Origin of the sequence: Methylobacterium sp. PvP105, from assembly GCF_017876975.1 — a bacterium.
Taxonomy (GTDB): Bacteria; Pseudomonadota; Alphaproteobacteria; order Rhizobiales; family Beijerinckiaceae; genus Methylobacterium; species Methylobacterium radiotolerans.
In genome coordinates this window covers 221,399-441,594 of record NZ_JAGIPA010000001.1, presented here as the reverse complement: position 1 = coordinate 441,594, position 220,196 = coordinate 221,399, and the positions used below count along the sequence as shown (strand labels likewise).

The 220,196-nt window shown below is 71.7% G+C and carries 209 protein-coding genes, 1 tRNA gene and 1 other RNA gene (2 of these 211 running past the window's edge); 111 read left to right on the top strand and 100 right to left on the bottom strand.

All coding sequences use genetic code 11. The annotated features are described in order from the left end of the window. The 3 genes in view from J3A75_RS02160 to J3A75_RS02150 are tightly spaced (each overlapping or abutting the next) and all read left to right on the top strand, a layout consistent with a single transcriptional unit that may run on beyond the window. A protein-coding gene (locus J3A75_RS02160; protein ID WP_024828026.1) for a TadE/TadG family type IV pilus assembly protein crosses the window boundary here: on the top strand, positions 1 to 548 show its 3' portion. Its footprint begins 7 nt before the window's first position; 548 of the gene's 555 nt are visible here — the last part of the coding sequence; the start codon falls outside the window, past its left edge; its stop codon occupies positions 546 to 548. Next, on the top strand, positions 527 to 1,186 hold the full coding sequence (locus tag J3A75_RS02155; protein ID WP_024828027.1) for a TadE/TadG family type IV pilus assembly protein: 660 nt from the start codon (positions 527 to 529) through the stop codon (positions 1,184 to 1,186). The genes J3A75_RS02160 and J3A75_RS02155 overlap by 22 nt, the downstream gene beginning before the upstream one ends. Continuing rightward, on the top strand, positions 1,164 to 2,870 hold the full coding sequence (locus J3A75_RS02150) for a TadE/TadG family type IV pilus assembly protein (protein ID WP_012322445.1): 1,707 nt from the start codon (positions 1,164 to 1,166) through the stop codon (positions 2,868 to 2,870). Before J3A75_RS02155 ends, J3A75_RS02150 begins: the two co-directional genes overlap by 23 nt. 45 nt (positions 2,871 to 2,915) lie before the next feature. Here J3A75_RS02150 and dksA read toward each other — a convergent pair whose 3' ends face one another. From dksA to J3A75_RS02130, 4 genes are all read right to left on the bottom strand, one after another. Beyond that, complete coding sequence (gene dksA, locus J3A75_RS02145) at positions 2,916 to 3,335, bottom strand: RNA polymerase-binding protein DksA (protein WP_012322444.1); 420 nt, start codon at positions 3,333 to 3,335, stop codon at positions 2,916 to 2,918. A gap of 182 nt (positions 3,336 to 3,517) precedes the next feature. After that, positions 3,518 to 4,525 (bottom strand): hypothetical protein, encoded by a 1,008-nt coding sequence (locus J3A75_RS02140; RefSeq protein WP_058607457.1) that lies wholly within the window; start codon positions 4,523 to 4,525, stop codon positions 3,518 to 3,520. Between the two features lie 2 nt (positions 4,526 to 4,527). Further along, a complete protein-coding gene (locus J3A75_RS02135) occupies positions 4,528 to 5,901 on the bottom strand; it encodes an MBOAT family O-acyltransferase (RefSeq protein WP_071000593.1) in 1,374 nt (457 codons plus the stop codon). Between the two features lie 188 nt (positions 5,902 to 6,089). Then, positions 6,090 to 7,337 carry an Hsp70 family protein gene (locus J3A75_RS02130; protein WP_012322441.1) on the bottom strand — a complete coding sequence of 416 codons (1,248 nt, stop codon included), beginning with the start codon at positions 7,335 to 7,337 and terminating at the stop codon, positions 6,090 to 6,092. Between the two features lie 245 nt (positions 7,338 to 7,582). Here J3A75_RS02130 and J3A75_RS02125 point away from each other — a divergent pair, with 245 nt between their 5' ends. Beyond that, the gene (locus J3A75_RS02125) at positions 7,583 to 9,079 is read left to right on the top strand and encodes an ATP-binding protein (protein ID WP_209649660.1); all 1,497 of its coding nucleotides are present in this window, start codon (positions 7,583 to 7,585) and stop codon (positions 9,077 to 9,079) included. A 62-nt stretch (positions 9,080 to 9,141) separates the two neighbouring features. Here J3A75_RS02125 and J3A75_RS02120 read toward each other — a convergent pair whose 3' ends face one another. After that, on the bottom strand, positions 9,142 to 9,570 hold the full coding sequence (locus tag J3A75_RS02120) for a flagellar assembly protein FliX (protein ID WP_012322439.1): 429 nt from the start codon (positions 9,568 to 9,570) through the stop codon (positions 9,142 to 9,144). 241 nt (positions 9,571 to 9,811) lie between these two features. On the opposite strand from J3A75_RS02120, the gene J3A75_RS02115 reads away from it, so the two are divergent. Genes J3A75_RS02115 through J3A75_RS02105 form a run of 3 tightly spaced genes read left to right on the top strand, consistent with a single transcriptional unit; the run spans position 9,812 to position 11,793 of the window. Continuing rightward, positions 9,812 to 10,948: a flagellar basal body P-ring protein FlgI gene (locus J3A75_RS02115; RefSeq protein ID WP_012322438.1), complete on the top strand. Its 1,137-nt coding sequence runs from the start codon at positions 9,812 to 9,814 to the stop codon at positions 10,946 to 10,948. Between the two features lie 25 nt (positions 10,949 to 10,973). Continuing rightward, positions 10,974 to 11,333: a rod-binding protein gene (locus tag J3A75_RS02110; RefSeq protein ID WP_012322437.1), complete on the top strand. Its 360-nt coding sequence runs from the start codon at positions 10,974 to 10,976 to the stop codon at positions 11,331 to 11,333. Further along, a complete protein-coding gene (locus J3A75_RS02105) occupies positions 11,320 to 11,793 on the top strand; it encodes a hypothetical protein (protein ID WP_024828031.1) in 474 nt (157 codons plus the stop codon). The genes J3A75_RS02110 and J3A75_RS02105 overlap by 14 nt, the downstream gene beginning before the upstream one ends. Here the strand turns inward: J3A75_RS02105 and J3A75_RS02100 are convergent. The 5 genes from J3A75_RS02100 to J3A75_RS02080 form a co-directional block, all read right to left on the bottom strand. Beyond that, entirely contained in the window at positions 11,790 to 12,125 is a 336-nt protein-coding gene (locus J3A75_RS02100; RefSeq protein WP_043075088.1) for a porin, read from the bottom strand. The genes J3A75_RS02105 and J3A75_RS02100 overlap by 4 nt on opposite strands. Position 12,126: 1 nt before the next feature. Continuing rightward, positions 12,127 to 12,387 (bottom strand): hypothetical protein, encoded by a 261-nt coding sequence (locus J3A75_RS02095; protein ID WP_012322434.1) that lies wholly within the window; start codon positions 12,385 to 12,387, stop codon positions 12,127 to 12,129. A gap of 147 nt (positions 12,388 to 12,534) precedes the next feature. Next, positions 12,535 to 14,133 carry a hypothetical protein gene (locus tag J3A75_RS02090; protein WP_029359726.1) on the bottom strand — a complete coding sequence of 533 codons (1,599 nt, stop codon included), beginning with the start codon at positions 14,131 to 14,133 and terminating at the stop codon, positions 12,535 to 12,537. Between the two features lie 2 nt (positions 14,134 to 14,135). Further along, a complete protein-coding gene (gene flgK / locus J3A75_RS02085) occupies positions 14,136 to 16,019 on the bottom strand; it encodes a flagellar hook-associated protein FlgK (protein WP_071000592.1) in 1,884 nt (627 codons plus the stop codon). Between the two features lie 34 nt (positions 16,020 to 16,053). Further along, positions 16,054 to 17,439, bottom strand: a complete 1,386-nt coding sequence (locus J3A75_RS02080) for a flagellar hook protein FlgE (RefSeq protein WP_024828033.1) — start codon at positions 17,437 to 17,439, stop codon at positions 16,054 to 16,056. 310 nt (positions 17,440 to 17,749) lie between these two features. Here J3A75_RS02080 and J3A75_RS02075 point away from each other — a divergent pair, with 310 nt between their 5' ends. Beyond that, on the top strand, positions 17,750 to 18,217 hold the full coding sequence (locus tag J3A75_RS02075) for a BLUF domain-containing protein (protein ID WP_012322430.1): 468 nt from the start codon (positions 17,750 to 17,752) through the stop codon (positions 18,215 to 18,217). Between the two features lie 7 nt (positions 18,218 to 18,224). After that, the gene (locus tag J3A75_RS02070; protein ID WP_012322429.1) at positions 18,225 to 18,683 is read left to right on the top strand and encodes a response regulator; all 459 of its coding nucleotides are present in this window, start codon (positions 18,225 to 18,227) and stop codon (positions 18,681 to 18,683) included. A 118-nt stretch (positions 18,684 to 18,801) separates the two neighbouring features. Here J3A75_RS02070 and J3A75_RS02065 read toward each other — a convergent pair whose 3' ends face one another. After that, positions 18,802 to 20,415, bottom strand: coding sequence for a peptide chain release factor 3 (locus J3A75_RS02065; RefSeq protein WP_071000591.1), 1,614 nt, complete (start codon positions 20,413 to 20,415; stop codon positions 18,802 to 18,804). Between the two features lie 185 nt (positions 20,416 to 20,600). On the opposite strand from J3A75_RS02065, the gene J3A75_RS02060 reads away from it, so the two are divergent. Both J3A75_RS02060 and J3A75_RS02055 read left to right on the top strand, forming a co-directional pair. Continuing rightward, complete coding sequence (locus J3A75_RS02060) at positions 20,601 to 22,127, top strand: DUF1800 domain-containing protein (RefSeq protein ID WP_071000590.1); 1,527 nt, start codon at positions 20,601 to 20,603, stop codon at positions 22,125 to 22,127. Beyond that, entirely contained in the window at positions 22,124 to 23,311 is a 1,188-nt protein-coding gene (locus tag J3A75_RS02055; protein WP_029359720.1) for a DUF1501 domain-containing protein, read from the top strand. The genes J3A75_RS02060 and J3A75_RS02055 overlap by 4 nt, the downstream gene beginning before the upstream one ends. Before the next feature lie 167 nt (positions 23,312 to 23,478). Here J3A75_RS02055 and J3A75_RS02050 read toward each other — a convergent pair whose 3' ends face one another. Beyond that, positions 23,479 to 24,525 (bottom strand): threonine aldolase family protein, encoded by a 1,047-nt coding sequence (locus tag J3A75_RS02050; RefSeq protein ID WP_012322425.1) that lies wholly within the window; start codon positions 24,523 to 24,525, stop codon positions 23,479 to 23,481. A 222-nt stretch (positions 24,526 to 24,747) separates the two neighbouring features. Between J3A75_RS02050 and rpsU the strand changes: the two genes are divergently transcribed. Beyond that, a complete protein-coding gene (gene rpsU, locus J3A75_RS02045) occupies positions 24,748 to 25,083 on the top strand; it encodes a 30S ribosomal protein S21 (RefSeq protein ID WP_012322424.1) in 336 nt (111 codons plus the stop codon). Positions 25,084 to 25,405: 322 nt separating this feature from the next. Here the strand turns inward: rpsU and J3A75_RS02040 are convergent, their stop codons facing one another. Further along, a complete protein-coding gene (locus J3A75_RS02040; protein WP_012322423.1) occupies positions 25,406 to 25,798 on the bottom strand; it encodes a response regulator in 393 nt (130 codons plus the stop codon). Positions 25,799 to 26,119: 321 nt separating this feature from the next. Between J3A75_RS02040 and J3A75_RS02035 the strand changes: the two genes are divergently transcribed. Together J3A75_RS02035 and J3A75_RS02030 are read left to right on the top strand one after the other, a co-directional pair. Further along, complete coding sequence (locus J3A75_RS02035; protein WP_012322422.1) at positions 26,120 to 26,905, top strand: class II glutamine amidotransferase; 786 nt, start codon at positions 26,120 to 26,122, stop codon at positions 26,903 to 26,905. Between the two features lie 101 nt (positions 26,906 to 27,006). Beyond that, positions 27,007 to 28,440, top strand: a complete 1,434-nt coding sequence (locus J3A75_RS02030) for an NAD-dependent succinate-semialdehyde dehydrogenase (RefSeq protein WP_209649658.1) — start codon at positions 27,007 to 27,009, stop codon at positions 28,438 to 28,440. Positions 28,441 to 28,479: 39 nt separating this feature from the next. Here J3A75_RS02030 and J3A75_RS02025 read toward each other — a convergent pair whose 3' ends face one another. Beyond that, a complete protein-coding gene (locus J3A75_RS02025) occupies positions 28,480 to 28,686 on the bottom strand; it encodes a SlyX family protein (protein ID WP_012322420.1) in 207 nt (68 codons plus the stop codon). 367 nt (positions 28,687 to 29,053) lie between these two features. On the opposite strand from J3A75_RS02025, the gene J3A75_RS02020 reads away from it, so the two are divergent. Then, a complete protein-coding gene (locus J3A75_RS02020) occupies positions 29,054 to 30,529 on the top strand; it encodes a PAS domain S-box protein (RefSeq protein WP_071000588.1) in 1,476 nt (491 codons plus the stop codon). Between the two features lie 16 nt (positions 30,530 to 30,545). On the opposite strand, the gene J3A75_RS02015 is transcribed toward J3A75_RS02020, so the two are convergent. The 3 genes from J3A75_RS02015 to J3A75_RS02005 all read right to left on the bottom strand — a co-directional run bounded on the left by J3A75_RS02015 (position 30,546) and on the right by J3A75_RS02005 (position 36,837). Continuing rightward, entirely contained in the window at positions 30,546 to 31,700 is a 1,155-nt protein-coding gene (locus J3A75_RS02015) for a sensor domain-containing diguanylate cyclase (RefSeq protein WP_024828037.1), read from the bottom strand. A 367-nt stretch (positions 31,701 to 32,067) separates the two neighbouring features. Then, a complete protein-coding gene (locus J3A75_RS02010; RefSeq protein ID WP_071000587.1) occupies positions 32,068 to 36,138 on the bottom strand; it encodes a Pls/PosA family non-ribosomal peptide synthetase in 4,071 nt (1,356 codons plus the stop codon). A gap of 111 nt (positions 36,139 to 36,249) precedes the next feature. Continuing rightward, the gene (locus J3A75_RS02005) at positions 36,250 to 36,837 is read right to left on the bottom strand and encodes a histidine phosphatase family protein (protein WP_012322416.1); all 588 of its coding nucleotides are present in this window, start codon (positions 36,835 to 36,837) and stop codon (positions 36,250 to 36,252) included. A gap of 95 nt (positions 36,838 to 36,932) precedes the next feature. Here J3A75_RS02005 and J3A75_RS02000 point away from each other — a divergent pair, with 95 nt between their 5' ends. Together J3A75_RS02000 and J3A75_RS01995 are read left to right on the top strand one after the other, a co-directional pair. Beyond that, on the top strand, positions 36,933 to 37,925 hold the full coding sequence (locus J3A75_RS02000; RefSeq protein WP_024828040.1) for a polyphosphate kinase 2 family protein: 993 nt from the start codon (positions 36,933 to 36,935) through the stop codon (positions 37,923 to 37,925). 16 nt (positions 37,926 to 37,941) lie between these two features. Further along, complete coding sequence (locus tag J3A75_RS01995; protein ID WP_059409450.1) at positions 37,942 to 39,096, top strand: AAA family ATPase; 1,155 nt, start codon at positions 37,942 to 37,944, stop codon at positions 39,094 to 39,096. Between the two features lie 116 nt (positions 39,097 to 39,212). Here J3A75_RS01995 and fabI read toward each other — a convergent pair whose 3' ends face one another. Then, the gene (fabI, locus tag J3A75_RS01990; RefSeq protein ID WP_012322413.1) at positions 39,213 to 40,037 is read right to left on the bottom strand and encodes an enoyl-ACP reductase FabI; all 825 of its coding nucleotides are present in this window, start codon (positions 40,035 to 40,037) and stop codon (positions 39,213 to 39,215) included. A 127-nt stretch (positions 40,038 to 40,164) separates the two neighbouring features. Further along, positions 40,165 to 41,091: a DnaJ C-terminal domain-containing protein gene (locus J3A75_RS01985; RefSeq protein ID WP_209649656.1), complete on the bottom strand. Its 927-nt coding sequence runs from the start codon at positions 41,089 to 41,091 to the stop codon at positions 40,165 to 40,167. Between the two features lie 240 nt (positions 41,092 to 41,331). Here J3A75_RS01985 and J3A75_RS01980 point away from each other — a divergent pair, with 240 nt between their 5' ends. Genes J3A75_RS01980 through J3A75_RS01965 form a run of 4 tightly spaced genes read left to right on the top strand, consistent with a single transcriptional unit; the run spans position 41,332 to position 44,634 of the window. Then, positions 41,332 to 41,715 (top strand): VOC family protein, encoded by a 384-nt coding sequence (locus J3A75_RS01980; protein ID WP_012322411.1) that lies wholly within the window; start codon positions 41,332 to 41,334, stop codon positions 41,713 to 41,715. Then, a complete protein-coding gene (locus J3A75_RS01975; protein WP_024828042.1) occupies positions 41,715 to 42,800 on the top strand; it encodes an ABC transporter substrate-binding protein in 1,086 nt (361 codons plus the stop codon). Before J3A75_RS01980 ends, J3A75_RS01975 begins: the two co-directional genes overlap by 1 nt. A gap of 23 nt (positions 42,801 to 42,823) precedes the next feature. Further along, positions 42,824 to 43,849, top strand: a complete 1,026-nt coding sequence (locus tag J3A75_RS01970) for a FecCD family ABC transporter permease (RefSeq protein WP_012322409.1) — start codon at positions 42,824 to 42,826, stop codon at positions 43,847 to 43,849. Continuing rightward, positions 43,849 to 44,634: an ABC transporter ATP-binding protein gene (locus tag J3A75_RS01965; RefSeq protein ID WP_024828044.1), complete on the top strand. Its 786-nt coding sequence runs from the start codon at positions 43,849 to 43,851 to the stop codon at positions 44,632 to 44,634. Before J3A75_RS01970 ends, J3A75_RS01965 begins: the two co-directional genes overlap by 1 nt. Positions 44,635 to 44,649: 15 nt before the next feature. On the opposite strand, the gene J3A75_RS01960 is transcribed toward J3A75_RS01965, so the two are convergent. Both J3A75_RS01960 and J3A75_RS01955 read right to left on the bottom strand, forming a co-directional pair. After that, entirely contained in the window at positions 44,650 to 45,423 is a 774-nt protein-coding gene (locus J3A75_RS01960; RefSeq protein WP_053621308.1) for a Crp/Fnr family transcriptional regulator, read from the bottom strand. Between the two features lie 135 nt (positions 45,424 to 45,558). After that, positions 45,559 to 46,443, bottom strand: coding sequence for a GH25 family lysozyme (locus tag J3A75_RS01955; RefSeq protein ID WP_012322406.1), 885 nt, complete (start codon positions 46,441 to 46,443; stop codon positions 45,559 to 45,561). Positions 46,444 to 46,645: 202 nt separating this feature from the next. Between J3A75_RS01955 and J3A75_RS01950 the strand changes: the two genes are divergently transcribed. Beyond that, complete coding sequence (locus tag J3A75_RS01950; RefSeq protein WP_029361377.1) at positions 46,646 to 47,089, top strand: DUF488 family protein; 444 nt, start codon at positions 46,646 to 46,648, stop codon at positions 47,087 to 47,089. Between the two features lie 7 nt (positions 47,090 to 47,096). On the opposite strand, the gene J3A75_RS01945 is transcribed toward J3A75_RS01950, so the two are convergent. The 4 genes from J3A75_RS01945 to J3A75_RS01930 all read right to left on the bottom strand — a co-directional run bounded on the left by J3A75_RS01945 (position 47,097) and on the right by J3A75_RS01930 (position 52,185). Continuing rightward, a complete protein-coding gene (locus J3A75_RS01945) occupies positions 47,097 to 47,474 on the bottom strand; it encodes a DUF6894 family protein (protein ID WP_012322404.1) in 378 nt (125 codons plus the stop codon). Positions 47,475 to 47,520: 46 nt separating this feature from the next. Continuing rightward, positions 47,521 to 47,757 (bottom strand): hypothetical protein, encoded by a 237-nt coding sequence (locus tag J3A75_RS01940; RefSeq protein WP_012322403.1) that lies wholly within the window; start codon positions 47,755 to 47,757, stop codon positions 47,521 to 47,523. A 143-nt stretch (positions 47,758 to 47,900) separates the two neighbouring features. Then, on the bottom strand, positions 47,901 to 48,818 hold the full coding sequence (locus J3A75_RS01935) for a DNA-binding response regulator (RefSeq protein ID WP_029361375.1): 918 nt from the start codon (positions 48,816 to 48,818) through the stop codon (positions 47,901 to 47,903). After that, complete coding sequence (locus tag J3A75_RS01930) at positions 48,811 to 52,185, bottom strand: ATP-binding protein (RefSeq protein ID WP_012322401.1); 3,375 nt, start codon at positions 52,183 to 52,185, stop codon at positions 48,811 to 48,813. Before J3A75_RS01930 ends, J3A75_RS01935 begins: the two co-directional genes overlap by 8 nt. Before the next feature lie 274 nt (positions 52,186 to 52,459). On the opposite strand from J3A75_RS01930, the gene urtA reads away from it, so the two are divergent. From urtA to J3A75_RS01880, 10 genes are all read left to right on the top strand, one after another. Next, on the top strand, positions 52,460 to 53,728 hold the full coding sequence (gene urtA, locus J3A75_RS01925) for an urea ABC transporter substrate-binding protein (RefSeq protein WP_012322400.1): 1,269 nt from the start codon (positions 52,460 to 52,462) through the stop codon (positions 53,726 to 53,728). 219 nt (positions 53,729 to 53,947) lie between these two features. Next, positions 53,948 to 54,874, top strand: coding sequence for an urea ABC transporter permease subunit UrtB (gene urtB, locus J3A75_RS01920; protein ID WP_012322399.1), 927 nt, complete (start codon positions 53,948 to 53,950; stop codon positions 54,872 to 54,874). 13 nt (positions 54,875 to 54,887) lie between these two features. Further along, a complete protein-coding gene (gene urtC / locus J3A75_RS01915; protein ID WP_012322398.1) occupies positions 54,888 to 56,060 on the top strand; it encodes an urea ABC transporter permease subunit UrtC in 1,173 nt (390 codons plus the stop codon). A gap of 7 nt (positions 56,061 to 56,067) precedes the next feature. After that, positions 56,068 to 56,853, top strand: coding sequence for an urea ABC transporter ATP-binding protein UrtD (gene urtD / locus J3A75_RS01910; RefSeq protein ID WP_012322397.1), 786 nt, complete (start codon positions 56,068 to 56,070; stop codon positions 56,851 to 56,853). Positions 56,854 to 56,909: 56 nt separating this feature from the next. Then, a complete protein-coding gene (urtE, locus tag J3A75_RS01905; protein WP_041372884.1) occupies positions 56,910 to 57,620 on the top strand; it encodes an urea ABC transporter ATP-binding subunit UrtE in 711 nt (236 codons plus the stop codon). A 10-nt stretch (positions 57,621 to 57,630) separates the two neighbouring features. Next, positions 57,631 to 58,650: an alpha/beta fold hydrolase gene (locus J3A75_RS01900; protein ID WP_043075077.1), complete on the top strand. Its 1,020-nt coding sequence runs from the start codon at positions 57,631 to 57,633 to the stop codon at positions 58,648 to 58,650. A 62-nt stretch (positions 58,651 to 58,712) separates the two neighbouring features. Further along, positions 58,713 to 59,942: a formamidase gene (gene fmdA / locus J3A75_RS01895; protein ID WP_012322394.1), complete on the top strand. Its 1,230-nt coding sequence runs from the start codon at positions 58,713 to 58,715 to the stop codon at positions 59,940 to 59,942. A gap of 173 nt (positions 59,943 to 60,115) precedes the next feature. After that, on the top strand, positions 60,116 to 60,433 hold the full coding sequence (locus J3A75_RS01890) for an FmdB family zinc ribbon protein (RefSeq protein ID WP_012322393.1): 318 nt from the start codon (positions 60,116 to 60,118) through the stop codon (positions 60,431 to 60,433). 46 nt (positions 60,434 to 60,479) lie between these two features. After that, positions 60,480 to 61,535 carry an aliphatic amidase gene (locus tag J3A75_RS01885; protein ID WP_012322392.1) on the top strand — a complete coding sequence of 352 codons (1,056 nt, stop codon included), beginning with the start codon at positions 60,480 to 60,482 and terminating at the stop codon, positions 61,533 to 61,535. Positions 61,536 to 61,592: 57 nt separating this feature from the next. After that, entirely contained in the window at positions 61,593 to 62,162 is a 570-nt protein-coding gene (locus J3A75_RS01880; protein WP_024828051.1) for a ClpP family protease, read from the top strand. Positions 62,163 to 62,264: 102 nt separating this feature from the next. Here J3A75_RS01880 and J3A75_RS01875 read toward each other — a convergent pair whose 3' ends face one another. The 3 genes from J3A75_RS01875 to J3A75_RS01865 all read right to left on the bottom strand — a co-directional run bounded on the left by J3A75_RS01875 (position 62,265) and on the right by J3A75_RS01865 (position 65,989). Next, positions 62,265 to 63,113 (bottom strand): oxidoreductase, encoded by an 849-nt coding sequence (locus J3A75_RS01875; RefSeq protein WP_043075074.1) that lies wholly within the window; start codon positions 63,111 to 63,113, stop codon positions 62,265 to 62,267. Between the two features lie 27 nt (positions 63,114 to 63,140). Further along, positions 63,141 to 65,102 (bottom strand): cytochrome C oxidase Cbb3, encoded by a 1,962-nt coding sequence (locus tag J3A75_RS01870; protein WP_071000585.1) that lies wholly within the window; start codon positions 65,100 to 65,102, stop codon positions 63,141 to 63,143. A gap of 134 nt (positions 65,103 to 65,236) precedes the next feature. Continuing rightward, positions 65,237 to 65,989 carry an SDR family NAD(P)-dependent oxidoreductase gene (locus J3A75_RS01865; RefSeq protein ID WP_071000584.1) on the bottom strand — a complete coding sequence of 251 codons (753 nt, stop codon included), beginning with the start codon at positions 65,987 to 65,989 and terminating at the stop codon, positions 65,237 to 65,239. Between the two features lie 111 nt (positions 65,990 to 66,100). On the opposite strand from J3A75_RS01865, the gene J3A75_RS01860 reads away from it, so the two are divergent. Then, on the top strand, positions 66,101 to 66,994 hold the full coding sequence (locus tag J3A75_RS01860; protein ID WP_012322387.1) for a LysR substrate-binding domain-containing protein: 894 nt from the start codon (positions 66,101 to 66,103) through the stop codon (positions 66,992 to 66,994). Positions 66,995 to 67,004: 10 nt separating this feature from the next. Here the strand turns inward: J3A75_RS01860 and J3A75_RS01855 are convergent, their stop codons facing one another. Continuing rightward, positions 67,005 to 67,946, bottom strand: coding sequence for a 2-hydroxyacid dehydrogenase (locus J3A75_RS01855; protein ID WP_071000583.1), 942 nt, complete (start codon positions 67,944 to 67,946; stop codon positions 67,005 to 67,007). 104 nt (positions 67,947 to 68,050) lie between these two features. Then, positions 68,051 to 68,278 (bottom strand): hypothetical protein, encoded by a 228-nt coding sequence (locus J3A75_RS01850; RefSeq protein ID WP_012322385.1) that lies wholly within the window; start codon positions 68,276 to 68,278, stop codon positions 68,051 to 68,053. A 219-nt stretch (positions 68,279 to 68,497) separates the two neighbouring features. Here J3A75_RS01850 and J3A75_RS01845 point away from each other — a divergent pair, with 219 nt between their 5' ends. After that, on the top strand, positions 68,498 to 69,970 hold the full coding sequence (locus J3A75_RS01845; RefSeq protein ID WP_024828057.1) for an MFS transporter: 1,473 nt from the start codon (positions 68,498 to 68,500) through the stop codon (positions 69,968 to 69,970). Between the two features lie 85 nt (positions 69,971 to 70,055). Here J3A75_RS01845 and J3A75_RS01840 read toward each other — a convergent pair whose 3' ends face one another. From J3A75_RS01840 to otsB, 3 genes are all read right to left on the bottom strand, one after another. Further along, positions 70,056 to 71,057 (bottom strand): glucokinase, encoded by a 1,002-nt coding sequence (locus tag J3A75_RS01840; RefSeq protein ID WP_043075067.1) that lies wholly within the window; start codon positions 71,055 to 71,057, stop codon positions 70,056 to 70,058. A gap of 119 nt (positions 71,058 to 71,176) precedes the next feature. Continuing rightward, complete coding sequence (locus tag J3A75_RS01835; RefSeq protein ID WP_029358053.1) at positions 71,177 to 71,581, bottom strand: DUF4260 domain-containing protein; 405 nt, start codon at positions 71,579 to 71,581, stop codon at positions 71,177 to 71,179. A 28-nt stretch (positions 71,582 to 71,609) separates the two neighbouring features. Next, positions 71,610 to 72,353, bottom strand: coding sequence for a trehalose-phosphatase (otsB, locus tag J3A75_RS01830; RefSeq protein WP_071000582.1), 744 nt, complete (start codon positions 72,351 to 72,353; stop codon positions 71,610 to 71,612). 114 nt (positions 72,354 to 72,467) lie between these two features. On the opposite strand from otsB, the gene J3A75_RS01825 reads away from it, so the two are divergent. Continuing rightward, positions 72,468 to 72,977, top strand: coding sequence for a DUF427 domain-containing protein (locus J3A75_RS01825; RefSeq protein ID WP_012322380.1), 510 nt, complete (start codon positions 72,468 to 72,470; stop codon positions 72,975 to 72,977). A gap of 52 nt (positions 72,978 to 73,029) precedes the next feature. Beyond that, positions 73,030 to 74,253 carry a serine hydrolase domain-containing protein gene (locus J3A75_RS01820; protein ID WP_071000581.1) on the top strand — a complete coding sequence of 408 codons (1,224 nt, stop codon included), beginning with the start codon at positions 73,030 to 73,032 and terminating at the stop codon, positions 74,251 to 74,253. Positions 74,254 to 74,281: 28 nt separating this feature from the next. On the opposite strand, the gene J3A75_RS01815 is transcribed toward J3A75_RS01820, so the two are convergent. From J3A75_RS01815 to J3A75_RS01795, 5 genes are all read right to left on the bottom strand, one after another. Next, positions 74,282 to 74,896 (bottom strand): DUF2147 domain-containing protein, encoded by a 615-nt coding sequence (locus tag J3A75_RS01815; protein WP_012322378.1) that lies wholly within the window; start codon positions 74,894 to 74,896, stop codon positions 74,282 to 74,284. A 243-nt stretch (positions 74,897 to 75,139) separates the two neighbouring features. Then, positions 75,140 to 75,670, bottom strand: coding sequence for a GNAT family N-acetyltransferase (locus tag J3A75_RS01810; protein WP_012322377.1), 531 nt, complete (start codon positions 75,668 to 75,670; stop codon positions 75,140 to 75,142). A 142-nt stretch (positions 75,671 to 75,812) separates the two neighbouring features. After that, the gene (locus tag J3A75_RS01805; RefSeq protein WP_012322376.1) at positions 75,813 to 76,022 is read right to left on the bottom strand and encodes a hypothetical protein; all 210 of its coding nucleotides are present in this window, start codon (positions 76,020 to 76,022) and stop codon (positions 75,813 to 75,815) included. Between the two features lie 408 nt (positions 76,023 to 76,430). Continuing rightward, positions 76,431 to 76,631, bottom strand: coding sequence for a hypothetical protein (locus J3A75_RS01800; RefSeq protein WP_012322375.1), 201 nt, complete (start codon positions 76,629 to 76,631; stop codon positions 76,431 to 76,433). 98 nt (positions 76,632 to 76,729) lie between these two features. Further along, positions 76,730 to 77,833, bottom strand: coding sequence for a helix-turn-helix transcriptional regulator (locus tag J3A75_RS01795; RefSeq protein WP_012322374.1), 1,104 nt, complete (start codon positions 77,831 to 77,833; stop codon positions 76,730 to 76,732). A 467-nt stretch (positions 77,834 to 78,300) separates the two neighbouring features. Here J3A75_RS01795 and J3A75_RS01790 point away from each other — a divergent pair, with 467 nt between their 5' ends. Genes J3A75_RS01790 through J3A75_RS01770 form a run of 5 tightly spaced genes read left to right on the top strand, consistent with a single transcriptional unit; the run spans position 78,301 to position 84,164 of the window. Next, positions 78,301 to 79,443: a polysaccharide biosynthesis/export family protein gene (locus tag J3A75_RS01790; RefSeq protein ID WP_234741142.1), complete on the top strand. Its 1,143-nt coding sequence runs from the start codon at positions 78,301 to 78,303 to the stop codon at positions 79,441 to 79,443. Beyond that, complete coding sequence (locus J3A75_RS01785) at positions 79,440 to 80,972, top strand: GumC family protein (protein WP_012322372.1); 1,533 nt, start codon at positions 79,440 to 79,442, stop codon at positions 80,970 to 80,972. The genes J3A75_RS01790 and J3A75_RS01785 overlap by 4 nt, the downstream gene beginning before the upstream one ends. After that, the gene (locus J3A75_RS01780) at positions 80,969 to 81,610 is read left to right on the top strand and encodes a CpsD/CapB family tyrosine-protein kinase (protein ID WP_029358045.1); all 642 of its coding nucleotides are present in this window, start codon (positions 80,969 to 80,971) and stop codon (positions 81,608 to 81,610) included. The genes J3A75_RS01785 and J3A75_RS01780 overlap by 4 nt, the downstream gene beginning before the upstream one ends. Next, positions 81,598 to 83,235 carry an O-antigen ligase family protein gene (locus J3A75_RS01775; RefSeq protein ID WP_071000579.1) on the top strand — a complete coding sequence of 546 codons (1,638 nt, stop codon included), beginning with the start codon at positions 81,598 to 81,600 and terminating at the stop codon, positions 83,233 to 83,235. The genes J3A75_RS01780 and J3A75_RS01775 overlap by 13 nt, the downstream gene beginning before the upstream one ends. Further along, positions 83,232 to 84,164, top strand: a complete 933-nt coding sequence (locus J3A75_RS01770) for a glycosyltransferase family 2 protein (protein ID WP_071000578.1) — start codon at positions 83,232 to 83,234, stop codon at positions 84,162 to 84,164. The genes J3A75_RS01775 and J3A75_RS01770 overlap by 4 nt, the downstream gene beginning before the upstream one ends. Positions 84,165 to 84,176: 12 nt before the next feature. Here the strand turns inward: J3A75_RS01770 and J3A75_RS01765 are convergent, their stop codons facing one another. Further along, complete coding sequence (locus tag J3A75_RS01765) at positions 84,177 to 84,914, bottom strand: class I SAM-dependent methyltransferase (protein WP_012322368.1); 738 nt, start codon at positions 84,912 to 84,914, stop codon at positions 84,177 to 84,179. A 72-nt stretch (positions 84,915 to 84,986) separates the two neighbouring features. On the opposite strand from J3A75_RS01765, the gene J3A75_RS01760 reads away from it, so the two are divergent. Further along, positions 84,987 to 86,129, top strand: coding sequence for a DUF1972 domain-containing protein (locus J3A75_RS01760; protein ID WP_012322367.1), 1,143 nt, complete (start codon positions 84,987 to 84,989; stop codon positions 86,127 to 86,129). Positions 86,130 to 86,157: 28 nt separating this feature from the next. Here the strand turns inward: J3A75_RS01760 and J3A75_RS01755 are convergent, their stop codons facing one another. After that, positions 86,158 to 86,748: a serine O-acetyltransferase gene (locus J3A75_RS01755; RefSeq protein ID WP_012322366.1), complete on the bottom strand. Its 591-nt coding sequence runs from the start codon at positions 86,746 to 86,748 to the stop codon at positions 86,158 to 86,160. A gap of 8 nt (positions 86,749 to 86,756) precedes the next feature. Further along, entirely contained in the window at positions 86,757 to 87,359 is a 603-nt protein-coding gene (locus tag J3A75_RS01750; protein ID WP_012322365.1) for a serine acetyltransferase, read from the bottom strand. Between the two features lie 149 nt (positions 87,360 to 87,508). Here J3A75_RS01750 and J3A75_RS01745 point away from each other — a divergent pair, with 149 nt between their 5' ends. Genes J3A75_RS01745 through J3A75_RS01730 form a run of 4 tightly spaced genes read left to right on the top strand, consistent with a single transcriptional unit; the run spans position 87,509 to position 92,412 of the window. Further along, positions 87,509 to 88,966, top strand: coding sequence for a lipopolysaccharide biosynthesis protein (locus J3A75_RS01745; RefSeq protein ID WP_245295870.1), 1,458 nt, complete (start codon positions 87,509 to 87,511; stop codon positions 88,964 to 88,966). Beyond that, positions 88,963 to 89,904 carry a glycosyltransferase family 2 protein gene (locus J3A75_RS01740; RefSeq protein ID WP_071000576.1) on the top strand — a complete coding sequence of 314 codons (942 nt, stop codon included), beginning with the start codon at positions 88,963 to 88,965 and terminating at the stop codon, positions 89,902 to 89,904. Before J3A75_RS01745 ends, J3A75_RS01740 begins: the two co-directional genes overlap by 4 nt. Continuing rightward, positions 89,901 to 91,283, top strand: a complete 1,383-nt coding sequence (locus J3A75_RS01735) for a right-handed parallel beta-helix repeat-containing protein (RefSeq protein ID WP_071000575.1) — start codon at positions 89,901 to 89,903, stop codon at positions 91,281 to 91,283. Before J3A75_RS01740 ends, J3A75_RS01735 begins: the two co-directional genes overlap by 4 nt. 1 nt (position 91,284) lies before the next feature. Next, positions 91,285 to 92,412: a glycosyltransferase family 4 protein gene (locus J3A75_RS01730; RefSeq protein WP_012322361.1), complete on the top strand. Its 1,128-nt coding sequence runs from the start codon at positions 91,285 to 91,287 to the stop codon at positions 92,410 to 92,412. A gap of 38 nt (positions 92,413 to 92,450) precedes the next feature. Here J3A75_RS01730 and J3A75_RS01725 read toward each other — a convergent pair whose 3' ends face one another. After that, positions 92,451 to 93,764: an MFS transporter gene (locus tag J3A75_RS01725; protein ID WP_012322360.1), complete on the bottom strand. Its 1,314-nt coding sequence runs from the start codon at positions 93,762 to 93,764 to the stop codon at positions 92,451 to 92,453. A 179-nt stretch (positions 93,765 to 93,943) separates the two neighbouring features. Between J3A75_RS01725 and J3A75_RS01720 the strand changes: the two genes are divergently transcribed. Then, a complete protein-coding gene (locus J3A75_RS01720; protein ID WP_024828072.1) occupies positions 93,944 to 95,095 on the top strand; it encodes a hypothetical protein in 1,152 nt (383 codons plus the stop codon). Between the two features lie 39 nt (positions 95,096 to 95,134). On the opposite strand, the gene lptB is transcribed toward J3A75_RS01720, so the two are convergent. The 9 genes from lptB to J3A75_RS01675 form a co-directional block, all read right to left on the bottom strand. Next, the gene (gene lptB, locus J3A75_RS01715; RefSeq protein ID WP_012322358.1) at positions 95,135 to 95,986 is read right to left on the bottom strand and encodes an LPS export ABC transporter ATP-binding protein; all 852 of its coding nucleotides are present in this window, start codon (positions 95,984 to 95,986) and stop codon (positions 95,135 to 95,137) included. 8 nt (positions 95,987 to 95,994) lie between these two features. Further along, the gene (locus tag J3A75_RS01710; protein ID WP_209649654.1) at positions 95,995 to 96,666 is read right to left on the bottom strand and encodes an LptA/OstA family protein; all 672 of its coding nucleotides are present in this window, start codon (positions 96,664 to 96,666) and stop codon (positions 95,995 to 95,997) included. Next, positions 96,663 to 97,382: an LPS export ABC transporter periplasmic protein LptC gene (lptC, locus tag J3A75_RS01705; RefSeq protein WP_209649651.1), complete on the bottom strand. Its 720-nt coding sequence runs from the start codon at positions 97,380 to 97,382 to the stop codon at positions 96,663 to 96,665. The genes J3A75_RS01710 and lptC overlap by 4 nt, the downstream gene beginning before the upstream one ends. Positions 97,383 to 97,611: 229 nt before the next feature. After that, entirely contained in the window at positions 97,612 to 99,444 is a 1,833-nt protein-coding gene (htpG, locus tag J3A75_RS01700) for a molecular chaperone HtpG (protein ID WP_059409830.1), read from the bottom strand. A gap of 123 nt (positions 99,445 to 99,567) precedes the next feature. Next, the gene (locus J3A75_RS01695; RefSeq protein WP_107645328.1) at positions 99,568 to 101,556 is read right to left on the bottom strand and encodes a KUP/HAK/KT family potassium transporter; all 1,989 of its coding nucleotides are present in this window, start codon (positions 101,554 to 101,556) and stop codon (positions 99,568 to 99,570) included. A gap of 174 nt (positions 101,557 to 101,730) precedes the next feature. Continuing rightward, on the bottom strand, positions 101,731 to 102,603 hold the full coding sequence (gene nadC, locus J3A75_RS01690) for a carboxylating nicotinate-nucleotide diphosphorylase (protein WP_012322353.1): 873 nt from the start codon (positions 102,601 to 102,603) through the stop codon (positions 101,731 to 101,733). Next, entirely contained in the window at positions 102,600 to 104,123 is a 1,524-nt protein-coding gene (locus J3A75_RS01685; protein WP_071000570.1) for an L-aspartate oxidase, read from the bottom strand. The genes nadC and J3A75_RS01685 overlap by 4 nt, the downstream gene beginning before the upstream one ends. Further along, complete coding sequence (gene nadA, locus J3A75_RS01680) at positions 104,120 to 105,136, bottom strand: quinolinate synthase NadA (protein ID WP_071000797.1); 1,017 nt, start codon at positions 105,134 to 105,136, stop codon at positions 104,120 to 104,122. The genes J3A75_RS01685 and nadA overlap by 4 nt, the downstream gene beginning before the upstream one ends. A 138-nt stretch (positions 105,137 to 105,274) precedes the next feature. After that, on the bottom strand, positions 105,275 to 106,105 hold the full coding sequence (locus tag J3A75_RS01675) for an aldo/keto reductase (protein WP_071000569.1): 831 nt from the start codon (positions 106,103 to 106,105) through the stop codon (positions 105,275 to 105,277). Positions 106,106 to 106,405: 300 nt separating this feature from the next. Here J3A75_RS01675 and paoA point away from each other — a divergent pair, with 300 nt between their 5' ends. The 4 genes from paoA (at position 106,406) to J3A75_RS01655 (ending at position 111,976) form a co-directional block, all read left to right on the top strand. Beyond that, positions 106,406 to 107,062, top strand: coding sequence for an aldehyde dehydrogenase iron-sulfur subunit PaoA (paoA, locus tag J3A75_RS01670; protein ID WP_012322349.1), 657 nt, complete (start codon positions 106,406 to 106,408; stop codon positions 107,060 to 107,062). Between the two features lie 10 nt (positions 107,063 to 107,072). Next, positions 107,073 to 108,047 (top strand): FAD binding domain-containing protein, encoded by a 975-nt coding sequence (locus J3A75_RS01665; protein ID WP_058607429.1) that lies wholly within the window; start codon positions 107,073 to 107,075, stop codon positions 108,045 to 108,047. Positions 108,048 to 108,068: 21 nt separating this feature from the next. Continuing rightward, on the top strand, positions 108,069 to 110,291 hold the full coding sequence (locus J3A75_RS01660; RefSeq protein WP_071000568.1) for a xanthine dehydrogenase family protein molybdopterin-binding subunit: 2,223 nt from the start codon (positions 108,069 to 108,071) through the stop codon (positions 110,289 to 110,291). Positions 110,292 to 110,434: 143 nt separating this feature from the next. Beyond that, positions 110,435 to 111,976 carry an acyl-CoA synthetase gene (locus J3A75_RS01655; protein WP_012322346.1) on the top strand — a complete coding sequence of 514 codons (1,542 nt, stop codon included), beginning with the start codon at positions 110,435 to 110,437 and terminating at the stop codon, positions 111,974 to 111,976. A gap of 128 nt (positions 111,977 to 112,104) precedes the next feature. Here the strand turns inward: J3A75_RS01655 and mgtE are convergent, their stop codons facing one another. Next, positions 112,105 to 113,517, bottom strand: coding sequence for a magnesium transporter (gene mgtE, locus J3A75_RS01650; protein ID WP_409518653.1), 1,413 nt, complete (start codon positions 113,515 to 113,517; stop codon positions 112,105 to 112,107). Between the two features lie 393 nt (positions 113,518 to 113,910). Between mgtE and pqqA (J3A75_RS01645) the strand changes: the two genes are divergently transcribed. From pqqA (J3A75_RS01645) to J3A75_RS01635, 3 genes are all read left to right on the top strand, one after another. Next, positions 113,911 to 114,000, top strand: a complete 90-nt coding sequence (pqqA, locus tag J3A75_RS01645; protein WP_041372433.1) for a pyrroloquinoline quinone precursor peptide PqqA — start codon at positions 113,911 to 113,913, stop codon at positions 113,998 to 114,000. A gap of 78 nt (positions 114,001 to 114,078) precedes the next feature. Then, positions 114,079 to 114,168, top strand: coding sequence for a pyrroloquinoline quinone precursor peptide PqqA (gene pqqA / locus J3A75_RS01640; protein ID WP_020090597.1), 90 nt, complete (start codon positions 114,079 to 114,081; stop codon positions 114,166 to 114,168). A gap of 160 nt (positions 114,169 to 114,328) precedes the next feature. Continuing rightward, entirely contained in the window at positions 114,329 to 115,282 is a 954-nt protein-coding gene (locus J3A75_RS01635; RefSeq protein ID WP_053621634.1) for a class I SAM-dependent methyltransferase, read from the top strand. Positions 115,283 to 115,286: 4 nt separating this feature from the next. Here J3A75_RS01635 and J3A75_RS01630 read toward each other — a convergent pair whose 3' ends face one another. Both J3A75_RS01630 and J3A75_RS01625 read right to left on the bottom strand, forming a co-directional pair. Further along, on the bottom strand, positions 115,287 to 116,534 hold the full coding sequence (locus J3A75_RS01630; RefSeq protein ID WP_012322343.1) for a NupC/NupG family nucleoside CNT transporter: 1,248 nt from the start codon (positions 116,532 to 116,534) through the stop codon (positions 115,287 to 115,289). A gap of 57 nt (positions 116,535 to 116,591) precedes the next feature. Further along, positions 116,592 to 117,281 (bottom strand): TetR/AcrR family transcriptional regulator, encoded by a 690-nt coding sequence (locus J3A75_RS01625; protein WP_234741133.1) that lies wholly within the window; start codon positions 117,279 to 117,281, stop codon positions 116,592 to 116,594. Between the two features lie 74 nt (positions 117,282 to 117,355). Between J3A75_RS01625 and J3A75_RS01620 the strand changes: the two genes are divergently transcribed. Genes J3A75_RS01620 through J3A75_RS01610 form a run of 3 tightly spaced genes read left to right on the top strand, consistent with a single transcriptional unit; the run spans position 117,356 to position 120,568 of the window. Next, a complete protein-coding gene (locus tag J3A75_RS01620; protein WP_012322341.1) occupies positions 117,356 to 118,201 on the top strand; it encodes an SDR family NAD(P)-dependent oxidoreductase in 846 nt (281 codons plus the stop codon). Position 118,202: 1 nt separating this feature from the next. Continuing rightward, the gene (locus J3A75_RS01615) at positions 118,203 to 119,105 is read left to right on the top strand and encodes an alpha/beta hydrolase (protein ID WP_012322340.1); all 903 of its coding nucleotides are present in this window, start codon (positions 118,203 to 118,205) and stop codon (positions 119,103 to 119,105) included. Continuing rightward, positions 119,102 to 120,568: a flavin-containing monooxygenase gene (locus J3A75_RS01610; RefSeq protein WP_058607425.1), complete on the top strand. Its 1,467-nt coding sequence runs from the start codon at positions 119,102 to 119,104 to the stop codon at positions 120,566 to 120,568. The genes J3A75_RS01615 and J3A75_RS01610 overlap by 4 nt, the downstream gene beginning before the upstream one ends. A gap of 34 nt (positions 120,569 to 120,602) precedes the next feature. On the opposite strand, the gene J3A75_RS01605 is transcribed toward J3A75_RS01610, so the two are convergent. After that, positions 120,603 to 121,256 carry a protein-L-isoaspartate O-methyltransferase family protein gene (locus J3A75_RS01605; protein WP_012322338.1) on the bottom strand — a complete coding sequence of 218 codons (654 nt, stop codon included), beginning with the start codon at positions 121,254 to 121,256 and terminating at the stop codon, positions 120,603 to 120,605. A 317-nt stretch (positions 121,257 to 121,573) separates the two neighbouring features. Here J3A75_RS01605 and J3A75_RS01600 point away from each other — a divergent pair, with 317 nt between their 5' ends. Both J3A75_RS01600 and J3A75_RS01595 read left to right on the top strand, forming a co-directional pair. Continuing rightward, positions 121,574 to 122,848, top strand: coding sequence for a PQQ-dependent sugar dehydrogenase (locus tag J3A75_RS01600; protein ID WP_199825821.1), 1,275 nt, complete (start codon positions 121,574 to 121,576; stop codon positions 122,846 to 122,848). After that, positions 122,848 to 123,438, top strand: a complete 591-nt coding sequence (locus J3A75_RS01595) for a c-type cytochrome (protein WP_012322336.1) — start codon at positions 122,848 to 122,850, stop codon at positions 123,436 to 123,438. Before J3A75_RS01600 ends, J3A75_RS01595 begins: the two co-directional genes overlap by 1 nt. A 54-nt stretch (positions 123,439 to 123,492) precedes the next feature. Here J3A75_RS01595 and J3A75_RS01590 read toward each other — a convergent pair whose 3' ends face one another. Next, complete coding sequence (locus J3A75_RS01590) at positions 123,493 to 124,263, bottom strand: MOSC domain-containing protein (protein ID WP_053621640.1); 771 nt, start codon at positions 124,261 to 124,263, stop codon at positions 123,493 to 123,495. Between the two features lie 199 nt (positions 124,264 to 124,462). Between J3A75_RS01590 and clpB the strand changes: the two genes are divergently transcribed. Both clpB and J3A75_RS01580 read left to right on the top strand, forming a co-directional pair. After that, positions 124,463 to 127,087, top strand: a complete 2,625-nt coding sequence (clpB, locus tag J3A75_RS01585; RefSeq protein ID WP_012322334.1) for an ATP-dependent chaperone ClpB — start codon at positions 124,463 to 124,465, stop codon at positions 127,085 to 127,087. A gap of 378 nt (positions 127,088 to 127,465) precedes the next feature. Next, on the top strand, positions 127,466 to 129,448 hold the full coding sequence (locus tag J3A75_RS01580; protein WP_245295868.1) for a DUF4139 domain-containing protein: 1,983 nt from the start codon (positions 127,466 to 127,468) through the stop codon (positions 129,446 to 129,448). Between the two features lie 85 nt (positions 129,449 to 129,533). Here J3A75_RS01580 and J3A75_RS01575 read toward each other — a convergent pair whose 3' ends face one another. The 4 genes from J3A75_RS01575 to J3A75_RS01560 form a co-directional block, all read right to left on the bottom strand. Then, the gene (locus J3A75_RS01575; RefSeq protein ID WP_071000563.1) at positions 129,534 to 130,430 is read right to left on the bottom strand and encodes an inositol monophosphatase family protein; all 897 of its coding nucleotides are present in this window, start codon (positions 130,428 to 130,430) and stop codon (positions 129,534 to 129,536) included. Then, positions 130,427 to 131,002: an NUDIX domain-containing protein gene (locus J3A75_RS01570; RefSeq protein ID WP_012322331.1), complete on the bottom strand. Its 576-nt coding sequence runs from the start codon at positions 131,000 to 131,002 to the stop codon at positions 130,427 to 130,429. Before J3A75_RS01570 ends, J3A75_RS01575 begins: the two co-directional genes overlap by 4 nt. 7 nt (positions 131,003 to 131,009) lie before the next feature. Then, a complete protein-coding gene (locus J3A75_RS01565; protein ID WP_071000562.1) occupies positions 131,010 to 131,717 on the bottom strand; it encodes a glutathione S-transferase N-terminal domain-containing protein in 708 nt (235 codons plus the stop codon). A gap of 103 nt (positions 131,718 to 131,820) precedes the next feature. Beyond that, the gene (locus J3A75_RS01560; RefSeq protein ID WP_071000795.1) at positions 131,821 to 132,771 is read right to left on the bottom strand and encodes an SMP-30/gluconolactonase/LRE family protein; all 951 of its coding nucleotides are present in this window, start codon (positions 132,769 to 132,771) and stop codon (positions 131,821 to 131,823) included. A gap of 334 nt (positions 132,772 to 133,105) precedes the next feature. Here J3A75_RS01560 and J3A75_RS01555 point away from each other — a divergent pair. Further along, positions 133,106 to 133,182: transfer RNA gene (locus J3A75_RS01555), tRNA-Pro, on the top strand. A gap of 25 nt (positions 133,183 to 133,207) precedes the next feature. Then, on the top strand, positions 133,208 to 133,519 hold the full coding sequence (locus tag J3A75_RS01550; protein WP_012322328.1) for an ETC complex I subunit: 312 nt from the start codon (positions 133,208 to 133,210) through the stop codon (positions 133,517 to 133,519). Positions 133,520 to 133,535: 16 nt separating this feature from the next. On the opposite strand, the gene J3A75_RS01545 is transcribed toward J3A75_RS01550, so the two are convergent. Both J3A75_RS01545 and J3A75_RS01540 read right to left on the bottom strand, forming a co-directional pair. After that, positions 133,536 to 133,994, bottom strand: coding sequence for a nucleoside deaminase (locus tag J3A75_RS01545; protein WP_024828093.1), 459 nt, complete (start codon positions 133,992 to 133,994; stop codon positions 133,536 to 133,538). Between the two features lie 63 nt (positions 133,995 to 134,057). Then, the gene (locus J3A75_RS01540) at positions 134,058 to 135,125 is read right to left on the bottom strand and encodes a spore photoproduct lyase family protein (RefSeq protein WP_024828094.1); all 1,068 of its coding nucleotides are present in this window, start codon (positions 135,123 to 135,125) and stop codon (positions 134,058 to 134,060) included. Between the two features lie 306 nt (positions 135,126 to 135,431). Here J3A75_RS01540 and J3A75_RS01535 point away from each other — a divergent pair, with 306 nt between their 5' ends. Further along, positions 135,432 to 137,345: a putative bifunctional diguanylate cyclase/phosphodiesterase gene (locus J3A75_RS01535; RefSeq protein WP_245295867.1), complete on the top strand. Its 1,914-nt coding sequence runs from the start codon at positions 135,432 to 135,434 to the stop codon at positions 137,343 to 137,345. Between the two features lie 42 nt (positions 137,346 to 137,387). Here the strand turns inward: J3A75_RS01535 and J3A75_RS01530 are convergent, their stop codons facing one another. Then, positions 137,388 to 137,612 carry a hypothetical protein gene (locus J3A75_RS01530; protein ID WP_012322324.1) on the bottom strand — a complete coding sequence of 75 codons (225 nt, stop codon included), beginning with the start codon at positions 137,610 to 137,612 and terminating at the stop codon, positions 137,388 to 137,390. 279 nt (positions 137,613 to 137,891) lie between these two features. On the opposite strand from J3A75_RS01530, the gene J3A75_RS01525 reads away from it, so the two are divergent. The 4 genes from J3A75_RS01525 (at position 137,892) to J3A75_RS01510 (ending at position 144,245) form a co-directional block, all read left to right on the top strand. Continuing rightward, a complete protein-coding gene (locus J3A75_RS01525; RefSeq protein ID WP_245295866.1) occupies positions 137,892 to 138,638 on the top strand; it encodes a collagen-like protein in 747 nt (248 codons plus the stop codon). Between the two features lie 413 nt (positions 138,639 to 139,051). Beyond that, positions 139,052 to 140,665 carry a TolC family outer membrane protein gene (locus J3A75_RS01520; protein WP_043075051.1) on the top strand — a complete coding sequence of 538 codons (1,614 nt, stop codon included), beginning with the start codon at positions 139,052 to 139,054 and terminating at the stop codon, positions 140,663 to 140,665. Positions 140,666 to 140,862: 197 nt separating this feature from the next. Beyond that, complete coding sequence (locus tag J3A75_RS01515; protein WP_071000560.1) at positions 140,863 to 141,414, top strand: PopZ family protein; 552 nt, start codon at positions 140,863 to 140,865, stop codon at positions 141,412 to 141,414. Positions 141,415 to 141,527: 113 nt separating this feature from the next. Then, positions 141,528 to 144,245: a valine--tRNA ligase gene (locus J3A75_RS01510; RefSeq protein ID WP_071000559.1), complete on the top strand. Its 2,718-nt coding sequence runs from the start codon at positions 141,528 to 141,530 to the stop codon at positions 144,243 to 144,245. 70 nt (positions 144,246 to 144,315) lie between these two features. On the opposite strand, the gene J3A75_RS01505 is transcribed toward J3A75_RS01510, so the two are convergent. Further along, the gene (locus J3A75_RS01505; RefSeq protein ID WP_071000558.1) at positions 144,316 to 144,681 is read right to left on the bottom strand and encodes a hypothetical protein; all 366 of its coding nucleotides are present in this window, start codon (positions 144,679 to 144,681) and stop codon (positions 144,316 to 144,318) included. A gap of 326 nt (positions 144,682 to 145,007) precedes the next feature. On the opposite strand from J3A75_RS01505, the gene J3A75_RS01500 reads away from it, so the two are divergent. Beyond that, a complete protein-coding gene (locus tag J3A75_RS01500) occupies positions 145,008 to 146,534 on the top strand; it encodes a Do family serine endopeptidase (RefSeq protein WP_012322318.1) in 1,527 nt (508 codons plus the stop codon). A 116-nt stretch (positions 146,535 to 146,650) separates the two neighbouring features. On the opposite strand, the gene J3A75_RS01495 is transcribed toward J3A75_RS01500, so the two are convergent. From J3A75_RS01495 to hpnA, 6 genes are all read right to left on the bottom strand, one after another. Next, on the bottom strand, positions 146,651 to 147,349 hold the full coding sequence (locus tag J3A75_RS01495) for a phosphorylase (protein WP_071000794.1): 699 nt from the start codon (positions 147,347 to 147,349) through the stop codon (positions 146,651 to 146,653). A gap of 233 nt (positions 147,350 to 147,582) precedes the next feature. Next, positions 147,583 to 149,580 (bottom strand): squalene--hopene cyclase, encoded by a 1,998-nt coding sequence (gene shc, locus J3A75_RS01490; RefSeq protein ID WP_012322316.1) that lies wholly within the window; start codon positions 149,578 to 149,580, stop codon positions 147,583 to 147,585. A 42-nt stretch (positions 149,581 to 149,622) separates the two neighbouring features. Then, a complete protein-coding gene (gene hpnE / locus J3A75_RS01485) occupies positions 149,623 to 150,924 on the bottom strand; it encodes a hydroxysqualene dehydroxylase HpnE (protein ID WP_012322315.1) in 1,302 nt (433 codons plus the stop codon). After that, complete coding sequence (gene hpnD / locus J3A75_RS01480) at positions 150,924 to 151,775, bottom strand: presqualene diphosphate synthase HpnD (RefSeq protein ID WP_012322314.1); 852 nt, start codon at positions 151,773 to 151,775, stop codon at positions 150,924 to 150,926. Before hpnD ends, hpnE begins: the two co-directional genes overlap by 1 nt. After that, the gene (gene hpnC, locus J3A75_RS01475; RefSeq protein ID WP_071000557.1) at positions 151,772 to 152,668 is read right to left on the bottom strand and encodes a squalene synthase HpnC; all 897 of its coding nucleotides are present in this window, start codon (positions 152,666 to 152,668) and stop codon (positions 151,772 to 151,774) included. Before hpnC ends, hpnD begins: the two co-directional genes overlap by 4 nt. Beyond that, a complete protein-coding gene (hpnA, locus tag J3A75_RS01470) occupies positions 152,665 to 153,693 on the bottom strand; it encodes a hopanoid-associated sugar epimerase (protein ID WP_029357992.1) in 1,029 nt (342 codons plus the stop codon). The genes hpnC and hpnA overlap by 4 nt, the downstream gene beginning before the upstream one ends. A gap of 564 nt (positions 153,694 to 154,257) precedes the next feature. Between hpnA and rpsF the strand changes: the two genes are divergently transcribed. The 10 genes from rpsF (at position 154,258) to J3A75_RS01420 (ending at position 163,117) form a co-directional block, all read left to right on the top strand. Next, the gene (gene rpsF / locus J3A75_RS01465) at positions 154,258 to 154,722 is read left to right on the top strand and encodes a 30S ribosomal protein S6 (RefSeq protein ID WP_012322311.1); all 465 of its coding nucleotides are present in this window, start codon (positions 154,258 to 154,260) and stop codon (positions 154,720 to 154,722) included. 3 nt (positions 154,723 to 154,725) lie between these two features. Then, entirely contained in the window at positions 154,726 to 154,977 is a 252-nt protein-coding gene (gene rpsR, locus J3A75_RS01460; protein WP_007561044.1) for a 30S ribosomal protein S18, read from the top strand. Positions 154,978 to 155,105: 128 nt separating this feature from the next. Then, positions 155,106 to 156,155, top strand: a complete 1,050-nt coding sequence (locus J3A75_RS01455; protein WP_024828103.1) for a DUF2232 domain-containing protein — start codon at positions 155,106 to 155,108, stop codon at positions 156,153 to 156,155. A 41-nt stretch (positions 156,156 to 156,196) separates the two neighbouring features. After that, a complete protein-coding gene (gene rplI, locus J3A75_RS01450; RefSeq protein ID WP_012322309.1) occupies positions 156,197 to 156,769 on the top strand; it encodes a 50S ribosomal protein L9 in 573 nt (190 codons plus the stop codon). Positions 156,770 to 157,058: 289 nt separating this feature from the next. After that, a complete protein-coding gene (locus J3A75_RS01445) occupies positions 157,059 to 158,546 on the top strand; it encodes a replicative DNA helicase (protein ID WP_012322308.1) in 1,488 nt (495 codons plus the stop codon). 227 nt (positions 158,547 to 158,773) lie between these two features. Continuing rightward, positions 158,774 to 159,223, top strand: a complete 450-nt coding sequence (locus J3A75_RS01440) for a cupin (RefSeq protein ID WP_012322307.1) — start codon at positions 158,774 to 158,776, stop codon at positions 159,221 to 159,223. 10 nt (positions 159,224 to 159,233) lie between these two features. Further along, a complete protein-coding gene (locus J3A75_RS01435) occupies positions 159,234 to 160,136 on the top strand; it encodes an SMP-30/gluconolactonase/LRE family protein (RefSeq protein WP_071000556.1) in 903 nt (300 codons plus the stop codon). A gap of 41 nt (positions 160,137 to 160,177) precedes the next feature. Then, on the top strand, positions 160,178 to 161,065 hold the full coding sequence (locus J3A75_RS01430) for a VOC family protein (protein WP_245295865.1): 888 nt from the start codon (positions 160,178 to 160,180) through the stop codon (positions 161,063 to 161,065). 82 nt (positions 161,066 to 161,147) lie between these two features. Next, positions 161,148 to 162,050, top strand: a complete 903-nt coding sequence (lgt, locus tag J3A75_RS01425; RefSeq protein WP_071000554.1) for a prolipoprotein diacylglyceryl transferase — start codon at positions 161,148 to 161,150, stop codon at positions 162,048 to 162,050. Then, positions 162,047 to 163,117 carry a class I SAM-dependent methyltransferase gene (locus J3A75_RS01420; RefSeq protein WP_071000553.1) on the top strand — a complete coding sequence of 357 codons (1,071 nt, stop codon included), beginning with the start codon at positions 162,047 to 162,049 and terminating at the stop codon, positions 163,115 to 163,117. The genes lgt and J3A75_RS01420 overlap by 4 nt, the downstream gene beginning before the upstream one ends. A gap of 42 nt (positions 163,118 to 163,159) precedes the next feature. Here J3A75_RS01420 and J3A75_RS01415 read toward each other — a convergent pair whose 3' ends face one another. Next, positions 163,160 to 163,351 carry a hypothetical protein gene (locus J3A75_RS01415; RefSeq protein ID WP_012322302.1) on the bottom strand — a complete coding sequence of 64 codons (192 nt, stop codon included), beginning with the start codon at positions 163,349 to 163,351 and terminating at the stop codon, positions 163,160 to 163,162. A 144-nt stretch (positions 163,352 to 163,495) separates the two neighbouring features. Here J3A75_RS01415 and pgeF point away from each other — a divergent pair, with 144 nt between their 5' ends. The 3 genes from pgeF to J3A75_RS01400 all read left to right on the top strand — a co-directional run bounded on the left by pgeF (position 163,496) and on the right by J3A75_RS01400 (position 166,321). Beyond that, on the top strand, positions 163,496 to 164,263 hold the full coding sequence (pgeF, locus tag J3A75_RS01410) for a peptidoglycan editing factor PgeF (RefSeq protein WP_024828108.1): 768 nt from the start codon (positions 163,496 to 163,498) through the stop codon (positions 164,261 to 164,263). A 265-nt stretch (positions 164,264 to 164,528) separates the two neighbouring features. Continuing rightward, positions 164,529 to 165,368, top strand: coding sequence for an outer membrane protein (locus J3A75_RS01405; protein ID WP_209649649.1), 840 nt, complete (start codon positions 164,529 to 164,531; stop codon positions 165,366 to 165,368). Positions 165,369 to 165,559: 191 nt separating this feature from the next. Then, positions 165,560 to 166,321: a DUF2076 domain-containing protein gene (locus J3A75_RS01400; RefSeq protein ID WP_012322299.1), complete on the top strand. Its 762-nt coding sequence runs from the start codon at positions 165,560 to 165,562 to the stop codon at positions 166,319 to 166,321. A gap of 99 nt (positions 166,322 to 166,420) precedes the next feature. Here J3A75_RS01400 and J3A75_RS01395 read toward each other — a convergent pair whose 3' ends face one another. Continuing rightward, positions 166,421 to 167,254 (bottom strand): L,D-transpeptidase, encoded by an 834-nt coding sequence (locus J3A75_RS01395; protein WP_071000551.1) that lies wholly within the window; start codon positions 167,252 to 167,254, stop codon positions 166,421 to 166,423. 277 nt (positions 167,255 to 167,531) lie between these two features. Here J3A75_RS01395 and J3A75_RS01390 point away from each other — a divergent pair, with 277 nt between their 5' ends. The 5 genes from J3A75_RS01390 to J3A75_RS01370 all read left to right on the top strand — a co-directional run bounded on the left by J3A75_RS01390 (position 167,532) and on the right by J3A75_RS01370 (position 171,814). Next, complete coding sequence (locus J3A75_RS01390) at positions 167,532 to 168,248, top strand: protein phosphatase CheZ (RefSeq protein ID WP_012322297.1); 717 nt, start codon at positions 167,532 to 167,534, stop codon at positions 168,246 to 168,248. Between the two features lie 74 nt (positions 168,249 to 168,322). Beyond that, entirely contained in the window at positions 168,323 to 170,389 is a 2,067-nt protein-coding gene (uvrC, locus tag J3A75_RS01385) for an excinuclease ABC subunit UvrC (protein WP_071000550.1), read from the top strand. Between the two features lie 73 nt (positions 170,390 to 170,462). Continuing rightward, positions 170,463 to 171,062 (top strand): CDP-diacylglycerol--glycerol-3-phosphate 3-phosphatidyltransferase, encoded by a 600-nt coding sequence (pgsA, locus tag J3A75_RS01380; RefSeq protein ID WP_012322295.1) that lies wholly within the window; start codon positions 170,463 to 170,465, stop codon positions 171,060 to 171,062. Positions 171,063 to 171,116: 54 nt separating this feature from the next. Beyond that, a complete protein-coding gene (gene moaD / locus J3A75_RS01375) occupies positions 171,117 to 171,368 on the top strand; it encodes a molybdopterin converting factor subunit 1 (RefSeq protein ID WP_029357972.1) in 252 nt (83 codons plus the stop codon). A gap of 215 nt (positions 171,369 to 171,583) precedes the next feature. Further along, positions 171,584 to 171,814 carry a hypothetical protein gene (locus J3A75_RS01370; RefSeq protein ID WP_012322293.1) on the top strand — a complete coding sequence of 77 codons (231 nt, stop codon included), beginning with the start codon at positions 171,584 to 171,586 and terminating at the stop codon, positions 171,812 to 171,814. A 72-nt stretch (positions 171,815 to 171,886) separates the two neighbouring features. Here J3A75_RS01370 and J3A75_RS01365 read toward each other — a convergent pair whose 3' ends face one another. Next, a complete protein-coding gene (locus J3A75_RS01365; protein ID WP_071000549.1) occupies positions 171,887 to 172,663 on the bottom strand; it encodes an SDR family NAD(P)-dependent oxidoreductase in 777 nt (258 codons plus the stop codon). A gap of 150 nt (positions 172,664 to 172,813) precedes the next feature. Between J3A75_RS01365 and J3A75_RS01360 the strand changes: the two genes are divergently transcribed. Continuing rightward, the gene (locus tag J3A75_RS01360; protein ID WP_012322291.1) at positions 172,814 to 173,227 is read left to right on the top strand and encodes a flagellar biosynthesis repressor FlbT; all 414 of its coding nucleotides are present in this window, start codon (positions 172,814 to 172,816) and stop codon (positions 173,225 to 173,227) included. A 15-nt stretch (positions 173,228 to 173,242) separates the two neighbouring features. Here J3A75_RS01360 and flaF read toward each other — a convergent pair whose 3' ends face one another. Beyond that, positions 173,243 to 173,614 carry a flagellar biosynthesis regulator FlaF gene (gene flaF / locus J3A75_RS01355; RefSeq protein WP_012322290.1) on the bottom strand — a complete coding sequence of 124 codons (372 nt, stop codon included), beginning with the start codon at positions 173,612 to 173,614 and terminating at the stop codon, positions 173,243 to 173,245. 168 nt (positions 173,615 to 173,782) lie between these two features. Here flaF and J3A75_RS01350 point away from each other — a divergent pair, with 168 nt between their 5' ends. Next, positions 173,783 to 174,025 carry a hypothetical protein gene (locus J3A75_RS01350; protein ID WP_024828112.1) on the top strand — a complete coding sequence of 81 codons (243 nt, stop codon included), beginning with the start codon at positions 173,783 to 173,785 and terminating at the stop codon, positions 174,023 to 174,025. On the opposite strand, the gene J3A75_RS01345 is transcribed toward J3A75_RS01350, so the two are convergent. The 3 genes from J3A75_RS01345 to J3A75_RS01335 all read right to left on the bottom strand — a co-directional run bounded on the left by J3A75_RS01345 (position 174,026) and on the right by J3A75_RS01335 (position 175,214). After that, positions 174,026 to 174,163, bottom strand: coding sequence for a hypothetical protein (locus tag J3A75_RS01345; RefSeq protein ID WP_012322288.1), 138 nt, complete (start codon positions 174,161 to 174,163; stop codon positions 174,026 to 174,028). 88 nt (positions 174,164 to 174,251) lie between these two features. After that, positions 174,252 to 174,575: a hypothetical protein gene (locus tag J3A75_RS01340; RefSeq protein WP_012322287.1), complete on the bottom strand. Its 324-nt coding sequence runs from the start codon at positions 174,573 to 174,575 to the stop codon at positions 174,252 to 174,254. A gap of 129 nt (positions 174,576 to 174,704) precedes the next feature. Beyond that, positions 174,705 to 175,214 (bottom strand): metallophosphoesterase, encoded by a 510-nt coding sequence (locus J3A75_RS01335; protein WP_012322286.1) that lies wholly within the window; start codon positions 175,212 to 175,214, stop codon positions 174,705 to 174,707. A gap of 224 nt (positions 175,215 to 175,438) precedes the next feature. Here J3A75_RS01335 and J3A75_RS01330 point away from each other — a divergent pair, with 224 nt between their 5' ends. From J3A75_RS01330 to J3A75_RS01305, 6 genes are all read left to right on the top strand, one after another. Next, complete coding sequence (locus J3A75_RS01330) at positions 175,439 to 176,158, top strand: cytochrome c biogenesis CcdA family protein (RefSeq protein WP_029357966.1); 720 nt, start codon at positions 175,439 to 175,441, stop codon at positions 176,156 to 176,158. A 40-nt stretch (positions 176,159 to 176,198) separates the two neighbouring features. Further along, positions 176,199 to 177,245, top strand: a complete 1,047-nt coding sequence (gene selD, locus J3A75_RS01325) for a selenide, water dikinase SelD (RefSeq protein WP_012322284.1) — start codon at positions 176,199 to 176,201, stop codon at positions 177,243 to 177,245. A 104-nt stretch (positions 177,246 to 177,349) separates the two neighbouring features. After that, the gene (locus tag J3A75_RS01320) at positions 177,350 to 179,338 is read left to right on the top strand and encodes a glycosyltransferase (RefSeq protein WP_071000548.1); all 1,989 of its coding nucleotides are present in this window, start codon (positions 177,350 to 177,352) and stop codon (positions 179,336 to 179,338) included. Next, on the top strand, positions 179,335 to 180,462 hold the full coding sequence (locus J3A75_RS01315; protein ID WP_012322282.1) for a glycosyltransferase: 1,128 nt from the start codon (positions 179,335 to 179,337) through the stop codon (positions 180,460 to 180,462). Before J3A75_RS01320 ends, J3A75_RS01315 begins: the two co-directional genes overlap by 4 nt. Positions 180,463 to 180,742: 280 nt before the next feature. Continuing rightward, positions 180,743 to 182,218, top strand: coding sequence for a GumC family protein (locus J3A75_RS01310; RefSeq protein WP_012322281.1), 1,476 nt, complete (start codon positions 180,743 to 180,745; stop codon positions 182,216 to 182,218). Next, complete coding sequence (locus J3A75_RS01305) at positions 182,211 to 183,074, top strand: WecB/TagA/CpsF family glycosyltransferase (protein WP_012322280.1); 864 nt, start codon at positions 182,211 to 182,213, stop codon at positions 183,072 to 183,074. Before J3A75_RS01310 ends, J3A75_RS01305 begins: the two co-directional genes overlap by 8 nt. Before the next feature lie 2 nt (positions 183,075 to 183,076). Here the strand turns inward: J3A75_RS01305 and J3A75_RS01300 are convergent, their stop codons facing one another. The 5 genes from J3A75_RS01300 to J3A75_RS01280 all read right to left on the bottom strand — a co-directional run bounded on the left by J3A75_RS01300 (position 183,077) and on the right by J3A75_RS01280 (position 186,899). Then, positions 183,077 to 183,652, bottom strand: a complete 576-nt coding sequence (locus J3A75_RS01300; protein ID WP_012322279.1) for an NUDIX domain-containing protein — start codon at positions 183,650 to 183,652, stop codon at positions 183,077 to 183,079. A gap of 38 nt (positions 183,653 to 183,690) precedes the next feature. Then, positions 183,691 to 183,960 (bottom strand): sulfurtransferase TusA family protein, encoded by a 270-nt coding sequence (locus J3A75_RS01295; RefSeq protein ID WP_012322278.1) that lies wholly within the window; start codon positions 183,958 to 183,960, stop codon positions 183,691 to 183,693. A 79-nt stretch (positions 183,961 to 184,039) separates the two neighbouring features. After that, positions 184,040 to 184,387 carry a hypothetical protein gene (locus tag J3A75_RS01290; RefSeq protein ID WP_012322277.1) on the bottom strand — a complete coding sequence of 116 codons (348 nt, stop codon included), beginning with the start codon at positions 184,385 to 184,387 and terminating at the stop codon, positions 184,040 to 184,042. 98 nt (positions 184,388 to 184,485) lie between these two features. Continuing rightward, positions 184,486 to 185,853, bottom strand: coding sequence for a glutamate--cysteine ligase (locus tag J3A75_RS01285; RefSeq protein WP_012322276.1), 1,368 nt, complete (start codon positions 185,851 to 185,853; stop codon positions 184,486 to 184,488). 293 nt (positions 185,854 to 186,146) lie between these two features. Beyond that, entirely contained in the window at positions 186,147 to 186,899 is a 753-nt protein-coding gene (locus tag J3A75_RS01280; protein ID WP_071000546.1) for a 16S rRNA (uracil(1498)-N(3))-methyltransferase, read from the bottom strand. A 220-nt stretch (positions 186,900 to 187,119) separates the two neighbouring features. Here J3A75_RS01280 and J3A75_RS01275 point away from each other — a divergent pair, with 220 nt between their 5' ends. Together J3A75_RS01275 and ubiA are read left to right on the top strand one after the other, a co-directional pair. Beyond that, positions 187,120 to 187,599 carry a hypothetical protein gene (locus J3A75_RS01275; protein ID WP_012322274.1) on the top strand — a complete coding sequence of 160 codons (480 nt, stop codon included), beginning with the start codon at positions 187,120 to 187,122 and terminating at the stop codon, positions 187,597 to 187,599. A gap of 87 nt (positions 187,600 to 187,686) precedes the next feature. Continuing rightward, a complete protein-coding gene (gene ubiA, locus J3A75_RS01270; RefSeq protein ID WP_012322273.1) occupies positions 187,687 to 188,634 on the top strand; it encodes a 4-hydroxybenzoate octaprenyltransferase in 948 nt (315 codons plus the stop codon). A 15-nt stretch (positions 188,635 to 188,649) separates the two neighbouring features. Here the strand turns inward: ubiA and J3A75_RS01265 are convergent, their stop codons facing one another. After that, entirely contained in the window at positions 188,650 to 189,105 is a 456-nt protein-coding gene (locus tag J3A75_RS01265) for a DUF6101 family protein (protein ID WP_029360358.1), read from the bottom strand. A gap of 421 nt (positions 189,106 to 189,526) precedes the next feature. On the opposite strand from J3A75_RS01265, the gene J3A75_RS01260 reads away from it, so the two are divergent. Next, positions 189,527 to 190,342, top strand: a complete 816-nt coding sequence (locus tag J3A75_RS01260) for an inositol monophosphatase family protein (protein ID WP_012322271.1) — start codon at positions 189,527 to 189,529, stop codon at positions 190,340 to 190,342. Between the two features lie 44 nt (positions 190,343 to 190,386). Here J3A75_RS01260 and J3A75_RS01255 read toward each other — a convergent pair whose 3' ends face one another. Together J3A75_RS01255 and J3A75_RS01250 are read right to left on the bottom strand one after the other, a co-directional pair. Then, entirely contained in the window at positions 190,387 to 190,623 is a 237-nt protein-coding gene (locus J3A75_RS01255) for a hypothetical protein (protein WP_024828118.1), read from the bottom strand. Positions 190,624 to 190,839: 216 nt separating this feature from the next. Next, complete coding sequence (locus J3A75_RS01250) at positions 190,840 to 191,049, bottom strand: cold-shock protein (RefSeq protein WP_012322269.1); 210 nt, start codon at positions 191,047 to 191,049, stop codon at positions 190,840 to 190,842. Positions 191,050 to 191,366: 317 nt separating this feature from the next. On the opposite strand from J3A75_RS01250, the gene J3A75_RS01245 reads away from it, so the two are divergent. Continuing rightward, positions 191,367 to 191,756: a hypothetical protein gene (locus tag J3A75_RS01245; protein WP_012322268.1), complete on the top strand. Its 390-nt coding sequence runs from the start codon at positions 191,367 to 191,369 to the stop codon at positions 191,754 to 191,756. Positions 191,757 to 191,792: 36 nt separating this feature from the next. Here J3A75_RS01245 and J3A75_RS01240 read toward each other — a convergent pair whose 3' ends face one another. Further along, positions 191,793 to 191,996 carry a hypothetical protein gene (locus tag J3A75_RS01240; protein WP_012322267.1) on the bottom strand — a complete coding sequence of 68 codons (204 nt, stop codon included), beginning with the start codon at positions 191,994 to 191,996 and terminating at the stop codon, positions 191,793 to 191,795. Between the two features lie 166 nt (positions 191,997 to 192,162). Here J3A75_RS01240 and J3A75_RS01235 point away from each other — a divergent pair, with 166 nt between their 5' ends. Continuing rightward, entirely contained in the window at positions 192,163 to 192,741 is a 579-nt protein-coding gene (locus J3A75_RS01235) for a type 1 glutamine amidotransferase domain-containing protein (protein ID WP_071000545.1), read from the top strand. 34 nt (positions 192,742 to 192,775) lie between these two features. Here J3A75_RS01235 and J3A75_RS01230 read toward each other — a convergent pair whose 3' ends face one another. Both J3A75_RS01230 and J3A75_RS01225 read right to left on the bottom strand, forming a co-directional pair. Then, positions 192,776 to 194,440 (bottom strand): calcineurin-like phosphoesterase C-terminal domain-containing protein, encoded by a 1,665-nt coding sequence (locus tag J3A75_RS01230; protein ID WP_071000544.1) that lies wholly within the window; start codon positions 194,438 to 194,440, stop codon positions 192,776 to 192,778. A gap of 215 nt (positions 194,441 to 194,655) precedes the next feature. Beyond that, positions 194,656 to 195,954: a murein L,D-transpeptidase gene (locus tag J3A75_RS01225; protein ID WP_012322264.1), complete on the bottom strand. Its 1,299-nt coding sequence runs from the start codon at positions 195,952 to 195,954 to the stop codon at positions 194,656 to 194,658. 229 nt (positions 195,955 to 196,183) lie between these two features. Between J3A75_RS01225 and J3A75_RS01220 the strand changes: the two genes are divergently transcribed. From J3A75_RS01220 to J3A75_RS01210, 3 genes are all read left to right on the top strand, one after another. Continuing rightward, positions 196,184 to 196,561: a hypothetical protein gene (locus tag J3A75_RS01220; protein ID WP_071000543.1), complete on the top strand. Its 378-nt coding sequence runs from the start codon at positions 196,184 to 196,186 to the stop codon at positions 196,559 to 196,561. A gap of 42 nt (positions 196,562 to 196,603) precedes the next feature. Further along, positions 196,604 to 197,578, top strand: a complete 975-nt coding sequence (locus J3A75_RS01215; RefSeq protein ID WP_209649647.1) for a DUF1775 domain-containing protein — start codon at positions 196,604 to 196,606, stop codon at positions 197,576 to 197,578. Between the two features lie 437 nt (positions 197,579 to 198,015). Further along, complete coding sequence (locus J3A75_RS01210; protein ID WP_012322261.1) at positions 198,016 to 198,546, top strand: DUF1465 family protein; 531 nt, start codon at positions 198,016 to 198,018, stop codon at positions 198,544 to 198,546. A 66-nt stretch (positions 198,547 to 198,612) separates the two neighbouring features. Here the strand turns inward: J3A75_RS01210 and J3A75_RS01205 are convergent, their stop codons facing one another. Together J3A75_RS01205 and rpmE are read right to left on the bottom strand one after the other, a co-directional pair. After that, complete coding sequence (locus J3A75_RS01205) at positions 198,613 to 199,395, bottom strand: MetQ/NlpA family ABC transporter substrate-binding protein (RefSeq protein ID WP_012322260.1); 783 nt, start codon at positions 199,393 to 199,395, stop codon at positions 198,613 to 198,615. Between the two features lie 375 nt (positions 199,396 to 199,770). Then, a complete protein-coding gene (gene rpmE, locus J3A75_RS01200; protein ID WP_012322259.1) occupies positions 199,771 to 200,019 on the bottom strand; it encodes a 50S ribosomal protein L31 in 249 nt (82 codons plus the stop codon). A 241-nt stretch (positions 200,020 to 200,260) separates the two neighbouring features. Between rpmE and J3A75_RS01195 the strand changes: the two genes are divergently transcribed. Further along, the gene (locus J3A75_RS01195) at positions 200,261 to 202,105 is read left to right on the top strand and encodes an ABC transporter transmembrane domain-containing protein (RefSeq protein WP_012322258.1); all 1,845 of its coding nucleotides are present in this window, start codon (positions 200,261 to 200,263) and stop codon (positions 202,103 to 202,105) included. An 82-nt stretch (positions 202,106 to 202,187) separates the two neighbouring features. Here J3A75_RS01195 and J3A75_RS36950 read toward each other — a convergent pair whose 3' ends face one another. Both J3A75_RS36950 and J3A75_RS01185 read right to left on the bottom strand, forming a co-directional pair. Next, positions 202,188 to 202,622 (bottom strand): methyl-accepting chemotaxis protein, encoded by a 435-nt coding sequence (locus J3A75_RS36950; RefSeq protein ID WP_209649646.1) that lies wholly within the window; start codon positions 202,620 to 202,622, stop codon positions 202,188 to 202,190. Between the two features lie 281 nt (positions 202,623 to 202,903). Beyond that, entirely contained in the window at positions 202,904 to 203,917 is a 1,014-nt protein-coding gene (locus tag J3A75_RS01185) for a peptidoglycan -binding protein (protein ID WP_024828124.1), read from the bottom strand. A gap of 104 nt (positions 203,918 to 204,021) precedes the next feature. Between J3A75_RS01185 and J3A75_RS37340 the strand changes: the two genes are divergently transcribed. After that, the gene (locus J3A75_RS37340; RefSeq protein WP_354405059.1) at positions 204,022 to 204,915 is read left to right on the top strand and encodes a hypothetical protein; all 894 of its coding nucleotides are present in this window, start codon (positions 204,022 to 204,024) and stop codon (positions 204,913 to 204,915) included. 194 nt (positions 204,916 to 205,109) lie between these two features. Here J3A75_RS37340 and J3A75_RS01175 read toward each other — a convergent pair whose 3' ends face one another. The 4 genes from J3A75_RS01175 to J3A75_RS01160 all read right to left on the bottom strand — a co-directional run bounded on the left by J3A75_RS01175 (position 205,110) and on the right by J3A75_RS01160 (position 207,009). Then, entirely contained in the window at positions 205,110 to 205,928 is an 819-nt protein-coding gene (locus J3A75_RS01175) for a TIGR00282 family metallophosphoesterase (protein WP_012322254.1), read from the bottom strand. Positions 205,929 to 205,931: 3 nt separating this feature from the next. Next, positions 205,932 to 206,549 (bottom strand): 5-formyltetrahydrofolate cyclo-ligase, encoded by a 618-nt coding sequence (locus tag J3A75_RS01170; RefSeq protein WP_012322253.1) that lies wholly within the window; start codon positions 206,547 to 206,549, stop codon positions 205,932 to 205,934. Beyond that, positions 206,539 to 206,695: non-coding RNA, 6S RNA (gene ssrS, locus J3A75_RS01165), on the bottom strand. The genes J3A75_RS01170 and ssrS overlap by 11 nt, the downstream gene beginning before the upstream one ends. Before the next feature lie 68 nt (positions 206,696 to 206,763). Further along, entirely contained in the window at positions 206,764 to 207,009 is a 246-nt protein-coding gene (locus J3A75_RS01160) for a hypothetical protein (RefSeq protein ID WP_012322252.1), read from the bottom strand. A gap of 418 nt (positions 207,010 to 207,427) precedes the next feature. On the opposite strand from J3A75_RS01160, the gene J3A75_RS01155 reads away from it, so the two are divergent. Both J3A75_RS01155 and J3A75_RS01150 read left to right on the top strand, forming a co-directional pair. Next, entirely contained in the window at positions 207,428 to 209,533 is a 2,106-nt protein-coding gene (locus J3A75_RS01155; protein WP_209649644.1) for a GumC family protein, read from the top strand. Beyond that, a complete protein-coding gene (locus J3A75_RS01150; RefSeq protein ID WP_127991975.1) occupies positions 209,530 to 210,834 on the top strand; it encodes a VpsF family polysaccharide biosynthesis protein in 1,305 nt (434 codons plus the stop codon). The genes J3A75_RS01155 and J3A75_RS01150 overlap by 4 nt, the downstream gene beginning before the upstream one ends. Before the next feature lie 34 nt (positions 210,835 to 210,868). On the opposite strand, the gene J3A75_RS01145 is transcribed toward J3A75_RS01150, so the two are convergent. Together J3A75_RS01145 and J3A75_RS01140 are read right to left on the bottom strand one after the other, a co-directional pair. Continuing rightward, positions 210,869 to 212,113 carry a glycoside hydrolase family 5 protein gene (locus J3A75_RS01145; RefSeq protein WP_071000539.1) on the bottom strand — a complete coding sequence of 415 codons (1,245 nt, stop codon included), beginning with the start codon at positions 212,111 to 212,113 and terminating at the stop codon, positions 210,869 to 210,871. Next, positions 212,107 to 213,291, bottom strand: a complete 1,185-nt coding sequence (locus J3A75_RS01140) for a DUF1972 domain-containing protein (RefSeq protein WP_024828131.1) — start codon at positions 213,289 to 213,291, stop codon at positions 212,107 to 212,109. The genes J3A75_RS01145 and J3A75_RS01140 overlap by 7 nt, the downstream gene beginning before the upstream one ends. A gap of 106 nt (positions 213,292 to 213,397) precedes the next feature. On the opposite strand from J3A75_RS01140, the gene J3A75_RS01135 reads away from it, so the two are divergent. Then, a complete protein-coding gene (locus tag J3A75_RS01135; protein WP_209649642.1) occupies positions 213,398 to 214,654 on the top strand; it encodes a glycosyltransferase family 4 protein in 1,257 nt (418 codons plus the stop codon). A 359-nt stretch (positions 214,655 to 215,013) separates the two neighbouring features. Then, positions 215,014 to 216,012 (top strand): lipid II:glycine glycyltransferase FemX, encoded by a 999-nt coding sequence (locus tag J3A75_RS01130; protein ID WP_071000537.1) that lies wholly within the window; start codon positions 215,014 to 215,016, stop codon positions 216,010 to 216,012. Between the two features lie 16 nt (positions 216,013 to 216,028). Here the strand turns inward: J3A75_RS01130 and J3A75_RS01125 are convergent, their stop codons facing one another. Further along, a complete protein-coding gene (locus J3A75_RS01125) occupies positions 216,029 to 217,366 on the bottom strand; it encodes a hypothetical protein (protein ID WP_245372125.1) in 1,338 nt (445 codons plus the stop codon). A 129-nt stretch (positions 217,367 to 217,495) separates the two neighbouring features. Further along, positions 217,496 to 218,638, bottom strand: a complete 1,143-nt coding sequence (locus tag J3A75_RS01120; RefSeq protein ID WP_071000536.1) for an aminotransferase class V-fold PLP-dependent enzyme — start codon at positions 218,636 to 218,638, stop codon at positions 217,496 to 217,498. A gap of 141 nt (positions 218,639 to 218,779) precedes the next feature. Here J3A75_RS01120 and glp point away from each other — a divergent pair, with 141 nt between their 5' ends. Both glp and J3A75_RS01110 read left to right on the top strand, forming a co-directional pair. Continuing rightward, on the top strand, positions 218,780 to 220,027 hold the full coding sequence (gene glp, locus J3A75_RS01115) for a gephyrin-like molybdotransferase Glp (RefSeq protein ID WP_058607204.1): 1,248 nt from the start codon (positions 218,780 to 218,782) through the stop codon (positions 220,025 to 220,027). A gap of 66 nt (positions 220,028 to 220,093) precedes the next feature. Then, positions 220,094 to 220,196, top strand: partial view of a 4-(cytidine 5'-diphospho)-2-C-methyl-D-erythritol kinase gene (locus tag J3A75_RS01110; protein ID WP_058607203.1) — the beginning only. 770 nt of this gene lie beyond the right edge of the window; only the first 103 of its 873 coding nucleotides appear in the window; it begins with the start codon at positions 220,094 to 220,096; its stop codon lies beyond the right edge, outside the window.

The window sequence follows — 220,196 nt, the reverse complement described above, 5'->3', positions numbered from 1 at the left end:
TCGCCCTCGTGGCCCTGCCGTTCCTGGCGCTGTGCGGCGCGATCCTCCAGATCATGTTTCAGATGTGGGCGACGCAAAATTTCGATCGCGCCCTCCAGAACGCGGTCCGGACGATCTTCACCGGCCAGTTCCAGCTCGACACCGCGGGTCAGACCAATCCCGCGACCGTGCTCGCGACCCTCAAGACACGGATGTGCGGACCGAGCAGCAGCCCCGTCCCCACCGTGTTCAACTGTCAGAACGTCAAGATCGACGTCTCGACCTCGAGCAGCTTCGCGAGCGCGACCGCGGCCAAGCCGATCGACACGGCCACAGGCACGTGGAGCACGAGTTTCGGCTCCAACTACAAATGCGCCTCGCCCGGGACGATCGTGATCGTCACGGCGGCGGTGCCGTTCCCGACCTTCTTCAACCTGATGGGCCTGAACACGAAGCAGTTCACCAGCGGGCCCGCGGAGGGATCGAGCCTGCTGACGTCCACCGCGGTGTTCCGCACCGAGCCCTATCAGATCGTCGGAGCGAGCCCGTGCCCGTCCTCGCCGTCCTGACCCGGCGGGCGGCCCGGCTCGGGCAGGATCGGCGGGGCGGCGCGGCGGTCGAGTTCGCCGTCATCCTGCCGATCCTGCTCGCGATCTGGGCCGGGATGACCGAGGTGGGGCACGCCATCGACGAGTGGCGCAAGCTGACCCAGCTCGGCCGGACCGTGGCGGACCTGACGGCGCAGGGCGACACGCAGAACCCGATCAGCCGCACCGTGATGAACGACATCCTCGCCTCCGCCACGGCGGTGATGCGCCCGTTCGACACGTCGAAGGTCAAGATCGTGGTCAGCGCCATGGGCATCGACGCGAAGAACCCGGTCGGTCCCCCGGTGGTCTGCTCCAGCGTCGCCAACGCGAACGGGACCGCGCGGAGCCTGGGATCCGCGGCCGGCCTGACCGTGCCGGACGGCTACCGGATGCCGGGCATGCGGTACGTCCTGGCGGAAGTCAGCATCAGCTACACCCCGATGATCGGGAGCGCCCTGGTGAAGCTCGCCAAGGGCGTGAGCAACACGATCACGTTCACCAGCAGCGCGCCGTGGCCGACCCGCGGCGGCCAGGCCTACGGCACCAGCACCTACACGGAAGTCGTCCTGCCGGACGACGAACACGCGAACTGCGATGGCACGAAGATCGACCGCTAGTCCTGACGACCGCCCCGAGCGGCGCCGCGGCCTCCTGCGCGACCGCGGCGGCAACGTCGCCCTGCTGTTCGCGTTCCTGAGCGTGCCGATGGTGATGATCGGCGGCGCGGCGATCGATTACGGCTTCGCTACGCGGCTGGAGACGAAGCTCCAGACCGCGACCGACGCCACGGCGCTGCTGCTCTGCCAGACGCCGCTGACGACGTCGGAGGCCGAACTCAACACCCTCGCCCAGACGACGATGACCGGCGCCATGGGTGCCGCGAACCTCGTGGTCGACCGGCTGGCGATCACCAGCAGCCCGCGCAAGATCACGCTGACCGCGCACAAGCAGTCCACGACCTTCTTCGGGGGGCTGACCGGCACCCAGCGCATCAACCCGGGCGCCGTCTCGCAATGCGCCACGCCGCTGCCCAAGACCTTCGAGATCGCGCTGGTCCTCGACAACACGGGCTCGATGGCCGCGTCGAGCGGGGGACAGTCGAAGCTTCGGGCCGTCCAGACGGCCGCGACCGATTTCGTCAACTACGTCTACACGAGCCCGGCCTTCTCCAGCGCGACCAAGGTCGCGATCGTTCCCTTCGCCGCCGCCGTGGCGGTCGACCCGTCCGCGTACCGCTACGCGAGTTGGATCGATCAGAACGGCCTCTCCAGCTACCACTGGACGAACATCGTCCAGTCGAATCCGGCACCGTTCAAGAACCGCTTCGAGGTCTTCGCGAAGCTGCAGGCGGCGAACCGGAACTGGGGCTGGGCCGGGTGCCTCGAGTCGCTTCCCTACCCGTTCAACGTCCAGGACGGCGCGCCCACGACCAAGGATTCCTTCTACGTGCCGCTGCTCGCGCCCGACGAGCCAGGCGACGGGACGTCGGGCGGCGCGTCCTTCCCGGTCGGCAACCAGAGGTCGACGGCCTACAGCTACAACAGCTATATCGACGACGAGACCGGCCCCGACTGCCGGAACAGCAACACCTACAACACCGCGCTCGGCCAGGCCTGCAAGTACGTCAATCCGAAGGATCCGGCGTCCGGCTCGCCCCTCGGGATCCCGAACGGTCCGAATTTCGGCTGCACCACCCAGCCGCTTCAGCGGCTGACCAACAACACGAACGCGCTGAAGACCCTGATCAACAACATGGCGCCTTCCGGATCGACCAACATCCACGAGGGATTCATGTGGGGTTGGCGCACCCTCTCGCCGAACAGCGTCTTCGCGGACGGTCAACCCTACGCGTCCAGCGCGAACAGCTCGAACGCCACGAACATCAACAAGATCATCATCCTGATGACCGACGGCACGAACAGTTGGGGCACCAATTCGAGCGCGCCGACCGGCTCGCTCTACTTCGCGGCCGGCTATTTCCGGAACGCCAACGGCACGACGCCGAACCCGCGCCTGACGACGGCGTACCAGAACACCAACATCGCCGACGGCAACACCGCGCGGAAGGCGCTCGACGCGCTCACCGCCGAGGCGTGCGCCAACACGAAGGCGGTCAACATCTCGATCTACACGATCGGCTTCAGCGTCCCGACGGATCCGATCGATTCGGCGGGGCAGACGCTGCTGCGGAACTGCGCCTCGTCGCCCGACCAGTTCTACCTCGCCAACTCGTCCGACGACCTGATCAAGGCGTTCAAGTCGATCCAGGCGAGCATCGGCGCGCTGCGGCTCACGCAGTAGTCGCGCCGGGTCGGCCGCCGGATCCGGCGCGCGGCCGGATCCGGATCAGTCGTCGCGGTAGACGCGCTCGCGGCGCTCGTGCCGCTCCTGGGCCTCGAGCGACAGGGTCGCGATCGGCCGTGCGTCGAGGCGGCGGAGGGAGATCGGCTCGCCGGTCTCCTCGCAGAACCCGTAGGACCCGTCCTCGATCCGGGCCAGCGCCGCGTCGATCTTGCCCGTCAGCTTGCGCTGGCGGTCCCGGGCCCGCAGCTCGATCGCCCGGTCCGTCTCGGACGACGCGCGGTCGGCGAGGTCGGGATGATTCTCGTTCTCGCTCTGCAGCGCCACCAGCGTATCCTGCGCCTCGCGCAGGATGTCGTTCTTCCAGCTCAGCAGCTTGCGCCGGAAATATTCGCGCTGCCGGTCATTCATGAAGGGCTCGTCGTCGGACGGGACGTAGCCGTCCTCCAGCTGCACCTTCGCCATGCGTCACCCTCGCTGGATGGTAAACCGCCCACCAGGGGATGGCCGGTGTGCGGCGATAACGTGAGGTGCCGTATAGTCGAGGTGCCTCAGCGCCACAACGCACACGGATGCAGGGGCTGTAACTGGCTGTCACTGCATCGCCGCGTGCGGCAAACAGGCCACGGTACAGATGTTTTACGCTGTCATCTGGTCCGCAACCGTACGATCGCCTCGGCGATCTCGGTTGTCAGACTTCGGGCGATCGGCAGCCTGTAGTGGGTCTGGTCGAAGAACTGGTCGGGATCGGCCGCCGCGGGACGGCCGTCGCGCCAGTCGACCACCGTGCTCAGGGCGTGAGTCGCCAGCACGGCGCGCACCTCGGCCCGGCAGGTCGCCTCGGCCCGCGCCCGGGGGCTGCCGGGCGGCGGCTCGCCGCGGGCGTAGACCGGCGGGAAGACCACCACGACCGGGGTCCCCGCCGGGATCCGGGTCAGCTCGGCGCGCAGGCGCGCCGCGATCGGGAACGGGCCGCCGTGACGCGCCTCCGGCTCGGGCCCGACCGGCTTCTCCAGGGCCGCCTTCTTGGCGGGATCGACGCCGAAGCCCTGGCTCAGGTAGTTGCGCTCGTAGTCCCACCAGCCGTCGGCCGCGGCGGTCTTGCGGCGCGGGTTCAGGAGCCAGCCGAGGCGGTTGACCGTCTCCTGGGCGGCCGAGAAGCGGATCAGCCCCCGCAGGTAGGCGGGCCAGTCACCGACGAGCCAGTAGGGAAAGCCGTGCTCGCTCGGGAAGGCGGGGTCGTCGGCGCACCAGAACGCGTCGGCCGAGAGCACGATCGCGGCGGGGCGGGCATGGTGCTGCAGGTACCAGCCGAGCAGGGCGAACTGCTCGGAAGGGCCGGTGGCCGGCACGGAGAGCTGGAGGAAGGGGATGCCGGTGAGCCGCGTCAGGGCCGCCGGCTCGATGAGCTGGATGTGCGAGTTGCCGATCACCACGCCCGCGTAGGCCGGGTCGCGGCCGCGGACGGCCGAGGCGGTGCGGGGTCCCTGCGGCCGCACCGCGCCCCGGGACAGCAGCGTCGAGCGGCCGGTATCGTAGGGATCGATCAGCACGGCGAGCGCCACGTAGCCCGCGAACAGGGCGACCATCGACAGGAACAGGGTGCGGGCGAAGCCGCGCCAGTCTCGATCGGTCGTGCGGGGTGCGGGCGCCATCCTCAGAACTGGAAGTAGATGAACTCGTAGTTCGCATCGTCGCCGATCTTGAGCAGGACGAGCACGAACAGCAGCGCGAAGCCGAAGGCGAGGAGCCGCCGGGGCGGCAGGCGGTGCACCGCGTTCCACGCGGTGGGCCCGACCGTCGCGACCAGGGCGGCGATGGCGATGGTGCGCCACTTGAAGCCGGAGCCCCTGGGCGCCAGCCCGAACAGGCCCTTGAAGATCACGAGGGCCGCCTCGAAGCTCGTCGCCCGGAACAGCACCCAGGTCAGCACGACGAACAGGCTGGTCAGCGCCCAGCCGAGGGGCGCGGGCACCACGATCCGGGCACGGCGCGCCAGGACCCCGGCGCCGAGGCCGATCCCGTGGAGCGCGCCCCAGGCGAGGAAGGTCAGGCCCGCCCCGTGCCAGAGGCCGCCGAGCGTCATCGTCGCGACGAGCGCCCCGACCTGCCGCGGCAGCCCGCGGCGGTTACCGCCCATCGGGACGTAGAGGTAGTCGCGCAGGAAGCGCGACAGGGTCATGTGCCAGCGCCGCCAGAACTCGCGCAGGGAGGTGGCGCGGTACGGCACGTCGAAGTTCTGCGGCAGGACGAGGCCGAACAGCAGCGCGATGCCCAGCGCCATGTCGGTGTAGCCGGAGAAGTCGAAGTAGATCTGGAAGGTGAAGCCGAGCGTCGCCTGCCACGCCTCCACCACCGTGACGGCCTTGCCGGCGGCGGCGGCCTGGAACACCGGGTTCACGTACTCGGCGAGCGGGTCGCCGAGGAACACCTTCTTGGCGAGGCCGACGGTGAGCAGCATCAGCCCGCGGGCGAAGCGCTCGGCGGCGTCGGGCCGCGCGTAGGGCGACTCGTCGAACTGGTGCATGATCTCGCTCCAGCGCACGAGCGGGCCGGCGAGAACCTGCGGGAAGAAGGCGATGTAGAGGGCGTATTTCACGAGCCCGAAGCCCGGCGCCCGGCCGGCCCGCAGGTCGGCGAGATACATGATGTGGTGGAAGGTGAAGAACGAGATGCCGAGCGGCAGGGCGAGGCCGAGGCGCTGCGCTTCCAGGCCGGGGATCAGGTTGGCGAGGTCGGCCGCGAAGTCGAGGTACTTGAACACGCCGAGCAGCGCGAGGTTGGCGGCGATCGCCGCCGGGATCAGCCAGCGGCCCGGCCAGAGGCGATAGGCCCGGGCCACGCACCAGTTCGCGAGGATCGACCCGGCCAGCAGCGGCACGAACCGGATGTCCCACCAGCCGTAGAACACGAAGGACAGGGCGACGAGGAGCGGCAACCGCCACGCGGGCGCGGCGCGCGCCACCAGCCCGTGCAGGATCAGCGCGGTCGGCAGGAAGGCGAGGAGGAAGACGAAGGAGTTGAACAGCATCGGGCGGGGCGGCGCGGAGGAGCCCGGATGGGCCGCCGTAGTCTCCGAGCGGGAGGGACGGCCTTGTCGGGGATCGGGGCCGGCCCGTCAATCGGCGCTCGGCGTGCGGGGCGCTTCCGCGGCGGCCCCGGAGGGCTCCGCGGCGCCCGCGACGAAGCGGGCGCGGGAACGCCCGACTGGCGGCGGGCTCAGGCCCCGCGCCGGACCGCCTCGATGGTCAGGCCCAGCCCGACCGAGCCGAACGTGTCGCCCTCCACCACCCGGGCGGCGGGCAGCGCGGCCGTCAGCGCGGCGCGCAGGTGCGGCAGGCCGGTGGAACCGCCGGTGAGGAACAGGGCGTCGACCCGGTCGGCCGTCAGTTCCGCCTGCGCGAGGCAGCGCGCGATCCGCGCCGCGACGGCGCGGGCGAGGTCGCCGGTCTGGGCGGACAGGGTCGCGCGATCCACCGGCACCGCGAGCCCCGGCTCCAGGAGGCCGAGATCGAGCACGGTCGCGTCCCGCTCGGAGGCCGCGATCTTGGCGCCCTCCACCGCCCCGGCCAGGGCGTGCCCGCGCTCGCCCTCCACGGCCTCGCGCAGCCGCGCGAGCAGGTCGGGCCGGGCGCCGTCGCGGATGACCTCGTCGATCTCGCGCAGGGTCTTCGGGTTGTAGAGGCGGTTGATCGCCGACCACGTAGCGAGATCGTGATAGTAGGCGTTCGGCACCGCGAGGTCGCCGCGACGCATCGGGCTTCCGAGGCCCAGGAGCGGCATCACCGTGCCGAGGCTGAGCTGGCGGTCGAAATCGGTGCCGCCGATCCGCACGCCGTCGTTGGCCAGGATGTCGCCGGCGCGGTCCGGCCGCCCCCGGCGCTCGGGCGCGAGGCGCACGATCGAGAAATCCGAGGTGCCGCCGCCGATATCGGCGACGAGGGCGATCTCCTCCGCGCGGACCTGCCGCTCGTAGTCGAGCGCCGCGGCGATCGGCTCGTACTGGAACGAGACCTCCCGGAAGCCGACGTCGCGGGCGATGTCGCGCAGCGTGTCCTCCGCGCGGCGGTCCGCCTCCGGGTCGCCGTCGACGAAGTGGACGGGGCGGCCGTGGACCACGCTGTCGAGGCTCTGGCCGCTGGCGGCCTCGGCCCGCGCCTTCACGGCGGTGAGGTAGCGGGCGATGACGTCGCGCAGGCGCAGCCGCTGGCGCCCGACCGGGGTCGCCTCCTCCATGAGCGGCGTGCCAAGGACCGATTTCAGCCCCCGCATCAGCCGGCCGGACCGGCCCTCGACGTAGGCCGCCGTGGCGGCCCGGCCGATGATCGGCTCCCGGCCGAGCTCGAAGAAGATCGCGCTCGGGATCGTCCGGTGCGCGCCCTCCAGGGGCAGCAGCGTCGGACCGTCCGGGCCGTCATGCCCGAGGGTGGTGTTCGACGTGCCGAAATCGAGGCCGCAGGCCGCCATCGTGTCGTGGGTCCGGGAGTTGGGAGAAGGGCCGTGGGCCTACAGGGCCGACAGGCCGGGGTCCAGGCCGGAGGAGCGGGGCCCGGGGAGCCCGGGCGGGGGTTGACGGCGCGACCGCGCAGCGGCGGCGTCGCGGGACGGCGCGGGGCGATGCGACAGTCCACCGCCCGGGCGTTCCCATGCGGGAAGCGTGGACAGCGCGCCGGCGGCACACCCGGACCGGCCGGGCCGTGCTATGAGGCGCCATGCGTTCCGACATCGATCTCGGCCTGACGGGCGAGCGCCCCGCGCTCCTCGACCTCACCGAACTGCTCGCCACGCGGCTCTTGGTCCAGGGCAATTCCGGGTCCGGCAAATCGCACCTGCTGCGGCGGCTGCTCGAGCAGAGCGCCGGCCTCGTGCAGCAGGCGATCATCGACCCGGAGGGCGACTTCGCCAGCCTCGCCGACCGCTACGGCCACGTCGTGGTCGAGGCCGACGGCGACGACGTCGCCCTGCAGCGCATCGCCGCAAGGGTGCGGACGCACCGGGTCTCGGTGGTGCTGTCGCTGGAGAACCTCGACGCCGACGGCCAGATGCGGGCCGCCGCGGCCTTCCTGGGCGGTTTGTTCGACGCCGACCGCGACCACTGGTACCCGATGCTGGTGGCGGTGGACGAGGCGCAGCTCTTCGCGCCGGCTGCCGCCGGCGAGGTCTCGGACGAGGCCAGGCGCCTGTCGCTCGGCGCGATGACCAACCTCATGTGCCGCGGCCGCAAGCGCGGGCTCGCCGGCATCATCGCGACGCAGCGCCTCGCCAAGCTCGCCAAGAACGTCGCGGCCGAGGCCTCGAACTTCCTGATGGGCCGGACCTTCCTCGACATCGACATGGCGCGCGCCGCCGACCTCCTCGGGCTGGAACGCCGGCAGGCCGAGACGTTCCGCGACCTGCCGCGCGGGCATTTCGTGGCCCTGGGGCCGGCCCTGTCCCGGCGCCCGCTCACCATCGCGGTCGGGCCGACCCAGACCGTGAGCCGGAGTTCCTCGCCGGTCCTCGTTCCGCTGCCCGACGCCCTGGAGGATGCCCGCGCGCTGATCCTCACGGCGAGCCCCGCGGAGACCGTCGCGCCGCTGGCGCCGCGGCCGAAGCCGCGCCCGACCCGGGCACCCGACGTGCTCGTCCAGCTCGCCAATTACCGCCCGCCGGCGCCGGCCGAGGAGCCGGAGGAGGAGCCGATGGACCCGGAGGCCCGCGAGGCGGCGCTCGCCGAGGTCCTGGCCTCCGTGCTGGCGGATGCCGACGCCGCCGCCTGCACCCCCGCGACGCTCTACCAGGACTTCACGGTCCGCTGCCGCATCCGGCGCCTGCGCGGCGACACGATGGGCCTGCCCGAGTTCAAGCGGCGGCTCGCGGTCGCGCGGGCCGAGGCCGGGGGCGCGGTCGCGGACAATTCCGGCTGGGAGCAGGCCCAGGCCATCGCGGCCGGCCTGCCGGACGACCTCGCTGGGCTCTTCCTCGTGGTCGCGCGGGCCGCCATCGAGGGCGCCCCCTGCCCGACCGACACCATGCTGGCCGAGGCCTACGGCACCAGCTCGGGCGGCCGGGCGCGGCGGATGCTGGCCTATCTCGAGGAGCGCGGCGCCATCGTCACCCGCAAGGACCTGCGCGGCGCGCCGATCATCGCGGTGCCGGATCTCGGCGTCGAGACCGGACCGGGCGAGCCGCAGATGCTGCCGACCGGGCCGAAGCGGCGGGTCGTGTAACCGGATCGGGCGCCGGTCCGTCCAGGCGCTGGGAATCGCCCAGGCTCGGTCGCGGCTGCCCGTCAGACGCGCCGGGCCATCTCCAGCTTGGCGAGCTCCACCGCGGCCCGCAGCTCGATCTCGGCCATCAGACCGTCGAGCCGCGGATCTCCCGAGAGGCCGGCGCGCTCGTTCAGGCGACCGGCGATGGCGCGCAGATCCTGCGGCGCGACGCGGCCGCCGAGCAGCGCCGCCTTCAGCCGGTCGAGGCCGTCGAGAAGGTCCTGGCCGCGCTGGGCGGAGCGCCGGCGCCGCTCCTGGGGCGTGTCGGCCTCGGCCTGGAGAAGCAGGACCGCGTCGAGCCCGGCGAGGGTCGCGGCGGCGGCCGGCGCGCCGGCCGACGTCGGCGACGACGGGGTCGCGCCGAGGCTGAAGGCCGCGCCGCCCTCGGGCTTCCGGGCGGACGCGACACCGCCGGCGCTCTGGATCGGCTGGCGAGTCTCGACACGCATGATCCGGTTCGCGTTGCTCCAAGCGCCCCCGCGCAGACCCGGAAATTCGGCCGCCAGGGTTAAGCGCGGGTAAACAAGCCGGCAGAAGCTGCCGGGTCGGCAGGTTCGGTGCCGGTGCCGCGGGACGCGGACGCGGAGTGGGCGGAAGAAAACCCCCTCTTTTTCAACGCCTTGCGCGAAGCCGGCGGCTGGCACGACCCTGGCAGGATGGCGTCAGGTCCGTCACGGTCGAAAACACGGCATGCGCCCGCGTCACGCGTTCAGTCCTCTCCGGTCTCTCCTGGCGGCCCTCGCGGGCGCCCTGCTGCTCGCCGCCCTGTCCGTGCCGGCGCTCGCCCTGTCGCGCGTCAAGGATCTCGCTTCCATCGAGGGTGTCCGCCAGAACCAGCTCGTCGGCTACGGCATCGTGGTCGGCCTCAACGGCACCGGCGACACGCTGAACAACATCCCGTTCACCAAGCAGTCCCTCCAGGCCATGCTGGAGCGCCTCGGCGTCAACACCCGCGGCGCCACGATGCGCACGCAGAACCTCGCGGCCGTGATGGTGACCGCGAGCCTGCCGCCCTTCGCCGCGCAGGGCACCCGGATCGACGTCACGGTCTCGTCGCTGGGCGACGCCAAGTCCCTCCAGGGCGGCACCCTGCTGGTGACGCCGCTGCTGGGCGCCGACGGCGAGGTCTACGCCCTGGCACAGGGTTCGGTGGCGATCGCCGGCTTCGCCGCCGAGGGCGACGCCGCCAAGATCACCCGGGGCGTGCCGACCAACGGCCGGATCTCCAACGGCGCCAACATCGAGCGCGAGATCGCCTTCAAGCTGAACGACGCGCGCTCGCTCCGGCTGTCGCTGCGCAACCCGGACTTCACCACCTCGAAGCGGATCGCCGCCGCGATCAACGACTTCATGGGCGCCGACACCGCCGAGCCCACCGACCCGGCCACCGTCACGATCCAGATCCCGGCCCGCTACAACGGCAACATGATCCGCCTCATCACCGAGGTTGAGCAGCTGAAGGTGGAGCCCGACCAGACCGCCCGGGTCGTGGTCGACGAGCGCTCCGGCATCATCGTCATGGGCCGGGACGTGCGCGTGTCGACGGTGGCGATCGCGCAGGGCAACCTCACCGTGACCATCACCGAGCAGCCGCAGGTCAGCCAGCCGGCGCCGCTCTCCAACGGGCGCACCGTCGTGGTTCCGCGCACCGGGGTGAAGGTCGATACCGGCGACGGCAACAAGCTCGCCCTGGTGAAGGAGGGCGTCAGCCTGCGCGAGCTGGTCGACGGCCTCAACGCGCTGGGCGTCGGCCCGCGGGACCTCATCTCGATCCTCCAGGCGATCAAGGCCGCGGGCGCGCTCCAGGCCGATATCGAGCTGATGTGACCGAGCGGACGCGAAGGAACGATCCATGCTGCAACTCGCCAGTCTCGCGGCCAGCGCCGCCGCCAGCGTCGGGACCTCGGTGGCCGGGAGCGCCGTCGACGGGATCATCAAGACCGCCAACAAGGCCAAGGCCCTGAAGACGGCGACCGAGTTCGAATCGATGTTCCTGGAGAACAGCCTCGATCGGCTGACCCAGTCGGAGGGCACCGACGGACCGCTGGGCGAGAACGGCACCGGCGGCGGCGTCTACCGCTCGATGCTGACCAAGGAATACGCGAAGCAGATCGTGAAGAGCGGCGGCGTCGGCATCGCCGACTCGGTCTTCCGTGAGATCATGAAGATGCAGGGTGCGGCGAGCGATGGAGCGATCGATGCAAAGGGCTGAACCGCTGCGCGTCGGGGACCGGGTCACCGCCGAGGCGCTGGTGGCGGGCGTGCTCGGCAACATGGCCGCCCTTGAGGCCGTCCTCGCCGAGGAGGCGGCCTACGTCCGGGAAGGGCGGCTGCAGGAGGGCGTCGCCGCGGCCGAGCCGAAGGCCGCACTGGCGGCCGCCTACATGCAGGGGCTCGAGGTCGCGAAGGCGAACGCCGTCGCGCTGAAGCGCTTCCATCCCGAGGGAGTCGAGGCCCTGCGCACGGCGCACCGGCGGTTCACCGCGGCCGTGGAGGCGAACCAGACGGTGCTCGCCAGCGCCAGGACCGTCTCGGAGGGCTTGATCAAGACCCTGGCGGAGGAGATCGGCAAGGCGCAGCTCCCCTCCGGCTACGGGCGGCAGGCGCCGGCGCCCTCCCCGTACGGCCGCGGCGTGCGCAGCGGGCCGCTGGTCCTGTCGCGCAACCTCTAGGGCCCGCCCGGTCGGCGACCGGCGCCGATCCGGACGTAGGTGCGCACCTCGCCGAGATCGGTGTCGGCGCGGTTGTCGACCGCGATGCGTCCGGCGACGGCCGGCGACGCCGCGACGCCGCGGCCCGCCGCGAGATCCGCCCCCGCGACGACGCGGCCCGAGACGCGGATGCAGCTGTCGCTCCCCGGCAGGCGCACGAAGCCCTGGCCCTTGGACGGGCACGGCACCGGCCCCGGGATCGCCGGCAGATCCCGCAGGTCGAGGGCCGCGACCGGTCCCGCGCAGGTCAGGATCGCCGCGAGGGCGGCGCAGCTCCGGAGCCGGCCGCGCATCTCAGGCGGCTCGGCGGGCGAGATCCCGGTGAAGGAGGTCGATGTAGAGCTCGACCTCGCCGATGAACCCGTCGAGATCGGGCTCGTGGATGCGCAGGCGGGCGAGGTCGCGCAGCAGGATGTCGAGGGCGATCGCCCGCTCGTCGGGATGCGCGTAGCCGGCGAGATAGGTGTCGACGGCCTGCTCCACCAGCACGATCGCGCCGATGCGCGGGGCAATTCCCAGGCGGAGAACGAGTTCGATGGGTCCGGACAGCGCCATGCCGACCTCTCCTCAATCGAAGGACGGCGCGTGGGCGCGGCCGCAGGCTGCGCTTCATTCCCGGAAAGCGGCAAGACTATGGTGAACGAGACACGTCTCGTCATTTTTCGACCGTCAGGCGCTCGCTGACCGGTCCCGGCGATCAACTCAGCTGATGTAGTTCACCAGGGAGAGCTTCGAGAGCGTCGCGGTGACCTGATAGCTGGCCTGGAGCCGGTTCTGCACGTCGAGGAGCTTGGTGATGACCTCCTCGGGGGAGATCTGCTCGATCCCGTCCAGGGTGTTCTGGACGGTGTTCTGCAGAGCCTTGTTGGTCGTGCCGGCATTCGAGAGCCGCGTCGACGCGATGGTCAGCTGCGTGACGGTGTCCTGGACGCTGGGTGTCTGGTTGGCGGAAGAGAGGAGGTTGCCGGCCTTCGTCGCCACCGTCTGGTAGGTGTTGTACGTGTTGGCGTCGTTCGTGGTGGGGAGGCCGAAGGCCATCGTCGCCAGGCCGGCGAGCACGTTCTGGACCGTGGGGTCGTTGGCGCGGGCGCCGGTACCGACGCTCCCGGTCGCGCTCACCTGGACGGACTGCGTGTCGATCGCCGGGGTCGGCTTCCCGGTCGCGGGATCGTAGCTGTTCTCGCCCTGGTACCACAGCACCGTGTTCTGGGCCGTTGCCGGCGTGTAGCCGATCGGGTTCTTGTTCCCGTCATACGCGATGCGCTGCGGCATCACGCCGGTCCCCGACGGACCACCATTCGCCGCGCCCGAGAAGAAGTTCGACGCGGTCGCCGCGGTGGCGTTCACCGCCAGCGTGCTGTTGGCCGCGCCGGTCAGCGCGTTGCTCAGCGTCGTCGACAGGTTCGCCATCGTCTGGGCGGGCGTCGAGCCGATGGCGAAGCTGGTGATCGATTTCGGGTCCGCGCTCGTCGCGGCCGTGAGGGTGATCGTCGTGGAGGTGCCGTCCGCCATCTTCAGCGCGAACGACACGGTGTCGCCGGCACTCGGCTGCGTCGTCATACTGAGGGTGAAGTTGCCCGGGCTCGTGGCCGTGCCCGCCGCGTAGGTCGCGCCGATCGCCGTGCCGGTCGTGGTCGGCGCGCCCGCCAGGGTGAAGCCGAACTTCCCGCGCGTCGCGTCGTTCGTCTCCTCGGTGATCTGCACGGACGTGGTCGGATTGGCCGGCGTCTGCGTCAGGCGGCCGTTGCCCCCTGCGCCCAGCTCGGCGGTCACCCGCTGCGAGATCAGGGTCGAGAGTCCGTCGAGCTTGTTGCCGCTCGCGTCGGTCGTGCCGTCGAGGATCTTGCTCGAGTCGACCACGGGCTGGGTCGTGGTGTTGCTGCCGCCGAACAGGTAGTTGCCCGCCGCCGATTCGTTGAGCGTGTCGAGCGCCGTCTGCAGGTTGGCCAGCGCCGTCGACCGGCCGGAGACCGAGTTCGCCGCCACGCTCTGCAGGCCGTTCTGCAGCATCGTCCCGGTGGAGGTCCCGAGGGTCGCCACCTGCGTCAGGCTCGTTACCGCGAGGTTGGTCCGGGTCTGCGCGGCGGTGATGCCGGCGGCGTAGCCGGTGAGCGCGCTCAGGGTGGCCTGCGCGGACAGGGCCGTCGACCGGCCGGAGCCGAGGCCGCCGTAGGTCTGCGAGACCTGACCGCTGGAGAGCTGGTTGGTCAGGTCGTTGAGCTGGCCCTTCAGCGCCTGGAGCTGCGAGGCGTTGCGGGTGGTCAGGTACGAGCCGGCCGCGAAGGGGGTGATCGTCGTCATGATCAGATCTGCAGCAGCTGGGTGAGCATGTCGCGGGCCGCGGTGAGCACCCGGGCGTTGGCGCCGTACGCGGTCTGCAGGGCGATCAGGTTCGACATCTCCTGGTCGATGTTGACGCCCGCCCCGGCGGAGAACCGGCTCTGCGCGGTGGAGAGCGCCGTCTGCTGCGTGGCGTCGAGCGCCGACGCGTTCGACGCGTTGGCGCCCTGCGTGGAGACGATGTCCTGCGCGAAGCCGATCACGGACGTGCTGTAGGGCGCCGAGACGCCGCCGATGCCGCTCGACGACGAGAAGGTCTGCGGGGTCGCGGTCAGCGCCGTGAACAGCTTCTGGGCGCGGGCGCCGGACGCGCTCGTGTCCGTGGCGCTCGTCGCCGTCAGCGCGGCGGTATTGCCCGACAGGGCGCCGTTGACCGTGATGCGCTGGGCGAAGCCGGTGAGCTGCGAGCCGCCGTCGAACGAGCCGGTGTAGAGCTTGTTGCCCGAGCCGTCGACGAACATCGCCAGCGACGGGTTGCCGGTGTTCAGGTCCGACGCCGAGACGGCCGAGACGCTGGCGCTCGCCGCGCCCGCGACCTTGCCGGCCGCACCCAGCGTCAGCGTCGCGCTGGTGCCGGTCGAGGAGACGGGGGTCGCCGACAGGGTCGGCAATTTGTAGGCGCTGCCGGACGCGTTGAACGTGCTGAACGCCGACTGGATCGCCGCCGCGTAGGTGCTGGGACCGCCGCTGGCGTTGAAGGTCAGGGTGAGGCCGCTCGAATCCGTGGTCTGCGCGGCGGGCACGATCGTGCCGCTGGAGGTCGCCGACGCCACGAGCGTCACGTTGCGCACCGCACCGGTGTTGTCGGTGACCGGGAAGGTGATGGTGTTGCCGGGCTTCATGGTCGACACGCTGATCTGCGTATCGGTCCCGCTATACGTCCCGGTGGTCGCGGTGTTCGTGAGCGCGGTCGAGAGGCCGGCCGCGAGGTCGTCGAGCTGGCGCTGCGCCTGCGGCAGGGTCTGGTCGCGCATCTCGATCTCGGCGGCCAGGCTGCCGGACCGCAGCACGCCGGGAGCTCCGAGGTCGATCTTGCCGCCGCCCGGCAGCGTCGCCGTGATGGTCCCGACCGTCCGCTGCGCCGGATCGGTCGAGTAGGTCGCGTTGGGGCCGAGCACGCCGCGGCCGTCGAAGCTCAGGGTCGCGGCGTTCCCGCGATCCACCAGCGTCACGCCCGACTGGGTCATGACCGAGACCGTCCCGTCGCGCTGCGGGACCGTCTGAACGTCCATGTAGCTCGACAGGCTGTTGATCGCCTGGTCGCGCTGGTCCTGAAGGTCGGTCAGCGCGGTGCTGTCGGTGGTGTTCTGGATCTTGCCGTTGAGCGTCGCGATGTTGGACAGGATCGTGCTGGCCGCGCTCGTGTCGGTGCCCAGCTGCGCCTCGAGGCCGGTGCGCAAGTTCTGAACCGTGCCGGCGGCGCTGTTGATGAGGCTCGCGACGGCCGAGGCATTGCCCAGCACCGTCGTGCGGGCGGCCGCCGAGGTCGGGTTCGCGGCGAGCTCCTGGAGAGATTCGGTGAAGGTGTTCAGCGTCCCGTCGAGGGACGTGGAACTCCCGGGCACGCCGTAGAGGGCGTCGAGCTGGGTGGCGATGCCGGACTTGGTGCTCGTGTAGGCGGCGCCCGAGGTCTCCAGCCGGAGCTGGTTCAGCGCCGCGGCGTCGAAGCTGCGGGTGATCTGCCCGATGGCGACACCGGAATTGTTCGGGCCGTTGGCGACCGTCGAGAGCGTGCGCTTGACGTAGCCGGCCGTGCCCGCATTGGCGACGTTCTGCGAGACGATGTTGATCGCCGCCTGCGTGGCGGCGAGGCCTGCGGCCGAGGTGGAGATCGCATTCAGCGACATGTCACGGCCTCCGCGGCTCGATTCGCACCCTCACTCAGCGGATCACGTTCAGCAGATCAGACATCATCGTCTGGGCCGTCGACATGACGCGCGTGTTCGCAGAGTAAGCCTGCTGGGTTACGATCATCTTAGAGAATTCCGACGCAATGTCGGTGTTCGATTGCTCGTTGCTGGCACCCGAGATCGTGCTGCCGTTGAGCCCCGAGAGCGGCGGCCCCGAATCGACGGTCTGAAGATAGTTCCCGTTCGTATCGGCCTTCAGCCCGTCCGCATTGGCGAACTGGACCACACCGACCGAGGCGAGTGCCACGACCGAACCGTTGGAGAAGGTGCCGTTGACCTTGCCGTCCGGACCGACGGCCACGCTCGTCAGCGTGCCGGAGCTGTTGCCGTTCTGCGTCAGCGCGTTGGTCGTCGCCGCGCCGGTGGTGTCGGCGTACTGCGTCAGGCCGGACGAGCCGAGATTCATGGTGAGGCTGGGGAACGTGTAGTCGCCCATGGTGACGGGCCCGAGCGCGATCGGGTTCGTCGAGGGCGAGGTGAGCTTGCCGGTCGAGTCGAAGGTGAAGGCCGTGCCCACGTTGTTCCAGTCGGACGTGCTGAGCGCGCTCGGATTCGTGGAGTAGTAGAGGTTCCACACGGCCGGCTGAGCCGGCGTCGTCGTCGCGTCCTGGACCTTGGCCCAGCGGGTCGTCAGCGTGAGCGGCGCGCCGGTCGACGTGTAGACCGGCAGCGACGGGCCGGCGATGCTGTTGCTCATGAAGGTCGAGACCGCGCCGGTCTGGGTCGAGTCGACCTTGACGCCGGTCTGCCCCGATCCGGAGGTCACGACGGCCGCGGTGTTCTGATTGTAGAGATCGGAGCCCGACGTCGCCGACGCCGACGTGCTCGGTGTCGAGGGCAGGTTGGCGGCGTAGGTGATCGTCGTGGTGGCCTGCGCCGGCAGCGTCGCGTTGCCGATCTTGATCGGACCGATGCTGGTCGTCTGTCCGGTGATGGGATCGAGGTTGGAGCCGGTCAGGTATCCGCCTGCGCCGTTGACGAGGTAGCCGTCCTTGTCCTGGGCAAAATCGCCCCGGCGCGTGTACAGGTCCGTGCCGCCGAAGGTCGTGGCGCCGTTCGCGTCGCCGGTCTTCTGCACGACGGTGAAGAAACCCTGGCCGTTGATCGCCATGTTGGTGGGCACGCTCGACGAGACGATGTTGCCGGCCAGCGTGTTGGTGAGCTGCGACTTGGCCAACACCGAACCCGCGATTTCCCGGTCGGGCGTCTTCTCGGACATCAGGTCGACGAAGCTGGTGTCGATGCGCTTGTAGCCGGTCGTCTGCGAGTTCGCGATGTTCCCGGAGATGTTGCTGATGGCGTAGGACTGCGACTGGAGTCCGGAGACCGAGGTCTGCAGCGCGGAGAAAAGATCCATGGCGAACGATCCCGATGCGCGCCGCTTCGGCCCGCAGGCCGGGGCTGCCGCAACCGGCGTGCCAGGGCTAAGCCTTTGATAGATCGAGCGTGTGCTGCCGCCGGCCCGGCAGGGTTCGCCGGTCTCGACGGCGCGCCCGGCAGATCCTGCCGGGTCACGTCCACACCCCGTGCGATCCCGCCCGGCAGATCCGCCCGTCGCGTTTACGCGGTGTTATTCGGCGCGCGCGATGATGCCGCCGGGCCGGGGCCACGCGCGGTGAGTCCTGTCCGGAAGCGCTGAACGGGTACGGATTTCGGATCTCGGGATCATGCGGGCGAAACGGACGAGCCTCGTCCACATCATCTACTTCTCGCGCCTTAACCTGTCGTCGGACGCGGCGAAGCGGTCCGAGCAGATCAGCGAGATCGGACGCACCGCCCAGAAGAAGAACGAGTTCGCGGTGATCACGAGCTTCCTGGTCATCGAGGGCAACTTCGCCTGCCAAGTGATCGAGGGCGAGCGCACGTCGGTGCACGAGACCTTCGATCGCGTGAGCGCTGACAGCCGCCACCGCGACGTCCAGATCAGCGAGTGGCGGGAGATCGCCAAGCGCGAGTTCGTCCACTCGTTCAAGAGCGCGCAGCGCACGGTCGGGAACGACACGCTGTTCGCCAAGGCCAACCTTCTCCCGATGCTCCAGCGCGGAACGCCGAAGGCGTCCGCGATCCACGGGCTGTGCCTGTCGCTCCAATCCGACGCGATGTCCCGTCAGGGCATCGACCACCTCTTCATCTGAGCCGCCGATGTCCGAGAGCGATACGCCCCCGATTCTCATCGTCGACGATCAGGAGAAGCTCCTGCGGCTGATCGTGATGCTGATGACCCGCATCGGCTTCCCGGATGTCGAGGGCGTCACCAGCGCCCCCGAGGCGCTGGAGCGGATGCGGCAGCGCCGCTACGCCCTGGTGATCTCCGATCTGGACATGGAGCCGATGGACGGGATCAGCCTGCTGCGCGAGATCCGCGCCGACGACACGCTGATGAACACGCCCTTCATGCTCACCGAGTCGTCCTTCGACTTCGAGGACATCAACCTCGCCCACCAGGCGGGCGCGGACGCCTTCATCCTCAAGCCGTTCGACATGGCGGTGCTGAAGACCAAGCTGAAGCAGGTGCTCAACCGCAAGCCGCGCAAGCGCGAGGCGCCGATCGCGTCCGAATCGACCCTGAGCGTCGAATTTCCGATGCTCGGGAAGTTCTGAGGCCGCGCCGCCCCCGCGAGGGCCGCGAAGAGACCCAGGGCGGCGGGGCCTCACCGAAGGTCGGGATCCCCCGGATCGCTACGCGGCGCCCGCGAAGACGAGCCGGCGCCGCAACGCGTCACCCCGCCCGCTTCTGGTAATCCTTCACGTCGGTGAAGCGCACGGCCGGGTAGCGCTCCTCCTCGTAGCGGAGCGAGAAGGCCGTGGTCGCCATGAAGACCGGGGCGCCGTCGAGGTCCTTGGCCATGGCCGAGCCGTGCGAGTCGATGAACTTGTCGAGCTCGGCCTCTGAATCGGACGACACCCAGCGGCAGACCGAGAAGCGCGAGGTCTCGTAATCGACCGGCAGGCCGTACTCGGCCTGGAGACGCTCCTTCAGCACGTCGAGCTGCAGAGCGCCGACAACGCCGACGATCGCCTGGCTGCCGTCCTGCGGCACGAAGACCTGGACGACGCCCTCCTCGCCCATCTGCTGGAGCGCCTCGCGCAGCTTCTTGGCCTTCATGGCGTCGGTGAGCTTGATCCGGCGCAGGATCTCCGGCGCGAAGCTCGGCACACCGCGGAACACGATGTCCTCGCCCTCGGTGAGCGTGTCGCCGATGCGCAAGGTACCGTGGTTCGGGATGCCGACCACGTCGCCGGCATAGGCCTCGTCGGCGATGGCCCTGTCCTGCGCGAAGAAGAACTGCGGCGCCGAGAGCGAGATCGGCTTGCCGGTGCGCACCAGCCGGGCCTTCATGCCCCGGTTGAGCTTGCCCGAGCAGACCCGCATGAAGGCGATGCGGTCCCGGTGGTTCGGGTCCATGTTCGCCTGGATCTTGAACACGAAGCCGGTCATGCGCGGCTCGGTCGGCTCGACGAGCCGCTTGTCCGCGTCCTGGCCGCGGGGCGGCGGCGCAACCTTGGCGAGACCGTCGATCAGGTCGCGCACGCCGAAATTGCGCAGTGCCGAGCCGAAAAAGACCGGCGTCAGGTGACCCTCGCGGAACGCGTCGAGGTCGAACGGCTTCAGCCCGCCCTCGGCGAGTTCCACCTCTCCGCGCCACGCGTCGGCCGCGCCGTCCTCGGTGAGCAGTTCGTCGAACAGCGTGTCGCCGGGGCCCGAGACCGGGACCATCCCGGCATCCTCGGCCGCGTCGAGCCGGCGCACGCGGTTGCCGCCGAGCTCGTAGGTCCCGGAGAAGTTGCGACCGGTACCGATCGGCCACGTGACCGGGGCGACGTCGAGCGCCAGCGTATTCTCGATCTCGTCGAGCAGCTCGAACGGGTCGCGGGCCTCGCGGTCGAGCTTGTTGATGAAGGTGACGATCGGGATGTCGCGCAGGCGGCAGACCTCGAACAGTTTCCGCGTGCGCGCCTCGATGCCCTTCGCGGCGTCGATGACCATGACGGCCGAATCGACCGCCGTCAGCGTCCGGTAGGTGTCCTCCGAGAAATCCTCGTGGCCGGGCGTGTCGAGCAGGTTGAAGACGCAGTCGCCGTACTCGAAGGTCATCACCGAGGTGACCACCGAGATGCCGCGCTCCTTCTCGATGCCCATCCAGTCGGAGCGGGTCGAGACCCGGTTGCGCTTGGCCTTCACCTCGCCGGCGAGCTGGATCGCGCCCCCGAACAGCAGCAGCTTCTCGGTGAGCGTGGTCTTGCCCGCGTCGGGGTGGGAGATGATCGCGAAGGTGCGCCGCCGCGACACCGGATCGGCCGGCCTCGCCTCGGTCTTGGTCTGCATCAGCATGGAGCGAACGCCCTGGGTCGGCGGAACGTGGTGGTGCGCGGCGCGGCACTCGCGCGGTCTCAGGATCGTGTAGCGGCAAGCCCCGATATTGGCAAAGACGGCGGCAGAATCGGGCCGCCTTTCAGGCACCGTACAGGGGGGCGGCACCACGCTTCCCCGGCCGATCCCCGCTCCGCGAGGCCCCGATGTCGCGCGCCGCACCACGCTGCTGTCTGGTCACCGCCCTGCTGCTCGCCGCGGCGGGCCCTGCGCCCCGCGCGGCCGAGGCGCCGCAGCGCGCCGCGGCCGACGCCGCCTTCCTGGATGCCCTGACCTGGGGCGCCACGCCGTCGGCCTTCGCGCGGCTCACCGCGGAGGGGCGGGCCCGCTGGCTCACCGCGCAGCTCCACCCGCCGGCCGAATCGCGCCTGCCGCCCGCCGCCCAGGCGCAGGTCGACGCGCTGACCCCGCCGGGGAGCCTGTTCGAGCGGGCCCAGGCCCTCAACGCGCAGGCCAAGGCCGCCAAGGACATCGCCGATCCCGAGGCCAGGAAGGCCGCGCAGCAGGCTTTCCAGGCGGCGCTCAACACGGCCGCGCGGAACGCCGCCTCCGTCTGGGTGCTGCGGGCGCTCTACAGCCCCGACCAGTTGCGCGAGCGGCTGACGTGGTTCTGGTTCAACCGGTTCAACGTTCACCAGGGGAAGTCGACCCTGCGTGCCGCCGTGGGCGACTACCTCGACACGGCGATCCGCCCGCACGTGCTCGGGCACTTCCGCGACCTGCTGATGGCGAGCCTGCGCCACCCGGCGATGCTCCGCTACCTCGACAACGACTCCAACGCGGCGGGCCGCCCGAACGAGAACTACGCCCGGGAGATCATGGAGCTGCACACGATGGGCGTGGGCTCCGGCTACACGCAGGGCGACGTCGAGGCGCTGGCGCGGATCCTGAGCGGCGTCGGCCTCGACATGAAGCCCGAGACCCCGAAGCTCCGCCCCGAGCACGCCGCCGATTTCCGCCGGGACGGCCTGTTCGCGTTCAACCCGGACCGGCACGATTACGGCGACAAGGTCTTCCTCGGCACGCGCATCCGGGGCCGCGGCTGGGCCGAGGTCGAGGAGGCGGTCGACCTGATCGCCCGCAACCCCGCCACCGCGACCAACGTCTCCCGGGCGCTGGCGACCTACTTCCTCGGTCAGCCGCCCGACGACGCGCTCGTCGCCCGGCTCGCCGCCGTCTTCACGCGGACCGACGGCGACATCGCCGCCGTGATGGAGGCGCTGGTGCGCGAGCCGGCCCTCGCGGCCGGGCGCGCCGGCGCCTTCAAGGACCCGGTCCGCTACGTCTTCTCGGCCCTGCGCATGGCCTACGACGAGCGCGTCATCCGCAACGCCGGCCCGGTGCTCGGCTGGCTGAACCGCCTCGGCGAGGGCCTGTTCAACCGCTCAACGCCGGACGGCTACCCCCTCGATGCGGCCGCCTGGACCGGGCCGGGACAGCTCGCGACGCGGTTCGAGGTCGCCCGGCAGATCGGGTCCGGCTCGGCCGGCCTGTTCAAGCCGGCGCTGCCCGATCAGCCCGAGGAGCCGGCCTTCCCGGTGCTCGCGAACGGGCTCTACTTCGCGGCGTTGTCCGGCACCCTGTCGGCGGCGACGCGGGCGGCCCTCGCACAGGCCGTCTCGCCGCAGGACTGGAACACCCTCTACCTCGCCTCGCCGGAGTTCATGCGATGACCCGTCGCGACCTGATCCGCGCCGCCGCGGCCCTCGGCCTGTCGACGGTGGCCGGCCGCGTCTGGGCCGCCCCGAAGGCCGACGCGCGCCTCCTCGTGGTGTTCCTGCGCGGCGCCTACGACGCCGCCAACGTGGTGATCCCGACCGGCAGCGACTTCTACTACCGGTCGCGGCCGAACCTCGCGATCGCCAAGCCCGACGCGTCGGACCCGAGGGCGGCGCTGGCGCTCGACGCCGACTGGAGCCTGCACCCGGCGCTGCGCGAGACGCTCCTGCCGCTCTACGCCAGGGGCCAGGCCGCCTTCGTGCCGTTCGCCGGCACCGACGACCTGACCCGGAGCCATTTCGAGACGCAGGACACGATCGAGATGGGCCAGACGGTCGGGGCCGCCCGCGACTACAATTCCGGCTTCATGGCCCGGCTCGCCGCGGAGCTGACGCGGGTCCGGCCGATCGCCTTCACCGACCAGATGCCGCTGATCTTCCGGGGCGGCGAGACGGTGCCCAACATCGCCATCAACGGCGTCGGCAAGCCCGGCATCGACGACCGGCAGGCCCGCCTGATCGCCGCCATGTACAGCGACACCAAGCTGGCCGCCGCCGTGACCGAGGGGTTCCGGGTGCGCGACGCGGTCTACCACACGATCTCGGACCATGCCGGCCAGGCCGACCGCGGGGCGGTCTCGCCCAAGGGCTTCGAGCTGTCGGCCCGGCGGATCGGCCGCCTGATGCGCGAGAATTTCAACCTCGGCTTCGTGGATGTCGGCGGCTGGGACACCCACGTGAACCAGGGCGCCGGCACCGGCTACCTCGCCGACCGGCTCGGCGAGCTGGGGCGCGGCCTCGCGGGCTTCGCCGAGGAGATCGGGCCGGGCTGGTCCGACACGGTGGTGGTCGTGCTGTCGGAGTTCGGGCGCACCTTCCGGGAGAACGGCAGCCGCGGCACCGACCACGGGCACGGCAGCGTCTACTGGATCCTCGGCGGCGGGGTGCGCGGCGGCCGGATCGCGGGGCCGCAGGTGCGGACCGACGAGGCGCACCTGTTCCAGAACCGGGACTATCCCGTACTCACCGACTATCGCGGGCTGCTGGGCGGCCTGATCCGGCGGCTCTACGGGCTCGACCCGGCGAGCCTGCGGCGGGTCTTCCCGAGCGCGGACCCGGCGGATCTGGCGCTGCTGTAGGGGGCGAACCGCGGCCTCGCGCGGTTCCATTCCTCTCGAGCCCGGGTTTCCGATCCCTCCGTCATCGCGAGCGCACGTCGCGCCAGCGTACTCACACCGCTGAGGGAAACCCGGCACCGGCGCGCGAAACACCTCCGGTGCGGCTCCGAACCGCTGTGTCCAGCGGCTCAGGCCGCCGCGGCCGCCAGCGCGCGCAGGTCGCCGACCAGCTCGTCGACCCGCTCGGGCCGGGCATCCCAGGCGAACATGAAGCGCGCGCCTCCGCCGATGAAGGTGTAGAATCGCCAGCCCCGGGCGCGCAGGCCCTCCATCGTGGCCGCGGGCATCGTCAGGAAGACCGCGTTCGCCTCGACGGGAAACAGCGCCCGCACGCCCGGCAGCCCGGCGACCGCCTCGGCGAAGCGCCGGGCGCAGGCGTTGCCGTGGGCCGCGTTCCTGAGCCACGCGCCGCTCTCCAGCATGCCGACCCAGGGCGCCGCGAGGAAGCGCATCTTCGAGGCCAGCTGTCCGGCCTGCTTGCAGCGGTAGCCGAAATCCTCGGCGAGCGCGGCGTCGAAGAACACCACCGCCTCGCCGGCATGCATGCCGTTCTTGGTCCCGCCGAAGCACAGCACGTCGATGCCCGACCGCCACGTCATGTCGGCCGGGCTGCAGCCGAGACTCGCGCAGGCGTTGGCGAAGCGCGACCCGTCCATGTGCAGGGCGAGGCCCAGCTCCCGGCAGGTCGCCGACAGGGCCCGCAGCTCGGCGAGGCTGTAGACCTGCCCGGTCTCGGTGGGCTGCGTGATCGTCACCACGCGCGGCCGCGGGAAGTGGATGTCGCTGCGGTTCTGGGCGAGCCCGCGGATCGCCTCCGGCGTGAGCTTGCCGCCCTCCGTCCGGACGGTCAGCAGCTTCGAGCCGTTCGAGAAGAATTCCGGCGCGCCGCACTCGTCGGTCTCGACATGGGCCGAGTCGGCGCAGATCACGCTGTGGTAGGACTGGCACAACGCCGCCAGGGCCAGCGCGTTGGCGGCCGTGCCGTTGAAGGCGAAGAACACCTCGCACGGGGTCTCGAACAGGTCCCGGAACGCGTCGGCCGCCCGGGCAGTCCAGGCGTCCTCGCCGTAGGCCGGGGCGTGGCCGCGATTGGCCGCCTCCATCGCCGTCCAGGCCTCCGGGCAGATGCCGGAATAGTTGTCGCTGGCGAATTGCTGCGAGTCGTCGTGTCTCATCCGCGCAACCTAGCACGGCGCAGGCGCAGATGGATCGCGCGGACAGGTTGGAACTGGTGCGCGCTTGGTGTAATAGCCCCGTCAAGGCGTGAGCTCCACGCCGATTCGGAAACCGACGTTCCCGTCCCTCCCGGGTTCTCACCGGGCGAGGGACGTTGCCGGTTTCCAGATCGGCGGCGGGCCACGTGAACCCAGATATCCAGGTCCAGAGGATCAAGTCCGTTGCAGGTACTCGTTCGCGACAACAACGTCGATCAAGCGCTCCGCGTCCTCAAGAAGAAGATGCAGCGCGAGGGCATCTTCCGCGAGATGAAGCAGCGCAAGGCTTATGAGAAGCCGTCCGTGCGCAAGGCTCGCGAGAAGGCCGAGGCCGTCCGCCGCGCCCGCAAGCAGGCCCGCAAGACCGCGATCCGCGAGGGCCTGATCGCCGCGCCGAAGCCGAAGCCCCGCTTCCCCGCCGGCGGCCGCCGTCCCGGCTTCCCGTCGCCGTCCGCCGCGCAGGGCCAGGGTGGCAACGCCGCCGGCCAGACCCCGGTCAGCCCGGCCCCCGCCGCCTGAGCGACATCTCTCCGGTCACGAGAAAGCCCGGCCTGCGCGCGCAGGCCGGGCTTTTTCTTTGGGTTGCGTCGCGGCCGGATGGAGGCGCCCGGTCACGCGAGCCGCGTGTGGCGCGGGGTCCCCTCTCCCGCACGGGAGAGGGGGCATGGCGCGGCTGTCTCGAACCGGGTCACCCTTCCGACCCGCGGCGACACGAGCCGGAACAGCTCGAGGTCCCGGCGCCGCAGCCGGGCGGCGATCGGGTCGCAGCGCTCGCGATGACGTGAAGGGGGTCGGCCGGCGCGCGCTCGGGCCGCCAGCTCAGGCCGCCTTGGCCGCCAGCTCAGGCCGCCTTGGCCGCCATGGTGGCGTGCTCGGCCTGGACCAGCACGTCGAGGGCCCGCCAGGGCTTCTGCATGTAGACCGCCTGGTCCGGGAGCCGCGCGTCCCGGCTCGCGCCGGAGGTGACGACCACGCGCACGTCCGGCCAGCGCCGCTTCACCGCCTGGGCGAGCGACACTCCGTCCATGGCACCGGGCAGGCGCACGTCGGCGAAGAGAAGCGCCACCGTCACGTCCGCGCGCTCCAGCACCGAGAGCGCCGCCTCCGCGCTCTCGCAGGCGATCACGCCGAGGTCGGTCTCCTCGAGCACCGCCGTCGCGAGATCGCGCACAGCCGCGTCGTCCTCCACGACGAGCGCCACGGGGGCGGAACTATCGGGCGTTGCGCGATCCATTAAAGTCTCCTGATGCCGGTGCCTTGCCCCGCGTCGGGCGGTCGCCTGTAGGGCGAACTTCTGATTCCCCGATTCGGCCATGCTGATCCTTCATGAGGCGGCTCACAAGAGTCGCCTCGCTCGGACGGCGAATGCCTGCCCTGCGGACAGACGGCCCCAATTTCATGCGGAACGCACGAAAATGGCGCAGTTTCCGGGCGGTTAAGAAACTGTTCACCGGAGTGGACCGACTGTTAACGTCCTGCGACCGAACGTCCCCACCCGCGCGGGGGCGTCTCGCCGGACCGAACGCGGCCCAGAGCTGAAGGATCATCGTCCGACATGTGCCGTTTCCTCGCCTACAGCGGTGAGCCGGTCTTCCTCTCCGACCTCGTCTGCGCGCCGACCCACTCGCTGGTGCACCAGTCGCTGCACGCCGACGAAGGGAAGACCGAGACCAACGGCGACGGCTTCGGCATCGGATGGTACGCGGAGCGGCCCGAGCCGGGTGTCTATCGCGATATCTCCCCGGCCTGGTCCGACGAGAACTTGGTGAACCTCTGCGGGCAGGTGCGGGCGCGGACCTTCTTCGCCCACGTGCGCGCCTCGACCGGGACGGCCACCGCCCGGGCCAACTGCCATCCCTTCGTGTACGGACGCCACCTGTTCATGCACAACGGCCAGATCGGCGGCTACCACCGGATCAAGCGGCGCCTGGAGGCGCTGATCCCGGATTCCTACTACGACCACCGCCGCGGCAGCACCGACTCGGAGGCGATCTTCCTCCTGGCCCTCGCCAACGGCCTGGAGGCGGATCCCGTCGGCGCGATGGCGCGGACGCTGAAGACCGTCCGTGAGCTGATGGAGGCGGCGAATGTCTGCGAGCCGCTGCGCTTCACCGCGCTGCTCACGGACGGCGAGACGCTGACCGCCTATCGCTGGGCCTGCGACGGCCGTCCGCCGAGCCTGTACTACCGCGAGGGGCCGGGCGGCATCGTGGTGGTCTCGGAGCCGATCGACGGCTGCCGCGAGGGCTGGCGGGTGGTCCCCAAGGGCGCGACCCTGCGCGCCCGCCACGGCACCGCGACCCTCGTCGAGGCGCCGGAGCCCGCCCGCGCCGCCGCCTGAATACAGTCGGCGCCAGCCATGCCGCCGCGGGGATTGCCGGGGCGCGCCACATCGCCACATTCCGCCTGCGGCCGATGGTGCGGCCGAGCGGGAATCGACCGATGTATCCGGATACCGAGCTTCACATCGCCGGGCGCTGGCGCGCGGGTGCCGACCGGGACACCCTGGGGGTCCTGAACCCCGCCACGGGCGAGACGATCGGCCAGTGCGCGGTCGCCACCACGGCGGATCTCGACGAGGCCCTGGCGGCGGCCGCACGCGCCTTCCCGGCCTGGCGCAAAGTCGCCCCCTTCGAGCGCGCCAAGGTGATGCGCAAGGCGGCCGACCTGCTGCGCGCCCGCGTCGAGGAGATCGCCCGGATCATGACCCTGGAACAGGGCAAGCCCCTGGCCGAGTCGCGGATCGAGACCCTGGCCGCGGCGGACATCATCGACTGGTTCGCCGAGGAGGGTAAGCGCGCCTACGGCCGCGTCATCCCGGGCCGCGCCGACGGCGTGCTGCAGGCCGTGGTGCGCGAGGCGGTCGGCCCCGTGGCCTGCTTCACGCCCTGGAACTTCCCGATCAATCAGGCGGTCCGCAAGATCTCGGCGGCGCTCTGCACCGGCTGCACGGTGATCCTGAAGGGTCCCGAGGACACGCCGGCGAGCTGCGCTGCCCTGGTCCGCGCCTTCCTGGATGCCGGCATTCCGGGCGACGCGCTCTCGCTGGTCTACGGGGATCCCGAGGCCATCTCGACCTACCTGATCCCGCACCCGGTGATCCGGAAGATCTCGTTCACCGGCTCGACGGTCGTCGGCAAGAAGCTCGCGGCGCTCGCGGGCGAGCACATGAAGCGCGCCACGATGGAGCTCGGCGGCCACGCCCCCGCGATCGTGTTCGGCGACGCCGATGTGGAGAAGGCGGTGGCCGTCCTGGCCCCCTCGAAGTTCCGCAATGCCGGCCAGGTCTGCGTCTCGCCGACCCGGTTCCTCGTGCACGACTCGGTCTTCGACCGCTTCGTCGAGGGCTTCACCACCTTCGCCAAGTCGGTGAAGGTCGGCGACGGGCTCGATCCCGAGACCAAGATGGGCCCGCTGGTCCATGGGCGGCGCCTCGACGCCGTCACGGCGCTGGCGGCGGACGCCGAGTCGAGCGGCGCGACGCTGCGCGCCGGCGGCAAGCGCATCGGCAACCAGGGCAACTTCTTCGAGCCGACGGTCTTCACCGAGGTGCCGCTGACCGCCCGGATCATGAACGAGGAGCCCTTCGGTCCCCTGGCGATGATCAACCGGTTCTCCGACGACGAGGAGGCGCTCACCGAGGCGAACCGCCTGCCCTACGGGCTCGCGGCCTACGCCTACACCCGGTCCGCCGAGCGGGCGGCGCGGGTGTCGAACGCGGTCGAGAGCGGCATGATCTCGATCAACCACCACGGCCTCGCCCTGCCGGAGACCCCGTTCGGCGGCGTCAAGGATTCGGGCTACGGCAGCGAGGGCGGCCCGGAGGCCCTCGACGCCTACCTGGTCACCAAGTTCGTCACGCAGGCGAATTTCTGACGTCTCGGCCGGTGCGCCGCGGCGCACCGGCCCCTCCCCTCAGTAGTGCGGCGGCGGCGGCTCCGGCCCCCGCGGCGCCGCCCGGGCAGCCGCCTCCTCCACCTGCTCCCGCAGCAGGTCCAGCTGCCGGACGAGCCGGTCGATCACGCGCCACTGCTCGGTCACGGTCCGGTTCAGATCCTCGATCGTCGCGTCCTGCTCGGTGAGGCGCATCTCCAGACGATCGATCCGTGTGGCCTCGTCCATGTCGGGTCTCCCGTCAGTGCCGTGCCGCGAATCGGCCTCGATCGCGTCGTGCCGCCGGCTCTCGGCCCCCTCCTAGCGCAGGCCGCGAGCCGGGCAACCGGGGCGGCAGCGCCCAGGCATGACCGGCCGCACAATCCCGGCCACGCGACAGAGAGCTGCAATATCCCGCGATCGACCGGGCATGATATATACGTCGACACGGATCGACGCCCGCGAAAATACATTTCTCTACAATCGATATAGGCTAGACAGACTTCCACGGTCGCGCGACCGCTCGCACCCCGGCGAGAACATGCCATTGACGGATTTTTAAGCGCGTCCCCCTATGATCGTCACCACTCTACAGATCAGGCGGGCACAGGCTCCGATGGCGATGTTTGGTTCACGCGACGACGCCCTGCTCGCGGCGATCGACCGGACGATGGCGCGGGTCGAGTTCGACCTCGACGGCACCGTCACCGACGCGAACGCGCTGTTCCTCGACCTTCTGGGCTACACGCTCGACGAGGTGCGCGGCCAGCACCACCGGGTGTTCGTTCCGGAGGACGACCGCGCGGGCCAGGACTACGCCGCGTTCTGGGACCGGCTGCGCGCCGGCCAGCACGAGGCCCGCGCCTTCCGCCGCGTCGCGAAGTCCGGCGAGGTCGTCTGGATCCAGGGCTCGTACAACCCGATCCTCGACCGGCGCGGCCGGCCGACCAAGGTCGTCAAGCTCGCCACCGACATCACCGAGGAGCGCGCCCGCAACGCCCGCCACGCCGGTCAGATCGCGGCGCTCGACCGCTCACAGGCGGTGATCACCTTCGCCCTCGACGGGACGATCACGGACGCCAACGCCAACTTCCTGTCCACCATGGGTTACACCCTCGAGGAGATCTGCGGGCGGCATCACCGGATGTTCCTGCCGCAGGCCGAGGCGGCGAGCGCCGGCTACGCGGCGTTCTGGGCCGCCCTCGGCAACGGCGAGTATCAGGCCGGCGAGTTCCGGCGGATCGGGAAGGGCGGCCGCACCGTCTGGATCTTCGGCGCCTACAACCCGATCCTCGACGCCGACGGCAGGCCCTGCGCCGTCGTCAAGTTCGCCACCGACGTCACCCGTCAGGTCGAGGATCGGCAGCGCCGGGCCGAGGGCCAGCGCGCCATCGACGCCGACATCGCGGCGATCCGCGACTCGATGAGCCGGGTTGTCAGGCAGGCCGACGACACCGCCGAGTCTTCGAGCCAGACCGCGCGGAACGTCGAGGCGGTCGCCGCCGGCTCCGAGGAATTCGCCGCCTCCATCGAGGAGCTGAGCCGCCACGCCCTGCAGGCGAAATCGTCGGTGGACCTCGTCGTCACCCGCGCCGAGGAGGCGGGGGCGATCGTCGTGGGCCTGACCGGTGCCGCCGACCGGATCGGGGCGGCGGTGAGCCTGATCCGCTCCATCGCCGACCAGACGAATCTCCTCGCGCTGAACGCCACCATCGAGGCGGCCCGCGCCGGGGTCGCCGGCAAGGGCTTCGCCGTCGTCGCCGCCGAGGTGAAGGCGCTCGCCGAGCAGACCGCCAAGGCGACCGGCGAGATCGGCACCCAGATCGCCGCCGTGCAGGCCGAGACCTCCCGGGCCGTGGCGGCGATCGACGGGATCGGCGCCACGATCGAGCAGCTCAGCGCGATCTCCCTGAGCGTGTCGTCCGCCGTCACCGAGCAGGCCGCGGTGACCCGCGACATGACCGAGAACATGCAGTCCGCCGCGCAGAGCGTCGCCGCCGTCCACGCCGCCATGGCGGAGATCGCGGCCTCGGCGGGCGTGGTCGACGCCTCGGTCCGCAAGGTCTCGGAAGCCGCCCGCGCCCTCGCGTGAGCGGCCCGCGCCCGCCTCAGGCGGCGCGGGTCGCGGCGGGCTCCGCCACGGCGACCCGGTCGCGCCCGCCGTTCTTGGCGACGTAGAGGGCGGTGTCGGCCCGCCGCATCAGCGCGTCGAACGCGATGCCGGCGCGGGCCTGCGCGATCCCGATGCTGACGCTGACGCGCAGAGCCGGAAGCTCGGGGATGCTGAGCTGCGCGAAGGTCTGGCGCAGCTCCTCGGCCCGGGCCAGGGCCTCGGCGGGCGACACGTCCGGCAGCAGGCAGGCGAATTCCTCCCCGCCCAGGCGGCCCAGCAGAGCCTCGCGGGGCAGCAGGGTCATCGCCATGGTGCAGAAGCCGACGAGGACCGCGTCGCCGACCCCGTGACCGAAGCGGTCGTTGACGGCCTTGAACCGGTCGAGATCGAACAGCAGCAGGGCGGCGTCGCCGTGCCGCGCGATCGCGGCCTCGGCGGCCTGCGCGAAGGCCCGGCGGTTGCGCACGCCCGTGAGCGCGTCCGTGGAGGCGGCGATGCGCTGCTCGCGCTCGGCCCGCTCCTTGACCAGCGCCATGAAGGTGAAGGCCGAGGCGATCGAGAACATGAGGGTGACGAAGCACAGGATCGCCACCCAGGGCGACGCGAGCGGGCTGAGACCCGGCTGCGGCGGCGCCACCAGCGTCGCGGGGATCCGCACGACGTAGAAGGTGCCGTGCAGCCCCAGGATGGCGGCGGCGGCGAACCGGGAGGCGAGCCGCTCGGCGCGACCGCGCCAGATCTCCGCGGTCGCCGCGCAGCAGTAGAGCGCCGCCACCGCCGAGGCGTAGATGATGCGGGCCTCGATCGACGCGTAGAAGGTCGGGATCAGGCACAGGACGCACCAGCCCAGGGCGCCGGCCGTCGCGATACCCAGCCGCGGCTCGCGGTGCTCGAACGAGCGGACGCCGCTCCAGATGAGACCGTAGGCAGCGAGCACCACGGCGTTGGCCAAGCCCACAGAGATCAGGTCGGGGATCTGATTGCGCAGCGCGAGGCCGGCCGATCCGGCCGCGCCCACGAGATGCGCCGCACCCCAGTAGGCGAGCACGCGCGACTCGGGCGCCTGCCGCCACGAGGCCATGAACAGCGTGCCGACCAGGAAGGTCGTCGCCGCGCTGACGACCAGCAGGGTGGCGGGATCAAGCTGCACGGACGACTGTCAATCCTCGACCCGGACGTCGGCGCCGTCCCCGCCCCGCATCGCAGTCTGGCCGAGCAACGATCCGGGCCTCGGCACGATAACACTCTATCCAAGAGGAAGCCACAATAAGCTAGATTAGAATTCCAACACGGGACAAAGGTGCTAGTACACCGGCATATTCGTCCCAGAGTCTAGCGGGGCTCTTGCGCAGATTTCGGCGACGCCGCCCGGCTCTGACCTTGGCCTGCCCCCTCCCCGCACGGTCCTGAGACGCCGGGGTCGGACAGGCCATCACCGTGCCGGCGTCTCCCGCAGATCGAGCCGCGGCGCTCCGACACGCCGCCAGCGAGCCGGAACCTTAGACGTGTTCCGTCGGTCAGGCGCGGTGGACCACCGGGACCGCGGGCGCGCCCTCCCACTCGGTGTTGGCGGGGATCGACTCGCCCTTCATGACGATGGTGAGCGGCCGCAGGCGGGCGTAATCCCCGACCTTCGTGTCGTACAGCACGGTCGAGAACGCGCCGACCGAGACGCCGCGCCCGACGACGACGCGGCCGATCTTCATGATCCGGTCCTCGTAGAGGTGGGTCTGCAGCGCGGAGACGCGGTTGATCGTGGCGTAGTCGCCGATGGTGACGCAGTCGAACTCGGTGATGTCGGTCGTGAGCATGCACACGCCCTTGCCGACCTTCACGCCGAACAGCCGCAGCACCCAGGGGAGGAAGGGCGTGCCCTGGAGGTGTTCGAGCAGCACCTTGCCGGCGAGGCCCCAGTAGGCCACCGCGATCGCCTCGGTGCGCATCGCCCACCACGACCACATCGGCTGCATGCCGGGCTTGTAGACGCCCATCAGCAGCCACTTCATGGCGATGACCGCCGAGGACTGGATCAGCGCGATGGCGACGCTCGCCCCGACGAAGCTGTAGGCCAGCCCCCACCAGTCCTGCTCCAGGATGGCCGGGTAGAAATACCAGTCGATCGCCGTGATCGCGAGGGTGATGTAGAGCATCGGCGAGAACGAGGTCGCGAAGGCCTCGAAGACGCCGCGCCGGATCTTCGGCCACGCGCCGGGCTCGTAGGTCTGGGCAGTCGAGCCGAGATCGACCTTCTGGCGGGCCGGCAGCCGGATCGGCGGCGAGCCGAACCACGTCTCGCCCGGGCTCATCGCGGCGTTCTCGGGCGGCTTCGACTTGATCCCGATGAGCACGTCGTCGGGGATGACGGCGCCCGGCGGCACCACCGCGTCGTTGCCGACGAAGACCCGCGCCCCGGTGCGGGTCGGCTCCAGGTGCATCCAGCCGCGCCGGATCTCCTCCTCGCCGTACACCACCTCGTCGGCGACGAAGTTCTTCGCGCCGACCTCGGCGAGGTCGTAGCGGCCCGCGAGGTTGGTCGAGATCTCGGCACCGTGGCCCATATTGGCGCCCATCAGCCGGTACCACGCCCGCATGTAGACGGTCGCGAACAGCGACGAGAGCGTCTCCAGCGTCACCTCGACCGCGAGGGCCAGCGACCATTTCCGCAGGTAGAACAGCGAGTGGACCGAGTAGGTGCCGGACCGCGTCCGCGGCAGCACGATCCAGCGGATGCCGGCGATCAGCAGCACCGTGCCGGCGGTCATCAGCATGGCGGTGGGCCACGTGAGGATCGGCAGGTACCAGTGGTAGTCGACGTCGGTGATGTCGGAGAGCGAGTCCGAGATCTGGTCGAAGATGAAGAAGGCCGGGAAGATCGGCAGCAGGCCGACCGCCGGGATGGCGCCGAGCAGCACGACGTAGGCCGCCAGGAAGGCCGCGCGGCGCGCGAAAGACGCCTCGGCGGGCGCGGGCAGGTCCGACGGCTCGGCCATGCCGACCTTGCGGCCGGGCGAGCCGTCCCAGCGCTCGGCCGCGCCGACCCGCGAGCCCGCCGGGATCGTGGTCAGGTCGGCGATCTCCGCCTGCGGGCCGATCACCGTGTCGTGGCTGATCACGCAGGAGGTCCCGACCGCCGCGTCCGCGCCGATCTCGGCCGTGCCGATGACCAGCTCGTTGCCGACGATCTCGGCGTTGGCGATGACGAGGCGGCCGCCCAGGGACGCGCCGTCGCCGATGGTCAGGAGGTCGGGCGCGCCGATCTCGATGTCGGAGATCAGGGTGTCGCGGCCGACATTGGCGCCCATGAGCCGCAGGTAGATCGCGATGGCCGGCGAGCCCTGCAGCCACTTCACGTGGACGAGGGGCGCCAGCCGCTGCGCGAGCCACCAGCGGTAGTAGTAGGTGCCCCAGAGCGGGTAACGGCCCGGCCTGGTCCGGCCGAGGATCAGCCACTTGCCGGCCACCGCCGCCACCGCGGTCACGCCGTTGATCGCCACGTAGACGAGGAGAAGCACCCCGAGCTCGGCGAAGAAGCTCAATCCCCCGCCGGTGAGCAGCAGGTAGGTCACGAACATGCCGAGCCACTGCGCGGTGGCCAGCGCGATCACGAAGGGTAGCGCGACGAGCTGCGCGAGGCCGCAGAGCGCCCGGCGCAGCAGCGGCGGCGGCTCGAAACTCAGGTCGCGCGTCGCGGCCCCGGCCCCCATCCCGCCCGTGCGGGCGATGAGCGCGTCGGCCATCGCCCGCACGGTGCGCAGGGCGTAGACGTCGGGCAGGGTGATACCGGCGAGCGGCGGATTCTCGCGCACCGCCGAGACGAAGCGGGCGGCCAGGAGCGAGTGGCCGCCGAGATCGGAGAAGAAGTCGCCCTCGAGAGCGATCGGCTGGTTGCCGAAGATCTGCTTGGCGGCCGCGACGAGGGCCGCCTCGGTCTCGTTGGCGGGCGGCTCCTGCTCGCCGTCCGCGGCGACCACGGTGAGCGGGGCGATCTTCAGCGCCTTGCGGTCGACCTTGCCGGAGGTCAGGCGCGGGAGCGTCTCGGCCACCTCGAAATGGCCGGGCACCATGTAGGGCGGCATCTGCCCGGCGAGCGTCCGGCGCAGGGCGGCGGCGTCGATGGACCGGCCCCGCTCCGGGATCAGGAAGGCCACGAGGCGGTCGACGCCGTCGTCCTGCCGGAGCACGACGGCGGCCTGGTTGATGTCGGGCACCGCGCGGATCCGGGACTCGATCTCGCCCAGCTCCACGCGGAAGCCGCGGATCTTCACCTGGTCGTCGATCCGGCCGTGGAACACGATCCGGCCCGCGGCATCGAGGGAGACCGCGTCGCCCGAACGGTACAGGACGGGGTCGGTCCCGTCCGACGCGAAGGGGTTGGCGATGAACTTCTCCGCCGTCAGCTCGGGACGGGCGAGGTAGCCCCGCGCGACGCCGGGACCGCCGATCAGCAGCTCGCCCTGCTGGTCGCGGCCGAGCAGGGAAAGGTCCTCGCCGGCGACGTAGACGGAGTAGTTCGGGATCGGGCCGCCGATCGTCACCGGCTCGCCGGGGCGCATCTCGGCCGCGGTCGCCACCACGGTGGCCTCCGTGGGCCCGTAGGTGTTGAACAGCTGGCGCCCGCCCGTCGCCCAGCGGGCGATCAGCGGCTCGGGCAGCGCCTCGCCGCCGAGCAGGACGAGGCGGACCCGCGGCAGGTCGCCGGAGATCATCGCCAGCAGCGTCGGGACGGTGTCGAGCACCGTGATGCCCTCGGCCTCCAGGATGCCGGGGAGCGATTCCAGGTCGCCCATCATGGCGGGACTCGCGACGAACAGGGTCGCGCCCACGAGGTACGGGACCCAGATCTCCTCCATCGAGAGGTCGAACGCCACCGAGGCGCCCTGGAAGACCACGTCGTCGGCGCGCATCCCGTAGAGGGCGTTCCCCGACCTCAGGAAGTGGCAGATGTTGGCGTGGCTGATGACGATGCCTTTGGGCACGCCGGTCGAGCCGGAGGTGTAGATCAGGTAGGCGGGGTGCTCGGGCGTCAGCCCGGCCGCGCGCGGGTCCGGCACCGGCGCGTCGGCGGGCGTTCCGGCGTCGAGGTCGGCGGGCGTCAACGCGGGCGCGGCGTCCGGCGCCGCGGCGGCGAGCGCCGGGGAGACGAGCAGCGCCTTCGCGCCCGCGTCGGTGAGGCAAACGCCTACCCGGTCGGCCGGCGCCTCGGCATCGAAGGGCAGCCACGCCGCCCCCGACATCGTGATCCCGATCTGCGCGACGAGGAGGTCCGGGCCGCGGGCCATCCACAGGCCGACGACGTCGCCGGGACCGATGCCGCGATGGACGAGGCCGGCGGCGATCCGGCCGGCCCGGGCGGCGACGTCCGCGTAGGTCAGGTGCGGGTGGACGCCCCCAGCCTCGACCCGGGCGCCGTCGACGAGGCAGGGATGGCCGGGCCGGGTCGCGGCCGAGTGCAGGAAGATCTCGGCCAGGACTTCGTCGCGGATCAGGTCGGGCCGGTGGTCGCCGCGCAGGATCGCCGCCGCGTTCCCGAGAGGCGCGGGCTCCCCGGCCGCCGGGCCGGGCCGGGTCTTCTCGGCGACGTCGCTCATCCGCTGCTCCGCTGGCCGGCCGCTCGAGCCGGCGCCTGTCCTGGCCGCCGCCCTATAGCCTGCCGATCATGCCGTTATCGAGGCGGCTTTGCACTGCGCCGGCGCACAGGATCAAGCCCAGCGCCAGCCACCGGGCTCGAGGATCAGGACCTCGCCCTGGCGGATGCCGAGGCGGGGCGCGGCGTAGATGTCGAGGTGGCCGAGGGCCACCAGGGCGGCCCGCGCGACGCCGCCATGGGCGACGATCACCGTGTCCCGCTCCAGGGCCGCGATCATCGGGCCGACGCGCTCGACGAGGCCGGCGTAGCTCTCGGCGCCGAGGCCGGGCGGGCGGTAGTGCCAGCGGTCGCGGTCGCGGCCGGCAGCCCCGGCCGGGTCGCGGCGCCGGATCTCCGCCCAGGTTGAGCCCTCCCAGCTGCCGAAGCCGATCTCCCGCAAGCGCGGATCGGTGCGGTACGCCTCCGGCGGCAGGCCGAGGGTCGCCCTGAGGATCTCCATGGTGCGCCGGGTGCGCTTGAGCGGGCTCGCGACGAACTCGGCCGCCGCCAGCGCCGGACCCGCCGCGGCGGCGAGGCGCTCCGCCACGGCGGCGGCCTGCGCCTCGCCCTGGGCGTTGAGGTCGGTGTCGCGCCCACCCTGGAGGCGTCCCTCGGCGTTCCAGGCGGTCTGGCCGTGCCGGATGAAGTAGATCGTACCCAACCTCTCAACCCCGTCCTGCACAGGCGTTCGGAACAGCCTGGATTACCGGCCGTTCTCGCCGTCGGTCGGCAATATCCGGAAACAGGTCCTGCCCCATGTCCAAGAAGCACGGCAAGCATCATCGCGGCCACAAACGCGATGACGGCATGACAGGTGAGGCCGATCTGCATGGCCCCACCGTGGATCACCGCCCGTCGACGGCCCGCTGGGCCGGCAGCGTCGACGCCGTGGCCGAGTCCGTCCCGGCGGCGCTCGGCCAGCACGGGCCGGTGCCGATCCGCCCCGCGCCGGGCATCGTGGCGGTGGAGCCGGGCGCGCCCGTCGATCTCGGCACGGTCGATCCCGACGATGTCGGCGGCCTCGACAAGGACTGGGCCAAGGACGCCCTCGCCACGGAGCGCGAGCGCATCGTCGCCCTCCAGGAACGCCTCTACGCCGAGCGCGCCCGGAGCCTGCTGCTGGTTTTCCAGGCGATCGACACCGGCGGCAAGGACGGCACGATCCGGTCGGTGCTCAAGGGGGTGAACCCGCAGGGCTGCGCCGTGGCCTCGTTCAAGGTGCCCTCGAGCGAGGAACTCGATCACGATTTCCTGTGGCGCTACCACGCCCGCGTGCCGGGGCGCGGCATGATCGGGGTGTTCAACCGCAGCCACTACGAGGACGTGCTCGTGGTGCGGGTAAAGGGCCTCGTGCCGGACGCCGTCTGGCAGAGCCGCTACGGCCGGATCAACGATTTCGAGCGCCTGCTCGTCGAATCGGGGACGACGGTCCTCAAGTTCTTCCTGCACATCTCCAAGGCGGAGCAGAAGAAGCGCCTGGAGGCCCGGATCGCCGACCCCGAGAAGCACTGGAAGTTCGACCCGGCCGACCTGGTCGAGCGGAAGTCCTGGGACGCCTACCAGCAGGCCTTCGCGGACGCCCTCGGCCGCTGCTCGACGGCCCGGGCGCCGTGGCTGGTGGTGCCGGCCAACCACAAGTGGTTCCGCAACTACGTGATTGCCCGGACCGTGGCGGATACGCTGGAGGCCATGGACCCGCGATTCCCCGAGGCCGCCAAGGGCATCGCGGATCTGACGGTTCCGGACTGAGGCGGGAGAGCCCGGGATGCTGGTGGTTCGGGAGGTCGCGGTCTCGGGCTACCGCTCGCTGCGGCGGATCAGCTTCCCGGTCGACGCGCTGTCGGTCTTCGTCGGGGGCAACGGCACCGGCAAGACCAACCTCTACCGGGCCCTGGAGCTTCTGCAGGCCGCCGCCCGGGGAACCCTGACCCGCGACCTCGCCGCCGAGGGCGGCATGGATTCGGCCCTCTGGGCCGGCCGCCGGCGGCAGGGCGAGGCCGCGCGGATCTGCCTGTCGGCGACCCTCCGCCACGACACGATCGCGCAGGATTTCGTCTACGCGGTCGAGATCGGGCTGGTGCAGCAGGTCGGCGGAACCACCTTCGGCGCCGCCTTCCGGAAGGAGCCGCAGGTCAAGACCGAGCGCCTGACGGTCCGCACCCGCGGCCGCACGGCCGTGATCCTCGATCGCGACGGGCGAAGCGGGTTCGTCCGCGACGCGGAGGGCCGGAAGCGCGCCCTCGGCGGGGACCTGCTGCCCACCGAGACCGCCCTCGGGAGCCTCCTCGACGCCACCGGCCATCCGGAGATCGCCGCGGTCCGCCTCGCCCTGACGGGGTGGCGCTTCCACCACGATTTCCGGACGGATGCCGAGTCGCCCCTGCGTCGCCCCTGCCTCGCGGTGACGACGCCGACGCTCGCGTCCGACGGCGCGGACCTCGCCGCCGTCTTCGCCACCCTGGCGCATATCCGGCAGGACACGACCGAGATCGACGCGGCCGTCGACGGAGCCTTCCCGGGCGCGGCGCTCGTCCTCCCGGAGCCCGGCCGTCACGCGAGCTTCGGCCTGCGCTTCCCCGACTTCCCCGCCCGGACCTTCGATCCGCCGGAACTGTCGGACGGCACCCTGCGCTACCTCGCCCTGACCGGAGCGCTGCTCGGCTACCGGCTGCCGCCGTTCATCGCGCTGAACGAGCCCGAGACCAGCCTGCATCCCGATCTCATGGATCCCCTGGCGCGGCTGATCGCGCGGGCCGCGGAGCGGACGCAGGTCTGGCTCGTGACGCATTCGCAGCGGCTGGCGGCGGGGATCGCGCAGCACGGCAACGTCCGGCCGCGCACCGTCATCAAGCGCGACGGCGAGACCTGGATCGACGGCCTCAAGCTCTCGGGGGAGTTCGACGAGGCGGACGAGGCGTGACGATGGTCAGCCTGGTCGCGCCGCCTTCCCCACGGGCGCGGCCGAGAGACCCGGGCGGAGGCGCCACGCAGGCCGTCGCGCCGTCGCAGATCACGGCGCCCCGGACGACCGAGGCCTCAATCCTTGTCGAGGGTGAGGTCCGGCGCCTCGGGGTTCTTCATGCCGACCACGTGGTAGCCGGCATCCACGTGGAGGATCTCGCCGGTCATCCCGGCCGCCATGTCGGAGACGAGGTAGGACGCGGTCTCGCCGACCTCGCCGATCGTCACGGTCCGGCGCAGGGGCGCGTTGTACTCGTTCCACTTCAGGATGTAGCGGAAATCGCCGATGCCCGAGGCGGCGAGGGTCTTGATCGGGCCGGCCGAGATCGCGTTGACCCGGATGTTCTTCGGTCCGAGATCGGCCGCGAGGTAGCGCACCGACGCCTCCAGCGCCGCCTTGGCGACGCCCATGACGTTGTAGTGCGGCATCCACTTCTCGGCGCCGTAATAGGTCAGCGTCACCAGTGAGCCGCCCGGGCGCATGATCTTCTCGGCGCGCTGGGCCACCGCGGTGAACGAGTAGCACGAGACCAGGAGCGACTTGGTAAAGTTGTCCTCGGAGGTCTCGATGTAGCGGCCCGTCAGCTCGTCCTTGTCGGAGAAGGCGACGCAGTGAACGACGAAGTCGATGCCGTCGGGGAAGACCTTCGCGGCCTCCGCGAAGACCGCGTCGATCGTGGCCGATTCGGTGACGTCGCAGTGCCCGATCACGTGGGCGTCGAGTTCCTTGGCGAGGGGCTCCACGCGCTTGCGCAGGGCGTCGCCCTGGTAGGTGAAGGCCAGTTCGGCCCCGTGGGCGCGGGCGCTGCGGGCGATGCCCCAGGCGATCGAGCGGTTGTTGGCGACCCCGAGGACGATGCCCCGCTTGCCCGCCAGAAGGCCCTGCCCGTGTTCCGCCATGATCGATCCCGAAGCCGCGCGACCCCTCTCGGGGCCGGGGGGCCTCCTTAGCGGAGGCGGCCCGGCGACGGAAGTCCGGGACGCCACCGAGCGCGGTCAGGCGCGCCCCGAAGGCTGTTCCCGCCCGTCAGGCCGCATTGGTGGCCCGGCGGCCGCGGGCGAATTCGGTCAGGGCCGCGTCCTCGCCCTCCGGCAGGACGATCGCCGTGGTGGCGAACAGGTCCCCGCGGGTGCCGTCCTTCTTCGGCAGCCCCTTGCCGCGGAGGCGGAAGGTCCGGCCGGAACTCGTCATTGCCGGAATCTTCATCTCGACGGCACCGGTGAGCGTCGGCACGCGGATCGTGCCGCCGAGCACGGCATCCTCCAGCGGAACGTCGACGCCGGTGCGCAGGTCGGCCCCCTCGACGGTGAACCGCGGGTGCGGCCGGATCCGGATGGTCAGCAGGGCGTCGCCCGGTTCGGCCCGGGGCCCGCCGCTCTGGCCGAGGCCGCGCAGCCGGATGGTCTGGCCGTCGACCACGCCGCGGGGAATGACGACGTCGACCTCACGGCCCGTGGGCAGAGCGAGACGCAGCTTCTCCTCGCTGGCGACCTGCTCCAGCGTCACCAGCAGCTCCGCGGCGACGTCCTCGCCCTTGGCCGCCTGGCGCTGGCCGCCCGGACCGGCGCCGCCGGCGCGGAACGCCTCGCCGAAGATGTGCGAGAAGATGTCCTCGCCCATGCCGCCGCCTATGCCGCCGCCGCGCTGGGCGCGCGCCATGTTCTCGAAGTCGAAATTGCCCCCGCGTCCGCCGCCGAAGCCTCCGAATCCCTCGAAGCCGGTCGCGCGCGGCTTGCCCTCGGCGTCGATCTCGCCGCGGTCGAACTGCTTGCGCTTCTCGGCGTCGCCCAGGATCTCGTAGGCCGAGTTCGCCTCGGCGAACCGGTCCTTGGCCTTCGCGTCGTTCTTGTTGCGGTCGGGGTGGAAGTCCTTGGCGAGCTTGCGATAGGCCTTCTTGATCTCGGCCTCGCTCGCCCCCTTGGCCACGCCCAGCACGTCGTAGGGATTGCGCATGGATCTCTTGGCTGTGCGGTTGGCTGTGCGATGTGGGTTCGCGACCGGGATGTGGGATGGATGTTGCATCCCTGCAACGGTCCTGGCGGCGAAAGTCTGCGGGTTCGTGCCGAACGTCAAGCGGCCGGTCTCGCCGCGGCTCCGCGCCGGCCCTATCGTCGGACCCGGCGCGCAGCGGCGCCTCCGGCGCGACGGCACCGGGGGCCGCACCCGCCCATGTCATCCGGGGCCGGAGAGCCGATGCACTACGCCTGCGACCACCTCCACCTGCGCAGCCGCGATGCCGTCGCGGCCGCTTCCTTCTACGTCGAGACGTTCGGGGCCCGGGAGGTGAAGCGCGTCGGCGCGGACCCCGTGCAGCGGGTCGTGCTCGACCTCGGCGGCCTCGCCGTCTTCATCGAGCAGGCCCCGGATGAGATCGCGCCGGCGACCGCCACGCCCTGTCTCGGGATCGAGCATGTCGGGCTGCGCGTCGCCGACATCGAGGCCGCGATGGCCGATCTCATCGCCCGGGGCGTGACGGTGCGGACCGGCATCACGGCGCGCGGTCCCGACCTGCGGATCGCTTTCGTGGAGGGACCCGACGGCGCGCTGATCGAGATCCTGGAGCGGAAGCCCGCCTGATGGCGCCGAGAGCCGGCCGCCGCCGCGCCCTGGCCGCGGCGCTGATCGCGTTGCTGGCGGCGTCCGGCGGGGCGGCGGCGCGCCCGTTCACGGACGCGGCCGGCCGCACGGTCGAGCTCCCCGAGCGGGTCGGGCGGGTGCTCGCCGCGGGACCGCCCGCCGCGGTGCTGCTCTACACCCTGGCGCCCGACCTGATGGCCGGATGGGTGAGCGCCCCGCATCCCGCGGCGATGCCCTTCCTCGAGCCCCGGACCCGCGCGCTCCCCGCCTACGGCCGCCTCACCGGGCGCGGCGGGACCGCGAATGTCGAGGCGGTGCTCGCCGCCAAGCCCGACCTGATCGTGGATTCGGGCAGCCTCGGGCCGACCTACGCGTCGCTCGCCGACCGGGTCCAGGCCCAGACCGGGATCCCCTACATCCTGCTGGACGGCAGCCTCGCGAAGACCCCGGAAGCCTATCGGCAGCTCGGCGCGGCCCTGGGCCGTCAGTCCGACGCGGACGCCCTGGCGGCGGAGGCCCAGCGTCTCGCCGACACGGTGGAGCGCGCCGTCGCGGCGGTCCCGGAGGAGAAGCGGCCCCGGGTCTACTACGCGCGCGGGCCGCGCGGGCTGGAGACGGGGTTCGCCGGATCGATCAACACCGAGCTGGTCGAGGTCGCCGGCGGCCGCAACGTCGCGCAGGACGGTGGCGGCCGCCTCGGCAACGTCTCGCCCGAGCAGGTTCTCGCCTGGAATCCGGACGTGATCGTCACCCTCGATCCGGCCTTCGCGGCCGGGCTGAGCGCCGACCCGCTGTGGCGGGACGTCCGGGCCGTACGGAGCGGGCGGGTCTACGTGGCGCCGCTCCAGCCGTTCCCGTGGTTCGACGCGCCGCCGGGGGTCAACCGGCTGATCGGCCTGCGCTGGCTCGCGGCCCGGCTCCATCCGGACCTGTTCCCGCAGCCGATGCCCGACGTGGCGCGCGCCTTCTACAGTCGCTTCTACCACGTCGACCTTGATGCCGGTCAGGTCGCCGCTCTCCTCGCCCCGACGCCGGGCGCTCGGCCGAGCTCGACACCGGGCTCGTCCCCGGGCCCGGCCCGGTGAGCCGCGTCCCGGCCGCCGCCGTGATGATCCGGGCGCGCGCCCGACGCCGCCTGCCCGCTGCGCTGTTGTCCGGGCTCGCCCTGCTGGCGCTGACCGCCCTCGCGCTGGCTGTCGGCAAGTACCCGGTCGCGCCCGCGGACCTCGCCGCCATCCTCGGGAACCGGCTGCTCGGGCTGCCGGCCCGGGCCCCGGCGACGGCGGAGACGGTCGTGATGCAGGTGCGCCTGCCGCGGGTGATCGCCGCGCTGGTCGTGGGCGCGGCCCTCTCGGCGGCGGGGGCGACCTACCAGGGCCTGTTCCGCAACCCGCTGGTCTCGCCCGACATCCTCGGCGTCTCGGCCGGCGCCGGGCTCGGGGCCGTGCTCGGGATCTATCTCGGCCTGCCGGTGGCCCCGATCCAGGCCCTGGCCTTCCTGGGCGGGCTCGGCGCCGTCGCGGCGGTCTACGGCGTCGGCCTCGCCGTGCGGCGGCACGATCCGGTCCTGACCCTGGTCCTGGCCGGGGTCGCGGTGGGGGCGGTGCTCGGAGCTGGCATCTCGCTCCTCAAGGTCCTGGCCGATCCCTACAACCAGCTGCCGGCGATCACGTTCTGGCTCCTCGGCAGCCTATCCTCGGTCACCCTCGGCGACGTCGCCGCCACCCTGCCGATGATGCTGCTCGGCCTCGTGCCCCTGGTGCTCCTGCGCTGGCGCATGAACCTGATGAGTCTCGGCGACGCGGAGGCGCGGGCCCTCGGTGTGGAAACTCGGTTGCTCCGTCCCGTCCTGATCGCCGGCGCGACCCTGATCACGGCGGCGGCCGTGGCGATGACCGGGGTCATCGGCTGGATCGGGCTGATCGTGCCGCACGTCGCTCGGCTCCTGGTCGGGCCGGATTACCGCCGCCTGCTGCCGGCCTCGCTGGTGCTCGGCGCGGGCTACCTGGTGCTGGTCGACCTGATCGCGCGGAATCTGGGCACCGTCGAGGTGCCCCTCGGCATCCTGACGGCGCTCGTGGGGGCGCCGTTCTTCCTCTGGCTGCTGGCGTCCGGGCGCCGGGGCTTCAGCTGATGCTGCTCCAGGTCCGGGACCTCGCCGTCGGGTACGGCGGCCGCACGGCCGGCCGCACCGTCGCCCAGGGCGTGTCTTTCGACCTCACCGCGGGCGAGGTGATGTGCCTCGTCGGGCCGAACGGCGGCGGCAAGACCACGCTGTTCCAGACGCTGCTCGGCCTGCTGCCGGCCCGCGCCGGGCGGGTGATCCTCGACGGCGCCGATCTGTCGCGGCTGTCGCGGGTCGCCGTGGCCCGCGCGATCGCCGCCGTGCCCCAGGCGCACGCGGCGTTCTTCCCGTTCACGGTGCGCGAGGTCGTCGTGATGGGCCGGGCGAGCCGGCTCGGCCCGTTCGCCGCCCCCGGTCGCGCCGACGTCGCGGCCGCCGAGCGGGCTCTGGCCGCCCTGGGAATCGGGCACCTCGCCGATCAGGTCTACACCGAGATCAGCGGTGGCGAGCGGCAGCTCGCGCTGATCGCGCGGGCTCTCAGCGGCGAGCCGCGGCTCCTCGTCATGGACGAGCCGACCGCCAGCCTCGATTTCGGCAATCAGGCCCGCGTCCTCGGGCAGATCCGCCGCCTCGCCGAGGCCGGCATCGCCGTGCTGTTCTCGACGCACGATCCCGGCCACGCCCTGCTCTGCGCCGATCGACTCATCGCCCTGCACGCGGGCCGCCTCGTCGCCGACGGGCCCGCCGCCGCGACGGTCACGCCGGACCTGCTGCGCCTGATCTACGGGATCGACGTGGTGGTGGCGCCGGTGCCGGGTCTCGCGGCGCCGGTCTGCGTGCCGGTCGTCGACTGACCGCGCGCCGGTCCCTCACCGGAGTCGCGAGAGCGTCTCGGCCGGCTCGGTCCGGCGGTTCGTGTCGGCCCCGTAGGCCGCGCCGAGCACCGCCTCGCACTGGATCCGCACGCGGGCGTGGCACTCGCAGGCGGCGTTGGAGACCGCCCGGCGGTCGAGGATCGTGATGCGCCCGCGGCCGACCCGGACGAGGCCCTGCTCCTGCAGCACCCGCAGGATCCGGGTGAGGTAGGTGCGCTGGACCCCGAGCATGGAGGCCAGCAACTCGTGGGTGATCGGGAGGGTGTCGCCGCCGGTCCGGTCCTGCAGCGACAGCAGCCAGCGGAGGCAGCGCTGCTCGATCGGGTGCAGGGCGTTGCAGGCCGCGATCTGGAACAGCTGGGCCAGGAAGCAGTCGGCGTAGCGCGCGAACAGGTCGCGGAGCGTCTCGGATCCGAGCGCAGCCTGCCGGAGACGCTCCGCGTCGAGGCGCAGCGCAGCCCCGCCGACCTGCACCAACCCGCTGACCGCGGCCGGCAGCCGGCCCTCTCCGATGATCCCGCCGATCGCACCCTCGTGCCCGACGCTCGCGATCTCGGCCGTCCTGCCGTCCCGCGTGGCGACGATCAGCGCCACGACAGTCTGGACGTGGGGGAAGATCACGTGGCTCGCCGCGACGGCCGCCGAGAGCGCCGTGTCGCCCTTGGCGAAGGTCACCGGCTCCAGATGGGGCGCGATCAGGGCCCGGTCCGAACCAGACAGCGCGTCGAGGAGCAGGTTGCCGGTGGAGGCGGCAGAGTCGATCGGCATGGGGGACGGAGAGGTGCGGGAGGAGAGTTTCCCGTCAGGATCCTCTCGAGGCTCGCCCGCCGGTGCGCGGGCCCGTCAGCCATACCCCGCGCTCTGCGCCCCTGAACTAACCTAGGTTTTGCCGAAGGCTTTCATCTACTTATCCGTGCAGAGACCCTGCTCCGAGAGCCGCTTGTGCTCGCGCGGGTCGCAGTCGGTGGCCAGGAACGAGGCCCACTCGGACGGCGTGCCGTAGAAGGCGTTGCGGTCGACGTCGCCGCGCACGCCCGGGACCCGGCCCGTGGAGGTGAACTGCCACAGCATCCACTTGCGGTTGACGAAGCGCTGCTCGGGCTCGGCCGCGGTGGAGCGCAGCCAGTGCGGGTAGTCGGGGAGCTCGCCCTCCAGGACGTCCTTGTGGAAGGTGATGTCGGTGTAGATGATCGGGCGCTTGCCGGTGTAGCGCTCCATCTCCTCGAGCATCTCGGTGACCATCGCCAGGGCCTGGGCCTTGGGCAGCTTCTTCGGGCAGGTCTGCGAGTGGCCGTTCCACTCGACGTCGAGGACCGGCGGGAGCGCGGTGGGGTCGTTCGGGACGTTCTTCTTGAACCAGTCCATCTGCTCCCTGGCGGAGCGGCACCAGAACACGAAGTGGTAGGCCCCGCGCGGCACGCCGGCCCGGGCGGCGGCGTCCCAGTTGGTCCGGAAGCGCTCGTCGACGTGGTCGCCGCCCTCGGTGGCCTTGATGAAGGCGAACTGGGTGCCGGCGGCCCGGACCGAGGCCCAGTCGACGTTGCCCTGCCACTTCGAGATGTCGATGCCCTGGATCGGGTGAAGCTTGGCCTTGGCCACGCCCGGATGGGGCTTCACGTCGCCCTTGGTCGGATAGAAGTCGTTGTTCGACGCGCAGGCCGCGAGCCCGGCCAGGATGGCGGCGGCGGCGAACCGGCCGGCGAGGCGACGGGCCGGCCTCAGGCGTTCGCTCAAGTTCCGAGCGACTTCCCCGAACGGCGACCGCGAAAGCTCTAAAATCCGCGACATCAGTGTTTAGCCCGCCACCGAAGAAGCGCCACAGACAGGCGTATTCGATGGCCCCGGCGCGGTTAACGGAGCTTTGCGATCATTGCGGCGGAATTCCGGGACGCGTTGCATCCCCGCGACATACGGCGCCGATCCCCGGCTGGTTCACAGGCCCGCATCCGGCTAAGTCGCGGTTCCGCAACGCGAGTCCGGACGGGACACCGTGAGTAAGCAACTCTTTACCATAGGCTACGAAGGCCTCGACCCGGAGCGCCTCGTCGGCGTCCTGCGCTCGGCCGGCGTCGCGGTGCTGGCGGATGTCCGGGCAGTGGCGAATTCGCGCAAGCGCGGCTTCTCGAAGGGCGCGCTCGGCACGTCCCTGCACGAGGCCGGGCTCGGCTACGCGCATCTGCGCAGCCTCGGCACCCCGAAATCCGGCCGGCAGGCGGCGCGGGCCGGGGACGCGGGGCTGATGCGCCGGATCTACTGCGAGGAGGTGCTGGATACCGCCGCCGGGATCGCGGCGCTGGACGAGCTCGCCGCGCTCGCCGAGGCGTCGCCGATCTGCCTGCTCTGCTTCGAGCGCGATCCGGCCGGCTGCCACCGGCGCGTGCTGGCCGAGCGCCTCGCGCCGCGCGGCTTCGTGGTCGGCGATCTCTACGGCTGAGCGGGCCTCACCGCCCGGACAGGGGCTGCTGCGCGCGCATGCCGAGCGCGCCGGCGAGGCGCCGGACGGGCCCGAGGGCGGCGGTCAGTCCCCGCGGCGCGGCCCTGCGCGGCGCGCGCGGCCGGCGCCGGTCGGCGTCCGGGACCGGCTCGACCGGCAGGTAGAGCGTGTCGAAGAAGGACATCTCCAGGAGAACGGCGCCGTCGTCGTCGGTGATCACCATCGCGGCCTCCATGAGGCGCGGGTCACCGCCGTGCTGACGCATCAGCCCCTGCACGATCGTGCGCGCGGTCGACCGGGCGGCCTCGGCATCCTCGACCCACTGGGCCGCCGAGGCCGGGAGCGAGGCGTTGCCGAGGCGGATGGTGAAATGGGCGCGGACCATGGAGCGCTCCTCGGAGGGGCCGGCGGGACACCGCCGGCAACGGGTGTCAGGCGGCCTGAGCGTCGTCCAGCGGATCGCCGGCGGTATCGGCGGCGGGCTCGGACCTGTCGGCCGCGGATTTCGGATCGAAGGCGTCCGCGAGCAGGCCGAGGCGCCGCGCCATGTCCCGCACCTCGTTGAGGGCGATCGACTTCTGGCCTTCCTTCACCGCCCGCGTGATGTCGCTGACCTGTGTGGTGGCGATCCGCTTCAGTTCGTCGGCGAGCTGCTGGCTGGTCATCATCGCATCCGGACTCGGCTTGTCGGGCTGAGCTGGGACCGTGAGGCGGCGGGGCTTACCAAGGCGTTTCCCCGAGCACCCGGGCCTGTGGACAAGCTTGGGGATCCGCGGCCACCGCAACCCTGCCGACCGGTTCGCGAGCGGGCTCAATCCTGCAGGTGCCGCGCCGCGATGATCGAGGCGGCCGTGCGGTTCTCCACACCGAGCTTCGCGTAGATGCCCTCGAGGTGCTTCGTCACGGTCCGGTGGCTGAGCCCGAGGATCTCGCCGATGTCGCGGCTCGACTTGCCCCGGGACAGCCAGAGGAGAACCTCCGCCTCGCGCCCGGTGACCGGCAGGCGCGCCCGCAGCCGCTCGACCCCCGCCGACAGCGCGTCGCGTGACAGGCGGAGCAGGATCTCGTCCGGGGTGCGGCCGATGAAGCTCAGGGCGTAGGCGACGCCGTCGCGATCGGTCAGCGCGAGCGGCTGGGCGGCGCCGGCGAGGCAGCCACGCAGCCAGTCGCGGGCGCCGGCGGGCAGCGCGCGGGCGCCGGACGGATCCGCGCCGAGTCCGGCGAGCAGACGCCCGGCCTGCGGCGTCGACCACAGGACCGTGCCGTCCTCGGCGACCGCGAACAGCGTCCTCCCGGCGGTGTCGAGGGCGGCCCGGGCGCTCTGCGCGGCGCGGGCGCTCGCCAGATGCACGCGGATCCGGGCCAGGATCTCGTCCGGGGCGATGGGCTTCGTGACGTAGTCGACCCCGCCGGCAGAGAGCCCCTTCACGATGTGCTCGGTCTCGCTCAGCCCGGTCATGAAGATCACCGGCACGCCGGCGAGCTGCGGCTTGGCCTTGAGCCGCCGGCAGGTCTCGAACCCGTCGAGGCCCGGCATCACCGCGTCGAGCAGGATCACGTCCGGCGTGATCTCGTCCACCAGGGTCAGGGCGAGATCGCCGCCGACCGCGACCAGCACGGTGGCGCCGGACCGCTCGATCGCCTCGGTGAGGAAGCTCAGCGTATCGGGTGAATCGTCGATCACAAGGACGATGTCCCGGTGCGGCTGAACCGTCGGCGCCTCAGCCATGGCGGGCGAGCTCCTGCAGGACCGAGAGGTAGCGGCGCAGGTCGTACCCCTCGACCAGTCCGCGCATGCGGGCGACGAAGGCGGGCGGCACGGTCGCATCCGCCTCCATCTGAGTCAGCTTGGCCTCGATGGCGCGGATGTGCCCGATCCGGCCGAGGCGCAGGAGTTCGCCGACATGTTCGGGCCCCGGTCCCGGGAGGTCCGCGGCGGCCGGGACGGGCTCGGGCCGCGCCGGCGCGGCGCCCTCGGTCCACTCGAGGTGCAGGAGCTTGCCGATCCGCTCCATCACGTCGCGCAGGTCGAAGGGCTTCGCGAAGATCGCGTCGTGGGGGGCGTCGTCGCCGCGGGTCGGGCTGATCTCGTGGACGTTGGCGGACATCATGGCGATCGGGCCGGTATGACCGGCCTGCCGCAACGCCGCCGCCGCCGCCCAGCCGCTCATCCCGGGCATCGCGATATCGAGGAGGACGAGGTCGACGCCACCCTGCGCGACCATCGCGAGGCACTCGGCTCCCGACCCGGCCTCCCGCACGGCGATGCCCTGCGGCTCGAGAATCGCGCGCATCAGCGCGCGGTGGGCGCTGTCGTCGTCGGCGACCAGGACGGTCCGGCGCGCCCCCGCGTAGGCCCGCTCCGGGGACGCCGTCGGCGCGGGCGGGGCGATCGGCGCGGGCTGGGCCACGGAGGCCAGCATCAGGCGCAGCCGCGCCTGCGTGCCGCCGCCCGGGGCGGCCGTCACGGTGATCTCGCCGCCCAGCAGCTGCGCCAGCAGGTTGGCGATGGTCAGCCCGAGCCCGGTCCCCGGCGTGCTCCGGGCGGCCGGGGTCGAGCCGCGCTCGAAGGGCTCGAAGATCCGCGCGAGATCGGCCTCCGGGATGCCCGGGCCGGTGTCGCGGATCGTGAAGACGGCGATCTGGCTCCGGTAGCTCAGGTCCAGCGAGACGGTGCCGGCTTCGGTGAACTTGATGGCGTTCGACAGGAGGTTGAGCAGCACCTGCCGCAGGCGCTTCTCGTCGGTGGCGACCACCGCCGGCAGGATCTCGGGCCTCGAGAACCGGAACTCCAGTCCGGCCTCCCGCGCCTGGAGACGGACCATGTCGACGAGCTGGTCGAGGAAGTCGGTCAGCCGGACCTCGTCCCGGTGGATCTGGAGGCGTCCCGCCTCCATGCGCGAGATGTCGAGGAGGCCGTCGATCAGGCCGGAGAGGTGCTGGGCGCTGCGCCGGATCACCCGCAGGCCGTTGACGCGGTGCGCCGGGATCGCCGGGTCGGACTCGAGCAGCTGGGCGTAGCCGAGGACGGTGGAGAGCGGCGTGCGCAGCTCGTGGCTGATCCCGACCACGTAGCGGCTCTTGGCCTGGTTGGCGGCCTCGGCCCGCTCCTTGGCCTCCTGCAGCTTGGCGTCGGTGACCTTGTGGGCAGCGATCTCGGCTTGGTAGAGCGCGGTCTGGCGCATCGTCTCGGCCTGGGCGACGCGCCGGCTCTCCTGGGCGAGCACGAACAGCCACGCCACGACGCCGAGGATCACCACCAGCGTGAAGAACACGCTGGTCAGCGCCGTGCGCAGGAACTCGCGATTCTCCGGGTGGGCGATCGTCGCGCCCGCGTGCACGATCCCGAGGATCAGCCCGATCACCGCGCAGAGCGTCAGCATCACCGCGAGGTAGCGGCCGAGCGGCGCGCCGATCCAGGCGGCGGTTCGGCCCGGCAGGATCCGGGCGACGGCGGCCTGCGCCTGCGCTTCCAGGCGTCCATGGGGCTTGCACAGGTCGCCGCAGCGGGCGTCGAGCGAGCAGCAGAGGGAGCAGATCGGCGCGTCGTAGGCCGGGCAATGGGCCATGTCCTCGCCCTCGAAGGGCAGCTCGCAGACCCGGCAGACCACCTCGGCCGCGCCCCAATCCTGCTTCGGCGTCCGGGCGAGATACCAGCGCCCGGCCGTGGCCCAGGCGATCGCCGGGGCCGCACAGAATGCGATGGCGAGAGTCAGCAGCGGCGCGAAGGGCTGCAGGGTCGCGCCGAGCCAGCCGACATAGGCCGCGCCCCCGGCCGCGAGGGCCAGCGCCATGGCCCCGGTGCCGACCGGGTTCACGGCGTAGAGATGGGCGCGCTTGAACTCGATGCCCGGCGGCGAGAGGCCGAGCGGCTTGTTGACCGCGAGGTCGGCGGCGAGGGCCCCGACCCAGGCCGAGACCACGGAGGCGTAGAGCGGCAGCGTGCTCTCGATGGTCTTGTCGATGCCGAGCTCCATCAGGAGCACCGCGATGGCGACGTTGAACACGAGCCAGACCACTCGCCCGGGATGGCTGTGGGTCAGGCGCGAGAAGAAGTTCGACCACGCGATCGAGCCGGCATAGGCGTTGGTCAGGTTGATCTTGAGCTGCGACACGAGGACGAACAGCCCGGTGAGGAGCAGAGCCGCCCGGCTCCCCTCGCCCGTCAGGTAGCCGAAGGCCACCGCGTACATGCGGGTCGGCTCGGCAGCGTGCTCGGCCGGGACGCCGTGGCCCAGCGCCAGGACCGCCAGCGCGGCGCCGAGCAGGATCTTCAGCATCCCGGGCAGGATCCAGCCCGCGCCCCCCGACAGGACGGCCAGCCACCAGCGGCGGTCGCGCGGGCCCTGTGGCTCCGGCACGAAGCGCAAGAAGTCGACCTGCTCGCCGACCTGGGCGAGCAGCGCCAGCAGGACGCCGGTGGCGAGCCCGAACCGGGCGAGATCGAAGTTGGCCCCGCCGCCGTCGAGGCCCGGGAAGCCGGCGAGCGCCCGCAGCGGCCCCGCGCCCTGCGCCGCCACGAAGATCAGCGGCAGCAGGCTCAGGCCGAGCCAGATCGGCTGGCTCCAGATCTGGAACCGGCTGATCAGCCGGATCCCGTAGACGACGAGGGGAATCACCGCCCCCGCGCAGAGCAGGTAGCCGATGCCGAGCGGCAGCCCGAAGCAGAGCTGCAGCGCCAGCGCCATGATCGCCGCCTCGATGGCGAAGAACAGGAAGGTGAAGCTCGCGTAGATCAGCGACGTGACGGTCGAGCCGAGATAGCCGAACCCCGCGCCCCGGGTGAGCAGGTCCATGTCGACGCCGTGCCGGGCGGCGTAGACCGTGATCGGCGCCGCGGTGGCGAAGATGATCAGGCCGACGACCAGCACGGCCGCGACCGTGTTGGGGAAGCCAGCCGTCAGCGCCAGCGTCCCGCCGATCGCCTCCAGCGCCAGGAACGAGATCGAGCCGAGGGCGGTCTGCGCGACCTCGAGGCTCGACCAGCGCCGCGCCTTCTTGGCGGTGAAGCGGAGGGCGTAATCCTCCAGCGTCTCGTCGGCGACGAAGCGGTTGTAGTCCCGGCGGATGGGGATGATGCGCTGCGGACCGCTCATGGGGTCCCGGCCGGGCCGATCCGACCGCCGGTCCCGGGCGGCAGGGCGCGTGGGCGGTCACGCGCGCGCGAAACATCGCGCACCGGCGCAATGCCCACACTATTCGCGCTCTCAGCCACCCCGACCTCAAAGTATTCCGCCGCGATGGTGCGACGCATGCAAGAGCACGGCCATACGCAAAATCGCGTATAGGCCGCACCGCAACCCAGGACCTAGCCTGCGCTCGTCGATCCGGACCGACTCTCAAGGCCCGGACGCGAACAGGGGCAGGCACATGGCAGACGACACCGAGACCGGCGCCGATCACGGCTTGCGCTCCCCGCTGCGGCGCAAACTGCTCATGGGGCTGGCCGGCGCCCCGGCACTGGCGCTGATGCCGCGGTCGGCCTGGGCGGCCCCGCCGACCTCGGCGGTCAACACCACGGGCCTCGCGGTGACCGACAGCGAGGTGACCGTCGGCATCCTGCACTCGATCACCGGCACCATGGCGATCTCCGAGACGGGCGCGCAGGAAGCCGAGAAGCTGGCGATCCAGCAGATCAACGACGCTGGCGGCGTGCTCGGCCGCAAGATCAAGATCATCCAAGAGGACGGCGCCTCCGACTGGCCGACCTTCGCCGAGAAGGCCAAGAAGCTCCTCGTCAACGACCACTGCGCCGCCGTGATGGGCTGCTGGACCTCGGCGTCGCGCAAGGCGGTGCTGCCCGTCTTCGAGCAGTACAACGGCCTCCTCTACTACCCGACCTTCTACGAGGGCCTGGAGCAGTCGAAGAACGTCTTCTACACGGGCCAGGAGGCCACCCAGCAGATCCTCGCCGGGCTCGACTGGGTCCACAAGGAGAAGGGCGGCGACAGCTTCTACTTCATCGGTTCCGACTACATCTGGCCGCGCACCTCCAACAAGATCGCCCGCAAGCACGTCGAGAACGTGCTCAAGGGCAAGGTCGTCGGCGAGGAGTACTTCCCCCTCGGCCACACGCAGTTCAACTCGGTCATCAACAAGATCAAGCTGACCAAGCCGAAGGTGATCTTCGCCGACGTGGTCGGCGGCTCGAACGTGGCGTTCTACAAGCAGCTCAAGGCGGCCGGCATCGACCTGTCGAAGCAGGTGCTGATGACGATCTCGGTCACCGAGGACGAGATCGACGGCATCGGCGGCGAGAACATCGCCGGGGCCTACGCCTGCATGAAGTACTTCGAGTCGATCCAGAACGAGAACAACAAGGCGTTCGTCGCCGCCTTCAAGAAGATGTGGGGCGAGAAGACGGTCATCGGCGACGTGACGCAGGCGGCCTATCTCGGCCCGTTCCTGTGGAAGATGGCCTGCGAGAAGGCCGGCTCGTTCGACGTCGACAAGGTGGTGGCGGCCTCGCCCGGGATCGAGTTCAAGGGCGCGCCCGAAGGCTACGTGAAGATCGACGAGAACCATCACCTCTGGTCGAAGACCCGGGTCGGCCGCGCCAAGCCCGACGGCCAGTTCGAGATCGTCTACACCAGCCCAGACCTGATCAAGCCGGACCCTTTCCCGAAGGGGTACCAGTAGTCGCGCGGTATGCGCGCCTCCAACACGCGACCTCATCCTGAGGTGCAGGGCGATCATCGATCGCCCTGCCTCGAAGGAGCTCTCCAGGACCCGCGCGCGTTCTGGAGCCCTCCTCCGAGGCCTCCGCTGCGCTCCGGCACCTCAGGATGAGGTGATCTGAGCGGGATCACGGGCCTCCGCCGCGGGCGGAGCGCATCTCGGATCGGAGATAACGGGACCATGCTCGGCGACTACTCCCTCGGCGACCTCGGCGCGATCTTCGCCATGCAGGGCTTCGCAGGCCTGATCCTGTTCTCCGTCTACCTGCTGATGGCGCTCGGCCTCGCGATCATCTTCGGCCAGATGGGCGTGATCAACATGGCCCACGGGGAGTTCATGATCCTCGGCGCCTACGTCACCTATCTCTGCTCGACCTTCTTCCAGACCTACCTGCCGGCGCTCTTCCCGATCTACTTCTTCATCGCGATGGGCCTGGCGTTCCTCGCCTCCGGGGCGCTCGGAATGCTGGTGGAATGGGGCCTGATCCGGTTCCTCTACAAGCGCCCGCTCGACACGCTGCTGGCCACCTGGGGCCTGTCGCTGATCCTCCAGCAGGCCTACCGGTCGATCTTCGGTGCCCGCGAGGTCGGCGTCGAGCTGCCGTCCTGGCTGATCGGCTCGGTGCAGGTCACCGACACGATCGAGATCCCGATCAACGGCCTGTTCGTCATGGCCGTCACGATCCTGATCACCGTCAGCGTCGCGCTGCTGATCTTCCGCTCGCGCTTCGGCCAGCAGGTCCGCGCGGTCATGTCGAACCGCGCCATGGCGGGGGCCGTCGGCATCGATACCGAGAAGGTCGACCGCTACACCTTCGGCCTCGGCTGCGGCATCGCGGGGATCGCGGGCTCCGCGTTCACGATGATCGGGTCGACCGGGCCGACCTCCGGCCAGCTCTACATCGTCGACACCTTCCTGATCGTCGTGTTCGGCGGCGCCGCGAGCCTCCTCGGCACCATCGCGTCGGCCTTCTCGATCTCCCAGACGCAGTCGACCCTGGAGTTCTTCCTCTCCGGCTCGATGGCCAAGGTGATCACCCTGCTCGCGGTGGTCGGCATCCTGATGCTGAGGCCCCAGGGCCTCTTCACCCTCAAGGTCCGGCGCTGAGGATTTTTCGACCATGACGAATCCGGTCCAGACCCTCACCAAATCCGTCACCGTCAACGACAACCCGTTCATGAAGCCGGTGGAGTGGCTGAGCCTGCTCCTGCTCGCCGGGGTGATCCTGGTCGTCCTGCCGCTGGTGCTCGACGGCTTCCGCCTCAACCTCGTCGGCAAGTACCTGACCTACGCGTTCGTCGCCCTCGGGCTGGTGATCTGCTGGGGCTACGCGGGGATCCTGTCGCTCGGTCAGGGCGTGTTCTTCGGCCTCGGCGGCTACTGCATGGCGATGTACTTGAAGCTCGAAGCGTCGAGCATCGAGAACACGAAGATCCAGTCCACGCCCGGCATCCCGGACTTCATGGACTGGAACCAGATCACGGCCCTCCCCTGGTTCTGGCAGCCGTTCAAGAGCCTGCCGCTGACGCTGATCCTGGCGGTCGCCGTCCCGGTCCTGTTCGCGATGCTGATCTCCTTCGCGATGTTCAAGCGCCGGGTCGGCGGCACCTACTTCGCGATCATCACCCAGGCGATCGCCGCGATCCTGACCATCCTGATCGTCGGCCAGCAGGGCTATACCGGCGGCATCAACGGCATCACCGACCTGCGCACCCTCCACGGCTGGGACATCCGCACCGACCACGCGAAGGTCATCCTGTACTTCGTCAATGGCGGCCTGCTGATCGCCTGCATCCTGGCGGCGCAGTACGTGAAGAAGTCGAAGCTCGGCCGCATCCTCGTCGCCATGCGCGACAAGGAGGACCGGGTCCGCTTCTCGGGTTACTCGGTCGCCGGATTCAAGGTCTTCGCCTTCTGCTTCGCCGCCGGACTGGCGGCCATCGGCGGCGCGATGTTCACCCTCCAGGTCGGGTTCATGTCGCCCTCCTTCGTGGGCATCGTCCCCTCGATCGAGATGGTGATCTACGCCGCGGTCGGCGGGCGCCTGTCCCTGTTCGGCGCGGTCTGGGGCACGCTGCTCGTCAATTGGGCCAAGACCAGCTTCTCCGAGAGTTTTCCGGATCTCTGGCTGTTCGGCCTCGGCGCCCTGTTCATCGCGGTGGTGCTGGCCTTCCCGAACGGCCTCGCCGGGATCTGGCGCGAGCATATCGAGCCGCGCCTCACCCGCCGGGTGAAGGGCCTGCGCGCCCCGCCGCCCGCCATCGTCCCGCCCCACGGCGCCCCGGCCGAGTGAGTCTCCGATGAACGCCGCGATCCTCTCCTCCCCCGTGGTCGGCGCCGAGGCGGCCCCGCCCGACTACCTCCTCGCCGTCGAGGCGCTCACGGTCTCGTTCGACGGGTTCAAGGCGGTGAACGACGTGTCGTTCTACGTCGATCCGGACGAGATCCGGGTGATCATCGGGCCGAACGGCGCCGGCAAAACCACGGTCCTCGACCTGATCTGCGGGCGCACCCGGGCCAGCGCCGGCTCGATCAAGTACAAGGGCCAGGAGCTGACCAAGCTCTCCGAGAGCGCCATCGTGCAGGCCGGCGTCGGCCGCAAGTTCCAGACGCCGTCGATCTACGACGACCTGACGGTGTTCGAGAACCTGGAGATCTCGTTCCCCCGCGGCCGCTCGGTCTTCGGCGCCCTCACGTTCAAGCGGGACGCGGAGGTCCGCGACCGCATCCACGCCATCGCCGAGACGATCTTCCTGAAGGACCAGCTCCGGGAGCGGGCCGAGTTCCTGAGCCACGGCCAGAAACAGTGGCTGGAGATCGGCATGCTGCTGATCCAGGACCCGGAACTGCTGATGCTCGACGAGCCGGTGGCTGGCATGAGCGTCGGCGAGCGGATCAAGACCGCCGAGCTGCTCAACCAGATCATCAAGGGCCGCTCGGTGCTGGTGATCGAGCACGACATGAAGTTCGTCGAGGACATCGCCCACCGGGTGACCGTCCTGCACCAGGGCAAGGTGCTGTCTGAGGGTTCGATGGAGCGGGTCAAGAACGACCCGAAGGTCATCGAAGTTTATTTGGGACATTGACGATGGCGTCTCTTCAGACCGCGCATCCGCCCCTGGTCCAGGCGCCCCCGCTCGCCATGATCCCATCCGCTACGCCGGCGCTCGCCGTCGAGGACCTGCACGCCGCCTACGGCCAGAGCGAGGTCCTGCACGGGCTGACCTTCTCGGTGGCCCCCGGCGAGATCGTCGCCGTGATGGGCCGCAACGGCATGGGCAAGACCACGCTGATGAAGACCCTGATGGGCCTCGTGCCGGTCAAGGCCGGGTCGATCCAGGTCGAGGGCGCGGACGTGGCCGGGCTCAAGAGCCACGCCCGGGTCGCCAAGGGCCTCGCCTACGTGCCGCAGGGCCGCATGATCTTCTCGACCATGACGGTCCAGGAGAACATCGAGACCGGCCTGACGGTCACCGGCACCCGCAAGGTCCCGCAGGACCTGTACGACATGTTCCCGGTCCTGCTGGAGATGAAGGGACGGCGCGGCGGCAACCTCTCGGGCGGCCAGCAGCAGCAGCTCGCCATCGCCCGGGCGCTGGCGAGCCGGCCGAAGGTCCTGCTCCTCGACGAGCCCACCGAGGGCATCCAGCCCTCGATCATCCGGGAGATGGGCCGGACGCTTAAGAAGATCCGCGACGCGCGCGGCCTCTCCATCGTGGTGTCGGAGCAGGTCCTCAGCTTCGCCCTCGACGTCGCCGACCGGGTGATCGTGCTGGAGAACGGGTCCATCGTCCACGAAGCCCCGCGCGACGGGATCGACGAGGCAGCCGTCGCCCGGTTCCTGTCGGTCTAGGGGCACCCGCATGGCGGATTACGAGATCTTCGAACTCGGCGACTTCGTGCTCCAGTGCGGCAAGACGCTGCGCGCGGCCAAGCTCGCCTTCAAGACCTTCGGGACGCTGAGCCCGGCCAAGGACAACGCCATCGTCTACCCGACCTGGTACTCGGGCCAGCACACCGAGAACGAGTGGTTGATTGGCCCCGGCAAGGCGCTCGACCCGGACAAGTACTTCATCATCATCCCGAACATGTTCGGCAACGGGCTCTCGTCCTCGCCGAGCAACACGCCGGCGCCCTGGAACGGGCCGCGCTTCCCCAACGTCACCGCCTACGACAACGTCCGCGCCCAGCACCGCCTGGTCACCGAGCATTTCGGCATCGAGAAACTCGTGCTCGTCACTGGCTGGTCGATGGGCGCGCTCCAGACCTACCACTGGGCGTCGATGTACCCCGACATGGTGCCGAGGATCCTGCCGTTTCAGGGCTCGGCCAAGTGCTCCCGGCACAATTACGTCTTCCTGGAAGGCGCCAAGGCGGCGCTGCAGGCCGACGCCGCCTGGGCGGAGGGCTGGTACGCGAGCCCGCCGACGCGGGGCCTGCGCGCCTTCGGCCGGGTCTACGCCGGCTGGGGCCTGTCGCAGACCTTCTACCGGCTCGAGGCCGACATCACCCACATGGGCTACGCCTCGCTGGAGGATTTCCTGATCGGGTTCTGGGAAGGCCTGTTCTACGAGCGCGACGCCAACAACCTGCTCGCCATGCTGTGGACGTGGCAGCACGGCGACATCAGCGCCAACGACACCTTCAAGGGCGACTTCAAGGCCGCGCTCGGCGCCATCCGCGCCAAGGCAATCCTGATGCCCGCCTCGACCGACCTGTATTTCCCGCCCGAGGACAACGCCATCGAGGCGGCCGCCATGCCGAATGCGGAGCTGCGCGTGATCGACACGTGGTGGGGCCATTTCGCGGGCGGGCCCGGCACCAGCCCGGACGACATCAAGGTCCTCGACGACGCACTCAAAGAGCTGCTCGCGAGCGGGTGAGAGACGCGCAGCGGCGCGCGGACGGGGCCTGCCCCGGAGAGTCAGGGAGCTGGAGACACGAGATGCCCGAGACGCTGATCAAGGTCGATCTCACGCAATCGGCCTACGACAACGACATGGTGCACAACCGCTGGCACCCCGACATCCCGATGGTCGCCTACGTGAAGCCGGGGGCGGACTTCATCGTCGAGACCTACGACTGGACCGGCGGCTTCATCAAGAACAACGATTCCGCCGACGATGTGCGCGACATCGACCTGTCGATCGTGCACTTCCTCTCGGGTCCGATCGGCGTCGAGGGCGCCGAGCCCGGCGACCTGCTGGTGGTCGACCTCCTCGACATCGGCGCCAAGCCCGAGAGCCAGTGGGGCTTCAACGGCTTCTTCTCCAAGAAGAACGGCGGCGGCTTCCTGACCGAGCACTTCCCGCAGGCCCAGAAGTCGATCTGGGACTTCGAGGGGATGTTCACCAAGTCCCGCCACGTCCCGGGCGTGCGCTTCCCCGGCCTGATCCATCCCGGCCTGATCGGCTGCCTGCCCGATCCGAAGATGCTGGAGACCTGGAACACCCGCGAGAAGGCGCTCTACGACACCGATCCGGAGCGCGTGCCGGCGCTCGCCACCCTCCCCTTCGGCCCGACCGCCCATATGGGCCGCCTGAAGGGCGACGCGAAGGACGCGGCCGCCGCCACCGGTGCCCGCACGGTCCCGCCGCGCGAGCACGGCGGCAATTGCGACATCAAGGACCTGTCGCGCGGCTCGAAGATCTACTTCCCGGTCTATGTCCCCGGCGCCGGCCTCTCGATGGGCGACCTGCACTTCAGCCAGGGCGACGGCGAGATCACCTTCTGCGGCGCCATCGAGATGGCCGGCTGGGTGCATCTCAAGGTTGAGCTGATCAAGGACGGCATGGCCAAGTACGGGATCAAGAACCCGATCTTCAAGCCGTCGCCGATCACGCCGAAATACGACGATCACCTGATCTTCGAGGGCATCTCGGTCGACGAGAGCGGCGGCCAGCACTACCTCGACGTCCACATCGCCTACCGGCAGGCCTGCCTGAACGCGATCGAGTACCTGAAGAAGTTCGGCTACTCGGGCGCGCAGGCCTACTCGATCCTCGGCACCGCGCCGGTCCAGGGGCACATCTCGGGCGTCGTCGACATCCCGAACGCCTGCGCGACGCTCTGGATACCGACCAAGATCTTCGAGTTCGACATCAACCCGGGCGCCGACGGACCGACCAAGTTCCTCGACGGCTCGATCCAGATGCCGCTCTCGCCGGATCTTTGATGCTTCGTTTCCCGGCCGGTCGCGGCTGACGCGACAGGCCCCCTCTCCCGGGCGGGAGAGGGTTGGGGTGAGGGATGCGACCTCTCCGGACAGGTCTCGCCCCTCACCCTGTCCCTCTCCCGAACGGGAGAGGGGACCCGCGCTTAACCCGGCAGCCCTTCTGGAAGCACCCCATGCCCGTCTACGATTACGCCTGCGAGGCCTGCGGCCCCTTCACGGTGATGCGGCCGATGGCGGAGTTCCGCGAGCCGCATGCCTGCCCGGATTGCGGCGGCACGAGCCAGCGCGCCTTCCTCACCGCGCCGCGCATCGCCGGCATGGATGCGGGCCTCAGGACCGCCCACGCCACCAACGAGCGCAGCCGCCACGCGCCCAAGCGCTCGGGCAGTCACGGAGCCGGCTGCGGCTGCTGCTCACCCAAGAAAGCGACCGCCGCCCCGGCCGCCGCCAAGAGCTTCCCGAAGGCGCGGCCCTGGATGATCAGCCACTGAGCCGCGCGCATCCGAGGGACGAACACGGTCAGGAGGACTTCACGCCATGATGCACGGAGACATCTCGTCCAGCCAGGACAGCGTCGGCGTCGCCGTCGTGAACTACAAGATGCCGCGCCTCCACACCCGCGCGGAGGTGCTGGAGAACGCCAAGGCGATCGGGAAGATGATCGTCGGGATGAAGACCGGCCTGCCCGGCCTCGACCTCGTGATCTTCCCGGAATACTCGACCCACGGCATCATGTACGACGCCGCCGAGATGTACGAGACCGCCTCGACGGTCCCGGGCGCGGAGACCGAGATCTTCGCCGCCGCCTGCCGGGAGGCCAAGGTCTGGGGCGTGTTCTCGCTCACCGGCGAGCGCCACGAGGAGCACCCGCACAAGGCGCCCTACAACACCCTGATCCTGATGAACGATCAGGGCGAGATCGTTCAGAAGTACCGCAAGATCATGCCCTGGACGCCGATCGAGGGCTGGTATCCGGGCGACCGCACCTACGTGTCGGACGGGCCGAAGGGGCTGAAGATCAGCCTGATCATCTGCGACGACGGCAATTATCCCGAGATCTGGCGCGACTGCGCTATGCGGGGCGCCGAGCTGATCATCCGCTGCCAGGGCTACATGTACCCGGCCAAGGAGCAGCAGGTCGTCATCTCGAAGGCGATGGCCTTCGCCAACAACACCTACGTGGCGGTGGCCAACGCGGCGGGCTTCGACGGCGTCTACACGTATTTCGGCCACTCGGCGATCATCGGCTTCGACGGCCGCACGCTCGGCGAATGCGGCGAGGAGGAGATGGGCATCCAGTACGCCGCCCTCTCCAAGTTCCTGATCCGGGATTTCCGCGCCCACGGCCAGTCGGAGAACCACCTCTTCAAGCTGCTGCACCGCGGCTACACGGGCATGATCAATTCCAAGGAGAACCGGCACGGGATGTCGGAATGCCCCTACGACTTCTACCGACGCTGGATCGAGGATCCCGACGGAACCCGCGACGCCGTCCGGGCCATTACCCGTCAGAGCGTCGGCACGGAGGAATGCCCGATCGAGGGCATCCCCTTCGTGGGCAAGGGTCAGGGTGCGCCCGACCCGGCGCGCTGATCGCCGGCTGGGCGCCGCGGGGGGCGGCCCTGGGCCGGACCTTGGACCAGGAGAACCATGGACACGACTCCCCTCGGCCCCACCGCCTTCCGGGCCCCCGCGGTGCTGCTCTCCGGCCCGGTCGATTACGACATGTACAAGGACTTCCGGCGCCAGCTCGGTGCGGCGGGGGACCGTGAGATCGTCGTGGTCGAGCTCACGACGCTCGGGGGCGATCCGGAGGTCGCCCGGATGATGGGGGAGGACATCCGCTTCAACACCGCGATGGACCCGAACCGGCGGTTCGTCTTCCTCGGCAAGGCGGCGATCTACTCGGCCGGCACGACCTTCATGAGCTTCTTCGCCCGGCCGAACCGCTACCTGACCTGCGGCACGCGGCTGATGATCCACGAGCGCAAGATGAACAAGCAGCTCCACGTCGAGGGGCCGCTCACCACCTGCATCGCCGCCGTGAAGGCGACGCTCAACGAGATCCTGTGCTCGATCGAGATCCAGAACGAGGGGTTTGCCAACCTCGTTGCGGGCTCGGACGTCACCCTCGACGAGGTGCTCGAGAAGGCGCCGGCCAACTGGTACCTCGAGGCCGAGGAGGCCAAGCGGCGCGGCCTGATCGAGGCGGTCATCTGAGCCGCGTCTTTGCGGATGCCGTGAAGCAACCCAGGGCAGCGCGACACCGGCGCGCGCGGCGCTGCTCGACGGCTTCGCTCCGCTCGCGAAGATGGCCGGGTTTCACGGCTGCGGGTAATCGGCCCCGAGGCTGGTCTCGCGCCATGCCTCGATCTCGGCGAGACGCTGCTTCAGCCGGCTCGTGACTGCGTCGTACCCCCAGGCGCCGAGGACGAGGTGGCGCGGCGGGTTCTCCATCTCGGTCACCCGGATCATCGCCTCGCCGGCCCGAACTGGATCGCCCGCCTGGGTGCCGCTCTTTTCCGAGGTCGCCTTGAGGCGCGCGCCGGCGGTCTCGGCGTAGTCGGGAATCGCGTTCGGCGTCTGGACGAGGGAGCGCCCGGCCCAGTCGGTGCGGAACGGCCCCGGCTCGATACAGGTCACACGGATTCCGAGGGGTCCGGCTTCGGCGGCGAGGGAATCCGAGAACCCTTCGACCGCGTGCTTGGTAGCCGCGTAGTAGCCCGAGGCCGGGAAGCCGACGAAGCCCGCCACCGAGGTGATGTTGAGGATGTGGCCGGAACGCTGCGACCGCATGACCGGCAGCACCGCCCGGGTCAGCGCGAACAGGCCGAAGACGTTGGCATCGAACTGGGCGCGGACCTTGTCCTCCTCGCCCTCCTCGATGGAGGACTGGTAGCCGTAGCCGGCATTGTTCACGAGCACGTCGATCCGCCCGAACGTGTCCGTCGCGGCGCGCACGGATTCGCGGATCTGACCGGCCTCGGTCACATCCAGGGACAGGGCGAGCACCCGGTCCTCGGCGCCCCGCGCGAGGTCGGCGACCTTGGCCCGGTCGCGGGCCGTCACCACCGCCCGCCAGCCGCGCCCGATGATGAGCCGGGCGAGCTCCAGGCCGAAGCCCGTGGAGCAGCCGGTGATGAACCAGACCGGATCGCTGTTCTGCGTCATGGCATGTCCTGAACTCGGGTGGCGGGGTCAGGGCGTCGCGGCCGGCTCCGTCAGGCGATCGACCGAGAGCAGGTAGGCGATCAGCGCCGTCTGCTCCTCCGCCGTCACGCCGGAGCCGGCATCCGCCCAGAAGGCGTGCCCCGTGCCGGTAACGCGGGCGATCCGCGCCGTATCCGAGGCGGCGTTCGCGGCGATCACCTTGGCCCGCAGATCCCGGTCGACCAGGGCGCGCAGACTGTTGGCGGGATCCGGGGCGACGCCCCTGTACAGCGTGCCCGGGACGCCGAGCTGGCCCTCGGCATCGGGGCCGACCGCGACGCCGGAATCGTGCAGGTACGGCGCCGTCCAGGCGAGGCCCACGAGGTTCGGCACCTTGTAGCCGCCCTCAGTGCCCCCCTGCCCCCAGGCGAGCTGCACCTGCGCGAGCGCCGCGCCCGCGAGCGGAACCGGGACGATGACGGGATCGGCCGGGGTCGGGAACGGCGTGTCGGTGGCGAACATCGCCGGCGCCGACAGGCGCGCCTCCATCTTGGCGCCCGCCCGGGCCCGGGTCGGCTCTGTGCCGATCTCGGCCTCCGGGACGACCCGGTGGTTGGTGAGCGCCGGGCCGGAATGGCAGGTGCCGCAGCCGGCCTTCTCGAACACCGCCCGGCCGGCCCGGACCCGGTCCGGATCCTGCCCGGCGGCCGGCGGGTGCAGCAGGTTCTGGAAGGCCGACATGGCGTTGTTGGCGTGGTTGACCGGCTCCCCGGGGACCGAGGTGAACAGGCCGTTGTCGGTGACGTAGTTGGTCGCCGGATAGGTCGGCAGCACCGCGTAGCTGTTCAGGCCCGGCGAGGCCGGGGTCGGATCGACGCTGCGCAGCACCTCCGACGGGCTGCGGCCGCCGCTCGGCTTGTAGCGGAACGCCTCGGTGGCCGCCCCGCGCAGCACGATGCCGAGATACGTCTCCGGATCCATGCCGAACAGCCAGGGCGCGGCGGCGGCGAGCTGGGTCGTGTCGGAATTGGCCGCGTGGACGTTGTTGTTGAGCGAGGACAGGCCGGCGAAGGGTCCGATCGCTTCGCGCCCGCTCCAGCTGTAGGGCTCGCCATAAGCGGAGAAGCTCGACGGGATCGAGGTCGGATTGGTGACCCGGTCGGCGGACGAGTCGAAGCTGCCCGGCGGCCAGCTCGCCACCTGCACCTTGGTGGCCGCCTCCACGGCCGCGGCGTCCGGCAGCGCCGGTCCCGCGTCGGTCGAGCCGGTATGCTGCGGGTCGGCGGAAGGTCGGGCATCGGCCTCTGGCACGCTGGCGTGCATGAAGTAGGCCGAGGAGTTCCTCGCGAGCGCCATCAGCAGCCCGGCATTGAGGTCGGTGTTGGGCGCGCCCTCAACCACCTTGCCGGTGCCGGGATCGACTGCGGCGTGGCACAGGGCGCAGGTGATCCCCATGCGCAGGTGACCGCGGTCGGAGAAGGTCTTGATCCCGATGATGAAGGCGCCGCCCTTCGGCACGTCCAGCCCGGTCGGGACCAGCTCGCCCGTCCGGTAGACGCGGTCGCCGACGCGCACGTCCTTCGCCATGGCGACCTGGAGGTTGGTCGTGCCCTGACCTCCGAGCTTCGCCACCGCCAGCGCGACGGCGCCGGGCGTGAGGCCGCCGTCGAGCATGCCCATGACGTCGGTCAGGAAGACCTCGTTGCCGAACGTCTCCTGATAGAAGGCCTGGCGTCCACGCTCGACCATGGCCGGATCGATCGCGACCGCGCCGCTCCTCGGCGAGAGCGCCTTCCGTCCGTCCTCGGTGGCTTCGAGCCCGTCGGCCTCCGCGCGCGAGACACGGCGGCCGAGAATGTCGAAAGCGGTCTGGATCGGGTATCGGTCCGGATTGAGCAGGTCCGCCCGGTCAGGCATCGGCGCGTAGCTGAAGCGGCCGAGGCTCAGCGTCGCGCCGGCCGCGACGGCCAGGAGCCCGGCGGTGATGAGGATGCGGCGCGGCCAACCCATGAGACCCGATTGTCCTTCCCGGCGCCCGCCCGCGACGAAGCGGGACCGGAGGGCCGGGCCTTTAACCGCCGGCCATTGTTAGGGTTCACCCCGGCGGCCGGGACCGGGTGTCGCGTCCCGGCCGACCCGGATCCTCAGATCTGGACCTGCCCGCCATCGGCGAACAGCTCGACGCCGTTGATGAAGCTCGCCGCGTCCGAGGCGAGGAACAGGACCGCCTGCGCGATCTCCTCGGGCCGGCCGACGCGGCCGGCCGGGATCTGGCCGGCGAGGAAATCCTTGGTGGCCGCCGCCTGATCGCCGCCGCCGAAGAGCTCGTCGAGCCCGGCGGTCTCGGTCACGCCCGGGCTGATCGTGTTCACCCGGATGCGCCGGTCCTTCAGGTCGAGGATCCAGTTCCGGGCGAAGTTTCGCACCGCCGCCTTGGTGGCCGAGTAGACGCTGAAGCCGGGCGTCCCGGAGCTGCCGGCGGTCGAGCCGGTGAGCACGATCGCGGCCCCGTCCCGCAGCAGCGGCAGCGCCTTCTGGACGGTGAAGAGCACGCCCTTCACGTTGGTGTCGAAGATGCTCTGGTAGTGCGCCTCGGTGATCGCGCCCAATGGCGCGAAGGTGCCGCCGCCGGCGTTGGCGAAGATCACGTCGATCTGCGCGTGCCTCTGCTGGACCGCATCGTACAGGCGGTCGATGTCGGCGAGGTTCGCCATGTCGCCGCGCACACCGGTGATCCGGCCGCCGATCTGCTTCAACGCCGCGTCGAGGGTCTCCTGGCGGCGCCCGGTGATGAACACCGAGGCCCCCTCGGCCACGAAGGCCTTGGCGGTGGCGAGGCCGATGCCGCTGGTGCCGCCGGTCACCACCACAACCTTGTCCTGAAACCTGCCAGCCATCGTCGTTCTCCGTGCTGCGGCCCCGTATGCGCCGCTGGCCGGAGAGATGCCGCCGGAACGATGATGCGGGTAGCCCGCGAATGTGGCACCCAGCGTTCCACTGGAGGAACGATGGTCCGCGCCGATCTGAACGACTACGTCTACTTCGCCGAGGTCGTCGCGCACGGCGGCTTCGCCGCGGCGGGCCGGGCGCTGCACCAGCCGAAATCGAAGCTGAGCCGCCGCGTCGCGGCCCTGGAGGCGCGCCTGGGCGCCCGCCTGATCGAGCGGTCGAGCCGGCGCTTCCGCGTGACCGAAGTCGGCCAGGGCTTCTACGAGCGCTGCCGGGCGATGATGCTGGAGGCGGAGCGGGCCGAGGCGCTGGTCGCGGAAGCGCAGACCGAGCCGCACGGGCGGATCCGCATGAGCTGCCCGTCGGGCCTCGCCGACATCGTCGCCGCGCGCGTCCGCGGCTTCCTCGTCCGCTACCCGAAGGTGAGGCTGCAGCTGGTCGTGACCGACCGGCCCGTCGACCTGATCGAGGAGCGGATCGACGTGGCGCTGCGTGTGCGGCGAGACCTGACGAGCGACGCGTCGCTGACCATGCGCACGCTCGGATCCTCGCGCTGGATCCTGGTCGCCGCGCCGCAGGTGGCGCGCGGCCTCGGTCCCGACATCGCCGCGCTCGGCGCTGTCCCGACGCTCGGCACCCGCGACGATCCGGGCGAGGCGGAGTGGCGGCTCGAGCACCGTGACGGCACGGTCGTCACCCTGCGCCACGAGCCGCGCCTGACCTGCGGCGACTTCGCCGCGCTCACCGACGCAGCGGCTGACGGTCTCGGGGTCGCGTTCCTGCCCGACCACGCCTGCACCGACGCCGTCGCGGCGGGTCGGCTCGTGCCCGTCTATCCGGACTGGCAGGGCCAGCCCGGGATCGTGCACATCGTCTTCACGACCCGGCGCGGGCTGCCGCCGGCCGTGCGCGTGCTGATCGACCACCTCGCGGCGACATTCCCGAAGCTGTGACGCGCGCGTCTCAGTACCCCCGCGCCGCGTCGACGCCGTCCGGCACCTGACCGGTCCGCCGATAGGCCCGCAGGTTGGCCGCCACCGTGGCGGCCGCCGAATCCATGTCGGTGGGCCCCGAGACGTGCGGCAGCACCGTCACGCGGGGATGGGACCACAGGGGCGACTCGGTCGGCAGCGGCTCGACCGCGAAGACGTCGAGGACCGTGTGGGCGAGATGGCCGGTGTCCAGAGCGGCGATCAGATCTTCGGTGACGACGATCGGTCCGCGGGCGAAGTTGATCAGCGCGGCGCCGGGCTTCAGGGCGGCGAGGCGCTCGGCGTTCACGAGGCCCCGCGTCTCCGGCGTCAGCGGCACGAGGCAGACGAGGATGTCGCACCGGCCGAGCATCGCCGGGAGGCCGTCGGCGCCGTGGAACGTCTCGAGGTCCGGCACCGCCTTGGGGCTGCGGCTCCAGCCGACGACGCGGAAGCCGGCTCCGGTGAGCCGCTCCGCCGCCGCGGTCCCGAGCGCCCCGAGGCCGAGCAGGCCCACCGTCGTCTCGGACGGCTTGCGGTAGGCGTGCGGGCGCCAGACCCGGTCGCGCTGCTGGCGGGCATAGGCCGGCATGTCGCGCTGGAGATAGTAGGTCCAGGCCAGCACGGCCTCCGCCATGGTGCGGGCCATCTCGCGGTCGACGAGGCGGACGATCGGCAGCGGCCGGTCGAAGGCGCCGACGAGCTTCTCGACCCCGGCCCAGAGGCTCTGCACCCAGACCAGCCCCGGCAGCGCCGCGACCTCGGCCGGATCGGGGTTGGCCACGACGGCGACTCGGGCCGCCGCCCGGGCCGCGTCGTCCATCGTCCGGAACGGGATTAGGCGCTCCTCGGGCATGGCCGCCGACAGGATGCGCAGATACTCCGCCTCCTGATCCGGCCCCTTGCACCCGACCAGGGCGATTGCCTCAGCCATCCGCGTCCTCCGCACCGTACCGTTCCACCCGTCCACGCGCGGGCGAAGCAGGCGCTGTGCCTGACAGGACCCGGATCGTCGAGACGGGCCGGGCGCCGGCGTTCTCAGCGCGCCTCGATCAGCGCCGGGTAGACGAGACGGACGTTGCGACGGTCCTCAGGGATCGCGGTCTCGGCCCGCCGGCGGATGCTGCCGGTCGTCGTCGCGACTGCGGGCTCGGTCGGCCGGAGGCGCCAGCGCTCGGCCGCCTGCATCGCGACGCGGGGCTTGGGCCGCTCGAGGTGCCGGTCCGCTCCCTCTGTGGGCGCGGTGGCGAGTCCGCCGAGCGTCATGGCGGACAGCAGGACGTACCGGGGCCAGGATCGGCGGGAACGGGCAGCACAGGAGGACATGGGAGGAGCACCGCGTGAACCTCCCTGTTCTGCGCGGCGCGCGTGAAGACGAAATCGAACCGAATCGATTTCCAACCCGTTCCCAACACCTGCCTACAGTCGCGGTAAATGCCGGCTGTCTCAGCAGGGTAAACACTTGGACCGGGAGGATACGCGGACATGGCGAGCAAGGTCGAGGGGGGATCCGGGACGCCGGAACGCGCGGAGATCGGCCGCGTGATCGACACCGACATCTCCGCGCGCCTGGACCGGCTGCCCTGGGGCCGCTTCCACGTACTGGTGATCGTGGCGCTCGGCATCACCTGGGTGCTGGACGGCCTCGAAGTGACGCTCGCCGGCTCCCTGGTGGGCGCGCTGCGCCAGCCGCCCATGTCGTTCTCGGAGTTCGACGTCGGGCTCGCCGCCTCCTGCTACCTCGTGGGCGCCGTCACCGGCGCGATCGGCTTCGGCTGGCTCACCGACCGGATCGGCCGCAAGAAGCTGTTCTTCATCACGCTCGCCCTCTACCTCGTCGCCACGGCCGCCACCGGCCTGTCGTGGAACATCTGGAGCTTCTGCTTCTTCCGCTTCCTCACGGGCGCGGGGATCGGCGGCGAGTACACGGCGATCAACTCGACCATCCAGGAGCTGGTCCCGGCCCGGGTCCGCGGGTGGACCAACCTCGTCATCAACGGCTCGTTCTGGATCGGCGCGGCGCTCGGCTCGTTCATGTCGATCGTGCTCCTCAAGCCCGAGGTGATCGACCCGGCCTGGGGCTGGCGCGTCGCCTTCTTCACCGGCGGCGCCATCGGCCTCGTGATCCTCCTCCTGCGCACCTGGATCCCCGAGAGCCCGCGCTGGCTCGCGACCCACGGCTACGCGGCGGAAGCCGACCGGGTCGTCACCGGCATCGAGAAGCGCTTCACCGACGAGGGCGTCACCCTGCCGCCGGTGGACGAGAGCAAGCGCATGAAGGTCCGCACCCGCGACCACACACCGCTCTCCGAGGTGTTCAAGGCGCTGTTCGTGACGAGCCGCAAGGAGACCATGGTCGGTCTCGCACTGATGATCGCGCAGGCCTTCTTCTACAACGCCCTGTTCTTCACGTACGCGCTGGTGCTGGAGCGCTTTTACCAGGTCCCCGGCAACCATGTCGGCTGGTACCTGCTGCCCTTCGCGCTCGGCTCGTTCCTCGGCCCGCTGCTCCTCGGGCGGCTCTTCGACACGATCGGACGGCGCAAGATGATCGCCTTCACGTACGGCATCTCGGCGCTGCTGCTCGCCGGTGTCGGCCTGCTGTTCCGCCTCGACGTGCTCGGGCCGGTCGGCCAGACCGCGGCCTGGATGGTGGTGTTCTTCTTCGCCTCGGCGGCGGCGAGCTCGGCCTATCTCACGGTCTCGGAGACCTTCCCGCTGGAGATCCGGGCCCTGGCGATCGCGGCCTTCTACGCGGTCGGCACCGGTATCGGCGGCGTCTCGGGCCCGCTCCTGTTCGGCACGCTGGTCGAGACCGGCTCGCGCGACTGGGTGCTGTTCGGCTACGGCCTCGGCGCTGTGCTGATGCTCATCGCGGCGGTGGTCGGAGGCATCTGGGGAACGGCCGCGGAGGGCAAGTCCCTGGAGGAGGTGTCGAAGCCGCTGGCAGCGGCCTGAGGGCAGGCCCGCGGCGACAGCCGTCCGCGCGGGCGGAGCGAGGCCGCCGGGCCTCGCTCCGCACAGCGCTCGCCGTCGCGGTCCGTCACGTTTCCCTGCGCCACACCTGCCCGTGGTAGACGAACTTGGCGCCCTCGTTCGCCAGGGCCGCCAGGCCCCGGAAGGCCGGGTCGTGGACGGTGATCACGCTGGTCGGGATCCGGCGCATCATCTCGGCGAAGGGCGCCTTCTTCTCGAAGGCGGTGCGGAAACCGCTCTCCTCGAGCACCTTGAGGATCCGGGGCGCGATGCCCCCGCCGATATAGACGCCGCTCGTCGCCAGGAAGGTCAGCGCGAGGTCGCCGCAGACGCGTCCGAGCACCCGGCCGAACAGCTCGAGCGTCTCGGCGGCGTGCGGATCGGTGGCGCTGAGACCGGCCTCGGTGACCGCGGCCGGCTCGATCTTCTCGTGCGGCTGCCCGGTCCGGACATGGGCGACGGCCGCGTGGAGCCGCGACAGGCCCGGCCCCGACAGCACCGTCTCCACGGTGATCCGGTCCTCGACCCGCTCCAGCGCGTGCCAGACCTTCTCCTCGAAGGCGTCGGCCGGGCCGATATCGGTGTGGCCGACCTCGGTGGACACGATGGCGAGATGCGCCGCGTAGGGGACCAGCGCCGCCGCGCCGAAGCCGGTTCCGGGGCCCAGCACCACGCGGGCGCCGCCGGGCACGGGCGGACAGGGCCCGACCGGCGTGAGGTCGTCGGGCTCGATATCGGCGGCGCCGGCCGCCACCGGCACGTAGTCGTTCACGACCGTCGCGGATGAGAGCCCGAAATCCTCGGCGATGCGCTGGCCCGCGATCTTCCAGTGCGCGTTCGTCAGCTGGATCTCCGGCCCGTCGACCCGGCCGGCGATCGCCAGGATGGCCGCGCGCGGCGCCGGGCCGCCGCCCTTCGCCAGCGACGCCCTGATCGCACTCGAAGGATCGGGATGGTCTGCGGTGGCCTCGTGCGCGAGGAGGCGGGGCTGGTCGCCGGCCTTCTCGATCAGACCGAACCGCGCGTTCGTCCCGCCGATGTCGCCGACCAGAACCGGAAACTCGAACATCGCAACTAGCCCCTGCTCTCTGGCCCGCCGCGACGGGACTCGCGCCCGGCACGGCTCCGGCGATTGATCGGCCCCGCGACCCCGCGCGGGCAAGTCCCATTCGGCGGCGATTGCACCGCTCAGGACGGCGCGATCGTCTTGTCACGCGGCCGGCCGATGACGCCAAGATGCGTATCACCGAATCCGCTGCCGTATTTGAGACCGTAACCGACGGCGCGGTCGAGACCGATATGGGCGAACCAGATCAAGGCCAACCCTACGGCCTCGGGATGGCCGACGGCGATCGCCAGGGGCAGGCCGACGAGCGGCAGCGCGAGCGTGTGCGCCGCATTGTAGAGCGCGGCGCCGACCGCGGGACCGGCCGCGTAGCCCAGCATGCTCAGGTCGGGAACGAAGAGCAGCGCCGCGAAGAGCCACCACGACGGCCCGAGCCAGCCATAGGCGAGCAGGGCGGCGACCAGGATGCAGGCTCCCTCCAGCCGCAGCAGCAGGCGCGGCCAGCCCGTGACGGAACGCCCCGTCATCGCGATCTCCCCTGGACGGCGCGGCGCGTCAGGCCGGCGGCAGCGCGTCCGGGTCGATCGCACCGCCGGCGGCCCAGTTGCTCAGCAGGGCACGGACGGCGGCGGGGTCGGGCAGGCGTCGCCGGGCGACGGTCTCGCCGTCCCCGACGCGCACCGCGACGCCGCCGTCCTCGTTCACCGACGCGAAGGCGATCTCGTCGGTGCGGTCGTCGCCGAAGAAGACGGGAATCCGTCCCGCGTAGGGCGCCTGCGCCATGAAGGCCCGGATCGCGTGGGCTTTGGTGGCCTGCGCGGGGACGATCTCGCCGACCGCCTTGCCGAGCTGGAGGCGATAATCGGCGCCGAGGACCTCCGCCGCGCCCTTCACCAGCGTCTCGGCCCGCAGCGCGTCGTCCGGGCTCGCGAGCCGCCAGTGGACCGCCACTGAGGCGCCCTTGTCCTCGATCAGGACCTGCGCCAGCGCGGCGGTCTCGGCCTGCAGGCGCGCGACCTGCCGGCGGAGGTCGGGGTGATCCTCCGCGCGGCCGCCGGTGAGCGCGCCGTCGACCCGGCGCTCCACGCCGTGAAGACCGGCCGCGTCGAGGCGCGCGGGCGTCAGGAAGCCGTCGATCACCGTGACTGGCCGGCCGGTGACGATGGCGAGGGCGCCGTCGAGGCGTGCCCGGAGACGCTCCAGATCCTCCACCAGACCCGGCTCGACCCGCACGGCATCCGGCCGCGGAGCGATCTCGGCGAGCGTGCCGTCGAAGTCGAGGAAGAGGGCGATGTCCATCGCGGGCGATCCCGGGCTCGAGTGTCGGCGACGGGCTAGCACGGGCGCGCCGGACGACAAACGCCGGCCGCGGCGCCCTATCTGGATCCGCACTGACACAGCACGAGGTTTCCCATGCGCGGATCGCCTTTCCGGCCCGTCCCCGATCCCGTCAGGCCGGGCGAGGAGAGCGTCTGGGACTATCCGCGGCCGCCGCGGCTGGAATCCGTCCCGGACCGGCTGCAGGTCGTGCTCGGCGGCCGCGTCATCGCCGAGACCGGTTCCGGCTTCCGGGTACTCGAGACCTCGCACCCGCCGACCTACTACCTGCCGCCCGCCGACATCGCGGACGGGGCGCTGGTGAACCGGCGGCGCGGCGGGATCTGCGAGTGGAAGGGACAGGCCGTCCTGTTCGACGTGCGCGCCGGCGACCGCCTCGTGCCCGGGGCCGCCTGGGCCTACCCGGACCCGACGCCGGATTTCCGCGCGATCGCCGGCTACGTCGCGTTCTACGCCGGCCCGATGGACGCCTGCTTCGTCGGGGCGGCCCAGGTGACGCCGCAGCCCGGAAACTTCTACGGCGGCTGGATCACGCCCGGCATCGTCGGCCCGTTCAAGGGTGGGGCCGGGACAATGGGCTGGTGATTTCGTTCCCCTCCCCTTCTACGCTTCCGGACCGCCACCACGAGGAGACCGCATGAGCGCGCTGACCGAGACCGATCCGACGGGTGCCGGGTTCAGCCCGGACGGGCTCGCCCGGATCGTGCCGTGGATGGACCGCCTCGTCGGCGACGGTCGGCTGGCCGGCCTGTCGGTCACCGTGGCGCGGCGCGGCCGCATCGCCTTCGCGCGTGCCTGCGGGCAGGCCGACCTCGCCCGGGCGACGCCGTTCACCCTCGACACGGTGACCCGGATCTACTCGATGACCAAGCCGCTGACCTCGGTCGCGGTGATGCAGCTCTACGAGCAGGGCCTGTTCCAGCTCGACGATCCGATCTCGCGGGTCCTGCCCGAGTTCGCCGAGATGCGCGTCGCCGTGGGCGGCAACCGGGCGAAGCTCGAGACCGAGCCCGCGCGCCGGGCGATCACCGTGCGGGACCTGCTGACCCACACGGCCGGGCTGACCTACGGCTTCATGGAAGCGACCCTGGTCGACGCGCAGTACCGCGAGCAGGGTGTCGACTTCCTGGCGCGCGAGGGCACGCTCGCCGAGATGACCGCGCGGGTGGCGAAGCTGCCGCTCCTCGCCCAGCCGGGCAGCGCCTGGAACTACAGCGTCGCCACCGACGTGCTCGGCCAGTACGTGGCGGCGCTCACCGGCCGCCCCTTCGCCGACCACCTCCGCGAGGCGGTGATCGGGCCCCTCGGCATGGTCGATACCGATTTCTACGTGCGGCCCGAGCTGATGCCGCGCTTCTGCGCCACCTACGCGTACGATCGCGCGCGGCAGCTGCGCCTGTTCGACGATTCGGTGGAGACGGCCTTCGCGCGCCCGCCCGCGATCGCGTCGGGCGGCGGCGGCCTCGTCTCGACGGCGGCGGATTACCAGCGCTTCTGCCGGATGATCCTCGACCGGGGCACCCTCGACGGCGCGCGCCTCCTGGGCCGCAAGACGGTCGACCTGATGCTGGCGAATCATCTGCCGGGCGATCTCGCCGCGATGGGCACGCCGCGCTTCGCCGAGACCTCCTACACCGGCATCGGTTTCGGTCTGGGCTTCTCGGTGATGCTCGACCCCGCCCGGGCCCAGATCCTCGGCACGCCGGGCGAGGTCGCCTGGGGCGGCCTCGCCTCGACGGCGTTCTGGATCGACCCGGCCGAGGATCTGTCGGTGGTGCTCATGACGCAGCTCGTGCCGTCCTCGGCCCTGCCGATCCGGCGCGAACTGCGCGTCCTGACCTACGCGGCCCTCGCCGATTGAGGGCCGGCCGCGGGAGGGCTGGCGCCGCTCACTCCTCCTTGGGCGCCTCGGAGGCGGCGGGCTTCTGAGCCGGCTTCGCGCCGGCCTTGGCGGTCGGCTTCGGGGCGGCGGTGGCGTACTCGGGATCGCTGCGCGGGCCGTTCGCGCCGTTGGTCGGGCCGGGAAGCTGGCCCGGCGCGAGATCGGTCACCTTGGTCCAGGTCTGCGACTTGCACAGGAACGCGATCAGGCAGCCGCGCACCGTCAGCTCGCCGGGCGTCTCGGTCCAGATGGTGACGTCGTAGGACTTGCCGTCCTCGGAATTGTAGATCTTGCCCTCGTAATGGGCGTCGGCGTTCGGCTTCAGGCCCATGATGAGCTGGTGCCCGAGGGACGGCCGAGCCTGCTTCTTCGGATCGGGGTTCTTGAAGTCGATCCGCGGCTCGCCCTTGTCGTTCAGCGGAACCTTCAGCCACACCACGTAGCCGCACAGCCGGTCACCCGCGGTCCCGCACTTCTCGAGGCGCACGCGCGCGCGGCCGTCCTCGGTGAGATAGGTTCCGCTGGGATCGGTCGGCGTCTTGGCCTGGGCCGTGCCCGCCAGCGCCGAGAGCGCCAGGATCGCGAGCGGCGCAACCCGGCGACCGATCGATGTAAACCGCATACCCGAACTCCCATCCCTCGCGAGTCGTGATGGAGCCTTGACCGCCCGCCCTCGCGTAAACCGCTTCCGCGCGCGGAAAGATCTCTCCCTCCGCGTCATCGCGCCCGCACCGCACCGAGAACCGGACGGCGTGCGCGTCATGCCCGCCCTCTCCCGCGCGAAGTTGTCCGCATCATGACAACTCAGCCGGGGTTTTGGACCAGAATCGCTCCCGCGATACTGGGACTGGCAAGCGATTGACGGTCAGATCCGCGTCGGCGGGAGGCTGCGGCCGGGTCCGAGGGAACGCTGCATGAGCGTCACGTCGAGCCAGCGCCCGTGCTTGTGGCCGACACCCGCGAGGGTTCCGACGGGCGTGAAGCCGAGGCTGGCGTGCAGCGCGATCGAGGCGGGAGAGCCGCTGTCGGCGATGATGGCGACCAGGGTCCGGCAGTCGATCTGCTCGCTCGCCGCGATCAGGGCCGTGAGCAGGCGCCGGCCGACTCCGCCGCCTCGGGCCGTCCGGGCGACGTAGATCGAATCCTCGAGGGTCGAGCGGTAGGCGGCGCGCTGGTGATAGGGCCCGGCATAGGCGTAGCCGGCGACCGTGCCGTCCCGGTCGGCCACGAGATAGGGAAAGCCGCCCGCGCGCAGCACCTCGAAGCGGCGGGTCATCTCCGCCAGCGTCGGCGGCTCCGTCTCGAAGCTGGCCGTGCTGGTGGTGACGGCGTCACCGTAGATCGTCGCGATGGCGGGGAGGTCGGCCTGCGTGGCCGGGCGTATCACGTCTGTCACGGCCGCAGGTTAAGCGAAGCCGCCTGGCTCCGGCAATGCGCCCCGCGGGGGCCCGGCGGGGCGCGGTCCTGCGGGCGGTCTCGCGGCCGCGGCGGGACCGGCGCCGCGGCGCAGATCCCGCGCGACTGGAGCGGTCGACGTCTTACTCGGCGGCGGACATCTCGGCCGTGAAGTGGCCGCACCAGTCCTTCGAGGCGACGACCGGCCAGAGGCCCTTCGACTCGGGGGCCGGCTGGCTGACCGGAGGATTGAAGCGGCAGAGGCCCTCGTCACCCTTCGCCTGGGCGCCGTTGAGCTTGTGATCGTCGAAGAAGCGGCAGCTTTCGCAGGCGGCGTTCGCGGAACCGGCCATCGGGTCTCTCCATCGGATGTTTCGGGTGGTGGGACCGCGTCGGCGGTGCGCCCTCCACAGTTCTTAATTAGAATAGCTCGAAAGTGAGGTCAACGGCAGGCCTGTGCGGAGCTTGCTCGGCCGGCGGCTCACGCGCGGAGCGGTGCGACGGATGGAGGGGGTGAGCGATCCGAGGTCGATGACGGGAGGTGATCCGGGCCGCTGCCTCCTGCGCCGGCGCTCCCGCCCTCAGGGCGACGACATCGGGCATGCCGCGATGGCGGCCCGGACACGTGCGACCCGGCACGGCTCAGAATGCAGCGAAGCCGGATTCCCGTCGGGAATCCGGCTTCGGAGAAGCGGCGGTGATCCGGTCATCGCCGGAGCGGGTCGATCCGATCGCCGTCGACGCGGACGGCGTCGGATCGGTCAGCCCTGCTTGGCCTTCTTGTTGGCGTTGTGGTGACCGATCGCGCAGCCCGCGGCCGCGCCCATCTTGCCGTGTCCGGCCATGTGCCCGGCGACACCGCCGACCACGGCGCCCTTGAGGCAGCCCTTCGCCTGGGCGGGCGCGCCGGCCAGCAGGCCCGCGACGGCCAGGGCGGAAACGAGTGCGATCCGATTCGTCATCGAGACTTCTCCTGTCGTTGGTGCTGCAACGGGCGGGTGGCCCGAGCCGTTCCCGCGCCGACCCGACAGCTCCGCGCGCCTCTCGGGACCGTGACCCGTCAGCGCGCGAGCCCGGCCACGAGCCGCACGAGGTCCGACTGGCGGCTCGCTCCGGTCTTGGCGAAGATCGCCTTCAGCTGCGAGCGCGCGGTCGCCGCGGTGATCGCGAAGCGCGACGCGGCCTCCGCGAGGGAGGTTCCGCTCGACAGCGCCTGGGCGAGCCGCGCCTCGGCCGGCGTCAGCCGGTAGGCCGCCTGGAGGATCGCGGTCGCGGGCGCGGCCGGGGTCCCGGGAACGCTCCCGAGGAGCAGCGTGCTCGCGCCGGCGAACAGGCCGCGGCTCGGTCCGACCAGCGGCACGACGTGGATCACGATCGGCGGCCCGTCGCGTCGCGCCGCCACGACGGCGGAGATCGGCGGCCGACCGAAGGGCCGCGCGAGCGCTTCGAGCTGCCGCGCGGCGTCCGGATCCTCCGCGGTGAGGCGGCCGCCCGCGAGCTTCAGGTCACGCCCCAGGAGGGCGCCGAACGCGTCGTTCCAGCGGAGCGCCCGCCCCTCGGCGTCGAGGATCAGGGCGGCGCGGTCGATCAGCTCGAAGGCCTGCGTCAGCCCCGCGAGCCGGGCCCGCTCGACCATCGACGTCAGCAGGCCCGCGCGCTGCAGGAGGGGCGACAGGGTCGCGAGGCGCCGCTGCTCGTGCGGCTCGTACGGCCCCTGCTCCACGGTCCGCTGCAGCGAGAGGCACCACAGACGCCCCTTCACGGCGAAGCCGATGCCGGCGAACCAGCGCAGGCCGCGGGAGGCCAGCAGGTCCTGGTAGAAGGGCAGGCGCGCGATCTCTTCCGGCGTGGTGAAGTCCTGATCGACCGCGATCCCGCGCGTCCGCATGAGCGGGATACCGCGGAGGCGATGGTCGTCGCGGTGCCAGCCCTCGTCGAAGTAGCGGCGCGAGGCGTCGGCGAGCGAGGCGGTGCAGAGCGATTCGAGGCCGGTCCGGTCTGAGCGCAGCAGCAGGGCGCCCTCGCTGCCGGATGCTCGCACAACGCGCTCGGCCAGGTCCGGCCAGCGCGCGGGGTCGACCACCGCCTCCTCGAGGTCCTCCCGGAAACCGGACTCAAGGTCATCGTGCAGGCGGGCGAAGAGATCCGGCCTCACGCCCGACATGTCGCGCGCCTCCCCCGTGACGGATACTGCCGCGCGACAGCGGCCCGCCGAACTATCGACCTCGATCCGTACGGCTTCATACCGTCGAACTATAGATCACGTTTCTAAATCCGAGCAAGCACCCCACTATTTACAGCTTTCGGTCGGCAGCGGACGGGCGGACTTCGCCGGCACTCCGCACCGCCGCGTCGAAATCCGCGCATCATTCGCCGGCGGAGGGAGCGACGGCGCCCGTCAGCACGACAGGTCGGCCTGAGCTGGGACCCGGCTTGCCGATCCCGCGCGGCTCTCGGGTCAGCACTCTGCCACGGCTTGCCATTTACAACTTCTGATAGAGTTGCCGTGAGCCGGGTTCAAGCCTCGTTAACCAAGCTTGGCGATTGTATCGCGGTGCGCGGTTCGATCACGAGTTGTGATGGGGCGAGCGCAGTCGAGCAGGATGCGGCTGAAGGTCGATGGCGTTTTCCTTGTCTGCGTTCCTCGGCGCGTCGCACCTGCGTGCCGGCCGACCATCCGGCGCCGCGGGGACCGCGCTCGCGCTCCTCGCCTGCGCGCCGCTGCTCGCCGGCTGCATGTCGGGCCGCCCGCAGAGCGCGTCGCGCTCAGGCCTCGACGTGACGCAGACCGGCTCGGTCACCGAGGGCCTCCCCGCGGCACTGGTCGCGGCCGCCCAGGAGGAGGTCGGGCGGACCATGCGCCTCGGGCTGGCGAACTACCGGCTGAACGTCGGCGACAACCTCGAAGTCTCGTTCCTGATCGATTCCAGCGTCGTCCAGCCGACCTACCGCCTGAACCCGAACGACGAGTTCGACGTCGATTTCCGGACGCACCCGGAATACAACCGTACGGTGATCGTCCGACCGGACGGCCGGATCTCGCTGCCGGGCAAGAACGGCATCAAGGTCGCGGGGCTGTCGCCCGAGGCGGCGGCCGCGCTGATCAAGAGTACCTACGACGACGTGCTGATCGACCCGGTCGTCACGGTCATGCTGCGCCGGTTCCGCACCGTGACCGACGATTTCCGCGACCTCACCCAGCGGGCCGACATGGGCCGCGTGAAGGTTCTGGCGATCGAGCCGGACGGCAAGATCAACCTGCCGATGGTGCCCCCCGTCCAGGCGGCGGGCCGGACCGTGCACGAGGTCATGGGCAGCCTGAACGCCGCCTACAAGCACCAGCTGGCCTCGGTGACGACCAGCGTCCGGCTCGCGAGCCTCGTCCCGGCCAACACCATGGTATTCGGCGAGGTCCGCGCCCCGGGTCCCGTCACCCTGCAGGGACCGCGGACCCTGGCGCAGGTCCTGGGCTCGGCCGGCGGCGTCCTCCCGACGGCGGCCGGCGAGGCCGTACGGATCATCCGCTTCGACGCCGAGGCGGCCGGCAGCGTGCGCATCGTCGACATCAGCCAGCCGGGCCTCGCGGATTCGATCGTGGTGCCGCCCAACGCCACGGTCTACGTGCCGCCCTCGCTGCTGGCCAAGACCGCCCGCGCGGTGGACCTCGTGGTGCGCCAGATCCTGCTCTTCAACGGGACGGGCTTCGGCGTGAACTACATCACCGGCCCGGCCGCCAGCACCTCCACCACCGCCACCGTGAGGTCCGGCACGTGAGGCAGACCGACCTGACCGCCGCCGACGCGGTCGAGGGCCCGGCCTTCGACCTCCGCGACGCCCTCGCGGCCCTGTTCCGGCACATCCGGCCCGCGCTGCTGATCCTGGTCGCGGCGATCCTCGGCGCCGGGATCTACCTCCTGCTGACGCCGGCCGAGTACACGGCCGACGCCAAGCTGATCATCCGTCTCGGCCGCGAGAAGGCGGGCGCCCCGCTCCAGGGCGGCGCGAACCAGAACTACATGTTCTCCGAGCGCGCGCAGAACGTGAACAACGAGATCGAGATCCTGCGCGACCCCAGCATCGTGCGCGACGAGTTCGCGGCGCTGAAGGCGATCACCCCGACCGGCGACCTCGGGCCGCCGCCGGCGGACTGGATCGACTGGCTGATCTACCAGGGCCGTCAGGCCGTGCGCGGGGCCAAGGCGGTCAAAACCTGGATCGTCGACACGGTGCGGATCCCGTTCGAGGCGGTGGGCCTGCTGCGCCACCTCACGCCGGACGAGAAGCTCTACGAGGCCTATCTCGCGGCGTTCAAGGTCGTCTTCGTGAAGGAGACGGACGTGATCCTCACGGGCTTCACCTGGACGGACCCGCACTTCGCCGCCCAGGCGCTGAACCGGCTGCTCGACGCCTACAAGCGTCGCCACGTCGAGGTCTACGCCGACGAGACCCCGGCCTCGTTCTACCAGAGCAAGCTGGACCGCGCCCGGGCCGACCTCGCCGCCATCGACGCGCAGCTCGCGACCTACCTCAAGGGCAACAACACCGCGAGCTTCGAGATCGAGCAGCAGAACGATCTCGGCACCCTGGCCGACCTCGCCAAGCAGAAATCGGCGGCGCAGATCGAGCGCGAGGTGGTCGAGACCCGGCTCAAGCGCACCCGCGAGGCCGGGCCCGACCGCTGGCAGCCGACGCCGCCCGACGCCGATCCGACGGTCACGGCCTTCGACCAGCGCTGGGCGGACCTGCGGACGAAGCGCGCCGAACTGGCGGTGCGGTTCCGGCCGACCGCCCCCGAATTCGTCAGCCTCGATCGGGACCTGGCCGCGCTGGCGCGGCAGAAGTATCAGGCACTCCTCGCCGCCGACACGGCGAAGCTCGCCGTCCTCGCCGAGAAGATCCAGAGCATCACGGGGATCGAGCAGACCCGCCGCCGGGCGGCCATCGGCCAGAGCGACGCGGCGCTGGCCTACGGCCGGCTGACCCAGCAGAAGGGCCTGCTCACCGACGAGATCACCGAGACCCAGAAGCGGATCGACGCGCTGAAGACCGGCACCGGGCTCGACGCGCAGGCCGTCACCTCCTCGGCCCTGGTGGCGCGCGCCGTTCCGCCGCGGCTGCCCTCCGGCCCGAACCGGCCGCTGATCCTCGGCCTCGCGGCCGGTCTCGGGCTGCTCGCCGCCCTGGCCTACGTCGCCCTCGCGGAGATCCTGGCCCAGACCTATCGCAGCGCGTCCGAGGTCGCCCGCTCGCTGCGGGTGCCCGTGCTGGCCGCGGTGCCGCTGCAGACAGGAGCCGCCGGATGATCGCCGCCGCAGCCGCACCCCGCATCGATCCGGCGATCCTCGAACCGGCACTCGTCCAGCTCACCCGGCACGAGGCGCGCGTCCGCCGGGTCGGCGTCACCGCGGTCCAGCCCGGCGAGGGCGTGAGCACCCTCGCCCGCGAACTCGCCGGCGCCTACGCCCGGCGGGGCCGCAGCGCGGTGCTGATCGAGGCGAACTGGTCGCGCCCGTCGCTGGCGGAGGCCTACGGCCTGACCGGCCGGCCGGGCTTCGCCGACATCGTCGCCGGCGCGGTGGCGCCGAGCCGCGGCGTCCACGCGGTTGCCGAGAACCTGAGCGTCGTGCCGGCGGGCAGCGCGTCGGCCATCCGCGAGGCGACCCTCGACGACGGCCGCGTCGAGGATTTCCTCGCGCTGATCGACGACCGCTTCGACCTCGCCATCGTGGATTGCGAGCCGATCACCGAGATCGGCGACGCCGCCGCGCTCTCGCCCTTCGTGGACGGCTTCATCGTGGTGATCGGCGCCGAGCGCACCCGCCGGGCGGTGGCACAGCGCGCCCTGGCCGACCTCAAGGCTGCCGGCGGTGCGCCGCTCGGCGTCGTCCTCAACCGCACCCGGCGACCGATCCCGAAATGGCTCTACCGATGGCTCGGGTGAGCGCGGCCCCCGTCCGCGCGCTGCGGGTCCTGCCGCTGGCCGGGATCGGCTTCGCGGCGGCGGCCGGCGCGATCGCCCTGAGCGCGGCGCCGCTGAAATTCGCCGTCGTCGGCCTCGCGGCGGCCTTCGGCGGGGTCGGCGCCCTGATCGTCGGGCGCCTCTATCGCCTCACACCGCTCCTGCTCGTGGCCCTCGCGGTCGGGCTGACGGTCAAGCTCGACGTCAGCTTCCTCCAGCATTTCGAGGCCGTCGGTCAGTACCTGCCGAGCATCGGCGGCGGGGCCGGCCTGACGGTGAGCGTCGCCCTGCTGGTGGCCGCGGCGCTGATCGTCGCGAAGCTCACGGGCCTCGGGGAGGCTTCTCCGGGCCTGCGCCTCGACCGGCCCCTCGTCCTGACGCAGTTCTGCTTCCTGGTCGCGGGGCTGCTCTCGCTCTCCAACGCCACCGACACGGCCTATCTCTGGTTCGACACGTGGCGCTTCGCCGGCCTGCTCCTGGTCTCGGTCGCGGTCTCGAACCTGTCCGAGTCCGACATCCGGACCCTCGCGCTGGCGATCTGCGCCCTCTGCCTCGTCCAGACCGCGGTGGCGGGCCTGCAATACATCTCGGGCTCGGAACTGGGCCTCTCGGTGCTCGGCGAGGAACAGATCGTCGAGGAGAACATCAACTTCTCGGCCCAGCGCCGCGCCGGCGGACTGAAGGTTCACCCGAATATCCTCGGCTACTACTACGAGTTCGTCTGGCCGCTCGCCCTGGCGCTGGCGCTGTCGCGCGGGCCGCTCCTCCTGCGCCTCGCGGGCGCCGCGGGCGCCGCCTCGGCCCTGGTCGGCGTGGTCCTGACCCTGTCGCGCGCGTCCTGGCTGACCTTCCCGGTCTCGGCCGCCCTCCTGATCCTGCTGGTCTACCGCGACCGCCTGTTCTCCCGGACGAGCCTGATCGTCTTCGGCCTGCTGGCGATCGTCGGCGCCGTCGCGGCGCTCTACGCCGGCCCGCTGATCTGGGAGCGGCTCACCGCCGACGACGGCGGCTCGGCCGCCCAGCGCGGCCCGCTGAACGCGGCGGCCCTGGCGCTGTTCGAGCAGTTCCCGATCTTCGGCGTCGGACTCAACAACTTCGGCAACCAGTTCGCGGTCCTCGATAGGACCGGCCTGTCCCGTCTCGCCGGATTGTTCGACCGGTCGAACCACGTGGTGCACAACCTGCACATCCTGATCCTCACCGAGGTCGGGATCGTCGGCTACGCGGCCTTCGTGCTGGTCTTCGGCACCGGCATCGTCCGGGGCTTCCGCGCCGCCCGCCGCGCGCCGGTGGGCGATCCGCTCGCGGCGATCGCGGCCGCCTGCGCGGTCGGCCTGATCGCGCACCTGCTGCACGGGCTGGTCGATCCGGGCTTCCGCCTGAATCTCGGCATCGCCGAGTTGCTCTACACCGGCCTCGGGCTGATCGCCGGGGTGCGGGCGGCGCAGCGGCGCAGGGCTGTCGAAGCGTCCCGGGCGGTCGCGTCCACCGGCATGATCGGCGCGGCGCGCGCTCGACCGGAGCGGAACCCGGCGCCGCGCAACCCTTCGCGCCCGGCGTCGCCCGGGGGGCGACCAGCCCTGGCAGCGTATGGAGACCGTTCGTGAGCGCCGTCAGCCTCAGCGTCCTGATCGTCACGTACAATGCCGGCCAGGACATCGAGACCTGCCTGGAACGGCTGGCGGAGAGCCGCATCGACCGCCCCTACGAGGTGATCCTCGTCGACAACGCGTCGACCGACGGGACACCGGAGCGGGTCGCGAGGGTCTTTCCCTGGGTCCAGGTGATCGCCGAGCGGACCAATCACGGCTTCGCGGGCGGCAATGCCGTCGCGCTGAAGCACGCGCGCGGCGCGGCGATCCTGCTCCTCAACCCCGACGCGTTCCTGCGCGACCCGGGCGCGCTCTCGGGCTTGCTGGACCATCTCGACGCGCATCCGGAGGTCGGGGCGGTCGGTCCGCGCCTGACCTTCCCGGACGGGACGCACCAGGTCGGTGACGCCGGCTACGAACCGCGCCCGCTCTCGATCCTGGTCCACGCCGCCGGCCTGTCGGGCCGCTTCGGGCTGCGCGGCCTCTACCTCGCCAGTCGCCAGGCCAAGGGCGCGCGGCCCCTCGACGTGGACTGGATCTGCGGGGCCTGCCTGCTCCTGCGCCGCTCGGCGATCGCCGCGATCGGCGGCCTGCAGAGCCCGATGTTCCTCTACGGCGAGGACGTGGATTGGGGCTGCCGCCTGCGCGATGCCGGCTGGCGCGTCGCCTACCGCCCGGACATCGCCGTCACCCACCTCCAGGGCGGCTCCGGCAGCACACGCTCGGCCCGCTGGCTCGATGGGCTGGCCGCCATCTACAGCCTGCGCAATGCCGGCCGGCCCCTGTCGTCGCCCGCCTTCTTCTCGGGGCCGCTCCGGCTCGGCTTCACCCTGCGGGCGCTCGCCTACGGTCTCGCGGCCCGGCTGCGCGGGCAGCCGGACCTCGCCCGCAAAGCCGACGACATGCGCAGGTTCGCCGGCCACCTGCGCAGTCTTCGTCTCTGATCTTATGAACCGTCACGGCCGCTTGCGGATGAACACCATGTGGTAGCCCTTGAACGGGCCCGGCGTGAGCCGGAACAGCAGCTCCCAGAACTTGCCCAGGACGATGTTCTCGCCATGATAGAACGGCTGCCCGTCGAAACTGTAGGTGAAGTGCTCGAACCGGTCAGTTGGGAAAAGCCGCTTCCGCGCCGCCTCCGTGTTCATCGTGTAGAGCGGCACGAACGAGTCGATCTCGACCCGCCGCGGCTCGACGAGGCGCAGCACCCGGGCGTGCAGCCGCTTCGGCACGAGCCGCGCCCCGATCCCGACATAGCCCCAGCGGTTCGGCGTCCAGGCGCAGAGCCAGCCGCCAGGGGCGAGCACCCGGCCGAGCTCCGCCGCGGTGACCTCGGGATGCTCGATATGTTCGAGGACCGAGAAGGCCGAGATCAGGTCGAAGCTCGCGTCCGGGAATGGCAGCACCCCGTCGTGACCGATCAGCCGGACCTCGTCGGCCGACTTGTTGCCGAGGACCGCCTCGTCGACGTCGCAGGCGACGACCTGGGCGCAGCGTCCCCGGAAGTCGCCGAGGTGCCGCCGCAATGGGACCGGGTCATCGCTCCACTTGCCGCGCCCCGCGCCGAACTCCATCACCCGCATGTCCGGCCGGAGCAGCGCGTTGACGCGCACGATGTACTCCATCCGGTGGTCGTGCCGGGAATAGCCCCCGGCTCCCATCTCCCGGAACAGACGCTGTTCGACCGTGACCATGCTTCAGGCTCCTCTGAACGTGCCGCGCCCACGGCGCGTGTGAAAGCGGGGGGATCGGGCGGGCGCCCGGCGGTGGCGATCCTCGGCACCCGCGGGGTGCCGGCGGCGCACGGGGGGTTCGAGACTTTGGCGGAGCGCCTCGCGCTGGAGCTCGTGGCGCGGGGCTGGCGGGTCGAGGTCTACTGTCAGGTGCGCGAGCCGGCGCCGCTGACGGTCTGGCGCGGGATCACACTCATCCCGGTCGCGGTCCGCGGCGACGGCGCCGTCTCGACGATCGTGTTCGACCTGAAATGCACCCTGCGGGCGGCTTTCAGGCCCGCCCTGCCCCTCGTGCTCGGCTACAACACCGCGGCGTTCTCGCTGCTCTACCGGCTGACGGCCAAGCGCAGCGTCATGAACATGGACGGCATCGAGTGGAAGCGGGACCGCTGGTCGAAGCCCGCCAAGGCCTGGTTCTGGCTGAACGAGCGCCTCGGCAGCCTGTTCTCGACCCACCTCGTGGCGGACCACCCGGAGATCGCCAAGCACCTCGCCCGCAGGACCTCCGCCGCACGGATCTCCACCATCGCGTACGGCGCCGACCCGGTGCTTGAGGCCTCGACCGACCCGCTTGCGAAGTTCGGGCTGCGCCCGCGCGATTACGGCCTGCTGATCGCCCGGGTGGTGCCCGAGAACCTCGTGCTCCAGATCGTGCGGGCCTGGAGCGAGGTCCGGCCGGGGCTGCCGCTGCTCGTGCTGGGCAAGCTCGCGGAGTCCGATCCGTATCACCGCGCCGTCCGCGCGGCGGGCGGCCCGGACGTGATCTTCGCCGGCGCGATCTACGAGGCCGAGCGCGTGGCCGCGCTCCGCTTCCACGCCCGCTTCCACATCCACGGCCACACGGTGGGCGGGACCAACCCCTCGCTGGTCGAGGCGCTGGGGGCGGGCTCGCCGATCCTCGCCCACGACAACCCGTTCAACCGCTGGGTGGCGGGGCCGCAGGCGCTGTATTTCGGCGACGAGACGGAGCTGCGGCGGGGTATTCTCGGCCTCGTGCGGGCCGGGCCGCGCCGCCTGGAGGTCATGGGCGAGGCGTCCCGACGCCGCCACGCCGAGGCGTTCACGTGGCGCGGCATCTTCGACGCCTACGAGCGCGTCCTGCGCCGCCAGCTCGCCCCGGAGCGGGAGGGCCGGGGCGCGCAGCGGACGGTGCGCCGGGAGCACGGTCGCGCGTGACACGGGCGCGGGCCGGGCGCGGCCGGTCCTAGCGCCCATGGCCCACCTCCGAGCCGCGCCCGCCGCTGCGGAGCTGCCGCTGGACCACCATCGTGACGGTGCCGGCCGGGACGTCCCGGAGGCTGCAGACCCCGATCCCGACCGTCGCGCCCGCGCCGATGGTCACTGCTCCCTGCACCGCGGCGTGCGCGCCGACCACGGCGCCGTCGCCCAGGCGGGGGCCGTCGGCGGGGAACGGCTGGCTCGGCAGGATCCAGTCCCGCGGCCCGACCAGTGTGCCGGGCAGGAGCGTCAGGTCGGCGCCCCCGGTGCCGCAGAACGCGACCCGCGCCGGGTGCGGCACGAACAGGCCGGGCCCGAGGCGCGAGCCCGGATGCAGGCTGGCGCCTGTGAGCCGCAGGGACAGGTCCGCCACCAGGGCGGCGCAGCGGCGCCAGCCCCGGCCGTGCAGCAGGTGCGCGGTCCGGTGGAGGATCGCCACCTGCATGGCCGGCAGCGTGAGGTGCATCAGGCGCCGGAGCCGCGAGGTCGGCTTCCCGCCCGTGGTCTGGCGCAGGACGCGGGCGAAGTCGGCCGCCAGGAGGCGCCGCAGCCCCGACAGGGTGAGGTGATCCGTCATCGGACCGCTCACGCCGCGACTCCCCGGCCGGGAAGCGGCCGCCAGGGCTGCGGCATGACCTCCTCGTCGGCCTGGACGGGCTTGAGGATAGTGGTCCGCGGACCGATCCGGGCCCGGTCGCCGATCGACACGGCCCCGAGCACGATGGCGCCGGCCTCCAGGACCACGTCGTCGCCCAGCACAGGGAGGCCGGGACCGCCGCCGATGTCCTGATCCGGCTCCTTCAGCAGGCCGCCGATGGAGGCCTGGATCCCGAAGGCGGCGTCGCGGCCCACGGCGCCGGCGATCACGGTTCCGTAGGGCTGCGGCAGGAACAGGCCGCCGGCGATGCGGCTGGAGGGCGGGATGTCGGCGCCCGTCCACCAGCCGTTCACCAGCCACAGCAGCCACGCCGCCATCCGCCAGCCGCGCTCGTGGGCGTAGCGGGACAGGCGGTAGAGCCAGACCGCGTGGTAGCCCCGGCGCAGGCGGGCCGGCCCGCCGCCGCGGCGGCGCCAGTGATCGCGGTCGGCGGACAGGGCAGCCCGCACCTCGACCCACCGGAGACGCCCCGCCTCCGCGTCCGCTCCGCGCGAGAGACGCAGATCCGGTCCAGCGGCTGTCTCGGACATACGCAGTCCTCCGGTTTTTCCCAACGCGACAACTCTGCAACCATAAATTGAGCTTGCGGTTGCAAGCCATACGCAGCCTGCCACGATGCAATCGTAGGTCGCAGTTTTCAGTCAGGCTTCACCGAGAGATGCTCCGCTTGGTAAACCGATTGTCGGGACGGAGGCGCGCCGGCGGGCTGCGCTACGGCGCGAACCTGCTCGGGCAGGCGGCGGGGCGCGGCGTCTACCTCGCGGCCGGCTTCGCGGCCTTCGTGATGGTCGGCCATTTCGCCGGCCCGGCGGCGCTGGGCCGCTACGGCCTCGCCCTGGCGATCCTCGCGGTGGCGCTGATCGCGGCGGATTTCGGCACCACGCTGACATTCGGGGCGCGGCTCGGCGCGGTCAGACCGGAGATGCGGGCGGCCGAGTTCGGCCGGATGCTGTCGGCGCGCCTCGTTCTCGGCCTCGGGACGGGTGCCGCGCTCCTCGGCGTCCTGCCGATGCTGCCGGATTCGATCCGGCCCGCCCTCGCGCTCGCCGCCCTGCTGATGCCGCTCGCGGCCGCCCGCTTCCTCGACGCCCTGTTCCAGGTCTGCGGGCGGCCGGGCTGGTCCGTCTGGCCGTCGCTCGCCAACGCCGCCCTGCTGATCGGCGGGACGGCACTCGCGCTCTGGCTTCAGCTTCCGGAGGCGGCGCTCAGCCTCGTGGCGGTGGCCGCCGGCATCGCGTACGGCGCGGTCGGGCTGGCGCTGGCGCTGCACCTCGTGCCCGCCCGCCCCGCCTCGCTGCCGCACGCGCTCGCGACGATCCGGGCCGCGGCGGGGGTGGGCGTCTCGAACGCCCTCGGCTCGCTCAACGGCCGGATCAGCCTGATGATGCTGGCCGCCTTCGCGGGCGCGGCCGAGCTCGGCCAGTTCACGGCCGGCTTCCGGTTCTTCGAGTTCGGCGCCGCGGTGGCGATCACCCTGTGCGCGCCGCTGGTGCCGGTCTTCGGGCGCGCCGTCGGGCCCCTGGTTGACGGACGGTCGCGCGCCGGCACGACCGCCCTGCGCGCGCGGGTCCGCGGCGCTTTGGTGCCGATCCTCGCCGCGTCCTGCGCCGGAGCGGTGGCGGCCTGCGCCCTCGCGGAGCCCCTGGTACGCCTCGCCTTCGGTCCGGATTTCGGCGGCGCCGTCCCGGTGCTGCGCGTCGCCACCGGGATGAGCGTCCTGCTGATCGCCGCCACGGTCCTGTTCGCGGGCCTCGTCCCGCTGGGCCGGACCGGTTTCGCGGTACGCGGCAGCGCGGCGGCCTGCGTCACCAACCTCATCGCCTGCACGCTGCTGATCCCCTGGGACCCGCTCCTCGGCGCGGGCCTCGCCGCGCTGCTCGCCGAGGCGGCGATGCTCGGCGTCCTGGCTCAGGCCTTCTGGCGGGAGGCCGGACCGCCGCTCGCCCTGGCCGACGTGCCGACCCTCGCCGCGCCGGCCCTCCTCACCGCCCTCGCCTGGGCAGCCGGCCCCGCCGCGCTGGTCCCCGTGACGGTGCCCGCCGTCGCGACCCTCGCGACCGCCGCCGCGGGGTGGCTGTGCCTGCGCCGCAACCCGTCCGATCCCCTCCCCCTCCCGCTTCCGGAAGCCTCGTCATGAGCGATGGACCCGTGCTCTCGGTCATCATCCCGACCTACAACCGCGCCGACACGCTGCGTCTGTGCCTGCGGGCCTTCGACCGGCAGGAGACGGAGGCGCCCTTCGAGATCGTCGTCTGCGACGACGGCTCGACCGATCACACCGGGACAATCGTCAGCCGCGCTGTCGCCACGGGCCGGATCCCCGTGGTGCACCTGCGCCAGGAGAATGCCGGGGCGAACGCCGCCCGCAACCGCGCCATCGCGGCGGCCCGGGGCGAGCGCCTCCTGATCGTCAACGACGACACCATCCCGGTGCCGAGCCTCGTCGAGGCGCACCGGCTCGCCCACACCCGGCGGGGCGGGCGGGAGACCGCGATCCTCGGCCGGATGACCATCGACCCGGCGCTGCCCTTCTCGCCGTTCTCGGCGCTCCACCACGACGCCTCCTACGACGCCCTGGCGGGCCGCGAGGAGGTCGGCTGGGACGCGTTCCTGACCTGCAACGTCAGCGTCGACCGGCACTTCCTGGGGGAAGCCGGGGGCTTCGATCCGAAGCTGTTCTGGCACGAGGACATCGAGCTGGGCGAGCGGCTGGCCCGGCGCGGCATGCGCCTGTTCTACGCCCCCGAGGCGCTGGGCTACCACCACCATCTCCTCGACGAGGCGGCCTATCTGCGCATCGCCGAGCGCGAGGGCGCGGCCCTGGTGCTGTGGTACCGCAAGCGCCCGGACCTCGTGGCCGATCTCGGCCGCCTCGGCCTCGTCGGGCCGCCGCCGCTCGGCGCGGCGGCGCGCCACCGGGTCGCCGACCTCGCGATGCCGCAGGCGCTCCTGCCCGGCTGGCAGATGGCGGCCCGCGCGCTGACGCGGATCAGCCCGGAGGCCGGCCGGACCGTGTGGCGGCGTCTGTTCCAGCGGCGCAAGCGCCTCGCCATCGCCCGGGCCCTCGCGGCATGAGGCGGCCCCGCACGGTCCTCGGCTGCGCCCTGTCGGCGCTGGTGCTGCCTCTCCTGGCCGCCTGCGGGCCGGCCGACGCGCAGGTGCAGCAGAACATCTTGGTCGACCCCGCCGGCGGCACGAAGCCCGGCTACACCACGGTGGCACGGCTCGCCGACGTGCCCTTCGCCGCGCTCGGTCCCGGCTCGAGCGTGCTCGTCCGCGGCGGCAGCTACGGCGACGTCGTGTTCGTCGGGTCGCGCGGGACCGCGGCGGCGCCCGTGACGGTGGCGGCAGAACCCGGCACGCAGCCGCGCCTGTCCAACTCCGTGGTGTTCGAGAACGCCGTCTACGTCACGGTCACAGGCCTCACCGTGCAGGGCGCGGTGAATTCCGGCTTCATCATCCGCCGGGGATCGAGCCACGTCACGGTCGCGGGCTCGACCGTGTCACGCTCCGGCCTGGGGATCTGGATCGGTGACGGTGCCGGGGCGGGTCACCGCATCAGCGGCAACACCCTCGCCGACAACCAGACCCACGGTGTGGCGGTCGACGTGATCAACGCGCCCCGGGAGGACCCGAGCTACATCCTCGACAACACCGTGACCGGCAACGGCATCCACGGGATGGAGATCAACGGCTCCGGCTACGTGGTGGAGGGCAACCGCGTCTCGGGCAACGGCGTGGGGATGTCGGGCACCTCCGGCATCCACGTCTACGCGAAGGACGCCGCCCAGGACGCGGGCGACCGCAACACCATCCGGTACAACATTGTCACCGGCCAGAAGGAGACGACCGGCCAGGACGGCAACGGGATCCAGATCGACCAGTGGTGCGACGGCAACGTCGTCGCGTTCAACGTCGCGGCCGACAATGACGGTGCCGGGATCAACCTGTTCGACGCCGGCTCTAACACGGTGGTGAACAACACGACTTACGGCAACATGCGCGATTCCGGCGGCAAGCACGTCTACCGCGGCGAGATCGTGCTCGCCTCCGACTACACCAAGCAGGTCGACCGCACGTCGAACAACCGGGTCCTCAACAACATCGCCTACGCGACGCGGCCGAACGTCGCCGCGATCGTGGTCGAGGCGACCACCACCGACAACAACAACGCGATCGGGCCGAACTTCCTCGGCAGCGCCGTCGGCGCCCCGCTCTACCGCTGGGACACGCAGGCCACCGGCGACGGGGCGAGCCTGCCGCTCAACGGCCAGGGTCCCGACCTCACCGGCACGCCCGCCTTCCGCGATCCCGCGAACCCCATGACCGGCGGGCTCGCCCTGACGGCGCCCCCGGCCCGCGCCGGCATCCCGCTCGGCGCCACCCGCGACATCGCCGGCCAGGCCTACGCCCCCGGCGAGGCCCCGACCTTCGGCGCCTACAGGAGCCCGTAACATGCTTCGCATCGGCATCGACGCGCACGTGCTCACCGGCAAGCCGCAGGGCAGCCGGACCTGGCTCGTGAACATCATCGGGCGGGCCGCCGCCCGCCACCCGGACGCCACCTACGTAGTCTATTCCGGCGACCCGGAGGCCTGCGCCCGCATCGTCTCGGGCGACAACATCGAGCACCAACGGCTACCGCGCGTGCCCGCGACCGTGCGGCTGACCCTGGTCTGGCCGTGGCTGTTCCTGCGCGACCGGCTGGACACGCTGCTGACTACCTACATCGCCCCGCCGCTGGTGCCGGGCGACCGGCAGGTGGTCGTGGTCCACGACATCCTGTTCGAGACGCATCCCGAATTCTTCCCCTGGTCGATGCGCTGGCGGAACAAGATCCTGACCCGGCTCTCGGCGCGGCGCGCCAAGCTGGTCCTGACCATCTCCGACTACAGCCGCGACTCCATCGCCAACGTCTACGGCATCGCGCGGGAGCGCATCGCCGAGGTGCGCTGCGGCTCCACGCCGCCGCAGGCGGTCACGGAGCGGACGCCGCTCGCCGACGGGCGCCCCTACCTGCTGATGGTCGGCCGGCTGGAGCCGCGGAAGAATCTCGGCCTCGTCCTCGACGCCTTCGCGCGGCTGCCGCAGGGCGCGGCCCGGCTGATCGTCGTCGGCAAGGGCGACGGCGAGCGGCCCGAGACCCTCGACCGCCTCGCCCGGACGCCGGACGCGGTGCACATCGCCGGCATCGACGACCGGGGCCTGTCCGACCTCTACGCCCGGGCCGCCGCCCTGGTCTTCCCGAGCCGCGGCGAGGGCTGGGGCATCCCTGTCCTCGACAGCCTCGCCCGCGGGACGCCGGTGATCGCCTCGAGCCTCACGGCCATCCCGGAGGCCGGCGGCAGCGCGGCGAGCTACTTCGACCCGGACGCCCCCGACCGGGTCGAGCGGCTCACCGAGCTGATGGCGGCGGCGATCGAGGGGCGGCTGCCCTTCGACGCCACCGCCGCGCGCGCCCACGCGGCGCGCCACGACTGGGACGGGCCGGCCGCCACCTTCGTCGACCTGATGCGCCGCAGCTTCACGGCCCGCACGCACCTCCGCGACCTGATCCTCGCCGCGCCGAACCTGCGGGGGTGACACGAGGGGCTGACGCCAAGGAAGCGCGGTCGGCCCGCCTAGCGCGCGGCCCCGAGCGCGCCGACGATCGGGCTCTCCGGTCCCTCGTCGGCGATGGGATCCTGGATCAGCGTCCAGTAGCCCAGGGCCGCCACCAGGGCGATCGCGGCCCCGGTGATGAAGGCCATGGAGAAGTGGCCCGTGCCGCCGACGATGAAGCCCGTCACGGTCGGCGCCAGGGCGCCGCCGATGTAGCCGCCGAAATTCTGCATGGCGCCGAGCGACGCCGTGCAGCTCGCCGGCGCCGCCACGGAGGCCATCGCCCAGGCCGACGACGAGCTCATGTAGACCAGGAACAGCGAGGCCGAGATGCAGGCGATGGCGAGGGTGTCGCTCGGCGTCAGCGCCGCCACCACCGTGAAGGCGGCAGTCGCCACCAGGGAGCCGACCATCGGGATCTTGCGGCTGCGGATCGGGTCGACGCCGCGGCGGACGAGGACATCGACGACGCGGCCGCCCAGGATCCCGCCCAGCACGCCGAAGGCGAAGGGGATCGAGCCGACGAGGCCGGTCTTCTGCAGGGTGAAGTGTCGCTCGATCTCGAGGTAGCTCGGCAGCCACGCGGTGTAGAGCCACGTCATGTAGATGCAGCCGAAATAGCCGACGATCATCCCCCAGCTGGTGCGGAACCCGAAGAGCCGTCGCCACGCGCTCCAGGTGACCGCGCGGCTCGCGTTCGGGGCGTCGCCCTCTTCCAGGAAGGCGCGCTCCCCCGGCGTCAGGTCGGTCTCGCGCGGGTTGCGGAAGACCAGGTAGACGATCGCGGCGAGCACGAGGCCGGCCGCGCCCATGATGACGAACATCGCCCGCCAGCCGAAGCTCACCATGAGGAAGGTGAGCAGCGGCAGGGCCAGGAAGGTCCCGAGCGAGGAGGCGCAGTTCCAGATTCCCGTGGCGGTGCCGCGCTGGCGGATGTTGAACCAGTCCCGGGAGACCCGGGCGCAGGTCGGAAAATGCGGCGCCTCGCCGACACCGAGCACGATCCGCGCGCTCACGAACTGCCAGAACGACGTCACCGCGCCGCCGAGCATCTGGCCGAACGACCAGCAGGTCAGGCCGAGCGTCAGCGTCAGGCGCGGGCCGAGCCGGTCGGCGAGCGCCCCGGCCGGGAGCTGCGCGAAGGCGTAGGCCCAGAGGAAGGCCGAGAGCAGCAATCCCATGTCGGGGATCGAGAGGCCGAGATCCTCGCGGATCAGCGGGTTGGCCACCGCCAGGGTGGCCCGGTCGACGTAGTTGACGACGCCCGCCGTGACGAGCAGGGCGAGCGAGATCGTCTGGATGCGGCGCACGCGCGGCGTTGCGGCCAGGGCCATCGTGTCCTCCCGGTATGACGGGCCCCTTGGGGGTCTCCGTGGCCGGCCGGTCCTTCGCGACTCGCGGCGGCCCGGGACCATTCTGCACCGAATGCCGCCGGACGGAAGGCCCGCCGCCCCTCGCCTCCCGGCGCCGGGCGTCGTAGACGGGCCGCTCCGTCACCCTTCGAGTCCGCCCGTTGCGCCTGATCCAGATCACCCACCACGACCTCGACGGCTACGGCGCCTCCACGGTCGCCGCCGCCTGCGCCACGGTCGAGCGCGTCGTCCACGTGCCGCGCTACAGCGATGTCGGCCCCGTCTTCGAGGACGAGATCAAGCGCCTCGGCCGCGCGGCGGAGCGCGAGATCCTGCTGATGACCGACCTCGGCCTGGAGGAGCAGACCATCGCGGGCCTGAAGAAGTTCGCCGCGATGAACCGGCGACGCGCGGACGGGCAGAAGCACCGGCTCGTGGTCCTCGACCACCACGCCTCCTCCCTCGACCAGCTGCGGCGCCTTGGCCTGGACGCGGCGCCCGACGCCGAGCGGCCGGCGCTCCACCGGATCGACCTGGGCGACCCCGAGATCGCCGTGCTGATCGAGGACGACATCTGCGCCACGCGGATGACCTTCGAGCACCGGGCCCTGTTCGCCGCGCACGAGCCCGCGACCGACCTGTCGAGCCTGCTCACCGCGGTCGATGCCCTCGACCTGTGGCGCAAGGAGAGCCCCGCCTTCCGGGGCGGCCTCGCCCTGGACGAGCTGTTCTGGGAGGTCGTGTCGAGCTACGTGCCGGTCGGGCATCCCTGGCACGACCGCTTCGTGTCCGAGATCCTCCTCGCGGCCGCCGCCGCCCTGCGGGACGGGGCGAGCCCGGCCGATCTGGAGCGCCGCGCCTCGGCGATCCGCGCCGGCGTGGTCGACGCGCTGCTGCGCGACGCGCCGGACGACGACCCCACCCTGACGACGCGCATGCGACTCGCCCGGGCGCTCGCCCGCTCGGACTCCCTGTTCCGACCGCTGAAGGACGGCACGCTCCTGTCCTTCGCCCTCGACTCGGGCACATTCCAGCGGGTCTCCGACCTGATCATGGATGCGGGCCGGGCCAAGCGCGTGGTCAACGTCCAGCGGATGGGCACGCTGTCGTTCCGGTCCAACGACGGCACGGCCCTCGACGGCGCCCGCCTGTTCCGCGGCGGCGGCCACCGCGACGCGGCGGGCGGCCGGCTCCAGAGCGGGTCGGCCTTCTCGATGGCGGACGCGATCGCCCAGGTGGAGCCGGTGCTGAACCCGGAGAAGCCGGCCGGCTCGGACAGCCCGTTCGCGGCGCTGAAGAACTGGAAGGGCTGAACGACCGCCCGCCCTGCCCGTGCGGGTGCGGCGGCCGGCTTAGAGCCGGAAATCCTCGCCGAGATAGAGCCGGCGCGCGTCCGGGTTCGCCACGATCTCCTCGGGCGTGCCCTCCGTGAGGATTCGGCCGGAATGGGCGATGTAGGCGCGGTCGATCAGGCCCAGCGTCTCGCGGACGTTGTGGTCGGTGATCAGCACGCCGATGCCGCGCTGCTTCAGATGCTTCACCAGATCCTGGATGTCGCCGACCGCGATCGGGTCGATGCCCGCGAAGGGCTCGTCCAGCAGCATGAAGGTCGGCGAGGAGGCGAGCGCCCGGGCGATCTCGCAGCGCCGCCGCTCGCCGCCCGAGAGCGCGATCGAGGGCGACTTGCGCAGGCGCGCGATGTCGAATTCCTCGAGCAGGGAATCGAGCTTGCGCGCGCGCGTCTTGCGATCGGGCTCGACCACCTCCAGCACCGCGCGGATGTTGTCCTCCACGGTGAGCCCGCGGAAGATCGAGGCCTCCTGCGGCAGGTAGCCGATCCCGAGCCGCGCCCGCTGGTACATGGGCAGGTGCGTGATCGGCAGGCCGTCCAGGGTGATGTGGCCGCGGTCGGCCGCCACAAGCCCGGTGATCATGTAGAAGATCGTGGTCTTGCCGGCGCCGTTCGGCCCGAGCAGTCCGACGGCTTCGCCGGTGCGCACGGTGAGGCCGGCCTCGTGGACGACCGTGCGGGCGCCGTAGCTCTTGCGCAGGCCGCGCACGCTGAGGATGCCGAGGCCACCCTCATCGGCCGCGGACCAGCCGTCGGACTCGGCGGCCTCGTTCGGCCGCGCGCGCCGGCCGAACAGGCGGCCGAGCCAGCCCGTCCGGCCCGCCGGCTCCTGCGGGCCCGCCTGGAACGCCACGGCGCCGCTCAATCGACCTGCGCCTTCGGCCTGGGCGGCGGCTGGGTGCAGCCCTTCGCCTTGCCGTCCTTGGCGTCGGACTTCTCTCCGGGCACGAACAGGGCCGAGACGCGCCCCCCCGCCACCGGGTCCATGTTCGCGCGCCCGGTGTTCATGTCGTAGACGAGCCGCTGCCCGCGGGTGACGTTCTGGCACTGGCTCAGGACGACGTTGCCGGTCAGCACGATCCGCTTGGCGTCCTGGTCGAACACCGCGTGGTCACCGGTGGCGACCTGATCCTTCTGCACCACCGTCACCGGCCCGGCGCAGTCGACCTTCTGAATCCCGTTCTCGGCGGGGTTCCGCGGCGCCGCGTCGGCGCCCTCGTCCCGCGCTTCAGTCTTGGCGTCGCCCCTGGCGCCCTTGCCGGGGGCGTCCCTGCCGCGCTTGTAGGTCACCGTCATGGTCGAGCAGCGGATGGTGCTGTCGCCCTGCACGGCCACGACGTTGCCGGCGAAGACCGCCTTGTTCTCCCGGTCGAACACGTCGAGCCGGTCGGCGTCGATCTTGATCGGATCCTTGCCGCCGCCGCCGATATTACCGAAGGGCGAGTCCTTGCGCGCCGGCTTCTCGGCCAGCGCCGGGCCGGCGAGAACCAGCCCGGCCGCCAGGGCCGCGCAGAGGAGGCGGGCGGCGCTCATCGGGCACCGTCCGCGGCTTCGGCGTCCGAGGTCAGAATGCGGGCCTGCGGCTTCTCCGCCTGATCCTCGTTCGCGATGACCACGTGGACGTTGCCGATGAAGGAGATCCGCTTGCCATTCTCGACGACGTCGAGGGTGTCGGCCTTCACGTTGGCCCGCGGGCTCGAGACCGTGACGGGCTCCTGCGAGCTGATGGACCCGGTCTTGAACGCGACGGCGGCGGAGCGCAGGCGCGCCTCCTCGCCCTTGTCGGTCCAGATGCGGATGTCGTCCTTCAGGTCGAGCGCCTCGCGGGCGGTGTCGAACAGGCCCGACGTCGCCGCGAGGCGGGCGATGCCGCCCTGATCGTCGGTGGCGATGTGGCCGCGCATCTGCTGCAGCTCGATCTGGCTCGGCTTGCGCACGTCCTGGAGCGCGGCGTCGGCCGTCACCTCGTAGCCGCGGGTGCCCTGGCGGAAGCCCGAGAGCCGCGGATTCTCCATGCGGACCTTCGAACCGGCCAGCGTCACCGGACCGACCGAGACGCCCGGCAACGGTGCCGCGAAGGGGTTGAACAGGTAGGCCAACAGCAGCGCCACCGCGCCGCCGGCGACCACCGGGATCAGCCGGCGCATGGCGCGCACGCGTCCGCTGTGGCGATACGCCCGGGCGTGGGCCCGGGTCCGCGCCGCCGCGACCGCCTGTCCGTTGCCGGCTTCAGCCTCGACCGGGTTCATGCAGCGTCCGTGAGGCGCGCCCGAGGCGCGCGAGAGGGTTCGGCTCAGACGCCTGCGGCCCCCACCGCGCCCGCGCCATCGGCCGGGCAATGATCCCGACCGGTGGCGAAGTTATGGCTTGACCATTTCCGAATGATCAACCGAACCCACAATCATCCCGAACGGAGGTGTGTGGAGACACACGCCGCGCGCGGCCTCCCGGCGGCGCGCGGCGCGGGTCTCCGTAGTCCTACGCGCCCCGCGCGGCCGCGAGGGCCGCCGCCACCGTGCGGGCGAAGGCCGCCGGGTCGCGGGGGCTGTCGCCGTCCTGGATGCGGGCGAGGTCGAGGAGCGTGCCGGCGGCCTGCGGCACCTCCGATTCGGGCGCCGCGGCCAGCGCCCGGATCAGCGGGTGGCGCGGGTTGATCTCCAGAACCGGCTGCCCGGCGCCGGCCCGCCCGGCCCGGCGCATGAGCCGCTGCATCTGCAAGTCGGGCCCGCCGCTGCCGGCCGAGAGAACCACGGCCGAATCCACGAGCCGGTCGGTGGTGCGCACGTCCGAGACCTCGGCGCCCAGGGCCGTCTTCACGGCGGCGACGAAGGCGTCGATGCCCTCGGGCGCCTCCGGCTGCTCGCCCTCGAGCGCGAACTTCGAGAGGTCGAGCCCCCCCTTGGTGATCGAGCGGAGCGGCTTCCCGTCGAAGGTGCCGAGCTGATCGGGCCAGAAGGCGTCGACGTGGTCGGAGAGGAGCAGCACCTCGAGGCCGCGGGCCCGGAAGCCCTCCAGTTGCGGCGACGACTTCAGCGCCTCGGCATCGTCGGCGACGAGGTAGTAGATCGCCTCCTGGCCGTCCTTCATGCGGGACACGTAGTCGGGCAGCGAGGTCCAGCCCTCGACCGCCGAGGAGCGGAAGCGCAGGAGCGGCGCGATCTCGCCCCGACGCTCGAAATCCTCGTAGATGCCCTCCTTGAGGACGGGGCCGAAGTTCTCCCAGAAGGACTGGTAGCCCTCCGCGTCCTTGGCGCGGGTGGTGAGTTCGGAGACGACGCGCCCGGTAACCGCGCGGCGGATCCGGGCGAGCGCCGGGGTCGACTGCAGCATCTCGCGGGAGACGTTCAGCGGCAGGTCCTCGGTGTCGACCACGCCCTGGACGAAGCGCAGCCACGGCGGCAGCAGTTCGGCCTCGTCGGTGATGAACATCCGTCGGACATGGAGCCGGACCTTGCTCTGCCGCTCGTTCTCGAGGGCCTGGAACGGCTTCGAGCCGGGGATGAAGAGCAGGGCGGAGAACTCGAGCTGACCCTCGGCGCGCCAGTGAAGCGTCGCCCACGGCTTGTCGAAGTTCATGCCGATGGAGTGGTAGAATTCCTCGTACTGCTCCTCGGTGACCTCGGACTTCGCCTTGCGCCAGAGCGCGGTGCCCTGGTTGGCCGACTCGTCCTTGCCGTCGCGCACGACGGCGATCGGCACGGTGATGAAGTCGGCCCATTTCCGCACCAGATGGTCGAGGCGGTAGGGCTCGAGGTACTCGTCGGCATCCGCCTTGAGGTGCAGGACGATGTCGGTGCCGGGTTCGGCCCGCGTGGCCGGCTCCAGCGTGTAGCTGCCCTGCCCTTCCGAGGCCCAGGTCCAAGCCTCGTCGCTGCCGGCGCGGCGCGACGTGACGGTGACTCGGTCGGCGACCATGAAGGCCGAGTAGAAGCCGACGCCGAACTGGCCGATCAGGCTCGGTCGGTCCTCGGCCTTGGCGGATTCCAGCGTCTGCGAGAAGGCCCGCGTGCCGGAGCGCGCGATGGTCCCGAGGTTGGTGGCGAGATCCTCCTTGGTCATGCCGATGCCGGCGTCCGAAACGGTCAGGGTCCGCGCCTCCTTGTCGGGCGCGATTCGGACCTTGGCCTCCGGCGGCAGGGCGCTCGCCGCCGAGGTCAGCGCCTCGAATCGCCGCCGGTCCATGGCGTCGGCGGCGTTGGCGACGAGTTCGCGCAGGAAGATCTCGCGGTCGGAGTAGAGCGCGTGCACGACGAGGTCGAGGAGGCGACCCACCTCCGCCCCGAACTCGTGCCGCTCGATCGTCTCGCTCACGGGTGATGCCTCCGCTGTGGGGGAAATTGCGGTGGCGATATGCTGGCGAACGGGGCCGTTTTCAATGCGAAAGACGGCCGGCCTCGGCCTCCGCAGCGTGGCCCCCGCGCGCGCCGCGGCCGGTCAGATCTCGATCTCGGTGCCCACCTCCACGATCTGCCGGGTCGGCAGGCCGAAATGGGCGCCGGTGCGCTCGGCGTTCCGCTTCATGAAGGCGAACAGGCCCTCCCGCCACGGCGCCATGCCGGGATGGGTCGGCGACGGGATCACCACCTCGTGGCCGACGAAGTAGGTCATGTCCTCGAGATATTCCGGCGGCAGCAGCCCGCTCGCCACCGCGCATTGCAGCCCCTCGGGGATCGAGGCAATCTGCATGAAGCCGTAGCGCAGCACGACGCGCTCCATGCCCGGCGTGTACTCGGAGATCGCCCTGCGGATCCCCTGCGCCACCAGGGTGACCTGCGCCCGCTCGCTCGCCGGGATCACCGGCTCCTCCTCGTAGATGACGGTGATCAGCAGGATCCGCTCATGCAGGCAGCGGCTGCGCTCCAGCAGGCGGCCCAGCGCCATCGGGATGCCCTCGGTGGCGGCGGTCAGGAAGGCCGCGGTTCCGGGCAGCGTCACCGGCGGGTGCGAGCTGAGGCTGGACAGGAAGGCCGCCTCGGACATGCGCATGGTCTGCCGGACCGACTCGAGGACGAGGTTGCCCTTCATCCAGGTCAGCATCAGGAAGGCGACCGCGGCGGCGAGCAGCAGCGGAAACCAGCCGCCCTCGAACAGCTTCACGCTGTTGGCGGAGAAGAACACGAGGTCGATGCCGAGGAAGAAGCCGTTGACCGCGAGGACCAGGACCGGGTTGTAGCCCCAGCGGAGCGCGATCAGCGCGGCGAGCAGCGTGGTGATGCCCATGAGTGCCGAGACCGCGATGCCGTAGGCGCCGGCGAGCGCGTCGGAGGAGCCGAACACCACCACGGCCGTCAGGGTCGCCGCGGCGAGCAGCCAGTTCACCGCCGGCACGTAGATCTGGCCGCGCTCGTCCTCGTCGGTGTGCACCACCCGCATCATCGGCATGAAGCCGAGCTGGATCGACTGCTGGGTGAGCGAGTAGACGCCCGAGATCACCGCCTGCGAGGCGATGACGGTCGCCATCGTGGCGAGCGCCACCAGAGGGTAATGCGCCCAGTCCGGCGCGAGCCGGTAGAACGGATTCTCGATCGCGCTCGGGTCGGCGATGATCAGCGCGCCCTGCCCGCAATAGTGGATCAGCAGCGCCGGCAGGACGAGGCCGAACCACGCGATCCGGATCGCCGGGGCGCCGAAATGGCCGAGATCGGCGTACATCGCCTCGCCGCCGGTCACCGCCAGGAACGCCGCGCCCAGCATCAGGAAGCTGACGTGCCAGCCGGCATGGATCAGGAAGTCCACCGCCCGGAACGGGTTGGCCGCCGACAGGATCTCCGGCGCGCGCAGGATGCTCGGGAGAGCGAGCAGGACCAGGACGACGAACCAGACGAGCATGACGGGTCCGAAGACCCGGCCGATGGCGGCCACGCCCTTGTGCTGGACGAGGAACAGCCCGACCAGGATCACCAGGGTGATCGGCACGACGTACGGGCCGAGTGACGGCGCGTCGACCTTCAGCCCCTCGATCGCCGACAGGACCGAGATCGCCGGCGTGATCGCGCCGTCGCCGTAGAGCAGGGCCGCGCCCACCAGCCCGACCACCAGGAGCAGCGCCTTCCACGTGCCCGGCCGGGCCTGACGGGCGCCGAGCAGCGCCAGCATGGCGACGATGCCGCCCTCGCCGCGGTTGTCGGCCCGCAGGATCAGCACCGCGTATTTCAGCGACACGATCAGGATCAGCGCCCACAGGATCAGCGACACCGCGCCCGTGGCGGCTGCCGGCACCGAGGCGCCGCCCGCGGTCGCCGCCTTCACCGCCTCCTTGAACGCGTAGAGCGGGCTCGTGCCGATGTCGCCGTACACGACGCCCAGCGCGCCCAGCATGAGCGCGGCGCCCGGCCCGTGGCGGGTCGCGCCGGGCTTGCGCGCCACCGGCGCCGCCGGAAGATCGACCGCCTGGGCAGCCGCGGAAGGCAGAGCTTGGCTCACGGTCGGGTCCGGTCGATGGCGTCGCTGTGGGGCGAAATCTTAGCGAGTCGCGCGTTCGGCGATAGACTCGGCAGATCTCGCGAGCGACCGCGACGAACACTCGTCACCCGAACGTGATGACAGTCGAAGGCCCGCGGCGGCCCCGCCGCGCCGGTGGCGAGCGGGGCCCGCCGATCAGGCGGCGTCGAGCCCCAGGTCGATGATCGCTGCCGAATGGGTGATCCAGCCGCAGGAGATCAGGTCGACGCCCGAGGCTGCGACGGCGCCCACCGTCTCGCGGGTGATCCGGCCCGACGCCTCGGCGAGGGCGCGACCGTCGATCATCGCCACCGCGCGGGTGAGCCGGTCCGGCCCCATATTGTCGAGGAGCACCGCGTCGACCCCGACCGAGAGGGCCTCCTCCAGCTGCTCCAGGCTGTCGACCTCGCACTCGATCTTCACCAGGTGGCCGGCCCGGGACCGGGCGCGCTCGATCGCCGGGACGATGCCGCCGGCCACCGCCACGTGGTTGTCCTTGATCAGCACCGCGTCGTCGAGGCCGAAGCGGTGGTTCGAGCCGCCGCCGGCGCGGACCGCGTGCTTCTCCAGGGCGCGCAGGCCCGGCGTGGTCTTGCGGGTGCAGACGATCGAGGCCTTGCCGTGCGGGCGCGCGGCCTCGACGAGGCCGTGGGTCGCGGTGGCCACGCCCGACATCCGGCAGAGCAGGTTCAGCGCCACGCGCTCGGCCGTGAGGATCGCCCGCGCCGGGCCTTCGAGACGCAGCACCACGTCGCCCGGCGCCACGCGGGCGCCGTCGCCGCGCTCGACCGTGACGGTGACGGCCGGGTCCACCAGCGCGAAGGCGATGGCGGCGGCGTCGGTGCCCGAGATGACGCCGTCCTGCCGCGAGGCGATCACGCCGCGCATCCGCTCGCCCGGCGGGACGATGGCGTCGGTGGTGATGTCGCCGGCCCGGCCGAGATCCTCCAGCAGGGCGGCGCGCACCACGGGCTCCACGAGGAGCCGCGGCAGGGGAAGGATCTCTTCGGAGAGAACCGACTGAATCATGGCGTCAGCACCTCCTCGGTGGACGGAGCCGCGCGGGGCGCGGCGATCGCGTCAAACAGCGTCGCTTCGGTGTGCGCGGCCGGAGCGAGGTGGGGGAAGTCGCTGCGCCAGTGGGCGCCGCGGCTCTCCCGGCGGGCGAGCGCGCCGCGGGCGATGAGCAGTGCGACGAGGGCGGCGTCGCAGGTCTCCGCCCCGGGCTCCAGGACGGCGACGGCCTCGGCGAGCCCCCCGGCGTCGCGCACGACGCCGACTCTGCTCTCCATCAGCGCGCGGATCGCCGGCAGATCGCCGGCGGCGCGCGCGGACACGGCCTCCGGCACGATGGCGGCGGGCGGCGGCGCGTCGAGACCGTCGGCGATGAAGCGCGCGTAGGCCAAGCCCTCCAGCAGGGAGTTGCTGGCGAGCCGGTTGGCGCCGTGGAGGCCCGTGGAGGAGACCTCGCCGCAGGCGTAGAGGCCCGGCACCGAGGTGGCGCCGTGGGCGTCCACCTTCACGCCGCCCATGTGGTAGTGCGCGGCCGGACGGACGGGAATCGCCTGCACGGCCGGGTCGATGCCGGCGGCGGCGCAGAGCCCCGCCACCGTCGGGAAGCGCGTCGGCATCGCGGCCCCGAGTGCGCCCCGGGCGTCGAGGTACACCGTGCGGCCCCGCTGCAGCGCCTGGAAGATGCCGCGGGCGACCACGTCGCGGGGGGCGAGGTCGCCGCCCGCGATGCCGGCCATCACGGCCGCGCCGGTCTCGTCGATGAGGCGGGCACCCTCGCCGCGCAGGGCCTCGGTGGCGAGCGGCATCGGGTCGGCGCCGGCCGCGATGGCGGTCGGGTGGAACTGGACGAACTCCATGTCGCGCATCACCGCGCCGGCCCGGGCGGCGAGCGCCAGCCCGCGGCCGACGGCGCCCGGCGGGTTCGTCGTCGCGGCATAGAGCGCGCCGACGCCGCCGGTGGCGAGCACCACGGCGCGGGCCGGGATGCGGAACAGCGCGCCGTCGCGCTCGGCGACAACGCCCGCCACCGCCCCATTCGTGTCCCGCAGGAGATCGCACGCTCGCGCGGTGACGATCTCGACGGAGGGCGCCTCCAGCACGGCCCGCACCAGCCCTTCGAGGACGCGGGCGCCGGTGGCGTCGCCGCCGGAGCGGACGATGCGGCGGCGGCCGTGCGCCGCCTCGAGCCCGAGGGCCAGCGCGGCGTCGTCGGTGCGGTCGAACGGGACGCCGATCCGCACCAGCCAGTCGATCAGCGCGGGCCCCTCCCCGGCGACCCGCAGCGCCACGTCGGGCTCGGTCAGCCCGGCGCCGGCGGCCTCCGTGTCGGCGGCGTGGAGCGCCGCCGCGTCGTCGGCGCCGACCGCGGCGGCGATGCCGCCCTGGGCCCACCCGGTGGCGGTGCCGAGGCCGAGCGCCGACGCGGTGACCAGCGTGACCGGGCGGGGCGCGAGGCGCAGCGCGACGCTGAGGCCCGCGACCCCGCCGCCGACCACGACCACGCGGTCGGCGTTGTTGGGAGAGACGGCGTTCATCGCGTGCGCACCTGGAGCATGCGCTCCACCGCGGCCCGGGCGCGGTCGGCCAGCGCCGGATCGACCGTGACCTCGTGGGTCATCGTCTCGAGCGACCGCCGGATGTTGCGCAGGCTCATCCGCTTCATGTGCGGGCACATGTTGCAGGGCTTGATGAATTCGATGTCCGGGTTCTGCGCCGCGATGTTGTCGGCCATCGAGCACTCGGTGACGAGCACCACCTGCTTCGGCCGCTTCTCGACGACGAAGTCCATCATCATCGCGGTGGAGCCGGAGAAGTCCGACTCGGCCACCACCTCCGGCGGGCATTCCGGGTGCGCGATCACCGTGATGCCGGGATAGCTGTCGCGGACGTCGCGGATGTCGGCCGGGGTGAAGCGCTCGTGCACCTCGCAGTGGCCCGCCCAGGTGAGGATCTCGACCTCCGGGATCTCGGCCTGGACGTTCTGCGCGAGGAACTCGTCGGGGATCATCAGAACGCGGGGGGCGTTCAGCGACTTCACCACCGCGACGGCGTTGCCGGAGGTGCAGCACAGGTCGGACTCGGCCTTAACGGCCGCCGAGGTGTTCACGTAGGTCACGATCGGCACGCCCGGGTACTTGGCGCGCAGACCGCGCACGTCCGCGGCGGTGATCGAATCGGCCAGGGAGCAGCCGGCGCCCATGTCGGGGATCAGCACCGTCTTGCTCGGGTTCAGGAGCTTGGCGGTCTCGGCCATGAAGTGGACGCCCGCCAGCACGATCACGTCGGCGTCGACGTTCACGGCCTCGCGGGCCAGCGCGAGGCTGTCGCCGACGATGTCGGCCACCGTGTGGAAGATCTCCGGCGCCTGATAGTTGTGCGCCAGGATGACGGCGTTGCGCTCGCGCTTCAGGCGCAGGATCGCCTCGATGTCGGGGGCGAGCGCCGGCCACTCGATCGCGGGGACGTGCCGGCTGACGCGGGCGTAGAGATCCGGAAGGGGCAGCCCCGGGATCGTCGTGCGGGAGTCGGGTGCAACGGTCGCCGCCATGGCGTCCTCCATTATGCTCAGTTTGAGCATTGCGCCGTCTAACTTATGGGGGCCGCGCGCGCCTGTCCAGATATGCTAGCTGTGAGCATAAATCTTTTGCGGTGCGATGTTACGCTGCGCCGCCGAAGGCCGAAGCGATCAGCAGAAGGTCGCCGGGTCCGGCCCGATGCGGCCGTCCGGCCTGTCGAGACCGGCGATCCGCGCCATCTCGTCGGCGCCGAGCTCAAAATCGAACAGCGCGATGTTCTCGGCGATGCGTCGCGGGGTAGCGGTCTTCGGGATCGCCACGCAGCCGATCTGGATCTGCCAGCGCAGCACCACCTGAGCGGGCGTCTTCCCGTGCGCCTTCGCGATCGCGAGAATGACCGGGTCGTTCAGCTCCTTGCCCCTGCCCAGCGGGCTCCATGACTCGGTCACGATACCGTGACGGGCGTCCTCAACGCGCGGCTCCTCGCGCTGGAAATAGGGGTGCAGCTCGATCTGATTGACGGCCGGAGCCACGCCGGTCTCGCCGATCAGGGTGGCGAGATGCTCGGGCGTGAAGTTCGACACGCCGATGGACTTCGTGCGGCCCTCCTTCCGGAGTTCGATCAGCGTCTTCCAGGTCTCGACGAACAGGCGCCGCTGCGGACACGGCCAATGAATCAGGTACAGGTCGACATATGGGAGACCGAGCTGCCGCAGGCTCTCGTCGAAGGCGCGGCGTGCCTCGTCCCGGCCCTGGCGGTCGTTCCAGAGCTTCGTGGTGAGGAAAATCTCCGCGCGGGGGATCCCCGCGTCCCGGATGCCGCGCCCGACGCCCCCCTCGTTGCCGTACGCGGCGGCCGTGTCGATCAGCCGATAGCCGGCGCGGAGGGCTTGGCCGACCAGGTCCGGAGCCTGCGCGTCCGAGAGCTGCCAGCAGCCGTAGCCGATCTTCGGGATGCGGCGCCCGTCGTTCAGCGCGAGGGTCGGGGCGGTTGCGGCCATGCGGCGTGTCTCCGGTGACGGCTGTCGCTCAACCCAAACGGCGTCGGCGCAACACGTTCCGAAGCGGCACGCCGAAGCGGCACGTCGCTGCGAGCGGAGCGGAGCAATCCAGCGCGGCGCGATGCCTGCGCAGCGTGTCCTGCCCCGGGTGGGTTTGCTCCGCTCCCGATGACGGGACGCTATCCGCCCGCGCTGAACGGGCGCAGTCTGGACCGGATCTAATCGAGGCGGATGCACGTTGGCGCACCAGATTCCAAGCTGCGCGGCGTCCCACGCGCGGTGCACGGGCGGGATGGCAGCATGACAGACGCGACTCCGACGAAGCCGCTCGCCCTGACGCGGCGGGCCGTGGTGGAGGGCTGCGCCGTGGCCGGCGCTCTGGGCGCCCTCGGCTTCCGCCCCGCGCCCGCAGTGGCGGCGTCGGCGCCGGGCGATCCGGCTCCGCAGACCATGCCGGTGCGGCTCACCGTCAACGGCCAGTCGCACGATCTCGTCCTGGACACCCGCACCACGCTCCTCGATGCCCTGCGCGAGCACTTGGCCCTCACCGGAACGAAGAAGGGCTGCGACCACGGCCAGTGCGGGGCCTGCACGGTCCTGGTCGACGGCCGGCGCATCAATTCCTGCCTGACGCTCGCGGCGATGCACGAGGGCGACTCGGTCACCACGATCGAGGGCTTGGCGGACGGTGACAAGCTCCACCCGATGCAGGCGGCGTTCCTGGAGCACGACGGCTTCCAGTGCGGCTACTGCACGCCGGGCCAGATCTGCTCGTCGGTCGGCATGCTGAGCGAGGCGAAGGCGGGGTGGCCGAGCCACGTCACAGAGGATGTCGCGTCCACGCCGACCCTCAGCGACGCGGAGATCCGCGAGCGGATGAGCGGCAACATCTGCCGCTGCAGCGCCTACCCGAACATCGTCGCGGCGATCCGCGACACCGCCGCCAGCAACCTCTGAGGAGGCGCAGATGAAGGCCTTCGCCTACGAGCGCCCCGCCACCGTGCAGGACGCCGCCAAGCTCGCGGCCGAGCGGCCGAACGCCAAGTTCATCGCCGGCGGCACCAACCTCCTCGACCTGATGAAGCTGCAGGTCGAGACGCCCGCCACCCTGATCGACGTCAACCGGCTGCCCTTGGACAAGGTCGAGGCCACGCAGGACGGCGGCCTGCGCGTCGGCGCGCTGGTGCGCAACGCCGACCTCGCCGCCGACCCGCGGGTCCGGAAGGACTACGCCGTGCTGGCGAAGGCGCTGCTCGCCGGTGCGTCGGGCCAGTTGCGCAACAAGGCGACCACGGCCGGCAACCTGCTCCAGCGGACGCGGTGCTACTATTTCTATGACACGGCGATGCCCTGCAACAAGCGCGAGCCCGGCTCGGGGTGCTCGGCGATCGGCGGGTTTAACCGCATCATGGCGGTGGTCGGGGCGAGCGAGGCCTGCATCGCCACCAACCCGTCCGACATGAACGTCGCCCTGCGCGCCCTCGACGCGACGGTCGAGACCGTGAACCCCGACGGGCAGGCGCGCAGCATCCCGATCGCCGATTTCCACCGGCTGCCGGGCGACACGCCGCAGATCGAGACCGATCTGCGCAAAGGCGAGATCATCACGGCCGTGACGCTGCCGAAGCCGGTGGCCGGCACGCACATCTACCGGAAGGTCCGCGACCGCGCATCCTACGCCTTCGCGACCGTGTCGGTGGCCGCCGTGATCGCGGGCGCCGAGGGCGGCAAGCCGCAGGCCGCGCGCCTCGCCTTCGGCGGCCTGGCCCACAAGCCCTGGCGGGTGGCCGAGGCCGAGACGGCCCTGGTGCAGACCGGCTCGGCGGATGCCGCCGCCGACGCGGTGCTCAAGGGCGCCCGCGGCTACGGCAGCAACGACTTCAAGATCCCGCTGACCCGCCGGACCCTGCGCGCCGTCGTGGCGCAGGCGACGCGCGCGTAGCCCTCGCTCAAGGACCGTCCCATGGAGATGAACCAGCCGATCGGCCGGACGCCCCTCGACGACCGGCCTGACGGCCTCGTCGGCAAGCCGCTCGACCGCGTGGAGGGCAAGCTCAAGGTGACGGGCCACGCGCCCTACGCCTACGAGACCCGGGCCCTGGCGAATCCGGCCTACGGGTTCATCGTGCCGGCCACGATCGCGGCCGGCACGATCCGGTCGATCGACGCGGAGGCCGCCCGCAGGGCGCCGGGCGCGATCCTGGTTATGACCCACGAGAACGTGCCCGAGCAGGGCGAGAAGAAGGAGCAGGTCTGGCCCCAGCTCCAGGGAACCGAGGTCAAGTTCTACGGGCAGCCGGTCGCCTTCGTGGTCGCCGAGACCTTCGAGCAGGCCCGCGCCGCCGCCATGCTGGTCAAGGTCCGCTACGACGCGGCCAAGCCCAAGGGTCTGCTCAAGGACAGCCTGGCGGCGGCCTACGAGCCGAAGCCGGTCAACTCGCCGCCGGATTCGAAGCTCGGCGACTTCGACGCCGCCTTCGCGGCCGCGCCGGTAAAGCTCGACGTCGAGTACGTCACACCGAACCAGATCCACGTGCAGATGGAGCCGCACGCCACCATCGCGTCCTGGGAGGGCGACGGGGTGGTGCTCCACACGGCCAACCAGATGCCGAACCGGGGTCAGAAATCCCTCGGTTCGGTCCTCAAGCTGCCGCCCGAGAAGATCCGGATCGTCAGCCCCTACATCGGCGGCGGCTTCGGCTCGAAGCTGCAGGTCCAGCCGGAGGCGACGCTCGCGATCCTGGCCTCGAAGGTGATCCAGCGCCCCGTGAAGGTCGCGCTCACCCGGCAGCAGGAATTCCACGTCGCGACCCACCGGACCGACACGATCCAGCGGATCCGCCTGGGCGCCGACCGGGACGGCCGCCTCTCGGCGATCAGCCACGAATCGTGGTCCGACACCGCCGAGGGCGACGGGTTCTTCGAGACCTCGGCCAACGTCACCCGGTCGCTCTACGCCGCGCAGAACCGCGTGACGCGCCATCGGCTGGTGAACCTCAACATGCCGATCGCCTCGGCGATGCGGGCGCCCGGCGAGGCCGTCGGCCAGCTCGCCTTCGAGTGCGCCATGGACGAGCTCGCCGAGCAGCTGAAGATCGACCCGATCGAGCTCCGGGTGCGCAACGAGCCGGCCGAGGATCCCGAGAAGAAGGTCCCGTTCTCGACCCGCAAGCTCGTGCCCTGCATGCGCGAGGGCGCGCGTCTGTTCGGCTGGGACAAGAGGCAGGCGGCGGGTTCCCGGCGCGAGGGCAACTGGCTCGTCGGCATGGGCATGTCGGCGGCCGCGCGCCTCAACCCGCTGATGCCGTCCTCCGCGAAGGTCCGGCTCGGACCGGACGGCGTGCTCGTGGTGCGGATGGCGATGACCGATCCCGGCACCGGCACCTACACGATCCTCACTCAGATCGCCGGCGAGATGCTGGGGCTGCCGCCCGAGCGCGTGCGGGTCGAGATGGGCGACACCGACTTCCCGTTCGCGGCCGGCTCGGGCGGATCCTTCGGCGCCGGCTCGGCGGGCTCGGCGCTCTACGTCGCCTGCGACAACCTCCGGCAGGCCCTGCTCAAGGCCGGCGACCTCAACCCGGACGGTGCCACGTTCCGCGACGGCGCCGTGACGTCCGGCAACCGCACCGAGTCGCTCACCGACCTCGCCAAGACCGGGCTGGAGGCCTCCGGCGAGATCAAGCCCGGCGAGATGAAGCAGAAGTTCTCGCAGTACTCGTACGGGGCGCACTTCGCCGAGGTCGGCGTCGACGTCGACACCGGCGAGATCCGGCTGCGGCGGATGCTCGGCGTCTTCACCGGCGGCCGCATCCTCAACGCCAAGACCGCGCGCAGTCAGGCGATCGGCGGCATGACCTTCGGCGTCGGCGCGGCGCTGATGGAGGATGCGGTGGTCGATCCGCGCTACAGCTACTTCGTCAACCACGACATGGCCGAGTACCACGTGCCGGTCCACGCCGACCTCCCGGAGATCGACGCGGTGTTCCTGCCGGAGCTCGACGACAAGGCGAACCCGCTGAAGAGCAAGGGGCTCGGCGAGCTCGGCATCTGCGGCGCCGGCGCCTCGCTCGCCAACGCGATCTACAACGCCACCGGGATCCGGGTCCGGGACTACCCGATGACCCTCGACAAGATGCTCAGGGGCTTCGAGGAGCAGGAGGGCCAGACCCAGCGGCGGACGTGAGGGCCTGGTTCCACTGACGCTGCGCGCCCCCCGGCGTCGCGGTCGCCGGCGGGCCTCGCGCCGTGCGCGGCGGCGGCCCCTGTTGACGCAGGCGCGCCCAGGCGGGACACCCGGCGAAAAGCCCGCCCGCGGGGGAGCGCCCGGTGTCCGACAGCCAGCACGATGATCGCCGTCCGCCGGCCCGCTTCAACGCAGCGCGGTACTGCCTCGCCGAGAACGCGCGCCTGCGCCCCGACAAGACCGCCCTGGTGATGGTCGGCGACGGCACCGCGGACCGCCTCAGCTTCGGCGCGGTCGAGCGCGCGGTGCGCGGCATCGCGGCGGGCCTTCTCGGCCTCGGCCTGAAGCCCGGCGACCGGGTGATGATCCGCATGGGCAACGAGGCCGACTACGTCCTCGTCTATTTCGGCGCCCTGGCGGCCGGCCTCGTGGCGCTGCCCTCCTCGCCGCAGCTCACGGAGGGCGAGGCCGCCTTCCTGATGGAGAATTCCGGCGCCGCCGCCGTGGTCGTCGGGAGCGGCTGCACGGTCGCGCCCGAGGCTCTGGGCGGGCGCCTTCTGCTCGACGCCGCGGCGGTCGCCGCCCTGAAGGCGGGCCCGCCCCTGCCCGACTACGCCGACACCGCCGCCGACGACCCGGCGATGCTGATCTACACCTCCGGCACGACGAGCCGGCCGAAGGGCGTGCTGCACGCCCACCGCGCCGCCTACGGCCGCCGCCCGATGCTCGACCACTGGCTCGGGCTCACCGAGTCCGACGTGATGCTCCACGCCGGCACCATGAACTGGACCTACACGCTGGGCGTCGGCCTGAGCGATCCCTGGTCGGTCGGCGCGACCGCGGTGCTCTACAACGGCCCGCGCGATCCCGGGGTGTGGCCGCGCCTGATCGCCGCCTACGGCGCGACCCTGTTCGCCGCCGTCCCGACGCTCTACCGCCAGATCCTCAAGTACGGCGACCTCGGCGCCCACGACCTGTCGAGCCTGCGCCACGGCTGCACGGCCGGCGAGCCCCTCGCGGTGGAGCTTCTGGAGGCCTGGGGTCAGGCCACCGGCAAGCCCCTCTACGAGGCACTCGGGATGAGCGAGATCTCGACCTACATCTCCAGCGGCCCGACCATCCCGGTGCGCCCCGGCTCGCCCGGTAAGCCGCAGCCGGGCCGGCGCGTGGCGATCCTGCCCGTCGCGGGCGAGCCCGTGCCGCTTCCCGCCGGCGAGAGCGGGCTCCTCGCCGTCCACCGGACCGAGCCGGCGCTGATGCTCGGCTACTGGAACCGGCCGGAAGAAGAGGCCGAGGTCATGCGCGGCGACTGGTTCGTCGGCGGCGACCTCGCCCGTCTCGACGCCGACGGCTACCTGTGGTTCGAGGGCCGCAACAACGACCTGATGAAGGCGATGGGCTACCGGGTCTCGCCCAACGAGGTGGAGGCGGTGCTGTCGACCCACCCGTCCGTGGCGGAGGTGGGCGTCGCCGAGCTGCCGGTGCGTGCGGACGTCTCGGTCATCTGCGGCTTCGTGGTACTCCAGCCGGGCGTCGAGCCCGACGCGGAGGGCCTGCTCGCGTGGTGTGCCGAGCGGCTCGCCGCCTACAAGCGCCCGCGCGAGATCCGCTTCCTGGATGCCCTGCCGCGCACCGCGAACGGCAAGGTTCAGCGGAAGCGGCTGGCCGAGGCGGTGGCGGGCTGAAGCAGGCTCGAACGCCATCCGGACGGGAGGCGGGTCCCCGCTCCCGCACGGGATAAGGGGCCGGTCGCTCGCGGTCATCCACGGCATTGGCCGGGCTGCGCAGCGTCCGACCCAGAGGGTCGGCGCGCCTACAGAAGCGTCCCGCGCAGGATCAGCAGCGCCACCGAGAAGTAGATGACGAGGCCAGTGACATCGACCAGCGTCGCCACGAAGGGCGCCGAGGCGGTGGCCGGATCGAAGCCGATGCGCTGGAGCAGGAACGGCAGCATCGAGCCGGCGAGCGATCCGAAGGTCACGATCCCGACGAGCGCCGCACCGACCGTGGCGGCGACCAGCGGCCAGTGCTCGCCGTAGTCGTAGAGGCCGAGCTTCTGCCACGCCACGATCCGGACCACCGCGATCACGCCGAGGATCGCGCCGAGGAAGATCCCGGTCGGCAACTCGCGCAGCGCCACCCGCCACCAGTCGCGCAGGCGGATCTGGTGCAGGGCCAGCGCCCGGATGAGCAGCGAGGTCGCCTGCGAGCCGGAATTGCCGCCGGAGCTCATGATCAGCGGGATGAACAGGGTCAGGACGATCGCCTTCTCCAGCTCACCCTCGAAACCCTGCATGGCCGAGGCGGTGAGCATCTCCGACAGGAACAGCGCGCACAGCCAGCCGGCCCGCTTCCGGATCATCGTGAAGAAGCCGATATCCATGTAGGGCTCGGGCAGAGCCTCCATGCCGCCGAAGCGCTGCACGTCCTGCGTCTGCTTCTCGATCATCGCGTCGATCATGTCGTCGACGGTGACGATGCCGATCACGTGGCCGACCGCGTCGACCACCGGCAGCGCCAGGAGGTCGTACTTGGAGATCAGCCGCGCCGCCTCCTCGCGGCTAGCCGTCGGCGAGACCGCGAGCGGCCGGCGTCCCGGCGCGACGCTGAGGACGTTGTCGCCCGGATCCCCCGAGATCAGGCGTCGCAGCGGCACCGCCTTGGTGAGCGCGCGGGTGCGCGGGTCGAGCACGAAGATCGCGTAGATCGTCTCGCGGGTCTTCTCGACGTGGCGGATGTGCTCCAGCGTCTGGCCCACCGTCCAGGTGCCCGGCACGGTGACGAACTCGGTGGTCATGAGCGAGCCCACGGTCTCCTCGCCGTAGGCCGACAGCCGGTCGACGGCGCCGCGGGTCTCGGCGTCGAGGCGGGCGCGCAGGTCGGAGCGGCCGGGCTCCTCGATCTCGCGGAACACGTCCGTGACCCGGTCGGCCGACATGCCCGACAGGTAGCCCGCGACCCGGTCCCGCGGCAGCATCTCGATGATGTCGGCGGCGCAGTCGAGCTCCGGCTGGTCCAGCACCTCGATGGCCCGCTCCATCGGCAGGCCGAGCAGGATGGCGGCGGCGACCTCGGGGGCCTCGTCGTTGAGGGCCTCGACGATGTCGGGCGCCCGCTCGTCCGACAGGCGTGCGGCCAACACGGAGGGATCGACGCGCGTGTCGAAGGGGGCGATCTCGTTCATGGCCTCGCCTCGTGCATTACGAGGCGACGCGTCGCCGGTCATCCTAGGTCAGGGCCGTGACCGGCCGCCGCGTCGGTCGCCCCGCGGCCAGGCCTCTCAGCGGCTCAGGCGGGACGACGGCACGGGGCCGGGCACGGCAGGCACGATCGGTCGGGCACGTCGCTTCGCGGGTCGCTGCTGGAATGGGAGCGCGACACCGTCGAGGACACCGTCGCGCGGGTGCGTCGTGCGCCCGCGCGCAGAGCCCGTCAAGCCGAAACCGTGCCCATCCGCAGCCGATGCCGAACGGCGCCCCGGCGGGTGGCCGCGCGGCCACGGGACGGTTGCGCGCGGCTCCCGGCCGAGCTCCCTATGAGAAATATAAGTGTTGTGCTCGCTTGTATTGCGTCCAAGATATTGCCTATATGGATCGCACCAACAGCGAGGAGAAACGCCATGGCTTGGTCTGCCCCGATCGTGTCCGAGATCTGCGTCGGCATGGAAGTCACCAGCTACGAGTCGGCCGAGATCGACACCTTCCACTAAGTCGCGCCCGGCCTGGAGCGCGCGTCGCTCCGGCCCCGCGGCCTCTCTATCCACGCACCAATTTACCTGGAGGAAATCATGGCTTGGTCTGCCCCCGTCGTCTCCGAGATCTGCGTCGGCATGGAAGTCACCAGCTACGAGTCGGCTGAGATCGACACCTTCCACTAAGACGTCGCTCCGACGGTCTCGGGCGCCGCTTCATCCGGAGCGGCGCCCTTTTCTTTGGGCGCTCGTGGGAAGTCGCGCCTCGGCTTGACGGGCCACACCAAACCTGTGCCGCTGCGGCGTCCCCGGACCGTCCGGGCCTGCGGAGCGAGCGAGGATCAGTTTGGCGGACAGCGCCCGAGCGGCCGATCAGTCGATCCCCCCCTGCCCGATCACCGGCGCCCCCGCCCTGCGCTGCGTCGAACGCCTGGACGCCGCCTTCCTGACGCTTCTCTGGCACTATTCCGGCGGCGTCGATGTCGGGCCGCTGCTGCGTCCCGCCGGGACGTTCCGCCTCTGGGAATCCCCGACCGGGCTGATCTTCTTCGACCCGCCGGTCGCCGGCGACGCGGCTTTCTACCGGGCGTTCTACGGCCGGATCGCCGCGCACGATAAGCTCGCCGGGCCGGAGACGGAGCGCCTGGAATTCCGCCAAGCGGCCGCGCACGTGTCCGCGGGCGCCCGTGTGCTCGATGTCGGCTGCGGCCACGGCGGGTTCCGCGCCTACGTGCCGGACGCCACCTATACTGGCCTCGACCCGAACTTCTCCGCCGAGGACCCGACCGGCGCGATCCTCGACGAGACCGTGGAGGCGCACGCGGCGCGCGTCGGCCCGGTCTACGACGTCGCCTGCGCGTTCCAGGTGATCGAGCACGTGGCGGACCCGCTGAGTTTCGCCAAGGCGCTCGCGGCCTGCGTCAAGCCGGGCGGCGTGGTCCTGATCGGCACGCCGCTCTGGCCCTCGCCCAACACCACCATCCCGAACTTCGTCATCAACGCGCCGCCCCACCACCTGACGTGGTGGACGCCCACCGCCCTGGAGGCGCTGGCCGGCACGCTCGGCTGCACGCCCGAGGCCGTCCACGCCATCGGCATGGACCGGCACGATTCGCTGATCCACTGGATGGCCAAGGTCAGCCCCGTCCGCTGCCGCGACCGCTTCTTCCGGCGGACGTGGTCCTGGGCGGCGGCGCTCACCTTCGCGTACGGCGTCGGCGCGATCCTCGACCGCGTCCTGCCGGTGCCGAAGCGGACCCGCCCGAACGCGCTGCTGCTCGCGGCGCGCAAGGGCGCCTGATCCGTCACGCCACGAACAGCCCGGCGATCGCCGCGCTCGTGAGGTTCGACAGCGTCCCCGCCAGGATCGCCCGCAGCCCGTACCGGGCGACCTCGGAGCGCCGCTCCGGGACGAGGCTCGAGAAGCTCGCGAGCTGGATCGCGATCGACGCGAAATTGGCGAAGCCGCACAGGGCGAAGCAGACGATCGCCTGCGCCCGCGGCTCGAGGGTGCCGGCCTTCAGGACCGGCGACAGGTTGGCGTAGGCCAGGAACTCGTTGAAGGCGAGCTTCTGGCCGATCGCGCCGCCGACCAGGGTCGCCTGGTCCCAGGGCACGCCGAGGAGCCACGCCAGCGGGGCGAGCGCCCGGCCGAGCACGCCCTCGAACGAGGCGGACGGGTAGCCCATCCAAGCCCCGAGGGTGCCGAACAGGCCGTCCGCCAGGGCGATCAGCCCGACGAAGGCGATCAGCATGGCCCCCACCGAGACCGCCACCGCGAGCCCCTTCTGGGTGCCGTCCGCCGCCGCCTCGATGATGTTGGCCGCCCGTGTCTCGCCGAACTCCACCCGGGTGGTCGCGATCCGGGTCGGCTCCGTGGAGGGCATCAGGATCTTGGCGTAGACGAGCCCTCCCGGGATCGCCATCACGGAGGCCGCGAGCAGGTAGGTCATGGGTACGCCGAGCGCCGCGTAGCCCGCCAGGATCGATCCCGCGGTGGACGCGGCACCGCTCGACATGACGGCGAACAGCTCGGCCCCGGTCAGCAGGGCGAGGAACGGGCGCAGGGCGACGGCGATCTCGCTCTGGCCGATGGCGATCGTGATCACCGCGGAGAACGACTCGATCGGCGACGTGCCCAGGATCCGCCGGAGCACCGCGCCTAGCAAGCGGGCGAGCGCCTGCATCACGCCGAGATGGTAGAGCACGCCGATCAGCGCGGAGACGTAGAGGATCTGCGGCAGGACCCGCAGCGCCAGGATGAAGCCCGAGCCGCCGAACAGCTCGAACATCTTGGGCTCGACGAGCCCGCCGAACAGGAAGGCCGTGCCCCGGTCGCCGTAGGACAGCACGGTGACGACTCCGGCGGCGGCGGCCCGCAGCGCGGCTTGGCCGGCGGGCAGGAACAGGACCAGGGCGCCGAGGCCGACCTGCAGAGCCAGGCCGGTGAGGACCACGCGGGGACTGATCGCCCGCCGGTTCGTCGAGAACAGGAACGCGACGGCGAGCAGCACGAGGAGGCTGAGGCCGGCATGGGTCAGGCGGTCGAGCATCGCGTCCTTCGGGTCCGAGCTTGGCCGGGGCGCATGGAAGGATCGGGCCAGGGGCCGTCAGATGGGACCTTCCGGCACGAGATAGGGCGCGAAGAGGTCGCGCACCTGCGCGAAGCCCCAGTCCCGGTCCGCCTCCGTGAGGGCGGTGCCGCCCTGGAGGCGGTGGCTCATCCAGTGGCTGGACACGATCCAGGCATTGTCGATGAGCCGGCCGAGCGCGTCCGGGGCGACGCGCAGCCGCCCTGCCCGCACGGCCGCCTCGAACACGCCGCGGGCCAGCGCCTGGGTCTCGGCCCGGAGGGTATGGACCCGGGCGCGCAGGGCCGGCGCGATCTCCACCATGGCGATGCCGTCGCGGTAGACGCAGCGGTAGCGCCACATCAGGTCGAACCACGCCCGTTGATAGGCGAGCAGCGCCTCCGGCGCCGCGGGGTCGGCGGGCATCCGACCCGCGACCGCCACGGCCTCGGTCTCGAAGGCCGCGAACAGGGCTTCGACCAGGCCGCGCTTGCGCGGGAAATGGTACTGCAGATTGCCCTCGCGGATCCCCGCCGCGGCCGCGATCTCCGCCGTCGTGACGTGGCCGAGGCCGCGGGCATTGAACAGCGCGAGGCTGACCGCGAGGATCCGGGTGCGCGTATCGGGGGACGCGGCGGCGAGATCGGCCTCCGGATCGACATCCGCCCCGCGCTCACCCCTCCGAACCTCGCCCCGCGACATGATCCCGTCCCCGTCTAGGGTGCTCACCCTAGACAATCCGGCCGGCCGGGCCTATCCCCCGAGAACAGTCGATCCGGATCGACGGCACGGGGAGGCGCGGTTTGGCACAGCGGTTCCAACTCGCGGGCGCGGTGGCCCTGATCACCGGCGCGGCGAGCGGCATCGGCTCGGCACTGGCCGAGGGCCTGGCCGCGAAGGGCTGCACGCTTCTCCTGGTGGACCGGGACGAGACCGGCCTCGCGGCCGTCGCTGCCCAGATCCGCGGGGTCACGGTCGCGACGCGCGTCCTCGACCTCACGGATGCCGAGGGGATCCGCGCGCTGCCCCACTGGGTCGCGGAGCAGTCCGGGCACCTCGACCTGCTGATCAACAATGCCGGCGTCGCCCTCGGAGGCCGGTTCGACGAGACGCATCTCGACGACTTCGAGTGGCTGCTCGACATCAACCTGCGCGCCGTCGTGCGGATGTGTCACGCCTTCCTGCCGATGCTGCGCGCCCGTCCGGCGGCGCAGATCGTCAACCTGTCGAGCCTGTTCGGCCTGATCGCGCCGCCGGGGCAGGTCGCTTACTGCACCAGCAAGTTCGGAGTGCGCGGCTTCTCGGAGGCCCTCCGGCACGAGTTCGACGGCACCGGCCTCGGCGTGACGGTGGTCCATCCGGGCGGCGTCGCCACCGCCATCTCCCGCAACGCCCGCGGCCGGCGGCCGCCCACCGATCCGGAGGCGGCGAAGCGCGCGGCCGTGGAGGACGAGAAGGCCCGGGCGGCGTTCGGCAAGCTCCTGACCCTGGCGCCGGCCGACGCGGCCGCCGCCATCATCCGCGGCATCGAGGCCCGGGCGCCCCGGATCGTCGTCGGCAAGGACGCCAAGAACGCCGCGCTGATCCAGCGCCTGATGCCGGTGGGCTACTGGAAGACGATCGTGCGCCTGTCCGGAGGGACGCTCTGAGATGGCGAGCCTGCGCGCGTATCTCGGCGCCTACATGGTCCGCAGCCGGGTTCGGGGCCCCCTGTCCCGGGCGCGGGACGCGGCCGCGTTCCGCCGGATCTTCGAGGCGCCGACCTTCCCCGACCCCAAGGGCGTCACCTACGAGCCAGGCATCGTCGGCGGCGTGAAGGGCGAGTGGGTTCGGCCGAAGGCCGGGCCCGGCCGGCGGATGCTCTACATCCACGGCGGCGGCTTCATCGCGTGCTCGCCGCGCACGCACCGTCCCATCACCGGCGCGCTGGCGAACCGGGGCTTCACGATCTTCGCGCCCGACTACCGCCTCGCCCCCGAGCACCCGTTCCCCGCGGCGGTCGACGACGTGACCGCCGCCTGGGCGGCGTTCAGCGCCGAGGGCGCCGCCTGCGTGGCGGGCGAGTCGGCCGGCGGCAACCTCGCCCTCGTGCTGATGGGCCAAGCCCGCGCCCGCGGCCTGCCGATGCCCTGGGCGGCGGCCCTGTTCTCGCCGGCCACGGACTTCGTCTCCGAGGACGGGTCGCGGGTGACCAATGCGTGGCGCGACGCCATGTTTGACCCGCAGGCGCTCGCGGCGATCCGGCCGATGTATCTGGGCGCCGCCGATCCGGCCGATCCGCGGGTCTCGCCGCTCTTCGGCGACCCGACCGGCTTCCCGCCGCTGCTGTTCCATGTCGGCGCCCGCGAGGTCCTGCGCGACGACTCCGTGCGCATGGCGGAGCGGGCCCGCGCGGCCGGCGTCGAGACCGAGCTCAAGCTCTTCCCGGTCGTGTCCCACGCCTGGCAGTTCGCCGCCGGCGTGCTGCCCGAGGCGCGAACCTCCCTCGACGAGGCCGCGGCCTTCCTGACGGCGCACGCGCCCCACGCCCCCTTCGGGAGCCCTCAGCGATGACCGAGCCCGCGTCCGAGACCCTGGCCGTCCTGATCGTCGGCGCCGGCTTCTCGGGGCTCGCGATGGCGATCCGCTGCCGGCAGGCGGGAATCGGGCCGCTGCGGGTGATCGAGAAGGCCGACGGGATCGGCGGCACGTGGCACGACAACACCTATCCGGGTGCGGCCTGCGATATCCCCTCGCACCTCTACTCGCTGTCCTTCGCCCCGAAGGCCGACTGGAGCCGGATGTACGCGCCGCAGCCGGAGATCCTGGCCTACCTCCGGGACACCGCCGAGCGGAACGGGTTGATGCCCCTGATCCAGCTCGGGACGACCTTCACCGGAGCCACCTGGGACGCGGAGCGCGCCCTGTGGCACGTGGAGACCGACCGGGAGCGGATCACGGCGCGCGCGATCGTCGCGGGCATGGGCGGGCTCCACCATCCGGCCTTCCCGGACATCCCGGGCCGCGACGCGTTCGCCGGCCCCGCCTTCCACACGGCGGCCTGGGATCACTCCGCGGCGCTGGCCGGCAAGCGCGTCGGGGTGATCGGCACCGGTGCGAGCGCGATCCAGGTGGTGCCGGAACTCGCCGCCGTCGCGTCCCAGCTGACGCTGTTCCAGCGCACCCCGCCCTGGATCATGCCCAAGAACGATCACGCCATCGCGGAGCGTGCCCGGGACCGCTACCGGCGCCTGCCGCTCAGCCGGCGGCTCGAGCGGGCGCGGCTGTTCTGGCTGCACGAGGTGCGGGCGCTGCTCGGCTTCACCAAGGTCTCGAAGCTCACCGGCCAGGCCGAATCCCTCGCGCGGCACCATCTCGCCAAGGCTGTCCCCGACAAGGCCCTGCGGGCGAAGCTGACGCCGAACTACCGGCTCGGCTGCAAGCGGGTGCTGATCTCCGACGACTACTACCCCGCGCTCCAGCGCCCGAACGTCACCCTGGAGACGGACGGCATCGCCCGGATCACCGAGACTGGCGTGACCACCGAGACCGGGCGGCATCACGAGCTCGACGTGATCGTCTACGCCACGGGTTTCGACGTGGCCGCGACCTTCGCGCGGATGCACCTCGTCGGCCGCGACGGCCGGAGCCTGACCGAGGCCTGGGCCGGCGGCGTGGGCGCCTACCAGGGCATCACGGTCGCGGGGTTCCCGAACTTCTTCATGCTGCTCGGGCCCAATACCGGGCTGGGCCACAACTCGGTCGTCTCGATGATCGAGATCCAGGTGCAGCACGTCCTCGACTGTCTGACAGCGCTCGGGCGCGGGACGAAGACCGTCGAGGTCCGGCCGGAGGCTCAGGCCCGGTTCGTCGACCGGCTCCAGAGCCGCATGGCCGACAGCATCTGGCAGGCCGGGGGCTGCCGCAGCTGGTACCTCGACGCGACCGGGCGCAACACGACCCTCTGGCCCGACTCGGTCATGGCCTATCGCCGGAGCGCCCGCCGCGCCCGGCTGGGGGATTACAGGCTCGGCTGATCGGGGCGCACGCGTGCGCCGCCTCGGCGCGGGGTCAGAACGCGAAGCCGGCTTCCGCCGCGAAGGCCTCCAGATTGGGCAGCGACGCGTCGAACAGCGGGCGGGCCCCGAACGCGTCGCCGGCGCGCACGAAGAGGGTGACCTTGGCGTTGCGATGCGGGCCGAACACGCAGATCAGGCGGCCGTCGTCCTTGAGCTGGTTCAGCAGCGCCTGCGGCCGGACCTCGACGCGGCCGTTGATCAGGATGACGTCGAACGGGCCCTGCTCGGGGGCGCCGTCGGCGATCGGGCCCTCGATCACCTGGGCCGAGGCGCCGAGCCGGGTGCGCGCCGCCGCGGCGAGATCGGGCACCGATTCCAGCGCCGTGACCTGCGCGCCGAGCTGCGCCATGATGGCGGCGGCGTAGCCGTAGCCGGTGGCGACGTCGAGGGCGGCGACGCCCGGGCGGACCCGCAGGGCCTGGATCATCCGGGCCACGACCATCGGGGCCGGCATGCAGCGTGTCTCGCCGTCGGCCTCGCCGAGGTTCAGGGTCTGGTCGATATACGCGAAGGGCTCGCGGCCCTTCGGCACGAAGGCCTCGCGCGGCACGGTGTCGAACGCGTCGAGCACTGTGTTGTCGTTCACGTCGAAGGTCCGCAACTGGCAGTCGACCATCATCCGCCGCGCCTGCGCGTAATCGATCATCGATACGTGTCCTCGAACCGGATCGGAACGCCGCGTCGGCCGGGCTCCGGCGGACGGCCGGCATCCCAGGCCAAGCCTAAGCTTCCCGGACGGGGGGCGTTTTCGGAGATCATCGCCCAAAACGCAAGGTGAGCCGACGCGACAGCCGGCGATGGCCCTGGAGGGCGCGGCGGCGCACCTGATCTCGGCCCGCGTTACGGCGGCCGCGGAGTGTCGCCTCCGCGGCGCCCGGCCCGGTCGCGCTCTCCGGCCGACCGTTGAATAAAGAGTGCAGAGCGAGCGGACGGTCCGCGGGGCCGCCCCCACCGGGAGACATCATGACGCCGATCAGCCAGCCGATCCTGACCCGCAGCCTCACCGCCGCCCTCGCCGGACTCGGTCTCGGCCTGATGGGATCCGGCCCGGTCGCCGCGCAGGAGACGCCCGCGACCGCGGCCCCGCCGCCCAGCGTCCAGGTCGATCGCGGCTCGGCCCTCTACGGCCGCCCCGAGGGCGGCGCCGCGGCCAAGCTCGCGCCGGTGGCCGGACCGCCGCTGGCGACCGCGGCCGCCAAGCTGCCGCTCGACAAGCTGACGGTTCCGGACGGCTTCAAGATCGAGGTCTACGCCAGCGGCCTCGCGAATGCCCGCGAAATGACCCAGGCGCCGGACGGCACGCTGTACGTGGGCACCCGGACGGTGGGGAAGGTCTACGCCGTGCTGCCGAAGCCGGACGGCGACGGGAAGCGCGCGGTGAAGACCATCGCGACGGGCCTGCACCGGCCGAACGGCGTCGCGTACCACGACGGCGCGCTCTACGTCGCCGAACTCTCGAAGATCTGGCGCTACGACGACATCGCGAACCATCTCGATGGCGCGGCGAAGCCGACCCTGGTCTACGACGACCTTCCGAAGGACGAGGCCCACGGCTGGAAGTTCATCGCCATCGGCCCGGACAACAAGCTCTACGTCCCGGTCGGCGCGCCGGGCAACATCGTGATGCCGCCGGACACCCACGCGCAGATCCGGCGGATGGACCTCGACGGCAAGAACGCCGAAGTGATCGCCCGCGGCGTGCGCAACACCGTCGGGTTCGACTGGAACCCGAAGACCAAGCAGCTCTGGTTCACCGATAACGGCCGCGACTGGGTCTCGGAGGACATCCCGAACGACGAGCTGAACGTGCTCACGGAGCCGGGCAAGCAGCATTTCGGCTATCCGTACTGCCACCAGGGCACGTTCACGGATCCGGAATACGGCTGGGGCCACGCCTGCTCGGAATTCACCGCGCCGGCGGCGCTCCTCGGCCCGCACACGGCCTCGCTCGGCCTGCGGTTCTACACCGGAACGCAGTTTCCGGAGGCCTACCGGGACGCGATGTTCGTCGCCCGGCACGGCTCGTGGAACCGCACGACCAAGCTCGGCGGCGACGTGGTCGTGGCCAAGCCCGGACCGGACGGCAAGACCGCCGCGGTGGAGCCGTTCCTGACCGGCTTCCTTCAGGACAACAAGTATGTGGGCCGGCCGGTCGACGTGCTGGTCGCCACGGACGGATCGCTGCTCGTTTCCGACGACTACAACGGCGCGATCTACCGCGTCAGCTACGGCCGGTGATGCGCCGCCATCTCCGTTTGATCCGCGGGCTGGTCTATGCCCTCGGCGGGCTGCTGCTCACGGGCGCGACGCGCGCCGCCCCGGACGCGGCGATGCAGGAGCGCCTCGCTCCCTGCATCGGCTGCCACGGGGCCGGCACGTCGGCGACGGAGGGCGTGCCTTCGCTCGGCGGGCAGCTCCCGGACTACGTGGTCACGCAGCTCTTCCAGTTCCGGGAGAAGCAGCGGGAGGCGCCGCCGATGAACGAGGTGGCCGCCGGATTCTCCGACGACGACCTGCGCGGCTACGCCGACGCGGTGGCGACGCTGCCGCCGCCCGCCTGGGCCGGGCCACCGGCCGACGCGGCTCTGGCGGCGCGCGCGCAGGCGCTCGTCGCCAAGCACCAGTGCAATTCCTGCCACGGACCGGACCTCGCGGGCCGCGACGCGATCCCGCGGATCCGCGCGCAGCGGGAGGATTACCTCGCCAAGGCGCTCGCCGCCTACAAGTCGAACGCCCGGCCCGGCTACGATCCCGCCATGAACGAGGTCGCGCAGGGCCTGAGCGAGGCGGACATCAAGGATCTCGCGGCCTACGTGTCGCGGCTCTGACACGACCTCCCTCTGACCGCGACGACGGCAGCACCGGAGGGAAGAGTTAGCTCGTCACCCCACCACGCGCAGCGCGTCACCCTTCGCCAGCGTCCCGCCGGCGATCACCTCCGCGTAGACGCCGAGGTCGCGGTGGCCGAGGCGCGCGTCGAGGGTCCAGGGGATGTCGCAGTCGCGCACGCCGCTGACCGGGTCGACGTTGGTCGCCGCGCACCGCACCGTCCGCTTGGTGATCTTGAGCCGCAGCCCGCTCGGCGCCTCGATCACCCGGCCGACCATCTCCAGCTCGGCGAAGGGTTCGAGCCCCTCGACCAGCAGGTTGCCGCGGAAGCGCAGCGGGTCGACGGGCGCGCCGAGGTAATCCTCCACCGCCGCCACGCTCGCGCGGTTGATCAGCGACACGTAGCCGGTCGGCGAATCCGTGAAGCGGTACTGCGGCGGGGCGGCGAGCACCTTCGGCTCGCCGCGCAGGCTCTCGGGGACGTAGCGCCGCATCAGCTCCGCGAGCCCCTCTCGCCCCGCCTCGGTGTCGAGGCGGAAGGCCCGCGGCTCGCCGTGCCCCTCGACGGTCAGCGTCGCCGTGGCGTCGTCGTAGCGGGTGCGCAGGCGGGCGAGCGCCTCGTCGCGCATGAGCATCAGGTACTTGGTCTTGGGCTGGTGCCGGGGCGCCACTGCGTTGAAACCTGACGGCCCGTTCTCGATGGCGTAGAGCCGGTCGCCCGGGAAGAAACCGCTGGTCTCGAGTTCCGCCCGCGCGACGGGTTCAGGGCTCAGGCCCTTCACCGGATAGCGATACAGGGCGCTGACATGAATCAATGCGGTCATGCGCGGAGCGTGGCCCTGAAATGATCCGGGGCGCAAGAGCTTCGCCGCCCCTTGTGGTGCTGAATTGCAACACCACATCGGGTCTACCGGCGGCCACCAGCGGCGCCGGGGCCCTCGCGCGGCGGATAGCCGGAGGGCGACGTTTCGGTGGCGCCGCGCCTCTCATCGGGCGGCGGATGCCGGTACGGGAGGGTTGTGCATGAACTTCGAAAAGTACACCGAGCGCGCCCGCGGCTTCGTGCAGGCGGCTCAGAACCTCGCGATGCGCGAGGGACATCCCCAGCTTCAGCCGGGCCACCTGCTGAAGGTGCTGCTCGACGATCCGGAAGGCCTCTGCGCCGGTCTGATCGACCGCGCGGGCGGTCAGTCCCGGGTGGCGCTCGCTCAGACCGAGCAGTGGCTCGCCAAGCAGCCGAAGGTCTCCGGCAACGCCGCCGCCCCGCAAGCGACGCGCGAGCTGATGCGCCTGTTCGACACCGCCGAGAAGGCCGCCGAGAAGGCGGGCGATTCCTACGTGACGGTGGAGCGGCTGCTCCTCGCCCTCGCGGTGGAGAAGGATTCCGAGGCCGGCCGCGCGCTGCAGGCGGCGGGCGTCACCCCCGCCTCGCTCAACGCCGCGATCAACGCGCTGCGCAAGGGCCGCACCGCCGACAACGCCTCGGCCGAGAACGCCTACGACGCGCTGAAGAAGTACGCCCGCGACCTCACCGAGGCCGCACGGGACGGCAAGCTCGACCCGGTGATCGGCCGCGACGAGGAGATCCGGCGGACCATCCAGGTCCTGTCCCGGCGCACCAAGAACAACCCGGTCCTCATCGGCGAGCCCGGCGTCGGCAAGACCGCGATCGTCGAGGGGCTGGCGCTGCGCATCGTCAACGGCGACGTGCCCGAGTCCCTGCGGGACAAGAGCCTGCTGGCCCTCGACATGGGCGCGCTGATCGCCGGCGCGAAGTACCGCGGCGAGTTCGAGGAGCGGCTGAAGGGCGTGCTCTCCGAGGTCACGGCGGCCGAGGGCGGCATCATCCTGTTCATCGACGAGATGCACACGCTGGTCGGCGCCGGGAAGGCGGACGGGGCGATGGACGCCTCGAACCTCCTGAAGCCGGCGCTCGCCCGCGGCGAGTTGCACTGCGTCGGCGCGACCACGCTCGACGAGTACCGCAAGCACGTCGAGAAGGACGCGGCGCTGGCGCGGCGCTTCCAGCCGGTCTTCGTGTCGGAGCCGACCGTCGAGGACACGGTCTCGATCCTGCGCGGCTTGAAGGAGAAGTACGAGCAGCACCACGGCGTGCGCATCCAGGATTCCGCCCTGGTCGCGGCCGCGACGCTGTCGAACCGCTACATCACCGACCGCTTCCTGCCCGACAAGGCGATCGACCTCGTCGACGAGGCCGGCTCGCGCCTGCGCATGCAGGTCGACTCGAAGCCCGAGGAGCTCGACAACATCGACCGCGAGATCGTCCGGCTGAAGATCGAGGCCGAGGCGCTCAAGAAGGAGACCGACTCCGCCTCCCGCGACCGGCTGGTCCGGCTCGAGAAGGAGCTCGGCGACCTGGAGGAGCGGTCGGCGGCGATCACCGCGCGCTGGAAGGCCGAGAAGGACAAGCTCGGCACGGCCGCCGGCCTCAAGAAGAAGCTCGACGAGGCCCGCAACGACCTCGCGGCGGCGCAGCGCCAGGGCCAGTACCAGCGCGCGGGTGAGCTCGCCTACGGGGTCATCCCGGGCCTCGAGAAGCAGCTCGCCGAGATCGAGGCCAAGGCGGAGAACGGCCGCGACGCGATGATGGAGGAGGCGGTCACGCCCGCCCACGTCGCCGGGGTCGTCTCCCGCTGGACCGGCGTGCCGGTGGACAAGATGCTGGAGGGCGAGCGCGAGAAGCTGCTGGCCATGGAGGAGGCGCTGTCCAAGCGCGTCGTCGGCCAGCGCGAGGCGGTGGAGGCGGTCTCGACCGCGGTCCGGCGCGCCCGCGCGGGCTTACAGGATCCGAACCGGCCGATCGGCTCGTTCATGTTCCTGGGCCCGACGGGCGTGGGCAAGACCGAGCTGACCAAGGCGCTCGCCGGCTTCCTGTTCGACGACGACACGGCGCTCGTGCGCATCGACATGTCCGAGTACATGGAGAAGCACGCGGTCGCCCGGCTCATCGGCGCGCCTCCGGGCTACGTCGGCTACGAGGAGGGCGGCGCTCTCACCGAGGCCGTGCGGCGCCGGCCCTACCAGGTCGTGCTGTTCGACGAGGTCGAGAAGGCGCATCCGGACGTGTTCAACGTCCTGCTGCAGGTTCTCGACGACGGGCGGCTCACCGACGGTCAGGGGCGGACGGTCGACTTCCGCAACACCCTCTTGATCATGACCTCGAATCTCGGGGCCGAGTACCTGGTGAACCAGCCCGCGGGCCAGGACACCGACGCGGTCCGCGACGAGGTGATGGGCGTGGTGCGCGGTCACTTCCGGCCGGAATTCCTGAACCGGGTCGACGAGATCATCCTGTTCCACCGCCTCGCGCGGTCGGAGATGGGGGCGATCGTCGAGATCCAGCTCGGGCGCCTGCAGAAGCTCCTCGACGACCGCAAGATCGCCCTCGACGTGGATGAGGACGCCAAGAACTGGCTCGCCGACAAGGGCTACGACCCGGCCTACGGGGCGCGGCCGCTGAAGCGGGTGATCCAGAAGAACGTCCAGGATCCGCTGGCCGAGCTGGTGCTCTCCGGCAAGGTCCACGACGGCGAGACGGTGCCGGTCCGCCTGGGGCCCATGGGCCTGATGATCGGCGACGTGACGGTCGGCGCCGAGCGGCGGCCGGTCAACGCGACGCTGAACTGATCGCCCGAGACCCAACACCGAGGCGGCGCGCCACGCGATGGCGCGCCGCCTTCTTTTGCGCCCCGGACGCCAGGCCGACGGCGCCCGGGATCGGGTCCGGAGTTGCGGCACCGCGATGACCTAGTTGGCTGGACAGCGCCGACGGGACGGAGAATCCTGGCGGCACGCGTCGCGCCGTCGCGGTTCCCGGCTTCGCGGTATCACCGGCTGCCGCGGAGACGGGCGATCTGCCGCGCAGGCCGAGGCGCGCGGGCTGCCGGCTCCCCGTCGGCGACCGCGTGGGAGCGGGCGTCACGGTGCCGTGCCAGCGGCTCGAACCCGCCATCACATCCGCGACCGCCGCGGCGGACGGCGCTCGAACGGGAGGCAGGCGATTTGGTGACGTCTCATGTCGTGTGGGCGGGCGTTCTGCTGTGCATGATCGCGGCCGCGCCGCCCCTGAGGGCGGCGTCCCCGGGGCGGATCCGCGCCGTCACCCTGTCGAGCGGCGGCCTCGCGGAAGTCACCCAGGTCCACCCGGTCGACGGCGACGCGACGATCGGGCTCGACGCTCGCTCCGAGCAGATCGACGACATCCTCAAGAGCCTCGTGGTGCGGGATCCCGTCGGCACCGTCGGTGCCCTGCGCCTGGACGGGCTGGATCAGGCCGACGAGACGCTGCGGACGATGCCGTTCACCGCGGACGACTTGTCCGGGCCGGCACGCCTCCTGGGGAAGCTGCAGGGCGTTCCGATCAGGATCCAGAGCGGCGGGCGCACACTCGAGGGGCGAGTGCTCGGCGTGTCCGAGCGGAACGCCGGGACCGAGAGCGGCGAGGTCGCGATCCTGACTGTGCTGACCGGGACGGGCACGCTCGAATCCGTGTCGATCGAGGACGGCGCCGCCGTCACGATCCAGGACTCGGCCATGGCGGCCAAGATCGCCGAGGCGATCGCGGCGGCCGGGACGGCCAAGGTCGGAGACGCCCACCGGGTCGAGGTCGATGTCTCGGGGCGTGGCCAGCGCGAGATCCGGCTGACCTACGTGGTCGCCGCACCGGTCTGGAAGACGAGCTACCGCATCGTCGACGGCGGCGGCGGCCGCGCGAACCTGCAGGCCTGGGCCATCATCGAGAACGCCCTCGGGGCCGACTGGGCAGGCGTCGACGTCACCCTCTCGTCCGGCTCGCCGGTGGCGCTTCTCCAGCGCCTGCACCGGCGCTACTGGCGCAAGAGACCGGAGGCGCCGGTGATGGTCGAGGATGTCGGCATGCCGGACCTCGACCCAGGCACGGTCGCCCCGAGGTCGGTCGCGCGCCTGCGCGCCCCTGCGCCCGCCGCCGCGCCCCTTCCGGCACCGATGGCGCGGATGGACACCCGGGCGGAGTCAGCGGAACCGAGCTACGACGCCGCGGCCGCCACCGCGGGCGCCGCCGCCAGCGAGGGGGATGTGGCGGCGAACTTCACGCTGCCGCATCCGGTCGATCTCCGCGCCGGCAGCACGCTGTCGGTGCCGTTCATCGATACCGAGATCGAGGCCGAGCGGGTCGCCCTCTGGCAGCCGGGCCGAGGGATCCATCCGACCGCGGCCTTCCGGATCCGGAACAGCGCCACCGCGACCCTGCCGGCGGGCCTCATCACCCTCTACGACCGCGAGGCCGGCTACCTGGGAGATGCCCGCCTGCCCGCGACGCCGGTCGGCGAGCAGCGGCTCGCCAGCTTCGCCCTCGACCGCAAGGTCGCCGTCCAGGCGGAGACCGAGCCGAGCCAAGCCCTGACCCAGATCACCGTGGTCGACGGCGTGGCGCGCGCGACGGTGATCGCCCGGGAGGTCACGACCTACACGATCAAGGGCGCGCCGGACGCCGCCCGGTCCGTGATCATCGAGCATCCCCGACGGGAGGGCTGGACCCTCACCGCTTCCGCCCGCGACAGCGAGACCCCCACGGCCTATCGGCTCAAGGTCGCGGTCCCCGCCGGCGGGACGGCCGAGACCCGGGCCGTGCTCGAGCACGTCCAGATCGACGCCTACGATCTCGTCGACGCCGACGAGGCGCTGCTGGTCCGGTGGGCCGCCCTCGCCACCGACCCGGAGCTGGGCGGCAAGCTCAAGACCCTGTCCCGGGCCCGCGCCGAGGTCGCCGCGGCGACCCGGACCGTCGAGGAGATCGCCGAGCGCGAGGCGAAGGTGCAGGCGGAGCAGGAGCGCATCCGCAGCAATCTCGGCGCCGTTCCGAAGGACAGCGAGCTGGCGCGGCGCTACCTTACCCGCATGGGTGGCCAGGAGGACGAGCTGGCGAAGCTCGCCGCCGCCCGGGCCGAGGCCGAGAGCGGGCTCAAGGCGTCGCAGGCGCGGATCCGGACGCTGATCGCGGCGCTCTGAGAGCCGGCCCGGATCCTGTCGCGGTCCGGGAGGACCGCCCGTTCGTCTGGCCCTGCGCCCGGGCGCGGCCCTCACGGGCCCCGTCCTAGGCGCGGCGGATGGCCGTCGCCAGATCGGCGGCCTGGTCGCGGTCCCGGCACACCAGCCAGAGGTCGTCGTGGGCCGACAGCTCCGCGTCGAACAGGTCGACGAAGTCCGCCGGCGGATCTCCGAGGTCCGGCCAGTGGAACAGGCGGAAGCCCAGCGCCTCGAACAGCGGGAGGATCGGACCCAGGTCCCACAATCGGTTGTTGCTGAGGGTCGCGTCGAGGCGCCCGGTCGCCAGGAGCGCGGCGTCCGAGATCGCCCCGCCCTCGCTCCAGGGGAACCAGCCGCGGCCGTAATCCAGGGTGTAGCGCTGCGCCGTGACCGACAGCCAGCCGACATGGCCGGTCCGTCGCGCCGCGCGCTCGAGCGGGCGCAGCGCCGTCGTCATGCGGCCGCCGCGGATCGGTGCCCAGAAGGCGCGGCCCTCGCTCGCCGCCAGCAGGAGCCCCTCCGTAGCCTCCGCCGGAGTGCCTCGGGCCGGTGCCGAGCGGTCCTCGTTCCAGGCCGGCAGGCTCATGACGCAGGCTCGAGGCCAGCCCGCGCGGCAGGCCGCCACCATGACGCCCCAGCCCGACAGGCCGCCCGCGAAAGGCCGGGTCCCGTCGATCGGGTCACCCACGAAGGTCCAGGCGTCGCGGGCGAGCAGCGCCCGGGCCGCCGCCTGCCCGAGATCCTCGGCCGTCTCCTCCTCGATCAGGTCGGGGCCGAACCGCGCGTGCATCAGCTGGCTGACGGCGAGGTCGGCCTCCGTCAGGGCCTGGCCGAGATCGGGGCCCTTGTTGCTCATGGCGAGGCCGCCCGCCCGCATGGCGAGGGCCAGAGGGGCCGCCTCCTCGGCGAAGGCGAGCATCGCCGCGAGGACATCCGGCGCGGGTGCGGTGGGCGAGAGGGTCATGCGGCGAACAGTTCGGGGCTTCGGAGCATCAGGGCCTGGACGAGGGCCAGGGTCTTGAGGTCGGGCAGGCGGCCGGCCCGGGCCTGTTCCGCCAGCGCGGTCAGCGGCATCTCCACGACCATCACCTGCTCGCCCTCCGCGTGCAGCCCACCGCCGGGACCGACCCGGTCGGCGGCGCCGTAGGGCGCGAGGTAGAGCCAGAGGCGCTCGGAAGACACGCTCGGCATGCTGTAGGCGTGCGCGACCGGCTCGAGCCGGGTCAACCGGACGCCCGCCTCCTCCATCGCCTCGCGGATCGCGGTCGCCTCGGGGGCGTCCCCGTCGAGTCCGCCGGCCGGGGCTTCGTCGAACTCGGCCGACTCCCCCCAGAACGCGGGCCCGACCCGCGCCTGCCGGACGAGCAGCGCCACGCGCCGCTCGGGATCGTACGGCAGCACGCAGGCGGCCTGCCCGTGATCCTCCAGCGCCCGCCGCACGGCGCTGCCATCCGGCAGCGTCAGGGTGGCGATGCCGAAGGTGTTCCAGCCGCGGTGGATCACCTCCAGCGGCAGCGCGGGCAGGGTCTCGGTCATGGTCCGGTCAGCGCCTGGTGCTGGAGGCGGTCTGTCCGAACATCACCTTCTTGGCATCCTCGCTCATGGTCTTGCCGAAGTCGGGATTGACCTCCGGGGCGCGGGCATAAGCCGCCTTGGTGGCGGGCCGCTCGGCGATCGCCGTGAACCAGCGCTTGAGGTTCGGGTGCTCGTCGAGGTTCTGACCCTGCTTCTCCCACGGCACGATCCAGGGATAGCAGGCCATGTCGGCGATGGAGTAGTCCGGCCCGGCGACGAAGGCGCGGTCGGCCAGCCGCCGGTCGAGGACGCCGTAGAGCCGGTTGGTCTCGTTGACGTAGCGCTTGATCGCGTAGTCGATCTTCTCCGGCGCGTACTGCGAGAAGTGATGGTTCTGGCCGAGCATCGGGCCGAGGCCGCCCATCTGCCAGAACAACCACTGCAGCACCTCGGCCCGGCCCCGCAGGTCGCCCGGGATGAAGCGCCCGGTCTTCTCGGCGAGGTAGAGCAGGATCGCCCCCGACTCGAACAGCGAGACCGGCGCGCCGCCGCCCGCCGGCTCGTCGTCGACGATCGCCGGCATCCGGTTGTTGGGCGCGATCCTGAGGAAATCGGGATTGAACTGCTCGCCCTTACCAATATTGACTGGGTGAATACGGTAGGGAATGCCCGCCTCTTCGAGAAACATTGTGATCTTATGGCCGTTCGGCGTCGGCCAGTAGTGGAGTTCGATCATCGGTCGGTGTCCCGCTATGCCCCCGGCGGACGGGAAGTGGGTCGGCGCGGCGCTCCGGTCAAGCATGAGCCCGGCGGCGGGCTCGGGCCCCGGTATCGGGGCCTCACCCGCCAGCGCAGCCCTGGACGTCGACGTGGACGGCGTAGAGCGACTGGCTCGCCGCCATGAACAGGCGGTTGCGGTGCCGGCCGCCGAAGCACAGGTTCGCGCAGCGCTCCGGAAGACGGATGCGGCCGATCGGCCGGCCATCGGGGTTGAACACCATGACGCCGTCCAGGGCGTCGTCGCCCATGCCCCAGCCGCACCAGAGATTCCCGTCGACGTCGCAGCGCAGACCGTCCGGCGTGCCGGGCCCGGCGTCGATCAGGACCCGCCGGTCTCCGAGTGCGCGGCCGGCGACCACGTCGTACGCGACGATCCGCCGGGTCGGCCGGCCGCGCGACTCCACGAGGTAGAGCACGCGGCCGTCGGGCGAGAAGCACAGGCCGTTGGGGCCGGCGAGGTCAGTGGCCACCGCCTCCAGCACGCCGGTGACCGGGTCGAGCCGGTAGACGTTCTGCGGAAGCTCGGGCTCGGCGCGGACGCCCTCGTAGAAGCCGCCGATCCCGAAGGGCGGATCGGTGAACCAGACCGCGCCGTCGGCCGCGGTCACCACGTCGTTGGGCGAGTTGAGCCGGCGGCCCTCGAACGTGTCCGCCAGGACGGTGATCGCGCCGTCATGCTCGGTGCGGATGACGCGACGTCCTCCGTGCTCACAGGTGACGAGCCGCCCCTGCCGGTCGCGGGTGTTGCCGTTGGCGAAGCCCGACGGCTTCCGGTAGAGGCCGACGACCCCGCTCTCCTCGTCCCAGCGCAGGATGCGGTCGTTGGGGATGTCGCTCCAGAGCAGGTAGCGACCGTCGCCGAACCAGACCGGCCCCTCGCACCAGCGGAAGCCGGTCGCGAGGCGCTCGACCGCCGCGTTGAACACCCGGTAGCGGGCGAAGGCGGCGTCGAGGATCTCGACCGCCGGGTCGGGGTAGCGCGGGCTCGGTGTCCACACGGTCAAATCCATGTCGCTCGCGGTGATCGTCACCGTTTCCGCGAAGGCCGGCAAGACCCGCCGCGCGGGCGCGGACCTACGCCGCGGCGACGAGGACCGGAACCACCCGGCACGCCGATCCGAGCGCACCATCCTCCACCCCCCAGTGATGGCAGGCGCCGGTTCGACGGCGGGGAGGCCCAGCCCTCGTCCGGGAACCGACGCTAACGCCCTCCCATTTGTCTGACAAGTGAGGCGCCGCGCGATCTCTGCGCGGGGAAGCCGCCGCCGGCACAGGGCGCGCGCACCGCGCCGCGCCTTGCGGGGGAACGGCGGAACCGCTACGGCATTGAGGCCGTGTGGCAGTCGGGGTGTGGCGCAGTCTGGTAGCGCACCTGGTTTGGGACCAGGGGGTCGTAGGTTCGAATCCTATCGCCCCGACCATTCGATCAGGAGCTTGTCGAGTCAGATGCCGAGCGCCCGCATCTTCCGTCCGTCTCGGGATGCCACGCAGTCGGGCCTCGCCCGAACCAAGCAGTGGATCCTGGAGTTCGACCGGACCAGCCCGCGCGAGATCGATCCGCTGATGGGGTGGAACGGGTCCTCCGACATGCTCCAGCAGGTGCGCCTCGAGTTCGACACCGAGGAAGAGGCCGTGGCCTACGCGAAGCGCGAGGGGATCGCGTTCCGCGTCGAGCAGCCGGCCAAGCCGGCCCACCGCAAGGGGCTGTCGTACTCGGACAATTTCAAGTTCAACCGCACGGCCCCCTGGACGCATTGAGCTCCGCGCGGCCGGGTCAGGCCTCCCGGCGCGCCCTCCAGGCCGCGTAAGGCGAATCGCCCGGCGGACGGATCTGGGTGACCCGCATCGGCTGCGCGTCGAGGGGTCGGCACAGCTCGGCGTAGATCGCCGCGCTGCCGGCACCGTAGGTCTCGGCCTCCTCGGCCGAGAAGGCGAAGTAGCCCTCCTTGAAACCCGCGAGCCGCATCGCCGCGTGGCACATCGGGCACGGACGGCCGCTGGCGTACATCACGCAGTCGCCGAGGTCGCGGCGGCCGAGCAGGCGGCTGGCCTCGCGCAGGGCCACCATCTCGGCATGGGCGCTCGGGTCGTTGGTCGCGTGCACGGTGTTCGCCGCGCGGACCAGCACGGCGCCGTCCCGCACGATCACCGCGCCGTAGGGCGCGCCGCCGGCCTCGACATTGGCCGCGGCGAGGGCGACCGCCTCGCGGATATGGTCCTCGTGCGTCGACATGGCTGAGCTTTCCTCCCCTGGCGCGCCAACGCCGCGCATGCCGGGAAGTTCAGCCATCCGCGCTCAGAACGCGTAGCGCACAGTGCAGTAGGGCATCGTCTCGGCGAGCAGGGCCTTGAACCGCGCGAGCCACCGGCCCTTCCAGCCGGCCCGGTAGCGCAGATTGGCGCCGCCACCCTCCGAGACTTTCGCCTCCTGGATGTCCGGCCGCCAGAGCAGGTCCTCGGCCTTCGGGTGCCAGCCGAGATTGACCGCATGCAGATCCGCGTTGTGGGTCAGCATGATGATCTCGCACTTGAGCTGCGCCTTGGCGGCGTCGGACAGCGTCGCGTCGATCTCGGCGAACAGCGCCCGCCAGTCCGCCTCCCAGCCCTCGTAGAGGATCACGGGCGAGAAGTTGGCGTGGACCTCGTAGCCGGCGGCCACGAAGTCGTCGATGGCGGCGATCCGCTCGGGAATCGGGGCGGTGCGCACGTCGACGATCCGGGCGATCCGCGCCGGCATGAGCGAGAAGCGGATGCGCGTCTTGCCCTGCGGATCGTAGGCCAGGAGGTCGCGGTTCACGGCCTTCGTGGCGAAGGAGGCCTTGGCGTTGGGCAGGGTGCGGAACAGCGCGACCAGGGCGCGCGCGCCGTCGCTCACCGCCGCGTCCACCGACAGGTCACCGTTCTCGCCGATATCGTAGACCCAGTACTCCGGATCGATCGGATCCGGCTCCGGGAGGCGCCCCTGGCGCCCGGCGTGGCGGGCGATCGCCGCGCAGGCCTGCTCGACGTTCACGAACAGCGAGATCGGGTTGGAGTAGCCCTTGCGGCGCGGCACGTAGCAGTAGGCGCAGGCCATGGCGCAGCCGTTGGAGGTCGAGGGCGCGATGAAGTGGGCGCTGCGGCCGTTCGGGCGCATCGTGAGGCCCTTCTTAACGCCGAGGACGAGGGTCGAGCGCTTGATCCTTACCCAATCCTCCACCGAGCCCGCGTTGCCGTGGAGTTCCGGAATGTTCCAGTGCGACGGCACGACGATGCGCGCGGCGTCGGGAAAGCGCGCCAGGATCTCCCGGCCCAGCGGGAAGTCGCCCACGGCGGGCTCGTGATAGATCGTCCGGATGTCGAGCAGGTCGCGGGTCAGGGCCATGGACGATCCGGGGCCCGGAAGCGGCCCGGGACCCGATATGGTGCGCGCCGACGCGGCCGGAATGCCTTGCGACCGGTCGTCTCTGTCCCCGCGGCGCGGGAAAGGCGCGGGATCGCGCGCGGCGAACGTTGATCGTTCAACGATATCTTACGATTCGCTGCCATGAGTTCCTCATCTTCGAGTGGACGTGCAATGATCGTTCGGGACCAGGAGAGGTCCGTGCCGGGTTCATCCGGTTCCGGTGATTCTCTCGACCCTGCGGATCCGAGGTGGAACGCGCTGATCCGGCGGGACCAGCTGGACGCGATGCGCGGAAGCGTGCTGGCCGCCATACCGGTCAACATGCTGCTCGGCCTGGCGAGCATTTTGGTCGCCTATCGGAGCGGGCACGGCACCGTGGGGGCCGTCTGGTTCGCGGCCTCGACCAGCGTCAATCTCCTGCGCATCGCCCTCTGCCGGATTCCCTGCCTGGGCCTGGCGCTGACCGCCGACATGACGCCGAGCCTCGCCGCGGCCGCCGCGCGCTCTGTCGACCGGCACCTGCGCGCCTGCACGTTCGCCGCATTCCTCTCCGGACTGGTCTGGGCCTGCCAGCCGCTCCTGTGCGACGGCTACACCACCGCCGAGACCCTGTTCTATCTCACGATCACCTGCGGCGTGACCGCGGGGGCGGTGACGCACGGGACCGCCTACGCGCGCATCCCGCTCGCCTTCATCGCCCTGCCGCTGCTGTCGGTCACGGCCTGCCTCGCCTCTGCCGGCGACTTCGACCGGAACTGCCTCGCCGCCTGTGTGCTGCTCTACTTCCTCGCCCTGACGCACACGGCGTTCCGGAGCGAGGCGGTGTTCCGCGATGCGAGCCGGCTCAAGAACGAGGCCCACGCCCTCGCCCGCTCGCGCGCCGAGGCCCATGCCAGCGCGAGCGCCCTCGTGGACGAGATGCGGTGGCGCGCCACGCACGACGATCTCACCGGCCTGCTGAACCGCGCGGGCTTCCTCCAGGCGACGGAGAACCGGCTCCGCACCGGGACACTCAGCCTGCTGATGCTCGACCTCGACGGGTTCAAGTTCGTCAACGACGTCTACGGCCACAAGGCGGGAGACCGGGTGCTCGTCGAGGTGGCGCGCCGGCTGAACGACGCGCTCCCGGAGAACGGCCTCACGGCCCGGCTGGGCGGCGACGAGTTCGCCGTGCTGTACGATCCCGTGACGTCGGGCGTGCCCGACGCCGTCATGGCGGCGAACCTCATCACCGCGGTGTCGCAGCCGTTCGACGGTTTCGACGCGGGTCGCCTCGGGGTGAGCATCGGCGTCCACGCCAGTCGGGAGCCCAGCCTGACCGAGATGCTGAGCTGCGCCGACGAGGCGCTCTACGCCGCCAAGGCCGCCGGGCGGAACCGCTACCGCGTGTTCGATTCGAGCCTGCGCGAGCGGCTGCAGATGCGGCGGGACCTGGAGCGCGACCTGTCGCAGGCCCTGGTCGAGAACGCCCCGAAGGTCTGGTTCCAGCCGATCTACGCGGGCGACGGCCGGACCTTGGTCGGGCTGGAAGCTCTGATCCGCTGGGAGCATCCGCGACTCGGCTGGATCGCGCCCCCGGACCTGATCGCCGCCGCCGCCATGGCGGGCCTGACAGAGTCGCTGCTCCGCTACATCCTCGAGCAGGTCTGCGCGATGCTGGAGATCCTGCATCGCCGCGGCCTGGGCAGCGTCCGCGTGGCGATGAACGTCTCACCCCGGGAGATGGCACAGGTGCCGGTCGACGAGATCGTCATCGAGCGGCTGAGCCTCCTCGGCCTGCCGCCCACCATGCTGGAGATCGAGATCACCGAGGAGACGGCCCTCGACATCGGCGCGGTGCAGGGGAAGCTGCAGGCGCTGTCCCGCGCCGGCATCCGGGTCGCCCTGGACGATTTCGGGATCGGCTACTCGTCGCTCTCCTCGCTGCGGCAGCTCAAGGCGGACCGGATCAAGATCGACCGGAGCTTCGTCACCGGCCTGGGGGCGAGCGACGACAAGCGCGGGCTCGTCCTCGCCGTCCTCGGCCTCGGCCGGCTGCTCGGCCTCGACGTCGTGGCGGAGGGCGTCGAGTCGGCCGAGGACCTGAACATCCTGCAGGCGATGGGCTGCCCGTTCCTGCAGGGCTACCACCTCGGCCGCCCGATGCCCGTAGCAGACTTGGAAGCCACCCTGCTCGGCACGCGCATCGCCGCCGCCTGACCCGGCGCCGGTGCGCGGAGCGGTCACGGCCGCCGGCCCCCCTCAGAAACGCTCCGCATCCGCGGGATCGCGGGACGGGAGCCGGCGCGCCGCCGCGCGCCACAGGCGGTCCGGCATCCCGTAGAGCCACACGAGCCCCGCGCAGCCGGCGATCGCCAGCAGGAACAGCCAGGCCAGGGCTTCGAGGATGGGCCCCGGCGGCGCCCCGGACTCGGTCCGGTCGTACCAGAGCGGGTCCGTGTCCCAGGGCGGATCGCTGTCGTCCACGGCTGAACCCTCCACCGCGGATCGGACTCGGACCCGGGGCGCTCGCGCGGCGCTGACCGGTGGACCGGGGCACGCCATCCCTCAGCTGGCCCGGTCCGCACGCGCCTGACCCGGTCCAGCGCGGGCACGCTACGGGCCCCGCCGTGCGCCCTGCGAATACCCATTTCGGATTACGGCGTTCGGCCGGTCGCGCTTTTCCACATCCAACTTTCTCCGCAATTTATTGCCTAGTTTGCGGGCTATGGCATTCTGACTGTCGAAAAGACTGTGTGACCTGCCATGAGATCTGCCAGGCGCCTGTGGCGCGAGCGCTGGGCGCTCTGTTCGATGCTGGCCCTGTCGGCCGCCTGCGCGCTGCCGGCGCGGGCGGCGGAGATGCGCATCGAGGCCGCCAAGATCACCGGCGGCGACCTCTGGATCATCGGCTACGCCGACGATCCGGGGGTGGAGATCACGCTCGACGGCCAGTTCCCGCACAGGACCGACAGCCGCGGCTATTTCGAGTTCCGCGTCGTCTACCATCCGGCCACCTGCATCGCGACTCTGCGGACGCCGAAGCAGAGCCGCAGCATCGTAATCGGCGAGTGCGGCCAGCAGGGGCCGCAGGGGCCGCAGGCGCCGGGTCTGGTCGGCCCGCGCGGCGAGGCCGGTCCGCGGGGCGAGGCCGGGCCGCCCGGGGAGCGGGGCGCGATGGGACCGCCCGGACCGCAGGGGCCCGCCGGCGCACAGGGTGTCGCCGGACCGCCGGGTCCGCCGGGCGAGCGCGGCCCCGCCGGAATGGCCGGCGCTCCGGGGCTTATGGGCGCCACGGGTCCGGCCGGCCCGCCCGGGCCGCCCGGCTCCCGCGGACAGCCGGCTTCCCCGAGCGCAGCCCCGAAGCCGAAACCGTCGGAAGCGCTGACAGGGTCGGTGCCCAGACCGCGTCCGCCGGCGCGCGCGCGCCGTGCGCCCGAATCCGACTCAGCCCCCGAGGGCCCGCTGGAGCTGGAGCCCGACGCCGGGGGCGGCGGAATGGACCGGTACTAGGCGGGCGCCGGTGCCGTCGGCGGAGTCGAACGGTCGCGGACGGACCGCCCCCTCCCCTGCCGGCGCTCGGTCAGCTCCGAGTTCTCGCGCCTCCGCATGCCGGCAATAGTCTCTGAAGGGGCGTATTTATGAAACTAAACAGCTCAATACGCGTCCACGCCGCGGTGTGCGTGCGGGGTGTGTCACCTTAATGCCCCAACGCCGCACTTTCCGCCGCGGGACCCACGGCGAGGCGAGCCAAATCGCCCGGTTTGCGCTAAGCGTGACGGTGGGGCGGGCTTGATCGGAGACGAGCGAAACGCCGTACCTTGGCCGTTTTCGTCTCGGACTTCCGGACCGAAAGAGACCGCAAGGGCTTGTTCATCGTGACACGACGTCCACCAGCGAGTTGCCCGACGTTCCGCCTGGCCGGGATGGTGTCCGGACTCGCGATGCTGGCTGCGATGCCGGCATCCGCCGAGACTCTGGAGAGCGCTCTCGCGAAGGCTTATCAGGGCAATCCGAGCCTGAACGCCAGCCGCGCGGGCGTGCGCGCCATCGACGAGAACGTGGCGATCGCGCAGTCGGGCTACCGGCCGACTGTCAACGTCAACGCCGCGATCGGCGTCCAGTACCTTCAGACGCGCTCGTCCAGCTCCGTCGCGTCGGCGGGCACCGCCGGCACGACCGCGACCACCGCCGGAGCGGGCCTCGGAACGACAGGCGGAGGCCTGGGCGGGACGGCCGGCGCCGGGACGACCGGTACCGGGACCACCACGGGGATCGGGACGACGGGGATCGGGACGGCGGGCGGAACCACGGGCATCGGGACCTCAGGGGCCGGGGCGGCAGGATCCGCGACCGGCGGCGAGGGCTTGGCCGGCGGCGCGACGTCCGACATCGCGAGCCAGGTCATCACCTCCCGGCGGACGACGCGCACCACGTACCTTCCGAGTTCCGCCAGCCTGAACGTCACGCAGACGCTCTTCAACGGCTTCCAGACTGACAACACCGTCCGGCGCGCCGAGTCGCAGGTCTACAGCCAGCGCGAGAGCCTGCGCTTCACCGAATTGACCGTCCTGTACAACGCCGTCCAGGCGTACATGAACGTGCTCAGCAACACGGCGACGCTGGAGCTGAACCGGAACAACGTCGAAGTTCTGGAAGAGCAGCTCCGCCAGACCCGGGACCGCTTCAACGTTGGCGAGGTGACCCGGACCGACGTCGCGCAGGCCGAGGCCCGACTGGCCGGCGCGCGGTCGCAGGTCGCCCAAGCCGAATCGACCCTCCGCACGAGCATCGGCGTCTACCGGCAGAACATCGGCGTCGAGCCGCGCCAGCTCGCGCCGGGCCGCCCGCTGGACCGGTTCGTGCCGCGCAGTCTCGATCAGGCGATCGCCGTCGGCCTGCGCGAGCACCCGCAGGTCGTCTCGGCCATCCACAACGTTGACGCGAGCGAGGCCCAGGTGAAGGTCCTGGAAGGCCAGCTCGCCCCGCAGCTCAGCCTGCAGGGCTCGCTCAGCCAGCTCTACGATCAGAACGGGCCGAACCAGAGCTTCTTCGTCGGCTTCGTCGGCGGCCGGCTCTCGATCCCGATCTACGAGGGCGGCCAGACCTACGCGCAGATCCGGCAGGCCAAGGAATCGGTCGGCCAGGCCCGCATCCAGGTCGATCAGATCCGCGATCAGGTCCGCGCCCAGATCGTCGACTTCTGGGGCCGGCTCGAAGCCGCCAAGGCGCAGGTGATCGCCGCCCAGGCCCAGGTCCAGGCCAACGAGGTGGCGCTGAACGGCGTGCGCGAGGAAGCGCGCGTCGGCCAGCGCACGACCCTCGACGTCCTCAACGCGCAGCAGGAACTGCTGAACTCCCGCGTGAACCTCATCGTCGCCCAGCGCGACCGGGTGATCTTCTCCTACGGGGTGGTCCAGGCGATCGGACAGTTGACCGCGCGCTTCACGGCGCTCCCGGTCGAATACTACAGCGCCAAGGTCCACTACGATCAGGTCAAGGATTTGTGGTTCGGCCTGCGCACGCCGGACGGCCGCTGACGGCTTTTCCACGGGGAGTGTGTTGCGGGCGCGCTTGCCGCGACGAAACGGCATGGAATACTGATTGAAGATCGATCCGTTCGGGTCGCTTTCCAGTCTCCCATGCCCGAGTGCGCCTGCCGATGAGTGCAGCAAGCCCCAAGATCCCGGACTCGAAATTCCAGGACAAGGCTGCCGATAAGGCGCACGAGCCTTCCATGGAAGAGATCCTCGCGTCGATCCGAAGGATCATCGCCGACGATCAGGCCGCCAAGCCGGCCGAGGTCCCGGTGACCGCTCCGGAGCCCGACGACGTGCTCGACCTCGCGGAGGTCGCCGAGCCGGTGACGCGCCCGCGCGTGGTCGAGCCGGAGCCGGAACCCGAGCCGGCCCCGGACCTGCTCGACTTCGACGCGATCGACTTCGAGGATCCGGTCACCGCCGCGCCGGAGCCCGAGCCCGAGCCGCTCCCGGAACCCGAACCGGCCCCGGAGCCGCCCCCGCCGCCGCCGCCGCAGCCCGTGCTCCAGGCCGCCCGCGCCCCCGAGCCGGAGCCGGAAGCCCTGGTCTCTCCGGCCACCGATGCCAGCGTCAGCGGCGCGTTCAACCTGTTGGCCCATACGGTGCTGACGCAGAACGCCCGGACCCTGGAGGATCTCGTCAAGGAGATGCTCCGGCCGATGCTGAAATCCTGGCTCGACGACAACCTGCCGGCCGTGGTCGAGCGCCTCGTGCGCGCCGAGATCGAGCGGGTCTCGCGCGGGCGCTGAGCCGGCGGCCTGGCTCTGGTGGCCGCGGGCCACCCTCCGCGTGTTGACGGGAGCGGCGTGACGGTCGAAAGCGGGGCCACCCCCGTTTGGACAAGCGCCGGCCCGTACCCGCGATGATGGACAAGACCTTCGAGCCCACCTCCGTCGAGGCGCGGATCTCCGCTGCCTGGGCCGAGGCGGACGCCTTCCGCGCCGGCCGACCCGAGCGCGCCGGCGCTCCGCCCTACTGCATCGTGATCCCGCCGCCGAACGTGACGGGCTCGCTGCACATGGGTCACGCCCTCAACAACACGCTGCAGGACATCCTCTGCCGCTTCGAGCGCATGCGCGGCAAGGACGTGCTCTGGCAGCCGGGGACGGACCATGCCGGCATCGCCACCCAGATGGTGGTGGAGCGGCGGATGATGGAGCGTCAGGAGCCGGGCCGCCGCGAGATCGGCCGCGCGGCGTTCGTCGAGAAGGTCTGGGCCTGGAAGGCGGAGTCCGGCGGCGCGATCGTCAACCAGCTGAAGCGGCTGGGCGCCTCCTGCGACTGGTCCCGCGAGCGCTTCACCATGGACGAGGGCCTGAGCCGGGCCGTGCTCAAGACCTTCGTCGACCTGCACCGGCAGGGCCTGATCTACCGCGACAAGCGGCTGGTGAACTGGGACCCGAAGTTCCAGACCGCGATCTCGGACCTGGAGGTCCAGCAGATCGAGACCAGAGGCCATCTCTGGCACTTCGACTACCCGGTGGTGGACGAGGCTGGCAACGAGACCGGCGCCGTCATCACGGTGGCCACCACCCGCCCCGAGACGATGCTGGGCGACACCGGCATCGCGGTCCATCCCGAGGACGCGCGCTACACCGCGCTCGTCGGCCAGCGCGTGCGCCTGCCGCTGGTCGGGCGGCTGATCCCGATCGTGGCCGACACCTACTCGGATCCCGAGAAGGGCACGGGCGCGGTCAAGATCACGCCCGCCCACGACTTCAACGACTTCGACGTCGGCCGCCGCCACGGGCTCGGCCTGATCAACGTCCTCGACCCCGAGGGCCGGATGCAGCTCGACGGCAACGCCGACTTCCTCGACGGCGTCGCGCCCGAGCCGGAGGCCCTGGCGCTCCACGGCCTCGACCGGGCGCAGGCCCGCAAGGAGGTGGTGGCGCTGATGGAGGCGCGCGGTCGGCTGCGCGCGATCGAGCCGAACACCCACGCGGTCCCGCACGGCGACCGCTCGGGCGTGGTCATCGAGCCGTACCTGACCGACCAGTGGTACGTGAACGTCAAGCCGCTCGCGGAGCGCGCCCTGCAGGCGGTGCGCGACGGGCAGACCAAGTTCGTGCCCGAGAACTACGAGAAGATCTTCTTCCAGTGGCTCACCAACATCGAGCCGTGGTGCATCTCGCGCCAGCTCTGGTGGGGCCACCAGATCCCGGTCTGGTACGACGACGAAGGCGGTATCTTCGTCGCCGAGAGCGAGGAGGAGGCGCGGGCCGCGGCCGAGGCGCAGCGCGGCCGACCGGTCGCCCTCACCCGCGACGCGGACGTCCTCGACACGTGGTTCTCCTCGGCGCTCTGGCCGTTCTCGACTCTGGGCTGGCCGGACTCGACCCAGGAACTCGCGCGCTACTACCCGACCAACACCCTGGTGACCGGCAAGGACATCCTGTTCTTCTGGGTCGCCCGGATGATGATGATGGGCCTGCACCTCACCGACCGGGCGCCGTTCGAGACGGTCTACCTGCACACCCTGGTGCGGGACGCGTCGGGCGCGAAGATGTCGAAGTCCAAGGGCAACGTCGTCGATCCCCTGGAGCTGATCGATCAGGTCGGCGCCGACGTCCTGCGCTTCACCCTCTGCGCGCTGGCCGTTCAGGGGCGCGACATCAAGCTGTCGACCGACCGGGTCCAGGGCTACCGCAACTTCGCGACCAAGCTCTGGAACGCCGCCCGCTTCGCCGAGCTGAACGGCTGCCGCCTCGACCCGGCCTTCGACCCGCGCTCCGCCACCGGCGCGATCAACCGCTGGGCGCTCACCGAGGCGGCCCGCGCGGTCGACGAGGTCACGGGCGCCCTCGAGGCCTTCCGCTTCAACGACGCGGCGGCGGCGGCCTACCGCTTCGTCTGGAACATCTTCTGCGACTGGTATCTCGAGCTCGCCAAGCCTGTGCTCCAGGGCGAGGGCGTCGATCCCGCGATTCGGGCCGAGACGCAGGCGAGCGTGGCGTTCCTGATCGATCAGGTCGCCAAGCTGCTGCACCCGTTCATGCCGTTCCTCACGGAGGAGCTGTGGGCGATCAAGGGCGCCGACCTAACGGAGCGCGGCCTGCTGACCCTGGCCTCCTGGCCGGACCTCGGCGGGCTCGCCGACGCGGCCGCGGAGGCCGAGGTCGGGTTCGTGGTCGATCTGGTCAGCCAGATCCGCTCGGCGCGGTCCGAGACCAACGTCCCGGCCGGCGCGCAGATCCCCCTGGTCATGGTCGGCGCCGCCCCGGAGGTCCGGGCGCGGGCGGAGGCGTGGCGGGACACGCTCCTGCGCCTCGCCCGGCTGTCGGAGATCACCTTCGCGGAGACGCCGCCGAAGAACTCGGTGCAGCTCCTCGTGCGCGGCAGCGTCGCCGCCCTGCCGCTGGAAGGCGTGGTCGACCTCGCCGCCGAGGTCGCGCGCCTGAGGAAAGAGCAGGGCAAGGCGCAGGGCGAGATCAAGAAGATCGACGCCAAGCTCGGCAACGCCGACTTCGTGGCCCGGGCGCCCGAGGAGATCATCGAGGAGAACCGGGAGCGCCGCGAGAGCGAGTCGGCGCGGCTGGCGAAGATCGAGGAAGCTCTGGTCCGGCTCAGCGGCGACTGAGCGCCCGTCCGGGACGCGCCCCGAACCGTCAGGCCGCGTCCCGGCTTGGCCTCGGCGCCCTGCGCCCGCGTCAGCGGCGGGTGCCGAGCGTGCCGGTGAACGCCCGCGGCCCGCCCCAATTGGCGGCGGACGCGTCGTTCGGGGTCCAGAAGCCGTCCTGCGACGCGCCCCGCGGATGCAGGGAATAGTCCGGCGGAACGTAGCCGCCGGCCTGGTTCCAGTAGCCGGGCCGGAAGTTGGCTCCTGATTTCGCGGTGCGCTCATCGCCGGGGCGGCGCGTATCGACGCCGTATGTCCCGTCGGAAACGCTGCACGGCGCGCGACTTCTGAAGACAGGCTTCGCGTCGAAGTAATCACGGTAATCCGCGTAAGACTCGACCGCCAGCGCGCCGACAGTCGACCCGAAGAACATGGCAGCCGCCAGCAGCGCCTTCATTGTCGATCCCTCCACCTCCACGCTCGGTTCTAGCAGCACCGAGTTTACGCCGGCCTGCCGAATTGAGCGGTAATTTAGATCGACTCCCGGAAACTGCGGTGTCGGACGGCACGGGCCCGGATCCGGCTCGGCCGGCGCCGCGACGTCGGGCCTCCGGTATCGGTCGATCGCCGTGGTCGCGCCGGGGCTTCGCGACCGCTCGGCCACCTGTCCAAACGGTAATTTGATCGCCACGCCCGGGTCAGGCGCCACCCCTTAGACAGATCCCATCGACGGCCGCGACCGCCGGCGTCGTCCCGATCAGTCCCGAGAGGTTGAGACCCCCCATGACCGAGACCCGTCCCACTGGCCGCACCTCGCGCCGCGCCCTCGCCTCCGTGGCGGCCGCCGCGCTGATCGCCGGCGGTGCCGTCGGCAGCGGCTATCTGCCGGCCGCGACCCCGGCCTACGCGCAGGCGCTGCCCAAGTCGCCGATCGAGGCTCCCGAGCACCCGCCGGGCTCGTTCGCCGGCATCGTCAGCAAGGTGAAGCCGGGCGTCGTCTCGGTGAAGGTGAAGCTCGACGACTCGGCGAGCAGCGACGACGACGACGGCCCGAGCCAGGGGCGCAACCTCCAGAACGTGCCGCCGCAGCTGCGCGAGTTCTTCAAGCGCTTCGGCCAGAACGGCCCGGGCGGCATGCAGCCCCAGCATCAGGGCCCGCGCGGCGCGGTCGGCTCCGGCTTCATCATCTCGGCCGACGGCTACGTGGTCACCAACAACCACGTGGTCGACCATGCCAAGACCGTTCAGGTGACGCTGGACGACGGCCGCACCCTCGACGCGAAGGTCATCGGCAAGGATTCCAAGACGGACGTCGCGCTCCTGAAGATCACCGAGGGCTCGAACTTCCCGTACGTGCAGTTCGGCAAGGCCGCTCCGCAGGTCGGCGACTGGGTCGTGGCGATCGGTAACCCGTTCGGTCTCGGCGGCACCGTGACCGCCGGCATCGTCTCGGCCCGGGGCCGCGACATCGGCGCCGGCCCCTACGACGACTTCCTGCAGATCGACGCGCCCATCAACAAGGGCAACTCGGGCGGGCCGACCTTCAACGTCAACGGCGAGGTGGTCGGCATGAACACCGCCATCGCGTCCCCGTCGGGCGGCAGCGTCGGCCTCGCCTTCGCGATTCCCGCCGAGACCGTCCAGGCGGTCGTCGACCAGCTCCGCACCGACGGCAAGGTCGCCCGCGGCTACCTGGGCGTCCAGATCCAGCCCGTGACGCAGGATATCGCCGAGGGTCTGGGCCTCGACAAGGCCAAGGGCGCCCTCGTCGACCACGCCGAGAACGGAACCCCGGCGGCCAAGGCCGGCCTGAAGGCGGGCGACGTGATCGAGAAGGTCAACGGCGACACGGTGGACAGCGCCCGCGAGCTGTCGCGCAAGATCGCCGGCCTGAAGCCGGGCGCCAAGGTCGAGCTGAGCTACCTGCGCGGCGGCAAGACCGACACCGCCACGGTGACGCTGGGCACGATGCCGACCGACGGCACCAAGATGGCGAGCCGCGACGACGACTCGGGCAACGGCCAGCCGCGGCTCGGCCTGCAGCTCGCCCCGGCCGGCGATGTCGGCCTGTCGGATCAGGGCGTCGCGGTGGTCCAGGTCGATCCCGACGGCCCGGCGGCCGCCAAGGGCATCGAGGCCGGCGACGTGATCCTCGACGTCGGTGGCCAGAGCGTGTCCCGCCCGGCGGACGTGGCGACGCAGATCCGGGCGGCCGAGACGAGCGGGCGCAAGGCCGTGCTGATGCGGGTGAAGAGCGGCAAGGGCCAGACCCGGTTCGTGGCGGTCTCGCTCAACAAGAAGGCCGGCTGAGGCCGGTTCCTCCCGGCGCGGGGTCCGCCCCGCGCCGTCTCGTGGTGACCTCCGACTCGCGCCGGCCGTGCAGGCCGGCGCTTTTTTCGTGGCCCCCCTCACCGCGGCTGCGCGTCTCAGCGCTCCGGGGCCGGTATGCCCAGGCCCGGTCCGAGCCGTGTCCGGCACCGTCCCAGCGCCGCGAAGGCGGCGTTCGAGTCCCGAGCGAGGCGCATCAGGTCTCCGAGGCGCGCGCGGCCGCGCGCGAAGGCGAAGAACACGGCGGCGATGTCGGGCTCGCCGTCCGGCGTGAGCGCCGAGGCCGCGAAGGCCGGCAACGCCTGGTCGGCCGGATCGCAGATCACGCGCACGGCCGCGAAGGGCAGGCCGTACCGGCCCGCGAAGGACGCGGCCACGTGCGATTCCATGTCGACGGCCGCGGCGCCGGTGGTGGTCCGCAGGTCGGTCTTGCCGTCGACCGCGAGGACCGCGGTGTCGACGCCCGCCAGATCCGCCGGGATCACCCGCGGCCCGACGCCGGACAGGATGTTGAGCAGCGTGGCCGACAGGTCGAGATCGGCGGCGCGCCGCCCCTCCTCGCTGACCACGCCGGTGCCGACCACGACGTCGCCGGGCCGGAGCGAGGGATCGAGGCCGCCCGCGATGCCGAAGCTGACCACCGCCCGGCAGCCGGGCTGGGTGCGGGCCTCGAGGAGCTGGCGGAGACGGTGGGGATTGCCGCCGGCCCCCACCGCCTCGACCCCCTCCCCCGCCGCCATGCGGCGCTCGCGGGCGAGGCCGGTGACGGCCAGGACGGGTGCGGCGGGATCGATCATGGCGCGCTCGTGGACCAGTCCGGCGAGGTCCGCAAGCAGGCGCGAGCGCCGGGGCGGGGTCCGGGCCGGATCCGGCGCGGGGGGCGGCTCGTCCGGTCCCGCGGGATCGCTGTCAGAGGAGGCCACGTGTCGGGTACCGGGGCTCGCGGATCGGCTGTCGGGACGGTCGAACGCGCTGCGATCCGGCGGAGCGGAGCCGGCCCGCCGGGCCGGCCCCAGGACGTCGGCGGACGTCACATGCCGAACTGGACGCGCCGGCTGTTGCCACGCTTGAGGTTGCGGAAGCGCGCCATCGCCCAGAGCGGGAAGAACTTCGGGTAGCCATGGTACCGCAGGTAGAACACCCGCGGGAAGCCCGTGGCGGTGTAGCGCTCCTCCTTCCAGAATCCGTCCGCGCCCTGCGTGCGGGTCAGGAAGTTGATGCCCCGGGTCACGGCCGGGTCATCGACCGCGCCGGCCGCCATTAGGGCGAGCAGCGCCCAGGCGGTCTGCGAAGCGGTGGACGAGCCGGGCTCGAAGGCCGGGTCGATCTTGTACGAGGAGGCGTCCTCGCCCCAGCCGCCATCCGGGTTCTGGATCCGGATCAGCCAGGACACGGCCTTCTGGATGCGCGGATCGGCCGGGTCCACCCCGGCGGCGTTGAGGGCGCAGAGCACCGACCACGTGCCGTAGATGAAGTTCATGCCCCAGCGGCCGTACCACGAGCCGTCCTCCTCCTGGTCGTTCAGGAGGTAGTTCACGCCGCGGTCGAGGGCGCGGGAGGTCTCCCGGGTCTCGCCGAGCTGGGACAGCATCCCGACCACGCGGGCAGTCACGTCCGCGGTCGGCGGATCGAGCAGCGCGCCGTGATCCGAGAACGGGATGTGGTTGAGGTACATGTGGTTGTTGTCGGCGTCGAACGCCGCCCAGCCACCGTCCTCCGACTGCAGCCCCTCGACCCACTCGCGGGCGCGGGCGATCGAGGCCTTGTAGTCCGGCATGCCGGCGACGAGGCCGTGCTGGTGCATGGCCCGGTCCATCGCCATCACCACCACGGCGGTGTCGTCGAGGTCGGGATAGTGCGCGTTGGCGTACTGGAACGCCCAGCCGCCCGGCCGGACCTTCGGCTTGCGCGCCGCCCAGTCACCGACGATGTCGAGCACCTGGCGCGGCTTCAGCCAGTCCAGACCGGCGCGGGCCTGGGCCTCGGCCTCGGGGCCGCCCGCCTCGAGCAGCGCGTGGCTCGCGAGCGCCGTGTCCCAGACCGGCGAGACGCAGGGCTGGACGTAGGCCTCGTCGGCCTTCTCGACCACGAGCTTCTCGATGGCGTCGCAGGCGACGCGGACCTGCGGGTGATCGGGCCGGTAGCCCATCACCTCGTACATCAGCACCGAGTTGACCATGGCGGGGAAGATGGCGCCCAGGCCGTCCTCGCCGTTGAGGCGCTCGCTCACCCAGGCGCGGGCCATCTCCATGGCGCGCTGCCGGCTCTTGCGCGGCAGGTGATTCTCGACCCGCTGCAGCACCCGGTCGATGAAGCCGAAGATCGGCGTCCACGGCCACGTGGCGTGGGGGGAGCCCGGCCAGGAGCGGACGCTCTCCGGCGGCGTGACGAACAGCTCCTGCACGCTGATGCCGCGCGGGTTGCGCGCCCGGGGCTTGGTCGCCTGGAGCACGAACAGCGGCACCACGGTGGTGCGGGCCCAGTAGCTGATCTTGTCGAGGTGGAACGGGAACCACTTCGGCAGGAACATCACCTCGACGGGCATCACCGGCACGGCGCGCCACGGCACCTCGCCGTAGAGGGCCAGCATGAAGCGGGTGAACACGTTGGCGTTGGCCGCGCCGCCGCGGGACAGGATTCCCTCGCGCGCCCGGCGCATGTGCGGCGCCTCGATATCGTCGCCGATCATCTTGAGGGCGAAGTACGCCTTGACCGTGCAGCTCATGTCGAACGGCCCCTCGTGGACGAGGGCCCATCCGCCGTGCCGCCCCTGGGTGCGGCGGAGGTAATTGCCGATCTTGGCCTCGAGGTCGCCGGGGACCTGCGTGCCGCGGAAATGGTGGAACAGGATGTACTCGGACGGGATCGTGGCATCCGCCTCGAGCTCGAAGCAGATGTGCCCGTCGTCGTGCGCCAGGGCGGTCAGCGCGCGCGTCGCCTGCGCCACGCCGCGCTCGACGTCCTCGAGCGAGATCCCCTGAGTCTTGGAGCGCTGCAGCGCCTCGACTTTGCTTACGGCCTCTCTCATAGTCCTCGCCTCGAACGACCGCCTCGCGGCGGACGCCATGCCTCAAGCTGCGCCGCGCACCTGGGTTCCAGCGCGCACGACAGATCCCGCACGCAAGGAACGTGCGGCCGTCTGGCCCGAGCGGATCGCTCCCTCGATCGTCGACGGCAGGCCGGTGGCGGTCCAATCGCCTGCCAGGACGAGATTGTCGTAGGCGGTTTCGGCCTTCGGGCGCCGCGCGGCCTCCGCCGGCGTCGCCGCGAAGGTCGCACGCTTCTCCTTTACGATCTGCCAGCTGGGCAGGTCCGGTGCAAGGTTGTACAGCTGCGCGATCTCGGCCCAGATCTGCCGCGCGAGGTCTTCGCGAGGCACGTCGAGGAGCCGGTCTGCACCGCTGATCGTGACCGAATACCGGTCCGGATAGGCGAAAAGCCACTCTGTCAGGCTGTTGACGACGCCGAGGACGAGGGGGCTGCCGGGCTTCGGCGCCAGCGCGAAATGCGCGTTCACGATGGAGCGGAATTCCGTCGGGGCGAGGAGACCGGGCAACACCTCCCGGGCCACCCACGGCGGCAGCGCCAGCACGACGCCGTCCTCCGGGCCGAGGCTCTCGGGGCCGTCCGAGAACACGAGTTGCCCGACGCGGCCCTCCGCGCTTTCCAGTCCGCGCAGGCGCCGGCCGAGGCGGATCTCGCAGCCGCGCGCCGTGAGGTAGCGGATCGCCGGATCGACGAAGGCGTAGGACAGGCCCTCGACCGCGACGAGGGGACGGCAGGCCTTGCCGCCCGCGCCCAGGGTCTCGCGCAGGATCCGCGCAGCCAGCCCGACATCGCTGTCGCGGGGCTCGGTGTTGAGGGCCGCGAGCAGCACCGGGTGCCAGAGGCGCCGGTAGAGCGTGCCCTCGCAGGCCATGTGCGCGCCGATGGTTCCGCCCGCGCCCTCCGCCTTGCCGGAGGCCGCGCGCAGGATCCCGAGGGGCGCGAGGTAGTCCCGCGCCCGCGTCCCGGGGACGCGGCGGGCGGGACTCATCACCCACCAGGGCAGCCGCCCCGCGTTGGGCCGCAGCCGCCAGCGCTCGCCGGTCTGCAGGTCGGCGAAGTCGAATTCGGCCACATCCGGGCCGACCAGGGCGTCGGCCGGCGCGCCGACGGTCCGGAGGAAGCCGAGGGAATCGGCGTTGCCGGACAAGAGCAGGTGGTTGCCGTTGTCGATGGTCAGGCCGAGGGCCGGGTCATAGTACGAGCGGCACCGGCCGCCGGCCTGCTTGGCGGCCTCGTGCAGGACCACCCGGGCGCCGGTTTCGGCGAGCGCGACGGCCGCGGAGAGGCCGGCGAGGCCGGCGCCGACGACGTGGACGGTGCCCATCAGATCAGGCCGTGGCGGAGGACGACGCCCAGCAGCGCGAGCTTGCCGGGCTTCACCCGGGCGCGGGGCATCGCCCAGCCGCGCGCGAGGACCGCCTTGAGGTAGAGGTGATAGGCGGCGGCCATCAGCCGGGCGGCCTTGGTCGCCTTGCGGGGGCTGCGCCGGATGATCTCCCAGGTCGCCTGATAATGGTCCTCGGCCTCGCGGGCGAGGGAGACGCAGACCTCGCCGATGCGGGGATGGCTGATCGCCTGGACCGGCGTCGGGTCGGTGAGGCCGATCGCCCGGAGCTTCTCCCGGGGCAGGTAGAGGCGGCCGCGCTCGGCATCCTCGTCGATGTCGCGCAGGATGTTGGTGAGCTGGAGCGCGCGGCCCTGATGCCACGCCAGCCGGATGCCGTCCGCCTCCGGCATGCCGAAGATCCGCACCGACAGCCGGCCGACCGCGCTCGCGACCCGGTCGCAGTAGAGGTCGAGGGTCTCGGCGTCGGGGGCGACGATGTCCTCGACGGCGTCCATCGCCATGCCGTCGATGACCGCCTGGAAATCCTCGCGCTTCAGGCCGAAGCGGCGCACGGGCTCCACGAGGTCGCGCACGCGCGCGGCCGGCCGGCCGGCGTAGAGGGCGTCGATGTCGGCCCGCCAGCGGTCGAGCTCGACCTGCCGGACGGCGCGGGTGCCGCCGTCGTCGGCGACGTCGTCGACGGCGCGGCAGAAGGCGTAGACGGCGTACATCGCCTCCCGCCGCTCCTTCGGCAGCAGGCGCATCGCCGTGTAGAAGGAGGAGCCGGCGGCGGGCAGCGCCGGGGCGGCGCTCTCCGGGTCCTGGGCGGGCGTGGCGGTGGCGGTCACGAGCGGATTCCCTGAGCCGCGGCCCGGACGGTCCGGCCGCGGAAGGGCCGGCGCGCCAGGGTGGCGGCGATGCCGCCCAGCGCCGTCAGCGCGAAGGCGGCCTTGCCGTGATGAACTTTCTCGGAGAGCGGGTCGCGCTCCAGCAGGCCCCGGCTCAGCACGACGGCGAGCCGGTGGATGGCGGCGATCTCCAGTGACAGGCGCAGATCGTCGATCAGGTCCGGCAGGACCGCGCCCTCATCGAGGAGCTCGAGGCATCGCTGCGCGAGCTCGCGGATCGCGGCCCGGAGCTGCGGCGGCGCCTTGGCCTCGCCGAGCATCGCCACGGTGGCGCCGTGACGGTCCAGGCAATCCTGCGGGAGGTAGACCCGGTCGAGTGCGGCGAAGTCCTTGCCGCAATCCTGGAGATGATTGATGACCTGCAGCGCCGCGCAGATGGCGTCGGAGGCTCGGTAGACCCGGGCCGGATCCTCGCCGTGGACGTCGAGCACGAACCGCCCCACCGGCATGGCCGAGTAGCGGCAGTAATGGATCAGCTCGTCCCAGTCGGCGTAGCGGTTCTTGCGCGCGTCCATGCGGAACGCGTCGAGGAGCTCGAGCGCGTGCCGGGGCGGCAGGCCGCGGGCCGCGAGCTCGCGCTTCAGCGGCTCGGCCTCGGGATCGGACGGCCCGGCGCCCGTGAGCGCGTCGGCGAGGCGATCGAGCAGCTCGATCTTGCGCTCGGGCGACAGGGCGGCGTGATCGGCCACGTCGTCGCCGGCGCGGACGAAGTTGTAGAAGGCCAGGATCGCGCCCCGATGGTGGGGATGGATCAGGTGCGAGGCGACGGGGAAATTCTCGTCCCGGTGGCCCTTGCCGGAGCGCGTCGCGGTGGCGGAATCGAGGGTGCTCATGCGAGGTAGCCCGCCTCCCGGAACCACGTGATCGCGTCGGACAGGCCCTCGCGGTAGGGCCGGGCCGTGTAGCCGAGCTCGGCGCGCGCCTTCCGGTCCGAGAAGAACATCCGGTAGCGCGACATGCGGATCCCGTCGATCGTCGCGAAGGGCTGCCTGCCGGTGACCCGGGCGGCGAGCTGCGCGAAGAACGCCACCGGGTACACGGCGGCCCGGGGCAGGTTCACGGTCGGCGGCTTGCGGCCGACCATGCCGGCGATGTCGGCGAGCATCTGCGAGAGGAACACGTCCTCGCCGCCGAGGATGTAGCGCTCGCCGATCCGCCCCCTGCGCAGTGCCAGCAGATGCCCCTGGGCCACGTCGTCCACGTGAGCGAGGTTGAGGCCGGTGTCGACGAAGGCCGGCATCTTGCCGAGCGCCGCCTCCTGGATGATCCGCCCGGTCGGCGTCGGCTTGACGTCGCGGGGACCGATCGGCGTCGACGGGTTGACGATCACCGCCGGCAGGCCCTCCCGGGCGACCATCTCCTCGACCACGCGCTCGGCCACGACCTTGCTGCGCTTGTAGGCGCCGATCGCGGTCTCGGGCGTCAGCGGCATGGTCTCGTCGGAGGGCGTGACGCCGTCGGCCGGCGGTCTGATCGTCGCCACGCTCGACGTATAGACGACCCGCTCCACCCCGGCCTCGAGGGCGGCGCGCATCATGAGGCGCGTGCCGTCGCGGTTGGTCCGGACGATCTCCTCCATGTCCGGCGCCCAGAGCCGGTAATCGGCCGCGGCATGGATGAGGTAGCGCTGGCCGCGCATCGCCGCCGCCACGGCGGCCGGGTCGCGCATGTCGCCCTCGGCGATCTCCACGTCGGTCCAGGTGAGGTTCCGGCGGGGGCTCGAGGCGCGCACGAGGATGCGCACCGGGAAGCCGGCCCGGCGGAACACGTCGACCAGGGCTGAGCCGAGGAAACCGCTCGCGCCGGTGATCAGCACGGGACCGACCTCGGAGGGGCCGGAAGATGGGGCCTCTGCCATCGCGGATCTGGAGGATTACCGAAAAACCAGCGCGGCCGGGGATCCCCAGCCGCGCCGCGCTTGTGTCATCGAACCGCCCGAGCGGCAAGCCGCGGCGGGTCCGGACGGGGCCGCGCAGCGGCGCCGGGGCGCCCACACGCCGCCGCGAGGCATCGCACTGACAGAGGCTCCGGATCGGCATCCGGAATGACGGCGCACGGTCGGGCGAAGCGCCTGACACGGAACGGCCGCGCGCCGAGGGTCGATCCTGGTCGGCGCCGGACAGGGGCGAGGCCGCGCAGAGCCGCATCCGGCTCCGTGATGGGCAAGACGACCTTGCCACGCCCGCAAAAACCGACTATGCGCCGCCCCTCGCGTTCGCTCCGGCCGGGGGCTGAACGGACGGTGCCGCTCGCGGCACAGGGCTCTCCCAGATCCCGTCGTCCGGTGTCTCCGCCTTCGATCAACCGCTCGGGCCTGAAAATCGGCTCGAAGGGCTTGGCGCCGAGCGTAGCGCGAGATGAACCGGCCCGAATCAGCCGCCCTCCGGCGGCCGGGCTCCTTTTGACGATGAAAGGCCCGACGATGCCTCTCTACGAGCATGTGCTCTTGGCCCGCCAGGACGTGACGTCCCAGCAGGTCGAGACGATGATCGACACCTACAAGGGTGTGATCGAGCAGAACGGTGGCCGTCTCGAGAAGATCGAGATGTGGGGTGTGAAGTCCCTCGCCTACCGGATCAAGAAGAACCGCAAGGCGCATTTCGCGCTCCTCAACATCGACGCCCCGCCGGCCGCCATCGCCGAGATGGAGCGCCAGATGCAGATCTCCGAGGACGTGCTGCGCTTCATGACCATCCGGGTCGAGGAGCTCGATTCCGAGCCGTCCGCCATGATGCAGAAGCGCGACCGCGACGACCGCAAGGATCGCGAGCGCGGCCGTCGTCGCGATGACGAGGGCTTCGGTGGCGGTGGCGGCTTCGGCGGCGACCGGGGTGACCGCGGCGATCGCGGTGACCGCGGCGAGCGCAGCTTCGGCGGGGAGGGCTAACCCATGGCATTCGGTGCTGGTGCGGGCGGCGGACGCCGTCCCTTCTTCCGTCGTCGCAAGACCTGCCCGTTCTCCGGCGCGAACGCGCCGAAGATCGACTACAAGGACGTCAAGCTCCTGTCCCGCTACGTGTCCGAGCGCGGCAAGATCGTGCCGTCGCGGATCACCGCGGTCTCGGCCAAGAAGCAGCGCGAGCTCGCCCAGGCGATCAAGCGCGCCCGCTTCCTCGGCCTGCTGCCCTACGTGATCAAGTAGGCCATCGGAACCCGCCGGCCCGGCATCTGCCCGGGCCGGCCCTCTCAGAGGGCGGCTCGCGCCGCCCGATCGTTGGGGCGCGTAGCCGCCTCTAACCCTGCCGCACCGGCAGCGGGACAGCGGACTTCATGGCACAGCACATCGGCATCGGTATCGGCGCGGGCCTCGTCTCCGCACTCCTGTTCGGGGTGCTGCTGAAGGCGACCCCGCTCGCGATCCTGCTCTACCTCGTGGCGCCGCTGCCGATCCTGATCGTCGGCCTGGGCTGGAGCCACAAGGCCGCGCTCGCCGCGGCCGCCGCCGGCAGCCTCGCGCTGGTCCTGGTGATCGCACCCTTCATGGGATTGGCCTTCGCGGCCTACATCGCCCTGCCCGCCTGGTGGCTCGCCTACCTCACGCTCCTCGGGCGCGAGACGCGGGCGGGCCTCGAATGGTACCCGACCGGCCGCCTGCTCGGCTGGATCGCCGCCACGGCCGCCCTCGCCTTCATCGCCATCGCTGTCCTGTCCTCGCCGAACCACGCCACCTTCGACGCGCAGCTGCGCGGCCTCGCCCAGACCCTGGTCCAGACGCGGCTGCCCGCCACCCGCCCGTCCGTCGAGCCCCCGCGCACCGGGACTCCGCGCGCCGACGCGCCCTCGACCGGCAGCGAGGCGGCCGGCAGGGACGGGACGACCGCGTCCGATCCGGCTCCGCAGGCCGATGCCGATCCGGCGGACGTCACGCGGGCCGAGGTGGCGGACGCCCTCGCCCGCGTCGTGCCCGCCTTCGCGGCCAACGGCCTCGCGCTGCTCCTGGCCTTCTATCTCTGGGCCTCGGCCCGGATCGTGAAGATCTCCGGACGCCTGCCGCGGCCCTGGCCTGACATCCCGTCCACCGCCATGCCGCGCAGCACGCTCGTGGCGGTCGCGGCGGCCGTCGCGATGTGCTTCGCGCCCGGCTACGTCGGCGTGTTCGGGGTCGCGCTCCTCGGCGCGTTCAGCGCGGCCTTCGCGCTCCAGGGGCTCGCCGCTTTCCACGACCGCTCGCGCGGCCGGCCGGGGCGCGGGCTCATGCTGTTCGGCATGTACCTGATCCTGTTCGTGACCCAGGGCATCGCTCTGGTCGCCCTCACCCTGTTCGGCCTCGCCGACACAGCCCTCGACCGCCGACGTCCCAAGGGCGATCCGGCGCCGTGAGACCCCGGCCCGCGTGGCCGAACACCTGAAGGAGAAAGACCATGGAAGTGATCCTGCTCGAGCGCGTGGCCAAGCTCGGCCAGATGGGCGAGACCGTGAATGTTCGCCCGGGCTTCGCCCGCAACTTCCTGCTCGCCCGCGGCAAGGCGCTGCGCGCGACGGAAGCCAACAAGAAGCACTTCGAGGCCCAGCGCGCCCAGCTCGAGGCCCGCAACCTCGACCGCAAGAAGGACGCGGAGGTCGTCGCCGAGAAGCTGAACGGCCAGAGCTTCATCCTGATCCGGCAGTCGGGCGAGACCGGCGTGCTCTACGGCTCGGTCTCGACCCGCGACCTCGCCGAGGTCGTCTCGAAGGAGGGCTTCACGGTGGATCGCGGTCAGTTCACCCTGAACCAGCCGATCAAGACGCTCGGCCTGCACACGGTCCCGGTGGTGCTGCACCCCGAGGTCGAGGTCGAGATCACCGTCAACGTCGCCCGCAGCCCCGAGGAGGCCGAGCGCCAGGCCCGCGGTGAGTCGGTCACCGAGCGCGAGGCGTTCAACCTCGACGACCTCGGCCTCGAGGTCGGTCAGGCGCTGGCCGATGCCGGCGAGGGTGCCGACGACCGCGGCTGATCCCGGTTCGAGGTCCCGGCCAGCCAACCGGCCGGCCGGGCGGCGGGGTCCTTGCCCGCCGTGTATACCGGTGAACACTGGGGATGATTGCCCCCGAGGCTTGACACGTTCCAGTTTTGTTCCAGCATGGACGCCCGTCGCTCGCGAGAGTCGGCGGGCGTCCGCTTTTCCGCGCCCCGGCCCGGGAGAACCGGCCGTCGGCTAGGCTTCGGTAACCATACCGGGGTCAAGGTCGTGCGGTGTGATCCTGGCGCGCCCGCCGCGGCGCCTGATACGGAGTCGTCCGCCGATGGCCCTGCCCAATGCGCTCACGGCCAAGCTCGAAGCGGTCCAGGCCGAGTACCGCGTCGCCCCGCACAACATCGACGCGGAGCAGGCGCTGCTGGGCGCGATCCTGGTGAACAACGACGCCTATTACCGGGTGTCGGACTTCCTGCTGGCCGAACACTTCATGGAGGATGCCCACCAGCAGATCTTCACAGTGGCAGCGTCCCTGATCAAGGCCGGCAAGCTCGCCACGCCCATCACCATGAAGACCTATCTGGGCGACGCCGATTTCGGCGGCCAGACGGTCATGCAGTACCTCGCGCGACTGGCCGCCGACGCCACGACGGTGATCAACGCCGGCGAGTACGGCCGCACGATCTACGATCTCGCCATCCGCCGCCGGCTGATCGCCATCGGCGAGGACCTGGTGAACGGCGCCTACGAGGCGCCGGTGGAGGAGTCGCCCCGCGACCAGATCGAGCACACGGAGCGGCGGCTCTACGAGCTCGCCGAGGCCGGACGCTACGACGGCGGCTTCCAGAAATTCTCGGACGCGCTGACCGCCGCGGTCGACATGGCCGCCAAGGCCTACCAGCGCGACGGCAAGCTCTCGGGCATCGCCACGGGCCTGTCCGACCTCGACGCCAAGATGGGCGGCCTGCAGCCCTCCGACCTGATCATCCTCGCGGGCCGCCCGGCCATGGGCAAGACCTCGCTGGTGACCAACATCGCCTTCAACATCGCCAAGGCCTACCGCGGCGAGAAGCAGCCGGACGGCACGACCAAGACCGTGAACGGCGGCATCGTGGGCTTCTTCTCGCTGGAAATGTCGGCGGAGCAGCTCGCCACCCGCATCATCGCCGAGCAGTCGGGCGTGCCGTCCTACAAGATCCGCCGCGGCGACATCCGGCCCGAGGATTTCTACAAGATCACCGACGCCGCCCGGGACATGCAGACGATCCCGTTCTACATCGACCAGACCGGCGGCATCTCGATCGCGCAGCTCGCCGCCCGCGCCCGGCGCCTGAAGCGCCAGAAGGGCCTCGACCTCCTGATCGTCGACTACCTCCAGCTCCTCTCGGGCTCGTCCAAGCGCAGCGACAACCGCGTGCAGGAGATGACCGAGATCACCACCGGCATGAAGGCGCTGGCCAAGGAGCTGGCCGTGCCGATCATCGGCCTGTCCCAGCTCTCCCGTCAGGTGGAGAACCGCGACGACAAGCGGCCGCAGCTCGCCGACCTGCGCGAGTCGGGCTCGATCGAGCAGGACGCCGACGTCGTCATGTTCGTGTTCCGCGAGGAGTACTACGTCGGGAACAAGAAGCCTCGCGAGGGCACGGAGGAGTTCTTCGCCTGGGAGGCCGAGATGCAGCGCGTCCACGGCAAGGCCGAGGTGATCCTCGGCAAGCAGCGTCACGGCCCCACCGGCACCGTGGAACTGCAGTTCGACGCGAACATCACCCGGTTCTCGAACCTCGCGCAGACGGACCGGATCCCCGAGCAGATGTGAGCGTCGCGCCGTCCTCGGGAGCGCAGCACGCGACCCAGGCCAGCGCCCCACGGGGAGGCCACGGCGCGACACGGGCCGGCTTCGCTACGCTCGCACCGTCGCGGAAGCCGTCCGCTCATCCGGCCCCGGAACGACGTCTGGGGCATCCGGGCCTTCGTCGGCAGACGCGAACCATCGCCAAGCCCGGCCGTTGTGGGAGGGTGAGTCCCGCCGCGGCAGGAGCGACGATGAGTGAGCCGACCCCTCCGAAGATGCCGTACTGGCACGTCTACACCGATGCGGAGGGTGTGAGCCGCCAGGAGCTGTTCCACCTCGAGCGGTTCAAGTTCGAGGGGATCAACCCCGAGACCGCGCCCCAGTGGAACGACAAGATGGATCCTGCGCCGTCGGTCGTGACCTTCACGGTCCTGCCGGTCGGCTGGGTCGGCGAGTGGCACGAGAACCCGCGGCCGCAATGGATCGCGATCCTCTCGGGCCGCTGGTTCGTGGAAACGATGGACGGCCACCGGGTCGAGATGGGCCCGGGCGAGCTGATGATGGGCGAGGATCAGAACACCAAGGAACGGGATGGCAAGAAGGGCCACCTCTCCGGCACGGTGGGCGACGAGCCCTGCACGATGATCGTGACCGGGCTCCAGGTTGAGCCGACCGTCAACCAGCCCGGCCGCTTCAAGTAAGGGCGGCCCCATGGACGGCTTCGAACTCACGCAGCCGCGCTTCAAGGCATACATCCTGCCGAACGCCCCGCTGCAGAAGCTCGCCGACGGGTTCCGCTGGACGGAGGGCCCGGTCTGGTTCGGCGACCGCGACGAGCTGCTGTTCTCCGATCTTCCCAACAATCGGGTGATGCGCTGGGCGGAGTACGCCGGCCTGAGCGTCTACCGGGAGGCGGGCGACTTCGAGAACGGCCACGCCCGCGACCGCCAGGGGCGGATGCTGTCCTGCTCGCACCGCGGCCGGCGCATCCATCGGACCGAGCTCGATGGCCGCATCACCAGCCTCGTGGAGCGCTACCGCGGGCGGCAGCTGAACTCGCCCAACGACATCGTCTGCAAGTCGGACGGGACGATCTGGTTCTCGGATCCACCCTACGGCATCCAGACCGACTACGAGGGTGGCAAGCAGGAATCCGAGCTGCCCGCCGCCGTCTACCGCTTCGACCCCCGCGACGGCTCGCTGCGGGTGGTGGCCGACGATTTCCAGGGCCCGAACGGGCTCTGCTTCTCGCCCGACGAGCGGCGGCTCTACATCGTCGAGACCGGGCTGCAGTTCGACACCGACCCGCTGCAGCACGTGCGCGTGTTCGACGTGGCCGAGGACGGCAGCCTGTCGGGCGGCTCGGTGCTCTTCAAGATCGCGCCCGGCAATGCCGATGGGATCCGGTGCGACGAGCACGGCAATGTCTGGTCGAGCGCCGGGGACGGGGTCCACTGCATCGACCCCGGCGGCGAACTGGTCGGCAAGATCCTCGTGCCCGCGACGGTCGCCAACCTCACCTTCGGCGGCCGCAACAACAGCCGCCTGTTCCTCTGCGCCTCGCAGGCACTCTACGCGATCTACGTGAACGTGCGGGGGGCACCGCTCCTGTGAGCGGCATCGCTCCCCCGAGCGGCATCGCTCCCAAGAGCGGCGTGCGCGCCCTCGTCGGCTTCGGCCGCACCGTCGCGGACCTCGCCGTCACCGAAGCCTTCTACCGGGACGGGCTCGGCTTCGCGCGGATCGCTCCACCGGAACCCCTGCCCGGCGCGCAGGCGGAGGCGATGGGCCTCGCGGGCCGGCGCGCCACGCAGCTGCGCATGCGGCTCGGCGGGCAGAGCGTGACATTCATGACGGTGGATCCGCCCGGCGCGCCCTACCCGGCCGATCCAGCGGCGACGGATCCGTTCTTCCAGCACCTAGCGGTCCCGGTCCGCGACATGGGGGCCGCGGCGGCGCAGCTGGCACGGCTCGCACCGATGCCGATCAGCCGCGGCGGGCCGCAGCGTCTGCCGGCCTCCACGGGAGGCGTGACCGCCTACAAGTTCCGCGACCCCGACGGGCATCCCCTGGAGTTGATATACTTTCCCGACGGGCCCGCCGCGACCCGCTGGCGCGACGCGCCGGGCCTGTTCCTGGGAATCGACCACTCGGCGATCACCGTCACCGACCTCGACGCCACCCTGGCCTTCCTGACCGGGTCCCTGGGGCTGTGGGTGGCGGAGCGCGGCCTGAACCGCGGACCGGAGCAGGCGCGCCTCGACGGCGTCGACGATCCGCAGGTCGACGTGATCGCCCTCGAGCCTCCGGAGCCCGCGCCGCACGTGGAGCTCCTGCATTACCGCACGCCCGCGACCGAGCGGCGGCTCGTCTTCGGGCCCGCCGACCGGGCCTCCACCCGCTCCGTGTTCACCGCGGCGGACCCGCAGTCCCTCTCGCACCGCCTGCGCGAGAGCGGACAAACTCCGCTGACCTCCGCCGACGGCGCGGCCGCCTATTGCGCCGGCCCGGACGGACACGGCTTCTTGTTCGTGCGCGGCTGAGGCCGCGCTTTCGGAAGGGGGCCTCCGGGCTTGACGCGTCGCCCCTCCGGCGTCCAAGCCGGCCGCCCCGGAGGTGAGATAGATGCCGCTCCTCGCCCTGCCCTTTCCGGCCATCGATCCGGTGGCGATCGCGATCGGGCCGATCACGATCAAATGGTACGCGCTCGCCTACATCGCCGGCCTGATCGGCGGCTGGTACTACGCGCGCCGCCTCGTCATGGCCGACGGTCTCTGGGGCGTGGTGAAGCGCCCGCAGGTCGCCGACATCGACGACCTCGTCGTCTGGGTGGCGCTCGGCGTCGTGCTCGGCGGGCGGATCGGCTACGTGCTGTTCTACAATCTGCCGATGTACATCTCCGATCCGTGGGAGATCCTGGCGATCCGCAACGGCGGCATGTCGTTCCACGGCGGCTTCATCGGGGCGATCCTGGCCTTCGTGCTGTTCGCCCGCGGCAAGGGCCTCAACGCCTACACGCTCCTCGATATCGGCGCCGTGGTGGTGCCGATCGGCCTGTTCTTCGGCCGGATCGCCAATTTCGTGAACGGCGAGCTCTGGGGCCGGGTCGCGCCGGACTTCCCCTACGCGATCGTGTTCCCGAGCGGCGGGCCGCTGCCGCGCCACCCGAGCCAGCTCTACGAGGCGGCCACCGAGGGCCTGCTGCTGTTCATCGTGATGGCGCTCAGCGTCCGCCGGTTCGGCTTCCGCAAGCCGGGGCTCCTCGGCGGCATCTTCGTCCTCGGCTACGCGCTGGCCCGGACCTTCTGCGAGTTCTTCCGCGAGCCGGATCGCCAGCTCGGCTTCCTGTTCGGCGACCATGTTGGTCCGATGGGCGGCGGCGTGACCATGGGCATGCTGCTGTGCGTGCCGATGATGATCGTCGGCCTCACCTACATCGTGCTGGCCGCGACCGGCCGGACACGTCCCCGCCATCCCGTCGAGGCGCCGGCGGCCGAGGCGGCCCGCAAGGCGGCCGTCGAGGCGTGACACCGCTCGGAGCCGAGATCGCGGCGCTGATCCGCCAGAACGGGCCGATCGGTGTCGACCGCTACATGGCCCTCTGCCTCGGGCACCCGGTCCACGGCTACTACCGCACCCGCGATCCCCTGGGCGCCCAGGGCGACTTCACCACCGCGCCCGAGATCAGCCAGATGTTCGGCGAGCTGCTCGGTGCCTGGACAGCCTACGTCCGCGGCTCGATCGGGGCGCCGGATCCGCTCCTCCTGGTGGAGCTGGGGCCCGGCCGCGGCACGCTGATGGCGGACGCGCTGCGCGCCTTGCGGGCGGCGCTCCCCGGGGTGCGCGTGGCACCGCACCTCGTCGAGACGAGCCCGGTGCTGCGGGCCGCGCAGGCCCGCGCCCTCTCCGGGACCGGCGCCGTGTGGCACGACAGCGTCGAGACGCTGCCCGAGGGGCCCACGATCATCCTGGCCAACGAGTTCTTCGACTGCCTGCCGGTGCGCCAGTTCGAGCGCCGGCCGTCGGGCTGGCACGAGCGGCAGATCGGCCTCGATCCGGCGGGCGGTCTCGCCTTCGGCCTGTCGCCGGAGCCGGTCCCGGGCCTCGTGGCGGACGGCCCGGACGGCGCGCTGATGAGCGTGCCGGCGGCCGGCCTCGCGCTGATCCGCGCGCTGGCCCGACGGCTGATTTCCGGTGGCGGCGCCCTGCTGGTCGTCGATTACGGCCATGTCCGCCCGGGCTTCGGCGACACCCTCCAGGCGCTGGCAGGACATCGTTTCGCCGACCCGCTGGCGGAGCCCGGCGAGGCGGATCTGACGCATCACGTCGATTTCGCCGCCCTCGCCCAGGCGGCCCGGGCCGAGGGCGCAGCGATCCACGGTCCGGTCGATCAGGGTGACTTCCTGGCGGCGCTCGGCCTCGGCGCCCGTGCCGAGCGGCTGAGGGCACGGGCCAATCCGGCGCAGGTCACCGCGATCGATGCGGCCGTCACCCGCCTGACCGATCCGGGCCGGGGCGGCATGGGCAGACTGTTCAAGATGCTGGCGGTGAGCGGCCCGTCCCTCGGGCCGCTCCCGGGATTTCCGGCGCCCTGAGCCGCCGGGAAGGTCCTCGGCCCCGAACGGGGTCGGGATCGCTCAGCCGAAGGAGCCGAAGCCGGAATCGGTCTGGCTGGCGGGCCGCGGCGTCGGCGGCGCGGGCGGGTTGAGGTCGGTCGGGTCGAAGGCGGCGGGCTCTCCCGTGACGGGGTGGGCAGGCGCGCTCGGGATCCGGGGCTCTTCGGCCTCGGGCGTCTCGGGCAGGGCGTCGGTCTCGATCCCTCGTGACATTGCGATCCTTCTCAAGGCGGAGCCGGATCGGCTCCATACTGCAATGCAGCAAGAATCTGACGCTTGAACGACATCGTCAAGGGTCCGCCCTTGCGCTATCGGGGCGCGACAGGGGCAAGCGCGAGGCCGACCGTGACCGCAGGCATGTTCATCGAGGCGCCGGAACTCTCCGCCCACGCGGGCATGCGCCACGCCTTCTTCACCCGCGTCGGCGGGGTCTCGGAGGGCCTGTACGCGTCGCTCAACGGCGGCCTCGGCTCGCAGGACGCGCCGGAGCGCGTCGCCGAGAACCGGGCGCGGATGTGCGCGCGGCTCGGCCTGCCGCCGGACCGGCTGGTGAGCCTGTATCAGGTCCATTCGGCCGAGGTGGTCACCGTCGAGGCGCCCTTCGCGGCGGAGCGGCCGAAGGCCGACGCCATGGTGACGCGGGTACCGGGCCTGGCGCTCGGCATCGCCACCGCGGATTGCGGGCCGATCCTGTTCGCGGACCCCGAGAACGGCGTCGTCGGCGCGGCCCATGCCGGCTGGAAGGGGGCGCTCACCGGCGTGATCGGCGCGACCGTGTCGGCGATGGAGGCGCTCGGGGCGCGGCGGAGCCGGATCGTCGCCGTCCTGGGACCGACGATCGGGCAGGCCTCCTACGAGGTCGGCCCGGACTTCGTCGCGCGGTTCCGGAGCGACGCCCCCGGCATGGAGCGCTTCCTCGGCCCCGGCACGCGGCCCGGACACGCGCAGTTCGACCTCCCGGGCTTCATCCTGGCCCGGCTGGAAGAGGCCGAGATCGGTGAGGCTACCGCCCTGAACCTCTGCACCTACGCGGATCCCGAGCGGTTCTACAGCTACCGGCGGACCACCCATCGCGGCGAGGCGGATTACGGCCGTCTCATCTCCGCGATCGCGCTCGTCCCCTAACCGCGCGGTTCCTCACGATGCGGGGGTGCGACACTTTGTCGACCGCGAGACCGAAAAAAGCGTAGCCGTAAATGAACCTTGGCCATTCGGCCGCGTTCAGGGGTTAAGGTACCGGGGAAAACGGCGGGTTGCCACAAGGGGCCGCGAGAGCGGTCGGCGACACCGCGGAGCGCAAAGCAACCCTGGAACCGCTGGAACGCAGCCAGACCCGGTTCCGCAACCGTTCCCGCGACGGACGGCGCGGACCACCAGTGAGGACCAGATCATGAAATCCATGCTCCGTGTGACCACGGCCCTCGCGGGCGTCGCCTTCGCCGGCTCGGCCTTCGCGGCCGACCTGCCGCGCCGCGCCGCCCCGCCGCCGGTGTTCACCCCCGTCCCGGTCTTCACCTGGACCGGCGCCTACTTCGGTATCAACGCCGGCTACGCCTTCGACGCCAGCGACCGCAACACCGGCAACACCTTCGCGGTGCCCTTCCCCTACGCCGCCCCCGGCACCGTCGCCTCCTTCCGCAACCGCAGCCAGGACGGCTTCTCCGGCGGTGGCCAGATCGGCTACAACTGGCAGCTGACCCCGGGCTCCGGCGTCGTGATCGGCGTCGAGGCCGACGCCCAGTACCTCGACTTCGGCCGCAACCGGAACAACGCCTTCGTCTCCGGCGCCGTCGCCCCCGGCTACTACCTCACCGACCCGCGCGGCCTGTCCAGCCTCGACTTCTTCGGCACCGTGCGCGGCCGCCTCGGCTACGCCTTCGACCGCACCCTCGTGTACGGCACCGGCGGCTTCGCCTACGGCTCGGGCAGCGCCGACCGCTCCTTCGGCGGCTACGCCGGCAACGACAGCTTCCGCACCGGCTGGGCCGCCGGCGGCGGCATCGAGTACGCCCTGCCCACCGACTCGTTCCTGAACTTCTTCCGCTCCTCGGCCGTGACGCTGAAGGTCGAAGGCCTGTACGTGAACCTCGATCGCGGCACCCGCAACCAGGGCGCGTTCGTCATCAACGCCGCCAACAACTTCCCGGTCGTCTACAGCGGCGTCGGTCGCCGCGACGACCAGTTCGCCGTCGTCCGCGCCGGTCTGAACTACAAGTTCGGCACGTTCTAGGATCGCGCGGCCGCGGCCGCGCCCCACCGTCGACATGCGGGAAGCCCGGCCGGCAGGTCGGGCTTCTCGCTTTTCGGGGTCGGCGGATGAAGTTTTCGCAATCCCCCTGACAAAGCGTCGCCGCGCACCCATGTCCTAGCTGCCATGCGGCGCGTTCGGGCCCGCGGGTGAGATTCGAGGAGGACGACTCCATGAACAGCGAAGAACGCGACGTCATTTCGGGAATCTTCCAGCGGCTGGAGCAGGCGCAGACCCAGCCCCGCGACGCGGAGGCGGAGCGCTTCATCGCCGACAAGCTCCGCGCGCAGCCCTACGCACCCTACGCGATGGCGCAGCTGATCTACGTGCAGGAAGAGGCGATCAAGAGCCTGAACCAGCAGCTGGAGCAGGCCCGCAGCCAGGCGGCCTCGGCCCAGCCCTCCGGGGGCGGCGGCTTCCTGTCGAGTATCTTCGGCGGCGGCAGCCAGCAGCGCCAGGAGCCGCAGCCCGGCTACGGGCAGCCGCGTCCGGGTGGCCAGCCCTGGGGCAACCAGGGCGGCGCGCCGCAGGGTTACCCGCAGCAGGGCTACCCGCAGCAGGGCGGCTACCCGCAGCAGCAGGGCGGCCCGTGGGGCGGCCAGCCCCAGGCCCCGGCGCGCGGCGGCGGCTTCATGGCGACGGCGCTGCCCATGGCGGCCGGCGCGGCGGGCGGCATGCTCCTCGGCAGCGCCCTGTCGAACGCCTTCGCGGGCGGCCATTCGAGCCTCGGCAGCGCCGCGGCGGCCGGCCTCGGCGGCGGTGGGGGCGAGACCATCGTCAACAACTACTACGGCGACGGCGGCAACCAGGATCTCGGCTCGGCCCTCGACAACAGCGGCAGCGACCTGGGCGGGTTCCAGGACGCCGGCTACAGCGATCCGGGCGGTGATTTCGGCGGCGACCTCGGCGGCGGCGACGACAGCGACTGGACCTGATCGGCGCTGACATCGAGCGGAAGGCCCGGTCGCGTCAGGCGCGGCCGGGCCTTCTCCGTATCGGCGGGTTCGATCCGCGACGGCGCGCGCGTCGGGCGCTCAGAGCACCTCGACCCGGGTTCCGACCGGCACGCGGTCGTAGAGGTCGATGACGTCGTCGTTCATCATCCGAATGCAGCCCGACGAGACCGACTGCCCGATCGTGTTGGGCTCGTTCGTCCCGTGGATGCGGTAGAGCGACGAGCCGAGGTAGAGGGCGCGGGCGCCCAGCGGGTTCTCCGGGCCGCCGGCCATGTGGCGCGGCAGATCGGGACGACGGGCGAGCATCTCGGCCGGCGGCGTCCAGTCCGGCCACTCCGCCTTGCGGCTGACCGTCTTGAGACCGCTCCAGGCGAAGCCGGGGCGGCCGACGCCGATCCCGTAGCGCAGCGCGCGCTGCCCCGCCTGCACGAGGTAGAGATGCTTGCCGGCGGTGTCGATCACGATCGTGCCGGGCTTCTGCCGCCCCGCGAAGGCGACTTCCTGGCGCTGATACTCGGGCGGGACTGCGCGGCCGATCCGCCCCGGATCCGCCTGGGGCGCACCGGAGGCGGCCGCGGGCGGCGCGCCGTAGGGCTGCGGGGCACCGTAGGGCTGCCCGTAGGACTGGCCGTACGCCTGCCCGTACGCCTGCCCGTACGCCTGCCCGTAAGCTTGGGCAGGCTCCGGCTCGACCGGCACCAGCTCGCCGGAATAGGCGGCGACCCGCTGCTGCGGCGCGGCGCGCTGCGGCCAGCCGCGCCCGGCGCCGCCGGCGCTGCCGGTGACGAGGTACTCGATGAGGCCGCCGCCGTAGCCGCCCTCGGCGTAGCGCGCCTGCTGCGCCCGGGCGGGGCCGCACAGCACGAACGCGGCCGCAGCCACCCCCATTCCCAGACGGACTGAACGCCGCATCGCCGCATGCTCCCGAGCCGGAGCCCCTGCTCCCGGCCCGCGAACGATCCCGTCACATTTTACCGAATCGGGTGAACGAACGTGGTGAATCGTCTCCGCGGCCCGGCCTCTCCCCGGCCCGTCGCCGCCAGCGTGAATCGGCGGTTAAGCTTGGCGGCACCGCCCGGCCTCACCCCGGAGCGGGCGGAGCCCGCCGGAAGAAGCTCGGCAGTCACAGTCCGCTAACCGTTATGGTAGACAGTCTCGGCGACGGAACCCGAACGCTCACGCCCGGACGATGACCCAGAAGCGCTATCGCATCGAAGACAGTCTCGGGCTTCCCGCGGCTCCCCCTCCCGGGCCGGGGGCGTCCGCCTCGAGCGAGCGCCTGGAGGAGATCTTCAACGCCATCCAGGACTTGCGCCGCGTCACGCAGATGAGCGCGAGCGAGACCATCGAGTCGTGCCGGCGCGAGCTGCACGAGGCGCTGGCGATGCGCACCGAACTCGACGTGATGAAGGAGGCGATCACCCGCACCAAGTCGGAGCTGGCGACGCTTCACCGGACCGAGAATACCGGCAAGGGCATGCGCCGGGCGGCCGACGAGCTCGACGCGGTGGTCGACTCCACGGAGCGCGCCACCACGCAGCTCCTCGGCGCGGTCGAGGAGATCGAGAGCCACGCCGGCATGCTCAACGCTGCGACGCTGCCGCCCGGCATGAAGCCGCACGTCGACGTGATCCTCGAGCGCGTGATCACCGCCTACGAGGCCTGCAACTTCCAGGACCTGACCGGCCAGCGGATCACCAAGATCGTCGGCGTGATGAAGTTCATCGAGGAGCATCTCGACCGGCTGATCGCCACGTGGTCGGAGCTCGACAGCTTCAAGGAACTCATCACCGTCATGCCGGTGCCGACCTCCCTGGACGACGAGAGCTCGCTCCTCAACGGGCCGAAGCTCGACCACGACGTCGGTCACGTGGATCAGAGCGACATCGACTCGCTGTTCGACTGATTGATCGGACCGGGCGCGCGATTTTTGTCGCCGCCCCCGTCCCCCTGGCGGTCCGGAGCGCTTAGATCTGCGGTATGAGCCGCAGAGCCCTCTCAGACCTGCCCCCCGACACCTTCGACGACGGCCGCGACGCCGAGCGGGACGAGACCGTCGACGAGCCGGAAGCCGAACTCCCCGACACGGAGACGCCGGAGATCGACTTCGATTTCGAGCCGGGCGCCGTCCAGGCCGGCACGGAGGTGATCCGCCGGTTCTGGTCGACCCTGCCGTCGTCGCCCGGCGTCTACCGGATGTTCGACCATCGCGGCGACGTCCTCTACGTCGGCAAGGCCAAGAACCTGAAAGCGCGGGTCGGCTCGTACGCGCGGGGCCAGGCGCACTCGAACCGCATCGCCCGGATGATCTCGCAGACGGCGGCGATGGAGTTCGTCACCACCGCGACCGAGACCGAGGCGCTCCTCCTCGAGGCTAACCTCATCAAGCAGCTGAAGCCCCGCTTCAACGTGCTGATGCGGGACGACAAGTCGTTCCCCTACATCCTGGTCACCGACGACGGCCCCGCCCCGCAGATCGTCAAGCACCGGGGGGCCCGGCGCCGGAAGGGCAACTATTACGGCCCCTTCGCCAGCGTCTGGGCGGTGAACCGGACGGTGAACGCGCTGCAGCGCGCCTTCCTGCTGCGCACCTGCACCGACAGCTACTACGAGAACCGCACCCGGCCCTGCCTGCTCTACCAGATCAAGCGCTGCTCCGGCCCTTGCACGAACGAGATCGGGCCCGAGGACTACGCCGCGATGGCGGATTCCGCGCGGGCGTTCCTCGCGGGCAAGTCGAACGCCGTGAAGGACCGGATGCGCGCCGAGATGCAGGCGGCGTCCGAGGCGATGGAGTTCGAGCGTGCCGCCCGGTTCCGCGACCGCATCGCAGCCCTGTCGGCGATCCAGGGGGTGCAGGGGGTCAACACCCAGGGTGTGGAAGAGGCGGATGTGTTCGCCCTCGACGAGCAGGCCGGCCAGTTCTGCATCGAGGTGTTCTTCTTCCGGAACTTCCAGAACTGGGGCAACCGCGCCTATTTCCCGAAGGCCGACCGGACCATGACGCCCGACGAGGTGCTGGGCTCGTTCATCGGCCAGTTCTACGACGACAAGCCCGCGCCCCGGACGGTGCTGACGAGCCACGCGATCGAGGACGCGGAGCTGGTGGCGGCGGCCCTGTCGAGCCGGGTGGAGTACCGCGTCGAGATCCACCGGCCGAGCCGCGGCGAGCGGAAGAACCTCGTCGACTACGCCCAGCGCAACGCCAAGGAGGCGCTGGCCCGGCGCCTCGCCGACACGGCCTCGCAGGGCAAGCTGCTCGCGGCGCTCGGCCAGGCCTTCGGGCTCGACGGCGCACCCCGCCGGATCGAGGTCTACGACAACTCGCACATCATGGGCACGAACGCGGTCGGCGGCATGATCGTCGCCGGCCCGACGGGCTTCATGAAGGCGCATTACCGCACGTTCAACATCAAGTCCGAGGATCTCACGCCCGGCGACGATTACGGCATGATGCGCGAGGTGCTGCAGCGGCGCTTCAAGCGGCTCGCGAAAGAGGCGCCGCGCACCGAGCGCGAGGCGGCCGCATCCGCGGGCGAGGGCGAGGTGCCGGAGCCGGTGCCCGCGCCGGCGGAGGAGAGCGATGCGTTCCCGGCCTGGCCGGATCTCGTGCTGATCGACGGCGGCAAGGGCCAGCTCGAGGCCGCGCGGGCGGCGCTGGAGGAGGTCGGCGTGGCGGGCGTTCCCCTGGTCGGCGTCGCCAAGGGCCGCGACCGCGATGCCGGCCGCGAGACGTTTTTCGTGCCCGGCCGCCTCCCCTTCAAGCTTCCGCCGCGCGACCCGACGCTCTACTTCGTGCAGCGGCTCCGCGACGAGGCGCACCGCTTCGCCATCGGCAGCCATCGGGCCAAGCGGAAGCGAGAGATGGTGAAGAATCCCTTGGACGAGATCGCCGGCATCGGCCCGAGCCGCAAGCGCGCGCTCCTGCACCATTTCGGGACCGTGAAGGCGATCCAGCGCGCCGCCTTCGAGGATCTGGCCAGGACCCCGGGCGTGAACGCCGCCACAGCGCGGGCGGTCTACGACTTCTTCCATGCCGGCGCCTGAGAACCCGGCCGCGATGGCCGAGGCAGACTCAGAGGCGTTGACGCCCGGGCCCCGCTCTGATTTCACCCCTGCGATGAACGCCGTCCTTCCCCGACGACGGTCGCCGGCCTGGACGCTCGCGAATTGCCTGACCTACGGGCGCCTCGTTGCCGTGCCGGTGATGGTCGCGCTGCTGTTCTGGCCCGAATCCCACACGGCGCGGTGGACGGCGCTGGGGGTGTTCGTCGCGGCCGCGATCACCGACTACCTCGACGGCTACGTCGCCCGCACCTACCACCAGAGCTCGGCGCTCGGCCGGATGCTCGATCCGATCGCCGACAAGCTCCTCGTCTCGGCCTGCCTGCTGATGCTGGCGGCGGACCACACCATCGTCGGTTCGAACATCTGGGCGGCGATCGTGATCCTGTGCCGCGAGGTGCTGGTCTCCGGCCTGCGCGAGTATCTGGCGGAGCTGAAGGTCGGCGTGCCGGTCAGTCGGATCGCCAAGTGGAAGACCACCGTGCAGCTCCTGGCGCTCGGCTTCCTGGTGGCCGGCCCGGCGGGCGAGACGGTGCTCCCGGGAACCGAGGCGATCGGCCTGACGCTCCTGTGGCTCGCCGCCGCGCTCACGCTGTGGACCGGCTGGGACTACATGCGGGCCGGGATCAAGCACGTCATCGACGATCCGCGCTGACGGATCCGCCTCCGGGACGCGCGGTCCCTGCCCTGTCTCCGGTACGGTGATGCGATGAAGCTCGTCTATTTCGCCTGGGTCCGCGAGCGGATCGGCCGCTCCGAGGAGGAGCTGGCGCCGCCGCCGGAGGTCGCCACCGTCGCCGATCTGGTCGGGTGGCTCCGGGGCCGCGGCGAGGAGTACGCCTACGCCTTCGAGGATCCGGGCGTCGTCCGCGCCGCGATCGACCGGGCCCATGCCAAGCCGGACGCGCCGATCGCGGGTGCCCGCGAGATCGCCTTCTTCCCGCCGATGACGGGCGGCTGAGAACCGGCCGCGCCGCGCACGTAGTCCGCCGGGGTTGCAACGGGTCGGCTTCCGCGGACATTGGCGCCGTCGCTCCGGCTGCCCGTCAGCCGAACGGCGCGCGGGCCGAGCCGAGTTTTTTACGGGTTCGGCCCGCCTCGGGACGCCACAATCCGCGGAACGCCCAAGCTGGCATTGCCGTTACCCGCTACCGAAATCGGTATTGGAGTTTCAGCATGCGCATGACCTTGCTCGCGACCGCCGCCCTGTTGAGCCTCGGCGCCGCCGCGCAGGCCCAGACCACCGTCATCGAGCGCGACCGACCGGCCGTCGTCGTCGATCGCCCGGCGAGCGAGTCGAAGTCCGTGACCGTCCATGACCACGGCGACGGCTGCGTCACCAAGACGGTGCGCAAGGAGAACGACATGGGCGATACGAAGACCGTGAAGAAAGAGAGCTGCGACTGAGGCACGCGAGCGGGTCGGGCCGGAGCGCGGTCCCGCGCGCCCAGCCCGGCCAGGCCCCTGCGCGTCTTCGGTTCAGCGCCAGCCCGCGTCGATGAAGTACGGGTGGCCGGTGCACATGCGCGCGTCGTCCGAGGCCAGGAACAGGACCAGCGCGGCGACGTCGGCCGGCTGGATCCGCCCGTCCAGGCATTGCGCGGCGACGATCTCCGCCTCGCCCTCCGGCGTGTACCATCGCTCCTGGCGGGGCGTCTGAACGTTGCCGGGCACGACCGTCGCCACCCGGATGTTGTCGCGACCGAGGTCGCGGGCCAGGGCGCGTGTCATCCCCTCGATCGCCGCCTTGGCGGTCTGGTAGAGCGGCATCTCCCTGAGCCCGAGATGCCAGCTGATCGATCCGAAGTTGAGGATCACGCCGCCGCCGGCGCGCTGCATGGCCGGGACCGCCGCCTGGGCGGCGAAGAACAGGTGGCGCAGGTTCACCGCCATCCGGTCGTCCCAGTAGGCGGGCGTCACGTCCGCGAGGGCGTGGCGGTCGTCGTTGCCGGCATTGTTGATCAGGACGTCGAGCCCGCCCAGGGCCGCGTCGGCCTCGGCGACCAGCGCGCGGACCGCGTCGACATCGGTCAGGTCGCAGCGCCGGTAGAGCGGGGCGTGCGCGGCGCCGGGCCCGAGACGGGCCACCACGGCGCGGGCCGCATCGTCCGCGATATCGCAGAACAGGACGCGGGCCCCCTGCTCGACGAAGGCCTCGACCAGCCCCGCGCCGATGCCCGAGGCGCCGCCGGTCACGAGGACGCGCTTGCCGGCGAGGCTCGGATACCGCGCGCGCTGATCCGGCTGCGCCGCCATCGGACCTCCTCGAGGTTTTAAGGTAGACCGGAACTTGTCTGAGTTTACCACGGTGGCCGGCCGCCGCAACGGTGGCGGGGCCGCCTGAGATTCGCGAAACGTTAACGGTTCGCGAATGACATCGTCGGGTCTTCTAGAAAGGAACACCCGATGCCCCTGCGCCTGGAACTCAAGCCGTTCGAGCGGCTGATCATCAACGGCGCGCTGCTGCGCAACGGCGACCGCCGCTCGACCTTCCTGATCGAGACGCAGTGCAAGTTCCTGCGCGAGAGCGAGATCATCACGGAGAGCGAGGCCGACACGGCCTGCAAGCGTCTCCACCTGACGCTGACGGTCATCTACCTCGCCGACGACCCCACACAGAGCATCGACCTGTTCTTCCGGCAAGCCACCGACCTGCTCGGGCTGGCGCCGGCCGCGGCCGGGCAGATCGCCGCGATCGCGCAGGCCGTCGAGGCCGGCGAGTATTACCGATCGCTCAAGCTGAGCCGCAAGCTCGTCGAGTGGGAGGCCGCCGGCTCGGCATCGCAGGCCGTCGTGCCGGACCAGGCGGCCGCTCCCTGATGGGAGAGCCCGGCCTCAGCCGGGATTGCCCTGAAGACCGGCGGCGATGTGATTGTTGATCGACACCAGCGTGGCGATCTTCTCGGGCGTCGGCGCGATCATGGTGTCGATGCAGCTCTGGAGCACGAACACGCCCAGGCGGCCGACGCCCTGCTTCACGTCGGCGGGGAGCGGGTTCACGTCGGACGTCGCCTCGGAGGTCAGCAGCGTCCAGACCCGCTGGTTGAACGTCAGGGCCTCGTTGATGCGTCCGGCATCGCCGCTGGCGAGCCCCTGACTGGCGCCGATGAGCTTCTGTGCGGCCTTCAGCAGCACGGCGGATTCGGCCTCGCGGGGCGACAGCGCGCTGTGGGAAGTCTTGGCGTAGGCGTTGGCGGCGTAGTTCATCGGCGGTCCAGCCCCGTCGTCGGGCCTGCCACTGAGGCAAGCTAGCGCGTAGCTGTCGCAGACCAGGAGTTAAAAGCGCGTGAGCACCGCGTCCGCCATGATCCCGCCGGGTTGGTTATCGACGACGCTCTGCGGCCGAAAGAAACCGGCCCCCGGATCCCGACCCCGATGTTGAATTTCGTTCTCGGAACTGTTGCCGGCGGCCTGATCGCCTGCGTGCTGACCATCGCGGCGGCGCGGCAGCCCGAAGTTCAGTCCCGACTCGGTCTGATACCGGCGGCGCCCGCGACGCTGGCGGCCGTCACGAAGCCGGTCGAGCACGATTGCGGACGACGGACGGAGCCGGCCCCGAAGATCGGCTCCCAGGAGATGCTGTTCAACCGCCAGAGGTTTTGGTCGGTCGCGCCGTAATCAGAACGTGCCGATCAGCATCAGCAGCATCGTCGTGGCGACGGTGGTGCTGACGAAGCCGCAGAGGGCGGCCGCGAAGGACGGACCGGTGCGGGTGACGGCGGGCTCGATGTCGTTCGGGAGCGTGGCGGGGGTCATCGGCGCAGAACCTTCTCGGCGACCAGCGTCGCGCGTGTCGCGGTGATGCTTCAGGAACGGGACGTCCGAGGTGCGATCGCGCACCCGGTCAGTCGCAGCGGTTGATTTTCTTGGCGATCCGCAGACCCCGCAGCTCGCTGCGGAGATCGATGGCCACGACACCCTCGCCGCATCGCTCGAACGCGTCGCGGGCATCGTCGTAGCGGTCGCCCACCTCGTCGAGCGTGTCGCAGACGCGGTCGTGGTTGCCCAGGCGGGCTTCCTGACGCGCCTGGAAGCGCAGGGCGTTCGCCTCGTCGACCTTGCGCTGGGCTTCGATGCAGGACGGCAGGGCCGACGCGGCGGAAGTCAGGGCGAGGCCTGCCAGAAGGCTGGCGAGGCAGCGGGTCAGAGTGACCGACTTGGCACTCACGGGAACACTCACACACGGTTTGTGATGGCAGATCCGCGGGCGGACCTGCCGGGTTTCTCGGAGCGGCTCAGATCCACTCCCTCTCTGTCCGCTGAAACAGTGAAGCTGACGTGAAAGTTCCGCCCCGAATCACGCCTTCCGGCGCAGGCGGGAGGTCAGGATTACCGAGAGTTGCACGGGGGCCGCACCCATCGGATCGACGCCGACATCGTACTGCTTCGGCATCGGCTTGAGCTTGCCGTGGCTGTGGCCGTGGAGGTTGAGAGCCCCCCGGCTCATGCCGTTCCAGGTGCGGAACGCGTAGTGGCAGAGCACCACCATCCGACCCTCGACGGCGAGTTCCGCGTAGTGCCGCACCGACGCCCAGCCGGGCGCCGTCAGCGTGTCCGGCCCGTCGTTGTTGCCGACAATCAGGTGCTTCTCGCCGTTCAGTCCGGCGAGGATCGCGCGGATCCGGTCGCCGCTCGGTCCGAGGGCGAAATCGCCGAGGTGCCAGACCGTGTCGTCGGGCGAGACCGTCGCGTTCCAGGCCGCGATCAGCCCGGCATCGTGGGCCTCGAGATCCGGATAGGGCCGGTGATCGAAGCGCAGCGCCCGCGGGTCGCCGAAATGGGTGTCGCCCGTGAAGAAGATGGTCACCGCTCTGCTCCGCCATGCCTCTGCGTCTTGCTTCAGCGTCTCGCCCCGGCGCCTCGCCTCGGCGCCTTGCCTCGGCGCCTTGCCCGGCAACGCCGCCGGATTGCCGCCGAAATCGGCCTGCGGCCGCCTTGTTCCCGCGGACCCGCGTCCGCCTGGCGCGTTGACGGCCCGCGCGGCAGGGTCGAAGCCTCCCCCGGCGAGGCGCCAGCGGGAGGGCACGGGGCATGCTGGGAACGGTGGGATTCGCGTTCCTGGCCGGCCTGCTCTCGGTGCTCTCGCCCTGCGTGCTGCCGCTGATCCCCATCGTGCTCGGGACGGCGGCAGCCGAGCATCGCCTCGGTCCGGTCGCGCTGGCAGCCGGCCTCGCCGTCGCCTTCACCGCCATCGGGCTGTTCGTCGCGACGATCGGCTTCACCGTCGGGCTGGACGGCGACGTGTTCCGGCGCGCCGGCGCGGTGCTCTTGGTGCTCCTGGGCGCGGTGCTGATGCTGCCGCGACTCCAGGCCCGGGTCGCGACGGCGGCCAGCCCGATCGGCGCCTGGGCGGAGGACCGCTTCGGCGGCGCCGGCTCCGGGGGTGTGTCCGGCCAGTTCGCCGTGGGGCTGCTGCTCGGCGCGGCCTGGAGTCCCTGCGTGGGCCCGACCCTGGGCGCGGCCTCGCTGATGGCGGCGCGGGGCGAGCGTCTCGGGGGTGTCGCCCTGACCATGCTGGCCTTCGGGATCGGCGCCGCGGCCCCGCTGATGCTCCTCGGCTTCGTCTCCCGCGAGGCGCTGCTGCGCTGGCGGGGCGGCCTCGCCGCGGCCGGCCGGGCCGCGAAGGCCGCGCTCGGCGCCGTGATGGTCGTGCTCGGCCTGCTGGTGCTGACGGGCCTCGACAAGCGGGTCGAGGCCGCGGCCGTCGCGGCCTCGCCGGACTGGCTCAACGCGCTGACAACGCGCTACTGACCCGGCGAGGCCCCCGGGTTATCCGGAACGGAGTTCAGCCATGAGCGATGCCCCCCGCCTGACCAGTCTCGCCCACGGAGGCGGATGCGGCTGCAAGCTCGACCCGGCCACCCTGCGCCAGCTCCTCGCCCAGCAGCCGGCGGCGGGCCCGTTCGAGCGGCTCCTCGTCGGCAACGAGACCGCGGACGACGCGGCGGTGTGGGAGCTCGAGGACGGCACCTGCCTCATCGCCACCACGGACTTCTTCACCCCGATGGTGGACGACCCCGTCGATTTCGGCCGGATCGCCGCGACGAACGCCATCTCGGACGTCTACGCCATGGGCGGCCGGCCGCTCTTCGCGCTGGCGATCCTCGGGATGCCGCTGGGCAAGATCGACCCGGAGGTGGTCGCGCGGATCCTGCGCGGCGGCGCGGAGCAATGCGCCGAGGCCGGCATCCCGGTCGCGGGCGGCCACTCGATCGACGCGCCGGAGCCGATCTACGGTCTCGCGGTGATCGGAACCTGCCGCCGCGAGGCGGTGCGGCGCAACGCCGACGCGGTGGCCGGCGACGCCGTCCTGCTCACCAAGGCTCTCGGGGTCGGGGTCTACTCGGCGGCGATCAAGCGGGCGACCCTCGACGAGGCCGGCTACCGCGACTTCATCGCGACCACGACGCTGCTCAACCGGATCGGAACCGACCTCGCCGCCGATCCCGCCGTGCACGCCCTCACCGACGTCACCGGCTTCGGCATCCTCGGGCACGGCCTGGAGATCGCCCGCGGCGCCGGCCTCACGCTCGCCCTCGAGGCCGACGCCCTCCCGCTGCTGCCGCAGGCGGAGGCGCTGGCGCGCGCCGGCGCCGTCACCGGCGCCTCGCACCGCAACTGGGCGGCGTTCGGCGAGGCGGTGGACCTGCCCGCCGACCTCCCCGAGTGGCGCCGCCACCTCCTGACCGACCCGCAGACCTCGGGCGGCCTGCTGGTGACCTGCTCGGCCGACCGCGCCGACGCGATCCTGGCGCGCGTCCGGGCGGCCGGTTACCCGGCGGCCGCCCGGATCGGCCGGATCGAGCCCGGCCCGGCACGGATCCGCGTGGCGGCCTGAGGCACCGCCCGATCCGAGAGGCAATCTTCAACCTTCCCGTCCAATCTGCCGCCCCGCACGAGACCCGAGCCGCCGCCAGAGCCGCCTTGACCGACGCCGCAGACATGTCACCGCCCGCCCACGGCGTCGTCGGCTGGCCGCTCGGGCGCCGCGCCCACGCGCCGTCCCGCCCCGGGTCGCTGCCCGACGGGCGTCCGTGGCCGCGGATCCGCGTCGTGACGGTGGCCCGCGCGGATGCCGCCCTGGCCGGGACCGTGGCGTCGGTTCTGCGCCAGGGCTACCCGGAGGTGCGGCACGACGTGCTGGACCCGACGGCCGGCCGCGCGGCCGCGGCGCGGGTTTTGGCGGATCCCGACCCGGAGCTTCTGTTCTGGCTCCGCGCCGGCGACCTGCTCGCGCCGGGCGCGCTGACCGCCCTGGCGCTGGAGGCCGCGCTCACCGGCGCCGACGCGGTGGCGGGGCTGCGCGTCCTGTTCGACGCCGCCGTCCGCGGCCTCGACGGCCCTGGGGTCGCGGAGGACGCGCAAGGTCCGGTGCCGGCGGCAGACGGCATTCTCTGGCGGCGGGGCGCCCTCGCGGCCGGCGCGCCCCTCGATGCCGACGGCATGCTCGACGCCGCCTCCGCCTGGTCGACGATTCCCGAGAACCGGCGCAGTCTGATCGGCCGCCCGGTGCTGCTCCGCAGGCTCGACGCGCCGCTGCCCCCGCCCGCCGCCGGCCTGTCGATCGTGTCGCTGACCGGCACCGGCACCCGGGGGGGCGCGGGCGTGGCCCAGCGCCGCCTGGCCGAAGCGCTGACGCTCGCGGGCCATAGGGTCGCGGAGGTGACGCTGAGCGGGCGCCCCGAGGCCGCCGAATGGAGCGACGAGTTCCCGCGGGCGGAGGCCGCGGTCGCGGCGGCCGACCCCGATCTCGTCCTCGCCGGCAACCTGCACGGCGCCACCCGCAGCCTCGACGTTGTCGGCCGCCTCGCGCGGCGGGTGCCTGTCGGCCTCGTGCTGCACGACCTCTTCCCCCTGACCGGCCGGTGTGCCCACCCCCGCGACTGCGGGCGCGCCGCGTCCGGCTGCGACGCCGCCTGCCCCGGCCCGGACGAGTACCCGGAGCTGGCGCCCGGCCGGATCGCCGGGATGCACGGCCGCAAGCGCGCAGTGCTCGCCGGCGCCTCGCCCGCGTCACCGACCGAGTCCTCCGCGCCCTGGCTGCTGGCCAATTCCGACTGGACGCTGGCGCGGGCCCGCGAACTGGCACCGCCCGGCAGCGTGGTCGAGCCCGTCCGGCTGGCCTTCCCGACCGCCGTGTTCCGGCCGGGCGATCGCGCCGCGCTGCGCCGCACGCTCGACCTGCCGCCCGACGAGGTCCTGATCCTCGTTTCGTCGGTCATCGTCGACGGGCCCGACAAGGGCTTCGCCGACCTCCGGGCCGCGCTTCAGGCCGTCGCGGGGCCCGGCGTCGGCGTGGTGGCGATCGGCCGGCTCGACGACCCGGCCCGGCTCGGCGTCGCGAACCTGTTCGCGCCCGGCCTCATCGCCGACGAGGCGGTCCTGGCCGCGTGGTACGGAGCCTGCGACCTCCACGTCACCGCCAGCCGCCACGAGACCCTCGGGCAGACGCCCATCGAGGCCGGGCTGTGCGGGGTGCCGACGCTCGCCTACCGCACCTCCGGCCTGACCTCCGCGGTGATCGACGGCGTGTCGGGCCGCCTCGTGCCGGTGCGGCCCGGCGCCCTCGCGGAGGCGCTGGCCGCGCTGGTCGGCGACCGCGAGGCCCGCACACGGCTCGGCGCCTTCGCGCGCATCGCCCTGGAGAGCCGCTACAGCCCGGCCGCGTCGGCGCTGTCACTGGACGCCGTCTTCCGGCGTCGGGGTCTGCCGAGCGCCGCGACAGGCCCGCGCTTCGCCCCCGAGATGCTCGGACACTTCCCGTTCGCGGCGGCCCTGCGGCCGGGCGCGGCCGGCACCGTCCCGACCGTCTCGCGCCCGCTCGTGCGCCGGCTGCGGCGGGCCAAGCAGATGGTCTTCGGGCGGCGGATGCCGCTCCTCGTGCGCCGGTGCCTCTACCTCGCCGGCGCGCTGCGCCGGAGCACACCGTGACGGCGAGCGGCGCAGATGCGGGCGGCGCGCGGGCGGCGCCGGGGCGGCGGCGGATCTACCTCGATCAGACCCATCTGCGCGACCACGTGACGGGGATCGAGCGGGTCACCCTCGACCTGTTCGCTCCCGACCGGCTCGCCCCGCACGCGGTGCGGCCGGTGACCGCGGGCTCCCTGCCCGGCATGATCGCCGCGCAGCAGCTCGGACTGCCGGCGCGGGCGCTGACGGATCGGGACGCCCTGTTCCTGTTCCCGGGCTTCCCGCCCGGGCCGCTCTGCGCCGTCGCGGCGTCGCGCTGCCTGCTCTACGTCCACGACACCTTCCTGCTCACGCGGAAGGAGGATCTGAGCCTGCGCAGCCGGCTCTACATGAGCCCGAGCTTCGCCCTGGCCCTGCGCTGGTGCCCGAACCTGTTCGTCAACAGCCGCACCACCGGGGCGGACGTGCGCGCGCTCTGTGCCAGGCGCGCCCGCGTCGCGCTGCTGCGGCCGCCCGTCCGCGACGCCTTCGGCCTGGAGGACCTGCCCGGACCGGCGGCCTACGCGCCGGGCCGGACGCTGCGGATCCTGGCCATCGGCACCATCGAGCCGCGCAAGAACTATCCGGCGACCCTCGCGCTGACGGCGGCGCTGATCCGCGCCGGCATCCCGGCGGAACTCCATCTCGTCGGCCGGGTCGGCTGGGGGCGGCACGCCTTCCTGGAGGCACCGCCGCCGTTCCTGCACCGCCACGGATACCTCACCGACGCCGAACTGCGCGCCCTCGCGGGCTCGTGCCACCTGCTGCTCTCCACCTCCAAGGCGGAGGGGCTCGGCCTGCCGCTGCTGGAGGTGCAGCACGGCGGCCTGCCGGTGGTGGCGCCGGACGACCCGGTCTTCCGCGAGGTGCTGGGCGGGTCGGCCCTGCTGATCCGGCCGGAGCAGCCCGACGCGGCCGCGTGCGCCCTCGCCGGGTGGATCCGCGACGGCGCCCTGGCCCGCGCCGCCGGGATGAGTCGGGCCAACGTCGCGCGCTGGAACGCGGCCGCGGCCGAGGACGGGGCGCGCTTCCAGCGCTTCCTGGCCGGCGATCCCGCGGCCTACGATGCGCTGGAGTCAATTGTCGCACACGAGGGCGATGGCTGACGCGGCTTACGTAGTCCCCAACAAATCGGGAACTTTTCACGCCGGATTGTCGTGACAGTTAGGACTGCATCAGTAAGCGATATCTGCCAGCTTCCTGCTGCAGATGCCGCATCGGAGCGACACTACTGGCCCGGTATGTCGATTGCTGGGCTCCCGGAGAAGGCAGCGCCTCGGACGCGCACCTGTTCCAGACCGGCACGGAGCTGGTCAGAAAGGGAACGGGCGAAGAGGCTGGTGACGGGCGGCGGTCTCCGCCGAGGCAGGTCAGGGAGCGGGGCGTATGTTCGACTTCTCGACACGGATGAGCGGCGAGCAGCCCGTCCGGATGGTGCTGCCGCAGGTCGCGCCGCCGACCGATAGCCGCGTGATCCTGCGGCGCCTGTGGCGCGGCAGCGGCTTCATCGTGCTGGGCGGCCTGTTCATGGTCGCGGTGGCGGTGGCGCTCCTCGGCCTGATCCCGCCGCGCTACACGTCGAGCATCCAGGTCCTGGTCGATCCGAGCGACCTGCGCGTCGTCGAGAACGACGTGAACGCGCGCCAGCCCCAGGCCGACAGCGGCGTGTCGATTGCCGAGAGCCAGGTGCGGGTGATCCAGTCGGACAGCGTCCTGCGCCGGGTGATCGCCAAGCTCCACCTCGACCAGGACGACGAGTTCGTCCTGCCGGACGGCAACAACCCGACGCTGACCTGGATCAAGGGCGCGCTGGGCATGCTGCCCCCGCCGGCGAGTCGCGACCCGGTCATCACCGCCCTCGACACGCTGCAGAACCGCCTCACCGTCCGGCGGGCCGAGCGGACCTTCGTGATCGACGTCTCGGTGCAGTCCCGCGATCCCGAGAAGGCCGCCCGCATCGCCAACGCCGTCGGCGACGCCTACTTCGCCGAGGAGGCCGCGGCCCGGACCGAGACCGCGCGGCGCGCCTCCGACGCCCTGGCGGGGCGGCTCAACAGCCTCAAGCGCGACGTCGAGCAGGCCGAGAGCGCCGTGGTGCGCTACCGCGAGGACCACAAGCTCGTGGCCGCCAGCGGCCGCCTGCTCACCGACCAGCAGCTCGGCGACCTGAACCAGCAGCTCGTCACCGCCTCGATCAAGACCGCCGAGGCCAAGTCGCGCCTCGAGCAGGCGCGCCGGATGCGCTCGTCGGATCCCAGCACCGCCCTGCCGGAGATGCTGCAGAGCCTGGAGATGCAGGCCCTGCGGCAGCAATACGCGACGCTGTCCCGCAACACCGCGGAGCTCGCCACCCGCCTCGGCGAGCGCCACCCGGCCATGGCCGAGCAGTACGCCCAGCAGCGCGACCTCCAGCGCCTGATCCAGCGCGAGAAGGAGCGGATCATCGAGACGACCCAGAAGGATTACGACCGCGCCGCCGCGAGCGAGGCGGCGATCCGGGCCAATCTCGACCGGGTGAAGAACGAGACCGCGTCCAGCGACCGGGCCTATGTCGGCCTGCGCGAGCTGGAGCGGACCCTCGACGCCCGCCGCGGCATCTACGAGGCCTACCTGAAGCGCGCCCGCGAGGCGAGCGAGCAGGAGCGGCTCAACACCACCAACGTCCGGATCATCTCGGCCGCGGTGCCGGCGCGCCAGCGGACCTTCCCGCCCTCGCCCAAGATCGTCCTGCCGGTGGCGCTGGTCCTCGGCCTGCTGCTCGGCGGCGGCATCGCCCTGCTGCTGGGCGCCGACAGCGACCGGCGCCGCAGCCTGCGCGCCGCTACCCGGCCGGCCGCGAGCTTCCGGGCCGCCGATGCGTGACAGCGGTGAGATCAGCCTCTACCTGGGCGCTATGGATCCGGTCCTCAGAGAGGCACACACGGTGAGCGCCCCGGCCTCCGCGGCGTCCGGGTCGCCGCAGACAGGCGCGACCGTCGAACTCTTCGGGCACCGGTTTCACACCGGTCCGGCCGCGGCCCTCGTGGCCGCCGTCGCGGCCCGGCGAGACGGCCGGCCGCGCATGATCGTCACGGCGAACGTCGATCACATCGTCCAGCTCAGCGAGAACGCGCCGTTCCGCGAGGCCTACGCCCGCGCCGCGGCCAGGACCCTCGACGGGATGCCGCTGGTCTGGCTGGCCCGGAAGGCGTGCGGCCGGCCCGTGCACCGGATCACCGGCCACGATCTTCTGGGCTGCGTCCTGGCCGATCCGCCGGCCTTCGCGCAGCGGGTCTTCTTCGTCTCGGCCCGCCAGGATGCGGCGGACGCGCTGGCGACCCGGCTGCAGGCGGCGGGGCTTCCGGCCGGCGCCGTGGCGAGCGCCGTGCCGCCCTTCGGCTTCGAGCACGACGCGGCCTACAGCCGCGCCCTGGCCGAGCGGATCCGCGCCCACGGGACGACGCTGCTGGTGATGGGGGTCGGGGCGCCCAAATCCGAGATCTGGGTGGATCGTCACGGGCAGACGCTCGGCGAGCCGGTGGTCTTCTGCGTCGGCGACGCCCTCAACGTCGCCGCCGGTTTCCTGCCGCGCGCGCCGCGGCTGATGCAGCGCCTCGGCCTCGAGTGGATCTACCGGTTCCTTCAGGCGCCGCGCAGGCTGTTCCGGCGCTACTTCATCAAATCCTGGCGCTTCATCGGCCTCGCCGCGCGGGACCAGCTCCGGCGGCGCCCCGGCTGACCTCAGCGCCGCTCCGCGAACAGGTCCGGCCGCCGCAATTGCAGCGCGAAGAGCAGCGTCAGCGACTTCATGTCGGTGATCGCCCCGCGGCGGCCCATGGCGGCCAGTTCCGGCAGCGGGATCTCGTGGACGGCGACGGCCTCGCCCTCCGCGGCGAGACCGCCGCCGGTGCCGGTCCGGTCGGCCTCGCCGTAGGCGGCGAGGAACAGATCCATGCGCTCCGTGGAGATCCCCGGCATCGACCAGGCGCTGGCGACGAAGTCGAGGGCGCTCAGGCGCAGGCCCGTCTCCTCCATCGCCTCGCGCCGCGCCTCGTCCTCGGACGCGCCCTCGTCGAGGAGCCCGGCCGGCACCTCGATGTGGCTCGGCGGCCCGCCCGAGTAGAGGACCGGCGCCCGGAACTGCGAGACGAGCGTGGCGACCCGACGGTCCGGATCGTAGGGGAGCACCGCGACCGCCCGGCCGTGATCCTCCATCTCCCGCGTGATGCGGCTTCCGTCCTCCTGCATCACCTCGGCGACGAGGTAGCGCGCCCAACCGTCATGTACGAGGCGCACGCCCCCGATCCGCGGTGCCATTCCGATCTCACCTCGCTCCTGGAAGCCCGACGGATCGTTCAGGAATGCGGCGGCCTTGCGGACACGGTGATGCGGAAGCGCAGGCGCACCGCGGGCGGCCCTCCGAGCCGCTCGGCGGCGTCGAGGCGGGCGCCCTCCTCGCGCACGAGGTTCGGGATGTCGAGGGCGGCCAGCGGGTCGGTGCAGGTCACCACCAGCGTCTGGCCGGCAGCGAGGCCGCGCAGCGCCTTGCGGGTGCGCAGAACCGGAAGCGGACATTTCAGGCCGCTCAGGTCGAGGTCGACGCAGTCCGGATCCTCGTCCCGCACACCGGAAGCTCCCGAACCGGCGCGGATGCCGGCCCCGGCGCGTCATAGGCACCGCCGCGCCCCGGCGCCAGCGGCGCCCTCACCACACGTGATAGCCGAAGGCGGGTCCGGAATAGCTGTCCGGCGCCGTCCAGACGTAGCGGGGGCCGTTGTAGCCGTACTCGAAGCCGCGGCTCGGGACGGGCGCGTAGGCGTAGCCGTAGCCGAACGGCGCGGGATAGCCGTACTCGCCGTAATAGCTGTACTCCGGCCGCCCCCGCGCGGCCACGGTGCCGGTGACGCGGCCACCGGCTCCGGTGTGCCAGCGACCCGGTGTCGGCGCCGGACCTGAGCCCTGGAACGGCGCCAGGTCGGCGGCCTGCCCCGTACCGGAGCTCGCCGGCACGGATGCCAGCCCGGCGAGGATGGCGGCGATGATGCGGGTCATGATGCGTCCTCTCCCCGAGCGCGGCGCCCTGTCGGAACGTTCCATTAGCACGTTCCAAGGCCGATTCGCGCGGGCCACGAGCGCCGCTCAGGCGGTCGCTAGAAGACGCACTCGGTGAAGGCCGGACGCACGCAGGCGCCCCAGCGTCCCTCGTAGTCGGCGAGGAGATCCTCGGCCCGGGTGCGCCCGGCCGCGACGATGGCCTCGAGCGGCTGCAGGTAGATCACCTCGTCCCGACCCTCGGCGTCGCGGCGGCCCCGCGCCCGGAGGCCCGCCCGGGCGATCGCCAGGGCCTCGGCGGCGACGGCCCCGAGCGTGGTGTTGGCCACCGGGGTCGCGAGCCCCAGGCGCGGCGCCGTGGCCCGCGCGGCCTCGCGGTTGGCGGGGCTCCACCCCTTCACGAGGTCGAGGGCCGCGTCCAGGGCCGACTCGTCGTAGAGGAGCCCCGCCCAGAAGGCCGCCTGGGCGGCGATCATGCCGGGATCGCCGACATCGGCGCCGCGCATCTCGAGGAAGCGCTTGAGCCGCACCTCCGGGAAGGCCGTTGAGGCGTGGTTGGCCCAGTCCGAGACCGTGGCGAACTCGCCGGGCAGTTGCGGGAGCTTGCCGGCCATCAGGTCGCGGAACGAGGCGCCCGACACGTCGTGGTAGGTGTCGCCCCGCTTGACGAAGTACATCGGCATGTCGAGCAGCCAGTCGACATAGGCCTCGTAACCGAAGCCCGCGTCGAAGGCGAAGGGCAGCATTCCGGTGCGGTGGGCATCCGTGTCGCGCCAGATCTCGGACCGGCGCGACAGGAAGCCGTTCGGCCGGCCGTCGGTGAAGGGCGAGTTGGCGAAGAGCGCGGTCGCGACCGGCTGCAGCGCCAGGGACGCGCGCATCTTGCGCACCATGTCGGCCTCGGAGGCGAAATCGAGATTCACCTGCACGGTGGCGGTGCGCAGCATCATGTCGAGGCCGAGGGACCCGACCTTGGGCATGTAGCCGGCCATGATCCGGTAGCGGCTCTTGGGCATGACCGGGGTCTCGTCGCGCCGCCATCGCGGGCTCATGCCCAGCGTCAGGAAGCCGATGCCGAGGGGATCGGCGACCCGCTTCGTGGCGGCGAGGTGCGTGGCGAGCTCCGCCGCCGTGGCGTGCACGTCGGGGAGCGCCGCGCCGGACAGCTCGAACTGGCCGCCGGGCTCGATCGAGATCGCGCCGCCCGCCTCCGCCGACAGGCCGATGATGTTGCCGAGATCGAGGATCGGCTCCCAGCCGGTCTCGCGGGCGAGCCCCTCCAGGAGCGCCCGGATGCCGCGGTCGCCCTCGTAGGGAACCGGCGTCCGGGTCTCGCGGTAGAACGGGATCTTCTCGTGCTCGGTGCCGATCGCGAAGCGCGCGCGCGGCTTCTCGCCCGCCGCGAACCATTCGATCAGTTCGGCGCGCGTGGTGAGCGGCGTGGTGTCGTTGCTGTCGCGCGCCATGCGCTGCCTGCCCGTGCGTCTGACCTGTGCCTGGGAACGGGCGCGCCGGACTGCTCCGGCGGATCCACCCGGTACGAACCCGCTCTCGCGAGCGGGATCCGGGCGGACACCCGCCCCCGACCCCGATGAGCACGCGGCGCAGGCGGCGTCCGATCCGGGACATAATCGAGCCGCCGTGAACCCACAACGCGGCGGTCTCCACCGGCGCGCCGCTTCACGTCCGATCCAGCGAAACAATCGCCCGGCGCGATCCTACCATGTGCGCGGGCACACATGGAAGGATCGGCCCGCCGTCAGCGCGCGTCGCCGAGCACCGCCTGCACCAGGGTCAGCACGGCGACGGCGGCGGTGTCGGCCCGCAGGATGCGCGGCCCGAGGGAGAGCGCCACGGTGTTCAGCCGAGCCCGGATCAGCGCCCGCTCCTCCTCCGAGAAGCCGCCCTCGGGGCCGACCAGCACGGCGAGCGGGGGCGGCGCCAGCGGGTCGCCGGCCGCCCGCAGGGCCGCGACGGGGTCGCGCACGGGCGCGTCCTCGTCGCAGAACACGAGGAGCCGCCCGGGCGCGAGGCCCGCGAGCGCGGCCGGGAGGCGCTCGGGCTCGGGACATTCGGGAATCGCCAGGATCCCGCACTGCTCGGCGGCCTCGACGGCGTTGGCTCGCAGCCGGTCGATGTTGACGCGGTCGCCCTGCGTGAACCGGGTGATGACCGGACGGATCGTCCCGGCCCCCATCTCCACCGCCTTCTGCGCGAGGTAGTCGAGCCGCGCGCTCTTCAGCGGGGCGAACAGGTAGTGCAGGTCGGCGCGCTCGGTCTGCGGGCGCGTCTGCGCGGCGACGTGGAGGTCGGCGCCCTTGCGCCCGGTCTGGACCAGGTGCGCGCGCCACTCGCCGTGGCGGCCGTTGAACACCAGGACCGGATCGTCCGGCCCGCGGCGCAGCACGTTGAGCAGGTAGTTGGCCTGGGCTCGGTCGAGGGGCAGAATCACCCCCGCGGCGAGATCGGCCGCGACGTGGAGGCGCGGAGCGGTGAAGTCGTAGGCCGGCATGGCGGCGTGGTCGCGCGGGTCGGCGGGCCTGTCAACGCGGGATGCGTTCCCGAAAGTGTTGCCGAATGGTTACGAGCCCCGGTTTTCCGCAGCCAGTCCACCGGCTCATGGCGCAGCCGGTTTGCCGCTCGATTGACGCCACAATCCTATGGCGAACCCAAGGGAACGGAAGAGAGCCGGCCGCTCGCGGAGTCGGCAGGGGCGTCGAGGGAGTCGCGGAATGGCGAAGGGGAGTCTGAAGCTGGGGGCGGCGGTGCTGGTCGGCACCGTCCTGTTCGGCACCGGCGCGTTCGCGCAGAGCGCGGCGCCGGAATGCGGCGCCATCCAGAAGACCCTGGCCGAGCGCAAGGCCCTGGTCGGCCGCGCCAACGCGGCGTCGCAGTCCAAGAAGAAGATGACCCCGCAGGAGGCCTGCGCCCTGTTCGGGAAGCTCCAGGCCAACGGCGCCGAGGGCATCAAGTGGATCGCCGCCAACAAGGAATGGTGCTCGATCCCCGATTCCTTCGCCGAGGGCTTCAAGGCCGACCACATGAAGGTCAGCGGCATCCGCACCAAGATCTGCAGCGTCGCCGCCCAGGCGACCAAGATGGAGGCGCAGGCCCGCGCCCAGGCTCAGGCCCAGGCCGGCGGCGGCGGCGGCGGGCTGCTCGGCGGTCCGGGCTTGACCGGAAGCTTCAAGCTGCCGCAGGGCGCTCTCTGAGATCGTCTGAGAGGATCACGGATCCGGCGCGGGTCCCCCTCTGCAGCGGCGGGGATTTCACGTGCGGGACGACCGGAGATCCGACCGATGAACGGCACGGTGTTTGACGACGGGCGGCCGGCCGATGCCGTCTCCGGGCACTGGGTCGACCGGCGGGCGCCCCGACCCTGGCGCCCGTACCTGCGCCTGGCCCGGATCGACAGGCCGATCGGCTGGTGGCTCCTCCTCCTCCCCTGCTGGTGGTCGGCCGCCCTGGCGGCGATCGCCGCGGACCAGGCCTTTCCCGATCCCTGGCACTGCCTCCTGTTCCTGATCGGCGCGGTCGCGATGCGCGGGGCGGGCTCGACCTACAACGACATCGCCGACCGCGACCTCGACGCGCAGGTCGAGCGCACGCGCCTGCGCCCCCTGCCCTCCGGGCAGGTGCGGCCGCGCCACGCGGCCCTGTTCCTGGTGATCCAGGCCCTGATCGGGCTCGCCGTCCTGCTGCAGTTCAACGCGGAGGCGGTGGTCATCGGCCTGTGCTCGCTGCTGCCGGTGGCGATCTACCCGTTCATGAAACGGGTCATGCCGATGCCGCAGGCCATCTTGGGCCTGGCCTTCGCCTGGGGCGCGCTGATGGGCTGGGCCGCGGTGTTCGCCCGCCTCGACCCGCCGGCGCTCCTGCTCTACGCGGGCGCCCTGTGCTGGGTGATCGGCTACGACACGATCTACGCGGTGCAGGATATCGAGGACGACGAGATCGCGGGGATCCGCTCCTCGGCCCGCCTGTTCGGCCGGCACGTGCGGCTCGCCGTCGGGCTGTGCTACGCGCTGGCGGCGCTGTTCGTAGTGCTGGCGGCGCGCGGGGCCGGAGCGGGGCCCGTCGGGTATCTGGGGATCGCCGCCTTCGCCGGGCATCTCGCCTGGCAGGTCCTGTCGCTGCGCGAGCGCGACGGGCGCGGTGCTCTGACGCTGTTCCGGTCGAACCGGGATGCGGGCCTGATCCTGTTCGTCGGCCTCACCGCCGACGCGCTGCTGCGCAACCTGGCCTAGGCGCGGGCGGCGCCCTCAGGTGCGGGCGATGATCTCGTTCTCGCCGCGGAAGATCTGCGGGCGCGCCGGCAGCCGGCCGGTCTTGCGGCGGGCCAGGAAGCGCGGGCGCCGGCGGCCGAGGCCGGCATGGCGGCGGCGGATGCGGACCTGACCGAGAATCAGCCGGCCGATCTGCTGGGAGACCGGGACGAGGAGGCCGTCCTCGCGGACGATCATCCGCACGAGTCCCGCCCGCGCCGCGATGTCGCGCCACACGGCGACGACGTCGTCCTCCTCGAAGCTGCCGAGGCGCTGCAGCACGTCCCCTTCGGCATCGACCAGGATCAGGCTGAACCGGTCGGCGCCCACGATCTCCGCGTCCTCGGCGGCGTAGGCGAGCGCGATCCCGGCGGCCCGGCGCGCCCCGGAGACGCGGCCGACGACCGGAAGCGGCGAAACGACGAAGCGGGGCGCGGTGTCGGCACCGTGCATCGGGTGTCCTGCGTGGCTTTTGTCCGTGGCCGGGGAAGTGTTCATCGGTCCGAGTCCCTGGAGCAAGTGGCGGCCGCTGTCGGGCCGTCCGTTATGCCAAGCAAAATCGCACCCGAACTCCTCCGCACCGCTTAAGAGCCGTCGTTAAGCGAATCTGGACAGCGCTGTCATTTGCGGAATGCTCAATGCTTCCTTGAATGCTCAACATTTCCTTGCGCAGATCGGTCGTTATCGATCGATCAACCAGCATCCTTGTGGCGCTGCGGGAGGCGCCGTACAACGGGGTGACCGGGCGCGCGATCCTCCGCGCCGGGTCTTCACAGCCCGAGCGGGTGAGCCCAGGCGGGCCCGGACGTCCGCGTCGCCGGACGGGCGGGACGGCGAGGCCCTCGCGGGCCGCACGGATTCCACGCGGAGCGCGATGCCCGAGCCTCTCACCGACGATGCCGTATCCGCCCTGATGCCGGAACTGCGCGCCGTGATGCGCGAGGCCGCCGACATCGCCCGGCCCTTCTTCAGGCTCGGCGGTCAGACCTCGGCCCGGATCTGGTCGAAGTCCGGCGGCTCGCCGGTGACCGAGGCGGACGTCGCGGTCGACGCCTTCCTGAAGGTGCGCCTGAGCGCCCTCGTGCCGCGGGCGGCGTGGCTGTCGGAGGAGACTGCCGACGACCCGGCCCGCCTCGGCCATGACCTCGTCTGGATCGTCGATCCGATCGACGGGACGCGGGCCTTCCTGTCGGGCCATCCGGACTGGTCGATAGCGGTGGCGCTCCTGTCGCGCGGCGAGCCGCTGATCGGCTTCGTCCACGCGCCGGTGGGCGACGCGGATTACGAGGCCGTGCGCGGGCGCGGCGCGACGCGGAACGGCGAACCGATCCGCGTCGATCCCAGGCAGAGCCTGCCGGGCGCCCGCATCACCGGCCCGAAGCCGATGCTCGACCGTCTGGCCCGGGGCGCCGGAGAAGACCCGGACTTCGAGGTGGTCGCGCGGATCCCGTCCCTCGCCCTGCGGCTCGCCCGCGTGGCGGACGGCACGGTCGATATCGGGATGATCTCCGGCAATGCCCGCGACTGGGACTTGGCCGCCGCCGACCTGGTTCTCCGCGAGGCGGGCGGCGTGGTCTGCGATTTCTCCGGCGCGGCGACCCCGTACAATCGCGCCGACCCGGTGCACGGCGAGCTGCTCGCCGCGCCGGTGGGTCTGCGCGACCCGGTCCTCGCCGCCTGGGAGCGCTGAGGCCGAGGCCTCGGACGACTCCTGAGGAAGGAGCCGCGGACGGCTCAGGCCGCCGCGGTCTCGCGGATCCTCACCGCGGCGGGCGCGAGCCCGAGACGCTCGGCGAGATGCCAGTGCAGCTCACGCGGGGAGTGGTAGTTGTAGGACCGGTCGATCAGGTCGCTGAGATCGGCCCCGGTCTGATCCGCGGTCTTGGCCCGCGCCAGCTTGCCCACCCGGAAGGTCGGGGCATCGGTGACGGGGGAACGGACGCCGCGGCGCCGTGTGTACTCGAATAACATCAATGTCTTTTCTTCTCTGGACCGGACGTTGGCTGCGTCCGGCGTCGTTTCTGGGATATTGCCTCCGACGCGACCGGAATCCGGGCAGTCTCGCCCGGGAAGGCAGCGTCGGAAGGGGGAACCGCGTCAGGCGGCCGCTTCATGCGTCCCCACGACCTTCGGTTGCGCGCGCTGGCGCACCGAGAGCCGCGGGAGGCGCTTCAGAACCCGCGACGGTCAGGCCGCCTGCAGGTTGCCGGCGGCGTCCTTGCCGCTGCGCTTGTCCGTGAGGATCTCGTAAGCGATCCGCTGGCCTTCGATCAGGTTGCGCATCCCGGCGCGCTCGACGGCCGAGATGTGGACGAACACGTCCTTGCCGCCATCGTCGGGCTGGATGAAACCGTAGCCCTTGGTCTCATTGAACCACTTCACAGTGCCGGTATTCACGTAGTGTACCTCGTTCGTCCATAGGCCATCCGCGCGGCGCGAGGGCCGCGTGATGCACCACGGTCTTTCTGGATTTGGCCAGTGCGGCGGGGCGCGAGTCGCTGAACCTTAAACAGCGTCAGCCTCGGTGGATGAGCCCCCCGAGGACGTATTTAGGCGCAGGCTGCGGCCGCAACAAGGCATGGACGGCGTATCATCTGCGCCGCAGGCCGGGATCGGGAGGCGACCGTGCGGCGCCGCCCCCTGTGATTCCGGGCATTCACGATGCATATACGGAATGCGCTCAAGCAGTTAAGGCGCGTGGCTCTGGACGATACATGGCAGGCATCTCGGTCTCGCTGGACGGTGCGAACATCCAGCTCTCCTTCCAGAAGGACGATCAGGCGACGGCGGTGGTGATGGATGCCCGCGCCGCCCGGGCGCTGGTGCGCGCCGTCGGGCAACTCCTCACGGCGATCGACGATACGGACGAGCCCGACATGGCCGACGAGATGGGCGACGAGGAGGTCGCCATGCTCGACGTGACGTCGTCCGCCATCGAGATCGGCACCGACGACGAGGGCCAGGCGGTGGTCGCCCTGCAGGCCGGCGCTCTTCCGCCGTTCCAGCTCCGCCTCACGGACGAAGAGGCCCGCCACGTCGTGACGAGCCTCTCCGAGATCCTCAACGCTCCGCGCGACGTGCGGACCTCGCACGGCGGCCACTGACGGCCGGGCGCGCCGCCGTCCGTGGCGCGGACACAGTCACATGCGCGTGCCGGGGTCCGTCGGCGTGCCGGGGAAGATGTCCGGCTCTGAGCCCGGACCACCGGGTTCTCCGATGCCCGGGTCGTTGACCGGGTAGGGCGTGCGCGGGCCGGTCGGGCCGATATCGGGCTCCTCTTCGGGCGTCGGCGGGGGCGGCGGCAGGTCGCCGGGCGTGGGCTCGGGAAGGCCGGGATTGGCCATGACGCGACTCCTGATGGTTGGGATGCGGACCAACGGGCCGTCCTCGCGGGGGTTCCGATCGCCGGACCGGCTTCCGCTCCCGGAGGCGGTCGGGCGGCCGAGGGCCGCGGGAACGGGCGGGACGACCCTCCGTTAGCCGGGCTGATCCCCGAACCGGAGACCCGCCATGCCCGACATCCGCCAAGCCAAGATCCTGATCCTCGCCACCGACGGTTTCGAGGAGAGCGAGCTGACCGTGCCGCAGGCGAAGCTGGCCCAGGCCGGCGCCACCGTGACCGTCGCCGCCCCGCAGTCGCGCCAGAGCAAGGGCACGATCCGCGGCTGGGACAAGACCGACTGGGGCCAGGAGGTCACCGTCGACGCCGACCTGGAGCAGGTCGACCCGGCGTCCTACGATGCCCTCGTCCTTCCGGGCGGCCAGATCAACCCGGACAAGCTCCGGCTCGAGCCGCAGGCACTCGCCGTGATCAAGAGCTTCCTGACGTCCGGCAAGGTCGTGGCCGCGATCTGCCACGCCCCCTGGCTGCTCATCGAGACCGGCGCGGCCAAGGGCCGCGACCTGACCTCGTTCAGCTCGATCCGGACCGACGTGATCAATGCCGGCGGCCGCTGGCACGACAAGGACGTCGTGACCGATCACGGCATCGTCACGAGCCGCAACCCGGGCGACCTCGACGCCTTCTGCGCGAAGATCGTCGAGGAGATCCAGGAGGGTGGCCACGGCACCCGCCAGCTGGCGGCGTGACCCGGGCGGGCGCCGCCGCTCGCGGCGCCCGGCCTCAGCCGCGGCCGCGCTCGCCGGTGACCTCCAGCACCGCGCAGCCGCGGATCGGACGGCCGTACTCGTCCGCGCCCTCCACGGTGACCCGGTGGGCGCCCGGGGCGAGGTCGTCCGGAAGCCGCGCCGTCCAGATATGGGTCGAGGGCATCGCCTTCACCCAGCTCTTCTTGGTCTCGGGGTAGCGCTCGTAAAGTTCCGTGACGAACGGGTCGAGGCGGCGGGTGCGCGCCATCGGCCGGGGCGGCGCGTCCCCGACCCGGAACGCGAGCTGCGTGCGCGGGCCGCCGTCGAACACGTTGACCACCAGGGTGGTGTCGGCGAGCGCGTCCTGCGGCACCGGCGGCCGCAGCCCCTGCACGGGCCGGGTCCAGCGCACCACCTCGGGCGCGCCGGCCCGCAGCTCGCTCTCGAACAGGATCCGCATGGTCTCGTCCGGCTGACCCTGCGCGGCGACGTAGCGCGACGTGTAGGCGGTGCCGCGGATCGACAGGACGTGGAACCCGTTCGGCGTGCCGTCGCGGCTGTCGGCTGAGGGGATGCCGGTCCGGGTGTCGGGGCCGCTCCACCACGAGCCCGAGACGGCCGTCAGCACGTGGTGATGGTGCCCGTCGGCGAGGTAGTGGTGCTCGGTCGTGTGGGTGTGGCCGGCGAGGCTCAGGACCTTGCGGCCTGCGAGCAGCTCGAGGAGCGCGGCGCGGTCGGCGGTGGTGGTGCGGGGATCGTCCGGCGCCGTGTCGGTGTGCAGCGGGATGTGCATGGCCAGCACGATCAGGTCGTCCCGCGGGATCTCGGCCAGGAGGTTGCGCAGGAAGGCCAGACCGCGCTCGCCGATCCGGCCCCGGTAGGTGTTGGCGCCCACCGGCACCGGCGGCCCGAGCCACTCGACGTTGTCGAGCATCACGAACCACGCCCGGCCGTGACGGAACGCGTAGGTCGGCGCGCCGAACACCCGCTTCCAGGTCTCGCGGCTGTAGCGCGCATCCGGCGCCTGCATGTTGAGGTCGTGGTTGCCCGGCAGGTTGTACCAGGGCAGGCCGATCCGCCCGACGATCCGGTTGGACCGGCCGTAGAGCGAGAGATCGTCGAACAGCACGTCGCCGGTGGTCAGGCCGAAGGCCGCCGGGATCGCCATGGCGCGGGCGACCGCGGTGTCCCGCACGTGGTCCAGCTCGAACCGGCTCTCGGGCTGGGGATCGGTGAACAGCACGACGTCGAAGTCGTCCGGCTCGTCCGCCCGGGTCAGCGTGAAGTCGATCGAGGCCGGGAGCGGGCCGGTGGGCGCGAGCCCGCGGTAGCGCAGGCCCAGCTCGGCGGGCGTGCCGCCGGGCTGGTGGATGTAGGAGTGACGCGGCACGTTGTCGGCGTCGCGCGGCAGGGCGTAGCCCGGCGGCTTGATGACGAAGACCGCGCCGTCGCCCGGCATCGGCAGGCGGTAGCGGCCCCGCTCGTCGGTCCGCGCGATCTCGCGACCGTTGGACACCAGCACGCCCGGCAGCGGGACCGGCTCCCCGCCGGCCGCGTCGCGCGCGGAGACGATCCCGGTGGCCTCGGCGGCCTCGGCGGCCTCCTGCGCGCCGGCCCGGCCAACGACGAGGCCGAGGGCGGCGGCCCCCGCCATGGTGCTCCGGCGGGTCAGGCCTCCGGGCTGGGTGTCGCGCGACATCGATGGCTCCTGCACGGCTTCGCGGCGCGGCGTCCCGCGGGAGGCCGGCAGCCGGCATCCGGGACGCTGCCTCCGGGGCCAATCAGACGCGTTTGACCTCCGGATGACAGGCGCGGCCCCGAACGCGCGAGGCCCGCGCCTCGGCAGAGGTGCGGGCCTCGGATCGGGTTCGACGGACGGGCGTCGCCGGGGGCGGCCGGCGCCCGCGGATCCGACTACTCCTCGTCGCCGGGCTCGAAGGTCTGCGGCATCGGCTCGGCGCTGGCGACCGGGGTCGGCGCGCCGATCGTCGAGGGCACGTTCACGCCGTCGCGCTTGTAGATGTCGTCGCGGAACTGGACGATGCCGTCCGGGGTCGACCAGGCGGTGATGTAGGTCCAGTAGACCGGCACGGGCTGGGCGATGTTGGCGTCGATGCGCTTGCCGCTCTCGATCGCCTCCTCGACCTTCTGGCGGTCCCAGCCGGGCGTGTCCTTCAGCAGCCACGTGATGTACTCGCGCACGTTCTGCACGCGCACGCAGCCCGAGGAGATGAAGCGGAAATCGTCGCCGAACACGCCCTTGGTGTTCGTGTCGTGCATGAACACGCCGTAAGGGTTCGGGATGTTGATGCGGACGATGCCCATCGAGTTGAAGTCGGCGCCCGAATCCTGCCGGTAGGTGTAGCGGGTGCCCTCGTCCGAGAACCAGTTCACCGACTTCGGCGAAACCTCGGAGCCGTTCGACAGGATCCGGATCTTGTTGTCCGTGAGGTAGTTCGGATCCTTCTGCATCTTCGGGATCAGGTCCTTCTTCACGATGGAAGCCGGGACCGTCCAGGTCGGGTTGAAATTGATCTGCGTCGCCTTGGTGTTCATGATCGGCGACTGGCGGTCGATCTTGCCCACGCCGGCGGCGTGGAGCGTGACGACCTGACCGTTCTCGACCGTCTCGACGAGCGCGGCCGGGATGTTGGTGATCACGAAGCGCCGGCCGAGATCGCCCGAGTAGGAGCGCAGGCGCACGACGTTGATCTCGAGCTGGCGCAGACGGACATCGGCCGGCACGTTCATGGCCTGCTGGGTGGCCATCGTCATGGCGCCGGTCTGGCTGAGGCCGTGCCGGGCCTGGAACCGCTTCACGCCCGCGGCGACGTAGGAATCGTAGACGCCCGAGCTGCCGGCGGCCGGGTCGAGGTCGCCGGTGACGATCAGGCGCTGGCGGATGGCCGCCACGGCCGGGCCGCGCGAGCCGATCCGCAGGTGGTCGGCGCCGGAGACCTGCCGCCAGCCGCCGCGGGCGACGATATCCTTGTAGCGCTCCACCATCTGCTCGGTGGATGCCACGGTCTGGGGCGAGAGGATCGGCACCGTCTCGCGCTGCACCTGCATGCCGGCGGGCGAGGCGTAGTCCTGCGCCCATTCGGCCTGGGCGTAGTTGCCCTGGTCGCGGGCTTCGGCGGCGCCCATGCCGAGCGCGCCGAGGGCGGCGACGCTCAGGATCGTGGTGAACCGGTTTTGTGCCTTCTTGCGCATCGGTCGCTGGCTCTGGTCCGGGGTTCGTCAGGTCGTGACGGGAGCGGATTGTCTCGGACGCCACGGTGTCGGGATGGCGTTAAGACTCCCTATCGAAGGGGCCGGAATGTGGCGTCGCCGTGCGCCAGCGCACGCCGCGTCCCCGTGCGGCACCCTGGCAACAGCCATCGTCGCGCCGGTGTGGCAGGGATGCCATAGCGGTCCGGCTCGGACGGCGCGCGGGAGCAGCATGGATTCGGGCGAGGCCCTTTCGGATCGCGGTGTCGGGCCGGCCCTGCGGGCCGCCATCGCCGTGCTGGCGCTCTACGCCCTGCTGCTCCAGGCCTTTCTCGGCGGCCTGATGCCGTCGCCGACGACGACCGACGGCCTCTGCGCGCAGCATTCCGACGCGCCCGCTCTGCCGGGCGCGCCCGTCCCCCGCGACCACGGCGAGTGCTGCACGGCCGCCCAGGCCACCGGCCCGGCGCTTCCGCCGCGGCCGGCCGCCGTCGGCGTCCGGTGGGCAGTGGCCGCGAACCGCCACCCGGCCTGGCCCCTTGCCCAGAGGGTCGGCGCCCGCGCGCCGCCGGGCACCATCGCGGCCCCGAGGGGGCCGCCGACCGCCTGAGCGATCACCACCTCTCGGATCCCTCAGGACGGATGTATTCCCATGAAGACCCTTGTCTCGGCCGCCCTCGGCCTCGGGCTGCTCGCCTCCGCGGCGCAGGCCCACGCGGTGCTGGAACGCAAGCAGGCCGCTCCCGGCACCTCGTATCGCGGCGTCGTCCAGATCATGCACGGCTGCAACGGCAAGCCGACGACCCGCGTGAGCGTCACCATCCCGGAAGGCCTGATCGGCGCCAAGCCGATGCCGAAGCCCGGCTGGACGCTGACGACGGCGCGCGGCCCGTATGCGAAGACCTACGCGAGCCATCACGGCACGGTCTCGGAGGGCGTGACGGCGATCACGTGGAGCGGCGGCTCCCTGCCGGACGATCAGGTCGACGAGTTCACCTTCCTGGCGCAGGTCGCCGGCACGTTCGAGCCCGGCGCGACCGTCTACGTCCCGGTCCAGCAGGATTGCGCGGAGGGCAGCTACGCCTGGTCGGAGATCCCCAAGGCCGGTCAGGACGCCCACGACCTGAAGGCGGCCGCGCCGTCCTTCCGGATCGTCCAGGTCGCCCAGGCGGGCGGCGCGCCGCCCGCGGGGACGGCCGCGGCCGCGACGACCGTGAAGGCCGGGGACCTGACGATCGAGACGCCGTGGCTGCGCGCCACGCCGAACGGCGCCAAGGTCGCCGGCGGGTACGTGCGCATCACCAACACGGGGCGCGCGCCCGACACGCTCACGGGCGCGACGGTGCCGTTCGCCAAGAGCAGCGACATCCACTGCATGTCGATGGAGGGCGGCGTCATGAAGATGGCGCCGGTCACGAACGGCCTGACCATCAAGCCCGGCGAGACCGTGGAGTTGAAGCCCGGCGGCTATCACCTCATGTTCGAGGACCTGACCGGCGCGCCGAAGGCGGGCGAGACCGTCGCGGGGACGCTCACGTTCCAGCGGGCCGGCGCCGTGCCGGTGACCTTCACGGTGGCGCCGATCGGCGCGGGCGCGCCGGGCGGCCAGCACCAGCACCAGCATTAGCCGCCCGGACGGAGCGTCGGTCGCCGGGCGACCGACGTGACGCGCGAAGCTCCACGGGGCCGGGCCGCGGCGCCCGGCCGTCGCGGCCGCGCGGCACCGCTCTGTTCGTGGATGCCGGCAACCTCACGAATGCCCGCGACGTCTCGGACATCGCCGCGGCGGCCGACGCCGCCGCGACTGCGGGCGGCCCGGGCGCGCTGGCCGCGCTCGATCCCGGGCGGCCGCAGCGTCTTCGACGGTATCCGCGCCTCGTTCCGAGCGCGGGTCGGACGGTTCGGGACTCTTCTCCCGGCACCGGACGGCGCGTTAAGGTTAAAAAAACATGAACCCTGCTGTCCGGGCCGATCGGCGCTAAGATTGCGGCGTCGTCCGAAAGCCACGGACGGAGCGTCCCGGATCGGAACGAGCCGGGCCGTCGGACGGCACAGGAGAGGCAGATGAACGGCTTCGATGTCACGTTCCGGGACGATCAGGACTGGGTCGATTTCGGCAGGTCCTACGTCAACTCGGAAGCCTTCAAGGCGCTGTTCCGCGACGGGATGACCCTGGTCGAGGAGACGGCCGCCTATCTCGACGGCGAGGGCCGCGACGAGTCGCGCCTCGTCTCCCGGGACGCGACGCTCAGCTACGCGGCCGAGAGCATGCGCCTGACCACGCTGCTGATGCAGATCGCCTCGTGGCTCCTGGTCCAGCGCGCCGTCGCCGAGGGCGAGATGACTCCGGCCGAGGCCCTGCAGGAGAAGCACCGGGTCAAGCTCGGCACCGCAGAGCCGCCGAAGCAGCAGGATTTCAACCTGCTGCCGATGCGTCTGCAGCAGCTGATCGTCCGGGCCCGGCGTCTGCACAGCCGTATCCTGCACCTCGACGCGCTGATCGCCGAGGACCGGCCGACGCCGCAGCCCGTGGAGAGCCCCGTCGCCGCGCAGCAGGGACTGCTGCGGATGGCGTTCCGGATGAGCGAGGGCTGAGCGAAAGCCGAGCGACGCTCCGGGGAGCGCCGCCGCCGCGCAGGGCCGGCGCTCCGGCCCCGACGGTCAGAATGCCGGGAACTGACCCGGGAACTGCTCCTTCAGGATCTGGCGGATCGCGTCGTTCTGGAACGCGCGGACCAGCTTCGGCACCCAGGGCTTCTGCGTGTCCGCCTCGCGGACGACGATGACGTTGTTGTAGGGGTTGTCGACCTTGGACTCGATCGCGATGGAGTCCTTGCCCGGGATCAGGCCGGCATCGACGGCGTAGTTGGTGTTGATCACCGCGGCGTCGAGATCCTCGAGGCTGCGGGGCAGCTGCGCGGCGTCGACCTCCTGGAACTTCAGGCGCTTGGGATTGTCGACGACGTCGAAGACCGTCGGCAGCAGGCCGACGCCGTCCTTCAGGCGGATCAGCTTCTCGGCCTGCAGCAGCAGGAGCGCCCGACCGCCGTTCGACGGGTCGTTCGGGATGCCGATCAGCGCCCCGTCCTTCAGATCCGCGACAGCCTTGACGCGCTTGGAGTACAGGCCGATCGGCGTCACGATCGTCTCGCCGACCGGGACGATCTTGTAGCCCCGGGCCTTGATCTGGTTGGCGAGAAACGGCTTGTGCTGAAAGGCGTTGGCGTCGAGGTCACCGGCCTGGAGCGCCTCGTTCGGCAGCAGGTAGTCGGAGAACACCACCAGGTTGATGTCGAGTCCGTCGCGGGCCGCGATCTCCTTGGCCTTCGCCCAGAGGACTTCGGCATCCCCGCCCATGATGCCGACCTTGATCTTGTCCGCGGCCAGGGCCGGCGCGGCGGCCAGAGCGGCCAGGGCGAGGAACAGCAGCAGCAGACGTCTCATCGTGTCTCGATCCTAGCAGTGCGTCCGGAGACGATCGGGCCCGGACAGGCAGGGGCGCCCGCGTGACCGCCGCGGCTCCGGCGCGGAGCCCGGGCGGACCGCGGGTGACCGGAGAAGGATACGACGGCCCGGCCGCGCTTTGAACGAACCGGCAGCGGCCGATTCAGGCCACGCGGGCCGCGAGCGCGGCCCGCACGAGAAGAAGCGTTTCCGCCGGCGCGCCCGGACGCGCGGTTCGCCGCGCGGTCCGCGCGATCTTTGCAAACCCGTCCTGTGGATAACGCGCGCCGCGACCGCGCGACACCGCGCACGAAAACGGGCGGCCCCGCCAGGGACCGCCCGTCTCGAACAGCGTCACCGTGTGGGCTGCGGCGCTCAGCGCTTGCCGAGGTTGCCGAACCGCGAATTGAAGCGCGACACGCGACCGCCGCGGTCGAGCATCTTCTGCTCGCCACCGGTCCAGGCCGGATGGGTCAGCGGATCGATGTCGAGATTGAGGGTGTCGCCCTCCTTCCCGTAGGTCGAACGGGTCTGGTACTCGGTACCGTCCGTCATCACGACCTTGATGAAGTGGTAATCGGGGTGCTCGGTCCCCTTGGCCTTCGCGGCCGCGTCCTTCGCCATGACCTTGGTCCCTGTCTGGCACGCCGGCGGGAAGCGCAGGAGGCGCCGCCCGGCCCGGAATGCGGAAGATGTCACCGGTTGCACCGAACCATGGGTTCGTGGCAACGGCACGTCCAAGCCGACCGTGGTGGCGGCCCGCGGCCATTGAACACACGCAATCGGATGAGCGGCGGCCTATACCGCAGCCGCTCCCCGGTCACAAGCGCCGCGGACCGGGAGAAAGAAGAACACGTGAGGCGTGATGGCCCGTAAGACCAAGGCGGCCGCGGCCGGCCGACCCAGAGCCCCGCTGAGCGCCCTCCGGCCGCTCCTCCCCTTCGCGCTGCGCTACCGCGCGCGGATCGCCGCGGGACTCGTCGCCCTCATCTGCGCGTCGGCCTCGACGCTCGTCGTCCCGATCGCCATGCGCCGCGTCATCGACCACGGCTTCACCGCCGACGGCTCGAACGTGATCGACGCCTACTTCCTCGCCCTGCTCGGCGTCGTCGCGGCCTTCGCGCTGTCGAGCGCGGCCCGCGTCTACACGGTGGTGACGCTGGGCGAGCGGGTGGTCGCGGACCTCCGCAGCGCGGTCTTCGCCCGGCTGACCCAGCTCGATCCGGCGTTCTTCGACCGGGCGCAGTCCGGCGAGATCGTCTCGCGGCTCACCGCGGACGCGACGCAGATCAAGTCGGCCTTCGGCGTCTCGGTCTCGATCCTGCTGCGCAACCTGTTCCTGTTCGTGGGCGCCACCGCCATGATGGTGGTGACGAGCCCGCGCCTGTCGGTGATGGTGCTGGCCGCCATCCCGATCATCGTCTTCCCGCTGATCGTGTCGGGCCGCGGCGTGCGTCGGCGCTCCCGGGCGGCCCAGGACCGGCTCGCCGAGGCCTCGGCCTACGCCGCCGAGGCGGTCGGGGCGGTGCGGACGATGCAGGCCTTCGGCCGCTCCGACTCGACGGCGGCCCGGTTCGCCGCGGCCTCCGAGGAGGCCTACGGCGCCGCCCGCGCCTCGGTCCGGGCCCGCGCGCTGCTCACCGGCGTCGCGATCTTCCTGATCTCGGCCTCGGTGGTCGGGGTGATGTGGTACGGCGCCCAGGGCGTCCTGAACCACACGATGACGGGCGGCGAGCTCTCGCAGTTCGTGCTCTACGCCGTGTTCGGCGCCGGCGCCCTCGGCCAGCTCTCCGAAGTCTACGGCGACCTCGCCATGTCGGCCGGCGCGGCCGAGCGGCTCACCGAGATCCTGGCCGCGGAGCCCGCGATCCGCGCGCCGTCCCCGGCCCTGCCGCTGCCCGAGCCGGCCCGGGGCGCGGTGGCCTTCGAGGACGTGCGCTTCGCCTACCCGACCCGCCCGGAACACGCCGCCCTCGGCGGGCTCAGCTTCGCGGCCGCGCCCGGCGAGCGAATCGCCATCGTGGGGCCCTCCGGGGCCGGCAAGTCGACGGTGTTCCAGCTGCTGCTGCGCTTCTACGACCCGCAGGGCGGCCGGATCCTGGTCGACGGCGCCGATATCGCCCAGGTCGATCCGGAGCGCCTGCGCGCCCGCATCGCCCTGGTGCCCCAGGATCCCGTCGTGTTCTCCGGGACCGTCACCGAGAACATCCGCTACGGCCGTCCGGAGGCCGGCGAGGCGGAGGTCCGGCGCGCCGCCGAGCTCGCCAACGCGCACGGCTTCGTCTCGGCCCTGCCGCAGGGCTACGCGACCCAGGTGGGCGAGCGCGGCGTGACCCTCTCGGGCGGCCAGCGGCAGCGCATCGCCATCGCCCGGGCGATCCTCAAGGACGCGCCGATCCTGCTCCTCGACGAGGCCACCTCGGCCCTGGACGCCGAGTCCGAGCGCGCCGTCCAGGCCGCCCTCGCCACGCTGATGCAGGGCCGCACCACCCTGGTGATCGCCCACCGGCTCGCCACCATCCGCGCCGCGGACCGCATCCTGGTCCTCGACGACGGCCGCATCGTCGAGACCGGAACCCACGAGAGCCTGCTGGCGCAGGGCGCGCTCTACGCCCAGCTCGCCAACCTGCAGTTCACCGACGCGCTGGACGAGACGGCGCGGGGCAAGGAGCCCCGCAGCCGGGGCGAGCGTCTTCCGGTCGCCGAGTAGCCGGACCGCTCCGGGAGCGGCCCGCGGCGGCGTCCGGCCGCGCGACGGATCGCCGGCGCTGACTTACCGCGCCGTGCGCGGATCAGTGCGCGGACGCGGGCGCCAGCTGGCGCGGCCCCCGGAGGCCGGTGTCCTGCGCCCGCTCCGCCGCGGCCTGGATCTGGCCGACCTGCGCCACGATCGTGTCGGTCGCCCGCGCCATCTGCCCGGCCAGGTCCCTGACCTCGGCGGCCGCGGCCGCGAAGCCCCGCCCCTCCCCGCCATCGCGGGCCGCCTCGATCGCGGCCCGCAGCGCCATCAGGCTGGTCTGACCGGCGATGCCTGCGAGGAGGCCGGTCGCCGCGTCGGCCGCCGCCGCGGCCGAAGCCGCATCGTCCGCGATCAGGGCACCCGCGCGCAGACCCGCCAGCCCGTCCTCGAAGACCCGCACGGCCGCGGCGATGGCGCCGGCCTCGTCCCGGGGCTCACGGTCCGCTCTGGACCGAACCGGGTTCAGGGACAGGTTGGGCTTCGACATCGATACGGTCTCCCTGGATCGGCCGCACCATGAGGCGTCAAGGATAACGATGGGTTAATCCAGCAGAACAGGACCGCCGCCGAGAGAAAGCGGCAGGCCCCTCACGCATTGCGGCCTATTCCTGCCGGACGCGGACAGCCGAAGCCGCCGAAACACATGCGGATGCTGTCTTCACCGGCGCGACAACGCCAGCGAGCGCAGCGAAATGATCGCAGGTTCGGTCCAAGGACGTCACGCGCTCCGGCACGCCCCCCCCCGCGCGCCGCGACGGCCCGACAGCCCTAGCGCTCGGTCAGCTTCATCTCGATCCGGCGGTTGCGGGCGTAGGCCTCCTCGGTCGCGCCGGCTTCGAGGGGCTGGAACTCGCCGAAGGCGCCCGCCAGGAGGTGCTGCGGCGGGATCCCCTTGCCGGCGAGGAACTGCACCACCGCGATGGCGCGCGCCGCCGAGAGCGACCAGTTCGACGGGAACTGAGACGTGCTGATCGGGCGCGCGTCGGTATGACCGTCGACGCGGAGCACCCAGGGCAGATCCGCCGGGATCTGCTTGGCGAGTTCCGAGACCGCGCCGGCGATGCGGTCCAGTTCCGGCCCGGCCTCGGGCTTGAGGGTCGCGGAGCCGGCCGGGAACAGCACCTCGGATTGCAGCACGAAGCGGTCGCCGACCACGCGGATGTCGGGCCGGTTGCCGAGGATCTGGCGCAGGCGGCCGAAGAAGTCGGACCGGTATCGGGCCAGTTCCTGAACCTTCTGCGCGAGGGCGACGTTCAGCCGGCTGCCCAGCTCGGCGATCCGGGCCTGGGATTCCCTGTCGCGGCTCTCGGAGGCCGCGAGGGCGTCCTCCAGGGCTGCGAGCTGCCGGCGCATGGCGCTGATCTGCTCGTTGAGCAGGTCGATCTGGGACTGCGCCCGCCGTGTCGCGCCGCGCTCCGTCTCCAGCTGCTTGTCGAGGGTGCCCGCCGCGCCCTGGCTGACCGTCGCGGCCTCGGCCTGCACCTTGGCCCGGTCGCGCTCGGCCTCGACGCCGGCGAGTGTCGTGCGGAGGTTGCGCACCTCGTCCTCCTGGTTGCGGCGGTTCGTCCGCTCCAGGGCCAGGAGGTCGGTGAGGTCGGCGATCTGGCGGTTGAGCTTGGCCAGGGTCTCGTCCCGGCCGGTCAGCTCCTGCGACAGGAAGAACTGCCCGACCACGAAGACCGTGAGCAGGAAGACCACCGAGAGGAGCAGCGTCGCCAGCGCGTCGACGTAGCCGGGCCAGACGTTGAGCGTCCGCCGGGTCCGGGTCGCCGTGGAGGCCACTAGACGCGCTCCCGGCCCAGCCGGTCGAGCACCTGCTTCAGCTCGCGCTCGCGGCTCGCCTGCGCCTCCACCCAGTCGCGGATCATCTGCTGCTCGGCGCGCATGTGCTGGACGAGGCCCTGGATGCCCTCGGCGAGGTTGGTCATCGCCTGCGTCGCCGCGCGGCTGCCGCCGCCCTCGGCCACCAGGGCACTCAGGCGGTCGACCGCCTCCTTCAGCTCTTGAGTCCCGGCGGCCGGCCTGGCACCGGCCGCCGCCGCGACCGGCGCCGCCTCCTGGGAAGCCGCGCCGGACATCAACCAGTCCTGCAGTTCGTTGTGGAACCGGGCATGGGCCTGGCCCGCCTGCAATTCCAGGAAGCCGGTGATCAGCGACGAGGCGAGGCCGAACAGCGAGGCCGAGAACGCCAGACCGATGCCCGAGAGCGGCACCGCGAGGCCGGATTTCAGCTCGTCGAACATGACGCCGGCATCGCCGCCGCCGCGCATGCCCTTGATGACGCCGCCGACCGCCGACAGCGTGTCGATGAGGCCCCAGAAGGTGCCGAGCAGGCCGAGCAGGATCAGGATCCCGGCGATGTAGCGCAGGATCTCGCGGCCCTCGTCGAGGCGCACCGCGATCGTGTCGAGATAGCCGGTCGTGCCCGGCAGGGTCGTCCCGCCGGCCCGCGCGGCGATCATCGGCGCCATCGGCGCCAGCAGGGCGGGCGGCCGCTTGACCTGCGCGCCGTTGGCGACGGCGTTGACGTAGGCGGTCTCGCGGAACAGCCGGACGACCTGCCCGAAGGCGATCAGGACGGCGATCAGCAGAACACCGAGGATCAGCCCGTTGAGCCCGGGATTGGCCAGGAAGGCCGGTGTGATCTGCCGGAACAGGATGAAGGCGAGGAAGCCTACGAGGATCAGGAAGATGACCATGCGCCCGAGATAGATCCCGGGCTGTGCCAGCGGCCCATTCTTGTCGTCGCCGGTTTGTCGGGCGGCCATCGATCGTTCTAGCCTGATCTCACCACGCGGCAGCCGGCCATCGGCGCCCCTTCGAGGCACTGTGGGGGTAGGCCCGCACGCGATCAAGTCTCGGGAAGGTCACCGCGGAGCTATGCCCAGGCCGATCGAGACCAGTCGCGCACAAAAGGCTTAGCTGCGCGCGACCGACTTACGCCGAACCGGCATCCGCCGGGCCGAACAGGGCGCTAATCCCAGAAATGCGGCGCTGTCTCCTCGAGATTCGGTCCCAGCCGGAGGGCCGCGACCCGCGTGGCGAGGCCGCGCGCGTCCGTCTCCACCGCGATGCCGCACAGGGTCCCCTCGCCGACGGCGACCTCCCAGCGGGAGCCCGGCGTCTTCTGGATCATGCGGCGGATCGGCTCGTCCTTCTGCATGCCGATCACCGAATCGTAATCGCCGCACATGCCGGCATCCGACATGTAGGCCGTGCCGCCGGGCAGGATCCGGTGATCCGCCGTGGGCGTGTGCGTGTGCGTCCCGACGACGAGGCTCGCCCGGCCGTCGAGATAGTGGCCGAAGGCCTGCTTCTCGCTCGTCGCCTCGGCGTGGACGTCGACGATGACCGCGTCCGCCGCCGCGCCGAGGGGGCAGGCGGTGAGCTCGCGCTCGACCGCCGCGAAGGGATCATCCATCGCGTCGAGGAAGACGCGGCCCATCACGTTGACCACGAGCACGCGGGCGCCGCCCTGGGTCTCCACCACCGTGGCGCCGCGGCCCGGCGTGCCGGGCGGATAGTTCGCCGGCCGCACGAGGCGCGGCTGGCGGGCGATGAACACCATCGCCTCGCGCTGGTCGAAACTGTGGTTGCCGAGGGTGACCGCGTCGGCGCCGGCCTGGATCAGCTCGTCGCAGATGGTCTCGGAGATGCCGAAGCCGCCGGCCGCATTCTCGCCGTTGACCACCACGCAGTCGAGGCGCCAACGCTCCCGGAGGCGCGGCAGGTGCTCGCACACCACGGTGCGGCCCGAACGCCCGACGACGTCGCCGAGGAAGAGCAGGCGCATGGGTCAGGCGGTCCTGTCGCAGCGGATCACGCCGTCTTCGGTGATCACGAACTGGAGGGGGCGGTCGTGCGGCTCGGCCGGCACGCGCCCCACCTCCTGGGCGGCGAAGCCGATGCCGACGGTCAGGACGGGGCGTGTCCGGGACAGGCGCGCGATCGCGCCGTCGTAGTAGCCCCGGCCGTAACCGATGCGCTGCCCGGTCCGGTCGAAGGCGGCGAGCGGCACGATCAGCGCGTCGGGCTCCACCGGCGGCAGCGACGGGTCGGGCTCGCTGAGGCCGAACCGGCCGGCGACGAGGGCGTCGCCGGCGCGCCATTCCCGGAACACCAGGCCGTCCGGCGTGACGTGCGGCAGGGCCACGGCCTGGCCGCGGGCGCGCAGGCCCTCGGCGGCGGGCCGGGGATCGACCTCGCTGCGGATCGGCCAGAAGGCGCCCACCAGTCTGGCCCGGGCGAGCTCCGGCAGCGCGAGGAGCGCGTCCCCGATCGCCGTCGAGGCCGCCTGACGGGCCGCCGGATCGAGGGCGTCGCGGGCGGCGAGGGCCGCGGCGCGGAGTTCCGCCTTGCGGGCGGCGTCGGGAGCCTCGGCGCCGGTTCTGGGAGGGGTCGGGTGCGGAGCCACGTGAGCCGTTGGAGGATCGATCCCGGGAAACCTACAGCGTAGGTGGGCGCCGTGTTGGCCAGGTCCAGGGACGAGGCCAGGGACAGCTCCCGAGGGAGTCGATAAGGCCCCGGGGATAGTGCTCCTGACGAACTCTGCAGCCCCGCCCACGTCATGTAGCGGTCCCGGCGCGATCCCGCCAGGGCCGCGCGCACCAAAATCCGCGGGCTCACCGTCAGGCCGGCTCGTCCGCGGTCCCGGCGGCCCGCGCCCGGGCCACCGCCAGGATCTCGCTGCGGCCCTCCGGGTCGGCGATCGACTGCCACAGGCCGATCAGCTCGCTGAGCTCGGCCAGCGGCCGCGGTGCCGGCGCTCCGAAGAAGGCGGCGATCGGGACGCCGGTCGCGGCCGCGATCCGACGCAGGCGGGCATTGACGGCGCGCCGGCCGCCACCCCGGTCCTCGACGCTGATCGCTTCCATGGCAGAGCACCTGAACAAGAATTGAGGCCGCAGCTAGGGGCGATTGTCGCGTCTCGGACGAGCCAATACAATTTATCCAATCGGAGAATAGGGCAGCCCGAGAGCGTTATCCACGCCGATGACTCGCCGGATCCGTCGAACCCCGGGATCGGTGCGGCGCGGGCCCTCGGCAGGCCTGCGCGATGCGGCGACGCGTCCGCGTCGCGCGGTGTCGACATCCTGTAGCAACACGCCGACCTCGATGACGGACGCGTTTGCGCGGGCCCGCCGCGCGGGGGTTGTTTACCACGCTCCCAGTCATCCGGGCCGCCGCGGCGCGGATCGCGGCCTCGATACATTGTCAGCAGGCTGCGCGACTCTTGCAGTAGGGAAGGCGCCCGCGTGGGACCGACCAGGATTGAGACGACGGTGACCGATCGTGGCACAGATCGACCATAACATCGCTGTCGCGACGTGGCTCGGCCCGGTGCAGCCGGCGCATCCCGAGCGTCCGGGCCCGAACCGTCCCGACACCACGGCCGAACTGGGCGACCTGTGGCGGATCCTGTGGCGGCGCAAGCGGCTGGTCTTCGGGACGGCGCTGCTGCTCGGCCTCCTCGCCCTGGCCTACGCGCTGATCACGCCCTCGCTCTACACCGCCACGGCGCAGATCCTGATCGATCCCCGCGACCGCCAGGTCGTCTCGAACGACGTCAATCCGGCCGGGCTGTCGCCGGACGGCGGCATCGCCCAGGTCGAGAGCCAGGTGAAGGTGATCGAGTCGGACGCCGTGCTGGGGCGCGCGGTCGATCAGGTCGGACTCGCGACCACGCCGGGCTTCGGCGCGCCGCGGGACGGCGTCGTGACGCGGGCCCTCGGCGAGCTCCGCGCGCTGGTGGCCGGGCCGAAGGCGGAGCGGCCCGTCGACGCCCGCGGCCGGGCGCTGGACCAGCTGCGGCGGCGCCTCGCGGTCAAGCGCGCCGACAAGGTCTTCGTCATCGACTTGGTGGTCACCACGCCGGATCCCGATCTCTCGGCGCGGATCGTCAACGCCATCGCGAACGCCTACCTGACGGACCAGACCGACGCCCGCTCGGACGCCGCCAAGCGCGCCGCGGGCGAGCTGCGCGGCCGCCTCGACGAGCTGCGGAGCGCCGTCAACGCCGCCGACAAGAAGCTCGAGGATTACAAGGCGCGCAACGGCCTGATCGCGTCGAGCGGCCGGCTCGTGAACGAGCAGCAGCTCACCGACCTGAACGCGCGGCTGGTCGCCGCGCGGGCGCGGACCGCCGACGCCAAGGCGCGTCTGCAGGGGATCCGGGAGGCCCGCGGGCAGGCGATCGGGTCCGGAGCGATGCCGGAGGCGGTCCAGTCCTCGGTGATCGAGCGCCTGCGCGGGCAGTACGCGGAGCTCGCCGCCAAGGAGGCCGACCTGCGCACCAATCTCGGCGAGCGCCACCCGTTCATCGCCGCCGTGCGCGCGCAGATGCAGGACGTCCGCCGGCTGATCGACGCCGAGCTGAACCGCATCGCGGGCGCGGCCGAGACCGAGGCCCAGCGCGCCCAGGCGAACGAGCGGACCCTCGCGGCGGAGCTGGAGCGCCTGCAGCGGCAGTCGGCGGTGAACGCACAGTCGTCGGTGCAGCAGCGCGAGCTCGAGCGCGAGGTCGACGCGGCGCGCTCCGTCTACAACGCCTTCCTCGTGCGCGCCCGGGAGATCAAGGAACAGACCAGCATCGACAGCTCGAACGCCCGGATCATCACCACGGCGCGGCCGCCGCAGGATCCGAGCTGGCCGCCGCGGCTGATCCTGGTCGCCGCCGCCCTCGCGGGCGGCCTCGGCCTCGGCGCCGGCCTCGCGCTGACGCGGGAATATCTCGCGCCGACCGTGCTCTCGCCGCGGCAGCTGGAGCGGCTGTCGAACGCCCCCGTGGTGGCCGTGCTGCCCGGGCTGCGGCCGCGGGGCGCGAGCGCGAGCGCCGCGAGCCTCACCCTCGACCACTTGGCCGCGACCTCCGGCAGCCGCGGCCACGCGCTGGCGCTGCTCGTCACCTCGGGCGAATCCGACGAGGCGGAGCGCCGGGCGGTGATCGCGCTCCTCGCCGCGGTGGCCGTCGCGCGCGGCGACCGGGTCCTGCGCGTCGACGCCGACCTGCGGGCCGACGGCTCCGGCACCGGCGGCCTCCTCGACGTGCTCCGCGGCGAGCAGAGCCTCAACGCCGTGACCCGGACGGACCCGGCCTCCGGCGCCCGCCGGGTCGGGCTCGGCGACACCGAGAAGCCCCTGCGCGACGCCCTGACGCCCGCCAATGTCGAGCGCTTCATCGCGGGCGTGAAGGGACGCTTCGACCTCGTGCTCGTCGACGGCGGCGTGCTGACCGAGAACCTGCGGCTCGGCCCCCTGGCGGCGGCCGCCGACCGGCTGCTGCTCGTCGCCTGCAACGGCGCGACGCGCCAGCGCGACCTGATCGACCTCGTCGACACGTCGGAGGCGCTGGGCCGACCGATCTCCGGCTCCCTGCTCCTGACGCGGCGCAAGGCATGAGGACCCTCCGGCAGACCGGCTTCGCGCGCCGCCACGATCCGGTGGCGCGCACGGGTCCGGTGCTGCGCGCCCTGCTGCGGGCGGAATCGGTGGCCCTGTCGGTCTGGGCCCTGCTCCTCGTCGGGGTCTCGGGCGGCCTCCTGTGGGTGCTCGGCCTCAATTACGAGGGGATCACCGGCTCGGCCGCCTCGAAGATCCACCCCGCCACCTACCTGGCGGTCGTCCTGATCGGCTGGACCCTGGTGCGCGCGGGCAATCCGGTGATCCCGGTGGCCGGGGCGCTCAACCGGCGGCCGGCCAGCGTGCTCCTGGCCGCCTGCGGCGTGCTGCTCCTCGCGCTGATCGCGGCCCGGGGCGGCGCGGGCCTCGCCGGCTCCATCGACACCTTCGTGCTCGCCGGCCTCGTCCCGATCCTCCTGATGGACCGGGACGCCGCCACGCTCGGGCGGCTGGAGACGATCTTCCACCTCGTGATGCTCGCCAACGCCCTGCTCGGCCTGTTCGAGCTCGCGAGCGGCCAGCGCTTCTTCCCCTACCGGTTCGACGGCGTGGCGTTCGAGTCCGACACGCGGTCGGCGGCCCTCCAGGGCCACCCGCTGGCCAACGCGACCATGACGGCGTGCTACATCCTGGCGCTGGCCAAGGGCGGCGGTCGCCTCGCGCCGATGCCGCGCGCCGCCATGATCGTCCTCCAGCTCGTCGCCCTGGTCACGTTCGGAGGACGCTCGGCCACCGTCACGACGCTGATCCTCGGCGGCGCTGTCGGGCTGGTGGCCCTGAACCGCACCCTGCGCACCGGCCGCGTCCCGCTGGCGGCGGCGGCCTGCGCGTGCTTCGCCCTCACCCTGCTGCCGGTTCTGGTCGCCGTCCTGGCCGCGGCCGGGTTCTTCGACACCCTGCTGGACCGGTTCGTCTCGGACGGCGGCAGCGCGCAGGCCCGGGTCGACATGCTCACGGTGTTCGACGCGATCCCGTTCCGGCAGCTCCTGCTCGCACCCGACTTCCTGCAGGTGAACACGCTGCGCCGGATCTACGGCCTGGAATGGGGCATCGAGAACTCGATCATCTCGGCCGTGCTCTACCACGGCATCCTGGTCACGGGGGTGCTGGTGATCGCGGTGGCGCTCTACCTCACGGAGATCGCGCGGGATTGCCGGCGCGGCGTCTGGCTGCCGATCCTGGCCTTCGTGATCCTCGTGAACACCTTCGAGGGCCTCGCCGGCAAGACCACGCTGCTCGCCAAGTTCGCCCTGATGCTGATCGTCCTGTTCCCGCCTCTGCCGCGCCGCGGGCGCGGCTGAGAGCGGGCGGGCTTCGGCCCGATCGACCGCGCTCTCACGGCCGGGTCTTCAGCCCGAGGGCGGGGATCAGGGCGGGGTCGGCGACGTGCGCGTCGTCCATGAGACCGAGGCCGTCGAACAGGTTCCAGAACGACCACGCGAACCCGTTCGCCTCCGCCGCCAGCCGCACGTCCCGGATGTAGGCGGCCCGGTCCGGCGCCCGGGACGCCGTGAAGCGGGCGTCGGTGCGCAGGGCGCCGAACTCGCCCATCAGTACCTGCCCGCGCGGGATCCCGTAGAGGTCCGCCCAGGTGGCCACCGGCGCCATCGCGTCGGCGATGTAGGCCGGGCCGGGCGCGGCCTCGAAATATTCGTGCAGCTTCGCCTCGATCAGCGCGCGGTCGCGCGCCTTCTCGGCCCGGGGCACCGTGCGGTCCGCGTCCATGCGCGCTTGCACCGCCGCGAGCGCCTCGCGCAGCGTGCCGCGGCTCCCGGGCCAGGGCACGGCGGTGAGCCAGCGGTAGAACGGCTCCTCGGTGAGCCAGGTCGCCCCCTGGTGGGAGAACAGGTACGGCTCGTAGAAGTGGAACGTGTAGAGGAGCGGCGCGAACCGCGCGAGCGCGGCCGGGTCCAGGGCCGTCAGGCCGGCGACGAGGCTGCCGCAGGAGCCGGTCGCCACGAGGGTGAGCGCCGGCGCGGCCGCGCGCGCCGCCGCCAGGAGCCCGTCCTGCACCCGATTCCAGGCGCGCGCGCCGCAGGCCTGCGGCGGCTCGTTCACCGGCTCCAGGGCCAGGCGGTCCGTGCCCTTCCGCGCGCACAGGCGCGCGAGGTCTCCGACGAGGTCGCGATAGGCGGCGAAGAGCGGCGCCCGGTCCGAGTCGTAGAACGCGCCCGGCGTGTAGTGGTGGGTCGCGGCGTTCGCCTGGACATTGACCAGGACGCGCAGCCCGGCCGCCAGGGCCGCGTCGACGGCCTCCGACAGGGTGCCGAGGAGTTCGGCGCGCCGGGCCCCGGTGAAGGCCACGAACGGCCCGGGATCTAGGGGCAGCCGCACGAAGTCGAAGCCGAACCCGGCGATCCGGGCGAGGTCGTCGCGGGTGGGTATTGGCCGGCCGGCCTGGAAGGGCGGCCACGCGTAGTCGGTCCGCGGCGGCGGGTACTCGGTGGTCAGCGAGAACCAGGGCCAGAGGGCGATGCCTCGGCGCAGGGCGATCGGCGCGGGACTGCCCTGGACGGGTCGGACGCCCGCGCCCGCCGCGAGGGCGCCGGCGAGCACCGACCGCCGGCTGGGGCCTACCATCTCGGACCGGCCGGGGCGGCGACGGGCGCGACCGCGGTGGCGCGCGCCGCGCGGTCCGGTGCCGGCGGGTAGCCGCCGACACGGCGCAGCGCGTCCTCGTAGGAGGCCAGCACGGCGTCCCAGCGGAACTGCTCGGCGCGCGCCCGCGCCGCCGCGCGGGCCGCCGCGACCGCGGCCCCGTCGGAGAGCACGCGCTCGATGGCCGCCGCGCAGCTGTCCGGATCCGAGAAATAGAGTTGCGCGTCCCCGGCCGTGCCCCGGTTGAACGGATTGTCGTGGGCGACCACGGCGTTGCCCGCCCAGAGCGCCTCGACCAGCGACGGGTTGGTGCCGCCCACCGTGTGGCCGTGGAGATAGGCCCGCGCGTGGACCCGCAGGGCCTGGACCTGCTCGGGCTCGTAGATGGCGCCGGGGAACAGCACCTCCGGCGAGGCGGCCGCCTCCACGGCGCGATGGTACGGGTTGCCGACCCTCAGCGTGCCGAGCACCACGAGCCGCACGCCGCGGGCCCGGCGCGAGAAGGCCTCGACGAGCGTCAGGATGTTGTTGTCCGGCTCGATGCGGGCGATCGAGACGAGGTAGCGGTCCGGCGCGAGGCCGAGGGGCGGCGGCCCGACATCGGCCGCCGGGGGATCGCCGCCGTACGGGATGGTCGCGATGGCGCCGCGCGGCCTGCGACGGGCGAGGTGGTCGGCGATGACGGGATGGTCGGCCACCAGCCGCTGCGAGGACCACGCGGCGATCCACTCGCTGACGTAGAAGAAGGCGCGCACGGGCAGCGACCATTTCGGACGGCGCCACTCGATCCCGTCCATGTTGGTCAGGATCCGTCCGCCCCGCGCCCGCAGGTAGGGCAGGAACGCGGCACCGTTGTAGCCGAGCACGAGGCAGACGCCGCCGCGGGTCGCGGCGTCGTGGGCGCAGATGGCGTCGAAGGCGAGCGTCGCGACGGGACCGCGCAGGCCGATCTCTACGGTGATCAGCTCGACACCGTTCCAGGCGCTCCGCACGATGCGGTCCCGCACCGTCTCGACGTCCCTCTGGCAGTACACGCCGACCTGCCAGCCGCGCTCGACCAAGTAGAGCGCGAGACGTTCCGCGAAAGTCTCGAAGCCACCGTGGGCGGCCGGGATACCGCGCGTGCCGAGAATAAGTAGTTTCGGTGCGCGGTCAGGCATGAAACTTCCTTTCCAATGTGTCGGCCCTATTGTAGATCCGAAGGATACGATCCCGGCGACCGGCCTCTACAACTGCTAGTTGTTTATTTAATACAGAAATCATCTTATGGTAGATAACTTCGGACTGAGAGCGGCGCGCGACAGCGATCGTGCTGCCGCGCCCGCGCTGCGGGCCATCGGCAACGCCGCGGCGGCGCTTCGGATCACGTGTGTCCACCAGGGATTCGAGCTGTACGGCTCGGATCGCTGCTTCATCGAGACCGTCCGCACGATCCGGGCCGCCCATCCGGATGCGCGGATCGACGTCGTGCTGCCGCGAAGCGGCCCGATCGTGGCCGCCCTGGAGCCCTTCGCCAGCGAGATCGTGATCGCCCCGCTCTGGATCCTGCGGCGCAAGAACCTGGCGCGCCTCGTAACCCTGGGTCTGATGGCTCTGCCCATCGCGATGATCCGTGCGTGGCGCCGCATCCGCGCGAGCGACCTCGTCTACATCAACACCACCGTGGTGGCCGACTACCTGCTGGCCGCCCGGCTGGCCCCCGGGCGGAGCATCGTCCACGTCCACGAGATCCCCGAAGGCACCGTGCTGAAAGTCCTGCGCGGGCTGATCCGCTGGAGCGGCGCCAACGTGGTGTTCAACTCGCGCGCCACCGAGCGGGCCTACACCCTGCCCCGCGGGGCGACCGCCCGGGTCGTCTACAACGGGATCGCGGGTCCCGCCGAGCCGAATCAGAACACCTACGACGGCTCCCGCCCGCTCCGCGTGCTGATGCTCGGCCGGATCAGCCGGATCAAGGGCCAGGACGTCCTCGTGGAGGCGCTGGCCTCCCTGCCCGAGCCCGTGCGCCGGCGGATCGCGCTGCGCATCGTCGGCAGCGCCTTCGAGGACGAGGCCCGCGAGCGGGCCCTGGTCGGGCGGATCGCCGAGGCGGGGCTCGCCGCGCAGGTCACGCTCGAGCCGTTCGTGGCCGATCCCGCCGCCCTCTACCGCTGGGCCGACGTGGTCACGATGCCGTCGCAGCGGCCCGAATCCCTCGGCCGCGTGGCGATCGAGGCGATGTCCTACGGCGTGCCGCCGCTCGTCACGGCGATCGGCGGCCTGCCCGAGGTCGTAGAGGACGGGAAGACCGGCTGGGTCGTCCCGCCGGGCGGCCCGGAACCGATCGCCGCCGTTCTCGCGGACCTGGTCGCCGACCCGGCGCGCTGGCGCGACTTCGGCCGGGCGGCCCGGGCGCGCTACCTGAGCCTGTTCTCGGAGGCCTCGGCGGCGGAGGGTATCGAGGCTGCGGTCCGGACGACGCTGCGCCGCCCGACCACGGAGGCGTCGCGCGTCGCCGACGTGCCGGCGCGACCGGCAGCCTAGGAGTCGGGGCCTTCCGGCCGGACCGCCGACGATCCGGCGGCGACGCCTGTCCGAGAGCCGGGCCCCGAGCATGACCGGGCTGACTCCCTGCGGGATCGCCCCCTCCGCGGCCGAGCGCCGCGGCCGCGCGTGCCGCCACGAGCGCGCGACGACGGGTTCATCGGCGTCCGCCTCGGCAGCCTCGGTCCGGAAGACCCCGGAGCGCCGCTCGCGACGGAGCGGAAACCGACCCGTGTCGCGGGCGTCACCCTGTGGACGATCAGCGGCGCGAGGATGCAATGCGGGCCCGCCTGACCGATGAGGCGTGCGGCGCGGGCAACCGAACCCGGGCAGGACGAGGAGCGAGGACGGGGAGCGACATGGCGGCCAAGCTCGCAGTTCAGGAGATTGCGGATGCCCTGGACTGGGACCGGCGGGTCTGGGCCTGCCCGGGCGCCAACATCTATTGCGGGACGTCCTGGGGCACCTACAAGGCGCGGCGCGGCCTCGAGGTGCGGCGCGCGGTCGTGTCCGGCGACGGCGCGGACCTCGCCTTCGTCCAGTGGCAGACGCGCCGCAAGGGGCCGGCGCGGTTCGTCCATGTCCAGGGCGGCCCGCTGCTGACCGCGGCGGGCGCGCACCGGGCGGAGGCGGTGTTCGCCGCGTTCATCGACCATCTCGCGCTCGGCCGGCTCGACGTGCTCGCGGTGGATTATGAGCAGTTCGAGAGCCGCGACGCGACGCTGGCGCTGCTGATGCACGGGTTCGCCCCGGTGATCGGCGCGCACGACCACACCCTCGAGCTCGACCTGACCCAGGATCTCGACGCCATCCAGGCCGGCATGGAGCCGCGCTGGCGCAAGGCCCTGCGCAAGGCCGAGCGCAACGTCGAGGTGACGACGCATTTCCTCGAGGACAGGGCCGAGCGCCTCGAAGCCTTCGACGACTTCACCGCGATGTTCGCGGCCCTGCGCGAGCGCAAGGGCTTCGCCACCACGCTGCAGCCGCAGGCCTACCGCGACATCGCGGCCGAGGACGAGCACCTGCTGTTCCTCGACGTCCGCGAGAAGGGACAGCGCGTCCTCGTGCGCATCGCGCACCTTTCGGACACACGCTGCACGGATTTCTACACGGCCTCGAACGACCGGGCCCGCGCAACGGGCGCCGCGACCCTCGCGGTCTGGCGCTTCGTGGAGCGGGCAAAGGCGGAGGGCTGCCGGGTCTTCGATTTCGGCGGCATCGACCCGGCGGCGAACCGCCCCGTCTTCGAGTTCAAGCGCGGCCTGTGCACCGACGTGGTCCAGCACAACCCGCTCTGGGTCTACAGCCGGACGCCGGCGCTGCGGAAACTGGCGCCGGTCCTGCTGGCGCTGCGCTGAGCGGCGGGCCGGCCGCTCACAGGGCGCCGAGGGGCCGCGCCGGTCCCGGGTGCCGCGCCAGCGTCCGGAAGGCCGAGACCGACCAGACCAGCGTCGCCACTTCGGAGGCCAGCAGGCCGACGAGCGCGGTGGCGGGCGGCAGCAGCAGCAGCGCCGGCACCATCACGGCCATGCCGAGGGCGGCGCTCGCCACCGCCCCCGCCGTGATGGTCCGGAACGCCGCCGAGGCCTCGAGGTAGGCGCGCGGGATCGCGTAGAGCAGCGACACGGTCACCACCGCCCAGACGCCGAGCCCGATCCAGCCCATCGGCTGCGCGGCGAACCGTCCCTTGAACAGGATGTCCTCGACGAGCGGCAGGGCCGCGGCCATGACCGCCCCGTAGGCGAGACAGGCGCTGCCGAGCAGGATCCCGTTGCGGACGACGAGCCGGCGGGCGGCCTCGACCTGCCCGGCCGCGAGCAGCCGGCTGATCTCCGGCAGGATCATGTTCAGCAGCGCGCTCGCGGGGATGCGCAGCGGCGCGTAGAGCACGATCGTGGCGGCGATCGGCGCGTAGGCGGCCGGACCGGCCAGGAGGGCCAGCAGCAGCGTCAGGCCCTGTCCCTGCACGGTCAGGCTGGTGACGCCGGCGAGCGACCACGCCAGCGTCCGCCAGATCGCCCGGTAGCGGGCGCGCGCCCGCGCGTGCAGCGAGAAGCGGATCCGCTCGCGCAGCGCCGCGTAGGCCACGGCGATCGCGGTCGCGTGGGCGAGCGCGATCGCCGTGAAGGCTCGATCGAGAAGGGCCGTGCCCTCTCCGTTCAGCCAGCGCGCGACGAGGAGACCGCCGCAGACCGCGTAGACCAGGTCGCTCAGGCCGGCGATCCGGGGCCGGCCGCGGGCGAGGAGAACGATCCGCAGGTAGCTGCGGAAGGCGTAGAGGCCCACGAAGGCCCCGGCCGCGAGGGCGCCGAGGCCGATCACCGGGATCAGGACGAGGCCGACGGCGGCCGCCATGATGCCGGAGACCAGCACCGCGCCCGAGCCGAACATCACGTCGTAGCCGAGCGCCGCCGGCCGGCCCAGGCTCCGGGCGACGTGGATCGTCGCCGGGACCGCCACCAGCGCGCGGATGTAGGTGATGCCGACCGCCCCGACCGCGAAGACGATGGCGAACAGGCCGTAATCGTGCGCGCCGAGCGCGCGCACCAGCAGGATGTTCAGGAGGAAGTGGAACAGGCTCTGGGTCAGCTCGCCCGACAGGATCACGGCGAACCGCCCCGAGAGGACGGCGCGCATCGGTCCGGGCAGACGGAGGCGGCCGGCGCCCGGGATCCGGAGCCGATCACCGGGACGCGGTATGGAGTCGGTCATGTGGGGGTGGACGGTCTCCGTGTGGGCGCGGGCCGTGCCCGGGCACCTGCGCCGGGGATCGGCCGGCGGCGCAGCATCCTCGTTCCTCCGGCCCGGCGCCCGTGCCGGAGCGTCCGTTTCCGGACCGTCTCAGGTGCTCCCCTGGCAGGCCTCGGACAGTGCGGCAAGGCATCGCGCGAGGTCGTCCCCGTCCGTCCACACGTGCGGACTGATGCGCAGGGCGCCGGAACGCTCGCTCACGTAGACCCGGTCCCGCTGCAGGCGATCGACCAGGCCCGTCGGCAGGCCCGCGGGCGGCCGCAGACCGAGGATGTGGGGTGCCCGCAGGGAGGCCGGCGGCGGCGTCAGGCCGAGGCCGGCGACCCCGTCCGCCAAGCGGTCGGTCAGCCCCCGCAGCCGGGCGGCGACCGCCGGCACACCCCACTCGGCGATCTGCTCCAGCCCGGTCACCGCCATGAACAGCGCCACCGGATCGTTCAGCTCGCCCCGGTCGTAGCGGCGCGCGCCGACGGCCGGCGGCCGGTTCCCGATATTCTCCTCGATGGCCGCCCCGTCCTGCCGGTGCGGCGCGGCGTACAGGAAGGCGAGGCCGTAGGGTCCGAGCGCCCATTTGTAGGTCGGGAAGGCCAGAAAGTCGGGGCGCCAGCGGGCGACGTCGACGGGCACGGCGCCCGCGGCCTGCGTGGCGTCGATCACCAGGGCCGCGCCGGCATGATGGACCAGGGGGGCGAGCCGATCGAGGTCGATCAGGCTGCCGTCGGTCCAGTGCAACGGGGTCAGGGTGGCGAGGGCGAGCGGCGGGGCGTCCGGCCGGGCGATCGCGGCCGCGACCGCCGCGGTCCAGTCGCCGTCCGGCGGGCGCGGAACCTCCTCCACCACCAGACCCTGCCGCTCGGCGAGCCGGTCGAAGGCGAAGCGCAGGGACGGGAACTCGTCGGCCACGCGGAGCAGGCGCCCGCCCGGCCTCACGGTCAGGTTGCGGGCGGCCACCGCCATGGCGTGGCTGACCGCGCCGACGATCGCGATGTCGTCCGCGGTGGCGCCGATCAATCGCGCCGCCGCCGCGCGCGCTCGCTCGGCCCAGGGCGGGATCGCCGTGCGGGGATGGTCCCAGGGGCGGCTCTTGACCAGGATCCCCGCCTCGCCCGCCGCGCGCACGGCCCGCGGCAGCGGCGACCACGCGGCGGCGTCGAGGTAGCAGACGTCGGCGGGCATCTCGAAGAGGTGGCGCTGGCACGGGAGCGCCGCGGCGACGGATTCGGTGAACGCCATGATGCGCGAGCCTAGAGGATCGGATCCGCCGGGACCACGGCCCAGGCTTGATCGCGCGGCGCCGATGCCGCAAGTCGCCGTGTCCCAGTCCGCGAGGCCGCCCGTGCCGACCCGCTCGCCTCACTCCGATCCGGCAGCGCCATGGGCCGCCTGAGCCCCGACTGCTTCGACGCCGCCACCGCGCCGATGCGGGTCGCCGACGCGGTCGCTCTGATCCGGGCGCGACTCCCGATCCTGTCCGGGACCGAGACAGTCCCGCTCGCGGATGCGGACGGCCGGGTCCTCGCGGACGATGTGATCGCGCCCCTCGATCTGCCTCCCTTCGACAACGCCGCGGTGGACGGCTACGCCCTGCGCGCCGCCGATCTCGCGGCCGGCGGCGAGACGCGCCTGCCCGTCGGCGGACGCGTGCCGGCCGGCCATCCGGCGGGCGATCCCGGTCCGGGCGCGGCCGTGCGCATCTTCACCGGGGCGCCGGTGCCCGCGGGGACCGACACCGTCGTCATGCAGGAGGACGTCCGGATCGACGACGGCAGCGTCATCCTGCCTGGAGGACTCGTGTCGGGCGCCAATCGTCGGCGGGCCGGCGAGGACGTCGCCCGCGGCAGCACGGCGCTCCGCGCCGGGACGCGCCTCGGGCCGCAGCACATCGTACTCGCGGCCGCCTGTGGCCTGGCCGCGCTGCCGCTGCGGACGCCCCTGACGGTCGCGCTCTTCTCGACCGGCGACGAGCTGACACCGCCCGGCCAGTCCCTGCCGCCGGCCGGGATTTTCGACGCCAACCGGCCGATGCTCGCCGCGCTCCTGAGACGCCTCGGCGCCGTCCCCGTCGATCTCGGCATCCTCCGCGACGAGCCCGGACCGCTGCGGGCGCGCATCGCGGAGGCGGCGGCGTCCCACGACCTGATCCTGACCTCGGGAGGCGCCTCGGTGGGCGAGGAGGACCATGTCCGCGCCGCGATCGAGGCTTCGGGGCGACTGACCTTCTGGCGGTTGGCGATCAAGCCCGGCCGCCCGGTCGCGCTCGGAACCGTGGCCGGCACGCCCGTCATCGGGCTGCCGGGCAACCCGGCCGCCGCCTACGTGACCGCCCTGGCGGTGCTCGGTCCCCTGGTGCTCCATCTCTCCGGCGCGCGCGACACGGCGCCCGAGCTGGCGATCCGCAGCGGCTTCGCCCGCGAGAAGCGCCCCGGCCGGCGCGAATACCTGCGCGTCTGCCTCCGGGCCGGCCGGGACGGCCTGCCCGAGGCCGTGCCGGCGCCCGGCGGCGCGCTGTCCAGTCTCGCGGGCAGCGACGGGCTGGTGGAACTCGCCGAGGATCTGACCGCGATCCGCCCGGGCGACGCCCTGCCCTATCGACCGCACGGTGCGGTCGGCGCCGGCAGCTGAGCTGTTGTTCCGGGCCGCGAGCCTGTAGAGCCTCGGGACACATCGCCACGACCCGACCGAGACCCCGTGACCCTGCTCGCCGATCGCGCCCCCGCCAAGGTCAACCTGACGCTCCACGTCCTCGGCCGACGCGTCGGCGACGGCTACCACGTGCTCGAGAGCCTCGTCG

What these genes read in the sequence shown, in the direction of transcription:
- J3A75_RS01970 (WP_012322409.1), top strand. Translation starts at nt 42,824, where the DNA reads ATGATCCGGGCGCGCGCCCGACGCCGCCTGCCCGCTGCGCTGTTGTCC.
- pqqA (WP_020090597.1), top strand. Translation starts at nt 114,079, where the DNA reads ATGGCTTGGTCTGCCCCCGTCGTCTCCGAGATCTGCGTCGGCATGGAA.
- J3A75_RS01660 (WP_071000568.1), top strand. Translation starts at nt 108,069, where the DNA reads ATGGAGATGAACCAGCCGATCGGCCGGACGCCCCTCGACGACCGGCCT.
- J3A75_RS01235 (WP_071000545.1), top strand. Translation starts at nt 192,163, where the DNA reads ATGCCCGACATCCGCCAAGCCAAGATCCTGATCCTCGCCACCGACGGT.
- J3A75_RS01665 (WP_058607429.1), top strand. Translation starts at nt 107,073, where the DNA reads ATGAAGGCCTTCGCCTACGAGCGCCCCGCCACCGTGCAGGACGCCGCC.
- J3A75_RS02070 (WP_012322429.1), top strand. Translation starts at nt 18,225, where the DNA reads ATGTCCGAGAGCGATACGCCCCCGATTCTCATCGTCGACGATCAGGAG.
- hpnC (WP_071000557.1), bottom strand. Translation starts at nt 152,668, where the DNA reads ATGAGCACCCTCGATTCCGCCACCGCGACGCGCTCCGGCAAGGGCCAC.
- J3A75_RS02020 (WP_071000588.1), top strand. Translation starts at nt 29,054, where the DNA reads ATGGCGATGTTTGGTTCACGCGACGACGCCCTGCTCGCGGCGATCGAC.
- J3A75_RS01205 (WP_012322260.1), bottom strand. Translation starts at nt 199,395, where the DNA reads ATGAGACGTCTGCTGCTGCTGTTCCTCGCCCTGGCCGCTCTGGCCGCC.
- paoA (WP_012322349.1), top strand. Translation starts at nt 106,406, where the DNA reads ATGACAGACGCGACTCCGACGAAGCCGCTCGCCCTGACGCGGCGGGCC.
- flaF (WP_012322290.1), bottom strand. Translation starts at nt 173,614, where the DNA reads ATGAACTACGCCGCCAACGCCTACGCCAAGACTTCCCACAGCGCGCTG.
- J3A75_RS01955 (WP_012322406.1), bottom strand. Translation starts at nt 46,443, where the DNA reads ATGTCGCGGATTTTAGAGCTTTCGCGGTCGCCGTTCGGGGAAGTCGCT.
- J3A75_RS01740 (WP_071000576.1), top strand. Translation starts at nt 88,963, where the DNA reads ATGAGCGATGGACCCGTGCTCTCGGTCATCATCCCGACCTACAACCGC.
- J3A75_RS01290 (WP_012322277.1), bottom strand. Translation starts at nt 184,387, where the DNA reads ATGACCCGCATCATCGCCGCCATCCTCGCCGGGCTGGCATCCGTGCCG.
- rpsF (WP_012322311.1), top strand. Translation starts at nt 154,258, where the DNA reads ATGCCTCTCTACGAGCATGTGCTCTTGGCCCGCCAGGACGTGACGTCC.
- J3A75_RS02040 (WP_012322423.1), bottom strand. Translation starts at nt 25,798, where the DNA reads ATGGATCGCGCAACGCCCGATAGTTCCGCCCCCGTGGCGCTCGTCGTG.
- lgt (WP_071000554.1), top strand. Translation starts at nt 161,148, where the DNA reads ATGCCGCTCCTCGCCCTGCCCTTTCCGGCCATCGATCCGGTGGCGATC.
- J3A75_RS01820 (WP_071000581.1), top strand. Translation starts at nt 73,030, where the DNA reads ATGAGCGCGCTGACCGAGACCGATCCGACGGGTGCCGGGTTCAGCCCG.
- J3A75_RS02030 (WP_209649658.1), top strand. Translation starts at nt 27,007, where the DNA reads ATGTATCCGGATACCGAGCTTCACATCGCCGGGCGCTGGCGCGCGGGT.
- J3A75_RS01945 (WP_012322404.1), bottom strand. Translation starts at nt 47,474, where the DNA reads ATGGTCCGCGCCCATTTCACCATCCGCCTCGGCAACGCCTCGCTCCCG.
- urtB (WP_012322399.1), top strand. Translation starts at nt 53,948, where the DNA reads ATGCTCGGCGACTACTCCCTCGGCGACCTCGGCGCGATCTTCGCCATG.
- fmdA (WP_012322394.1), top strand. Translation starts at nt 58,713, where the DNA reads ATGCCCGAGACGCTGATCAAGGTCGATCTCACGCAATCGGCCTACGAC.
- J3A75_RS01230 (WP_071000544.1), bottom strand. Translation starts at nt 194,440, where the DNA reads ATGTCGCGCGACACCCAGCCCGGAGGCCTGACCCGCCGGAGCACCATG.
- pgsA (WP_012322295.1), top strand. Translation starts at nt 170,463, where the DNA reads ATGAACGCCGTCCTTCCCCGACGACGGTCGCCGGCCTGGACGCTCGCG.
- J3A75_RS01540 (WP_024828094.1), bottom strand. Translation starts at nt 135,125, where the DNA reads ATGGCCCTGACCCGCGACCTGCTCGACATCCGGACGATCTATCACGAG.
- J3A75_RS01675 (WP_071000569.1), bottom strand. Translation starts at nt 106,105, where the DNA reads ATGGCCGCAACCGCCCCGACCCTCGCGCTGAACGACGGGCGCCGCATC.
- J3A75_RS01725 (WP_012322360.1), bottom strand. Translation starts at nt 93,764, where the DNA reads ATGGCCCTGGCCGCAACGCCGCGCGTGCGCCGCATCCAGACGATCTCG.
- J3A75_RS02125 (WP_209649660.1), top strand. Translation starts at nt 7,583, where the DNA reads ATGCGTTCCGACATCGATCTCGGCCTGACGGGCGAGCGCCCCGCGCTC.
- J3A75_RS01805 (WP_012322376.1), bottom strand. Translation starts at nt 76,022, where the DNA reads ATGGCCGGTTCCGCGAACGCCGCCTGCGAAAGCTGCCGCTTCTTCGAC.
- J3A75_RS01615 (WP_012322340.1), top strand. Translation starts at nt 118,203, where the DNA reads ATGGCGAGCCTGCGCGCGTATCTCGGCGCCTACATGGTCCGCAGCCGG.
- J3A75_RS01795 (WP_012322374.1), bottom strand. Translation starts at nt 77,833, where the DNA reads ATGTCGGGCGTGAGGCCGGATCTCTTCGCCCGCCTGCACGATGACCTT.
- J3A75_RS01240 (WP_012322267.1), bottom strand. Translation starts at nt 191,996, where the DNA reads ATGGCCAATCCCGGCCTTCCCGAGCCCACGCCCGGCGACCTGCCGCCG.
- J3A75_RS01215 (WP_209649647.1), top strand. Translation starts at nt 196,604, where the DNA reads ATGAAGACCCTTGTCTCGGCCGCCCTCGGCCTCGGGCTGCTCGCCTCC.
- J3A75_RS02025 (WP_012322420.1), bottom strand. Translation starts at nt 28,686, where the DNA reads ATGGACGAGGCCACACGGATCGATCGTCTGGAGATGCGCCTCACCGAG.
- J3A75_RS02000 (WP_024828040.1), top strand. Translation starts at nt 36,933, where the DNA reads ATGTCCAAGAAGCACGGCAAGCATCATCGCGGCCACAAACGCGATGAC.
- J3A75_RS01845 (WP_024828057.1), top strand. Translation starts at nt 68,498, where the DNA reads ATGGCGAGCAAGGTCGAGGGGGGATCCGGGACGCCGGAACGCGCGGAG.
- J3A75_RS02135 (WP_071000593.1), bottom strand. Translation starts at nt 5,901, where the DNA reads ATGCTGTTCAACTCCTTCGTCTTCCTCCTCGCCTTCCTGCCGACCGCG.
- J3A75_RS01210 (WP_012322261.1), top strand. Translation starts at nt 198,016, where the DNA reads ATGAACGGCTTCGATGTCACGTTCCGGGACGATCAGGACTGGGTCGAT.
- J3A75_RS01330 (WP_029357966.1), top strand. Translation starts at nt 175,439, where the DNA reads ATGCTGGGAACGGTGGGATTCGCGTTCCTGGCCGGCCTGCTCTCGGTG.
- J3A75_RS01500 (WP_012322318.1), top strand. Translation starts at nt 145,008, where the DNA reads ATGACCGAGACCCGTCCCACTGGCCGCACCTCGCGCCGCGCCCTCGCC.
- J3A75_RS01365 (WP_071000549.1), bottom strand. Translation starts at nt 172,663, where the DNA reads ATGGCGGCGCAGCCGGATCAGCGCGCGCGGTATCCGAGCCTCGCCGGC.
- J3A75_RS01685 (WP_071000570.1), bottom strand. Translation starts at nt 104,123, where the DNA reads ATGAACGCCGTCTCTCCCAACAACGCCGACCGCGTGGTCGTGGTCGGC.
- J3A75_RS01435 (WP_071000556.1), top strand. Translation starts at nt 159,234, where the DNA reads ATGGACGGCTTCGAACTCACGCAGCCGCGCTTCAAGGCATACATCCTG.
- urtA (WP_012322400.1), top strand. Translation starts at nt 52,460, where the DNA reads ATGGCAGACGACACCGAGACCGGCGCCGATCACGGCTTGCGCTCCCCG.
- J3A75_RS01865 (WP_071000584.1), bottom strand. Translation starts at nt 65,989, where the DNA reads ATGGCTGGCAGGTTTCAGGACAAGGTTGTGGTGGTGACCGGCGGCACC.
- J3A75_RS01150 (WP_127991975.1), top strand. Translation starts at nt 209,530, where the DNA reads ATGAGGACCCTCCGGCAGACCGGCTTCGCGCGCCGCCACGATCCGGTG.
- urtC (WP_012322398.1), top strand. Translation starts at nt 54,888, where the DNA reads ATGACGAATCCGGTCCAGACCCTCACCAAATCCGTCACCGTCAACGAC.
- pgeF (WP_024828108.1), top strand. Translation starts at nt 163,496, where the DNA reads ATGTTCATCGAGGCGCCGGAACTCTCCGCCCACGCGGGCATGCGCCAC.
- J3A75_RS01750 (WP_012322365.1), bottom strand. Translation starts at nt 87,359, where the DNA reads ATGTCCGAGACAGCCGCTGGACCGGATCTGCGTCTCTCGCGCGGAGCG.
- pqqA (WP_041372433.1), top strand. Translation starts at nt 113,911, where the DNA reads ATGGCTTGGTCTGCCCCGATCGTGTCCGAGATCTGCGTCGGCATGGAA.
- J3A75_RS01765 (WP_012322368.1), bottom strand. Translation starts at nt 84,914, where the DNA reads ATGGTCACGGTCGAACAGCGTCTGTTCCGGGAGATGGGAGCCGGGGGC.
- J3A75_RS02050 (WP_012322425.1), bottom strand. Translation starts at nt 24,525, where the DNA reads ATGAGACACGACGACTCGCAGCAATTCGCCAGCGACAACTATTCCGGC.
- otsB (WP_071000582.1), bottom strand. Translation starts at nt 72,353, where the DNA reads ATGGACATCGCCCTCTTCCTCGACTTCGACGGCACGCTCGCCGAGATC.
- J3A75_RS02055 (WP_029359720.1), top strand. Translation starts at nt 22,124, where the DNA reads ATGACCCGTCGCGACCTGATCCGCGCCGCCGCGGCCCTCGGCCTGTCG.
- J3A75_RS02100 (WP_043075088.1), bottom strand. Translation starts at nt 12,125, where the DNA reads ATGCGCGGCCGGCTCCGGAGCTGCGCCGCCCTCGCGGCGATCCTGACC.
- J3A75_RS01220 (WP_071000543.1), top strand. Translation starts at nt 196,184, where the DNA reads ATGGATTCGGGCGAGGCCCTTTCGGATCGCGGTGTCGGGCCGGCCCTG.
- J3A75_RS01610 (WP_058607425.1), top strand. Translation starts at nt 119,102, where the DNA reads ATGACCGAGCCCGCGTCCGAGACCCTGGCCGTCCTGATCGTCGGCGCC.
- J3A75_RS01850 (WP_012322385.1), bottom strand. Translation starts at nt 68,278, where the DNA reads ATGACGCTCGGCGGACTCGCCACCGCGCCCACAGAGGGAGCGGACCGG.
- glp (WP_058607204.1), top strand. Translation starts at nt 218,780, where the DNA reads ATGGGCCGCCTGAGCCCCGACTGCTTCGACGCCGCCACCGCGCCGATG.
- urtE (WP_041372884.1), top strand. Translation starts at nt 56,910, where the DNA reads ATGATCCCATCCGCTACGCCGGCGCTCGCCGTCGAGGACCTGCACGCC.
- J3A75_RS01130 (WP_071000537.1), top strand. Translation starts at nt 215,014, where the DNA reads ATGGCGGCCAAGCTCGCAGTTCAGGAGATTGCGGATGCCCTGGACTGG.
- J3A75_RS01260 (WP_012322271.1), top strand. Translation starts at nt 189,527, where the DNA reads ATGCCCGAGCCTCTCACCGACGATGCCGTATCCGCCCTGATGCCGGAA.
- J3A75_RS01600 (WP_199825821.1), top strand. Translation starts at nt 121,574, where the DNA reads ATGACGCCGATCAGCCAGCCGATCCTGACCCGCAGCCTCACCGCCGCC.
- J3A75_RS01405 (WP_209649649.1), top strand. Translation starts at nt 164,529, where the DNA reads ATGAAATCCATGCTCCGTGTGACCACGGCCCTCGCGGGCGTCGCCTTC.
- J3A75_RS01145 (WP_071000539.1), bottom strand. Translation starts at nt 212,113, where the DNA reads ATGGTAGGCCCCAGCCGGCGGTCGGTGCTCGCCGGCGCCCTCGCGGCG.
- hpnE (WP_012322315.1), bottom strand. Translation starts at nt 150,924, where the DNA reads ATGGGCACCGTCCACGTCGTCGGCGCCGGCCTCGCCGGCCTCTCCGCG.
- J3A75_RS01135 (WP_209649642.1), top strand. Translation starts at nt 213,398, where the DNA reads ATGGTAGATAACTTCGGACTGAGAGCGGCGCGCGACAGCGATCGTGCT.
- J3A75_RS02090 (WP_029359726.1), bottom strand. Translation starts at nt 14,133, where the DNA reads ATGACGACGATCACCCCCTTCGCGGCCGGCTCGTACCTGACCACCCGC.
- rpsR (WP_007561044.1), top strand. Translation starts at nt 154,726, where the DNA reads ATGGCATTCGGTGCTGGTGCGGGCGGCGGACGCCGTCCCTTCTTCCGT.
- J3A75_RS01120 (WP_071000536.1), bottom strand. Translation starts at nt 218,638, where the DNA reads ATGGCGTTCACCGAATCCGTCGCCGCGGCGCTCCCGTGCCAGCGCCAC.
- flgK (WP_071000592.1), bottom strand. Translation starts at nt 16,019, where the DNA reads ATGTCGCTGAATGCGATCTCCACCTCGGCCGCAGGCCTCGCCGCCACG.
- J3A75_RS01495 (WP_071000794.1), bottom strand. Translation starts at nt 147,349, where the DNA reads ATGATCGATCCCGCCGCACCCGTCCTGGCCGTCACCGGCCTCGCCCGC.
- J3A75_RS01275 (WP_012322274.1), top strand. Translation starts at nt 187,120, where the DNA reads ATGGCGAAGGGGAGTCTGAAGCTGGGGGCGGCGGTGCTGGTCGGCACC.
- rpmE (WP_012322259.1), bottom strand. Translation starts at nt 200,019, where the DNA reads ATGGCGAAGGACGCGGCCGCGAAGGCCAAGGGGACCGAGCACCCCGAT.
- J3A75_RS01280 (WP_071000546.1), bottom strand. Translation starts at nt 186,899, where the DNA reads ATGCCGGCCTACGACTTCACCGCTCCGCGCCTCCACGTCGCGGCCGAT.
- J3A75_RS02105 (WP_024828031.1), top strand. Translation starts at nt 11,320, where the DNA reads ATGCAAAGGGCTGAACCGCTGCGCGTCGGGGACCGGGTCACCGCCGAG.
- J3A75_RS02060 (WP_071000590.1), top strand. Translation starts at nt 20,601, where the DNA reads ATGTCGCGCGCCGCACCACGCTGCTGTCTGGTCACCGCCCTGCTGCTC.
- J3A75_RS01535 (WP_245295867.1), top strand. Translation starts at nt 135,432, where the DNA reads ATGCGCGGAAGCGTGCTGGCCGCCATACCGGTCAACATGCTGCTCGGC.
- J3A75_RS01565 (WP_071000562.1), bottom strand. Translation starts at nt 131,717, where the DNA reads ATGATCGAACTCCACTACTGGCCGACGCCGAACGGCCATAAGATCACA.
- J3A75_RS01800 (WP_012322375.1), bottom strand. Translation starts at nt 76,631, where the DNA reads ATGACGAATCGGATCGCACTCGTTTCCGCCCTGGCCGTCGCGGGCCTG.
- J3A75_RS02080 (WP_024828033.1), bottom strand. Translation starts at nt 17,439, where the DNA reads ATGGATCTTTTCTCCGCGCTGCAGACCTCGGTCTCCGGACTCCAGTCG.
- J3A75_RS01880 (WP_024828051.1), top strand. Translation starts at nt 61,593, where the DNA reads ATGGACACGACTCCCCTCGGCCCCACCGCCTTCCGGGCCCCCGCGGTG.
- J3A75_RS01735 (WP_071000575.1), top strand. Translation starts at nt 89,901, where the DNA reads ATGAGGCGGCCCCGCACGGTCCTCGGCTGCGCCCTGTCGGCGCTGGTG.
- J3A75_RS01935 (WP_029361375.1), bottom strand. Translation starts at nt 48,818, where the DNA reads ATGGCTGAGGCGCCGACGGTTCAGCCGCACCGGGACATCGTCCTTGTG.
- J3A75_RS01980 (WP_012322411.1), top strand. Translation starts at nt 41,332, where the DNA reads ATGCACTACGCCTGCGACCACCTCCACCTGCGCAGCCGCGATGCCGTC.
- J3A75_RS01780 (WP_029358045.1), top strand. Translation starts at nt 80,969, where the DNA reads ATGATCGCCGCCGCAGCCGCACCCCGCATCGATCCGGCGATCCTCGAA.
- J3A75_RS01595 (WP_012322336.1), top strand. Translation starts at nt 122,848, where the DNA reads ATGCGCCGCCATCTCCGTTTGATCCGCGGGCTGGTCTATGCCCTCGGC.
- shc (WP_012322316.1), bottom strand. Translation starts at nt 149,580, where the DNA reads ATGAGAGAGGCCGTAAGCAAAGTCGAGGCGCTGCAGCGCTCCAAGACT.
- J3A75_RS01710 (WP_209649654.1), bottom strand. Translation starts at nt 96,666, where the DNA reads ATGAGCGCCGCCCGCCTCCTCTGCGCGGCCCTGGCGGCCGGGCTGGTT.
- J3A75_RS01175 (WP_012322254.1), bottom strand. Translation starts at nt 205,928, where the DNA reads ATGCGCCTGCTCTTCCTCGGCGACGTCGTCGGGCGTTCGGGCCGCACC.
- J3A75_RS01505 (WP_071000558.1), bottom strand. Translation starts at nt 144,681, where the DNA reads ATGAAGGCGCTGCTGGCGGCTGCCATGTTCTTCGGGTCGACTGTCGGC.
- uvrC (WP_071000550.1), top strand. Translation starts at nt 168,323, where the DNA reads ATGAGCCGCAGAGCCCTCTCAGACCTGCCCCCCGACACCTTCGACGAC.
- hpnA (WP_029357992.1), bottom strand. Translation starts at nt 153,693, where the DNA reads ATGGCAGAGGCCCCATCTTCCGGCCCCTCCGAGGTCGGTCCCGTGCTG.
- J3A75_RS01345 (WP_012322288.1), bottom strand. Translation starts at nt 174,163, where the DNA reads ATGACCCCCGCCACGCTCCCGAACGACATCGAGCCCGCCGTCACCCGC.
- mgtE (WP_409518653.1), bottom strand. Translation starts at nt 113,517, where the DNA reads ATGACCGGCGACGCGTCGCCTCGTAATGCACGAGGCGAGGCCATGAAC.
- J3A75_RS02010 (WP_071000587.1), bottom strand. Translation starts at nt 36,138, where the DNA reads ATGAGCGACGTCGCCGAGAAGACCCGGCCCGGCCCGGCGGCCGGGGAG.
- J3A75_RS01885 (WP_012322392.1), top strand. Translation starts at nt 60,480, where the DNA reads ATGATGCACGGAGACATCTCGTCCAGCCAGGACAGCGTCGGCGTCGCC.
- J3A75_RS01550 (WP_012322328.1), top strand. Translation starts at nt 133,208, where the DNA reads ATGCCGAGCGCCCGCATCTTCCGTCCGTCTCGGGATGCCACGCAGTCG.
- J3A75_RS01965 (WP_024828044.1), top strand. Translation starts at nt 43,849, where the DNA reads ATGCTGCTCCAGGTCCGGGACCTCGCCGTCGGGTACGGCGGCCGCACG.
- J3A75_RS01840 (WP_043075067.1), bottom strand. Translation starts at nt 71,057, where the DNA reads ATGTTCGAGTTTCCGGTTCTGGTCGGCGACATCGGCGGGACGAACGCG.
- J3A75_RS01300 (WP_012322279.1), bottom strand. Translation starts at nt 183,652, where the DNA reads ATGGCACCGCGGATCGGGGGCGTGCGCCTCGTACATGACGGTTGGGCG.
- J3A75_RS01605 (WP_012322338.1), bottom strand. Translation starts at nt 121,256, where the DNA reads ATGATCGATTACGCGCAGGCGCGGCGGATGATGGTCGACTGCCAGTTG.
- J3A75_RS01960 (WP_053621308.1), bottom strand. Translation starts at nt 45,423, where the DNA reads ATGCCGATCGACTCTGCCGCCTCCACCGGCAACCTGCTCCTCGACGCG.
- J3A75_RS01285 (WP_012322276.1), bottom strand. Translation starts at nt 185,853, where the DNA reads ATGGCGCGCGACAGCAACGACACCACGCCGCTCACCACGCGCGCCGAA.
- J3A75_RS02130 (WP_012322441.1), bottom strand. Translation starts at nt 7,337, where the DNA reads ATGGCGGCCTGCGGCCTCGATTTCGGCACGTCGAACACCACCCTCGGG.
- J3A75_RS01510 (WP_071000559.1), top strand. Translation starts at nt 141,528, where the DNA reads ATGATGGACAAGACCTTCGAGCCCACCTCCGTCGAGGCGCGGATCTCC.
- rplI (WP_012322309.1), top strand. Translation starts at nt 156,197, where the DNA reads ATGGAAGTGATCCTGCTCGAGCGCGTGGCCAAGCTCGGCCAGATGGGC.
- moaD (WP_029357972.1), top strand. Translation starts at nt 171,117, where the DNA reads ATGAAGCTCGTCTATTTCGCCTGGGTCCGCGAGCGGATCGGCCGCTCC.
- J3A75_RS01855 (WP_071000583.1), bottom strand. Translation starts at nt 67,946, where the DNA reads ATGGCTGAGGCAATCGCCCTGGTCGGGTGCAAGGGGCCGGATCAGGAG.
- J3A75_RS01975 (WP_024828042.1), top strand. Translation starts at nt 41,715, where the DNA reads ATGGCGCCGAGAGCCGGCCGCCGCCGCGCCCTGGCCGCGGCGCTGATC.
- J3A75_RS01440 (WP_012322307.1), top strand. Translation starts at nt 158,774, where the DNA reads ATGAGTGAGCCGACCCCTCCGAAGATGCCGTACTGGCACGTCTACACC.
- J3A75_RS01390 (WP_012322297.1), top strand. Translation starts at nt 167,532, where the DNA reads ATGACCCAGAAGCGCTATCGCATCGAAGACAGTCTCGGGCTTCCCGCG.
- J3A75_RS02035 (WP_012322422.1), top strand. Translation starts at nt 26,120, where the DNA reads ATGTGCCGTTTCCTCGCCTACAGCGGTGAGCCGGTCTTCCTCTCCGAC.
- J3A75_RS01445 (WP_012322308.1), top strand. Translation starts at nt 157,059, where the DNA reads ATGGCCCTGCCCAATGCGCTCACGGCCAAGCTCGAAGCGGTCCAGGCC.
- J3A75_RS01360 (WP_012322291.1), top strand. Translation starts at nt 172,814, where the DNA reads ATGCCCCTGCGCCTGGAACTCAAGCCGTTCGAGCGGCTGATCATCAAC.
- J3A75_RS01860 (WP_012322387.1), top strand. Translation starts at nt 66,101, where the DNA reads ATGGTCCGCGCCGATCTGAACGACTACGTCTACTTCGCCGAGGTCGTC.
- lptC (WP_209649651.1), bottom strand. Translation starts at nt 97,382, where the DNA reads ATGAACCCGGTCGAGGCTGAAGCCGGCAACGGACAGGCGGTCGCGGCG.
- J3A75_RS01590 (WP_053621640.1), bottom strand. Translation starts at nt 124,263, where the DNA reads ATGACCGCATTGATTCATGTCAGCGCCCTGTATCGCTATCCGGTGAAG.
- clpB (WP_012322334.1), top strand. Translation starts at nt 124,463, where the DNA reads ATGAACTTCGAAAAGTACACCGAGCGCGCCCGCGGCTTCGTGCAGGCG.
- J3A75_RS02150 (WP_012322445.1), top strand. Translation starts at nt 1,164, where the DNA reads ATGGCACGAAGATCGACCGCTAGTCCTGACGACCGCCCCGAGCGGCGC.
- nadA (WP_071000797.1), bottom strand. Translation starts at nt 105,136, where the DNA reads ATGGCGGCGACCGTTGCACCCGACTCCCGCACGACGATCCCGGGGCTG.
- J3A75_RS01525 (WP_245295866.1), top strand. Translation starts at nt 137,892, where the DNA reads ATGAGATCTGCCAGGCGCCTGTGGCGCGAGCGCTGGGCGCTCTGTTCG.
- J3A75_RS01545 (WP_024828093.1), bottom strand. Translation starts at nt 133,994, where the DNA reads ATGTCGACGCACGAGGACCATATCCGCGAGGCGGTCGCCCTCGCCGCG.
- J3A75_RS01395 (WP_071000551.1), bottom strand. Translation starts at nt 167,254, where the DNA reads ATGCGGCGTTCAGTCCGTCTGGGAATGGGGGTGGCTGCGGCCGCGTTC.
- J3A75_RS02075 (WP_012322430.1), top strand. Translation starts at nt 17,750, where the DNA reads ATGCGGGCGAAACGGACGAGCCTCGTCCACATCATCTACTTCTCGCGC.
- J3A75_RS01225 (WP_012322264.1), bottom strand. Translation starts at nt 195,954, where the DNA reads ATGCGCAAGAAGGCACAAAACCGGTTCACCACGATCCTGAGCGTCGCC.
- J3A75_RS01310 (WP_012322281.1), top strand. Translation starts at nt 180,743, where the DNA reads ATGTTCGACTTCTCGACACGGATGAGCGGCGAGCAGCCCGTCCGGATG.
- dksA (WP_012322444.1), bottom strand. Translation starts at nt 3,335, where the DNA reads ATGGCGAAGGTGCAGCTGGAGGACGGCTACGTCCCGTCCGACGACGAG.
- J3A75_RS02065 (WP_071000591.1), bottom strand. Translation starts at nt 20,415, where the DNA reads ATGCTGATGCAGACCAAGACCGAGGCGAGGCCGGCCGATCCGGTGTCG.
- J3A75_RS01305 (WP_012322280.1), top strand. Translation starts at nt 182,211, where the DNA reads ATGCGTGACAGCGGTGAGATCAGCCTCTACCTGGGCGCTATGGATCCG.
- J3A75_RS01835 (WP_029358053.1), bottom strand. Translation starts at nt 71,581, where the DNA reads ATGACGGGGCGTTCCGTCACGGGCTGGCCGCGCCTGCTGCTGCGGCTG.
- J3A75_RS01755 (WP_012322366.1), bottom strand. Translation starts at nt 86,748, where the DNA reads ATGACGGATCACCTCACCCTGTCGGGGCTGCGGCGCCTCCTGGCGGCC.
- J3A75_RS01400 (WP_012322299.1), top strand. Translation starts at nt 165,560, where the DNA reads ATGAACAGCGAAGAACGCGACGTCATTTCGGGAATCTTCCAGCGGCTG.
- J3A75_RS01160 (WP_012322252.1), bottom strand. Translation starts at nt 207,009, where the DNA reads ATGGAAGCGATCAGCGTCGAGGACCGGGGTGGCGGCCGGCGCGCCGTC.
- J3A75_RS01870 (WP_071000585.1), bottom strand. Translation starts at nt 65,102, where the DNA reads ATGGGTTGGCCGCGCCGCATCCTCATCACCGCCGGGCTCCTGGCCGTC.
- J3A75_RS02095 (WP_012322434.1), bottom strand. Translation starts at nt 12,387, where the DNA reads ATGGCGCTGTCCGGACCCATCGAACTCGTTCTCCGCCTGGGAATTGCC.
- J3A75_RS01775 (WP_071000579.1), top strand. Translation starts at nt 81,598, where the DNA reads ATGGCTCGGGTGAGCGCGGCCCCCGTCCGCGCGCTGCGGGTCCTGCCG.
- J3A75_RS01415 (WP_012322302.1), bottom strand. Translation starts at nt 163,351, where the DNA reads ATGTCACGAGGGATCGAGACCGACGCCCTGCCCGAGACGCCCGAGGCC.
- J3A75_RS01560 (WP_071000795.1), bottom strand. Translation starts at nt 132,771, where the DNA reads ATGGATTTGACCGTGTGGACACCGAGCCCGCGCTACCCCGACCCGGCG.
- J3A75_RS01900 (WP_043075077.1), top strand. Translation starts at nt 57,631, where the DNA reads ATGGCGGATTACGAGATCTTCGAACTCGGCGACTTCGTGCTCCAGTGC.
- J3A75_RS01245 (WP_012322268.1), top strand. Translation starts at nt 191,367, where the DNA reads ATGGCAGGCATCTCGGTCTCGCTGGACGGTGCGAACATCCAGCTCTCC.
- J3A75_RS01630 (WP_012322343.1), bottom strand. Translation starts at nt 116,534, where the DNA reads ATGCTCGACCGCCTGACCCATGCCGGCCTCAGCCTCCTCGTGCTGCTC.
- J3A75_RS01940 (WP_012322403.1), bottom strand. Translation starts at nt 47,757, where the DNA reads ATGATGACCAGCCAGCAGCTCGCCGACGAACTGAAGCGGATCGCCACC.
- J3A75_RS01520 (WP_043075051.1), top strand. Translation starts at nt 139,052, where the DNA reads ATGGTGTCCGGACTCGCGATGCTGGCTGCGATGCCGGCATCCGCCGAG.
- J3A75_RS01815 (WP_012322378.1), bottom strand. Translation starts at nt 74,896, where the DNA reads ATGCGGTTTACATCGATCGGTCGCCGGGTTGCGCCGCTCGCGATCCTG.
- J3A75_RS01195 (WP_012322258.1), top strand. Translation starts at nt 200,261, where the DNA reads ATGGCCCGTAAGACCAAGGCGGCCGCGGCCGGCCGACCCAGAGCCCCG.
- J3A75_RS01140 (WP_024828131.1), bottom strand. Translation starts at nt 213,291, where the DNA reads ATGCCTGACCGCGCACCGAAACTACTTATTCTCGGCACGCGCGGTATC.
- J3A75_RS36950 (WP_209649646.1), bottom strand. Translation starts at nt 202,622, where the DNA reads ATGTCGAAGCCCAACCTGTCCCTGAACCCGGTTCGGTCCAGAGCGGAC.
- urtD (WP_012322397.1), top strand. Translation starts at nt 56,068, where the DNA reads ATGAACGCCGCGATCCTCTCCTCCCCCGTGGTCGGCGCCGAGGCGGCC.
- J3A75_RS01515 (WP_071000560.1), top strand. Translation starts at nt 140,863, where the DNA reads ATGGAAGAGATCCTCGCGTCGATCCGAAGGATCATCGCCGACGATCAG.
- J3A75_RS01570 (WP_012322331.1), bottom strand. Translation starts at nt 131,002, where the DNA reads ATGACCGAGACCCTGCCCGCGCTGCCGCTGGAGGTGATCCACCGCGGC.
- J3A75_RS01125 (WP_245372125.1), bottom strand. Translation starts at nt 217,366, where the DNA reads ATGACCGACTCCATACCGCGTCCCGGTGATCGGCTCCGGATCCCGGGC.
- J3A75_RS01825 (WP_012322380.1), top strand. Translation starts at nt 72,468, where the DNA reads ATGCGCGGATCGCCTTTCCGGCCCGTCCCCGATCCCGTCAGGCCGGGC.
- J3A75_RS02110 (WP_012322437.1), top strand. Translation starts at nt 10,974, where the DNA reads ATGCTGCAACTCGCCAGTCTCGCGGCCAGCGCCGCCGCCAGCGTCGGG.
- J3A75_RS02115 (WP_012322438.1), top strand. Translation starts at nt 9,812, where the DNA reads ATGCGCCCGCGTCACGCGTTCAGTCCTCTCCGGTCTCTCCTGGCGGCC.
- J3A75_RS01455 (WP_024828103.1), top strand. Translation starts at nt 155,106, where the DNA reads ATGGCACAGCACATCGGCATCGGTATCGGCGCGGGCCTCGTCTCCGCA.
- J3A75_RS01575 (WP_071000563.1), bottom strand. Translation starts at nt 130,430, where the DNA reads ATGACCCTCTCGCCCACCGCACCCGCGCCGGATGTCCTCGCGGCGATG.
- J3A75_RS01995 (WP_059409450.1), top strand. Translation starts at nt 37,942, where the DNA reads ATGCTGGTGGTTCGGGAGGTCGCGGTCTCGGGCTACCGCTCGCTGCGG.
- J3A75_RS01875 (WP_043075074.1), bottom strand. Translation starts at nt 63,113, where the DNA reads ATGACGCAGAACAGCGATCCGGTCTGGTTCATCACCGGCTGCTCCACG.
- J3A75_RS01930 (WP_012322401.1), bottom strand. Translation starts at nt 52,185, where the DNA reads ATGAGCGGTCCGCAGCGCATCATCCCCATCCGCCGGGACTACAACCGC.
- J3A75_RS01730 (WP_012322361.1), top strand. Translation starts at nt 91,285, where the DNA reads ATGCTTCGCATCGGCATCGACGCGCACGTGCTCACCGGCAAGCCGCAG.
- fabI (WP_012322413.1), bottom strand. Translation starts at nt 40,037, where the DNA reads ATGGCGGAACACGGGCAGGGCCTTCTGGCGGGCAAGCGGGGCATCGTC.
- J3A75_RS01255 (WP_024828118.1), bottom strand. Translation starts at nt 190,623, where the DNA reads ATGTTATTCGAGTACACACGGCGCCGCGGCGTCCGTTCCCCCGTCACC.
- J3A75_RS01890 (WP_012322393.1), top strand. Translation starts at nt 60,116, where the DNA reads ATGCCCGTCTACGATTACGCCTGCGAGGCCTGCGGCCCCTTCACGGTG.
- J3A75_RS01350 (WP_024828112.1), top strand. Translation starts at nt 173,783, where the DNA reads ATGTTGAATTTCGTTCTCGGAACTGTTGCCGGCGGCCTGATCGCCTGC.
- J3A75_RS02140 (WP_058607457.1), bottom strand. Translation starts at nt 4,525, where the DNA reads ATGGCGCCCGCACCCCGCACGACCGATCGAGACTGGCGCGGCTTCGCC.
- J3A75_RS01370 (WP_012322293.1), top strand. Translation starts at nt 171,584, where the DNA reads ATGCGCATGACCTTGCTCGCGACCGCCGCCCTGTTGAGCCTCGGCGCC.
- nadC (WP_012322353.1), bottom strand. Translation starts at nt 102,603, where the DNA reads ATGATTCAGTCGGTTCTCTCCGAAGAGATCCTTCCCCTGCCGCGGCTC.
- J3A75_RS01265 (WP_029360358.1), bottom strand. Translation starts at nt 189,105, where the DNA reads ATGCACGGTGCCGACACCGCGCCCCGCTTCGTCGTTTCGCCGCTTCCG.
- J3A75_RS01985 (WP_209649656.1), bottom strand. Translation starts at nt 41,091, where the DNA reads ATGCGCAATCCCTACGACGTGCTGGGCGTGGCCAAGGGGGCGAGCGAG.
- selD (WP_012322284.1), top strand. Translation starts at nt 176,199, where the DNA reads ATGAGCGATGCCCCCCGCCTGACCAGTCTCGCCCACGGAGGCGGATGC.
- J3A75_RS02120 (WP_012322439.1), bottom strand. Translation starts at nt 9,570, where the DNA reads ATGCGTGTCGAGACTCGCCAGCCGATCCAGAGCGCCGGCGGTGTCGCG.
- ubiA (WP_012322273.1), top strand. Translation starts at nt 187,687, where the DNA reads ATGAACGGCACGGTGTTTGACGACGGGCGGCCGGCCGATGCCGTCTCC.
- J3A75_RS01320 (WP_071000548.1), top strand. Translation starts at nt 177,350, where the DNA reads ATGTCACCGCCCGCCCACGGCGTCGTCGGCTGGCCGCTCGGGCGCCGC.